Raw genomic sequence first — 187,719 nt, forward strand, 5'->3', positions numbered from 1 at the left:
ATTTCTGCGCATTGGACTTTGTCACCGAGGCAAGCTTGCCGCGTCGCGCCCGTGCTTGTTCGAAACCGAAACGCAGGATGCGTTCGACCCCCTTGCGGGTAAAGATCGAGGTCTCCACAGCCACCTCGCTGTCGGTGCCCTGGTGGACGCGGCCGCCGGCGCCGGAATATTCGCCTTCGGTATTTTCACGAATGCAGAGGATGTCGAAATTCTCCGAGCGCAACGGTCCCTGCACACCCGGCAGCAACCGGTGCGGGCGGATATTGGCATATTGCACGAAAGCTTTGCGGATCGGCAGCAGAAGTCCGTGCAGCGACACGGAATCGGGCACTTTGCGAGGCCACCCGACGGCGCCGAGCAGAATGGCGTCGAAGGAACGCAGCGTTTCGATGCCATTGCCGGGCATCATGCTGCCGTTCTCCAGAAAGTAGTCGCACGACCAGGGATAGCTTGTTGTCGCAAGCGAAAATCCGTTTCGAGCAGCCGCCTTTTCGAGCACGGACTTGGCTGCCTCCGTGACATCGCGGCCAATGCCGTCACCGGGCAGAAGGGCGATCTTATAGGTCTTCATGGCAGGTCCTCTCAAGGCTGATCAGCACACGCTTGCTTTGCGGGTAGGCGGGATAGGCTTCGCAATCGGGATCCTTGCTGATCCCGGACTGCGTGTTGCGCCGCGCGGCCATGACTTTAGAGGACGGGTCAGGCTTTATTTGCCGAAGGCGGCGGGGATTTGGTCGATTGTTGCGTTTGGGCCGGCATCACCAGTGAATTCTATCGTGCGATCTGTCGTGGCCGGGGCTGATCGCAACCTGGCAGAAATGCGCAGGCGGGCGAAGGTTTCGGCAGGGGAGCGCCGGATCGATGGAATTGATTGAGCGGAATCCTTGAATTGCTGCGAGGTTCAAGCGTCGGGATAGACGGGCGTGGAGACCAGAGCCTGTCGGCGTTCGGATTCGGGCCGGAACAAGCGGTATTGCCAGAAGCCGTCCGGGGATTGCCGCCGGTATACGGTCTCAAGCCAGAATAAGGTGTCATCGATCGGCAAGACCGGATGTCAGGCATATCATTCGGACCACTTTGCCGCCTGTTTGCTCGCCATGACCATCGCTCATCGGTGTGTTCCTCAATAGAGAATAACAATGAAATTGCAGTCTTCAATGGAGATTGGTTTCCCGCGTCGCGTGGAAAATTCCTAGGCTGCGTCGTTAGCGTCTGGGCTTCCGAGCGGATGAGGGGTCGTTGTGTCGGCCTCCCTAAAGGAGCTCGGCAACATCTCTTGAAAATATATCGTACTACGATATATTAAATCGATATCGGTCGTTGAGGAGTGAGCTTCATGGAAAGCCGATTGCATCCCGCATTGGACCGGCCCTCGCCTTATCCCGCTGATGAGGCGTTCGAAAAATTCAGGCAAAGGGTTCGAACCCTGCTTGATAGTGGAGAAGCTGGCCGCTGGGAGCTTTTGCGAGCGGAGTGGCTGTATGATGTGGCCTTGCTCACCAATGATTTTCGTCTTTGGATGCAGCATCTCGACAGGGGCTTCGATACCGCCAAATAGCTTGTGTTCGATTTGGCTCAGGTGATCGAGCGCAGGCCAAGATAGGCCGCAAGGCTGATGGCGGACAGAGCGATCGTCAGCTTGGGTCTGCCATCGTCGAACATCGCCGCCAGCAACAGGCCGAGCAGCAGGATGGCGGATTTCGCCCAGAGCTCCTGATCGGAGACGGTGAAGGCGAGCGCTGCCAGAAAGACGGCGCTTGCGACGACCGTCACGGGCGCAGACTTTTCGGCGAGGTCGCCGCCCGGGAAATAGGGGAGAAGAAAGCGCCGCATGCTCAGGCCGGAAGCGATACTGAGAAGAAGACAGGTCAAGACAAGATGCAACATGGGTCGGCGCCGATCGATCTGCAGATGGAATTGTTGATGCAAACCCCGTGCCAGGCTCAAACGCTTGAAATGCCATGCGATGGAGACGATGCCGCGGCCTGCCTGGCTATTTCCGCGGCGTCGCGATCCTTTTTTCGGCAACCGCTCGGTTCGGTCAAGCAAACCGAAACACATCGCGATACGGACGTAAAACACGGCAAAAGCTGGAGGCGACATGGCGATGAAGCAGCAGGAGCATCTTCATGACGGAGATTACGAAGCATTGGCCAACTTGCGCTATCGCATTCGCCGGTTCCGGCAATTCAGCGCCAAGGAGGCACACAGGCTCGGCCTTACGCCGCCACAGCATCAGGCGCTGCTTGCGATAAAGGGGCAGCCGGCCGGCAAGAAGATGAGCGCGCGGACGTTGGCCGAGCGCCTGCTTATGGACAGGAAGGCGGCGGATGGCCTCGTTCAAGAGCTCATCGACAAGGCTTATATCGAGGTAGGCCCGGCGGCAGCAGAGCCCGGCAAGCAGTTCATTCGTCTGACGCACAAGGCTGAGGGTGTGCTCGACCGGCTGGCGAGCGCCCATCTGTTCGAGATCCGCAAGATGGCGCCTGAACTGATGCAGGCGCTTCGCGTCCTGCAGGATCGCCAGAACATGCAACGTATCGCCTGGATGCAATGACATGCAATTTCGATGCTGAAACCGGCTTGAGCTGCAGCGATGATTTTTATATAGAGAATTATCTTTCGCCATAATTCCGGAAACGAGATCTTTTATTGGACCTTTCGTCGATCGAAATATTCCTCGCTGTTGCCAGTGACCGCAGCGTTACCAAAGCTGCCAAGGCGGTCGGACGGGTGCCGTCGAATGTGACGACGCGCGTCCAGCAGCTGGAGGAGGATCTCGGCGTTTCCCTCTTCAGCCGTGACGGCAAGAAGATGACATTGACCCGGGAGGGCGAGACGTTCCTTGCCTACGCCAACCGGCTGACGGCGCTTGCGCTCGAAGCGCGCCAGGCCGTGCGGCCGCTGGCCCCATCGGGAACGTTGCGCGTCGGCACGATGGAAAGTACGGCCGCCAGCAGGCTGCCGGCGGCACTGACGCAATTCAACCGGATGTGGCCTGATGTGGCCCTTCATCTGACGATGGGCGCATCCCGCGATCTCGCCCGCGCCGTCGTGAGCGATACACTGGATTGTGCGCTGATTGCCCGTCCGCCGAAAACGATGCGCGGGGAAGACGCGGGGTTCGAGGCCGAGCTCAAGGTGCTGGAGATGGAGCCGGTCTTTGTCGAAGACCTGTTGATCGTGTTGCCGGCTGGGCATCCCGCGATCAAATCCGCTGCCGACCTTCGTGTCGGGTCGATCGCCGCGTTGGAACCCGGCTGCACCTATCGAAGGATCGCCGAAAACTGGGCGCGCGCATCGAGCGCTTTGCCGACGAGCGAGCATGGCTCTTATCATGCGATTCTGGCGAGTGTCGCGACCGGCAATACCGCCGGCGTCATGCCGAGATCCGTGCTCGACCTCATGCCCTGGCCGGCATCCGTCCAGACCCATCAACTGGGACCTGTCGAAACGCTGCTGGTCTACCGCAAGAACGATCGCCCCAGCGCATTCAACGCCTTCCACGAGGTCCTCAGCGCGACAAGAGGCAGAGATATCAGGCTTGCCGCAAACTAGTCCGCAGCTCTTCCCCCAGTCCGCCAGATAATCCTCGTTCAAAATTGGTCTTGTCATGCAGTATCCTGTTTCCCCGAAGGTGGGGCCGAGCCGCTTCCGCCGCTTCCGTCTGTTTTCACCGATTCTGGCCGGCGCGACCTTGCGGGAGCGGTTGATCGCGTGTCTCGGCGCCTTGGTGGCCATCGGCCTCACCGGCGTCATCAGCGGTTATCTTTTCGGGCAGGGACCGCATCTTCCCTTGATCGTCGCGCCGATGGGCGCCTCTGCGGTGCTTCTTTTCGCGGTGCCGGCCAGCCCGCTTGCGCAGCCGTGGTCGATCATCGGCGGCAATACGATTTCCGCGCTAATGGGTATCATTGCCGCCTATTTCATCCGCGACCCGATCATCGCGACCGGTGTCGGCGTGTCGCTTGCCATCGGCGCGATGTCTTTCACGCGCTGTCTTCATCCGCCGGGAGGCGCCGCAGCACTGACCGCCGTCCTCGGCGGTCCTGTCGTCGCCGGCTGGGGCTTCCTTTTTCCCTTCGTGCCGGTTGCCTTGAACTCCTGCATTCTCGTCGGCCTCGGCCTGCTGTTCCACAAGCTTTCCAGGCGGAACTATCCGCACGTGGTTCCGAAAGCGGCCGAGAACACCCATCGCACGATCGACCTGCCGTCCGCGGTGCGGGTGGGTTTCCGCGAGGAGGATGTCGATGCCGCCCTTGCAGCGCTCGACGAAACCTTCGATATCGATCGCGCCGATCTCGGCCGGCTGCTGCAGCAGGTCGAGCTGCAGGCGGCCATCCGCTCGAACGGCAAGATCAACTGCGCCGATATCATGTCGCGCGACGTGATTGCCGTTAGCGAGGCCGCAGAACCGGAGGCTGCACGGCAGCTGCTGTTGAAGCACAATATCCGGACGCTGCCGGTCAAGGATCCGGAAGGCCGCCTCATCGGCAGCATCGGCTTGCGGGAATTGTCGACCAGCATCGATACGATCGCAGGCGCAATTTCAAAACCGGCAGTGGCAAGGCCTTCGGATGCGGCTCTGTCGCTGCTGCCTGTTCTGACGGACGGGCGCACGCATGCCGTCATCATTGTCGATGATGACTACCGGATCCTCGGCCTCATCTCGCAGACCGATCTTCTGAGCGCCGTGGCGCGGCTGCTGCCGAACGACAGCGCCCCGATCTCGGCCGCTGCTTGAGCGGTGGTGGTGGATTGTCAAGCAGAGGGAGAATGAGCCGGTGTTGATCGAACGCGATCCGAATGGGGACTTTATCCTCGACTCAGCCGAACTGGCGAAACGGTTCGGGTTGTCGCTGGCCGACCTGCGCCGTCACATGCGGCATGGCTCCCTCGTCAGCAGCGTGGAAATCGGCACTGCTGAACACGAGGGTACCAAGCGGGTGTCGCTTCGGCTCGGCAACAGGCTTTGGCGCGCGGTGCTGAATGATGACAATGAGGTGCAGCACGAGCAGATGACCGTACTTCGGGGAAAATCAGCCTGACGGCACTCGGCTGAGATCATCGTCATCGAGTTGTCGTGAGCGCTTCGCGCTGAGCAACTCCGTACTCTGCGAGGTGCGGAAACGCCCCTATTGCGGGACGGCCGGCTTTTCAACAATGATCCGATCGATGACCTGAAACGGATGTGGAATGCGCTTGCCGTCGATTTCCTTTACCTGGGAGCGACAGGAATATCCTGTTGCCATGAGGACATCGCCGTCGCTGGCCGCATCGAGTTCAGGTTTCCAGCTCATCGCATAGAGGCGCTCGGAAATCGGCCGGTTGCGGGTCTCGTGACCGAAAGTGCCGGCCATCCCGCAGCAGCCGGTTTGCGCCGTCTGAAGATCGATGCCGAGGCTCTCAAACACTTTTTGCCATTGTGCGACGGAGGCCGGCGCATTGGTGCGTTCGGTGCAATGGGCCATCAAGCGGAAGCTTTTGCCTTCGGCAGTTGAAGACGAGGCGGCGAGCCGGTCGAGGTTGGCGGCCAGCCATTCCTGAGGGAGCAGGACAGTCGCCTTCGATATCCCCTTATATTCACTGCGAAAAGCGAGCGTCATCGACGGATCGAGCCCGACGAGCGTCACGCCGGTCTTATCCAGTCGCTCGAGATAGCGCGCTGTCCGCTTGGCCGCTGCCTCGAAACGTCCGAGATAACCATGAACATGCAGGGCTTTGCCATTGGTATGGGAGGCTGCAAGGAAGGGCGTGAGCCCGATTTTCCTGGCGAGCTCAATGGCGGCGAGCGCAACGTCCGGATCGAAATAGGCGGTGAAGGCGTCGGCGACGAAGACGACGCTGCGCTGCCGTTCTGGCGGCGACAAAGCTTCGATCGTTTGAGCGGTCGCAAGCGGCACGCCGAGGCGGGCGGCTTCCTTCGCGAGCGATATCCGCGGCAGATGCGGCAGGGAGGTCAGTCCGGCGATACCCATCATCGTCCTGCCAGCGCGCGTGCCCACGACGAGATTATAGGCAGGCCGGATGCGCCGGACCAGCGGCAGGGTGGTTTCGATCGCCGCGACCAGCGGATCCTTCAGCGGGCGGAGGTAGCGTACGTAGTAGAGTTCGAGGAATTTCGAGCGGAAGGCCGGCACGCTGACCTTCACCGGACACTGCCCCGCGCAGGCCTTGCAGGCCAGGCACGTGTCCATCGCCGCATGCACCTCGTGGGAAAAATCGTCCCGATTTGCCGGGTTCAGCGAGTTGAAGGCGCGCCGCGCGAGGCTTGCGAGCGGAATGCTCCGCCGCAGGCGTGTCGCCTCGTCGCGGGGATCGATGCCTTTCTCGGCAAGCAACCTCAGCCATTCCCGCATCAGCGCGGCGCGGCCCTTGGGCGAAAAACGCCGGTCGCGTGTCGCCTTGAAGGACGGACACATCGGGCTCGTTTCGTCGAAGTCGAAACAGGCGCCGTTGCCGTTGCAATAGGCGGCATTGTCGAAGGCGGAGCGGATCTCGTTGCCGATGATGCGGTCGGTCGCCCCGCGCAACGGAACATCGTCGATCTTCGTCAGCACTTCCGCGGCAGGGGTTGCGATCTTGCCCGGATTGAGCCGGTTCTCCGGATCGAAGGCCCGCTTGATCTCCTGCAGGCTGGGATAAAGATCGCCGAAAAACTCCGGCACATATTCCGAACGCACGCCCTTGCCGTGCTCTCCCCAGAGCACGCCGCCATATTTGCGGGTGAGCGCCACGACGGCGTCACTGACCTCCCGAACCAGCCTGATGTGGTCGTCGAGAGTGAGGTCGAGCGCCGGCCGCACATGCAGGACGCCGGCATCGACATGGCCGAACATGCCGTAGGAAAGCCCCGCGCCGTCGAGAAGCGCGCGGAATTCGCTTATATAGGCCGCCAGGTTTTCCGGCGGCACGGCCGTATCCTCGACGAAAGCAACCGGCCTGACCGGCCCTTCCACATTTCCGAGCAGGCCGACCGCCCGCTTGCGCATCGACCAGATCGCTTCGACATCGGCATGACCCCGGGCGATCGTATAACCGGCATGGCGCGCATTCGCGCCCATATCGAGGGCGGCGGTCACGTCCGCGAGCTTGCGTTCGAGCTCCTCTTCATTATCGGCGAGCACTTCGGCGATATTGATGCCGTTGGTCGCTCCACTCGCATCGTCCGGAAAGAAGCGAGCAATGCCGGTCCAGACGATATCGCCTCTGGCGAGGCCGAGAACTTTCTCATCGACCGTTTCCACCGAGGCGACGTTCAGCGCCACGAGGTTGCGGGCGTCCTCCAGGGCGGTGTTGAAGTCGCCGTAGCGAATGTTGATCAGCGCCGCATGGGCGGGGATCGGCAGAAGGTTGAGTTCGGCTTCGGCGATCATCGCCAGCGTTCCCTCCGAGCCGCAGAGAACGGCGTTGAGGTCGAAGCGTCCGTCGGCGCGCCTGATATGGGCGAGGTCGTAACCAGTCATGTAGCGGTTGAGCTTCGGGAAGATTTCGGCGATCCGCTCGTGGTTTTCCCGGACGATGCGTTCGACCGTTCTGTGGATTTCGCCAATGCGGCTCTCTCGTGCGGCGATCTCCTCGAACGCCTCAGCGTCGAGCGGGCGCGACCAGAAGTCGGACCCGTCCAGAATCACGATGCGCAATCCGAGGACGTGGTTGCTGGTCTTGCCGTAAAGGCAGGAACCCTGGCCGCAGGCGTCGGTAGAGATCATGCCGCCGATGGTAGCGCGGTTGGAGGTCGAGAGTTCGGGGGCGAAAAACAGACCGTAGGGCTTCAGCGCCCGGTTCAGCTGATCCTTGACGACGCCCGCCTGGACGCGCGCGACCCTCCGGACGGGGTCGATTTCGAGAATGGACGTCATATGCCGCGAACAGTCCACCACCACGCCCGATGTCAGGGATTGGCCGTTGGTGCCGGTGCCGCCGCCCCGCGGCGCAATGCTGATTCCCCGAAAGGCCGGTTCCGACAGTACGGCTGCCACCATCTGTAGGTCTTCGATGCCACGCGGAAAAACGACGCCGGCCGGCTCGACCTGGTAGATGGAATTGTCGGTCGAAAACACGGTCCGGCTTGCCGCGCCAGTCTCGATGTCACCGTCGAAACCCGCCTCGATCAGCCGCAGGAAGAAATCCGCGGGGGGAAGGGGATAGCGGCGTTCGGCTGGAGGCGTGGAATCATTCTCCAGGAATGGGCCAAAGATCAGACCCTTGTCAATTCTGTGGCATCCGCCGGACCCGCGAGGGATCGCGCAAGGGAGTTCGAATTCCTGCCTGAGCCAACGCGCGGCCGAGCCGGTCGAAATGGCGATATGAAATGTCTGACGGACGATATGGGGCGCGCGGCTGCCGAGGCGCCGTCTCGCCCTTGAGGGAACAGAAGATCGGCTCCCGCGTTCGAAACAAGACGACGCTTAACGAAAGGCGAATTCAAGCTGCATTCCCAGCTCTGGCCCGACGTCTTTTGGCCCCACGTGTTTTGGCCCCACGTGTTTTGGCCCACGTGTTTTGGAGTGAGTGATATGGAAGAGATGACCCATATGATCAAAGACCTCAGCATCGAGGAGCGCGAGGAAATCTTTGTCGACATCGCCCGTACGCTGGAGGACACGGCGCGGGAAGCCCTTTTCGAGGGCAATATGCAGTTTGCAGAAATTTCCAACAACATGGCCGAAGCGATCCGTGTCAACGCCGACGAACTCGCCCGTGACGATCCTGAAAATGCCGAGCGCGTGCTGCTGCAGGCAGCGGCAATGATCTCGCAGTTCGAGGCCGTGCACCCCTATCGCATGGTGAGCATGGCCGTTCATTGATGGCCGGGATGGCTCCGGCTCGACCCTCACCCACTCCTCCGCTCAAATCATTGCCACAAGCGGGAACTCTCGCTACCCGCGAGGGTTATTGGATTGCAACATCCTTTGCATCAATGGAAGGAGGACCGCTATGACATCCAGATCCGTTGAACCTCCGGAAAGCGGTACCGACGACGCGCGCTCCGCCGACACGCAGCAGGCCGAGAAGGATCGTCGCAGGACATTGGAAAATGCCCGTAACAACGTAAGCGCGGTCATCGGCGGCGACAGCGACACCGAAACTCCGAGCCTGAAGCTTGCGAAGGAATATCTCAGGCTCGGTGGGCGCCGCCGGTCCAAAATAGACGACAACATCACCACTGTCCGCCAATGGGAAGAGGATCCGCCTGAGGCCGAACGGTTCTGGAAGGAACGGGTGGAGACGCTTTCAAAGGATCAGCGTAAATGGGTGGAAGATTTTCTTCCAACCATCAACTCTCCCTGAATGGCTCATTTAAATGTGCTTGGAGGAGATCATGGCCATAGACAAGCACGAACAGATACGCCGCCGTGCCTACGAGATCTGGGAGGCTGAGGGCCGCCCGGATGGTGCGGATCAGCGCCATTGGCTGCAGGCCTGCGACGAACTGGCCGGCGAGGACGAGCATGAGACGCTGCAGGACCTGCTCGATGAAGACGATCGGGATGATGCGGCATTGCTTCAAGGCGCCGGGGAGAGCGGCGATCTCGATCCGAGGCCACCAAAGCTTGGCCGGGTCGTCATGGCTTCCGTGCCCGATATCGAGATGACGACGGGCGAAAAACCGTCCCAGCGCAAGATCAGGAAGACCGAGGGGCCGTAATCCGATGCAGCATCTCGACCACGCCATCCAAATCGCTCTCGAGGCGCATGAAGGGCAGGCCGACAAGACCGGCCGGCCGTTCTTCGAGCACTGTCAGCGGGTAGCACTTCTCGTTTCCGGCGACGAGACACGAACGGTCGCCTATCTTCATGACGTCGCCGAGAAGGGAAACGGCTGGACTCTCGACAGGCTGAGGGAGGAAGGCTTTCCGCTGGCGATCATTTCCGCGGTGGATGCTTTGACACGGTGGCCGGACGAGGCGGACGATGAATTCGTCCGACGTGCGGCTTCTAACCCGCTGGCGCTGCCGGTCAAACAGGCCGATCTCGAAGACAATCTCCGGCAGGCCGAACAAGCCGGCAAGAACACGGAAAGATACCAGCGTGGCCTGGATCTCCTGCGCGATTTGAGGAGCGGGCAATAACAGCGCTCGGCAGAGAGCGCACTGCCGCCGTCATCTCATGCGCCGAGAGCGGCTGCAAACCAGCCTCCACCGCCCGGCAGTCGTAGTCATGGTCTATTTCACGTTTTATTGGCAAACCAAACGGTCGGAGTGCCGAGCACGCCTCCCTTAAGCATGGCCGCCTTCAGATCTTCCAACTTGCTGAAGGTTTGAGCCGCCTCCAGGGTGGCAAATTCGTGCGTAACAGTAATGTCGTTCGGATTGTCGGTGGCACGGTAGACGGCTTCCGCCGTAACCCCATTGGCCTTTTGCACCTGATGAAACGCATCATATATCTTGCGCCACGTGGCGTAGTCGGAGACCTCGTGCCTCACGAATAGGGTCGTCATGTCATTCTCCCGCGTTGCATTGCCAAGTTTCGTTGGAGATGCGTGTTACGATTGAACCAGGAACCTGAGGGTCTCGGGCAAGACGCCGTCACTCGCCATGGCATCAGCCGCGGCCTTGGTCTGCATGAAGGCCATCAACTTATCCATGTCTGCCACGTCCATGACCAAACCAACGCGGTTAGACGTTTGAGGGTAAAGGTGCGAATATTCGTGACGCCAACGGGTTCCAATACCTGTTTGCGAACAGGTGAGGCGAGCCAGTGTTTCGTGTCTTTGACATCGTGACAGATCATAATGGTCGGCATTGAATCTTCCTCATATGTCCTCGAAATGAAGGCGGAGTATACCATCATGTTTGGCTGGATTTCAGTCGTCAATATTGCGTTAAGGGTGCTATTCCGATCTGTTGTTGGAGGAAATAAATATAATTATTAAGTAACCCGAAGCTATTATGGGTTTTTGGTTGCGCATTTCGCGAATGCCCTCTGGGGGCGAATTCACTTCTCGATTTCGGTTGACGCGCTGATTTATAATCGCATACGCGCGCTGTGCATGAAATGGCAGAGGTTCAGGAATGATTGAGCGCCAACCATTTGATCTCAAGGCCTATGTGCGCGACATTGGCACAAGGCCATGCTTTATCTGCGGCTTGGTCAAGAACGACCCCGCTTTCTTTCACCATCGCGTTTTTGAAGACGATGAGACACTCATTTTCCTGAGCAAATATCCCACTCTACCCGGCTATTGCCTCGTCTGCCCTCGGGAGCACCGTGAGGATCTGGCGCGAGACATGTCGACTGATGAATATCTGCGGCTACAGGAGAAGGTGCATATTTTGTCTCGCGCCCTCACAAGCGTGTTCGACGCTGAACGAATCTATGTGCTTGCGCTCGGCAGTCAGCTAGCCAATAGCCACCTACATTTTCATGTCGTTCCCTTGCCTCCAGGTGTGCCTCTTGAGGAGCAGCAATATCATGCACTGATGGCGGAACACGGGGTCTTGCAAATACCTGACGATCACATGGCCCAGTTGGCGCAGCGTATTGCTGAAGCATACCGTTCCGCGCTGACCACACGATAATCACCTCCCGACCCGGTTGCTGCGGTGGTCTGCGCCTCAATCACTCCTCCAGCGCCGAGCTACAGCTGGAGGGCAAATGCCGGCACCCGAACGCCTTTCTCACGAAAGCGCTGCTGCAGCTCCTCCAGGCCAGGACAGGCTGGTGGGTTATCGAGTGCCTCGGCCCAGTTCTCGCGGTTCGGCAGAGCCATCGCCGCGGTGACGAGCACCGTGTTCCCCGGGCCGATTTCGCCGCGCAGTTGCGGCAGCAGGGTCTTGGCGTGAATCAGGTTGGTGTTCGGGATTGGGCTCGTCGCATGGCCGGTTCTCGGATTGGGCGACAAGTCGATGATCGCGCTGACGTCGGTCTGGCCGTACCAGACGGCCCGGCCTTCGCCCTGTTCGGATCGGTCGGCGTTGAAATCGGCGCGCTCGATCGCAAAACCGCCCTCGATGGCACTCAGCGCGCGCGGCGTGGCGATGCGGTGGATGCGGATGTGCCAGGGGTTTGCGGGAAGCAGCCAGGTCTCGATGGTGACGTCGTTCCATGGGCGCCAGCGCGAATAGAGTTGGTCGCCTGATATCAGCGCCTCTTCGAGGCTTTCGCGCATGCGGAAGTGCACGCCGTCGTCGGAGAGGCCGAGCATGCCGTCGAGGCTTGCGGCGGCAAAATTCCGGTCGTCGGCCTCGATGTTGAAGGCGTAGCGGGTGGAATAGACGAATTTCGAATATTTCTCGTTGGCGCCGCGCATCTTGTCGTGCTGCTGGCCGGAGGAGAGCACGACGACGTTTCCCGGCGTGTGCATGGCGACCATGCCTGCCGGCTTCAGCGCCACCGGCTCCGGGAAATCCGGCTGCGGCGCTTCTGCGGCGGTCCAGAAGGGATGACCCTCCGGAAGCGCCAGCGGCAGGAAGAATTTCAGTGCCCAATAGGGCGAACCCGGAGAGTTGTAACTCTCGCTCATCAGCAGGTTGGGATAACCGTAGCCGGTCGAGAGAACGCCATCACGGTCGGCAATCGGCATCACCGACCACCAACGGAGATGCCGCATGTAATAACCCTTGATCTCAGCCCAGGGCAGCGCTTCGACGCCGGCAAAGGCAAGCGCGCCCCAGAAGCCGCCGGCCGCAAAGCGGTAGGTCTGGCTGCGGCCGAAGGCAAGGGCGGCGCCATCGGAGCCGAACCAATGGCGGATATCCCTAGCGAAGGTCCGGGCGCGCTCGCGGAAGCGGTCCTTGCGCGCCTCGTCGCCGCGCGCCAGCACGGTATGGATCAGGCCGTAGAAATGCATGGCGAAGGGAATGTAATGATCGACCCGCCGCACCGGCCCGTCCCGATACCAGCCTCCGCCGAGATCGAAGGCTTCCAATTCGTCGAGATAGGCGAGGTTTTTCCCGTGGTCGAACGCCACGCCGACGCGCTCCAGCCCGAGATCGATCAGGACGCGGAAGAATTTCCAGTTGTTGTCGATGAATTCGAGGTCTCGCGCCGTGACAAGATAGGCGGCCACCGTCTTCTTGTCGCTGTCGCTCAAAGGTTCCCAGATGTGCTCGGGCGCCAGCGTCAGTGCGAAGCCGACGGCGGCAAGCTCGACGAGCCGCTGGTTGCGGTCGGCGAGATCGCCCCAATATTCGGGATGAGCGGGATTGGTGCCATTTGCGAGCCCCCGCCGGTAGAGATCCCAATGCGGGAAATGGCCGCCGCCGGCGGCAAGCGGAACAATGCCCCACAGCGGTCGCGCAAATCCCTCCAGGTCCGCCGCCGCCCGATCGAAGATCGCGCCGGTGGCACCGAGCCGCACGCGGGCGCCGCCCTCGGAAAAATACGGCAGGAGCGGCTCGAAGAGGTCGATGACAGCCTTGGCGAGGTCGTCGCGTGTCTTCAGGGGATTGCCGAAAAGCGGGTTGGCCCTGGCGGGATCATAAATCATCGTGAGCTCAATACTTAAAAACAGTGTCGGCCGCGGGCCTGACCCGCGGCCGTCGATATCGCGTAAGCCTTACTTGATGGCCTTCACGCCTTCGGTCATTTCCTTCAATCCGTCGTCGATGGAGGTATTGTCGGTCATCATCGCGTCATGCACGCGATTGAGCACGACCTCGATCTTGGCGGCGTTCGGATTGACCGCCATTTCCAGATAGGCTTTCGACGGTATCAGCGCCTCCTTGCTGGCCGCGTCCTCAGGGAAGCCGGGTGTTGCCGCGATCTTGGCGCTGACATCGGCGGTCTTGAGCGCCGGGAAGGTGCCAGTCGATGCGATGACCGCAGCGCCCTCCGGACCGGTGACGAACTTGATGAAGTCGAGGGCTGCATCCTTGTGTTCGGAATTGGCGTTGACCGCGAGGCCCGAAATCTGTGCAGCCGTCGTGCCGGCTGCAACGCCGTCCGGATGCGGAAACTTCACGATGCCCCAGTTCTTGCTTTTCGATTCACCCGATTTGACCTTGGCGATCTGGGTGCCGACGAACCAGGTGCCCATCGGCAGCATGCCGATCGTGCCGTTGAAGAAGAGCGCCGAATAATGCGTGTTCGACGTCTTCAGGAAGGCATAGGAGGGAATGGCGCCGTCCTTCTGCAGGGTCAACGCCCGCTCGTACCAGGGTTTCAGGAAGGCGTAATCGCCATCGACGAGCGTGTGTTTTCCGTCAAGGATGCCGGGAAGCTGGACGGTGGAGCGCCAGGTATGCAGAAGCGCGCCATAGGTCTTGTTCGTGCCCATGCCGCCGGCCAGCTTCTCGGCGGTTGCGTCGAACTGCGCCCAAGTCATGTCATTCGTCGGATAGGGCACGCCGGCCTTATCGAAAATGTCCTTGTTGTAATAGACCACCCAGAAGTCGGAGCGGAACGGTATCGAATAGATCTTGCCGTCGATGGTCAGTTCTTCGATCAGGCCGCCATAGGGGACCGGATCGATCTTCTGATCTTTTACGAAGCCGCTGAGATCGGCGATATTGCCGGCGCGCACCAGGTTGGTGTAGCCCGGCACGTCCTTGACGGTGACGATGTCTATATCCTTGGAGCCGCCGGTCAGCTGCGTCGAGATCATCTGCTGATAGTCTTGCGAGCCGAGGTCCATCGGCTCGAACTTCACGTTCGGATGCTTGGCCTGATAGGCCTCGATCAGCGGCTTGTAATAGGCTGTTTTGTCCCAGTCCCACAAAGCCCATTTGAGCGTCACGGCGTCCTGGGCAAGCGCTGCCCCCGCCGTCATCGCCGCCAAGGTGAAACCTGCCATTGCAAGTTTCACCGTCCTCCCGAATTTATCCAAATACATACCTGTTCTCCTTCCCTGGATCATCTCTGAATCAGTTATTTTATGAAGCGTCGGTGCGGCTGCATTGCCTCCGGCAGGTCCAGAACCAACACCGCTGCCCGATGGACGCCGAATGCGACGGCGAACATTCCGAGTGAAAAAATGAAGGTTGCCGGCATGAACACCGAAACCGGATAGAAGAGAATATGCGCCAGCCACAGCCCGGCGTTGAAGCCAAGCGCTGCAAGGGCCGGGAACGGACGGGCCACCGAGGCGAGGGCGGCGAGGCGCAGCAGCCGCAAAGCCGGCAGATCGCGCATCGCCATCAGGACGACGAGATGGCAGGCGAGCACGGCGACGAAAGCGGTCCCGACAAGGGCGATCGCCAGTGGTGCGGCGAACATCAAATTCTCCCGCGCGCCGGCGGCATAGGTAAGGATCGCCTGGATGCAAATGGCGAGCGCACCCGCCAGCGCCAGGCCCCAGGCCGTGGCGCGCCAGAAGTGCCGCAGAAATGCGTCCATGAAATCGCGCAGGAGATAGGTGTTGCGATCTTCCACCAATGCCACCGAGACGCCGGCCATGGCGATGAACGCCGCCGGCAGCGTTACGACGGGCAGCGAGGCGAGGATGAACAGTATGTTGAGCTTGACCATCTCCCACCATTCGCGGGCGAGGATTTCGGCGAACAGTGCAAGGCCGGTCCTCTTCGGCGCATCCTTTGGAATGCCCGGCCCCTCCCTCGTCCACATATCCCGCAACCACTGCATGACGTCTCCCCAGGCGCTCAGTAGAGAATCGAGCGTTCCGTTTCCTTGTCGAACAGCTGCGCATTGCTCATGTCGGCGGTGAGCGTCGCCTCCTCGCCGATCGCAGGCCGGAAGCGTGGCGACACGCGGGCGATGAGATTGCGCCCACCGGCCACCATGTTCAGGTGCACTTCCGAGCCCATTGGTTCGGCAAGTTCCACCACCGCCTGGAGCGGCGCCAGGTTCTCGGGCGGGATGTCGGCCGGCGGCAGTTCGTGGAAATTCTCCGGGCGAATGCCGAGCACCAGCTCGCGGCCCTCGTAGGGCGCGATCCTGCTCTTGTCGAAATGATCGGGCAGCGGCAGCTCCCTTCCATCGAAGACGGCGACATAACCGTCGCCGCGGCGCTGAATGGTCGATGGCAGCATGTTCATCTGCGGTGCGCCGATGAAGCCGGCGACGAACATGTTGACGGGACGATCGTAGAGGTTCTGCGGCGTGTCGACCTGCTGGATGTGGCCGTCCTTCATGACGACGATGCGGTCGGCCATGGTCATGGCTTCCACCTGGTCGTGGGTGACGTAGATGAAGGTGGCGTTGAGGCGCTTGTGCAGCTTGGTGATTTCGGAGCGCATCGTGCCGCGCAGCTTGGCGTCGAGATTGGAAAGCGGTTCGTCGAGGAGGAAGACGGCCGGATTTCGCACCATGGCGCGGCCGAGTGCGACGCGCTGGCGCTGGCCGCCCGAAAGCGCCTTCGGCTTGCGGTTCAAGAGATGGGTGATGTCGAGAATCTTGGCGGCATCCTGCACCTGGGCATCGATGAAGTCGCGCGACACCTTTCTGAGTTGCAGGCCGAAGGCCATGTTCTTGTAGACGGTCATATGCGGGTAGAGCGCATAGTTCTGGAACACCATGGCGATATCCCGATCCTTGGAGGGGACGTCGTTCATGACGTCGCCGCCGATCTTGAGTTCGCCGCCGGAGATCTCCTCGAGGCCGGCGATCATCCTGAGCGTCGTCGATTTACCGCAGCCGGAGGGGCCGACCAGAATGATGAATTCCTTATCGGCGATCTCCAGATCGATATCGTGGACGACGGTGAGCGCGCCGTAGGATTTGTTCAGCTCTTTAAGCGAAATGCTGGCCATCGGGTTCTCCTGAGGTCACCAATAGGAAGACCAGCGACGCGAAAGGCGCGTCAAAGCTTCCATGTAATAATAGTCTCCCCAGGAGACGCATTCATCGACGCCCTCGCCGCGGCAGGTGTTGAAGGGCGATTTCTTCGAATAGGTGGCGTGCAGCACCAGGCCGTTGGAGATGGCCGGGTCCTTGACCGCGTAGTGGTCGGCCAGGCTCTTGATCATGCGGCGTGCCAGCGTGCGATAGCGCTCGGCTTGTTCGGATTCGACGAGTTCGGCCATTTCAAGCAGGCCGCAGGCGGTGATCGAGGCCGACGAGCTGTCGCGCGGCTCGCCGTCGCCGTCGGAAAAGACCAGATCCCAATAGGGCACCATGTCTGCCGGCAGCCGGTTGAGATAGAAGGCGAGCAGTCGATCGAAGGACTGGCGATATTCCTCGATCCGCTCGTAGCGGTAGGAGATCGCCATGCCTGAGATTGCCCAGGCCTGCCCGCGCGCCCAGGCGCTGTCGTCCCGGTAGCCCTGTTTGGTCGCGCCGCGCACCGGCGCTCCGGTGACCGGATCCATGTAGAAGGTGTGATAGGTGGAATCATCCGGCCGCACCGAGTTGGCGAGCGTGGTGCGGGCGTGCGTGAGCGCGATCTCGCGGTATTTCGGATCGCCGGTCTCGCGGCTTGCCCAGTAGAGCAGCGGCAGGTTCAAGAGGCAGTCGATGATATAGCGATATTCTTGCGCCTTGCCCTTGTGGCCCCAGGCCTGGATGAACTGGCCGATCGGCTGGAAGCGCTCGATCAGCTGGTCGGCCGCCAGGATCGCGGCTCGGCGGCCATCCTCGTCGCCGACGAGTTTCCAGGCGGCGATGCAGGAAGGCGAATAGAGAAAGCCCATATCGTGATGATCGGTCTCGATGCGATTGACGATCCGATGCAGGAACGATTGGACCTGGATCTGTGCGGCATCCCGAAAAGGCGCGTCGCCTGTGTGTTCGAATGCGAGCCAGAGCTCGCCTGGCCAGAAGCCCGCGGTCCACTGATCGTTCGCGACCGGAGGATAGAAATTCTTGACGCTCGAATGGTTCTGCGCGGCGTGGGTGAATTCTGGAAGGTTGCGTCTGATCTGCTCGACGGCGATATCGAGCGCGGCGTTCACTTCCTCGTCGGTAATCGGCTGCGGGGCGACGGATGAAACGGCGTTCATGGCTTAACCCTTCAATCCGGTCGAGGCGATGCCCTCGACGAAGAAGCGCTGGAGAACAAGGAAGACGATGAGGACCGGAATGAGCGCGACGACGGAAGCCGCCATGATCAGCCCGTACTCGGCCGAATATTGCGAAATGAACATGCGCAGACCGATCTGCACGGTCTTCAGTTCGGTCTTGGTCAGATAGATCATCGGCCCGAGAAAATCGTTCCACGTGGTGACGAAGGTGAAGATCGTCAGCGTCGAGAGCGCGGGCTTCGACAGCGGCAGCATGATGCGCGCCCAGATCTGGTACTCGTTCATGCCGTCGATGCGGGCCGCCTCGCAAAGCTCGGTCGGGATCGACATGTAGAACTGCCGCATCAGGAAGACGCCGAAGGCGGTGAAGGCTTGGAGGCAGATCAACGCCAGATGCGTGTTGTTGAGACCGAATTCGCGCATCAGCAGGAACTGCGGCACCATATAGACCTGCCAGGGCATGGCGATAGTGGCGATATAGCCGAGGAACAGCGTGTTTTTGTAGGGGAAGTTCAGCTTGGCGAAGGCGTAGGCAGCAAAGCTGGAGGTGAGTAGCTGCAGCAGCGTGACGATGATCGTCAGTTTCGACGTATTGTAGATGAAGAGGGCGAGCGGGATCTTCGTCCAGATATCCACGTAGTTCTGCCATTGCGGCTCAGACGGTATCCACTCGATCGGGAAGGCGAAGACGTCGCGGCTGAGCTTCAGGGATGCCGAAAGCGTCCAGGCGAAGGGCATCAGCATGATCAGCGTGACGGCGATGACGATGGCATAGATCGCGATCGTCCCAATGGTCACCTTGCGTCCGGCGATCCTCATGCCTCGTCCTCCCTCTGGCGGCGGAACTGGAAGACCGTGACCGCGAGCACGAGGAAGAACAGCACCAGTGAAATCATGCTGGAATAGCCGAGATCCCAGGAAATGAAGGCCTCGTTGTAGATGTGGTAGACGAGGACGAGCGTCGAGGTGCCGGGACCGCCCTGGGTGATCATGAAGATCTGGTCGAACACCTTGAAAGACTGGATCGTCAGCATGACGGTGACGAAGAAAGTCGTCGGCCCGAGCTGCGGGACGGTGACATGGATGAATTTCTGCCAGGAATTGGCGCCGTCGAGATCGGCGGCCTCATAGAGTTCCGCATTGATGCCCTGCAGGCCGGCCAGATAGATGACCATGTAATAGCCCATGTTCTTCCAGATGCCGAAGAGGATCACCGTCACCATCGCCCAGTGGCGATCGGCTGCCCATCCCGGCATGTTTTTGGGGTCGAGACCGAGCGTGTAGAGGACCATGTTCACCGGTCCCATCTCGGGATTGAAGATCATGTTCCAGACGACCGCGACGGCGACCAGCGAGGCGACATAGGGAAAGAACATCGCAGTGCGGAAGAAATTCCGCCCCATGATCTTCTGGTTGAGGAGAACGGCGAGGCCGAGCGCGCAGAGCAGCGTCGCGGGCACCGAGGCGACGGTATAGGTGACCGTGTTCCAGAAAGCGGCGATGAAGGCTTTGTCGTCGAAGAGCCGCCAGAAATTGTCGAGACCTGCGAATGTAATCGCATTCGAGCCGTCCCAATGCATGAAGGCAAGCGCGAAGGCAAAGAGGATCGGGCCGAGCGTGAAGACGGCGAAACCGAGAAAGTTCGGCGCGATGAAGGAATAGGCGACGAGCGCATTACGCAACTTGCGCTGGCGCTTGGAAACGACGGCGACCTTCCGGCGGGAAATTGCCGGAGCGCCATCCCTGGCGATGACCGAATTCGATATGGACACCGATGCTTCCTCCTGGACGGGCATTTCTGCGGCTGGCGGCTTTCGGGATTCTCTCACTTAAATCCAGGGCCGTTTGGGCGGATGGGCGCCGCCTGTTCTTCCTCCTGGCAACGACATAGCACATCTCCGTTATTGGTCAAACAAGTTCTGAATAGATCATACAAATTTCATGGCAGGCGCCAAAAACATATGATAGGTGAGCATCAGACCGATGCGCCGGAGAGGCATTTTGCAATGCGGGGAGGGACATGTTCAGCGAGATTTCAGGGGAGCTGCCGGACGTCCTCAGCGATTTCATGCCGGGATCTGCCTACTCCGATCGCGAGAGATGGAATGCGGTGCCGCATGCGGTGCGGGATGTGGTCGTGCGCGATGCCGAAGCCACAATAGCGGGTGCTTGGCCCCTCATCACGGCCTCCGATTACCGGGACTACACGGAGACCGGCAACCGCTCGCGGTTCGAGGCGCTATATTTCACGCGCCGGCGGATGCTTAACGATCTGGTGCTAGGAGAACTGGTTGAAGCCGGTGGGCGATTCCTGCCTGGAATTGTCGACGGCATCGTCCTGATCGCCGAGGAGAGCGGCTGGCAGCTTCCTGCGCATAATGCCTATGGGCGCGGCGGCCCGCGCCTGCCGCTTCCCGACACATCGCAGCCGGTTGTCGATCTCTTCGCCGCGGAAACAGCGGCCCTTCTGGCGACGATCGTCGCCCTGCTCGGCGACGAGCTCGACGGCATCAGCCCGGAGATTACGGCGCGTGTAAAACGCGAGATCGAGGCCCGCATCCTGACGCCCTATCTCGGCCGGCATTTCTGGTGGATGGGCAGCGGTGACGAGCGGATGAACAACTGGACGGCCTGGATCAGTCAGAACGTCTTGCTGACCGCCTTCTCGCTGAAGACCGACCAATCGACGCGCCGCGCCGTCGTCGAAAAGGCGCTCGACAGCCTCGATGCCTTCCTGAAGGATTATGCCGAGGACGGCGCCTGTGAGGAGGGCGTGCTCTATTACCGCCACGCCGCACTCTGCCTTCACGGCGCGCTGACCGTTCTCAATAGCGCAGCACCCGGGCTGTTCGACAAGATCTGGCTGCAGCCGAAGGTCCGCAACATGGCCGAATATATCGCCAACATGCATGTGGCTGGCTGTTATTATTTCAACTTTGCGGATTCCTCCGCCGTGGTCGAGCCCTGCAGCGCCCGGGAATATCTGTTCGGAAAGGCGGTCGGTTCTGAGATGCTGGCGGATTTCGCCGCAGCCGACAGGGCAACGGCCGACAACCCGCATCTGCCCGGAGAATGGAACCTCTGGTACCGCGTGCAGGAATTGCTGGTGGGAACGCTGACGGCAGCCGAACCGCATCCGGCCCCCCTGCGCGATATCTTCTATCCCGGTATCGGCCTGTTCCTCGCCCGTGACGGCCAGTTTTCCCTCGCGGTCAAGGGTGGCAACAATGGCGAGGGCCACAATCACAACGATGTCGGCAGCGTGACGCTTTATAAGAACGGCCGTCCGCTGCTGATCGATGTCGGCGTCGAGACCTATACCGCCAAGACCTTCTCGCCACGGCGTTACGAAATATGGACGATGCAGTCGGCCTATCACAACCTGCCGACATTTTCAGGCGTGATGCAGTCGGCCGGCGAAGCCTTCGGCGCGCGCGACGTCGAGGTCGAATTCGGCGCGGAGAGTGCGCGCATATCGCTCGACATATCAGGCGCCTATCCCCCGGAAGCGGAGGTGCACCGCTATCGGCGTACCGTTACCCTGCTGCGCGGCCGCCACGTCGAGATTGTCGACGCTCATGACGGAGATAAGCCGGCGGTTTTGTCGCTGATGACCTGCGTCGCGCCGACCGTCACCTCGGAGAAAATCGATCTTGCCGATCTCGGCAGCATTGTCATCGACGGCGCCGGCCCGATCGAGATCGATGAGATCGAGGTCGATGACACCAGGCTGAGATCGGCCTGGCCCGAAAAACTCTTTCGTCTGCGCGTGCCGCTTGTCGGCAAGCGCCTGACGTTGCGGATCGTCTGAGGAGAGCGAGCATGGAATTGACGCTGAAGATCGTGGATGCCGATGGGTTCTTGCTGGCGAATTCGACAGGGCAGGACGAGACGTTTCTGGTCTATCGACAGAGCTATAGCGAGGGCGACTGCGTCATCGTCGAGGCTTCCGAGGCGGGGCACGTCTTCCTCGCGCTGGACAACGCGGTCCATCCCGCCCTGGTCTACATGAGGGAAGGCGCCTATTCGCTTGCCGTGCCCTTCGGCGACAAGCGAAAGTCCTATTCCCCGTACGCCTTCAAGGGCGATATCCACCGGCTTTCAGCAAGAGGTGCTCGGCCCGGGGAGATCGCTCAAAGGCGCAATCTCGCTCTGAACCCTTGGGACGATCATGCCAACTGCACGCTCTTTCCGCATGCGCGGGCCAATGTGGAAACCCGCGGCGAGGCGGCTTTCGCGGCGCGCAACGCCATCGACGGTGAAAAGGCCAACGACAATCACGGTTTCTGGCCCTATACGAGCTGGGGCATCAACCGCGATCCTCAAGCCGCGCTGACGGTGGAATTCGGCCGACCGGTCCGGATCGATGAGATCGTCTTTTATCTCCGGGCGGATTTCCCGCATGATTCCTGGTGGGAAAAGGCAAGCGTCACCTTCTCGGATGGCAGGAGCTTTCCATTCCCGCTGGTGAAATCGGGTGCTGCGCAGAGCTTTGCGATAGAGCCCTGCATCATCCAATGGGTGCAACTGCACGGCCTTGTAAAGGCCGGGGATGCCTCGCCCTTTCCGGCGTTGACGCAGCTCGAAATCTGGGGGACGGAAGTGCCTGGCGCCGTGGCCGTCGCTGTCGAAGACGAGGTCGGGCGCACCGCCTTTCCTCCTATTCTATGAGCCCAGGGCCAGTTTGGGCCGTGCCGCGCTCGGTGGGCTGTCATGCAGTCGGTTCCAGGCGCGGCGCAACTGCCGGGCCGAGCCGAAGCCGGCGCGCATTGCCACCGCCTCCATATCCAGCCTCGAGCCGGCGAGCATTTCGCGGGCGAGCGCCACGCGCATGCGGTTGACGAAGTCCGTTGCGCTCATGCCGGTATGTTCGTTGAACAGCCGCGAGAGATTTCGCGGGCTGGCGCCGCTGAGGCGCGCGAGCGAGGCGACCGACCAGTCGCGGGAGGGATCGGCGGCGACTGCATCCTGGGCGCGATGAATGGCCGGGTGGATATGGTTGCGGCCTTCCAGCCAGGGCGAAAGCTGCGGATCCGAGCCGCCGCGCCTGAGATAGACGACGAGATATCGCGCCACCGCAAGCGCGCAGGCATGTCCGGCCGCTTCGGCGACGATATGGAGCATGAGGTCGATGCCGGCAGTGATACCGGCGCTCGTCAGGCGCTCTCCATCCTCGACATAAAGCCGGTTGTCCCGGATGCGCGCGGTGGGCGCAAGCCGCGCCAGATCCTCCATGCAACCGTGATGGGTGGTGCATTCGCGGCCGTCGAGCATGCCGGCCTCGGCGGCGAGCAAGGCGCCCGAGCAGATCGATGCCAGCCGAACCCCTGGACGAATAGCCCGCTTTAGCCAAGCCACGATCGCAGCCTGGTCGGCGCGCTCCTCTTCGTCCCACGGACGGTTATTCTCCATCGGCGCGTCGGCGCTGCCGGCGATGACGACAAGCGCCTGATCGGGCAATCGCTCGGGCAAGGCGGCGACACCAGTCACGGCAAGGCCGATCGAACTGCCGACTGTTGCCGATGGACCGATATAGGTAACGCTGAAGCGCACCGCGCGCTGTTCGAGGTTCGCCTTGCGCAGCACTTCGATCGGGCCGGCAACGTCGAGCAGCAGCACGCGCGGCGGCACGACGACGTAGACGCGAATATCGAAGGGCTGCGCTGCGTCCATCATGCTGCGAGTTGCTCTCCGCGGCCCGCCAGCGCCTGTTCGACGGTCGTGATCCGGGCGAAGCGGCCAGACAGGACCAGTTCCGTGCGGCCCCGGATTTCTCCGGCGCTCCAGGTGCGCCCCGCCGCGTCGGTCATCGGGAAGGTCAGGGTTGCTTCACCGACATAGTCGACCTGATAGCCGAGATCCGAGGCGTGGCGGGTCGTGGTCTCGCAGCACTGTTCGGTGCGGATGCCGGAGACGAGGATGCGGCGAACCCCATTCTCGGTCAGCCATACGTCGAGCCCGGAACCGACGAGCGCGCTGTGGCGGCTCTTCCTGAAGATTGCTTCGGGAGCGATCCTGAGCGGGGCGAGCGTCCTGACGAAGCCGGAGGCCTCCGCAAACGGGCCGCTTCCATCGACATGAAAGATCTGGATGACGGGCATCCCGCTGGCCTCGGCGCCGTCGATCAGTGCCTGCTGGCGGCCGATATAGGCGGAGGCGAGGCCCTCATCCCAATAATCGCGCTGCCGAAAGGATTCCTGGGCGTCTATGACGAGGAGAATGGTTTCATGGCCGGACATTTTCTGCTCCATGGCGGTTGATCATGAAGCCATATTCGACGACATGAAGACAGAGGAAAATGCACGCGCCGGACAAATAACGGACAATTCGCGCCAATAGGGCGCCGAGGACGGCCTCGTGCCGGCAGCGCAGACGAGAGACAACGCCATAGGCATGCTTCCGCCAAACCCTCTGCACGTGCTAAGGGGGACGGATGAGACTGCTTGTGGTGGAGGACAACAAGGATCTGGCAGGCTGGCTGGGCAAAGCCCAGCGACAGGCGCAATACGCTATCGACATTGCCTATGACGGCGAGGACGCCGAGCATCTGCTCAAGGTGGCGGAATATTCGGCGATGATCCTCGACCTCTCGCTGCCCAAGCTTGACGGGTTGACGCTTTTGAAGCGGCTGAGGCAGTCCGGCAGCAAGCTGCCGGTGATCATCCTGACCGCCAATGCGAGCCTGGATGGCCGCGTGGCGGGGCTCGACAGCGGCGCCGACGACTATCTCGCCAAGCCCTTCGAAATCGCCGAACTCGAGGCGAGAATCCGCGCGGTGGTGCGGCGCGGCCAGGATCGGGCATCCTCCGAGATCACCGTTGGCAACCTGCGTTTCTCCGGTGGCACGCGGCAGTTTTTCGTCGCAGGCGAACCGCTGCAGCTGACGCCGCGGGAATATGCCGTTCTCGAACAGCTAATGATGAAGCTTGGCAACACGGTTTCCAAAGCCGCCCTGTCCGAAAGCGTCTTCGGTTTCGACGACGAGGCCGATCCGAGCGCCATCGAAATCTACGTCCACAGGCTCCGCAAGAAGCTCGAGAGCAGTTCGGTTCAGATCGCGACGCTGCGCGGGCTTGGTTATCTCCTCAGACATGTCGAATAGCGTCGTGACAAAGGCTAGCGGAACGATCGCGCGGCTCAGCCAGAGCCTGAGGGTGCAACTGCTCTGCTGGGTGCTGCTGACGCTCTTCGGGGCGATCGCCTTCAATCTTTACGACAGCTTCTGGTCGGCCGACGCGACGGCAAAGCTGGTGACGGATCGAACGCTTCTGGCCTCCGCCCGCGTCATCGCCGAGGCTGTCCGCGTCGACGAGGGCGGCAATGTTCAGCTCGACGTGCCGCCGGCTGCGCTCGAGATGTTCGATACGGGCTTTGGCGACCGTGTATCCTACCAGGTCATCACTGCCTGGGGCAGCCTGGTGAGCGGCTTTCCCGACCTGCCGCGGCCGACCGTCCAGCGGGCAGGCGAAGATCGCGCCTTCCATGGCGCCGACGTGCGCGTCATCATGCTCGATCATCCTGTCGTCGGCCTTCCCGATGACGGCACGATTTCGGTGACCGTCGCTGTAACCCATAACAGCCAGTATGCGATGCGACGGCAACTGTGGCTTTCGGATTTCTCGAAGCAGTTCGTACTCGTCTTCCTCGCAAGCCTGGTGACGATCCTCGGGCTTCAGCGCGGCCTCGCGCCAGCACTGAGGCTGCGGGACGCCGTGCGCCGGCGCGGGCGCAATCGTCTTGATCCGCTACCACCCGAGATGGTGCAGAGCGAACTGCGTCCGCTCGTCCATGCCCTGAACGACTATATGGAGCGCGTCCAGAACCAGATGGCCGCACAGCGGCGGTTTGTGTCGAATGCTGCCCATCAACTCAGAACCCCGCTCGCGCTGATTTCGACACAGGCGAGCGTGGCGGCCCGTGAAGGCGATGCCGCCCGCCGCGACGAGGCGCTTGTCGCCCTTCGCACCAGCACGCGGCAGATTTCGCGTCTCGCCAGCCAGTTGCTGACCTTGTCGCGGGCCGAACCAGGCAGCCGGCGCCCGCGTAGCGATGCGACCGATCTCAGCAAGGCGGCCCGTGAGATACTGGAGGCCTATGCCGAAGAGGCGCTCAAGCGCAACATCGACGTTGGTTTGGAAGCGGATCGGTCGATTGTCGTCGAGGGCGACGGGACGATGCTGCGCGAAATGCTGGTCAACCTCATCGACAATGCGATCCGCTATAGCAAAGCCAATGGACGGGTGACCGTCGCCGTCGCGCAGGAGAACGGCCACGCCGTCGTCACCGTCGAGGATAATGGGCCGGGTATTCCCGAAGGGGAGCGCGAACAGGTTTTCGAACGGTTCTACCGGATCATGGGAACCGAAAGCGAAGGGAGCGGTCTCGGGCTTGCGATTGTCCGCGAGGTCGTCGAAGGGGCCGGAGGTTTGGTTTCGCTGAGCGATGCCGAGGGTGGCGGTCTCGTCGTGACCGTGCGGCTTCCGCTTGCTTGAACGGTCATGCTTGGGCTTATTCATTCTGTCCGCCGGTTCGCGGGGATGGCTTGCCCTCACCCCTAGCCCTTGCCGGGGTCGAGCCACTGGTCTCGACCCGTCTTGCGGACCCCCGTAAATGGGGCGAGAGGAGGGGAACGGAGACGGTGCGGCATGGTCCCTTCGCCCCGCAGGCAAGAAGGTGGCGGCAGCCGAATGAGGGCAAGCGCCGGATGACACGGTCAATAAAAAGAAGGCCGGGCGTTGCGCCCGGCCTTCGCTTCGATCTGCCTTGGGAGGAGGCGGATTATTGCGTATCGAGGTGCTGCTGCGGGCGCCATTTCGCCAGGCGGTTCTCGACCAGTGTCATGATGTATTCGGCAACAAGCGTGACGACCATGACGAGGAGGATGGCCGCGAACATGCCGGCCGCGTCGAACGTGCCCTTCGCGATTGAGATCAACTGGCCGATGCCGAAGCGGGCTCCGACGAATTCGCCGACGATGGCGCCGATGATTGCAAAGCCGAAGGAGACGTGCAGGCTGGCGAAGATCCAGCTCATGGCCGAGGGAATGACCACCGTGCGCGTCACCTGCCAGTCCGAGGCACCGAGGATGCGGGCATTGGCGATCATGTTGCGGTCGGCTTCGCGCACGCCTTGGAAGGCGTTGGCGAAGACGACGAAGAACACCATGATGAAGGCGAGAGCCACCTTGGACGGCAGGCCGAGACCCATGATCATGATGAAGATCGGAGCAAGAACCACGCGCGGGATCGAGTTGATCGCCTTGATGTAGACGGAGAAAATGTCCGACAGGAAGCGGTTGCGGCCGAGGCCGATGCCGACGAAGACGCCGGTAATCGAGCCTGCGAAGAAGCCGATCAGCGCCTCCTCCATCGTCACCCACAGATTATACCAGAGCGACCCTTCGGTGGTGCCCTCGGTCGCCCATTCGTAAAGACGCTCAAGCACGCCGCTCGGGCTCGAGTAGAAGAACGGATCGATCCACTGCATGTTGGAGGAGAGTTCCCACATGCCGATGACGAAGACCAGGATGGCAATCTGCCAGAAGCGCACGAGCGTGTTGCGCCGGCGTACCGCCTTCAGCGCGGAGGCTTCGATTTCGGCATCAGATGTGCCCGGACGAAACAGCGTGGCCGAACCGGCCTCGAATGTGGTGTTTGCCATGATATCCTCCTCTCAAGCCGCTTCGCTTGCGCGGCGGTAGCTGGTCTCAACCTCCTCGCGCAGGTCCTCCCAGATCGTCTTACAATAGTCGATGAAGCTCTGCTCGTAGCGGATCTCCGACACCACGCGCGGACGGGGAAGATCGATCGGGTAGACCGACTTGACCGTGGCCGGGCCGGCGGTGAGTACATAGACCTTGTCGGCAAGGGCTACGGCCTCTTCGAGATCGTGGGTGACGAACACCACCGAGGCCTTGCGCTCCGCCCAGAGCTTCAGGAGTTCTTCGTGCATGACCGTGCGGGTCTGCACGTCGAGCGCCGAGAAGGGCTCGTCCATCAGCAGGATTTCAGGTTCGTTGATGAAGGTCTGCGCCAGCGAGACACGTTTGCGCATGCCGCCGGAAAGCTGATGGGGATAATGATGGAGGAACTTCGACAGGCCGACACGGGCCAGCCAATCGCGGGCGCTCTTTTCCGCCTCGGCACGGGACTTGCCGCGAAACAGCGGGCCGGCCATGACATTATCTATTACGTTCTTCCAGGGAAAGAGTGCGTCGGTCTGGAATGCGAAGCCGACACGCGGGTCGATGCCGGTGATCGGGCCGCCCATCAGCCGCACTTCGCCGGCGCTCGGGCGTGCGAGGCCGGTGACCAGGTTGAGGGTCGTCGACTTGCCGCAGCCGGTCGGGCCGACGACGGCGACAAACTCGCCGCGCGCGACCGTCATGTTGAAATCGCGCAGCGCAGTCAGGGATTTGCCGGTCGGCGAGACGAAACGCCGGCTGACATTGATCAGCTCGATCGCCGGGATCTGCTTACTATCCTGTTGCATGATGATACCTGAGGCGTGCCTTAGGGCGCGTGCACGCAATGCCCGTGGACCAATCGAAGGCCGCTTCCGATTGCAGTCGGAAGCGGCGCATGGGTTACTTGACGTTCTTGACGAATTCCGTCGTGTAAGTCTTTGAAAGATCGATCTGCTTGCCCTTAACGTTCTTGGAGAACTCCGAGAGCACAGCAAGCACGGTCTTGGGGCCGTCTTCCGGCATGACGCCGTCGGGCGTGAACATGCCCTTGCCGGCGTCGAGAGCCTTGACGTAGCCGTCCTTGTCGCCGACGTAGAAATCCTTTGGCATCTTGTCCGCGATCTCGGCGGCAGAATGCGTGTTGATGTACTTCAGCGTCTTGACGAAGGCATTGGCGAGCTTCTGCGCCTCTTCCTTGTGAGCGTCGACCCAGGAGGCTTCCATATAAAGCGAAGCGGCCGGATAGGTGCCGCCGAGCGCCTGACGGGTCGACTCGACCGTGCGCATGTCGACGAGCACGCTGGCTTCGCCTGTCTTGATCAGGCGCGAGATCGTCGGCTCGGTCGTCATGCCGGCCTGGATCTGATCTTGCTGCATGGCGGCGATGAAGGTGCCGCCGGCGCCGACCGGAACGGTGACGACGTCGCCGGGCTTCAGTCCGGCCTTCGACGCCATGAAGAGGGTCAGGAAGTTCGTGGACGAGCCGAGACCGGTGACACCGAGGGTCTTGCCCTTGAAATCGGCCGGCGACTTGATCTCGGGATGTTTGCTCGAGACCATCTCGACCTCGCCCGGCGCCTGGCTGAACTGGACGATGGATTCGACGAATTTGCCCTTGGCCTGCAGGTCCACACAGTGGTCATAGAAGCCGACCACGCCCTGGACGGCGCCAGCCAGCAGCTGGTTTTCAGCGTCGACACCGGCAGCTTCGTTCAGGAGTTCGACGTCGAGGCCCTCATCTTTGAAGTAGCCGAGGGATTCGGCGAGCTTGGCGGGCAGATAGATCTGCTTCTCATAGCCGCCGACCATGATGGTGATCTTGTCGGCTGCATGGGCAGCGCCTGACGTAAATGAGGCTGCGGCGAGAAGCGCGGAAAAAGCGACGGTGTGAAAAAGGCTGCGTGAAGAACGCATGGATATCTCCTCCTGGTGGTTTACCTGCATCGTCGTCTCGTCACCTTGACCGTGTCTCCTCCACGATGCAGCCCTTTCCTAAGACGTCGAAGCTTTCAACTAGCTTTCAGCGCAGACCGGACAACGACCAGTCCAACATCCAGCCGATGCGGGGTGCGCATGGGTTTGCAATAAACGCGGCTGTGCAATCGGCCAGCAGATTTGCGCGCAGCGCCGGAATGGCGGTTGGATTGGTGATGTCGGAAAAGCTGCAGCGTTTTGCGCCGGCCTTCAGCTGGTAAAGCTTCGCAGATCCTTGAGCAGATTGCGATATCTCGCCTGGCTGCCGACGAGATGCTCGCGCATGGCATTGCGTGCGGCCTGATCGTCCCTGTCGGAGATCGCCACGATGATCGCTTCATGTTCCCGGTGAATGAGCTTGCGGTAGGCGGTCTGTTCGGCCGTCCTCGTTTCCGGTACAACCCTCGACTGTGGGATGATCGCGGCGCCCTGGGATTCCAGGAAGTGCTTGAACAGCGGATTGTTCGTCGCCTCGGCGATCGCGACATGGAGTTCGAGATCCGCCTCACGGATGGACTGATCGGTCTCGATACACTGGAGGATTTTTCGGTGACATTCGAAGATCGCCTCCTCCTGCGCCGGCGAACGGCGGAGCGCGGCAAGCCCTGCCGCCTCGATTTCGACGGGTGTGCGGATCTCCAGCACTTCCAGATCTGAGGCCACGCGGGCCTTGTCGACCTTGCGGCCCGACAGCGCCGGGTCGGGGCTGATCACGAAGATGCCTGCTCCTTGGCGAACTTCGACCAGCCCGTCGGAGCGGAGCGCGGCGACGGCTTCGCGTACCACCGTTCGGCTGACGCTGTGCGTCTCGGTCAGCTCATGCTCGCTGGGAAGCTTGTCACCGGCGGCGTACTGGCCACTGAGGATCGCTTGGCGCAGGCTTTCGCCGACCTGTGAGACCAGCGACCCCGAACCTCTGCTGCGATCCTTCCCCTGCATAGCCACGCCTCGCCCCCCGCATCGGCTTCGATTCGGACGCCGTTCGAACCAGCGGCATCCTGAAATTTACAATTCATCACACATGTATGATAAATCCTGCAGTCTTTCAATGGATGAAGGGGCACGCTTTTGCTTTGGCTGCTTCGCCGATGAAAATCCGACATTGAGTTTCACAACTCTCGAAGCTGTGTCACCTTTCTGGAAGGTCTCAGTCGGGCTTCATGACGTATAGGTGCTGGATGTAATCAAAAATAATCGCTATGATTAGGATTGATTGGTGTTGAGGAGTTCTTCGATGGAGACCAAAGTTCTCACGGCTCATGTTCCACTGCCGCTTGCACAGAAAGTCGATCAGCTCGCGTCGAGGCTTGAGCGTTCGCGCGGCTGGATCGTCAAGCAAGCCCTGTCTGCATGGATCGACCAGGAAGAGGAGCGCCGGCGTTTGACCCTTGAGGCGTTGGCCGACGTGGAGAGCGGCAACGTTGTCGATCACCAGTCTGTTCAAGCCTGGGCCGATAGCCTTGACAGTGATGAGCCGATTTCGTTGCCCCGGTGATGGACGTCAAGTGGACGAACAAAGCGATCTCGGACATTGCCCGATTATACGACTTTCTCTCCCCGGTCGACCGGGGGGCTGCGGTCCGAACCGTGCAGACGCTGACGGCAGCCCCTGCTCGGCTAATTGAGCAGCCACGTCTCGGCGAGCGGCTCGAGGAGTTCGATCCTCAGGAGGTCCGCCGCATTCTCGTTGGCCGTTATGAGATGCGATATGAAATCCAGCAGTCGACAATCTATGTATTGCGGATTTGGCATACGCGTGAGGATCGGTAGCGCCCTTACAGCCGCCTGGTTGACTCCCCGCGCACGAATCTCGGCGTCAGGATGAAATCCTGCGGCGGCTCGGCGGCGGCTTCCGGGCTTGCGATCCTGGCCAGCAGACGCTGTGCCGCCAATTCGCCGAGCTTCTGTGCATCCTGCACGACCATAGTGATGCGTGGCGTGATGACGTTGCTCCAGGGCACGTCGTCAACCATTGCCAGCGAGACGTCGTCGGGACAGCGGAAACCCATCTCCTGCATCACCTGCAGGGTTGCCAGCCCGGTCATATTGTTGGCGCCGATGATCGCAGTCGGGCGGTCGCGGCGGGTGAGCAGCCGCATCGCCTGCGCATGGCCGCCGGTCCTGGTATAGCCGCCCTCGACCACCAGCGAGGGGTCGACGTCGACGCTGGCTCCCGCCATCGTGTCCATGAAGCCCTTCAGGCGCTCGTCGGCTGTGTGGAGGCCGCTCGGGCCGGAGATGAAGGCGATGCGCCGGTGGCCGAGCTGCAGCAGGTGCTCGGTCAGGATGGTCGTCGTCAGCGGGTTGTCGGAGCCGACGAAATCACGCTCGGCACCCTCCACCTTCTGGTCGAACATCACGATCGGCGTCTTGAAGTCGCGCAGGAAGGTTGCGTATTCCTCGCCGCGCCCGTTTGCCGCCAAAGCGATGCCGGCGATTTTCTGCGCCTGCAGCCGCTCCAGCAGCGCCCGTTCGAGATCGGCCCTGCCGGAGGAGTCGGCGATCAGCACGAAATATCCATGGTCGAGCGCTTGATGCTCGATCTCGCGGCGGATGTCGCCGAAGAACATGTTGCCCAGGTTTGCCGACACGAAGCCGATCAGCGAGCTGCGCCCTCGCGCCAGCGTCTGGGCCACCGGATCAATGCGGTAGCCGGTCGATTGTATTGCTTGCCGGATGCGGTCGAGCGTCTCGGCGCCGACCCGCTTTGGGCTGTTGAGCGCGAGCGAGACGGTCGAGATCGAAACCCCCGCCAGGCGCGCGACATCTCGTATCGTCGTCATGTCTATCGAACCGGTTCTAGATCTTTCTTCTGTCAGACTTTATCCGTTTTTGCAACATGTCCTGCATTGCTAGCCATTTGGAACTGCCTAGTCGGCAGTTTTGCGATTTGCGAATTTCGGCTTGACAGTGGGCGGGTCGAGGACGATGTTCGCTTACCGAACCGGTTCGACATGACGTGGAGCCGGGAAACAGGGAGGAAATACCTGTGACGAGTTCGGAACGCCCGCTGGAAAATCCGGCATCGGGAGGGGCGGGTAAGCACGCCTGGTTCAGCCATGATCGCCTCGGCATGTTCATCCATTGGGGACTTTATGCTCTCGGAGCACGGCATGAGTGGTTGAAGAACCGCGAAGAGCTGACGGACGACCACTACCAGCGTTATTTCGACAATTTCGATCCCGATCTCTACGATCCCAAGGAGTGGGCGCGCCGGGCGCGTCTCGCCGGCATGAAATATGTCGTGGTAACCACCAAACATCACGAGGGCTTCTGCCTCTGGGACAGCAAGGTGACCGATTACAAGGCGCCGAACACGCCCTGCGGCAAGGATCTGCTGACGCCGCTGGTTGAGGCGTTTCGTGCCGAAGGGCTGAAGATCGGCTTCTATTATTCGCTGCTCGACTGGCACCACCCGGACTTTCCGATCGACGTTCACCATCCCCTGCGTAATCATCCGGAAGCCGAGGCGCTGAATGGCCGCCGCAACATCGCCAATTACGCCGCCTATATGCGCGAACAGGTGCGCGAGCTTTTGACCGGCTTCGGCCGCATTGACATCATCTGGTTCGATTTCAGCTATCCCGGCCGCGAATATCGCCGCCTGCCCGGCAAGGGACGTGCCGACTGGGAGAGCGAGCGGCTGCTTGAGCTGGTGCGCGAGCTGCAGCCCGAAATCATCGTCAACAATCGCCTCGATCTGCCGCCTGGCAAGCTGCCCGACGTGACGACGCCGGAGCAATATACGCCGCGTGTGGCGCCTGCTATCGCCACCCAGGGGGTGCTCTGGGAAGCTTGCCATACCTTCAGCGGCTCCTGGGGCTATCACCGCGACGAGGATAGCTGGAAGAGCCCGGAGCAGATCATCCAGTTGCTGATCGATGCCGTTGCGCTCGGCGGCAACCTCCTGATGAATGTCGGCCCGACCGGCCGCGGCACGTTCGATGCGCGCGCCATCGATGCGCTTGCGGTTTACCAGAACTGGATGGCCGTCAACGCACGCTCCATCTACGGGGCCGGCCCGTCCGATTTTCCGGTCCCGGCCGGCTGCCGCTACACCCAGCGCGGCAACCGTCTCTATCTGCATGTCTATAACTGGCCCTACCGCCATATCCATATCGACGGCCTCGCCGACAGGATTGCCTATGCGCAGTTCCTGCATGACGCCAGCGAGGTGCGCTGGCTCAGCCCCACCAGAGATGTGGATTCCAATATCGGCGTGATGGTGCCGGAAGGCCTGATCATGCTCGAACTGCCGGTCCGGCGCCCGGACGTTACCGTGCCGGTGATCGAGATCGTCCTCAAGGCGTGAACTCGACCCCACTTGCGTATGCATTGCATTCATGGAGGGAGGAGAAACCCATGAAGGTTCTGAAGAAGGCGCTTTTTCTAGCCGCGATCGGCGGCAGTCTCGTTACCACGGCCGCCTCGGCCGAGCAGGTCAATCTGACCTGGCAGATGTGGACCGGCTCCGAAGCCGACACCAAGAGCTGGCAGCATCTGGCCGATATGGTGACCACCAAGTACCCCGACATCAACGTGACGCTGACGACGACGGGCTGGGTCGACTACTGGACGAGGCTTCCGGTGCTGGCAGCATCGGGACAGCTCGCCGACATCGTGTCCATGCAATCGTTGCGCATGCCGAATTTCTATTCGCTGCTCGAGCCTTTGAATGACCGGATCGCGGCCGACAAGTTCGATGTCAGCGCTTTCACCCCTTCGATCATCGGCGGCATGTCCGTCGACAAGCAGCTTTACGGTCTGCCCTACGACGTCGGTCCGTGGCTCATCTATTATAACCAGGACGCCCTCGAAGCCGCCGGCGTTCCGCTGCCGAAGCCGGGCTGGACGCTTTCCGAGTTCACTGATGCCGCCAAGAAGCTGACCAAGGACGGCAAGTATGGCTTCGGCATCACTCCGACCAATTATTCGGTCCTGGCTGCGGCTTGGGGCGATAAATATGTCAATGACGCCGGCGAGCTTGACTTGACGAGTGCGGGCGCCGTTGCCGCCGCCGACAGGCTGATCGGTTTTGCCGCCAAGGATAAGATCGCGCCGCTGGTTCCGTCGGGTGGCGCGGACCCCGGCGATGTCGTCCAGGGCCGGTTCAATTCCGGCAATATCGCCATGTATATCGACGGTCCCTGGTCGATTATCGGCATGAAGGACCAGGCCAAGTTCAAGATCGGCCTCACTACTCTGCCGCGCGACGAAGGCGACCTTTCGGCCGTCACCGCAGGTTCCGGTTTCGGTATTTCCACGTCAAGCAAGAACAAGGATGCGGCCTGGAAGGCCATTCAGGTGCTGACAAGCCCCGAAGCGCTGGCCTATCTTGCCGAAGGAGGGCGCGCCTTGCCGGCGCGCACGGCGGCGCAATCGTCCTGGTATCAAGTGGCGGCCAAGGACATCGCCAATGGTGGCGCGGCCATCGATTATTCCCTGGCGCATTCCGTGCCTTATGTGATCACCAACAACTGGGCGGCGGTGGAAAACCTCTTCAACCAGTATTTCCCACCGGCCTTCGCCGGTAGCGCGGACGCCAAGCAGACGATGGAGTCGATCCAGAGCCTCGCGCAACAATAGAGCGCCGCCGCCCATACCCCCAAAGATCGATTTAAAGGGTATGGGCCAGTTCTCGTCGCGGCACGACCTGCTGCGCATGGAGGAAGAGATGACGCAAAGCGCCGTCGCCGAAATTCCGTTGCAGCCCAGACAGCTACGGCGCTTTTTTAAGCCTGAGACGCAGACGGCGATGCTGTTCTTGCTGCCAAGCTTCCTCGGTTTCATGATCTTCATGGCGCTGCCGATCCTGGCGTCGCTGGCTCTGAGCTTCACCAACTGGCAGCTGATCTCGACGCCATCCTTCGTCGGCTTTCAGAATTATATCAAACTCTTCACCGTCGATCCGGCCTTCTATACCATTTTGGGCAACACGCTGTTCTTCGCGGTCGAATATCTGGCTGCGAATATCATCATCTCATTGGTGCTGGCGGTCTGGATATCGAGCCTGAAGCGCGGCAAGGCGATCTTCCGGGTGATCTTCTTCCTGCCGACCTTCACCCCGACGATCGCCGCTTCGGTAGTATGGCTGTTGATCTTCACGCCGGATGGGCTGGCCGACAGCGTCATTCGTTCTCTCGGCCTGGGGCTGCCGAATTTCCTGCTGAGCTCGACCTGGGCCATGCAGGCGGTCGTGCTTGTCACGCTCTGGGCGAATGTCGGCTATAACGTGGTGATGTTCAACGCAGCGCTCGACCTGGTGCCGAAGCACTATCTCGAGGCGGCGACGATCGACGGCGCCAATGTGTGGCAGCGCTTCTGGCGTATCCGGTTGCCGCTGATCTCGCCGACCATTTTCTTTGCCACCGTAATGACGGCGATCACCTCGCTGCAGGTCTTCGACGAGATCTTTGCGATGACGCGTGGCGGCCCGGGCTCGGCGACCGCGACGCTCGGCTTCGCCATCTACCAGAAAGGCTTCACCAATTTCCAGATGGGCTATGCCTCGGCTCTCGCCTGGGTGATGTTCGTCATGATCATGGCGCTCACCATCCTGCAGTTCCACATGCAGCGCAAATGGGTGCATTATGACGATTGACCCGATCTCCCGGCATCCGCATTCCGTCTCTGCGGATCGGCACCGCCTCCTGCGGCGCGTCGGCACCTTCATCAGTTTTGCGGGACTTTCGCTGATCGCGCTGCTCTTCCTCTTTCCCTTTTTCTGGATGGTCTCGAACGCCGTGCGCTCCAATGCCGAGGTGATGGCCGTTCCGGTCCGCATCTTGCCCGAAGAATATCAATGGGGAACATTCGTCGACGCTTTCATTTCACTGCCGTTCGGAACCTTCCTGCTGAATTCCATCATCGTCGCCTGCGGCGTCACGGCAATCGTGATTTTGGTATCGTGCCTTTCCGCCTACGCCTTCGCCCGGCTGCGGTTTCCCGGCCGGGAAGGGCTGCTGGTCACCTATCTCAGCACGCTGATGATCCCGCAGGTGATGCTGGTCATTCCGCTCTTCCTCGTCGTCAGCAAGTTCGGCTGGATCAACACCTACCACGGCATGATCCTGCCGGTCGCCTTCTCTTCCTTCGGCACTTTCCTGCTGCGGCAGTTCATCCTTGGCATTCCCAAGGATCTTGACGAAGCGGCAATGATGGACGGGGCTTCGCGACTGCGCATCCTGGTGACGGTGATCGTTCCGCTCGCCATGCCGGCCATCGGCCTGCTGTCGCTCTTCACCTTCATCGCCCAGTGGAAAAGCTTCCTATGGCCGCTGATTGCCACCAGCGGCGTCGAAAAGGCCACGCTGCCGCTCGGACTCACCTTGTTCCAGACACAGCAGGGCACCGCCTGGAATTACATCATGGCGGGTGCGACGATCTCCATGGTGCCCGGCGTCATCCTGGCCATCGTGCTGCAGCGGGTGATCTACAGGGGCATCACCGTCAGCTCGGGCTTCGGTGGTCGTTAATCCATATCAAACAAAGACGTAAACCTGTTTAATCAAGTCGAATGTGATATTCTTCAAGTCCGGCCGCGGTCTTCGACGAGGCGCTCGCGCTGCTGCGAGATCATATCCTCGCGCTTAATTTTTGTTTCCGACCGAAAAGCAAAATTTAACCAAGTTTTGGAATAACGCGTTCATATCCGAATTGCGCAGGGGAATTCATGAAAACGGCCACGCTTGCATCCATCGCCCTGGCGATATCGATCTCTGCCGCCAACGCCCAGACGATCGGGGTTTCGATGTCCGATCTGGACAAATTCAGGACGGCGCTGTTGAACGGCGTCATCTCGCACGGGCAGACGATTTCGGGCCTCAAGCTCGTCACCGAGAACGCCAAGGGTGATAATGAGCTTCAGAAGAAGCAGGTCCAGAAGCTCATCGCCGACAAGGTCGACGCCATTATCCTTGCAGTCTCCGACGGCGATCTCGGCCCGCAGATGACCAAGATGGCGGCGGATGCGGGCATTCCCCTTGTTTACATCAACAACGTTCCTTCCAACTTGCTCGATCTGCCCGACAATCAGGTTGTGGTTGCCTCCAATGAGAAGGATTCCGGAACACTGGAGACGAAGCAGGTCTGCGCGCTCCTCAAAGGCAAGGGCCGCGTCGTCGTGCTGATGGGGGAAACCTTCCACGCGGCCGCCCGGACCCGTACCCAGGACATATCAGACGTCATCGCCACGCCTGAGTGCAAGGGGCTCGAGATCGTCGAACGGCAGGCGGCCTATTGGTCCAGCGATTATGCCGACCAGCAGGTGAAGGAATGGATCGCGGCCGGCGTCAAGTTCGACGCAGTCATCGCCAACAATGACGAAATGGCGCTCGGGGCGATCCGCGCCATGAAGAAAGCCAATATCCCGATGAAGGACGTCGTCGTCGCCGGCGTCGATGCGACCGACGATGCACTCGCCGCGATGGTGGCCGGCGATCTCGACGTGACCATTCTCCAGAGCGCCGTCGGCCAGGGAGCGGCCGCAATCGACGCTGCCGTCAAGCTCGTCAACAAGGAGAAGGTGCCGCGCGAAAATAACGTCCCCTTCGAACTCGTCACACCTGAAAACATTGCCCAATACCTGCCGAAGAGCCAGTGAGCATAAGAGGCCTATGATGTTGCATTTCTGGAATAAATTCGGCATTCGCGCGCAGATCACCTCCGGCTTCGTGCCGTTGATCCTGTTGATGAGCCTGCTCACCGTCAGCGCGATCTCGGGCATGAATACGCTTGCCGCGATTTTCGCCTCCTATCGCGCCACGGCCGGTCAAAGTCTCGCTATCTCCGATTACAGCGATCAGCTGCACGAGATCCAGATGTCGGCGGAAGCCTTCCGCTCGACACCGACGCAGGCCGTGGTCGACAGCTTCCGCGCCGGCGTGAAGGCCTTCGAGGCGGATGACCCGCGTTTTGCCGGCAACAAGGACCTGCAATCCGGCCTTGCGACGATTCGCCAGGATATTGCCGGATACGGCAAGGCGTTCGAACAGATCGTCTCGCTGCAGGCCAGGCGTGATGCGCTGATCTCCAAGGTCACCGAATTCGGGCCATGGACCAGCATTGCACTCAACGACGTCATGCGCAGCGCCTGGCGCCAGAACGATGTGCCGCTGCTGCATATGACGGCTGCAACGCTCGAAGCCTTGAACCGCAGCCTCTACTTCTCTGAACGCTTCGTGCATTCCGACGATTTTGCGGCCTACGATACGGCCCAGGCAGCACTCGCCGAAGCAGTGTCGCTCAATGATGCCGCCGCCAAGGCCGCAAAAGACGAGCTGCAGAAAAAGCGCCTGATGGGCGCCGGTCAGCTCATGCAGAACTATACCGGCCGTCTCGGCGACATGAAGGACGTCTTGCAGGCGAGCGGCAATATCCGCAAGACACAGCTTAACGTGCTGGCACCGAAAATTGCAGGCGAGTTCAAGGATCTGCAGGCCGGCGTCACTGGCGCGCAGAAGACCCTGGACGGTTCGGTCGAAGCAACGGTTGCCTCCGCGACCAGCATGACGCTTGTTATCAGCGGCCTGCTGATCGTCATTGGCCTCGTGCTCTCCTATTTCGTCGGTCGCCTGATTTCCTCGGCAGTGCGCAAGATGGCGCAGTCGATGGAGCAGCTTGCCCGCGGCGAGGACAAGATCGTGATCACCGGCGTCGAACACCGCCACGAGCTGGGCGCCATGGCACGTTCGCTGAAGGTCTTCCAGGAGACCGGACGCGCCAAGCTGATTGCCGAAGCCAATGCCGAACGCGCCCGCCTCGCCGCCGAAGAAGAACGGCTGCGCCAAGAGGCCGATCGTCTCTCCGACGCGCAGGTGATGGAGCATGCATTCCGTCAGATTTCCGTCGGGCTGGACGCACTCTCGAAGGGCGATCTCACCGTCCGCGTCGGCGAAGTCGATCATCGCTACGTCAGGATCCGCGATCATTTCAACAATTCGGTCGCAAGCCTTGAAGGGGCCGTCGCCTCCGTCATTCGCGCGGTCGCCACCATCCGGTCGGGCCTTTCGGAAATCTCCACGGCCTCCAACGATCTTGCCCGCCGAACCGAGCAGCAGGCAGCTTCGCTGGAGGAAACCGTCGCAGCGCTCGGAGATGTGACGCGCGGCGTCAATGGAACGGCCGAGGGTGCAAGCCGCGCCCAGTCTGTCGTGGCGACGGCCCGCACCAATGCCGAAAAGGGTGGCGAGATCGTTGCCCGTGCCATTGCCGCTATGACGGAAATCCAAAATTCCTCGTCGAAGATCGGCAACATCATCAGCGTTATCGACGAGATCGCCTTCCAGACCAACCTTCTGGCGCTGAACGCCGGCGTTGAAGCGGCGCGCGCCGGCGAAGCCGGCAAGGGCTTTGCGGTCGTGGCCCAGGAAGTCCGCGAGCTCGCCCAGCGCTCGGCCAATGCGGCGAGGGAGATCAAGCAACTGATCTCGACCTCCTCGACACAGGTCAAGACAGGTGTCCAGCTGGTAGGCGAATCCGGCCTCTCCCTCGAACAGATCGTCGAACAGGTCACGGCGATGAATGCGACCGTGACGGAGATCGCCGTGGCCGCCCGCGAGCAGGCGACAAGCCTGCGCGAGGTGTCGGCTGCCGGCGACCAGATGGACAAGGTGACACAGCAGAACGCCGCAATGGTCGAAGAAACCACGGCGGCGGCGCAGAGCCTGACACAGGAAACGGAAATCCTTGCCGAGCTGCTGCGGCGGTTCAAGACGAGCAGCGGCCGGGCATCGGAACATCGCCATTACGCAATCGCGTCCTGATGTCCAACCGGTGCTAACGAACGCCGCTGCCTCGGAAGGCGGCGGCGTCTCTTGCACCTGGAGACGCGCCCGCTCCTCCATCGAGGTCAAGAGTGAGGCGTTCTGATCTTCGAGCTGGACCTGCACGGTGGTTCTGAGCAGGTCGCCGGCGAGGCTGACGCGTTCGGCCAGTTCGTCGAGACGCCGCTCCGCCGCATAGACCGAACGGACGGCCTTGAACGCGTCTGTCGATGAATGCTCCGGTTCGTTGCCTTTGCTCGACGCGTTCCTCACGAAGTTCCGACAGCCTGCTTGCCACGATCTCGGCATAGGCTTTTGTCGCGCCGAAAAGGTGACGAGCAACCGCGGAGAAGTTGAGGACGTCGGAGGAGAGCCTGGTTACCTCGGACAGCAGCGCCTTGTCGACTTTGACGGCACTCTGCACATGCGCGATAGGTCGAGGCGCGTCGTCGAATTTTGAAAGCTTCGATACCGTCTCGCGCGCCATCTGCGCCGCCGCAAACCTGGGATGCGACATAGTCCAGCTTCGGTTTTTCGGGACGATTTCCGCCCGTTTCGTCGCACACCAATACCCGGACCGCGGCTATGACCTTGCCGTCGATCTGGCGGCAGCAGGCCTGAAAGGTTTCCGGTGGATTGCTGCCTGGTTCGGCCGGTGCGCCTGTGCCGGCGCGATCGGCGGTCACGGTCGACACCGCGCTGGCTTCCTTCGGAAAGACCTAGCGTGGTTCAGTCCATCGATAATTCGAAACCAATCGAGCTGATCGAGACTGGAATATGTGAGGGGAAAAAAACGATCAGCCACGGCCCCTTGCAAGGTCGTGGCTGATGCAGCGCGCAATCTGTGGGGGACAGGCGCGGCCGGCTATTTGTTGGCGGCGAGCGCCACGTTGATCTTATCGACGTCTGCGCTCATCGCCTTGAAGGCGTCTTCGAGGGAAAGCTCGCCGACGATCAGCTGGCTCATCCTTTGCACGATCAGCTGATACATGGCCCCAGATCCCTTGAGGCGTTCCAGGTCGCGGGCGGCCTGCGGCGCGCTGTCGCGGGCTGCGAGGAAGACGGCCATGGCGTCCTTGGCATTCTTGCTGGTCAGCTTGTACTGCGGATCCTTGATGTTGGCGCCGGTCAGGATGACGTAGTTTTCGGCGATTTCACGCTGGACCTTTTCAGAGCCGAGGAACTCGATGAACGAGGCGACGGCCTGCGGATACTTGGTGCGCTTGAAGCCGACGATCGCCGTACCGCCCGGCATCGCGTAGCAACCGGCATCGCCGCAGGGCGCGCTGATTGCCGTCCAATCGAAGCCGTCGCCGATCTTCTGCTGGAACGGATTGACCATCCAGTTGCCGGCAATATAGGTCACGACATTGCCGTTGACGAACTCGTCACCCATGTTCTTGTACTGGGTTCCGCCGGCAGCACCCCACATTTCCTTGGGGAAGGAGCCGTCCTTCGTCCAGTTGTAGAGATCGGTGATGTAGTGCTTGGCGGCATCGTCGGGGAATGAGAACTTGCCGTCCTTGACGTAATTCGAACCGTAGGAGAAGGCCGCTCCAGAGAAGCGGTGGCCCGAGCGGTCCATCGTGAACGGGATCTGGGCGCCGGTCGCCTTGGCGACGCGGGCGGAGGCTTCGACGATCTCCTTCAGCGTGGCGGTCGGCTTCGGAAGCGGCTCCTTGGCCTGGTCGAAGAGCGTCTTGTTGACGAACGGCAGGTTGAAGGTCTGCGAGGCGACATAGCCGTTGATAGAGTTCTGATCGTTGACACCGGGGAAGCGAAGCGTGTTCAGGCTGTCGCCGTGCAACTTGGCGAACCCGTCCGGATCCTTCATCAGCGGCCGCATGTCGAGGTAGTAGGGCGCCAGCTGCCAGTCGGTGATCTTGGCAACGTCAGGGCCTTCGCCGATGGCAAGCTGCACCGGCAACTGCTTGGCGACGGCATCATAGCCCGACGAGACGAAATTTACCTTGATGTCGGGATGCGCCGTCTCGAATTCCTTGCTCAGCGCTTCCATCCGCTCGACGTAGGCCTGATCGTCGTCGGTGAAGAGAAAGGTGATCGTCTGGGTTTCCGCCATGGCGACGCTCGACCATGCGAAAGAAACCGTGGCCAGCGCCAGTGCGAAAGCCCCTGAAAGATACGTTTTCATTCTCATCCTCCCATGAAAACATTTTCATCAATCGCGGCATCAGCCATCGATAGGCGAATTTCATATACTTGACATTCGTTCCGTCAAGCTATTTTCTGGGCGAATGGCGATGTATTTGAGCAATTCTCAAAAGTCACGCGCACAAATGACCTAATGAAAATATTTTCATTAGATTGCGGAGGAGGCGATCTGTGAAAACGGAAAACATCAAGCGGCCGGGCGACATGGCGCCAGCATACAGCGTGGCTGAGGGGCAGACGGTAACGGCATGGGCCGTTTCCGGCCTCATCGCCAGCTATTTTCCCGGCACGCCGGCCCCTGCCGAAGATCGCGTGGACTATCGTTTCATCAACGGTTTCGTCGACGTCGGCGATCTGCCCTGCCGCAAGGCCTTCTGGTCGACCATGGTGGGGCGGCCGCTTCTGCCCGATACGTCCTGGCCGACGACAAGCCTCTATCTCCCCGGCTCGAACCGCCGCGTCGAGTTCACCAGCTTCTGGCATGCGCCGACGCATGTCAGGCGATGGTTGAAGGGCACGTTCAGGGTGGACGCTCCGCGCCAGCTCAAGCTTGCGCTCAAGACCTGCGGCGGCGTTCGCATTTGGGTCAACGGGCAGGAGGCGGTGCGCTTCGAGCCCTTCAAGCGCAACGTCGAAAGCGCAACTGAGATAACGCTGTCGCTCGACGCCGGCGACAACGAGATTCTCGTCCATACCGAAGACCTTGCCGAGCGCGACACGACCTGGTTTTTCGAGCTCGAAATGCTGGACACTGAGCCACTCTCTGTGCTGCTCCCGGTATCGCTGGATCAGGATGAAATCCGTGAGCTCGAGGCCCTTTCGCGCGGCATGCGCCCGGCCCATGACGTGTTCGTCAATCAGCCGCTGGAAATCATCTTCGACACGGCGCCCGAGCGCGACCTGCCCGTGGAGCTCAAGGTCGTCGGCCATGGCCATGAGCGGCCCGTTCTCGCCCATGCGAAACTGACCCTGCACGCCGGCCAGAGCCGGCTGACGGCCGATGATGTCTGCGGTATTGCGGATGGTTATCATGGCATCAACATGACGATCGGCTCCGGCCCTGGCTCGGTCACCCGCGTCATCGATGCCGCCTTCATGAGCAGCCTTTCGCCATCGCCGACCGAGACGGCGCTTTCCGCCCGCAAACGGCAGGCGCTGGAATACAGCGCCCGCTTCGGCGCCAACCGCGCCGGCCGCCTTATCGCCATGATGGAAACCGGCTACGACGATCGGGAGAGCTTCGAGCCCATCGTCGATGCGACGCTCGCCTCGATCGATGCGCGTGAGGATTGCTCGGATTTCATCATGGTGCCGCTGCTCTGGCTGCTCGGCGACTATGGCGACCGGATGCCCACGGCCACGGTCGAACGCATCCGCCGTTCCGTTTTATCCTACCGCTACTGGGTCGACGAGCCGGGCAATGATGCCATGTGGTTCTGGAGCGAGAACCATGTGCTCTGCTTTCATACGAGCCAGCTGCTGGCCGGGCTTTTCCTGCCCGACGAGGTCTTTTCCGCCTCAGGGCGGACGGGACGGCAGCAGGCCGAACTCGCCGTCGAGCGCCTCGGGCGCTGGTTCGACAGCGTCGAAGCCCACGGCCTGGCGGAGTGGAACTCGGCCGCCTATTACCCGATCGATTTCATCGGCCTGCTTGCGCTGGAGCGCTGGGCCGAAAGCGGGATCGCCAATCGCGCCCGCGGCCAGATCGATCTGATCTTCCGGATGATCGCCCTTCATACGCTCGCGGGCGTTCCGGCCGGCTCGCAGGGGCGCGCTTATGACAAGGAACTGCGCGCCGGGCCGCTGACCGAGCTGGCGCCCTTCGCCCAGGTCGCCTTTGGAACGGGCTGGCTGAACAACGGCGTCGCGGCATTGACCATGTTCTGCGCCGGCAGTTACGAGCCGCCGGCCGATCTCGCCGAGCTTGCAGCGCTTCCGCGAGGACGAAGCGTCGAGGCGCGTTACAGCCAGGGGCTCGAGAGTGGCAGACTCGTGCTGTTCAAGAACGAGGCGGCGCAGCTTTCGACGGTTGTCGATCACAAGACCGGTCAAAAGGGCCATCAGCAGCATGTCCTCGACATCAGGCTCTCCGGCCATCCGATGGCAAGGCTCTGGATCAATCATCCCGGCGAAGACGATCCCTGGGGCAATCAAAGGCCGTCCTATTGGGCCGGCAACGGCATCCTGCCGCGCGTTGCCCAGCATCGCGACGTCGCTCTGTTGATCGAGGATACGGGCGGCGCGCGGCATGCATGGACGCACGCCTATATCGGCCGCGACGGTCTGGACGATCTGATCGTCGAGGGCAATTGGCTGATCGCGCGGTCGGGCCGTGGATTTTCCGCCCTCTGGGCGTCGAACGGCCTGGAACTGGTAACCGACGGGCCGACGGCCGGCCGCGAGGCGCGCTCCTACGGATCGCTCAGTGGCTGGGCGGCCATTGTCGGATGCGGCAATGGCGAGGCCTTCAAGGCCTTCATCGAGCGCTTGTACCAGACGACGGTTTCCTTCGACGGCGCGCTTCGGCGCCTTTCCCTGACACCACCGGGCGGCCCGGCGATCTTGCTTTCTTATGCCGACGGTCTTTCGATCGCCGGCAAGCCCCGGCCGTTCACGCATGACCAGCCGCAGCCGTTTCTCACCCACGACAGTGCGGCCGCCGGTGCCGGCACTGACGGACCGTTCTACTCCTGAAACATAGGTCTCCAGCATGAACACAACATCCGTCGATAACGCCGCCCTCCTGACGACGATCGATCGCGTGGCGACGGCTTTCAGCCGGCTCAGGGGCATCAAGGAAGGTCTGGTGACGGATAATGCCGCTTCCGGTATCCAGTTCGACGAATGGGACTGGGAAGTCGGCGTCGGCCTTTACGGATTTCTCAGGCGCGCAATTTCCACCAATGACCAGAAGGCGCTGCAGGAGCTCGTTGCCTGGTATAGCGGCCAGATCGAACGCGGCCTTCCGCCGCGTCAGATCAACAGCACGGCACCGATGCTGCCGCTGGCAATCCTCGTCCAGCATGTCGACCGTCCGGATTTTCGCGCTCTCGTCGAGGACTGGGCCCAATGGCTCATCAACGAATTGCCGAAGACCGAAGAGGGTGGCTTCCAGCACGTCGTCAAGGAGCGACTCAACGACGGCGAATTGTGGGACGACACCCTGTTCATGGCCTGCCTCTTCCTTGCCCAAGCCGGCGTGCTCTGCGAGCGCAAGGACTGGATCGACGAGGCCGTCTATCAGTTCATGCTACACACCCGCTATCTCGCCGATCCGGTCAGCGGCCTCTGGTATCACGGCTGGACCTTCAACGGCCGGCACAATTTCGCCAATGCCTTCTGGGCGCGTGGCAATGCCTGGATTACGGTCGCGATCCCCGAGCTCTTCGACCTCGTGCCGACGCTTAGCGAGAAGGACCAGCGTTTCCTCTCCAACGTTCTCGCCAGCCAGGTGCGCTCGCTGAAGGCATATCAGCGGCCGGATGGCATGTTCACGACGCTTCTGGACGATCCGTCCTCGCCGCTCGAAACCTCGGCAACGGCGGGCATCGCCTATGGCATGTTGCGCGCCATAGATGCCGGCATTCTGGACGAGAGCGACAGGGATCACGCGGAGCGTGCGCTCAGGGCCGTGATGGCGCGAATCGACGACGAAGGCGTCGTCCACGGCGTCTCGGACGGCACGCCGATGGGCCATGATCTCGATTTCTACCGGCGCATCCCGAACCTGCCGACACCTTACGGCCAGGCGTTGACCATGCTGCTTCTGACCGAAGTCCTGATCGAGAGTGGCCGTCGCCAATGAGCGCTCCCTCCCTCTTCGCGATCGAGGCGCCCGACAGCGACAATACTGATCGCCTGCAGGCGGCAATCGACAGTCTTTCAGCTTCCGGCGGCGGACGCCTGGAGCTCATGGCGGGTATCCACATCTGCCGGGGGCTGCGGTTGCGCTCCGGTGTCGACCTGCATCTGGCCGCCGGCGCGATCCTGCGTCCGGTTCCCGATTATGCGGCTTACGCACGCACGACGGTTTCGGTGATCGCCGAGAAGTCGGACCGCGGCATGATCGTCGCCAGTGGTGCGCGGCGGATCAGCCTGACGGGGGAAGGGCGCATCGAAGCCAGCTGCGAAAGCTTCATCACAGGAGACGACGAGACGGTCGGAACCTTCATCCCGGCCGAATTCCGTCCCCGTGTCGTCGTCTTCGAACACTGCGACGAGGTCGAGATCGGTTCCCTCACCATCAGCGGTTCGCCGATGTGGACTCTGCATTTCGTCGACTGCACCAATGTCGCTGTCCGCAACGTCACGATCGAAAACGACCGCCGCCTTCCCAATACGGACGGCATCGTGCTCGACGCCTGCCGCGGCGCCTTCATCGAGGACTGCACTATATCGACGGCCGACGACGGCATATGCCTGAAGACGAGCATCGGTCCTGAAGGCGTCGCCATCGGCCGGTGCGAGAACATTCTCGTGCGCCGCTGCTCCGTTCAGAGCTTGAGCTGTGCGCTGAAGATCGGCACGGAAACGCATGGCGACATCACCAATGTCCTGTTCGAAGATTGCAGTGTCTCGTCTTCCAATCGGGCGCTCGGCATATTTTCCCGCGATGGCGGCCGGATATCGAATGTGAGGTTTTCCAGAATTTCGGTTGATTGCCGCGAAACGCCCGATGGCTTCTGGGGTTCGGGGGAGGCGCTGACCGTCAATGTTGTCGACCGCATCGCCGAACGCCCCGCAGGCGCTGTCGAAAACCTCATTGTCGAAGATGTGACCGGCCGTATGGAAGGGGCGATTACCGTCATTGCTGCCGCGCCGTCAGGCATCCGGAACGTGTCGCTGGCCCGTATTGCCGTCTGCCAGCAGCCCGGAGAACTCGGCACCGGGCGGACCTATGATCTTCGCCCGACCAATGCCGATCTCGTTCCGAGGGCCGATGGCGGCGGGCGCGCCAATGCCTGGACCCGCGGCGCGGACGGCCGGGTGATCGGCCTGCAGGATTATCCCGGTGGAATGCCGGCCGTTTATGCAGCCGATGTCGACGGGATCTTGATGAACGAGGTGCGGATCACGAGGCCGGCACCGTTGCCGCAAGGCTGGAACGAAAACGACGTCGTCTTCGAAACGGCGGCATCTGATGGGAGTGAGGCATGGCAGAACTGAAACTTTCCACCGTCAACAAGGCGTACGGCACGGTCAAGGTCCTGCATGACGTCGAACTCGATATCAAGGACGGCGAATTCGTTGTCTTCGTCGGTCCGTCCGGATGCGGCAAGTCGACCCTGCTACGCGTTATCGCCGGCCTCGAGGAGGTGACGGAGGGTAAGATCGCGATCGGCGGGCGCGATGTCAGTGCGCTCTCGCCGGCCGAGCGCAAGATCGCCATGGTCTTCCAGTCTTATGCGCTTTATCCGCATATGAGCGTGCGCAAGAACCTCGCCTTCGGCCTGGAAAACCTGAAGTTCAAGCGCGCCGAGATCGAGGCCCGCATTGCTGAGGCCGCCAGGATGCTGGCGATCGAACCCTATCTCGACCGGCGTCCGAAGCAGCTTTCGGGCGGCCAGCGCCAGCGGGTGGCAATCGGCCGGGCGATCGTGCGCGAACCTGATATTTTCCTGTTCGATGAGCCGCTTTCCAATCTCGATGCGGCGCTTCGCGTCCAGACCCGCGCCGAGATCACCAAGCTCCACCGCGAGATCAAGACGACGATGATCTATGTCACCCACGACCAGGTCGAGGCGATGACGATGGCCGACAAGATCGTCGTGCTGCGCGCCGGACGGGTCGAGCAGGTCGGCGCGCCGCTCGAACTCTTCGACCACCCGCTCAATCTCTTCGTCGCCGGCTTCCTCGGCTCGCCACGCATGAACATCATCAAGGGCAAGGTCGCCGCCATCACGGAAAGCGGCATCGCCATCGATGTCGCCAACGGCGGCAGGATCGTCAGCGATGTCGATCTCGCCGGCATTGCGGTGGGGCAGGAGGTTCTCGCCGGCATAAGGCCCGCGCATTTTTCGCGCTCCAGCGGTCAGGGCCTGCCGTTCGTCGTCCAGTATCACGAGGGCCTGGGCACCGAGACCTACGTCTACGGCAATCTCGAGGGGCAGGGCGAGCAGATCATCATCCATGAGGCCGGCCACTTTGCGCCTCATCAGGGCGATCGGCTCGTGATCGATGCCGATCCGGCGCGTGTTCATCTGTTCGATCCCGAAAGCGAACTTGCTTTTGCCCGTCGATCAGGACGGGGGAGGCGCTGACCATGGCTGCTGCTGGTGTAATGCTCTCCCAGACAGGCGAAACGGCGATGAGGGTGGTCGAGGCTCCGATGAATGCGGTGGAGCGCGTCCTCGGCCGCAAGCGCATGCCCTGGCTATTCCTGGCGCCGAACCTCGTTTTGTTCGCCATCTTCACATTCCTGCCGATTGCGATTGCAGTCGGTTACGCCTTCACCGGCGGCACCAATCTTTTCGTCTCGGAGCGGCCCTTCGTCGGTTTCGACAACTTCCGCGCCCTGCTGTCCTGCGGCAACTACCTGCAGCCCGGAACCTGCCAGGAATCGTTGTTCTGGACGGCGGTGTGGAACACGCTGTGGTTCGTGGCGTTGAACGTCACCGCCACGTTGCTGGTGGCGTTGATCACGGCGCTTATCCTCAACCGGGCGATCTTTGCGCGCGGCTTCTTTCGTGCGATGTTCTTCTATCCCGTCCTGCTGTCGCCCGTCGTCATCGGCCTGATCTGGAAATGGTTCCTCGATCGCAACGGGCTGCTGAACGCGTTCTTTCAGATGATCGGCGTGCCGCCGGAGATTTTCCTGCTCGATGTCGGCTGGTCGCGCTTCTTCGTCGTCGTAGTGTCGGTCTGGTTCCATATGGGTTTTTACACGCTCATCCTGCTCGCCGGCCTCCAGGCGATCCCGAAGGAGCTCTATGAGGCCGCCTCGATCGACGCAGCTTCGCCGCGCCGCACCCTCTTTAGAATAACGCTGCCTCTTCTTGCGCCGAACCTGCTCGTCGTATTCATCCTGTTGATGATCAAGTCCGTGCAGATCTTTGACGAGGCTTGGGTTCTGACGAACGGCGGTGGCCCCGGCACAGCCAACAGCTTCATCGTCCAATATATCTACCAGATGGCATTCAGCAGCGATCTGCGCCTCTTCGGGTTGGCCTCGGCCGCCTCAGTTCTCATGGGACTGGTGCTCCTGGTACTCACCCTCATACAACTGCGCCTCGGCAAGCGAATGGAGTCCTGAATGAACAGCTCTATGAACCCGATCCGCTTCATGACGCGCACGCGCCGTGCCGGACGCATCGACATCACCGATATTTTGTCATGGGTCTGGCTGATCGGCGGAACGCTGGCGGTGCTTGTTCCGGTCGCCTGGGCAGGCCTTTCCTCGCTGAAGCCGGCGGCCGAAATCACCCGCTTTCCGCCGACGCTGCTTCCCCGCGCCGCCGTGGAGCAGAGCGTGCCCGGCTTCGACAAACCGCTCAGCCTCTGGCAGGTCACCATTGACGGCCAGCCACGCGAAATGGCGATGATCAGGCGCGTCGGCCTCAAGGCGCAGATGGTCGATCCCGCAAACCCGGGACAGCCGGTCAGCGTCGACGTGAAGGGGATCACGCCGGTGCAGCACCTAACTGTCGCCACGGAGAATTACACCGATCCGCTGACGCGCTTCAACTTCCTGACCTTCCTGAAAAATTCGGTGTTCGTCACCGTCGTTGCGACGCTTCTGACGCTTGTTGTCAACGCCATGGCGGCATTTGCGCTGTCGAAATATAAATTTCGCGGCGACACGACGGTTTTCGTCATCATCATTTCGACCCTGATGATCCCGCTTGCCGTCGTCATGGTCCCGGCCTACCTCGTCATCGTCGGGGTAGGGCTTGCCGACAATCTCTGGGGCGTCATCCTGCCGACGATTGCCTCTCCGACCGCCGTCTTCCTGCTTCGGCAATATATGTTGACGATCCCCGATGAGCTGATCGAGGCGGCGCGGGTCGACGCGGCAAGCGAATTCTGCATCTTCTGGCGGATCATCCTGCCCCTGACAGCGCCTGCTCTCGCAGTGCTGGCGATCTTTTCAGTGCTCTGGCGCTGGAACGACTTTCTTTGGCCGCTCATCGTCCTCAACAGCCGCGAGAATTTCACGCTGCAGGTCGGCCTCAACGCATTCCAGGGAGAATTCTCGGTGCAATGGCACTATATCCTGGCGATGACCTTCCTCAGCCTGCTGCCCGTCACCGTTGTCTTCCTGTTCCTGCAGAAATACATCACCACCGGCATTGCTGGAACGGGCATGAAGTAAACGAGGCGTGGAGAAGTTCTCCTCCCAGGCGTGAAATCGCATACCCCGTCTCATAGCGCCGGCCGAAGCGCGCCGCATCGAAGCTGGTCGGCGCGGCGCTCTTCAGGCTTTTGTCTCGCGCATGGCTTCCGGGGACTTTACCCAATTCTCAGTCCTCGGGCAGACTATACGATTATCCAATGCGCAGAATACCTGAGTGCAGGTTGCCAGAATGCGGCGACAACGGCGCCCCTCAGGCCGCAGCGCCCAGCAAGGCTGCCCCGGCATGGAATCGGCGCAACGCAATGTCAGCGCCAACCGCCCGCCTCGAGTGGCAATGTAGTTCTGAAGCAGGAAGAATGGGCAGAATTCAGATGGAAGGGAGGCTACGGCACCCACCGCTTTTGGACAGAATCGGCAAAGGCCTGATCGCCTGGGCCGTTCCGAATTCGTTTTAAGCAATGCCTCAGAATTCCGCATAATCAGGAGCGGTGCTGCCGGTACAGATATCACAATACGGTTTCGAACAGCGGGATCAAGGCCGCGCCGATTGCACCCGGCGCATCGATGATCTCAGCCACGGCAAGGCGGGGAACGTCGCGCAGTACGCCGTGCCGAGGCAGATTGTTGAATTCGGTCCGTTCGATAAGCATTCTCGCAAGTGAATGCGGAAGCTCGCCGCCAAGGACGATGAGGGCGGGGTCGAAAATTGCGCAGATCGCATTGATGGCGCGATTGTGGGCCGGCAAGACGCGGTCGACCCATTCGCCAACGCCGTCCCAATTTACCAGCTCCTCATTCTTCAGATCCTTGAGGGCCAGGTCCGAGCGTCCCTTGCTGCGAAGATATTCGAGCAATTGGCCAAGTGCGGGGCGATCGTCATAGTCCTGACGCGCGAAGAGAACGGAAAATTCACCGGCGTTGCCGAAACTGCCACGAAACGGCATGCCTCCCGAAACCAGGCCGCCGCCGTAGCCGTGAAGATGGGCAATATAGGCGAAGTCCGCGACGTCGCGGCCAACCCCGAAAATCGCTTCCGCCAAAGCTGCGGTCCTGGCAACATTGTCTGCCCAGATCGGCAGGCCAAGCCGCTCTCCAAGCAAAGGCGCCAAGTCGATCAGTGACCAATGCGCAAGTGGCAGAGGACAGTTGAAGGCCGTGTCCAGCATGCGGTGGCCCGCGACCGCCAGGCCGACGCCGAGGACGTCGCGCCGTTTGGCGCCTTGGCGGGCCAGAATGTCCTCGACCGCGGCTTCAATCCGTTCCAGTTCCATCGACAGCGAGTCGCCTGCCTGCGGGATTTCCATATTTTCCAAAGGCTCGCCGAAGCCCATGAGACAAAGGCCGATCGAGCCGACGTTCACGGAAATGCCAAGTGTCAGACACCAGTTCCTTCGAAGGGTCAACTTTGGGCTGGGCGGACCCGGCCGCCGGCCCTCCGAATGCGAAAAGACGATCATTCCCCGCTCATGAAGCCGGGCGACGATCCGGTGCAAGGATTGCTGGGTGAGATCGAGCGGCTCGGTCAGGTCGGAACGCTCGATCCCGGGAGACTTCCAGATCAACCGCAAGAGGTCCCGTTCGTTGCGGGAGGCGACCCGCGCCGGTTGTACGTCTCGCAAAAAATGTGCGTCGACATGGTTTAAAGCAACGTACTTCATTTTCTGATCGTTTTGATTTACACTGTAGGTGTGAAGATAAAGGAGGGGACGCTTTATTTCCATCAGAGGCAAGTAAATTCATCCATGGTGTCGGCGCTCCTGCTTACCTCATCGAGATTGGTCAGGCCAGTCGGGATGACGTCTGGGGTGCCTAGGGAAAAGAATCGAGTTGCATGATCTCATTGGGACACGAAAATACAGCCCGAGTTCTTGAGCCCGAGGGTTATAGGTTTGTGCCGACACATGAAGGCAGCACCTTCGAATCGATGGTTCATGCCTTTTCGAAAGGATACGGCGCTTTCGGGGCACAGCCGTTGACGAATGACCGGACCTTCGCCTGGGCAGCGGACTTGCGTAGGACCGAGGCATTCACGGTAATCCATTCGGTTTACCGGACCTCCTGGACAATCCGTACGCTCGACGAAACTCCGCAACACCTCGCGTTTTACCTGCCGCACATGGGATCGTTTCGTTTATCCATTGGAAAAAGGATGGTCGAAAGCGGAGCAGGTCATCTTCTTATGGCCAACAATCATGAGGCTGGTGATCGCGTCGTCCTAGGCCCGCATCGCTCGGACGCTCTCTTCCTGGACTGGCAAGTCGTGAGGAGAATGCTCGTCTCCCTGGTGGAAGCGCCACTTTCCGAATCGCTCGACTTTGAACCCATCCTGGATCTCGCGACACAATCGGGCCAGCTTATCGGCAACCTGGTGCAGACGATCGTGCAGGGCATGCGCGACGGTGGTCCGCTTTTGTCTTCCCCTCTCGCCATGGCAACGATGAGTGAAACGCTTGCTCATCTTGTAATCCGATTTGGCCATCACCGCCTGTCCGGTCACTTGGAAAAGAAGAAAGTGTCGTTGGTTGCTCCCTGGCATGTCCGGCGTGCCATCGACTATATGCATGCCAATATCGCAGAGCCTCTCACCATGACGATGATTGCCGACGATGTCGGCGTTTCACTTCGCGCGCTGCAGACGGGATTCAAGGCCTTCAGGGGAACGTCGCCGGCGGGTTACCTCCGCACGATCCGGCTGCAAGCGGCGCGTGAGCAACTGCGGGATCCAACAAACCAGCGATCTGTCCGCGAAATCTGCATGATATGGGGGTTCGCTCATGCGGGTAGATTCTCGATCATCTATCGCAGCACCTTCGGTGAAAGTCCGCGAGATACGCGCCTGCGTGCGGAGCGCTTGCGTTAGAGCTTTTCGGGATTCTGCCGGCGTCCGACGGGTTTTTAGCGCGGCGGCGCGATGCTGCCGCGCAGGACGAGGTGGCATCCAAGTTCCAGGCGATGGGCCGGCCGCTGCGGGTCATTGGCAATCAGCCTCTGTTCGATCAGCGCCAAGGCGGCAGCGCCGAGCTTGTCGGTGGGAACGCTGACCGTTGAAAGCGGCGGACGGCTGAATTCGCCGGGGACGATATCGTCAAAGCCCAGCACCGAGATTGCTTCGGGCACGCTTATGTCGCGATCGGCCAATGCCTTCAAGCAGCCGAGCGCCAGATTGTCGGCGGCGCAGAAGACTGCGGTAGCGCCTTTCATCGTCGGATCGCGATCGAGCAAGGCGTTGATGGCGGCCTCGCCGTGACGAGGCTCATATCCTTCGGCTTCCACGATCATGTCTTGGGGCACGGGAAGCTGCGCGGCGAAATAGGCGTCGGAAAAGCCGTCATATCTGCGTTGGATCGTCGTGCGGCCCTTCCAGGTCAGGTGCAGGATGCGGCGATGTCCGAGCGCCAGCAGGTGCTCGATGCCAAGCCGAGCCCCGAAGCGGTTTTCCGGCGTCACCGTATCGACCAGCATGGCCGGATCTTCACCGTTGACGATGACAACAGGCACATCAGGGGAGGAGAGGCTTCGGATCAGTTCCGGCTGATCATCGTTGAGGACCACGATGCCGTCTGCGCGCTCGGAGAGCGCGATCTGTCTGACCTCGGCGCCGTCGATGCGCCGGCCGGTGCTGACGAAAGGCACGATCCGGATGCCGCGACGCTCGCACTCCTTCCTGAGGCCGTTGAGGATCGTCCAGCTCACTAGGTTGAGGTCGCTCTCCGGCGCCGCATCGCCCGGAATGGCGAGAAGCAGGACACGTAGCGCCGCGATCGTCGCCTTCTTCCTGCGGCGGTCGAGATAACCCAGTCGTTTGGCCGAATCCAGCACCCTTTCGCGCACTTCGACCGTTAGCGGCGCGGTCCCGTTCAGCGCGTGCGAGGCCGTGCTCAGCGATACATCAGCGTCGCGCGCGACATCCTTGAGATTGACTTTGCGTTCCACTTTATTCCGTCGCGAATTGAGGTCGTGCGTTCGAAGGCACAGCTAACTCGATGTTTTCACATAAAGACTTCAGAAAAGCTACTTGCACCGTAACCAATTTTTTCGCGTTCGGCGAAAACCGGCCACCGCGCTACCGCAAACGAGCGATGAACGCGGGCGCTCAGAGCCATTGGCGATCAGTGAGGCTTGGCGAGCAGGCCGTTGAACAGCAGATCGAAATAGGTCCGCAGGAAGGCCTCCTTGTTGGGGGTAGGCACCCGGCGGTCGTCGAATATCAGCCGCAGAACCGTCGTCGTCAGAATGGGCGCGACCACGATCTCGGAGAATTCCACCGGGATTTCGCGAAACTCCCCCGACGCCATTCCCTCCAGGAGAAGGGCGTCGATCTTGGCGATGATCGGCGCGATGAACTCATCGTGGTGGCGGTCGATCAGCTCGGGGAAGCGCTGTCCTTCCGCAATGACGAGCCGAACCAGCTCGCGGGTTGTGCGATCCTCGGCGATTTGCTCGTAGAGCAGGCTCAAAATGGCCATCAGCCTGTCGGCGGCCTTGCCGCTAAAAGCGCCAACGATCCCCAGCAACTCCTGGAACGGTACGGAGAAGTGGTTGATCATCGCTTCGAAAAGTTGTTCCTTCGTTTCGAAGTAGACATAGACCGTGCCTTTGGTGACACCGACCCTGTCGGCAATATCTTCGATACGTGTTCCGGCAAAGCCGCATTTGACGAACTCCTCGAAGGCGGCATCCAGAATTTGGATGGGCCGTAGCGCCTTCTGTTCCGCACGTGTGACCTTCTTTTGATCTGCCATTTCCTGCCTCCCTTTGTTGTACGCGCCCGCCTGCGACGCAAAGTTTCATTGACTAATACGTCAGTCAATTATATAGCAGCTGCCGTTGAGAGCAAGAGGTCAACTATGAGAACCATTCTGATCGCCACCGCGATCGTATGCGCCGTCGGTCTCGGATCATGCAGCGATCCGAGCGGGCCGACTGAGCCGACCCCGCGGCAGGTCGGCGTTGTCGTGGCTAAATCTGAGCCGCTGGCTGAGGGCGGCGCGCTCACCGGAGAAGTCCGGGCTCGGATCCAGACCGATTTGTCCTTCCGTGTCAGCGGCAAGATTGTCGAGCGGCTGGTGGAGGTCGGGCAGTCCGTGAAAGCGGGGCAGGTCCTGGCGCGCATCGATCCGGAAGAGCAGAAAGCCGACCTGGATGTGGCGGCGGCCAATCTTCAGTCCGCTGAGGCGCAGCAAACCCAGGCGCAGCTCGCATTCGACCGACAGCAGAGCCTGTTTCAAACCCAGGTGACGACGCGTGCCGCGCTCGACCAGGCGCAGGAGGCGCTTCTGACGGCGCAGGCATCGACGAAGTCGGCGCAGGCGCTCTTTGAAACCGCGCAGGACACCCTGTCCTATACCGAGCTGAAGGCGGATGCCGACGGGGTGATCACCGCCCGCAATGCCGAGGTCGGGCAGGTGGCGCAGGCAGCCCAGGTCGTCTTCACCCTTGCCCATGACGGTGACCGGGATGCCGTCTTCGAAGTGGTCGAGAGCGCCTTCCTGCGCCCGATCGACGGCGACGGCACCGTGGCCCTTCTGTCGGACCCCTCGCAGAAGATCACGGCGAAGGTGCGCGAGATTTCGCCGACGATCGATTCTTCCACCGGCACTATCAGGGTCAAAGTGGCGTTATCGAGCGACGCGCCCATTCCTCTCGGCGCACCGGTCGTCGGAAAATTCAATTACGTCCCGCAGGACGTCATCCAGCTGCCCTGGTCGGCAATGACCTCCAAGGGCGGCAAGCCGGCCGTCTGGATCGTCGATCCCGCATCCTCTGCGGTTGCGGCGACAGCGATCGACGTAGCCAGCTACGAGACCGGCAGCTTCATCGTCAAGTCGGGCGTCTCGGCAGGGGACGTCGTGGTGACCGACGGCACCAAATTCCTCAGGCCCGGTGAAATCGTGTCTTATATCAAGGAAGCATCAAAGTGAGTATTCGTCCCAAGATAATCGCACTGATGATGGGTACGGCCCTGATCGCCTCCTGCACCAAGCAGGAGGAAAGCACTGGTGAAGCCCCCCGCCCGGTGCTTTCGATCACAGTCAGGCAGACGCCCGCGACGAGCCTCGGCCTGACCGGCACGATCCAGCCGACGATCGAGACCGATCTCGGCTTCCGGATCCTCGGACGGATGATTGCCCGCAACGTCAATGTCGGTGATGTCGTCAAGAAGGGTGACGTCGTGGCGGCCATTGATCCGCTGGCGCTGGAACTTGCCGTGCGTAGCGCCCAGTCCGACGTCGAGAATAGCGATGCCCAGCTTCGAAACGCGGTGACGACGGAACAGCGCCAGCGCGCGCTGGTGGAATCGCGCTCAGGCACCGAAGCCTCGCTCGAAGAAGCCGAGCAAGCGAAAAGGACGGCCGCGGCCACCGTCGCCAAGGCGCAGGCCAATCTCGACAAGGCGAGGGAGCAACTCGGCTACGCGCAGCTTCAGGCGGAATTCGATGGTGTCGTGACTGCAAGCTCGGCCGAGGTCGGCCAAGTCGTCTCGGCCGGCCAGACGGTTGTCACGATAGCGCGGCCGGACAAGCGCGACGCGGTGGTCGACGTGCCTCAGGCCGCGGCCCAGAAACTGAAGGTCGGCGCGCCATTCGAGGTGACGCTGCAGCTAGAACCTTCCATCCGCACGACGGGCGTCGTGCGCGAGATCGCACCGGAGGCGGAAGCCGCCACCCGCACCAGCAGAACCAAGATCGCGCTCGCCGATCCGCCTGCAGCCTTCAGGCTCGGCGCAGTCATCACAGCCTCCGCAGCCATCGCCGCCGATCCCGAGATCGTGCTGCCTTCGTCCGCGATCCTTGCCGGCACGAACGGCGCCAGCGTCTGGATTGTCGACGTGCCGGCCAAGAAGGTGGCACTGCGCCGCGTGAAGATCGACGGCGACGTCGTCGACGGCGGCACCGTCCGCGTCACCGAGGGGCTCGCTCCAGGAGAGCGGGTGGTCGTGGCAGGCGTGCATAAACTTGAAGATGGCCAGGCCATCAGGATCGACCAGGAGATCAGCCAGTGAAGTCTTTCAATCTTTCCGACTGGGCGCTCGAGCACCGTTCCCTCGTCTGGTACTTCATGATCGTCTTCATTCTTGCAGGCACTTTCTCCTATCTGAACCTCGGCCGCGAGGAAGACCCGAACTTTACCATCAAGACGATGGTCATCACCGCCCAGTGGCCCGGTGCTTCCGCAGAGGAGGTGACGCGGCAGGTGACCGACAGGATCGAGAAGAAGCTCCAGGAACTGGAATCGCTCGACTACACCAAGAGCCAGACCGTCGCCGGCCAGACGACCGTCTTCGTCGAACTGCTGCCGACGACCAAGGCAAGGGACGTCGCGCCGACCTGGCTGCGCATCCGCAACATGATCGCTGACATCAAGGGCGATTTCCCGAGCGGGGTCGTCGGTCCCTTCTTCAACGACCGCTTCGGCGACGTGTTCGGCAACATCTACGCCTTCACCAGCGACGGGCTGACCCAGCGCCAGCTTCGCGATCTCGTGGAAAATGCCCGCTCCGAAGTTCTGACGGTGCCGAATGTCGGCAAGGTCGATGTGATCGGCGCTCAGGACGAGGCGATCTATCTCGAATTCTCCACGCGCCAGATCGCAGCACTCGGCATCGACCAGCAGTCGGTCATCCAGACCCTGCAGGCCCAGAATGCTGTCACCCAGTCCGGCTTCGTCGATGCCGGTCCGGAGCGGATTGCCTTGCGGGTGAGCGGGCAGTTCACCTCCGAGGAAAGCCTGCGGTCGATCAACCTTCGCATCAACGACCGCTTCTTCCCGCTGACCGACGTCGCCACGATCAAGCGCGGTTACGTCGATCCGCCCTCGGCGCTGTTCCGCTTCAACGGTGAACCCGCAATCGGGCTTGCCATCGGCATGAAGCAGGGCGCCAACCTGCTGGAGTTCGGCGAAGGACTCGACGCGCGGATGAAACAGGTCGTTGCCGATCTTCCGATCGGCGTGGACGTCCACCGCGTTTCCGATCAGCCGGCCGTTGTAGACGAAGCGGTTTCGGGCTTTACCCGCGCGCTCTTCGAAGCAATCGTCATCGTGCTTGTCATCAGTTTCATTAGCCTCGGTGCTCGCGCCGGCATGGTGGTGGCGATTTCCATTCCTCTCGTGCTCGCCATCACCTTCGTGGTGATGGAATACTCCGGCATTTCGCTTCAGCGCATCTCGCTCGGCGCACTCATCATTGCGCTCGGACTGCTCGTCGACGATGCCATGATCGCCGTCGAAATGATGGTGGCTCGCCTGGAGGCGGGCGACGATCTGAGGAAGGCCGCTACCTACGTCTATACCTCGACGGCTTTTCCGATGTTGACGGGGACGCTGGTGACCGTCGCGGGCTTCATCCCGGTCGGTCTCAACAGCAGTGCGGCCGGCGAATTCACCTTCACGCTTTTCGTGGTCATCGCGGTTTCGCTTGTGGTGTCCTGGATCGTCGCCGTGCTGTTCACGCCGCTTCTCGGGGTCACCATCCTGCCGAAGACGATGAAATCGCATCACGAGAAGAAGGGCCGATTCGCCGCCGTCTTCTCGTGGCTTTTGAAGCTGGCGATGCGCTGGCGCTGGATCACCATCGTCCTGACGGTCGGGGTCTTCGCACTTTCGGTTGGCGGCATGGGGCTGGTGCAGCAGCAGTTCTTCCCGAATTCCGACAGAACAGAACTCGTGATCGATTGGAACCTGCCCCACAACAGTTCGATCGCCGAGACCAACAGGCAGATGGCCAAATTCGAAAAGGAGATGCTGGCCAATAACAAGGATATCGACCACTGGACGACCTATGTCGGCCAGGGCGCGCCGCGCTTCATCCTGTCCTTCGACGTGCAGACACCCGATGTCACCTTCGGACAGACCATCATCGTCACCAAGGGCCTCGACGTACGCGACAAGGTGCGGGCGGAGCTGCAGGACTATCTGACGAAGACCTTCCCCGGCACCGACGCCTTCGTGAAGCTTCTCGACATCGGCCCGCCGGTGGGTAAGCCGGTCCAGTATCGGATCAGCGGCCCCGACATTCAAAAGGTGCGCGACATTTCCCAGCAATTTGCAGGCGTTGTCGGTTCGCATCCACTGCTGTCGAACATGGTGTTGGACTGGAATGAGCCATCTCGCGTCGTGAAGGTCGATGTACTGCAGGACAAGGCGCGTCAGCTCGGCGTCTCCTCCGAGGACATCGCAACCGCCCTCAACGGCATTGTTGAAGGCTCGACAGCGACACAGATCCGCGACGACATCTATCTGGTCAATGTCATCGGGCGGGCCAAGGCCTCCGAGCGCGATTCCGTCCAGACACTTGAGAACCTGCAGCTCTCCACTTCCAACGGCAAGGTTGTGCCTCTCTCGGCCGTGGCGAATTTCCGCTACGAACTCGAGCAGCCGACGATTTGGCGTCGTGACCGGCAGCCCACCATCACGCTCAAGGCGGCCGTCATCGGCTCGACGCAGCCGGCCACGATCGTCGATCAGCTAAAGCCCAAGGTCGAGGAATTCCAGAAGAACCTTCCCGTCGGATACAAGGTGGAAGTCGGCGGTGCGGTCGAATCCAGCGCCGAGGCGCAAGGGCCAATTGCGGCGGTAGCTCCGCTGATGCTGTTTACGATGGCGACGATCCTGATGATCCAGTTGCAGAGCTTCAGCCGCCTCTTCCTGGTCTTCGCGGTCGCGCCGACGGCCCTGATCGGCGTGGTCGCGGCGCTCTTGCTGAGCAATGCGCCCATGGGCTTCGTTGCCATCCTCGGCATTCTGGCGCTGATCGGCATCCTGATCCGCAACTCCGTCATCCTGGTCGTGCAGATCGAGCATCTGCGCAGCGAGGGAATGGCGCCATGGCAGGCGGTCATAGAAGCAACTGAGCACCGCATGCGGCCGATCATGCTGACGGCGGCGGCAGCAACCCTCGCGCTGATCCCGATCTCGCGCGAGATCTTCTGGGGGCCGATGGCCTACGCCATGATGGGCGGCATCGTTATCGGGACGGCGCTCACTCTGCTGTTCCTGCCGGCGCTCTACGTGGCGTGGTTCAGGATCCCAAGGGATGAGGGTGCGCGGGGCGAAGCCACGGCAGAGGCGTGATGCAGTCTCCGACGGCCATCGCCCACGGCCACCGCGGCGGCCGCTGCAACACAGGCCGCGACGAATGGGTGGGATGGCGCAGGTGATGCCGTCTCACACCGGCGCGGGAACGGCATGGCGAATGATGACGTGGACAGAAGCGCACGCCGGAGAGCGTCTGGCCTTGAGGGAAACGGATCGATGATCGAACGACCTCTCCGAGGCCTGCCGAAGACAGCACTGGCGATCATTGTGACCATTGGTTTGGCGATGCTTGCGGGCTGCGCCACGAGGCCATCGCCTGAAGTCTTGACGCCTGTTCATCTGAGCGAGCCGGCTCGTTCGGAAACGGCTCCGGATAAGGTGAGCGTGCTCGTCGCGACCAACAGAGCCCCCGATAGCGTGCGGGGTGGGTTCAGCAATGCATGGGCCGAGAAACTGACCTATGAGCAGTACGCGTTTTCGGTTCCTCCCGGCAGGAAGGATACCGCGATCACCTATCCCAAGGCGAAGCCGGATCCGCAACGGCAGTTTGCCGTCGTCGAGCGCAAGCAACTGCCTAGGGATGCTTTCGTGCAGCAGGCGCTCGCCTCCGTGCAACCCGACGGCACCATCGGCATCTTCGTCCACGGCTACAACTACAGTTACCAGGAGGCGCTTTACCGCACCGCCCAGATCGCCGCGGACGCGAAAATCCCCGGCGCTCCGATCCTGTTTTCCTGGCCTTCGGCGGCGTCCGTCGCCGGATATGTTGCCGACCGCGATGCCGCGCTTTCCTCGCGAAGCGAACTTGTTTCTCTCGTCACGTCGCTCTCGGCATCGGCCAAGGTGAAACGCATCATTCTGTTCGGACACAGCATGGGCGGGTTCCTGGTGATGGAAACGGTGCGAGAGCTCAAGCTGCAGCATCGCGACGCCGTCATCGGCAAGCTGGCGGTGGTGCTGGCCGCCCCAGACATCGATGTCGATGTCTTCCGGTCCCAGTTAAATGACATTGGTCCAATGCCTATCCCGATCTCCCTTCTGGTTTCCAAGGACGACCAGGCGCTCGTGGCCTCGAGCTTCATCGCCGGGGAGCGGCCGCGCGTCGGACGGCTCGATATCGACGATCCCGTCATCGAGGAGACCGCCTTGAAGGCACGGCTTCGGGTCATCGACATCACGTCGATCAAGACCTCCGACGGATTGGGCCACGACCGCTACGCATCACTCGCCAAGTTCGGCGCCCAGCTTGCCTCCTTCGAGAGCGGCCGGCGATCGACCCCCGGCGATGTCGGCGCCTTCGTCTTCGATGCCGCCGGCGCCGCAGTCGCAAGCCCGTTTCGCTTGGCCGGACGTGTCGTTCGTTCGCAATAGCTCGGAGCCTTTTTACATCGCCGCCATCAACATTGTGTACAATGTGACTATTAAATTGTCAGATGCATAAATGAAGAGCAGACTTCCGTCCGTGGCCGAGTCGGCCTCAGGGGATATGGGAGGGCATTCATGAGCATACGAAATCCGTCTCCCTCGTTATATAACGAGGACCTTGCACCCGCGGAGGAGCGCAAGTGGGGTGCATTCAGCATTTTCAACGTCTGGACATCGGACGTCCATAGCCTGTGGGGCTATTATCTCGCCGCAAGCCTGTTTCTGCTCTGCGGCAGTTTCGTCAACTTCGTTATCGCCATCGGCATCGGCTCTCTCGTCATCTTCCTTCTAATGAGCATGGTCGGCAATGCCGGCGTGCGCACCGGCGTACCATTTCCGGTTCTGGCGCGCGCCTCGTTCGGCACGTTCGGGGCCAATGTTCCAGCACTCGTGAGGGCGGTGGTCGCCTGCTTCTGGTACGGCGCACAGACCGCCGCCGCATCCGGCGCGATCGTTGCCCTGCTGATCCGCAACGAGAGCCTGCTCGCCTTCCACCAGAACAGCCACATACTCGGCCATTCGACCCTCGAACTCATCTGCTACGTCATCGTCTGGGCGCTGCAACTGCTGATCATCCAGCGGGGCATGGAAACTGTCCGCAAGTTCCAGGATTGGGCCGGCCCTGCCGTCTGGATCATGATGCTGATCCTGGCCGTCTATCTGGTCGTCAAGTCGGGCACCTTCTCATTCGGTTCCGAAATCCCGCGCGACGTGCTGATCGAAAAGACCAAGGATGCCGGCGTGCCGGGCGAGCCCGGTTCGATCGCCGCGCTTGCCGCGGTGGCCGCCACCTGGATCACTTATTTCGCGGCGCTTTACCTGAACTTCTGCGACTTCTCGCGTTACGCGACGAGCGAAAAGGCGTTGCGCAGGGCAATCTTTGGGGCCTGCCGATCAACCTTTTGGCGTTCTGCCTTGTCGCAGGTGTCACGACCACGGCGGCCTTCACCGTCTATGGAGAGGTCCTGCTGCATCCGGAAATGATATCGGCGAAATTCGACAGCTGGTTCCTGGCGCTGCTTGCCGCGCTGACATTCGCCATCGCCACGCTCGGCATCAACGTCGTGGCGAACTTCGTCTCGCCCGCCTTCGATTTCGCCAATGTCTTCCCGCGCCAGATCAACTTCAAACGCGGCGGATATATCGCCGCGCTGATCGCGCTGGTGCTTTATCCGTTTGCTCCCTGGGAAACGGGTGCGGCGCATTTCGTCAACTTCATCGGGTCGACGATGGGTCCGATCTTCGGCATCATGATGGTGGACTACTATCTCATCCGGAAGAGCCAGCTGAACGTCGAGGCCCTTTATCACGAGAATGGCGAGTTCCGCTTCCAGAACGGCTGGCACGGCAACGCCTTTATCGCGTTTGCGGTCGGCGCGCTGTTCTCCTCGATCCTGCCGACCTTCACCAGCATCCTGCCGGATTGGTGGGGCACTTATGGCTGGTTCTTCGGCGTCGGAATCGGCGGGGCGATCTATTTCGTGTTGAGAATGGGCGCCCGGCGTAATCCGGCCTTCGCGGCATGATGAAACGAAAGCGCCCGGCATTGCCGGGCGCCTTCATCTCTGGTCTGTCCAAGCGGTCAGGGCAGGGGATCGGCCATCCGCACCCGTCCTAGCGGCGTGCGGCAATCGCATGGATGGCGGTGTGGGCTGAAGGCTGCGCCATCGTTCTCACTGTCGAGCGAAGGGCTGACGACTGGTTGGACGCCGCATCGTCGAGCCTGAACTGGGCGATAAGTTCGCGAAGTGTCTGGGCTTGCTGCGCGAGTGAATTGGATGCCGCCGTCGACTGTTGCACCATGGTCGCATTCTGTTGCGTGGTCTGGTCCATCCGGTTGACCGCAACATTGACTTCGCTCAGTCCGACGGACTGCTCTTTCGCAGAGGTGGCGATCGAGTCCATATGGTGATTGATCTGTGTGATGAAGCCGCCGATGGTCTTCAGGGCTTGGCCGGTGTCGCGCACCAACTTGACGCCGCTTTCAACTTCCTTCGAAGAGTTCTGGATCAGGCCCTTGATTTCCTTGGCGGCACTTGCCGAGCGCTGGGCGAGTTCGCGGACTTCCTGGGCGACGACGGCAAAGCCCTTGCCGGCCTCGCCTGCACGTGCGGCTTCCACGCCCGCATTGAGCGCGAGAAGATTGGTCTGGAACGCGATTTCGTCAATGACGCTGATGATGTTGGAAATCTGCTGAGAAGAGGTCTCGATGCGCTCCATCGCTTCTTCGGCGTGGGAAACGACTTCCGCGGAGATGCCGGCGCTGCGATTTGCCTCGGTGGCCACCGTGCGCGTCTCCTCAGTCCGCTTGCTGGAGTTCGCAACGTTTGCGGTGATCTCTTCCAACGCGGCTGCCGTCTCTTCGAGCGAGGCCGCCTGCTGCTCCGTGCGCTTCGACAAATCGCTCGCACCGGAGGAGATTTCCCGCGTGCCTTCGTCGATCGTCCCGATGCTGTCGGAGATCGCTCGGAGCGTCGCGCCAAGCTGGGTGACGGACTGGTTGAAGTCGTGGCGCAGCGCCTCGAAGTCGGGCGCGAAGGTCTCGTTGATCTGAAAGGCGAGGTCGCCTGCGGCCAGCCGCTTCAGTCCGGCGGCGAGACCCGAAGTGGCAATGCGCAACCGCTCCGAGGCGTCGGCTTCCGCTTGCTTCTGAGCTGCAACACGATCGGCCTCTGCCCTGTTGCGGTTTTCTTCGGCGTCGAGTGCCATCCGCTTATTCGTGATCGCGGCTTGACGGAAGATCTCGACGGCTCCAGTCATCGATCCGATTTCGTCAGCGCGGTGGGCAAACGGAATCTCCGCCTCGGTGTCGCCGTCGGCCAGCCGGCGCATCGCGGCGGTGATGCCGGTAATCGGATTGGCAATGCCGGTCAGCACGAAGGCGACGGCGCCGAGAACGAGCAACCCGGCCACACTGATTGCGGCGAGCAGATAGAATTCTATGGAGTCGAAGGTTTCCTTGCTGAGGGCGGCAGCTTTGTTACTGCCGCTGACGTCCAATTCGACCAGGGCGGCCGTGGCTTCCTTGAGCTTGTCCGAATAGGAGCGCATCTCACCGCCCAGATATTTGCCGGCTTCTTCCGTCTTGTTGGCGCGGGAAAGGGCGAGCAGCTGCGAACTGCTGGCGATGTAGCCTCCAACGCTCTCCTTGATCGTCTTGATCAGGTCGCGCTCGTGGTCCGATGACGCCAGCGGAAGGTAGGCTTCCACCGATTTACCAACCGTATCCTCGGCGGCTTTGATGGCCTCTTCGCGTGTTTTCTTTTCAGCCTCGGACTGCGCAATGATGTGGTCACGGTAGGCGAGGCGCAAATTCGTCATGGCGAGATTGATCGATTGCGAAGCCTGGACGCTCGGCAGCCAATGGGTTGCGATTTCTTCGGTGGAGCCGTTCGTGTTTCGAAGACCATCGACCGCGAGATAGGCGACGAGACCGAAAAGAAGGGCTATACCGCTGAAAATCAACAGCAAACTCGATTTAATGTTTGGACGACGCATTGTAAGTCCTCGATCGAACGGTCCGGCCTCATACCGGCTTGGCCAGGGACTTTTGTATCGGAAAAAATTTAACGATTTGCTCAATCTGTAAAATGCCGTTTACCACCCTTGCGGAAACCGACGTCGCTTTTGCCCAAAACACATCCCGATAGCGTTGGAAATGTTTATCGATCCGTCAAAGAGATGAGAGGAGCCATACACGGTGAAGCGCCTATTTTCTGTCCTTCTTGCACTGATCCTTCCGGTACAGACAGCCGTCTCGCAACCCGCCGATGAGGCAGGGGCGCGCAAAGCCCGGTCTATCGCCCAGCTTCAATCGGAAGGCGTGCCGACGATTGATCACCTGCCGACCGTCGAGCCCGAGAACGAGAGTACCCGCCGAAATACCAAGCAAGTCGTGGAGCGCACGATCGCGCTTGCGATCGTTGCCGTGAAAGGAGAGACCGGCGACCACGAAATGGGGCAGGCTCTCATCCGGCAGTTCGACGCAGCAAGTTTTTTCACTCCGAAAGAGCAGGCGTTCATGGACGATCCCAATCCCTCTGACCAGGACCGGGCAAACTTTGCCTGGCGTTACGAGGGCGTGCACGTGATGTTGTGGGCGCTCGGGATTTCGCCTGAGCTCGAACGTCCCGACCATATTTGCGATGTACCGTTCATCGCGAAAACACTTCGCGAATTGGGAACGGATGGTCTGATACGCCGTGCCAGGCTGCGCCCGCAGAAAGAGCTGCTCGACGCCGCCGACCTGATCTACCGCTATGACTGGGCGGCGGTGAACGCAAGACTGAAAGGCGAGGAGCCGCCCGCCAGGTTGGACAAGGGCGTGGTCTACGAATGGCACTACGCCCTCAACTGGCTGATCGGCTACATGGACCAGGACTGGGACGATATTTCCACGGATACGTGATGTCGGCCGCTCATTCTGCAATGATGGGGCCAAATAGATATCTCCCACCCAGCCCGCGCGCTGAGGCAGATGAATGTTTTACGAAATGGCATTATGATTGACGCAGCGCGTGATCGGCGTTGGCCGGACGTGCTGCATGTGCGCGGACGGGAGGATGACAGTTTGGAACGGTTGAGGGATCTGGACAGTGTTTCCGCGCGGCAAGCCAGCGGTTCGCCGTCACCGCGGCACGAACAACGGCCGGGTGTTGTGGCTGCCGCCGTTTACCAGCATGGGCAACGCATCCGCGACATCAAGATAGAGGAAGCCGGTGAATGGCGCGGGCAGGAAAACGCTGTCGTCTGGATCGGCCTGCACGAGCCGGACGAGGTGCTACTGCATCAGGTCCAGGCCGAGTTCAATCTCCACGCTTTGGCGATCGAGGACGCGGCGCAGCCCCACCAGCGCCCGAAGCTGGAGATTTATGGGGACGCAATGTTCATCGTCGCCCGCACCGCCCATATGAAGGATGACGAAATCATCTTTGGCGAAACGCATTTGTTCGTCGGCCGCGGTTACGTCGTCTCGGTTCGCCACGGGGATTCGTCCTCTTATCTGGCGGTACGGCAGCGATGCGAGGCGACGCCGGCAGCGCTGGCCCACGGCGAGAACTACATTCTCTATTCCATCCTCGATTTCATCGTCGACAATTACATGCCGGTCATCGAGGTCGTGCAGGAGGAGGTCGAAAAGCTCGAAGACCTTGTGTTGCGCGAACAGCTGGCCAAGGGCGACATCGAGCGGCTTTACCTCTTACGCCGCAAGCTTCTGCGGCTGCGCAATGCCGTGGTACCGCTCGTCGACGTCTGCCGGCGATATGAGCATATCGATCTCCCCGGCATGGATCCGACGCTGCAATCGCTGTTTCGCGATGTGACCGATCACGTGCGCCGGGTTCAGGAAGATATCGATGCTCTGCGCGAGGTTCTGGCCTTTGCCTTCGAGGCCAGCGTGATGATCGGCCAGACGGAGCAGACCGCGATTGCGCGCAAGCTCGCTGCCTGGGCGGCGATCCTCGCCGTTCCCACGGCGATCGCCGGCATTTACGGGATGAATTTCAGCGACATGCCGGAACTGAAAACCCAGTACGGCTATTTCGTCGTGCTCGGCGTCATCGCCGTCCTGTGTCTCGGCCTATTCGGCTTTTTCCGCCGCAGGAAGTGGCTCTAGCTGTAGCAGCGCTTTCAAAAGTCGGTCTCGATGCTTCTGCACATAGCCGATATCGCTGAGATACAGCTGAGCATCTCCTGCAGCCACGTCCTCCACGAAGGTCTCGTCTCCGGCCGAGGCCCTTGCCTGCATGAAATTGACAAGCGCTTGGAGCCGCCTGCAGATCATCTCCGGGAGCTGTTGCCGTTCTTCTGCCGTTGTCTCATAGGCCGTGCAGAAGAGTTCCGCTCGCCGCAGCTGTTCGTCGAGGCCTGAAATCACGCCGGGATGGGAGGCACCGGACAAGGGCGCCCAGCGGTAAACCGCATAGGCCAGATCCCACAGTCGCGGTGCGGGATGCGCGGTGTCGAAATCGATGATCCCGACAGCCTCACACTCTGCCGTGGTGACGTTGTAAGGCGCGTAATCGCCATGGCAGACGATTTCGCGCGGTTCCTGCGGCGGCAGCATCCATGTCTGGATCGCGTCATCCGTAGCCAGAAACCCTTGAGATGCCGAATGAAAATGCCGCAGAAGCCTGGCTGCGGACAGCAGCATACGCTCCGATCCGATAGATCGGTCGCCCAAGTTTTCGCAGGCGCGCCCGGCGACGTAGCCGACGATCTCCTGGTTTTCCCCCTGAGATGCCGATGGGCTCCGGCGCCGCCAGAAAGCCACGGCTCCTGAGATGGCGCAAAAACCGATGCACCGTCGGCGTCCATGCGCCTGATGGTCTGATGACGGTATTGCCATCGCGCCAGATCTGCTTGGTCCGTCCGCCGTCCAAAGGTTTCACCTCATCTCCTCCAGCCTATCGTTCCTTTATGCGGATTTCCGTTTTTCAATATGGGCCTGAACCGTGGCGCCAAGGTTGGTCTCATGGCAGTTCCGATAGAACGTCACGGTCTCCGCAGGCATCCCATGGGGGATGGCGATGAAGTCTTCAAGCCGGAAGCCGCTTGAACGGCTGAGCTGCCCATCCGCCAGCTGGCTTTCGCTCAGCCCGTCGACACGTTCGGCCAGGGATTGGAAATAAGCAAGGTTCGCCTTCACCGTCGAAGGCGAAGATGTCTGTCCATGCGCGGGGATGACCAGCCTCGCATTGAGATCACGGATCCGCTCCAGCGATGAACGGATCAGGCGAAGGTCTTCGGCGCTTTTGCTCCAGACTTCGGGGATAGGATATTCCACCGCATCGACGGCCAGGCAGATGCGAAGTTCGGGAATCCAAATGGCGATATGGTCGGGGGTGTGCCCGGGCGTATGGATGAGTTCGAGCGTCAGATCGCCGCCGTTGAGAACCATTGAGCCGGAGAAGATGAGATCGGGGCCGATGAGTTCGACATTGTGAAACCGCGATTCTTGGCTGGCTTTATCCTGCAAAACCTGCCGCGCGGAGGGGTCGCGCAAACGGTCGAGTGCCGCGTCATGCGCGATAATCGGTGCGCGGCCGGCAACGGCACCATTTCCCCAGAAGTGATCCCAATCCATATGCGAATTGATAACGATCAGCGGGCGAGGCGCCTTTTCGTCAAGCAGGTCCAACGCCGTCCGGCATAGCTCAGGCGTTCCAAGCGTATCGATCAGGACGTTGAATCTCTCCGTCCTGACAAACATGGCATCGACTTCGTCCCCCGCCCGAACGATCACGATCCGATCGTCAAGTTCGGGATAGGTGCACAATTCTACCGATACATCCACGTTTGGTTGCCTCTATTGCAATCGGAATGATCTCGTCGAGATGTTTGAATTGTTCGGGTGATGAAGCACCATAAGCGCTTCATGGCTGCTCGTCCCGCGGCGTGAAGGAGAGCCTCCTCCGGTTGTTTTCCGCAATGATCGCAGCTTTGATCTGATTGAAGAACGGCTCAGGGATGAATCCGTAATCCACGCGGCTGGGGTCATCCAGTCGTGGGCGCAGATCATAACCAGGCCAGATAAAGCGGTTCAGTTGAGTCAGTCGCAGCCAATGTCGCCCGCCATCTAGGCCAAGTGATTTTGCGATTGCAGCAGGTATCTCAAGCGATGCCGAGCCATCGGCCTGGTCGGGCTGCGAGTGCGTGATGGGTACGACAACGACCTGAATAGCCGTTGTGTCTTTTACCTTCGTTGCAAGAACGATCGCACAAGGCCTGTCCTTGGATGCTTCGTATTTTCCTTTATCGTAGTCCTCTTTCCAAAGAAACGAATATCTGATCACCAAGCCCGGTGCGGGTTCGGGAAACTTCACTTCGGGGCAACGCCGTATTGAGCGTTTTCAATGTCCGAAATCGTGTCCTCGTCCAACTCTCCGACGATGAGAACTTCACGCTCCCTACGCTTCAGGTTCTTATAGTGTTCAAGCTCGCTTGCAGAAAGATAGCCGCCGATGACCCGCCCATGGCTTGTGACTTCAATAATCTTTTCAATCAGCGCCTCGTCCTGATATCGTGCGAAGCCGCGAGCGAACGTGGTCGCCGGCACTCTCAATATCTGGGCCATTATCCCTTCTCCGATTATATGTGTAAAATACGTAAATTACACAATTTGTCAATGTTGCGTGTCGACCTGGCGCTCAATTCGATTTCTGCTGCACCGGCACGGCGACATCCCAATCGCTCATCACGGCGTTCGGCACGGCGGCTGCGCATATCACCGTCACGCTCGGTTTCGAGCGGCCGAGGCTCTTCGGCGTCCACTGGGTCCGGAGCGGGACCGCGCATGGAGGAACCAGCACCTTGGCGTTGGGTTCAAGCACCTTCCACTGCTGTTGCCCTTTGGCGTTCTCCCGCTCGATGAAGTGTCTCGCCTCCTCACGGATTTCAAGCAGGCCGTGTTTGTACTCTGTGGAGCGATCGGTCTCGATGCTCCAGGAGGTGAGGCACAGGGCGCAAGCCAACAGGCCTGCAGTGACGAGGATCGATCGAAGCATGGACGGGCTCTTAACAGCGAACTGACTCACCTTCGCTTACGACGCAAGACTACTCGGATGCGGCTGGGATTCTCAAGGTCTCTTCGTCTCGCGGCAGGGCTTTGATGCTCGGGCGAAAGCCCCCCTCGATCTGGCGCCGATGCGACTGATGATTTCGTACAGCTGCGAATTGGCTGTGCCGGTGGAACAACAACCGCCGAAGGAAGTTTGTCTGAAAAGCAACTCGAGGCGGCGGCCGATGTCATTTTCTGCGAACGGGGGTGTGTTGAGCACCCCGCCCCGGATTTATTATGTCAATCCGCTCCTTCTTCAGGGCATCGATGCATGGCGCGAGATTTTCGACCATGCCGCGGATATCGGTTTCGATCATGTGCTGACGGCGCCTCTTTTCGATCGCGGCGGGGAAGGCAGCATCTTTATCTCCCAGGATTTCGATCGTCTCGATCCTGAACAGCAACTCGGAAGCGCGGTCGAGGATGGGGTGGCGCGCCTGGCGGAGGCTGGCCGCAAAAGCGGCGTTGCCTTAATGATGGACGTGGTGGTCGACGGCAGGGCGCGGGATCCTCACGCAGCCTTTCGCCCTGTCGATCCGAGGCGTTCTCCACTGGACCCGGCGGAGCCGATGACGGCGATGGCGGCGGAACGGCAATCGCAGCTATTGGCGGAATGGACCGAACGGCTGAGGCGGCTGAGCGGCCTCGGTCTCTCCGGTTACCGGATGCTCGGGATTGATCGCGCCGCACCGGCCCTATTCAAATCGCTGATTTCGGCAGTGCGCGAAAAGACCGAGGCGCAATTCCTGGCCTGGACGCCCGGCACCGATTTTGCGGTGAGGGGCGGGATCAGGGGGGCAGGTTTCAACGGCTGTTTTTCGTCGATGGCCTGGTGGGATTTCGACGAGAGATGGTTCATTGACGAGCATCGCGTGCAACAGCCGCTCGGATGGCAGGTCGCGTTTCCGGAGCCGCCCTTCGCCCGGCGCATCGCGCATGGAACCGAGAGCCGCGAGATCCTCGAACGGCGCGCCGTGAGAGCCTTGCGCCTTGCCGCTTCGCTCGGCGGCGGCCTGCTGGTTCCGATGGGTTTCGAATATGGCGCAGCCACGCCGCTCGATCCGACCCATGGCGATGGATCGGGTTTGCGCCGGCTGCGCCATGACCTGTCTTTCGACATCTCCTCCGAAATTCGCCTTGCCAATACCGAGATCGGCAAGAACGGCCATGTGCCAGCCCCATCGCTGCGCCTGATCCGCAACGCCAATGGACCGGTCTCGGCCCTTCTGCAATCCGAGGGGGAAGATCTGCGCAGCGCTGACAATGTGCGGTTCATCCTGCTGAACAGGGACCTTCGGCGAAGTGCGCCTGCGCCGGTGACCGCACTTCGCGAAGCAGCCTCCGGTTTTCTTCCCTCTGCAGCCGATGGCGCGGCTCTGCGTCTGCGGGCAGGGGAAACGCTGATTATCGAAGGCAAGGCGCCGGTGCCGATCACCTCTAGGCCCGCTATGGAGATCGCGCAGGCGACGGCATCGCCGCGGCTTGCTATCGAAAACATCATGCCGCGGGTCGATGACGGGCGTTTTCCGGTCAAACGGGTGGTCGGCGACATCGTCACCGTCGAGGCAGACATTTTCGCCGACGGCCACGACCCGATCGCCGCCGTCCTGCTCTGGCGGCCGCTCGATGCCATGACGGACTGGAACGAGACGGAAATGCACCCGGTCGAAAACGATCGCTGGCGCGCCGAATTCCTGCTGGAGCGCATCGGGCGCTACGAGTTTGCAGTCGAGGCATGGAAGAATCCGTTTGCGATCTTCCGATACGAGCTGACCAAGAAGCACGACGCCAGGTTGGACCTGAAGCTGGAGCTTCAGGAGGGATTGACCCTCGTTCGCGCCGCCAAGGCAGAAGCGTCGGCGGCGCTCGGCGCCGATTTGCAGGCTCTGATCAACAGTCTCGAAAACGCTTCGGATGCCGAGCGCACGGCGATCCTGCTCGATCCCAAAACATCCGAGCTGATGAACAAAGCCGACAGGCGGCCGTTTCGACTGCGTTCGGCGGCAAGCGCCGTCGATGCAGAGCGCAAGGCGGCAGCCTTTGCCAGCTGGTACCAGATTTTTCCGCGCTCGCAGAGCGGCGATCCCAACCGGCACGGCACCTTCGACGACGTCATTCCACGATTGGCCGATATCCGCGACATGGGCTTCGACGTGCTCTACTTTCCGCCCATTCACCCAATCGGCTCGACCAACCGGAAGGGCCGCAACAACAGCCTGAAGGCAGCACCCGGCGATCCGGGTAGCCCTTATGCCATCGGCTCCGAGGATGGCGGCCACGATGCCATTCATCCCGAACTCGGGGATTTCGAGGATTTCGGCCGGCTGGTCGATGAGGCGGGCCGGCATGGGCTGGAGATCGCTCTCGATCTCGCGATCCAGGCCTCGCCCGATCATCCCTGGCTGAAGGAGCATCCCGGCTGGTTCGACTGGCGTCCCGACGGCACGATCAAATATGCCGAAAACCCGCCGAAGAAATATGAGGATATCGTCAACGTCGATTTCTACACGAAAGACGCGCTGCCCTCGCTCTGGGTGGAGCTGAGAGATATCGTCCAGCTTTGGGTGGACCAGGGCGTCAAGCTGTTTCGCGTCGATAATCCGCACACCAAGCCTTTTCCCTTCTGGGAGTGGCTGATTGGCGATATCAGGGCGCGGCATCCCGATGTCGTCTTCCTGTCGGAAGCCTTCACCAAGCCGAAGGTCATGTACCGGCTGGCAAAGATCGGTTTCTCCCAATCCTACACCTATTTCACCTGGCGCAACGCCAAATGGGAGCTCGAGCAATATATGCGGGAGCTGACGCAGACAGCGCCGAAGGAATTCTTCCGTCCGCATTTCTTCGTCAACACCCATGACATCAATCCGGACTTTCTGCAGAACGCACCGCGCCCGGCGTTCCTGATCCGCGCAGCACTGGCCGCCACGCTTTCGGGATTATGGGGCGTCTATAATGGTTTCGAACTTTGCGAAGGGCGTCCCGATGCCAAACGCAAGGAATACGCCGACAGCGAGAAATACGAGATTCGCGCCTGGGACTACGACCGGCCGGGCAATATCGTCGCCGAAATCAGGATGCTCAACCGTATCCGGAACGAAAATACCGCCTTGCATTCGCATCTCGGGCTGACGCTGCTGACCGCCTGGAATGACAATATTCTGTTCTTCGAAAAGGCAAGCAGGGCCCGCGACAATGTCCTGCTGATCGCCATCAGCCTTGATCCCCACAATTTCCAGCAAAGCGAGGTCGAGCTGCCGCTCTGGCACTGGTCGCTCGGCGATGACGGCGCGCTGGATGCCGAGGATCTGGTCGGCGGACATCGCTTCAAATGGACCGGCAAACGGCAGAGCGTCAGCCTGAACCCTGCGATCCTGCCCTTTGCGATCTGGCGCGTACGAGCAGCGGAGGCATGAATGGACACGATGAACCCCGATGGCGCTGAGCAGCCCCTCTGGTACAAGGATGCAATCATCTATCAGCTGCATATCAAGTCGTTCTACGACGCCAATGGAGATGGCGTCGGCGATTTTGCCGGCCTGCACGCCAAGCTCGACCATATCGCAGCACTTGGCGTCAATGCTATCTGGCTCCTGCCTTTCTTTCCATCGCCGCGCCGCGACGACGGTTACGACATCGCCGATTACGGCAGTGTCAGCCCCGACTACGGGACGGTGGAGGACTTCCGCGCTTTCGTCGACGCCGCCCATGAGCGCAATATCCGCGTCATCATCGAGCTCGTCATCAACCACACCTCCGATCAGCATCCCTGGTTCCAGCGCGCCCGTCAGGCGCCTGCGGGATCGCCGGAACGCGACTTCTACGTCTGGTCTGATAGCGATCAGAAATTCCCGGAAACGCGCATCATTTTCATCGATACGGAAAAGTCCAACTGGACATGGGATGCGGTGGCCGGCGCTTATTACTGGCACCGCTTTTACTCCCACCAGCCTGACCTCAACTTTGACAGTCCCCTGGTCATGGAGGAACTGCTGAAGGTGATGCGATTCTGGCTGGAAACCGGCATCGACGGTTTCCGGCTCGACGCAATCCCCTACCTCGTCGAGCGCGAGGGCACGATCAACGAAAACCTGCCGGAGACCCATGCGATTCTCAAACGAATCCGCGCAGCCCTCGATGCCACCCATCCCGGCGTGATGTTGTTGGCCGAGGCGAATCAGTGGCCCGAGGACACGCGCGAATATTTTGGCGAGGGTGACGAGTGCCACATGGCCTTCCACTTCCCGCTGATGCCACGCATGTATATGGCGATCGCCAAGGAGGACCGGTTTCCGATCACCGATATTCTGCGGCAGACGCCGGAGATCCCGGAGAATTGCCAATGGGCGATCTTCCTTCGCAATCACGACGAACTGACACTCGAAATGGTGACCGACGCCGAGCGCGACTATCTCTGGGAAACCTATGCATCCGACAAACGCGCCCGCATCAATCTCGGCATCAGGCGGCGCTTGGCGCCGCTGATGGAGCGGGACCGCCGGCGCATCGAGTTGATGAACGCGCTGCTGCTTTCTATGCCGGGAACGCCTGTCATCTATTACGGCGACGAGATCGGCATGGGCGACAATATCTATCTCGGCGACCGGGATGGGGTCAGGACGCCGATGCAATGGTCGCCGGACCGCAATGGCGGCTTCTCCCGAGTAGACCCGGCGCGCCTCGTCCTGCCGCCGGTCGCCGACCCGCTCTACGGTTTCGAGGCCGTCAACGTCGAGGCGCAGAGCACGGACGCGCATTCGCTGCTCAACTGGACGCGAAAGATGCTGGCGTTGCGCGGCAGGCATCCGGCCTTCGGGCGCGGTTCGCTGCGTTTCCTCTCGCCCGAGAACCGTAAGATCCTCGCCTATCTCAGGGAATATGACGGCGAGACCCTGATGTGCGTCACAAACCTCTCGCGGCTGCCTCAAGCGGTCGAACTCGACCTCTCGGCCTTCGAGGGGCGCGTGCCGATCGAACTGACCGGCATGTCGCCCTTTCCACCGATCGGACAACTGACCTATCTCCTGACGTTGCCGCCCTACGGCTTCTTCTGGTTTCAGCTTGAGGCCGATGCCGACCCGCCGGCATGGCGCACCGCGCCGCCCGAACAGTTGCCCGATCTCGTGACGATGGTCCTTCGCCGCGGCCTGCTCGACCTCGTCGACGAGCCGAGGCTCGGACGCGTGCTCAGCGCCGAAATTCTGCCCGCTTATCTCGCCAGGCGGCGGTGGTTCGGCGCAAAGGACCAGCCGCTTCGGGCGGCCCGGCTTATCTCGGCGACGCCGATCCCCTATGCCGATGGGATCGTTCTCGGCGAACTGGAGGTGGAGCTCCCGGATCACAACGAATCCTATCAGTTACCGCTGGCGGTTGCCTGGGATGATGCGCAACCCTCCGCCTTGACCCAGCAGCTTGCGCTCGGGCGGGTTCGGCAGGGCAGGCGGGTCGGTTTCCTGACGGACGGGTTTGCAGTCGAGCCGATGGCGCGCGGCATCCTTCGCGGGCTGGCCGACCGCTCGCGCATCACCGGACGCACCGGCACCCTTGAGTTTCTCGGCACCGAGCGGCTCGACCGTCTGAATGTGACCGACCAGATGCCGGTTCATTGGCTCTCGGCCGAACAGTCCAACAGTTCGCTGATCGTCGGTGACGTCGCCATGATCAAGCTGATCCGGCACATTTTCCCGGGTGTCCATCCGGAGGTCGAGATGACACGGTTTCTGACCTGCGCGGGTTACGATCACACCGCTCCGCTGCTCGGCGAGGTCGCACACACCGATTCCAGCGGGCGCCGCTCCACCTTGGTCATTGTCCAGGGCGCGATCCGCAACCAGGGCGACGCCTGGAACTGGATGTTGAACAATCTTCGTCGCGGCGCCGACGAGCTCGTGCTGAACGACCCTGCGGTCGAGCCCGGCGACGATGTCTTTCGGCCGTTGATCAGCTTCGTCGCCATGGTCGGCATGAGACTCGGGGAATTGCATGTCGTCCTCTCCGGAGAAAACGCGGACGAGGCTTTCAGCCCTGTCGTTGCCGGTGACGATGAGGTGGAGGCGATCAGGAAGGCGGTTGCGGGCGAAGTCGCTTATGCCATGTCGAAGCTGGCGGAACGTGAGGAGAACGTCCATCCCGCGGTCGATCTGCTCGCCCGCCCGCTTCTGGAGCGCCGTTCTGAACTCGTCGAACTTGGCGCCAGCCTTGCGGAGAGCGTCCGCGGCACGCTGATGACGCGCACGCATGGTGACTTCCATCTCGGCCAGATCCTGGTCAGCGAGGGCGATGCCGTCATCATCGACTTCGAAGGCGAGCCCGCCAAAAATCTCGCCGAGCGCCGGGCGAAGACGGTTCCGCTGCGTGACGTCGCCGGGCTTCTGAGGTCGCTCAGCTATCTCGTCGCCACCGCCCAGCTCGACAATGACGCGGTCACCGAACACGAAAACGAGGTGCGCCGTGGCGCCATCGCCCGTTTCGGGCGCCATGCCGAGGCGGCTTTTCTCGATGCCTATTGGCAGGCGGTCTCCGCATCGAAGGTGCTCGCCATGCCGACGGAACAACGACGGAGGGTGCTCGATGCCTTTCTTCTCGAAAAGGCCGCCTATGAAATCGCCTATGAAGCCCGCATCAGGCCAAAGTGGCTGCCGATCCCGCTTGCCGGCCTTACCGAAATCGTATCGCGCTTGGCGGGGGTCAAGGCATGAATGTTGAGCGCTCGGAACTTCTCGCAGGCATCGGGCACGATGCGCTCTGGGCCTTGATCGAGGGCCGTCACGGCGATCCGTTCTCGATCCTTGGTCCGCATGAAAGCGGCGGCATGACGATCGTGCGCGTTTATTTGCCGGGCGCCGAAGGCGTCGATCTCATCGAAGCGGCGAGCGGCAGGGTGATTGCCCCTTTCAGCATCGCTCACCCCTCCGGCCTGTTTGCGGCGGCAACAGGTTCGCGGACATCCTACCGCTTGCGGATCACATGGCCGGATGGCGAGCAAGTCACCGAGGACCCTTATAGCTTCGGGCTTCTGCTCGGAGAGCTCGATCTCCACCTGATATCCGAGGGCACCCATTACAGCCTGAGCCGGACGCTCGGCGCGGTTGCGATGTCGGTCGACGGTGTTGCCGGCGTTCGTTTCGCTGTCTGGGCTCCGAATGCGCGCCGCGTCTCGGTCGTCGGTGACTTCAATGCGTGGGATGGCCGGCGAAACCCGATGCGGTTGAGACAATCGGCGGGCGTCTGGGAGCTGTTCGTTCCCCGGCTGGCTCCCGGCGAGAGATATAAATTCGAGATCGTCGATGCACAGGGAACCTGCCTGCCGCAGAAGGCTGATCCGGTGGCGAGAGCCAGCGAGGCCGCTCCGTCCACCGCATCCATCGTCGCGTCGTCGACGCCGTTTCGATGGAGCGATGATGGCTGGATGAAGGGCCGGTCCCGGCAGGCTAGACTGGAGGGCGCGATGTCCGTCTACGAGGTCCATGCCGGCTCCTGGCTGCGCGACCAGAAGGACGGCAACAGATATCTCGACTGGGTCGAGCTCAGCCAGCGGCTCGTTCCCTATGCAAGGGACATGGGATTTACCCATATCGAGCTCTTGCCGATCATGGAGCATCCATTCGGCGGGTCCTGGGGCTATCAGCCGCTCGGACTGTTCGCCCCGACCGGCCGATATGGGACGCCCGAGGATTTCGCCTATTTCGTCGACCGCTGCCACGGCGCGGGGCTGGGTGTCATTCTCGACTGGGTGCCGGCGCATTTTCCGACCGATGTCTGGGGCTTGGCCCGTTTCGACGGCAGCGCGCTCTACGAGCACGAGGATCCGCGTGAGGGCTTTCACCGTGACTGGAACACGCTGATCTACAATCTCGGCCGCAACGAAGTAAAAGGCTTTTTGATCGCCAGCGCGCTCGAGTGGCTCGAGCGTTACCACGTCGACGGCTTGCGGGTCGATGCCGTCGCCTCGATGCTCTACCGCGACTACAGCCGCAATGAGGGCGAATGGCTACCAAATCAATATGGCGGCCGCGAGAACCTGGAGGCGGTGGAGTTCTTCAAGCACCTGAACAGCATCATTCACGAGCGTTGCCCGCATGCGATGACGATTGCCGAGGAATCGACGGCTTGGCCTGGCGTCACGAAGCCGCCGGAAGAGGGCGGGCTGGGCTTCGATATCAAATGGAACATGGGCTGGATGCACGACAGCCTGAGTTATATCGAGAAGGATCCGGTCCACCGGAGCTATCACCACGGCACGATGACCTTCGGCATGATCTATGCGTATTCCGAGCGCTTCATGCTGCCAATTTCCCATGACGAGGTCGTCTACGGAAAAGGCTCACTGCTGACGAAGATGCCGGGCGACGAATGGCAGAAATTTGCCAATCTTCGCAGCTATCTCGCTTTCATGTGGGGACATCCCGGCAAGAAGCTATTGTTCATGGGGAGCGAAATCGCCCAGCCGGGCGAGTGGAACCATGATGCCTCGGTAAGCTGGGATATGCTTGACCGGCCGCAGCATGTCGGCGTTCAGCGGCTGGTCAAAGATCTGAATGGTCTCTACGGGGACGAGCCGGCATTGCAATTCGGCGATTTTCATCCCGATGGCTTCGAATGGGCGGCTGCCGACGATGCCGTCAATTCCGTTCTCGGCATGCTGCGCTATGCCAAGGACCGCACTTCAACGGTCCTTGTTGTGTCGAATTTCACGCCGGTGCCGCGTTACGGCTACAGGATCGGCGTGCCGCAGGACGGCGTGTGGGTCGAGCGCATCACGACGGATGCACGCGAATATGGCGGCTCCGGCCTCGTCAACGGCGCAGTGTCGAGCGAACCGATACCCGCGCATGGCAGGCCCGTCTCCCTGTCGCTGACACTGCCGCCGCTGGCGACGGTTTTTCTCAAAGGGCAGTGATCGTGTAAAGGCGACAGGCCCTTGCGGTCATTCGGCGTGCGGAGCCGGATGGATAAAAGGCCAAGGGCTTGTCTCGGATCCCTTTTCCACGGGAACCTCGATGAGAACAGGCTCCTCGAGGGAAAGCGCTTTCTCGATCGTGTCTTTCAATTCACCCGGGCTGGCCACCTTGAATGCTCGAATACCAAAGCTCTTGGCAAGTGCCACAAAGTCTGGATTGGTGAGGTCCGAGCCAAGGTAGCGGCCTTGATACGCCTGCTTCTGGTCGCGCAGAACGTTGCCATAGGCCGAATTGTTGAAGACAATGGCGACGACGTTGATCTTGTGCTGAACGGCGGTGGCCAGTTCCTGAACGCCGAACATGAAACCGCCATCGCCGGAAATGGAAACAACCGCTTTGTCGGGATTAGCGACCTTCGCGCCCAAGGCCGTATTGAAGCCAAAACCCAGATTGTCCTGATAGCCGCATGTCACGTATTGGCGTGCGCCGTAGACCGGAAAGGCAAAACGGGCGGTAAAGCCCATCTGGCTGACCTCCTCGACCAAGAAGCCATCTCTTGGAAGAGCCTGGCGAATGGCATCGAGATAGGCAAGCTGCGGCTGCACTTCCGAGAAACGAGATCTGGCGTCCTTGTTGAGGTCGGCGAATTCGCCCGTGCGATCCTCGCGGCGGAAACCTGCCAATGCATCGATCAGCGCCTGCGTTCCGGCCTTGGCATCTGCGACAATGCCGACACCAGGCTTGAGGCGGACCATTTCGGTCGGATCGATGTCGATGCGGATGATCTTGAGATCCTTGGGGAGCCACTTCCAGCGCATGAACTGCAATTCGAGCCGGCTGCCGATGCCGATCAGAACGTCAGTCTTCTTCCAGTATTCATAGGCGGCGACGAAGTTCAGATAGTTCGGATGATCGTCGGGTACGATGCCCTTGCCGGAACGATGGGAGGTGACGGGCGACTGCAGCAGTTTCGCAAGAGTCGCGATATCGGCCCCGGCATCCACCGCACCGCCGCCGACCATGATCATCGGATTCTCAGCACCCGATATCAGCGCCGCTGCAGCAGTGATCTGATCGGCGTTGACGGCCGGATGAGGCGCTCTCGTGCCCAAGGGAAGATCGACTTCGGGACCGGATTGGCCAAACACATCCCATGGGGCTTCGACCGCTCCCGGACCCTGGCGGCCGGACAGCATTTTGCCGACGACCTCGGCCATGACGGGACCGGCCTCGGACGGATGATTGATCCGCTCCGCCGTCTTGGTAATGCCGCGCATCGTCGCCAGTTGATCCGGCAGTTCGTGCAACTGTCCTCTGCCTTGGCCGATAAGGTGGGACATGATGTTGCCGGTTATGCAAAGCACCGGCGCGTTGGCGCCGTAAGCCGTGCAGAGCGCTGCGCCGGAATTGAGGACGCCAGGACCGGGGACGACGGTATAGGCGCCGATCAGGCCAGTGGATTTGGCATAGCCATAGGCCATATATCCGGCGCCCTGTTCGTGGCGGGTATGAATGAACCGAACCTTGTCACGGGCGCCGTAGAGGGCGTCGTTGAAATCATACATGTGCGCGCCTGGGATGCCGAATACCGTATCGACCCCATGGGCGACGAGAGAACGGGTCAGCGCCTGGCCGGTCGTTTCTTTCTTGCTCATTTCAAACAACCTTCAGCGCGGAGTGCGGTGACGATGGGGCCGGCATCGGCCGGCTGCATGCCCGCGAGGTTCATACGTCCGGAATCGGCCATGTAGATGCCGTGTTTGGCGCGGAGCGCCCCGGCCGTTTCTTTGGACATGGAGAGATTGGAGAACAGACCGCGTTGCCGTCTGATAAAGGCCAGATCGGGGGCTGCAGCGGCGAGCGAGGCGCGGTTGCCATTGACACGCTGGCACATCTCTTCGAGCTCGGTGCGCCACATTGCCGACATTTCGGAACTCTCGAGAATGGTCCTGACGATCGCGGCGCCATGATCGGGCGGCATGGACCAGTTCACACGGGCAAGTGCTGCCATGTTGCTTTCGGCCTTGCCGATATCGTCGACATTCCGGGTCATGGCATAGAGCGCGCCGACACGCTCGCGATAGAGACCGAAATTCTTGTCGCAGGAATAGGCGATCAACGCCTCGTCGACGGCGTCGAGGATCATGCGTGTCGGCGCGGCGTCCTGTTCGAGGCCGTCGCCAAGCCCCTGATAGGCAAGGTCGATGAACGGCACCAACTTCTGCGCAACGAGGAGCTCGGCAATCTCTCGCCATTGCTCCATGGTGAAATCGATGCCGGTCGGATTATGGCAGCAACCGTGGAGCAGCACGACATCGCCTTCCCCCGCGGAAGACAAAGCGTCGATGACGCTTTCGAATTTCACTTGCTGTAACGTCAGATCGACGAAGGCATATTCCTTTACGGCCAGGCCTGCCGAGCGGAAGATCGGCGCATGGTTCGGCCAGCTCGGTGTCCCCAGCAGCACCTTCGCCGATGGATTTGCCGTCTGGATGAGTTCGGCGCCGAGACGTAGCGCGCCGCTTCCACCCGGTGTCTGAATGCCGACAAGGCGGTGATCGAACTTCGGTGATTTGCCGAAAACAATCGGCTGCAGCAGCCGTACGAATTGCAGATCGCCTTCCGGGCCGAGATATTTCTTGCTGTCCTGGCTTTCGAGTAGAAACTGTTCCGCCGCCTTCACGGCACGCATCACAGGCGTTCGGCCCATGGCATCGCGATAAACGCCGACGCCGAGGTCGATCTTTCCTGTGCGCTCGTCGGCCTGGAAAGCCTTGATGAGGGCAAGCAGGCTGTCGGCTGGCCGGTTATTTAGTTTCTCAAACACAAGTCCACCTCCGTTTTATCCCTATGGCTGGAGATTAACTGAACTGGCGTGGCGATTATATGCGATTATCTGCCTAATTCGGCGAGTTGATGCAGACATTCTGCGCATTCGAATATACTATGCAGAAATTCTCCTTCTTTCGGGTGAGCCATGCTAGACCAGTTCGATATCAAATTGCTCGCCGCCCTCCAGCAAAACAGTGAGGTGACGCAAGGAGAGTTGTCGCAGAAGGTCAATCTCTCCGCGACCCAATGCGCACGCCGTTTGGAAAGACTGCGCAATGAGCAGTACATTCAGACCGTCGTGGCCATTCTCAATCCGGCAAAACTGGGTTTTGCTGTGGTGGCTCATACGCTCGTCAGCCTGCGCGCACATACAGAAGGCGGAAACGAGCGGCTTCATCGTTTCATCGAGACCGCACCGGAGATTCTGGAGTGTTATTCGCAGACGGGGGATGCCGATTTTCTGATGAAGGTCATGACGCGCGACCTCGACCATCTCAGCCAGTTTCTCGAAAGAATGATCCGGGTCACCGACAATCTGGCGTCGGTCAAATCGAGCATCGTGCTCAAGACACTGAAAAAGACGACCGCTTTGCCGCTGCAGATCGTGACGTGAGAGCGGCCGCTCTCACTTGAGATAGTGAATGTGCGGTCGCGAGTGATGAGGCGAAGCTTCGATGCGAGCCTCGACGGAAAAAACGTCTCGCAACAGGTTCTCGCTTAGCACATCCTCAGGCGCGCCCGAGGCGACGATCCTGCCCTGCTGCATGATAACAAGCTCATCGCAGAACATGGCGGCATGGTTGAGATCGTGCAGGGCGACGATGCTGGTGATCGGGAGGCCGGAGACAAGCCGCATCAGGCCGATCTGGTGCTGGATGTCGAGATGGTTTGTGGGCTCGTCGAGGATCAGCTCCTGCGGCGACTGGGCGAGCGCCCTGGCGATATGGGTGCGCTGCTTTTCGCCGCCCGACAGGTTCTGCCAGCGCTCGTCGCGCTTCTCCGCCATGCCGGCACGCGCAAGCGCCGCTTCGACCGCCTCTTCGTCGGCCCTCGTCCATCCCGAGAACATCGACCGGTGCGGGAAGCGGCCGAGCTTGACGACGTCGACGACCTTGAGATTGGCGTTCGTCGTCCCATGCTGCTCGACGAAGGCGATGCGCCTTGCGATCGAGCGGCGGCTGATCGCGCCGATATCGCTCCGGTCGAGCGTGACGCGGCCGGAATGTGGCCGCATCAGGCCGGCGAGAAGCCGCAGCAGCGAGGTCTTGCCCGAGCCGTTCGGGCCGAGCAGGCCGAGCATCCGGCCGGGCTGCGCCTCCAGGGAAACACCGTCGAGAATGGTCTTCCTGCCAATTTTCCAGGTGAGGTTGTCGGCCTTGATGCTCATGACGCGCGCTGGAACCGGTAGAGGATGATCGAGAAGAAGGGGACGCCGACGAGCGCCGTGACGACGCCGATCGGCAGGATCTGGTTTGGGATGAGGGCGCGCGCGGCAATGTCGGCGAACACCATGAAGATCGCGCCTGAAATAGCGCAGGCCGGCAGCAGGCGGATATGCAGCGGCCCGACAACGAAGCGGGCGACATGCGGCACGACGAGGCCGACGAAGCCGATCGATCCGACCATGCTGACGATGGTGGCCGTCATCATTGCCGTCAGCGCGAAGAGCACCATGCGTGCGCGGCCGACGTTGACGCCGAGCGAGGAGGCCGCCTCGTCGCCGAAGGCGAAGGCGTCGAGCACGCGGGCATAAAACAGACAGGCGGCGAGGCCGAAGCCGACGACGATCGAGACCAGCGCGAATTCCGGCCAGCGCACACCGCTGAAGCTGCCGAGCAGCCAGAACATGACGTCGCGGGCCTGCTGCGCATTGGCCGAGGTCGTGACGATATAGGAGGTCGAGGCGTTGAAGAGCTGTGATGCGGCCACACCGGCAAGGATGGTGCGGTCCGCACCGCCGCGCGTGCCGTTCGACAGCAGCGCCACGAAGAAGAAGGCAGCGAAGGCGCCGGCAAAGGCGCCTGCCGAAAGGGATACAGCGCCTGCGCCGACGCCCAAGATGACGATCGCGACGGCGCCGGTAGACGCGCCGGCGGAGATGCCGAGTACATAGGGTTCGGCAAGCGGGTTGCGCAGCAGCGCCTGCATGATGGCGCCCGACAGCGCCAGTCCCGCGCCGCAGAAGGCGGCGACCAGCGCACGGCTCAGGCGATAATCCCAGATGACGGTCTCATGGATGCGGTTCAGTTCGACGGCGGTCCAGCCGAGCCGGTTGGTGACGGCCGAAAACGTAGTCGCAAGCGGGATCGGCAAATCGCCGATCCCGACGCTGACGCCGATGGCGACAGCGATGAGGCAAAGGGAAGCCAGGAGCGGTGTGGCAAACGCTCCCAGTTGCCGGAAGAGACGGCCTGCGTCGGTCACTTCAGGAGACCGAGGGCCTTCAACTGCTCGGCAACCTGCTCGGCGCCGTAGATCGTGCGAATGGTCGGGTTCATCGCCTGGCCATCCATCACGACGAGCGCCTTGTTCTTGACGGCCGGGATCTGGTTGACGGCCGGATCGGTGTTCAGGAAGTTGATCTTGGCCTCCGGCTTATCGAGTTCCCAGCGGTTGCGGTCGAGGCTGGCGACGACGATGACATCGGGATTGGAGGCGATGATGCCTTCCCAACCGATTGTCGGCCATTCCGCTTCCGCTGCGATCGCGTTGTGGCCGCCGAGCAGGTTGGCGATGAAGCCGGAAGCACCGTTCTTGCCGCCGACATAGGCGTCGGCCGACGGGCTGGGGCTGGAGAACCAGAAGACGTAGGAAAGGTTCTGGCCGTCCTTGGCAACGCTCCCGCGAAGCTTCGCCTTACGCGCCTTGAAGTCGGCGATCAGCGCCTGGCCACGGTCGGTGACGTTAAAGATCTGCGAAAGTTCGTCGATCTCCTTGTAGAGGAGATCCATGTTCCACAACTCGCCGCGGCTGCCATACTGGTCCTTGACGTCCTTGGTGCTGAGGCAGGTGCTGGGCGAGAGATAGGTTGAAACACCGACCTTGTCGAAATCCTCGCGCTTGGCGATCTTGCTGTTCGGACCGACCAGGCTCGGCAATGCCACCGCCACGAAGTCGGGATTTTCGGCGAGCATCGATTCGAAGGTCGGCATCTCGACGGTGAGAAGCTTCACCTTGGCATTGGCTTCGGCGAGCTGCGGCAGCACCTTGCTCGGCCAGAAGGCGGTGCCGACCATCTTGTCCTGAAGGCCGAGCAGCAGCAGGATTTCCGCGCTATTCTGGCCAAGGCCGATCGCCCGCTCGGGCGCCTTTTTGAAGGTCACCTCAGCGCCGCAGTTTTCGAGGGTCAGCGGGTAGGTCGTCGAACCGGCCAATGATGGGGTTGCGGCAGTGCCGATCAGAGCGGAGAGGCCGCAGGCGGCCAGAAGCGATTTGAGGCTGGTCACGTAGAGATCCCGGTGCGTGAATGTGTTCGGCCGCGGTATAGCCATAGGACACTTCGAGAAACAAGACCAAAATTATCAACTTATCGTAAAAATTGACAGCGCTGGATATTGTTGCCGAGCCGACCCAGCCCCAAGCTCAGGTGCTATCCATTTTCGAGAAACTCCCGGATCGCCTGCGAGAGGGCCTGCGGGTTCTCCTCGGCCACGTGATGGCCGCTGTCGATGCCGAACCCGCGCACGTCCGTCGCCCAGTTTCGCCAGATGGCGACAGGATCGCCGTAGATCTGTTCCATATCGTCGCGCAGCGACCACAGGCACAGCATCGGGCAGATAAGTCTCCGGCCGGCATCGCGGTCCTCGCGGTCATGAAGGTGATCGACGCTTAGCCCGGCGCGGTAATCCTCGACCATGCCGTGGATGACAGCAGGATCGTGGATGAGGTCGACCAGCTCGTCATAGGCCTGCCTTCCCATCAGTTCAGGCGAGAGCTTGTCGTACCACGCCCGCGGATCGGCCAAGATTGCGCGTTCCGGCTTTTCCGGCTGCGCGAAGAAGAACCAGTGATACCAGTCCCTGGCAAATTTCCAGTCGGTGCGTTCGAGATGCTCGATGACGGGGATGCCGTCGGCGATGACGAGCCTTTGTACGCGGTCGGGATGATCCATTGCCATGCGGAAGGCCGTCAGGCTTCCGCGGTCGTGGCCGACCACGGCGAAGTATTCGTGCCCCAGTCGCCGCATCAGCTCGACGAGGGCTTCAGCCTTGGCGCGCTTAGAAGAATTGCTGCTGTCGGAGGCATCGGCAGGCCGGTAGGATCGGCCGAAACCGGGAAGATCGGGGCAGACGACCGCGTAACCGGACGACAGCAGATCTGCCACTTTTCCCCAGGTCATATGCGTCCTGGGATGGCCGTGGAGCAGAAGAAGGGCTGGACCCGATCCGCCGCGACGGACGCGAAGGGAACCCGGCCCGACGCCGACGTTATCGAGAGAAAAACCCTCGAACATGGTCAGCCGAGCTTTCCCACAAGCTTGGCGTAGTCTGAAAATGTCGCCTCTTCGCCTTTCCTGCCAGCCTCGCCGGCAAGCTGCAGCACACGGATCGGAAACAGGATCGCCGCCCTGTTGGCCCCGGAGAGCTCGTGATCGTCATCCTGCTCGATTGCCTTTTGCGCTTTCGAGAGCGCGGCGGCGATTTCCTCGCGCGTGAGCAGTTCCTTTTCGACGATCGCGTCGCATATCGAGGCCATCGCCATGAGAAGGCCTTTGAGCTGCAGATTAGCGGTATTCATGAGAACTCCCAGGTGAAAACAGGATTTCAGTCCGGCTCTACAGGCCGGATTGTGTCGACCGAGACAGTACCGTCGAGGATACCGCGCTTTATATCATATCTATCCCTATCGATCTCGATGACGGTGTAGAGCTTGTCGTCGCGGAAGGCGCTGGCATTGACCGTGGTGACGTCCTCGGCGGGAGCTGCATCCACTTCCATGAAGTCGAGCTCGCGCGCCGCTGCCACGATCCTGGCGTCGCCCGGCGTCCTGGCGGCCACGACGACCACGCCGTGGCCGGGGGCATTGTCCCATCTCGGGTCGTCAGGGGCCGCGATTGGTTCCAGCCGGTAGATGTTGAGAATTTCGCCGCCCGTTTCGGGCGAGGCTTCCGCAGCCGCATCCTGCATTTGCGCCTGGCTTTCGACCGACCTTCCGAAGGTGGTCGGGCTGGTCGCGTTGTTGATCTCTTCGTTGCCTGTCCTTGAGACGTTCGACATGTCGCTCTCCATTGTCAGGACGGAAACGACGGCTGGCGCGCAACTGTTCCCGGCTGCTCGAAAAACCGCAAATCGCTCCGACAGGGTTTCACGCGGGCGCTTGGGATTTATGCAGCTACCAAGTTCATTTTGCATCAGAAATGATGATAAGCTGTATGCGGGATCGCCCCATACCATTTTCTGCGCCGAGCACTAAATTACCAATCGTCGAAGAGGGGGATTTTCGTGAGCAACCAAACCAGTGAACGCGCGCGCGATAGCGTTGCGGCAGAAAGCCTCAACGGCCACGACCACAAAACCATGGCATTCGACGATGCCAGCGCGCTTTTGGAAGTCCTTGTTGCTGTCAGGCGCGGCGATTTTTCCGTGCGGATGCGGTCGGATCTGACCGGGGTTACCGGCAAGATCGCCGATGCCCTCAACGACATCATTGCCGGCAATCAACGCATGGCCCAGCAGCTCGAGCATGTCGGCCAGGTCGTCGGCCGGGATGGGCGGACGAGCACCCGGGTACGCTTCGGCCTGTCGGATGGTTCCTGGTCTGAGATGGAAGGATCGATCAACGGCCTGATCGACGATCTCTTGTGGCCGACGACAGCCGTCACTCGCACGATCACCGCGGTCGCCAAGGGAGATCTCCTGCAGACGGTGCCGCTCGATGTCGATGGCCGGGCGCTCAAAGGCGAGTTCCTGCGCTCTGCCGATATCGTCAATACGATGATCAAGCAGCTGAGCGTCTTCACCTCCGAGGTGACGCGCGTTGCCCGCGAGGTCGGCACGGACGGAAAACTCGGCGGGCAGGCGCAGGTGCCTGAAGTGACCGGCGTCTGGAAGGACTTGACCGAAAGTGTGAACTCGATGGCGTCGAACCTGACGGCGCAGGTGCGCAACATCGCTGAAGTGACGATCGCGGTCGCAAATGGCGACCTCTCCAAAAAGATCACCGTCGACGTGCGCGGCGAAATCCTGCAGCTCAAGGAAGCCATCAACACCATGGTCGACCAACTGCGCTCCTTCGCCTCGGAAGTGACGCGTGTGGCCCGCGAAGTCGGCACTGAGGGCAAGCTCGGCGGCCAGGCGTTGGTGCCGGGCGTCGCCGGTACCTGGAAGGACCTGACCGACAGCGTCAACGCCATGTGCGGCAATCTGACGGCCCAGGTTCGCAACATTGCGCAGGTGACGACGGCGGTGGCGCGCGGCGACCTGTCGCGCAAGATCACCGTCGATGTTTCGGGCGAAATCCTGGAACTGAAGGAAACCATCAACACCATGGTCGACCAGCTCAACGGCTTTGCCGGCGAGGTGACGCGCGTGGCGCGTGAAGTCGGCACCGAGGGCCGGCTCGGCGGCCAGGCGCAGGTGCCGGGTGTCGCCGGCACCTGGAAGGACCTCACCGACAACGTCAATTCGATGGCCTCCAACCTCACCGCGCAGGTGCGCAACATCGCCGAGGTTTCCACGGCCATCGCCAATGGCGACCTGTCGAAGAAGATCACCGTGACGGTGTCGGGGGAAATCCTCGAGCTGAAGGAAACCATCAATACGATGGTCGATCAGCTGAACGCCTTTGCCTCGGAAGTCACCCGCGTCGCCCGCGAAGTCGGCACAGAGGGCCGGCTCGGCGGTCAGGCCAATGTGCGCGGCGTCGCCGGCACCTGGAAGGATCTTACCGAAAACGTCAACTCGATGGGCGGCAACCTGACGGCGCAGGTCCGCAACATCGCCGAGGTTTCCACGGCCATTGCCAATGGCGACCTGTCGAAGAAGATCACCGTCGACGTGAAGGGCGAAATCCTGGAGTTGAAGGAAACCATCAATACGATGGTCGATCAGCTGAACGCCTTTGCTTCGGAAGTGACCCGCGTCGCCCGCGAAGTCGGCACGGAAGGCCGCCTCGGCGGTCAGGCCAATGTGCGCGGCGTCGCCGGCACCTGGAAGGATCTGACCGACAGCGTCAATTCCATGGCCTCCAACCTGACGGGGCAAGTGCGCAACATCGCCGAGGTCGCGACCGCCGTCGCCCAGGGAGACCTGTCGAAGAAGATCACCGTCACCGTGTCGGGCGAAATCCTTGAGCTGAAGGAAACCATCAACACGATGGTCGATCAGCTGAACGGCTTTGCCGGCGAGGTGACACGTGTTGCGCGCGAAGTCGGCACCGAAGGCCGGCTCGGCGGCCAGGCGAATGTGCTCGGCGTTGCCGGCACCTGGAAGGACCTGACGGACAGCGTCAATTCCATGGCCGGCAACCTGACGGCGCAGGTGCGCAACATCGCCGAAGTCTCCACGGCAATCGCCAATGGCGACCTGTCGAAGAAGATCACTGTGTCGGTCTCGGGCGAAATCCTTGAGCTCAAAGAAACGCTGAACACCATGGTGGACCAGCTGAACCGCTTCGCCTCGGAAGTGACGCGCGTGGCCCGCGAGGTCGGCACCGAAGGCAAGCTCGGCGGCCAGGCGCAGGTGCCGGGTGTCGCCGGCACCTGGAAGGACTTGACCGAGAACGTCAATTCCATGGCCTCCAACCTGACCGGCCAGGTTCGCAACATCGCTGAAGTCACCACCGCCGTGGCGCGCGGCGACCTGTCGCGCAAGATCACCGTCGACGTGAAGGGTGAAATTCTCGAGCTGAAAAACACCATCAATACCATGGTGGACCAGCTCAACGCCTTCGCCGGTGAAGTGACGCGTGTTGCCCGCGAGGTCGGCACCGAAGGCAAGCTTGGCGGTCAGGCGCAGGTCTCCGGCGTTGCCGGCACCTGGAAGGATTTGACCGACAGCGTCAACTCCATGGCCGGCAATCTGACGGCGCAGGTGCGCAACATCGCAGAGGTGGCGACCGCGATCGCCAATGGCGACCTGTCGCGCAAGATCACTGTCGACGTGCGCGGCGAAATCCTGCTGCTCAAGGATACCTTGAATACCATGGTCGATCAGCTTCGCTCGTTTGCCGGCGAAGTGACACGTGTCGCCCGCGAAGTCGGCACCGACGGCCGGCTCGGCGGCCAGGCCGTGGTTCCCGGCGTCGCCGGCACCTGGAAGGACCTGACCGACAACGTCAACCTGCTCGCCGCCAACCTGACGACCCAGGTTCGAAACATTGCCGAGGTGACGACGGCGGTGGCGCGAGGCGACCTGTCGCGCAAGATCACCGTCGACGTGAAGGGTGAAATCCTCGAACTGAAGAACACCATCAACACCATGGTGGACCAGCTCAACGCCTTCGCCGGTGAAGTGACGCGCGTTGCCCGCGAGGTCGGCACCGAAGGCAAGCTCGGCGGCCAGGCGCAGGTGCCGGGTGTTGCCGGCACCTGGAAGGACCTGACCGATACTGTCAACGTCATGGCCGCCAACCTGACCGAGCAGGTCCGCGGCATCGTCAAGGTGGTGACGGCGGTGGCGAACGGCGACCTCAAGCAGAACCTTACCGTCGCCTCCAAGGGCGAGGTGGCGGCGCTCGCCGAAACCATCAACAACATGACCAACACGCTGGCGACCTTCGCTGATCAGGTGACGACGGTGGCGCGCGAGGTCGGCGTCGAGGGCCGCCTCGGCGGCCAGGCGAATGTGCCCGGCACCGCCGGCACCTGGAAGGACCTGACCGGTAACGTCAATCTGCTTGCCGCCAACCTGACGACGCAGGTGCGCGCCATCGCCGAGGTGGCGACCGCCGTCACCAAGGGCGACCTGACGCGCTCGATCCAGGTCGACGCGCGCGGCGAAGTGGCCGAGCTCAAGGACAACATCAACACGATGATCGACAACCTGCGGCTGACCACCGAGCGCAACACCGAACAGGACTGGCTGAAGACCAACCTGGCCCGCTTCACCAATATGCTGCAGGGCCAGCGCGACCTGACGCTGGTCGGCAAGATGATGCTCTCTGAGCTGGCGCCGCTCGTTGGCGCGCATCAGGGGGTGATCTACCAGGTCGACGCCGATGAGGAGCAGCCGTTCCTGTCGCTGTTGTCGGTCTATGCGCAAGGGGTCGAGGCGGCACATCCGCTGCGGCTCGATTTCGGCCAGGGACTTGTCGGCCAGTGCGCCAGCGACGCCCGCCGCATCCTCATCACCGACCTTCCCGACAATGTCGTTCCGATCAGTTCGGGCGTGTTCACGACGCTGCCGCGAAGCGCGATCGTGCTGCCGGTGCATTTCGAGGGGCAGGTGAAAGCGGTGATCGAGCTTGCTTCCGCCGGCGAATTCACCGAGCTGCAGCTGTCCTTCCTCGACCAGCTGACGACGTCGATCGGTATCGTCCTCAATTCGATCGAAGCGACCATGCAGACCGAAGGTCTGCTCAAGCAGTCGCAGAAACTCGCCGCCGAGCTGCAGACGCAGCAGCGCGAGCTGCAGCAGACCAACGAGCAGCTCGGGCAGAAGGCGCAGCAGCTCGAAGAACGCAACGTCGAGGTCGAGGCGAAGAACCAGGAGATCGAGCAGGCCCGGCGCGCCCTGGAGGAAAAGGCCACCGAATTGGCGCTGACATCGAAGTACAAATCTGAATTCCTCGCCAACATGTCGCACGAGTTGCGTACGCCTTTGAATTCGATCCTCATCCTCGGCCAGCAGCTCGGCGAAAATCCCGACGGCAACCTGTCGGGCAAACAGGTCGAGTTTGCCAAGACGATCCATGGCGCGGGAACCGACCTCCTGAACCTGATCAGCGATATCCTCGATCTGTCGAAGATCGAATCCGGAACGGTTTCAGTCGATGCCGAGGAGATCTTCGTCAGCAACCTGCTCGAGGTGATGGCCCGGCCCTTCCGGCACGAGGCCGAAAACCGGAACCTGTCGTTCGCGGTCGAGATCGGCGATGTCGCGAAGAGCATCATCACGGATTCCAAACGATTGCAGCAGATTCTCAAGAACCTGCTGTCGAACGCCTTCAAATTCACCGCGCAGGGCGGCGTGACGCTTCGCGTCGCCTTGGCAACGAGCGGCTGGTCGCCGGATCATCCGTCGCTGAAACATGCGCCTTCGGTGCTCGCCTTCGAAGTCGTCGACACCGGCATCGGTATCCCGCCTGAGAAACAACGCATCATTTTCGAGGCGTTTCAGCAGGCGGATGCCTCGACGAGCCGCAAGTATGGCGGCACCGGCCTAGGTCTTGCGATCAGCCGCGAACTGGCAAACCTCCTGGGCGGTGAGATCCAGCTGCGCAGCACGCCGGGGGTCGGCAGCACCTTCGTCCTTTATCTGCCGCTCACCTATGTCGGTGCCGGCGCGATTTCGCCGAAACCCGTTCCCTCGGCAAATGTCGTGGAATTCGCCGAGGCGGCGGCAAGCCGCCGGGCCGAAAAGACCATCGAACATGTGGAAGACGATCGCCACCAGATCGCGGCCGGCGACTCGGTGCTGCTTATCGTCGAGGACGATGCGCACTACGCCCGTGTCCTTGTCGATCTTGCCCGCGATAACGGATTCAAGGTACTGGTGGCGATGCGCGGCAGCGATGCGCTTGTTCTCGCGCAGGACTACCGGCCGGCTGCGATCTCGCTCGACATCTTCCTGCCCGATATGCTCGGCTGGACGGTGCTCAGCCAGCTCAAGCAGAACCCGCAGACGCGGCATATCCCGGTGCAAATCATCAGCCTCGACGAGGATCGCCAGCACGGGCTGACTCGCGGCGCCTTCGCGTTCATGAGCAAGCCGACGACACCTGAGGGCCTAGGCAAGGCGCTGTCGCGCTTGAAGGCCTATGCGCAACCGCGCCGCAAGCATCTGCTGCTCGTCGAAGACAACGAGCCCGAGCGGTTGAGCGTCACAGCGCTTCTCGGACATGACGACATCGACATCACAAGCGTTGGCTCCGGATCGGAAGCGCTGGCCGCCCTCAGGCAGGATCCGCCCGATTGCGTGGTGCTCGACCTTTCGCTGCCTGACATGTCCGGCTTCGAAGTCCTGGAGAGAATACGCGACGACGCCGACATCGGCGAAGTACCGGTTGTGGTGTTCACCGGCCGGGAGCTTTCTCCCGAGGAAGATGCGACGCTGCACAGCATGGCCCGAAGCGTCGTCGTCAAGGGCGTCGAGTCTCCGGAGCGTCTGCTCGATGAGACGGCTCTGTTCCTGCACCGGGTCGTCGCCGACCTGCCGGCGGCAAAACAGGCAACGCTGCAGGAATTGCACAGTTCGGACGAGGATCTCGTCGGCGAGACCGTGCTGCTCGTCGACGACGATGCCCGCAACATCTTTGCGCTCAGCAGCGTGCTGGAGCGCCGGGGAATGAGGGTTCTGACGGCGACGACCGGCAGCGAAGCCATCGACGTCATCAACAACGAACCTTCCGTGGCGATCGTGCTGATGGACATCATGATGCCCGGAATGGACGGCTATGAGACGATGCAGGTCATCCGTTCGGAGCCGAGGTTCCGGCGGCTGCCGATCCTGGCGCTGACGGCCAAGGCCATGAAGGGTGACCGCGAGAAATGCCTGGAAGCCGGCGCATCCGATTACCTGGCGAAGCCGGTCAATACCGAACAGCTTCTGTCGGCGCTTCGCATGTGGCTGCATCGCTGAGGACCCGGCCATGAACCCCGTCAACATCCTTCTCGTCGACGATCAGCCTGCGAAACTCCTGAGCTATGAGGTCATTCTCGAGGAGCTAGAGGAAAACCTTATCAAGGCGCAGTCCGCTCGCGAAGCTTTCGAGCATCTGTTGCGCACCGAAATCGCGGTGATCCTCGTCGATGTCTGCATGCCGGAACAGGACGGTTTCGAGCTCGTCGGCATGATCCGGCAACACCCGCGTTATCAGAACACGCCGATCATCTTCGTTTCCGCGGTGATGCTGGCCGAACCCGACCGGCTGCGCGGCTATGCGGTCGGCGCCGTCGACTATGTCTCCGTGCCGATCGTACCAGAGGTGCTGAGGGCCAAGGTCAGGGTCTTTGCCGATCTCTACAGGAAGACGCGGGAGCTCGAACGCCTGAACGCCGATCTGGAGGCTCGCGTTCACCAGCGAACCGCCGAACTCGAGGCCTCGGCCGCCCAGTTGCGTCAGCTCAACGAGGAGCTCGAGCAGCGGATCGATCAAAGGACGCGCGAGCGCGAAGAGGCGCTCGCGCAGCTGTTCGAGGCGCAGAAGCTCGACACGATCGGCCATCTGACTGGCGGCGTGGCTCACGATTTCAATAATCTTCTGATGGCCGTGCTCGGCAGTCTCAACCTTTTGAAGAAGCGGCTCCCGGTGGATGAACGCAGCGAACGTCTGCTGACCAATGCGATCCAGGCGGCCGAGCGCGGCACGGCGCTGACCCAGCGCCTGCTTGCCTTCGCCCGCCGCCAGGAGCTGAAGCCGCAGGCGGTCGATTTCCTCCGACTGTTCGAAAACGTCGAGGATCTTCTCGCCAAGGCGGTGGGGCCGCGTATCGAAATCCGCAAGCGCATTCCGGCCGATCTGGCGCCGCTTCTGGTGGATAGCAACCAGCTGGAACTGGCGCTGCTCAACCTGTTCGTCAATGCCCGCGACGCGCTGGAAAGCGGCGGCGCCGTGACGGTTGCGGCCACTCACGCCGATGAGCCCCGCCCGGCCGGTCTGGTGGGCGGCAATTACATCAGAATATCGGTGTCGGACGATGGAGAAGGCATGGACGAGGCAACGGTCTCACGTGCCGCCGAGCCGTTTTTTACCACCAAAGGAGTCGGCAAGGGCACCGGCCTCGGCCTTTCGATGGTTCATGGCCTGGCGGCGCAATCGGGCGGCTCGATCCAGATATCGAGCGCGAGGGGCAAGGGCACGACAGTATCCCTGTGGCTGCCCGTCGCTGAGACCTTCGTCAGGACGCAGCCCGTCGTCGAGGCCGCGGCGACGGAGCCTCCGAAACCGGTGTCGAGATCGCTCGCCATCCTCGTCGTCGACGACGATGCTCTTGTCCGGACGGGAACCGTGGCGATGCTGGAGGATCTCGGACACTTGCCGCGCGAGGCCTCTTCCGCCTCGCAGGCCTTGGAATTCCTGGCCGACGGACGGGATTGCGATCTCGTCATCACCGATCATGCCATGCCCGGCATGACGGGCGCCGAGCTCGCGCGCCATCTTCGTTCGGCCTTCCCAGGCCTGCCCATCATCCTTGCCTCTGGCTATGCCGAGTTTTCCGAAGACCACGGCCTCGGCCGCATGCTCAGGATGACGAAGCCTTTCACCCAGGAGCAGCTTCAGGCGGCCATGGATAAGGCACTCTCAGGCAAAGTCGCGGCGGCGTGACGGTTGAAACGTCTTGCAATCATGGGTCGGCGGACAGTTGTAGTTGTCGCTTTATCAAAAACTGATAATATCGCCTCAACGAAAAGGTATCGCTATGCCCTCCAGCTACAATATTGGCCCTCGCTATGAAGGGCTTGTCCGTGAGCTTGTCGAAAGCGGACGCTATGCCAGCGCCAGCGAGGTCGTGCGCGATAGCCTGCGGCTGTTGGAGCAGCGTGAGGAAATGCGCGCGCTTGAGCTGGAAATGCTCAAGCGGGAGTATGCTGAGGGTAAAGCCAGCGGCGAACCCGAAGAGGTTGATCCCGCGCGCTTCCTGCAAGAGTTGAAAGCAGAACGCGCAGCCCGTGGCTAAATATAAGTTATCTCCACGTGCGCAGCGTCAGATGGGAGATATCTGGCGCAAGATCGCCGTTCACAACGAACCGGCAGCGGACAGACTCCTGCAAAAGCTTTTCGATAAGTTCGAGCTGGTTGCCACCCATCCCGAAATGGGGCCTGCTCGACCGGATATTAGCCCTGCTGCCCGTTTGGTCATCGAGGGGCGCTACATCGCCATCTATGAGCCCACGATTTATGGCGCTGAAATTGTCGTGATTGTCCACGGGATGCGCGAGCCATCGACCTGGTTCGACTGAGGCGGCCTCTTCTGAGCCAGTGAATATGTTATCCGGTGACGGCGGTCGCTTGCGCATGCTCCACGTGCGAACGAAACTTTTTGCGCCCGCAAAAGTTACCCAAATCCATCCTCACTTCATCGAAGGTTTTCCGTTGACCAATATGACGTTCGGCCCGGCATTCACTGAAGACGGTATTTTGTTTCGGCTCTGGGCTCCTCTGCATGAAAGCGTGTCGTTGAAAATCGAAGGTGCCGATCCGCAGCCGATGCAGCTGGGGGACGGTGGCTGGCATCGGTGCATGGTTCCTATTGCCCGTCCCGGCACGCGCTATCGCTTCCTCCTGCCGGACAGCCTTGAAATTCCCGATCCCGCCTCGCGGTTCCAGCCGCGGGATGTGCATGGTCCGAGCGAAGTGGTCGATCTTTCCTCCTATGGCTGGAAGACGAGCGACTGGACCGGCCGGCCCTGGGAGGAGATGGTCGTCTACGAGATGCATATCGGCTGCTTCACATCGGAGGGCAGTTTCACGGCGGCGATCGAGCGGCTCGATCATCTGCAGACGCTGGGTATTACGGCGTTGCAGATCATGCCGGTCAGTGAATTCCCTGGCCGTTACAGCTGGGGTTATGACGGCGTTCTGCCCTATGCTCCTGACAGCAGCTATGGCAGGCCGGAGGATTTCATGGCGCTGGTGGATGCAGCGCATCAGCGCGGCATCTCGGTGTTCCTCGATGTGGTCTACAACCACTTCGGGCCCGACGGAAATTATATCCCCTCCTATGCGCCGCTCTTTACCGATCACCACAAGACGCCCTGGGGCCACGGCATCAACTATGACGGCGACGGATCGCAGATGATCCGCGAATTCATCATTGAGAATGCCATCTACTGGATCACCGAATTCAGGCTAGACGGCTTCCGCTTCGATGCCGTTCACGCGATCAAGGACGATAGCGACGAGCATCTGCTTCACGAGCTTGCGCGCCGCGTCAGGGCTGCGGCCGGCGACCGGTTTGTTCATCTGATTGTCGAAAACGAGGAAAATGACAGCGATCTGCTGAAGCGTGACGAAGAAGGCGAAGCGAAGCTATTCACCGCCCAATGGAACGACGACCTCCACCATGTGCTGCATATCACCGCCACCAGTGAAACCTTCGGCTATTATGCCGATTATGCCGGCGACGCCGGCAAGCTCGGCCGGGCGCTGGCGGAAGGTTTCGTATTCCAGGGTGAACATATGCCTTATCGGGGGGCAAGCCGTGGCAGGCCGAGCGGCCACCTGCCGCCGACCGCTTTCATCTCCTTCATCCAGAACCATGATCAGATCGGCAACCGGGCGCTGGGTGACCGGGTTCTGGCGTCGAGCCCGGCCGATGCCGGCAAGGCCGTCACATCAATCTACCTGCTCGCGCCTCAGATACCGATGCTGTTCATGGGCGAGGAGTGGGGCGCCAGAGAGCCTTTTCCCTTTTTCTGCGATTTCGACGAAGATCTGAACGAGAAGGTCAGGAAAGGCCGTCGCGAGGAGCTTTCTCGTCTGCCGGGTTTCGACGCCGACGACCTCCTCGACCCGACAGCGCCATCGACCTTTGCTGCGGCCAAACTGGATTGGTCGAAACGCACTTCCTCTGATTTGCTTGACTATTACAGGACACTTCTCGACCTCCGGCACCGGCGGATCGTGCCTTTGCTGAAGGGGGCCGCCGCCGGAGGCGCGGTCTACCGCGCGGCGGGAAATACGATCGCGGTGGATTGGACCCTTGCGGAGGGCCGACGTCTTCATTTGCGCGCCAACCTTGGCAACGAAGCGGCGGCGGCGCTCCCCTCGCAGCAGGGCGCCGAGACCATATTCCGCCTCGGTGGGAACGATGGCGGGGCTCTGGCGCCCTGGACGGTGATCTGGAGCATCAGCGAGGCGTGACGGACGGAGGAAAGGGTCGAATGATGAAATCGGCTGAACTCGACAAGCTCGCCCGCCTCCACGGCATCAGCCCGACAAGGCCTAGCCCCGAGAACCGGGAGGTGGCGGTTTCCGTCGCGACCAAGCGCAAAATACTCTCGGCGCTCAATATCGAGTTGACGGCGACGGCGGATCCGCTGACTGGCTCGCAGGGGCGGCAAGGCAAGCCGGGCGGCCGGAAGATCCCGGTATCATTTCTGCCGGACTTCCTTTCCGGCACAAAAGTCTGGGGCGTGAGCCTGCAGCTTTACGAGCTCCGGTCGGCACGCAACTGGGGCATAGGAGACTTCAAGGATCTGGCTGATATGGCCGATCTGGCGGGATCGCTGGGGGCGGATTTCATCGGCCTCAACCCGCTGCACGCACCGTTCCTCGCCGATCCCAACCGTTGCAGCCCCTATGAACCCTCAAGCCGCCAGCATCTCAACCCGCTCTATATCGCGGTCGACGAGGTGCCGGGTTTTGCCGGCTGTCCCGAACTCGAAGGGGAATTGGAGCGCCTTCGCCAATCGGATCTCGTCGACTACATCGGCGTCGCGCGAACCAAGCTCGCCGCCCTGCGCGATCTCTGGCCGGCGTGGCGACAAGGCCACGCTGGTGACGAGGACTATAACCCGGCCGATTTCGACGCCTTTGTCGCGCAAGGAGGCGACAGCCTGCGGCTACATGCGCTCTTCGAATGCCTCTCCTCTTCCATGGTCGAGCACGGGGCGGGCGCCGGTTGGCAACGGTGGCCAGCCGAGTTCCGGCGCTTCGACAGTGCCGCTGTCGGCGAATTCGAACGCGAGCACGCAGATGACGTTCGCTTCCATATGTGGCTGCAATGGCTTGCCCATTGCCAGCTGATGCAGGCGGCGGATCGGGCGCGCAAGGCCTGCCTCAGGATAGGGCTTTATCTCGATCTTGCCGTCGGAGAGGCGGTCGACGGTTCGGCAACGTGGAGCGGGCCTGACATCTACGTCTCCAAGGCCACGATCGGCAGCCCTCCCGATCCATTCGCCATAGAGGGGCAGGACTGGCACCTTGCCGGATACCTGCCTTCCAAAATTGCCGGAGGCGGGATGTCGCCTTACCGGCGCATGGTGAGTACCGCCATGCGCTATGCGGGCGCCATTCGCATCGACCACGCCCCGGCGGTTCGCCGCCTCTTCCTGGTGCCATTAGGGGACAGGCCGGACAGCGGCGCCTATGTCCGTTATCCCGAGGACCGGCTGCTGCAGATCCTTGCGGAGGCTTCGGCCGAACATCGATGCCTGGTCATCGGAGAATCCCTGGGAATGATTCCCAAAGGACTGCAGGAGGATTTGGCGGCTGCCGGAATTCTCTCCTATCGGATCCTTTCCTACGAACAGGACGAGAATGGCTTCCAGCCGGCCGATGCCTATCCCGTCCTCGCGCTCGCCTGCATTTCGACGCATGACCACCAGACGCTTGCCGGCTGGTGGCGTGGCGCCGACATTCAGGATCGCTGTGAACACGGTATCGTACCGCCCGATCTCACCGAAGAACATTTCAAACACCGCAAGCGCGAGCGGAGGCACCTGAAAGCGGCATTCAAGGCCGCCGGCCTCGACGTGCCGCCCCAGCTTATGGCGGCGCGGGCAAGCCAAGAGACGCTGCAAGATCTGACCGTCAGCGCCTACCGTTTCATTGCTCGGACCCCATCGCTCCTGACCGCCGTGCGGCTTGCCGATCTCACCGACGAGAAAAGACCGACCAATATTCCAGGCACCAGCCATAGCTATCCGAACTGGAAGCCGAAGCTCTCGGTTCTGCTGGAGGATCTGCTGTCGGTCCCGCTGCTCAAGCGCGTGACGGCGGCAATGCGGGAGGAGAGGCCTCGTGGATGATCGATATCGAAGCAGCCACCAGCTTCCGTCGTACGAACGGAAATCGAGCGGGGAAGGAACGAATACGCAGCCGGCGAATTTTCTACAAATAAGGACAGCGAATGTTGAGATGAGGCCATCCGCTGTCACCGCTTTAAATGCGGCGCGACCAATATGATGGAAACAAGATCATGACGACTGCATTCATCCTTATCGCATTGGCTCTGATCGTCATCTATGCCGGCCCCACGTTGCTGTTCTTCTGCGTCGGTTATGCCGATTATGTCCTGGAGCGGAGAAGGCATATGATCGCGCTCAAGCACGCCGTGAGGCGCCGCAGCGACGAGCTTTAGGGCAATCGCAGGAATCGCCGATCCGTGGCTTTCCCGGAGGGAGCCAGAGGCAGGTCGGAACCCGCCCCCGGCTGAGCGGCCAGCTTAATCGTTCGCGGTGACCTTGACGCCAAGCACCGAAGGAATGGTGTTTGGCGCACCCATGGCCGCGCCGATGATCATCGGAAACGGAACGGGTTTTTCCGGTGCGGCGCTGATCGTCAGGTTTTTCGGCCCGTCGAGATAGGCGTTGACGGCAGCCGACACCTGGTTCTGCAATTCCGGCAGGTTGAGCTGCGCCATCATCATCGGCACAAGACCTTTCAGCGATTGCGTCAGTTGGTCGCCCGTGACCCCCTGCTGCGCGCCGGCATAGTCGAGCGCCTTCTTGGTGATCGAGGCATCGTCGAAACGGATCGAGGCGCTGTTGAACGTCAGTTGCTGCATCAGCCCCAACATCGCAAGGCCGGCGGCCTGGTTGGCCTCTTCCTTGTTCGGATTGGCCTCGGCCGTCTTCACCGCCTCCTGCAACGACTTGACGAAGGCGAGTGTATAGCCGGAGAAGTCGACGGCGATATTCAGCCGGCCGATGTTTTTGAAGTCGAAAGCGTATTCGTCGACGGCAATCTTGCCGCTTTCGACTTCCCAGCTGCCCTTCATCGTCACCGCGCCGTCGAGCGTGGCCAGCCCGAGTTTCTCGATTGCCTCCTTCGCGCTTGCATCCTCGACCTGCGACAGGTCGGCTTTCAGGCCGGCGACATTGGCGTCATAGGTAAATCCGCCATCCTGGCGCTCGAGGTTCGACTCGATGCCTTCGATGGCAAACACGTCCTTGCCCTTGATGTTGACGGCGATCGGCCCGGTGCTGACGGTCTCATAGAGGAGGATGTCGTTCAGCGTGTCGCCGGTAGCATTGGCCGGAATCGTCAGGCCAGCAATCTCGATGTCCTTTGCGGAAAACCGTCCTTCTTCCTGGCTCATGTCGATATCCGGGAAAGAGACTGATTTAGCGTGGTAGCCGCCGCCTTCGGTTTCCTCGACCCCCTCGAAGGTGAGCTCGCCGATCTTCAGAGTTTCGCCGGGCAGGTTCGCGTATCCCACCTGGACGCCTGTCGCCGTGACCGTATCGCCATCGACATCAGCCTTTTCGAAGGTGATGACCGTGCCGCCGGCACTGGTGGCGGCATTGAGCTTCTTCATCATATCAGCGCCGTCAAGCGCGAAGGAGGGGCCGGCCAGGGCCAGGAAGGCGGTGCTTGCCATCATCAGGCGGTGATTGCGCGTAAGCTTCATGGAGATATCCTTATGGAAGGTAGCTATGAGATTGCGAAATTCCCGGACATATCCTTGCCGCTCTCAGGCGTGAGAGGCGGCTGGAAAGTCACGGTTGCTGGGCGGCTAATTTGGGGGTGAGGAGATCAGGCTCTTTCGGAACCGTCGGATTAAAGAGACGTGGCCAACCTTCCAACGGGGATGGATGACAGCATTTTCTCTATCATGGGTAGTTTTACGGCTCATCATCCCACATAAAGTGTATTCCTTCGATTCTTTCAAGCCCACGAATCCGTATACCAGCGAAATCAATCGCCGGAATTTTTGTGCGGTTTTCAACGCCCTACGTGCATCACGTCAATTCGCCTGGCTTCGAGCTTCAACTAATATATTTGTATTTTAGTATGGACGGTGACTAATGGATCGCGATAAGACCACGTTATAGACAGATAGCGGATGCAGAACGCTGGTCGGCGCGCAGCCGTATCGAGTGGCCGATATGGCGTGGCCTGCATTGGTTCATTCAGGAGAAGCGTGATGCAGCCCGGTCGCACTGGCCTCGCCGTCTGCATGATGGTGGCCGCAGCCTTTTTGAACAGTCTCGACGCGATCATCGTGCGCTTGCTGGCCGGCGACGTGCATCCATTGATGATCGGCTTTTTCCGGTCGTTTTTCGGACTTCTTGCCGTCTCGCCGTGGATCGTGTCCAGGGTCAGCCTGAAAGCCTCACCCTATCGTGTTCTGCATGTCGTACGGGCGGGTCTGAAGCTTGCCTCACTGGTTGCCTTGTTCATCGCATTTGCGCATGCGCCACTCGCCGATGCCACGGCGATCAATTTCACCATGCCGATGTTTCTCGTTCTCGGTGCGTGGCTTGTGCTCAAGGAACGTGTCGGCGTCGCCAGCGTCGCCGGCATCGTCGCAGGCTTTATCGGCGTCATGATCGTCATTCGCCCCGGAGCGTCCGGTTTCGATCAATGGCTGCTTTTTGCGCTGGCAGGAGCGGTTTTGACGGCGGCGAGCCAGCTGATGCTGCGGCGGATGGCGTTGAGGGATAGTGCGGACCGGCTGGTTGCATGGAATCTGATAGCGACGGTGCCGCTTGGCCTGATCGTCATGCTGCCGATTTGGTCCATGCCGAGCTGGAGCCAGCTCGGGCTGCTTGCCATGCAGGGGGCACTCGGTGCACTGAACATGACGCTGATTACGCGCGCCTTCGGTATGGCGGCGGCAAGCGTTCTGGCACCGCTCGACTTTCTCCGGCTGCCGGTCGTTGCACTGATGGCCTTCGTATTTTTCGCCGAAGTTCCGGCTGCGCAGATGTGGATTGGAGCGGCGGTCATCATCGGCGCGACCATTATCGCGACGGGCGGCATGGCGTGGCGGCGAAAGCCCCCGGTTGGCAAGAGCTGACGATTTTCAGAAAGGGGGTTCACAAAAATTCTAGATGCACTAATATTTCAGTTTGCCGTCGGAGGTGTGTGACGAGCAGGATGCGATGACCAGGCTAACGGTCCCTATGGGTTTCACTCGGGAGGAGTGGCATGAAGAGTTTCATCGGCAAACGTGCGATCGCCAGCGGCGTATCGCTGGTGGTGCTTATCGTCATCGTCTTCTTCCTGTCCCGGCTGACCGGCGATCCGACCAACCTCTACCTGCCGATTGATGCGACCACGGAAATGCGCCAGCAGTTCCGTGAAATGAACGGGTTCAACGACCCGTTGATTATCCAGTTCGGCCGTTATGTCTTAGATCTCGCACAGGGCAACTTCGGCCAGTCGCTGCGCCAAGCCCGTCCCGCCATGGATGTCGTGCTCGAGGCCTTCGTCTGGACCTTCTGGCTCGCTGTCATCACCATGGCGCTGGTCACGGTCGCTGCGATCGTCATTGGTTCGCTCGCGGCGTTTCGCGTCGGCGGCGTCTTCGACCGTCTTGCCACTTTCTTCTCGCTGATCGGCGCTGCGGCCCCGGATTTCTGGCTTGCCATCGTGGCAATCGTCATTTTCGCCGTCAAACTGCATGTCCTGCCGACATCGGGAACGGGAACTTTCTGGCACTGGGTGCTACCGGTCAGCGTGCTGTTCATCCGTCCCTTCGGCCTGATCCTGCAGGTGGTGCGCGGTTCGATGATTAGCGTTCTGTCGTCCGCCTATGTGAAGACGGCTCGCGCCAAGGGCGTCCGTTCGAACTCGATCATCTTCGTTCACGGGCTGCGCAACGCCATGCTGCCGGTGATCACCGTCATCGGCGACCAGGCGGCCGCCATCCTGAACGGTGCCGTTGTCGTCGAGACGGTGTTTGGTTTTCCTGGAATCGGCAAGCTGATGATCGATTCCATCCTGCTTCGCGATTTCGCCGTGGTGCTGGCCGTCATCATGGTCTCGGCGCTGGCGATCTTCATCATGAACCTGCTGATCGACATCGCTTATGCGCTGCTTGATCCGCGTATCCGGTATTGAGCGATGACGATGACCGACACGCAGATCCTCGTCGACAAAAAACCGAGCGGCCCGATCGGGCGTTGGCTGACCATGCTGTGGGCCGACAAGCTGGCGTTCTTTGCCGCTCTTTTCCTCCTGATCGTTCTTCTCTGTGCGCTGTTTGGCCCGCTTCTGCTGGAGAGCATCGCCACCAAGCAGAACCTGCGGGGCCGAAACGCGCCGCCCTTCGATATCACCCGGGGGTTGCTTTACGTCCTTGGAGCCGATGCGCTGGGCCGGCCGCTGCTTGCCCGCGTCATCGTGGCGGCACAGAATACCATCCTGGTTGCCGCGGCGGCGGTGCTTGCATCCTCTGTCGTCGGCACGGGCCTGGGACTGGTGGCTGGTTACAGCCGCTCTTCCGCCGCTCAATGGATCATGCGCCTCGGCGACGTCATCATGTCTTTTCCGTCGCTGCTTCTGGCGGTGATCGTGCTCTATATGCTCGAACCCTCGGTCACCAATATCGTCATCGTCCTGGCGATCACCCGCATTCCCATCTATCTGCGCACCACCCGCGCCGAAGTGCTTGAGGTGCGCGAGCGAATGTTCGTGCAGGCTGCGAAGGTCATGGGAGCATCCTATTGGCGCATTGTCTTCCATCACATCCTGCCGGTGATCTTTCCGACGCTGGTGACCATCGCGACGCTTGATTTCGCCTTCGTCATGCTGGCGGAATCCTCGCTGTCCTTCCTTGGGATCGGCATTCAGGCGCCTGAAATCACCTGGGGCCTCATGGTTGCCCAAGGCCGACCCTATCTCACCAATGCCTGGTGGCTGTCCTTCTGGCCGGGCCTTGCGATCATCCTGACGACGCTGTCGCTGAACCTTCTGTCGAACTGGCTGCGCATTGCGCTCGATCCGACGCAACGCTGGCGCCTTGAAATGAGGGGCAGAAAAAATGGCTGAACATCTTCTGGAAGTGCGTGACCTCTCGGTCGAGTTCCACACGATCGGTGGCACCGTCAAGGCGGTGCAGGATGTCAGCTGGCATCTCGATCGCGGCGAGACGCTGGCAATCCTCGGGGAAAGCGGTTCGGGAAAGTCCGTATCCGCCTCGGCGATCATGAACCTGATCGACATGCCACCCGGCAAGATCACCAGCGGCACCATTCTGCTCAAAGGGCGCGACATGCTAAAGATGACGTCCGAGGAGCGGCGTTCGATCAACGGCGCCAAGATCGCCATGATCTTTCAGGACCCGCTGGCCCATCTCAACCCGGTCTACACGGTCGGCTGGCAAATCACCGAAATGATGACCACACATGGTCGGTCTGCCGAGCAAGCCCGTGCCAGGGCGCTGGAACTCCTGCAGCGGGTCGGCATAACCGATCCGCAGGCGGCGACGCGAAAATATCCGTTCCAGTTCTCCGGCGGGCAGCGGCAACGCCTGATGATCGCCATGGCGATCGCGTGCAAGCCCGACATCCTGATTGCCGATGAACCCACCACCGCGCTCGATGTTACGGTGCAGGCGCAGGTGCTCGAACTTCTGCAGGAATTGCAGCAGGAAACCGGAATGGGCCTGCTGCTGATCACCCACGATCTCGGCGTCGTTGCGGAAATCGCCGACCGGGTCGTGGTGATGAATTCCGGCTGCATTGTCGAAACGGGCAATGCGGCCGAAGTCTATCGCAATCCGCAGCACCCCTATACGAAGAAGCTGATTGCCGCCGCACCCGGCAAGGGCGCGATGGCGCACGAGCGTGACCGGCAGGGCGAACCGCTGCTGCGCGCCACCGGCTTGAAGAAGAGTTTTGGCGCATTCCAGGCGCTAAAGGGCGTCGACCTCGTCATCATGCCAGGCGAAACCGTTGCCGTTGTCGGCGAGAGCGGTTCCGGCAAGTCGACGCTTGCCCGGGCGATCGTTCGCCTCGATGATCCGCAGGAGGGCCAGGTCCTCTACCGCGGCAACGATCTGCTGGCGATGAGTCCAAGGGAAATATTCGGGCTGCGTCGCGATCTGCAGATGGTCTTTCAGGACCCGACCCAGTCACTGAACCCGCGAATGAGCGTATTCCGGTTGATTTCCGAGGCCTGGCTCATTCACCCCGATATCCTGCCGAAAGCAAGGTGGAAGGAGAGGGTGGCCGAGTTGCTGGTCAAGGTTGGCCTGAAGCCGGATATGGCAGACCGGTATCCGCATCAATTTTCCGGCGGCCAGCGCCAGCGCATCGCGATTGCCCGCGCGCTTGCGATGGAGCCGAAACTGATCATCTGCGACGAGGCGGTTTCGGCGCTCGACGTGTCGATCCAGGCGCAGGTGATTGCCTTGCTCGAGGGCCTGCGCCGCGAATTCGGTCTGTCCTACCTTTTCATCGCACACGACCTGCCGGTGGTCCGCGATTTCGCCGACCGTGTCATCGTCATGAAGGCCGGCGAGATCGTCGAGGAGGGGTCGGTCGCCCAGATCTTCGACGCGCCCGCCCATCCCTACACCCGGGCGCTTCTTGCCGCCAGCCTCGATCCCGATCCGAAGATCCAGGCCAGGCGCCGCGCCGCACGTCATGAACAGGAAGGACTCGTTTCCGCATGAAACCCGATGTCATCGTCGCCTATCCGCTCCGGCCCCGTCAGATGGCAATGCTGGAGGAGACCTATATGCTGCACCGGCTGGATCTTGTAGAAGGCGAGGAACGGGATGCGCTGCTTCAGAAAGCCGGCCCGATCTGCACGGCCCTGGTCTGCAATGGCCATGTGACGATCGACGAAGCCCTGCTTACGAAATTACCGGCACTGAAGCTGGCCGCGTGTTCCTCGGCCGGCTACGATCAGATGGATGTCGGGGCGATGACGCGGCGCGGCATCAAGCTCACCAACACCTCCGAGGTGCTTTGCGACGATGTTGCCGATATGGCGCTGCTTCTGATGCTGGCGGCGCGCCGTCGCCTGCCGGAAGGCGATCGTTATGTGCGTTCCGGTGACTGGGGGCGGAAAGGCATGATGCCGCTGACGACGTCGACCGCGGGCAAAAGGGCCGGCATCGTCGGTCTCGGGCGCATAGGCATGGCGATTGCCAGGCGATGCGAGGCTGTCGGGCTGACGGTCGGCTATTATGGGCGGACGAAAAAGGCCGATAACGAGTTTGCCTATTTCGCCGACCCGGTAAAACTGGCCGACTGGGCCGATATCCTGATCGTGGCGACGCCGGGCGGGCCCTCGACCGAAGGGTTGATTTCGGCCGAAGTGCTGAATGCGCTCGGACCGGCTGGCAGCTTCATCAACATTGCCCGCGGCACCGTGGTCGATGAGCCGGCCTTGATCGCGGCCCTGCAGCAAGGGCGGATCGCTTCGGCCGGCATCGATGTCTACCTGAACGAGCCCAATCCCGATCCGCGCCTGGCAGCCCTCGATAACGTCGTGCTCTATCCCCATCACGCCAGCGGTACCGAGGAAACGCGCGACAGGATGGCACAATTGACGGTCGACAACCTTGCCGCCTTCTTCGCAGGCAGGCCGCTGCTGACGCCGGTCAATTGAGTCTGGCGCAAACCCGCGGCGCGGCCAGATTATACGAAGTAATCGGGGAACTCCTTCCTGAGTTCTTCGACTTTTGCGACGGTCTGGCTGAGGTGCTCACGGATCGCATCGACGGCACCCTGTTCGTCGCGGGCGGCAATTGCGTCGATGATGGCGTGGTGACCATCGAGGATGCTCATGATCTTGCCCTTCTCGGGCAGATGCAGACGACGAATGCGCTCGAGATGACCGGACCGCTCACGAACCAGCTGATGCAGGCTGCTGCGCTTGGCGCCGGCGAACAATGTCTGGTGAAAGAGCTCGTCGAGCTCCTGAAAAATGGCAATCTGATCGACGTCGTCAGCGACGGCCGACTGCATTTTGATGATCGAGCGGGCTCGGGTGATGACGCTCGGATCGAGATCCGGATCGGTCGCGAGACGGCGGCAGACTTCCGATTCCAGTGCGACGCGAAGGAAATGCGCCTCGTAAATTTGCAGGACATCGATCCTGGTCACCACAGTGCGGGATTGCGGATAAATGCGAACCAGGCCTTCCTGTTTGAGGAGTTGCAGCGCGTCACGAATGGGAGTCTGGCTGACTTCATAGGTCTCGGTAAGCTCAGTGCGTGACAACGTGGTGTCCGGCGGCAGCTGAATGGTGATGATGCGTTTTCTGAGATCATCATAGACCCGCTGGACCGTGCTGCCGGCGGCGGCTGGAAAACCGGGTGCGATCAGGCCGAAAGTGGAGGCGAACTGGGAATTCATGTGGGGCATTCCTTTCACACCACTCATAGCTTTGCGTGGCCTAATGCACAAGAATACAAAGTTGCCGTTGATATATATGGAAAACTAAAATATCAGTTAGAACGGCGTCGCGGAGGAGCGCGCAAAATATGGGAGAAAAGCCGTGACCGCTGGAAAAACTTACGAGCAATTGCGGTCGGCCCGATGGATGCTGCCGGATGATCAGCGCTCGTTCGGTCATCGGTCGCGGACCATGCAGATGGGTTATGCGCCGGAGGATTGGCAGGGAAAGCCGATCATTGCCGTCATCAACACCTGGTCCGATGCCCAGCCGTGCCACATGCATTTCCGCGAGCGCGCCGAATGGGTGAAGCGGGGCATTCTTCAGGCGGGCGGGTTTCCCATGGAGTTGCCGGCGCTTTCCCTTTCCGAAAATTTCGTCAAGCCGACCACCATGCTCTATCGCAACATGCTGGCGATGGAGACCGAGGAACTGTTGCGCAGCCATCCTGTCGACGGCGCCGTTCTGATGGGTGGTTGCGACAAGACGACGCCGGGTCTTGTCATGGGCGCCGTCAGCATGGGCATTCCCTTTGTTTATTTGCCTGCCGGGCCCATGCTTCGCGGCAACTATGCCGGCAAGACGCTCGGCTCCGGGACCGACGGTTTCAAATATTGGGACGAGAGGCGTGCCGGCACGATCACCAAGGAGGAGTGGCAGGGCATCGAAGGCGGGATTGCCCGCAGCTACGGCCATTGCATGACCATGGGCACGGCGTCGACGATGACGGCGATCGCCGAGGCCATGGGATTGACGCTGCCGGGCGCCTCCTCGATTCCGGCAGCCGACGCCAACCACCAGCGCATGTCGGCGGCCTGTGGCCGCCGGATCATCGATATGGTGTGGGAGGACCTGAGGCCGGACCAGATCATCACACCCGCGGCGGTGCAAAATGCCGTCACGGTCGCCATGGCGACCGGCTGTTCCACCAATGCGATCATTCATCTGATCGCCATGGCGCGGCGCGCCGGCGTCCCCCTGGAACTCGATGACCTCGATCGCATCGGCCGCACGACACCGGTTCTGGCCAACATCCGACCTTCCGGTTCGACCTACCTGATGGAGGATTTCTTCTATGCCGGTGGCTTGCGGGCGCTGATGAAGCAGCTTGGCGAAAAGCTTGATCCAACCGCGATAACCGTCACGGGAAAACCGCTGGTGGACGGCCTCGACCAGGTGAAAATCTACAATGACGACGTTATCCGGCCATTGTCGAACCCGGTTTATCACGAAGGCTCGCTGGCCGTGCTGAAGGGGAACCTGTGTCCCGATGGCGCGGTCATCAAACCAGCCGCCTGCGACCCGAAATTCCATCGCCATTGCGGCCCGGCGCTGGTCGCCGACAGCTATGCGGAGATGAAAAAGATCATCGACGATCCCGACTATCCGCTAACACCGGATACCGTGCTGGTGCTCCGCAATGCCGGCCCCCAGGGTGGGCCCGGCATGCCGGAATGGGGCATGATCCCGATGCCGAAGGCGCTGCTGAAGCTCGGCCTGCGCGACATGGTGCGCATCTCGGATGCCCGCATGTCCGGAACCAGCTTTGGCGCCTGCGTTCTGCATGTTGCACCGGAATCCTACATCGGCGGCCCACTGGCATTGCTGAGAACGGGGGACATGGTCGAGCTTGATATTCCCTCACGCAGCCTCAATATGCTGGTTTCCGAAGAGGAGATCGCGGCGCGGCGTGCCGCCTGGGTGGCGCCGACGCGGCATTATGAGCGCGGTTATGGTTTCATGTTCTCCAGCCATATCGAGCAGGCCGATAAGGGCTGCGATTTCGACTTCCTGACGACGGAATTCGGTGGCAAGACGCCTGAGCCGGCTATCAACTGAGGGTACCACGATGCTTGATCCCAATCGACGCACGATCCCTGCACAGCCGCCCAAGGCTGGCTTTGCGGCAGGTCCGGCCAAGCTGGACGCCATCCGGTCTGTCACACTGTCGCTCGCCTATCTGCCATTGGCGCGGCCGATCAGCGACGCCAAGGTTTTGACAGGCCGGCAGAAACCGCTGACGGAAGTGGCGTTTTTGTTTTGCGAGATCGTCTCCGAAGCTGGCCATAGTGGCCTCGGCTTCAGTTACTCGAAGCGGGCAGGCGGGCCTGCTCTCTATGCTCATGCCTGCGAGATTGCCGACAACCTGGTCGGCGAAGACCCCAACGATACCGCGCGGCTATGGGACAAGCTCTGCTGGGCCGGGGCCTCGGTCGGCCGCTCCGGCATTGCGACGCAGGCAATTGCCGCCATCGACATCTGCCTCTGGGATATGAAGGCGAAACGGGCCGGCCTGCCGCTGGCAAAACTGCTTGGCGCCCATCGCGACAGCGTCGCCTGCTACAACACTTCTGGCGGCTTCCTGTCGTCGAGTGTCGAGGAAATCCGTGATGCCATCGATCACTCTATTGCCGCCGGCATCGGCGGCATCAAGATCAAGGTCGGGCAGCCGGATCCGATGGTCGATCTTCGCCGGCTGGATGCGGTGACCAGCCATATCGATGGCCGTGTACCGCTGATGGTCGATGCGAACCAGCAATGGGACCGCACGACGGCGTTGCGCTTCGGCCGGCTGGTCGAGCCGCTCAATCTCGAATGGATCGAAGAGCCACTCGATGCCTATGACGCCGAGGGTCACGCCGCACTGGCGCGCGAACTCGCCACGCCGATCGCCACCGGCGAGATGCTGGCAAGCGCCGACGAGCACATGGCCCTGATCCGAGCCGATGCGGTCGACTTCATTCAGCCGGATGCGCCGCGGGTCGGCGGCATTACGCCATTTCTGCGCATCTGCACGCAAGCGGAGGCCAAACGTATGCGCCTGGCGCCGCATTTCGCCATGGAGATCCATCTGCACCTGGCGGCCGCCTATGCGCATGAGCCGTGGGTGGAGCATTTCGATTGGCTGGCGCCGCTGTTCAACGAGCAACTTGACATCAAAGACGGCCGGATGATCGTGCCCGCGCGTCCGGGACTTGGCTGCAGCCTGACGGGCAAAGCCCGTGACTGGACCGTGGAAACGCGCAGCTTCGGCGCCTGAATTGGAACGAGGAGAAGGAAATATGAACCCTGCAACCCGTGAAAAGCTGATGGGTGTCTCCGTCGCGACGCTCTGCTCGGCGCTGTTCAAGCGCGGTCTGAGAAACCAGACGGTCCAGGACGTCCGGCCGGTGCAGCCGAAGGGCCGCAACATGGTCGGCCCGGCCTTCACGCTGCGTTACATGCCGGCACGCGAGGACCGCAACGCCATGAACGTCTTTCGCAACCCGAAACATCCGCAGCGGCTGGCCATAGAGACCTGCCCCGAAGGCCATGTTCTGGTCATGGACAGCCGCAAGGATCCGCGCGCCGCCTCCGCCGGCGACATCCTGATTACCCGTCTGATGGTGCGCGGCGGGGCCGGCGTCGTCAGCGACGGCGGCTTCCGCGACGCCATGACCATTGGCGGCCTCGAGATTCCCGCTTATCACCATCGTCCCTCCAGCCCGACCAATCTCACGCTGCATGAGGCGATCGACATCAACGTGCCGATCGGCTGCGGCGATGTGGCGGTCTTCCCAGGCGATATCATGGTTGGCGACGACGACAGCGTGATCGTCATCCCGGCCGAAATCGCCGACGAGATCGCCGACGAAGCGGTCGAGATGACCGCTTACGAGGATTTTGTCACGGAGCGCGTCAAGCAAGGACATACGATCATTGGCCTCTACCCGGCCACCGACGAAAGCAATTTGGCGCTTTTTGCCGAATGGCGGAAGGTGAACGGCCGCTAGAGCGGCGCATCTCGAACATCTGATCATCAGGACGGAGCAAGGCTCCGCCAAGGAGGATAACAATGAGCTGGACCCCTTCAGGCAGGCATCTCATCGCCGGCGAGTGGATTGCAGGAACGACCACATTTCGCTCCGAGCCTGCGCACGGGCCGGCACACGACTTTGCCGTTGGTACAACGGAACTGGTCGACCGTGCTTGCCGCGCTGCCGAAGCGGCATTCGCTGCCTATGCAGCAAAGACACGTGAGGAGCGCGCGATCTTCCTCGAGACAATTGCCGAGGAGATCGACAGACGCAGCGAGGCCGTTACCCTGATCGGAACCCAGGAAACCGGGCTTCCGGAAGGTCGGCTCAACGGCGAGCGCACCCGCACCACCGGCCAGCTCAAGCTGTTTGCCGAGCATATCCGCAAGGGCGCGCATCTCGACGCTCGTATCGATCCAGCGCTTCCCGATCGGCAACCGGCGCCGCGGCCCGAGATCCGTCTGGTGCAGCGGCCGATCGGCCCGGTCGCCGTTTTCGGCGCCTCGAATTTTCCGCTGGCATTCTCGACGGCCGGCGGTGATACGGCAGCAGCACTTGCCGCCGGCTGCCCTGTGGTGGTGAAGGGACATTCAGCCCACCCCGGCACAGGTGAAATCATTGCCGAGGCGGTTGCGGCTGCCATCGAACGCACCGGAATGCCGGCCGGCGTCTTCAGTCTGATTCAGGGAGGGCGCCGTGATGTCGGCACGGCTCTGGTGACGCATCCCGCCATCAAGGCCGTCGGCTTTACCGGATCGCTGGCCGGTGGTCGTGCACTCTTCGACCTTTGCGCCCAGCGCCCTGAGCCGATCCCCTTCTTCGGGGAACTCGGCAGCGTCAATCCCATGTTCCTGCTGCCGGCCGCGACCGCTGCCCGGGCGGAGGCGATCGGTTCAGGCTGGGCCGGCTCGCTGACGCTTGGCGCTGGCCAGTTCTGCACCAATCCCGGTATTGCCGTCGTCGTCGACGGACCGGAGGCGGACCAGTTCACTGGGGCTGCCAAGGCCGCTCTTGAAAAGGTGGCGCCGCAGACCATGCTGACCAAAGGCATCGCTAGCGCCTATCACGAAGGTGTCGAACGCATGCGGGCAAGCAACGCAGTCTCGCCGGTTCTGACGACAGAGAGTGCTGACCGTGCTGCAGGCCCGAACCTGTTCGAGACGAAGGGTTTGGCCTGGCTTGCCGATCATTCGCTCAGCGAGGAGGTGTTCGGTCCGCTCGGGCTCGTCGTGCGCGTCGGCTCGCCTGAAGAGATGGTCGCCCTTGCCGAGAGCTTCCAGGGACAGCTGACCATGACGATCCATATGGACGACGCAGATCTTGGCCTTGCCCGCGACCTGCTGCCGATCCTTGAAAGGAAGGCGGGCAGAGTGCTGGTCAATGGCTTCCCGACCGGCGTCGAGGTCGTCGATGCGATGGTGCATGGCGGACCCTATCCGGCCTCGACCAATTTCGGTGCGACGAGCGTCGGGACCATGTCGATCCGCAGGTTTCTGCGCCCCGTCGCCTACCAAAATTTCCCCGCCGGCCTGTTGCCCCAAGATCTGCGGAACTGAGACTGGGGAATGCCAAATGGATCGTCGCGACGAAACTTCGCGACGATCATTTGCCGGCTTCGAGGCAGGACCGATGCGGACGCCGTCGCCAGCCTTGCTCGTGACGAGGTCGAGATGCGCGGACTGACCGCTTCGCCCCACTAAAAATTGAGTGTTCAGCCAGGTTGGAAAGTCCGTGCCTCGGGCATCGCGCTTGATCGCACTTCTCAACTAGTATATTAGTGCGCTTATGTATTAGATCGGCTCTGGCAGGAGGAAGCGAGGGCCGAGCCACCCAAAGACAAGACCAAGATTTGCTGGAAGGAGCGCCGATGGCGCATGGGAGGAGAACGAAATGAAGCTTCATTTGGCAGCAGCCTGCTTTTCAACCACCGTGATCGGGCTGAGTATGGGCTCGGCTCTTGCTGAGGATGCCAAGAGCAACGTCACTGTTGTGCTTGCCGAAACCGTCGATGTCGTCGAGCCCTGCATGGCAGCGCGCCAGGACGTCGGCCGGGTGATTTCTGAAAACGTCAACGAGATGCTGGTGGAGTTCGACTACGTCAATGGCGGCCTCAAACCCCGCCTGGCGACGGAATGGTCGAAGATCGACGATGACACCTGGGAGTTCAAGCTGCGCCCGAATGTCAAATGGCACGATGGCAAGCCGTTCACCGCCAAGGACGTCCAGTTCACGATCGAGCGCAACAAGAACAAGAAGCTCAGCTGTGAGACCGGCGGCAAGTATTTCGGCGGCACGGAATTCAGTTTCGAGACGCCGGATGCCAACACGATCCGCATTACCACGAAACCAGCCCAGCCGATTCTTCCCTTGCTGATGACGGTGATGGCTGTGGAGTCGGCCGAAGCGACGCCAGCAGACGAATTCACCCGCAAGCCGATCGGCACCGGCCCCTATACGTTCGACAAATGGGAGATCGGCCAGTCGATCGTGCTGAAGCGCAATCCGGACTATTGGGGGGAGAAGCCGCAGGTGGAACAGGCGACCTATCTGTTCCGCTCAGATAGCGCTGTCGCGGCCGCCATGGTCGATGCCGGCGAAGCCGATATCGTTCCGGCCGTATCGGTACAGGATGCCACCAACAAGGAAACCGATTTCGCCTATCCGAATTCGGAGACGACATCGCTGCGCATCGACACTCGCGCGGCACCGCTCAACGACCGACGCATACGCGAAGCGATGAACCTCGCCATCGATCGTCAGGCAATGCTCGGAACCCTGTTCCCTGAACAGGCGAAGATCGCCACACAACTCGTCGTGCCAACAACGATCGGCTACAATGCCGATATCCCCGCATGGCCCTATGATCCCGAAAAAGCAAAGGAATTGGTCAAAGCCGCGAAAGCTGACGGCGTTCCGGTCGATCAGGAGATCCGCATCATCGGCCGCAACGGGCAATATCCCAATGCCACCGAAGCGATGGAAGCGATGATGGCAATGCTTCAGGATGTCGGCTTGAACGTCAAGCTCGACATGTACGACGTTTCCGTGTGGAACGGCTATTTCGTTGCACCTTTCGTCGCCGATTCCGGTCCGACTTTGACCCAGTCGCAGCACGATAATGCGACCGGCGATCCGGTCTTCACCGCCTTCGTGAAATATGCGAGCGACGGCTCGCACTCGATGGTCCGGGATCCCGCAGTCGACGCCCTGATCGCCAAGGCGACCTCGGCCACCGGCGACGAGCGCGCGAAACTCTGGAAGGAGCTGTTCGCCAAGGTGAACACCGAGATCATCGCCGATATCCCGATGTTTCATATGGTCGGTTTCACCCGGGTTTCGTCGCGTCTCGACTTTAAGCCGACGATCGCAACGAATTCCGAACTGCAGCTGTCGCAGATCCGCTTCAAGTAAACTTGCGGACCAGAGCGCGGGCCTCCTTTGGCCCGCGCTTTCCACGCCCTGACGGACGGATGCCCATGCCTTTGATTGACCGCATTACCCTGACCCAATTCGCCGAAGAGATTTTGACCCGCGCTGGGATGGAGCCCGACAAGGCCGAAACGACAGCCGCCGTCCTGGTGGAAGGCGACATGATCGGCCACGAGACGCATGGCGTCAGTCTGCTAAATTGGTATGTCGATGCGTTGGAGGATGGTTCGCTGGCGAAGGCGGGCAGCTACGAGGTGGTCAATGACCGCGGCGCAGCATTTGTCTGGGACGGCAGATCCTTGCCCGGCGCATGGTTGCTGACCAAGGCGATCGATCTGGCCTGCGAACGGGTACGCGATCATGGTGTCGTCACCGCGGCAATCCGAAACTGCCATCATACCTGCGCTCTGTCGGCCTTCATGCGGCAGGTTACCGAGCAGGGCCTGATCGTGCAGCTGTCGGTGTCGCATCCCGCGGCAAGCCGCGTCGCGCCCTATGGCGGCACGAAGCCGCTCCTGACACCGAACCCGATGGCGGCAGGGTTCCCGACATCCGAGGATCCGATCCTGATCGACGTCTCGGCTTCGATCACCACCACGACGATGACGCAAAACCTGGCGAAAACAGGCAAGAAATTCCCCGAGGCCTGGGCTTTCACCGCCGCAGGCGAGCCGACCGATGATCCGCGCGAGGTGACCGAACGTGGCGGGACGATGATGCCCCTTGGCGGCCAGCTGAAGGGACATAAGGGCTTTGGGCTCGGGCTGATCGTCGAATTGCTGGGGCAGGGGCTTTCCGGCAAGGGGCGGGCGAACGCGCCGGCTGGTGTGTTTTCGCAAAGCGCTTTTCTGCAGGTTATCGACCCCGCCTTTTTCGCTGGGCTGGGTGCTTTTACGGCCCAGTCCGACTTTCTCGCCTCCGCATGTCGCAGCAACCCGTCCGCGCCCTGGAACAACGGCCCGGTCCGCATGCCGGGTGATAGCGCGGCACGAAAGCGCCGTCTCGCATTGGAAGAGGGCGTGCCGGTCGGCGAGGTGGCTTGGGAGAAGCTCTGTGGACACGCCGCGATCCTGGGCTTGCCCATTCCTGATGTCGCCGTGTGACGACGTCACTGCAGGCTGGCCGAGAGCCCTGCCGATCCACTCAAGTCGATCGCCATGACGTTCCGAGGAATTTGTTCCCACGCCTCCTGCCGAATTCTGGAACAATGTCTGCCGTCCCCTGTTACATTGGCGATGAAGTCAGTATTGCGCAGGTAGTTGGAGGTCTCAATGAAGCGGAGCACGGGAGTTGGGGTGGTCTTCGCCCTTGTCCTGACGGGCTGTACGACTGGCGCGGGCTACTACTCGTCGGGGGGATTGGCCCCCATTCCCGGCAGCATCACGTATAGTGGTCAGCCTCGCACGAAGTTGACGAAATCACCCGTGGGTTCGTCCTTCCCGCACAGCTTCACCGATCAATGGGGACGTCAGGTCGAGGAAATTTACATCATCCAGCTGACCGGAGCTTGCTGATCGCGGCGCGCCACTACCGGCCAGTCTTCTCGTTCGACGACGACTAGAACAGGCATGATGATGTTCGAAAATCGCTCACACTTTCGGCCCCATGCTGCAGCGATTCCAGCGAAAACAACCCGGCGGGTATTGTGTCGGGAATTGCGCAAAACAAAGGATAGATGCTCTGGGAAGGAGAATTGATGATGCCGCGACGCAAGAGCACTGAGACGATGACCCTCGACACCAAAGGGGCCAAGATCGGCGAGCCGGTGCCGAAAGCCGTCATCGATACGAACACGGCCTCCGTCGGCGTTCCCCGACAGGCTGATCACGGTCTGCAGGAGGAGTTGAACACGCTGCGACAACAAATCGACGCGCTCCAGCATCAGATCCTCCATGGCGCTCGATCGGTAAAGGGAGGTGCCCGGAAGGCAATGCGTCAGACAGAAGCGGCGGTGAAGCTCTATCCGGTTTCGACGCTCCTCATCGTTACGGCTGCCGTGGGTGCGCTCGCCTTCGCTGCACGCCGTGCCTCTCCGCCGCGCCGTCGCCATCAACCAGCGCTGCGCGAGCTGAGGGATCTTTACGAGACTATCCGCGAGCGCATCTGACAAGATTTCGGGATTGTCAGCGTCGCGATTATGCCCGACACTTGATTATCCAAGCGGGGGCAACTGCATGCTCGACATCATCATACGACGTGCTCTTGATATTGTCGGGCGCACGGAGCGCCTGATCGAGGCTTGCAGGCGGCTGCTGGACAGTGAAGGGCTTGATGAAGTCGAAGTATACGAACTCGATTGCGAGATCGAGCGGCTCGGGGATGCGGTTTTCGTCGCCGACAAAGCCATTCGGTCGCTCGCAAGCACAGTCGAATGCTGGCCGCAGGCCGCCCAAGCCCACGGGATACTTAGAACATTGCATTGACGGCTGTCCCGGGGACTGACACTTCGCAATAGCTGTTCCGGGCAGGTTTTCGAGCCGTGATCTGCGTGTCACGCCGATGTCACGCGACCATGGAAGCAATATGTGCTTGATCGGCGTCGGTAGGCTGAGGCCAAACTCCTCTGACCTAGAGGTCGCCGGTTGCCGGGCTGACTGCTTGGTCGCTTGGTCTGTTTTTGAGCGCATTGGAGATACTCGATGAGGGATGTGTTGCCGACTATTACACGTGTCCTGAGCCGGGGGCGGCCGGGCCAACACTGCTATTGTTTTGCCGGGGCACCACGATGAGCTCGAAGCGCTCCGGGCGAAAATCTCAGCCCCACGAATTCATCTTTCCGGTTCACACGCGCACGATCGCACAGATCAGGTACGATAGCCTCAGCCGCGTCATGACGGTGGTTTATCACGACGGCCGCTCTACGACGACCACTGGCATACAGGGCCCGGCGATGCTGAGGATCCTTGCCCAGCGTCCGCTGGAGCGCTCCCCTTTTCTGTTGCAGACGGTCATCTGAGGCCGAAAGCCAATTTCGTATGCCGCGCGCGGACTAGGCATCCACGTGTTAAATCGGCGTGGTCGTGCATCCATTTCCCGCGGGCTGCGTTCCTCTCCAACAGCAGATCCATGGAGGGAATGCCGATGACCTTTCCAGCCCCGAAAACCGAAGCTCCCGTACAGCGCTTTGAAGAGGCGACCGATGCCGCGCGCGCGGCTTTGGAAAGCCTGATTGCTGCGGCCAATGAAGCCGGATGGGCAACCGGAGAAATAACCGCGGCGATCCTCAAAGCCGCGCAGTTTCTAAGCGATGCCAACAAGAAGGATCCCGATCCGGCCGACGATCCTGTCATCAGCGACGTATCTGCCAGGCAGGAACAGATTGGACACGGCGAACTTTACGATTAGAGCAATTCAAGGAAATGCTAGGCGCTCCGTTTGTCTCCAGCGTTTTCGGCGCGTCGTGACGAACGGGCAATCGCGGGCGGCGCATGATGCATCCTTCTGAGCCGTCGAGCGTTCTATCGCCAGGGATTAACTGGAGATGCATCATGTTCAAGGACGAACTCGGGGACATCGGCACAAATAGGGATATGCGCGACGATGCCGGTAGCGCACCGGCTGCCTTCCAGGAGACGAACGCCAATCCTGATCTGATCAGGCGTGAGGGCTTCGCGAGCGAGGCCGATTATCGGGCGTATCTTGCGACGCTCGGCGGTCATGTTCCTGCTGAAGGCCTCAGTGAGGATGCCCTGCGGGTGTCCGATGATTATGCCTTGGAAAGCCGGTTGCGAGATCTAAGAGAAGAACTCGAAAACCTTCGTGCTCGCCTTCACGTGATCCAGCGGCAGGCGGCGACCGTCGTAGTACAGAACGTCCGGTGGGCAGATGCCAGTGCTCATGCGCAGCTCGGCACCCAGCCGTGGCTCAAGCTGGCAGGCGCGATGGCGGCTACATTCGTAGTCACGAGGGCCATCAGGCAGCTCCCTCTGGGGGCTGTGACGACGACGGCGATGCCCTTGGTCGTTGCCGCAATGAACCGGAAGTTCGCCAGAAGTTGATACCGGACGCATGGCAGCCCAGGACGAGATGGCGCTTTATTCGTTGATTTTGATCGACCGATCGAAATCGTGCGGTCGCCATGTTCTCGCCGAAATATTAGTGACATCTTATATCCGCAACGGAGGCGAACATGCCTGGACATGACGACCGCTACGTCGAGATTACCACCCGTCTTCGCTCGGTACGGTCGTTCTGCGACTTTCTCTCGCAGGGCGGAACCGTCCGCGTCGCCGTGTCGGACGGAGCGCCCTACAAGGACGTAACCGCCGTTCTCCTGGAACGGAACCGCAGGGAGGCTGAAGCACTCGACCGCGTAAGGCGGCAGCTCTACCCGGAGCTTGCGGACGAAGACGTGGTGCCGCCGCTCTACAGTCGTCACTGACCGCGCATCGCAAGCCTGATCAGGCTACGATGCGCGCGGCCGATCTCGTCATGCAGCGGTGACCCAAGCATACGGACGATCAGGCAAAACCGATTTCCGCGACGAGAGGAAGGTGGTCCGAGGCGATCCGCGCCAAGCGGCTTTCCAGAACCGTCGCCTGTTTGACGATGAGATCGCTGGTGACAAAGATGTGGTCGAGGCGCATCAGCGGGTAGCGGGCGGGAAAGGTTGCTCTCGGCCGCGCACTGCCTGCCAGCTGGGCGTCCTTCAACGATCGCGCGGCCAGTCGGTACGTCGCCGACGACGGAATGGCGTTGAAGTCGCCGCAGAGGATGGTGGGAAGCGGTTCTTCTGCCGTCCCGCGCAGCCAGCCCGAGTTCAATAGCGTCGTCATCTGCCCCATGCGCTCGCGGCCGCGGAGGCCGAGATGGGTGTTTACGACCAGCAATTTTCTGTCGCCGACCAGGATTTCGACGGAAAGGGCGCCGCGCTGTTCGCCGATGGATGGCAGCGGTCCGGCCTTGACGGCTCCCGTCGGCAAGGCGGTGATGATGGCATCGCCATACTGCTCTTCGGCAACCGACAGCGCCGGATGGAAATGGGCCTGCATCTTGAGAAGCGAGGCAATCGTATGAGCCTGGTCGATGCCGCCGGTCCTGCGTCTGAGGACGTCGACCTCCTGAAGAGCGATGATGTCGGCTTGCGCCTCGGCGATGACCGAAGCGATGCGCCCGGGATCGAGCTTACGATCGCTGCCGATGCAGCTGTGGACGTTATATGTCAGGAGTTTGATTGGTTTTTCCGCCATGGGCCCGCTGAAATTCGTCCCTGGGGACATCGATCTCGTTCCCTGGGGAACACAAAACTCGTTTGATCGTTCCAGAATATCAGCCCAACGCGCTCGTACTTCTGAGGACAATCGATGAGCTTGAAAAGCATGATCTGGAATGGACTGCTCGTTGCCGCCCTGTGTTTTGCGGTCTTTCTTCTCTATAGCATCTTCGAACAGTACAGCCTCGATCAGATCGTCCAATCGGTTCGCAGCATACCGCTTTCAAACTTCTGTACAGCGCTTCTCTTTGCTACGGCATCCTATCTGTGCCTTGGCTGTTTCGATCTGCTGGCGATCCGTTCGCTCGGCAAATCCTTGCCTTACCCGAAAATTGCATTGGCTTCGTTCATAAGCCTGTCGCTCGGCCACAATATCGGTTTTGCTGGACTGAGCAGCGGTGCCTTCCGCTACCGCTTCTATTCGCGCTGGGGGCTGACGACCGAAGACGTGGCGAAGATCATCCTGTTCTGCGGCGTCACAGTCGGGCTCGGGCTGGTCACGCTCGGCGGTCTTGCCCTGATCGTCAATCCGGGTGATGCCGGGCGCCTGCTGCGGCTTGATCCGGCCAGTGTGCGCATCTTCGGCCTGCTGGCGCTCACAGTCCCAGTCGTCTATGCCGGGCTGGCGTTTTTCATCCGCAGCAAGTTGCGGCTTTGGCGCTGGTCGTTTCAGTTGCCGCGATTTTCGATTGCTGTCGCGCAGGTCGGGATCGGGACGATCAATTTCATGCTCGTTTCCGCCTGCCTGCACCAGATGCTCTCGGCCCTCGGCGACGTCGCCTTCTTCAGGTCGGTGACGGCATACGTGCTGGCCAATTCGGCAGTTCTCGCAACCCATGTTCCAGGCGGGCTCGGCGTGCTCGAGGCGACCGTCTCTTATGTCGTGCCGCAGGTAGCCTCGATCGGCGCGTTGATCGCGTTTCGCTGCGCCTATTTCTTCATTCCGTTGGCGCTCGGCACGACGCTTCTGCTTATTAGTGAGATTGTCTTCCGCAGGTCACGCGGGACGGACGAGGAGGCGGACGAGCGCGCCGAGGCCCAGTCGGCGTAGGGGCAGGAAAGGCCGGGCCGGGTCGAAGAGCCCGGTGCCTCTCACCGGTGAGATGCTGCCGGTAAGCTCGACTGCGAATTCTCTCAGGCCCTGGGCACCAACATTCAGCGCGTCGATCGCTTCGATCACCGAGCCACTTTGCGCGTAAGCGGCTGCAAAGCTCTCGGTGGCTGTTCCTAGATATTCCGCCAGCAGGCGATTGCGCAGCTCCGCGACCGCGCGGCGGTGCTCGTCTGTTTCAGGCTGGAATAGTATATCGCATTCTGAATCAACCCCTTCTGAGCGATTGTTGAGATTCGAGGAGCCGATGCGCACCAGCTCATCGTCGGCGATCATCAGTTTGGAATGAATGAGCACCTCGACCTCGTCGACCGTCGCCGGCACGGTCTGTCCGGGCACTGTCGGGCCGGGCACGACTGGCCCGGGCACTATTGGCCCGGGCACGACGGGAAAATAGACGCGCAGCCGGTTCGCGCGATCGGCCCGTTTGAGAAGCCGGATGACGCGGTCGCGATTGCCGCCCATGATAATCTTCTCGATCAGGCCGTGAGAGCTGCGGGTGCAGATGATGACGACCTCGGGACCATTTTCCTCCTGCAGGCGCGCGGCAATGGCATCGGCGACGCGGAAGGAGGCGAGATATTGCGCCTCGATATAAAGCAGGCGCCGTGCTCGGGAAATGATGTCCAATGTCGAGGCGATACCGTCGCTGACGCCGGCGCGCAAGGTTGTCGATGGCTCCGTCAGCACGAAGCCGACTGGGATTTCCCGCAGCGAAACGGCGAGATCATCGGGCCAGGTAAAGGGTGGGCGCTCGGCGAGCGCCGGGTGCTTTTCGCCGGTGGCTGTTTCCCAGCGCCGCCTGGCGATATCGCCGATCAGTCGGGCGGCGTCGCCCGTGACCATCGCCTGAACGTCATGCAGCGGATCGTAGGAAACACCCTCAGGGTCACGCCGGAGCCTGTCTCTGGCACGATGGCGCTTTGTGTCCCATCGCCGCGACGTCAGGTCGATGCCGCCGATGAAGGCGACGGCGTCGTCGATGCAGACGAGTTTCTGGTGGTGGCTGCCGCGAACGGCGCCTTGAAGATCGAAGCGCAGGTCGATCCTGGCATTCCGCGGGAAGGTCTTTTTGCGTAGCACCTGCAGCGACTTTTCCGAATAGACCGGCCCGAGTGCCCAGATGAGAATGCGCATTTCGAGCTCGGGATTGGCCGCTGCGAGCCCATGCAACAGGTCTGCCAAAGTCTCGCCGGATTTTTCCGGTTCCAACGGGATGTCGGGATTGAAATCCCAGCCGACGATCCAGATCGTGCGCCTTGCCTGCCGCAGCGCTCGCGAAACTTCGGCGAAATATCGGTTGCCGTTGATCAGGAACGCCGCCTTCTCGGCTTTGCCGTCAAGGCGCAAAGCGCTGTTATTCTGTTTTTCGCGGCCGTCCGGCCGCTGCGATTTTGCCTGGGGCAGGCTCGTGTTATTGAAGACGGTCTCGATTGCGGTCATGATTGCCTCGGCTTCTAACTGCGAAAACAAACGCCTGGAATATTTTTGGGTTCCGTGCGGTGTTGGAAGAGGCGGCCGGGCTGTCTTTGCCGGGTGATGGAAAGCGTAAGGAAACGAAATGTCACAACGAGCAGGCAGCGCCGATCTTCCCCTTCATGGAGGACGCGTTCCGCATTGGCTCGGCGACCGGATGACGCGGCTGGGCGCCCTGATCACCGAAGCGATCGTGCACCACTACGGCCGCGACGAATTCCTGCGCAGGCTCGCCCACCCTTTCTGGTTCCAGTCCTTCGGCGCGGTCATGGGCATGGACTGGCATTCCTCCGGCATTACAACAAGCGTTCTCGGCGCGTTGAAGCGCGGGCTGAAACCGCGGGCCGGCGAGCTCGGTCTGCATGTCTGCGGCGGACGCGGCGCACATTCACGCAAGACCCCGCAGGAGCTCGTCTCGATCGGCGAACGTGTCGGTCTCGACGGCGAAGGCCTGGCTACGACGAGCCGTCTGATCGCCAAGGTCGACAGCGCTGCCCTCCAGGATGGGTTCGATCTTTATCTGCACGGCTTTATCGTCGCCGATGATGGCCATTGGGTGGTCGTGCAACAGGGCATGAACGGCGACCGGCGGCAGGCGCGGCGTTATCACTGGCTGTCGGAAGGGCTGGAGAGTTTTGTCGACTCGCCGCATGCGGCAATCGAGGGCAGGAGCCAGGGGACGATCGTCAATCTGGCCGACAGGCGGGCCGAGCGATCGCGGCGTGGCCAGCTCGACCTGCTGGCAACGCTCGGCCCCGACCGGATCATCCGCGAGGCGGCCGCGCTGCTGCGGGTCGAGCAACCGGCGCCAGAACCCGCCGAACAGCCGATGCTGCCGCATCTGATCATGCCGGCCCACCACGACGTGCGCGAGAGCGATGTCAACATGCGGCGCCTGCATGGAAATCTTGCCGCCGCGGCCGACCGCGGGCCGGCGGATTTCGAAGAGCTGCTGCTGGTTCCCGGTGTCGGCGCCCGTACGGTGGAAGCGCTGGCCATGGTGGCCGAAGTTGTCCACGGCGCACCCTGCCGTTTTTCCGATCCGGCACGCTTCTCGATCGCCCATGGCGGCAAGGACCGCCATCCTTTCCCGGTGCCGCTCAAGGTCTATGACGAGACGATCGGCGTGATGAAATCGGCGGTGCAGAAGGGCAGGCTCGGACGGGAGGAGGAGTTGCAGGCGCTCAAGCGCCTGGATGACCAATCCCGGCAGATGGAACGCTACGTCACCGGTCCCGACCTCAAGGAGATCATCGCCGGCGAATTTCGCCAATCCACCGAGTTCGGGGGCCGCAGCGTCTTCGGCTGGGAGCCGCCGCCGGGTGAGAATTAGATGATACCAAAGCATGCGCGGTTTTCGGGCGACATCACGCCATCGATTCCGACTTTCGAGTTCAATCGAGCGGTGAGGGCACACCTTCGCGGATCGCTTTCGAGAAATCCACGGAGGCGTCGGCACTTTTTGCCCGTGGGGCAATATGCGCCGCCGCCTTCAACTCCTCAAACGGCAGCTTCGTGTCGAGCGCATTCCGGTCATAGGCGAATTCGGGAAGGTAGCCATTCACGATCAGCCGCCAATCGAACGGAAATGTGGCGCCGACGGCCCGCATCATTTTGGCGGCAGTCGTGGTGCAGTTGGTGGTGAGCGAGTTGTAGAAGCGCGGGTGTTCGGCGAGCGCGTTTGCATCGCTGACATATTGCAGGAGAAGCCGTGCGGCATTGGCCGGCGGAGCGCGCATGCGAAAGAGCTGGACGTCTTCGCCACGAATGTTGGACCGGACACGAACGACATCACGTTCGTCGGCCGCGATGATGACGAGGGGATTGCTTTTGAAGAGGTCACCGAGCGGAGAAAATTTACCCCCAGCCGTTCGCCGCACCTCGATCGACCATGCCAGGTATTGATCGCCGTCGAAGCCGAAGCTGAGGATCATGTGCGCCATTTCGGGCCCTGCCCAATAGGACATGAACAGGTCAAGGCTCTTGAGCTTCTTCAGGTCGTAGGCGCGCGGCTCCCATTTCTCCACAAAACTGCCGTCGCTCTTCCAGGTAAAATTTCTGACGTTGGTCAGCGTCAGAATATCCCTGTCGACCGTTCCCGTCACCTGCCTGGCGACGTCTCCGGCCCAGTTGGCAGCGGCAGGAGGCTCGATCGAACTCCACCACACGACGATGCCTGTAAAGCATAGGACGAAAGGAAGGATGACAACGAGGCGGGGCCTCCAGATCATCGAAATTACGGCGACAACGCCGAGCAGTGCGAGGCTTCCTGCGGCTGCCCCTCTTATCGCAGGGGAAACCGGCAGACGGTAGAATAGTGCGAGGGAGGCCCAGATGGTCGCCAACAGCAACGCTAAGCCGAAGGCTGCCTCTGCCGCCCGGAACATGATGCGGAGAGGCAGAGCCACTCGCGGCCGCCCGCGGCCAGCAGTTGTTGGCGCGCTGCCGCTGTCGTTGAAACTCATGACGCCTTCCTATCCTTGTTGAAGGTCAATCGATGATTTCGATGTTCCAGACATGTGACGAAGGCACGAAGTGTCTTGATCTGGAGACGCATTGTCGACGCTCGGAATGATCTGGCGTCCGTGACGGCGACAAACAATCTGGCTTGAAGTGTTGACGCTTGTCCAGTCCGCATCGGACAAACGCCCGCAAGGCAGGCTGCTTACAAGCCTTCAATGGCCGTCGGGCGGAACCGCTTCGGAGGGAACCGTCTCTTTCAGGTTCTTCCGATGGAAGATGAAGAGCCCGGCAAAGACGATGATTGCGGCGCCGACGACGATCTGCATATCGGGAATATCGTTGAAGAAGATGTAGCCCAGCACGATCGCCCAGAGCAGCAGCGTATATTGCAGCGGCGCCAGTAGTGATGCTGGTGCGAGCTTCAGCGAACGGGTGATCAGCAAATGCGCACATGTGGCGACGACGCCGAGCAACAGCATGCCGGACCAATTGATCAGCGTTGCCGGCTGCCAATGGCCGATGCTTAAGCCGATGCCGGCGGCAAGAGCGGCGACCGTCTGCCATGTCACCAGCGTTGTGTCGCTGGTCGAACGCAGATAGCGGCTCATCACCAGCGACAGCGCAAAGGCAAGGCTGCCGGCAAGGCCGAAGAGCGACGGAAGCGACAGCATAGCCGTCGACGGACGCAGCGCGATGACGACGCCCGCGAAGCCGACCAGAACGGCGAGCCAGCGGCGCCAGCCGATCTTTTCTCCAAGAAAGAAATGCGAAAGCGCCGCGATGTAGATCGGCCCGGCCATATAGAAGGTCATGACGTCGGCGAGCGGCAGATAAGCGACGGCCGCGTAGAACAGAGCGACATCGCCGGTTGCCATGAAAACGCGTAGGAACTGGAGGCCTTTCTGTTCGACGCGGAACAGGGCCATCGGCCCTTGCCTGAGGATCATCGGACCGAGCACGATGAAAGCGCCGACCGAGCGGATCACGAGCACCTGGCCGACGGCAAAGCTTGCGACCAGCCACTTGCCCATCGCATCGTTCAGCGCAAAGAGCAGATCGCCGAGCAGCATCAGCACGACACCTGTCATGATCAGGTTTCCGGCGTTGGCTGCAGCCGCCTTGGTCTTCATCTCTCGAATCCTCGCAAAACGGCCGCGCATTGCGCGGCCGAGTGCGGCTTCGGCCTTAACGCTGCCAATGTCAATGGTCAGTTAAAAGCTCTTGCCCTCAAAACCTTGAGGCATGTCGCTCAACAAAGTTCATCTGGTTGCCATGCTTGCGACCAGATCGCTAAATCTCACCGGAGCAGACGGCGGGCTTCATCTCCATCTCCAGCAAAAATCGCATCGACGATGGCGCAATGTTCCAAGAAGGATGTTGAAAGGCGGTTTCGCACGCGCAGCTGGAGGCGGCGATAGGGTCGCAGGCGTCGATGCAATCACGGGCATTGCTCCTCGAGGAAATCGCTTCGGCCGGCTGCGTAGATAGCCTCCATGAAACTCCTCACTATCGCAATAATAGGCATCACTGGCCCCGGCTGATTGCTCGCAGCGGCTATGGGTGGCCGTGATCGCTTCCCAGGAGGCCTCGTCCAGCCGTCGTGCGGCAAGCGACCCAGCCAAGCCCTCCAGCTCAGCCGTAACCTCGAACATCTCGTAGACGCGGGGATCATCACCTATGTCGGCGTGATGGATAAAGCCGGGACGGTCGACTATGTGGCGCACGGCGTATCCAGTCTCGGCATGCCGCTGCTGGTGGCGCTTCTGCTTTGCTTTACGGGTGCAATCGTCTCGGCCTTTGCGTCGTCGACCGCGCTGCTCGGCGCGATTATCCCTCTCGCCGTGCCGTTCCTGTTGCACGGGCACATCAGCGCCGTCGGGGTGGTCGCCGCGATCGCGATCTCGACCACGATCGTCGATACCAGTCCGTTTTCCACCAATGGCGCCCTTGTCGTCGCCAGTGCACCGGATGACAGGTGAGACCAGGTGCTGCGACAGTTGCTGATCTACAGCGCCCTGATTGCGATCATCGGCCCGATCGTTACCTGGCTGGTGTCCATCGTGCCTGGCCTGGTCTGACGGCGCTACTTATCAAAGCGTGTCGAACCCATTCGGCACACTTGCAGACCGCCTTATTGTCCAGGACGCCGATTGCTTTCCCAGTCACCGGCTCGTCGTGGAAAATTTGGGCCGCATCTATCGCAGCGTCTCGACTGCGACGGCGAGACACGTCTTGAAAGCGGTCAAGTCCGTACAGAGCGCATCCGGCGCCGCGTCCCCGACGATGAGGACGCCGTCGCGCCGCTAGATCCCGGCGTGCAGCATAAGATTGCCGGCCAGGCCGAAATCTTCGACCGCAATTCCGTTCGGGTCTCGCAGCCGACCTTCGGCATCATAGGCGATGGCCCCGCCAAAAAGATCGCTGACGCGCCCGCCGTGATCCGGGCCACACTGGACGCGGCGCGTACAGATCGTTCGTCCGATTCATATAGGACCAAGGTCCCATATTGGAACGAGCCCGCGCCGATGACGTTCAGCCGAAAGAGCCGAGGAGATGTCGATGCGCCACGATTTTTGGGACCAGCCCGTTGAGGTCATCATCGGGGATGTCGACCACCCTAAGAGTATCCGCAATAGCAGGGACGCGCTCGCATATCTGATGACCTGTTGGCCGCGTGAGAAAGCGGCATCCTTCGCCGTCGCAAAGAAGATCTGCACCGACGCCGCCGAAGGGCGAGCCGATTCAGCCGCGGCCGCTTTGGCATTCAAAGTCGCGGCCGAAGAAGCCGGCGTCCTCCGTTAGGGACATTCGGCAATGAGCGGCCTTCACCGACTGGATGATGAAGACGGCGGCGGAAGCCGGGCTGAACGGCCGGTCGCTGCCCTATCCACGTGGAAAAGTGCTGGGCGGCTGCTCATCGATCAACGGCATGATCTACATGCGCGGCCAGGCGCCAATTACGACGGCTGGCGGCAGACGGGCAATGCCGGTTGGGGCTGGGACGATGTGCTACCCTATTTCCTGAAATCTGAGGACAATTACCGCGGCAAGTCGCGGATGCACGGGGCGGGTGGCGAATGGCGGGTGGGAAAACAACGGCTTTCCTGGCCGATCCTCGATGCCTTTCGCGATGCGGCCGAGGAAACTCGGCATTCCAAAAACCGACGATTTCAACGATGGCGACAATGAGGGCTCAGGCTATTTCGAGGTCGATGTGCGATGCTGTCGGGTGGGCGATACCAAGGCGACGAGGAGCTGATTCGTCGCGCCGATGATATCGCCACAACGATCTTCCATCCGGTCGGCACCTGTAGGAAGGGCAACGACACGATGGCGGTGGTTGATTCGCAATTGCGGGTGCATAGGCTGGCGAAGCTGCGGGTCGTCGATGCCTCGGTGATGCCGACGATCGTCTCGGGCAACACCAATTCGCCGGTGATCATGATTGCCGAGAAGGCGCCCGAGACCATTCTATCAGAGGCGTAGATAGCGCCTCGCGTCTGTCTGACGTGGATGCGAGAATCACCTCTGCCGTCCCGGTACCCGAAAACGACACGCACAGACCTAGATAACCGTCGTGGCAGCCTATGGCGTGACGACGAGCCCAACCCGCTTACGCGGGTTGGGTAATCTTCGACTTTGGATCAGAGGGTTGAGACGTTCTCAGCCTTCGATTTTCCGGTCTTGCGATCCTGGCCGACGTCGAAGCTGACCTTGTCGCCTTCGCGGAGCGACCCGCCGCGCTGCAGCGCAGACACGTGCACGAATACGTCCTGTCCGCCATCCTCGGGGGTGATAAAGCCGAAGCCCTTGTCGTCATTGAAGAATTTAACCGTACCTGTCGGCATGAGATAACTATTCCTTGTGTCATTCGTCGATTTGCGAAAGCGAAACTATACCGCCGCTGCTCCTCTATCAACCTTCATAGCGCTGACGCAACTTTAAAGGCAAGGAGGCAACAGTTTCGTCGAGGGTCAATGCGGCATCCGACCACCGATCGCCTGACGATCCGAGGTTTTGATCGCCTCGATGCCGCGTCCGGAGGCATCATATCTCGTGGCGTCCGCGTTATCGACAGAATCAACGCCGGATTGCCGCCCATGCGTGTAGAAAGGGATTGCCGATCGCCTGCAACAGGTTGTAGATCGGGCTTGCACAAAGGGGTTGTGCAAGCCGGTCTGGATGCGCGCTCTGCTCGTTCGCCGCTGTCTGAAGCTTTACCGGCGCGCTGCGCTATCAAATGAGGGGTCCGACGCCGTTGTCTTCGCTTGCTCTCCCCAGCCGCCCACTGTCATTGGCGCGCAACGTCATCTCCACGCCCAACGCCTACTTCTGGGCAACGCCGATTATCCTGGCGATGGCTGTCTTTCTATTCGTCACTGAAGCGCCAGGCGTGTTCCGCGATTTCCAGATCAGCCAGAACCCTCTGGTGCTCGAAGACGGCGATGTGCAAAACGGGAAATGCACGACACGCAAGGCAGTCTTTACCGACTGCGAGGCACGCCTTGTCTATAGCTATGGTGGACGAAACTACGACACCGAGGTCGAGGTCATGTTCGTCGATTTTCATACCGGCGACTATGAAACCGATCTTGTGATTTCCGCCGATCATCCAGAACTCGCGACAATGAGCCTGGGCCTCGACATGCTCTGGAACAGGATCATCACCCTCACTCTGTTAGTGGTCCTGCTCGGCGGCATGAGCCTGGGTATGGTTTTTTTCGCTATCCGCATTTGGCGGGTCAAGGGGCAATTGCGCCAGCCCGCCAGGCTGATCCCAGTCCCGGTCGAGATTAGCGCATTCGACCGCAAACGCGGCGTCCTTTCCATCACCTACAATGACAAGATTGCCAGCGACAAAACCGGGCGATCGGCGTACACCCGCATGAAGAGCGGACAGGAGCCTCTGATCGTCGGGGAAGCCAACGGCAAGGCGATCGGAATGGCCGTCAGGCACGGCAATACCGCCCTGCCGGTGCTTCTGGACGATCGTCTGCAGCGGGTCGAGCTGACGGATGCCGAGCGAGCCACGGCTCTCGCACCCCTGGCGCAACAGCAAGGCGGCGATCTGAGTTCGCCGGTGTTGATTGAAGAACCCAAAAGGACGATATCGATCTGGAAGCGGCTGCAGCTTTTCTTCGGTACGTTGCTTCTGATCGCTGTCGGCGTGGTCGGGTTCTGGCTTTGGTACGTCACGAGCTCCCCGACGCAATTCCAATCGCCTGGCATGGACATCAACAATCTCATGCCAGGGCCGTTGAACGAGTGGGGATGCGAACAACTGAAGAAGCGGTTTGGTCAGGATCGCGCGCCGTTTGGTTGCACCGCCGCCGATTACACGAGCTGGAAATAGCGGGCGCTGATCTTTTGAAAGGGACGCTTGTTAGCGGCCTCGGCAATCGCGGAGCGCACGCGTCAGCCTGGTCGTCGGGCGTAAAAGGTGTGCCACGCTTCATTATTGCGGCTCATGCGGTATGTGTCCCATTCAAGATCCAGGCCGGCCGCCTTGATGCACAGCGCGAAGTCGTCGCGGCGCCAATAGGTCATATGGTAGGCGCCGCGCGTCTCCCCGTCTCCATCCCGCATCGTCACTAGGAAGACGCCTCCTGGGCGCAGCGCCGCGGCGATCTTTTCGAGGACCTGGCCGGTCTGGTCGCGAGGCACGTGGATGAGAACGCAGAGAGCAATCACCGCATCGTAAGGGCCACCGAGGTTGTCGGTGATGACATTAAGGAGCTCGCCTTCCTTGCCGCGCGCCGCCTGCAGCTCGAGAAACCGCTGCGTGGCATCGGTTCGCCTTACCAAAACGCCCTGTGCCTCTAAGAAATCTGCATCCCAACCAGGGCCTGATCCAATCTCAAGGACCCGGCCGCCCTTGCCGGCGGCGATGGCGACCTGACGCAAGCCTGCCTCCAGGCTCGGCGCGGGAAACGGATCAACGATGCGGCTATAGTCATCGGCACAGCCTTCATAGGAATCGATCGTGCATTGGGTATCGGCCAAGCTGGTGGAAGAAATGTGCAATTTGACCTCCGATGATGAAATCCAGAGCGCCGCTCAGGGGCGCCATATCACCATGTTCGACGTAAGGCCGCGCAAGCACATCAGGCAAAATCCCTAGGCCACGAAAGAATGGATGCGATGCCTATGCAGTATCAACCATCCGGAGCCGGTGCGCCATGGCAGCCGCAGCACCGCGGCTGGGGACGGCGAGTTTGCTCAAAATGTTGGAGACATGAACGCTCGCCGTTTTCGACGAGATGAACAGATTATCGGCGATCTCGCGATTGCTTTGTCCGGCGGCGACAAGCCGAAGCACCTCGAATTCCCGATCCGTCAAACCAAGTGGCGCCTTCGGGGTACTGCCGTCTTTCCCGTCTCGCAGATCAATGCGGGCCTTTGCGGCCAGCGTCTCGATCTGATTGCACAGCAGGCGGGGCACCTATCGTATGGGCAAGGTCCGCACCTTGCCTGAAATGGCTCGCACCGCGGGCACGCTTGCCGGCATTCATCGCAGCGCTCCCGGCCTGCATGAGAGCATATGCCTGCCGAAAGGGCTGGCTCAAATCAGCCCAGTTTTGAGCAACCGCCTCCCAGGCATCGAGGTCGGAAGCCGCGATGCGCGACATCTCGGCCGAGATGCCCAACCTCTCGGCTTCCTCAATGACGTTGCGGCACGGCGTCCGAACGGCAAGGTCGGCGAATTGCCGAGCGGCATCGTTCTGGTTCGTATCGATGGCCACACGCATGGCCGAGGCCAGCAGCGGCCAGGAGACACCCCTGTGTTTGTCGAAATGGGTCGAGGCGGATCTTATCAGCATCGCAGACAGATCCATGTCGCCCGCCAGCGCGCGGCTTTCGATATCGAATCTCAGAAGACTGGCGGCCATACGGTTGGCAAGCTGAGGCCCGGGTGGCAGGGCGCGCAAGGAGCTTGCCGCTGCGGCAATACGATCCGAATCGCCCAAGACCAGGGCAATCTCCGCCTGGCATTCGAAAACATGAACCAGCCCCAGCGGCAGCGGATCCAACGCCGCCATCCGTTCGCATGTCTCGATGGCTTCGGAAACACGGCCGACAGGGAGCAAGGAGCGGCACAAAGGCGAACCGACGATTGCTCCGATATACCGGGCTTGGCCGAACTCGACGGTCCGCGCAAAGATTGCCGGTCCCACTTCGATGACCTCAGCGTGGGCGCCTCTCTCGAGCAGGGCTTGAAGCAGGGCTGCGCCGGCCAGCACCTCGACTCGGCCGATGGAGGCCTTTTCCGCGCGTTTAGCCACGCTCCAGAGGGCACCGACGCGCGAGCTGTCCGAGGCGACACAGGCCGCGACGATCAGCGCCTCGATACGATACTCCTCGTCATCGAGCTTTTCCGACAGCTCCTTCAGCTCGTCGCCTAAGCGCCTGGCGCGACCGAATTCTCCCCGCAAAATCAGCGCACGGGAAAACTGCCCCAGTCCGTCCGCGCGCAGCCTCGTGGGATCGACCGCATGATCAAGCGCTCGCTCAAGATCGGCGATCTCACCTGGGATAAGCGCGTGCTGACGCATCACCGCGCGCTGCAGAAGAAGCGCGGCCAGCTGTTCCCCGTCGCGCTCGGCATCCACTTCGGCGAGTGCCCGTTCGACAAAAGCCAGTCCCTGTTCCGCTTCCGCCGCCCAGCAGGCGGCATCGGCGGCGAGTTCCAACACCCTGCAGTGACCAGCGCCGGTCAAATCAGCCGCGTTGTCGACCTCGGGCCAGGCCGCCAGTACGAGCTTCAGCATTTCCATCTGGTCGGCATAGGCGAAGGTGGCAGCGGCTTCCGCGGCAGATTGCCAGGCCCACCGCAGGCAAGATGCGGCCTGGCAGGCGCCGTGCCAGTGGCGGGCGAGCGCAACGGAATGCCAAACCCGGTAGCTTGGGACCGGGCCGCGTTCGAGCACCTCGGCATAGGCGCGGTGGATGGCCATCCTTTCGCCGGCGATCAGGTCACCCCGCACCGCCTCGTGGATCAGCGCATGGCGGAACGCATATCCATCACCATCCGGCACCAGGATCCCGGCCAAAATTGCGGGCCGCAGCAACTCGGCCAATTCAAGGTCGGACTTGTTCTCGACGCTGCAAAGCAGCGCATGGGTGATATGCGGGCCGCCAAGCGCCATCACCTTCAACAGTTCGGTCGTCGGCGCCGGCATCTCCCTGACCGCTTTCAGCAGGTAGTCGTTGAGCGAGCCGGGAAAATCTGTACGCAAGGTTCCGCTCGCATCGATAAGCGCTTCGGTGAAAAGCGGGATCCCGCAGCATCGCGCATGGACCTCGTTGATGAAGGCGGGTGTCGGCGGGCGCGCGAGCAGCCCCTCGAGTTGGGCGGCGACCTCCGCGCGCTTCAGGCGGGGAAGTTTCAACACCTCGGCACCCTCGGAAAGCGAGAGGTATGCAATGGTCGTCCGCAGTGCGTTGCTGCCGCTGGTTTCTTCGGGTCGGTAGGTGACGATCAGCATCAGCCGAGTTTTCTTCAGCCGCGCGGTCAGGAAACGAAGCAGATCGCAAGTGGCCTGGTCGGCCCAGTGAATGTCCTCGACGACCACGACGAGCGGCATCTCCCGTGCGAGTTCCTCGAACAATTTTCTGAGCGCTTCGAACAGCCGCGCTCTTGCGAATGCCGGCATCGAACCTTTCAGAGGTCTCGCCGAATTCGGGAAGAAGCCACGCCAGCTCGCGTGCACCCTCGGCGCCGACCAGCGACCGTGACGAGGGCGCGCCGCGCAACTGAACCAGTTCATGCAGCACGGCGGTGACCGGCGCATAGGGCAGTGCCGCTTCCCGCTGCTCGATGCAGCCGCCTTTCAGGATCAGGGCACGGCCCGACAATCGGCCGGAAAATTCTTCAACCAGCCGGCTTTTGCCGCCGCCTGCTTCCGCTCCGAGAAGAATGGCGCGCTGCGGCCCGCCGGAGACTTCCCGGAACGCGGATTCCATCACATCGAGTTCTGCCGCACGGCCTGAGAACAGAGACCTTCTGAGGGATGTCGACACAAAGGCCTCCGATACACTGGAATTCGAGATTAGCAGAGATGGAGACATAGTCATCCCATGTCCCGCGCACTCGAAGCACTGGCGATAGACATCAATGCTCCCCGGTGTATTTCGCGCTGTCCTACGCAATATGCCCGATGCGGCAGCCTTGCCTTAGCCCCATCATGGGGAACATGCGGACGTCGAGTGATGTTTGCGAGAAACTTCGCCGCTTCGCCCAATTCAAGTAAAGGACGCCCCAAGTGAGTGAACGCATTAATAAGTTTGACGACGTCGAGATCGCCACGCAGGCATTTGGCAACCCGGCGCATGAGCCGATCCTGCTGATCATGGGCGCCATGGCGTCAATGCTGTGGTGGCCGGACGAGTTCTGCCAAACGCTCGCCGATCAGAAATATTATGTCATTCGCTATGACAATCGTGACACCGGCCGTTCGACGATTTACGAGCCGGGGGAACCGCCTTACACCATGGACGACATGGCTGAGGACGCCATCAGGGTACTCGATGGCTACGGCATCGACAGGGCCAATCTGATTGGAATGTCGCTGGGCGGCACGATCGCCCAGATCGCGGCGCTCGCGCATCCCGAACGCGTCAAGACGCTGACGCTGATGTCCACCACGCCGATGGGTATTGATACAAGCGCCCTGCCGCATACCACTGATGCCTATATGGCGCACGCCGCGACGGGCGAGACCGTCGACTGGACAGACGATGCCCAGGTGATCGAATTCCTTGTCGAAGACACCCGGATGATCGCCGGGGTGGCGCATCCCTATGACGAAGGGCGGGCGCGCGCCTTTGTCGAACGGGACGTCAAACGGGCGAAAAACTTCGTCAGCGCCACCAATCATTTCATGCTGAGGGGCGGCCAGGCCCTGGAAGGAAAATTGGCTAGTCTGGCCGCGCCCCTCCTCGTCATACACGGAACCGCGGATCCGATTTATCCGGTTGAGCACGGCGAACGGCTGGCACGAACGGTCAAGGGCGCGAAACTTGTTCGGCTCGAAGGCGGTGGCCACGAAATTCATCCCAACGACTGGGAAGAGATCATTTCCGCCATCGACACCCATTTGCGGTGAGTAGAGCAATTCCAGCAAAAGTGCGCAGCGGTTTTGCTCTCAGCAGCAAGGGCGTATCGATCGACGGTTACGTCCTTCCGTACATTCGGCTCGCGCGCAGCAGCCGTTGCGAATAGGAATGTTCGACCGCGCCTCTGCGCAATGCTTCGATATCGACCTGTTCGACGATCTCGCCGGCTTCCATGATGGCGACGCGGCTGCACATGTGGGAGACGACGGCGAGATCGTGGCTGACCAGCAGATAGGTAAGGCCGCGCTCGGCGCGCAGATCCTGCAACAGATTGAGGATCTCGGCCTGGACGGATACGTCGAGCGCCGATGTCGGTTCGTCGAGCAGCAGCACGTCCGGGTTCAGCATCAGGGCGCGGGCGATCGCCACGCGCTGGCGCTGCCCGCCGGAGAGCTGATGCGGAAATCGGTAGCTCAACGCCGGATCGAGGCCGACCGATCTGAGGATCGCGTTGACGTCGACGGAATTCGTATCCAGCCCTTGGTTGCGCAGCGGTTCCTTCAGCTGCGAGCGGATGGTCTTGCGGGGATGGAGCGATCCATAGGGGTCCTGGAACACCATCTGCACCCGGCGGTAGAACGGCCGGCTGCGCTGCCGATCCAGCGTCTCGCCCTGGAGTTCGATGCTGCCGTCATAACTGGCGTTGAGGCCGGAGAGGGCTCTGAGAACGGTGGACTTGCCGCAGCCGGATTCGCCGACCAGGCCGAACGCAGTCCCCTTCTCGACGGTGAGGTTTACATCTCTGACGACAGGCCGCTGGCCGTGTCCGAAACGGATGGTGAGGTTATCGATCCGGATCATCGGAGCACCTTCGCTGCAAGGTCGTCGAGCCAGGCGGGATCCCGCTTCAGGATCGGCAGCCGGGCAGGCGGATTGTCGATCGTCGGCAGGGATGCCAATAGCCCCTGCGTATAAGGGTGTTTCGCCTTGTCGAGATCGCGCGCCTCAAGCACTTCCACGACGCGGCCGGCATACATGATAAGGACGCGATCGCAGAAATTGCGGATCAGATTGAGGTCGTGGCTGATGAAGATCAGGCCAAGATTGCGGCGGGAAACGAGTTCGTCGAGCAGCGCCAGGATCTCGAGCCTGACCGTCACGTCGAGGGCCGAGGTCGGCTCGTCGGCGATCAGCACTTCGGGTTCGGCGATCAGCATCATGGCGATCATGACGCGTTGGCCCATTCCGCCCGATATTTCGTGCGGATAAAGGCGGGCAACGCGCTCGGGATCGCGGATCTGCACGGCTTCGAGCATGTCGAGCGCCTGGCTGTAGGTTTTTGCTTTGCTCACCTTTGGATGATGGAAGCGATAGGTCTCGGCGATTTGTTCGCCGATCCTCATCACCGGATTGAGCGAATATTTCGGGTCTTGCAAGATCAGCCCGATCCGCCGTCCCCTGATCGTCATCATCGTGCGTTCAGTTGCCTTGAGCAGGTCGACGTCACGAAAGCGCATCTGTTCGGCGCTGACCTTTGCGGTCGGCGGCAGCAGCTTCATGATCGCGCGGCCGACGGTCGACTTGCCCGATCCGGACTCGCCGACGATGCCGAGTTTTTCCTGTCCAAGCGCAAAACTCACGCCGCGCACCGCGCGCATGTGGCCGCCGCCATAGGCGATTTCGAGGTTGCGGACATCGATCAGGGGCTCTGTCATTCCGAACCTCTCGGGTCGAGCACGTCGCGCAGCGCATCGCCGACGAGGTTGAAGGCGAGGCTGACGAGCGCAATGGCGATGCCGGGTGCTGCGATCACCCAGGGGCTGTCGAGCATGAACTCGCGGCCGCTGGCGGCCATCGAGCCCCATTCCGGCCAGGGCGGCTGGGCGCCGAGGCCGAGAAAGCCAAGGCCGGCGGCAGTGATGATGATGCCGGCCATGTTGAGGGTGACGCGGACGATCACCGAGGGAATGCACATCGGCAGGATGTGGCGGGTGATGATCGCGATCGACGTCGCGCCCTGCAGGCGCACGGCGGCGATATAATCGGCCTTGCGCAGGCTGAGCGTCTCGGCGCGCGCCAGCCGCGCGATCGGCGGCCAGGCCGTCAGCGAAATGGCGATAATCGCATTGGTGATGCCGGGGCCGAGGGCTGCGGCGAAACCAAGCGCCAGCACCAGCCCAGGGAAGGAGAGGAAGATATCGGTGATGCGCATCAAGATTTCGTCGACGATGCCGCCGAAATAGCCCGAGACCGTGCCGATCAGCAGGCCGAGCGGTGCGACGATAATGGTGACGAGCATGATGATATAGAGCGTCGTGCGGGCGCCGTAGATCACCCGCGCAAAGACGTCGCGGCCGAAATTGTCGGTGCCGAGAAGATGGGCCGCCGAGGGGGGCGCAAGCCGCCCGGCCATATCCTGCACGACCGGATCGTAGCTCGTCAGCAGAGGGGCGGCCGTCGCCACCACGATCAGGAGCACGATGATGAAGAGGCCGGCCAGGCCAAGCGGGTGCAGGCTGAATTTCAGCCAGCCCTGATGGATTTGCTGCGTCGACGACTGAAACCAGCCCTGCGGCTCCGGCGCCAGCAGCCATCTGCGAAAGCCGCCGGCATTGGCGTTATCTGCGTCATCGGTGGAGATGGTCATTGCGTCACCGTGTCCTCGGATCAAGAATGCGATAAAGGAAGTCCGACAGGATGTTGATGGTCAGGAAGACGGCGCCGATCGTCAGCACCGAACCCATCACCACGTTCATGTCGTTCATCTGCAGCCCGCGGGTGAGGTACTGGCCGAGCCCGGGCCAGCCGAAGACCGTCTCGATCAGCACCGCGCCCTCGAGCAGCCCGCCGAAGGTCAGCGCCAGGATCGTCAGGAGCTGCACCCGGATGTTCCGGAAGGCGTGCCGCCAGACAACCTTGCGGGTGCCGAGCCCCTTTGCCCGCGCAGTGATGATGTATTCCTGGCTGAGCTGTTCCAGCATGAAGCTGCGCGACATGCGGCTGATATAGGCGACGGAGTAATAGCCGAGGATCGCCGCCGGCAGGATGATGTGGCCGAGAGCGTTGTGGAATACGTCCCATTGCTGCTGTATCGCTGCGTCGATCAGCAGAAAGCCGGTCATCGGCGTGACGAGGCCTTCGTAAAAGACGTCGATCCGGCCCGATGCGCCGACCAGCTTCAGCTTGGCGTAGAAAACGAACAGCGCCATCAGCCCGGTCCAGAAGATCGGGATGGAGTGGCCGGCAAGCGCCACGATCCGGGCGATGTGATCGATGATTGTTCCGCGCCTGACGGCAGCCGTGACGCCTAAGGGAATGCCGATAATGGCGCCGATGATCATGGCGATGATCGCAAGCTCGATCGTTGCGGGAAAGATCGTCATCAGATCGGTGAGGATCGGCTGGCCCGTCGTCGCCGATATGCCGAGGTCGCCTGTGGCGATCTTGCCGACATAGGAGAGAAACTGCATCCAGATCGGTTGGCCGAGCCCCAGCTCGTTATAGACGCGATCGTATACTTCCTTGCTGACCTCCGCCCCGGTGATGGCAAGCACCGGGTCGGCAGGTAGCAGACGGCCCATCGAGAAGGTCAGGAACAGCAGGCCAAGCAGCGTCGTGACGACAGCCACCACGCGTCCCGCGAGGCGCCGCAACAGGCTCAGTGCCGGGTGCGGGGCCGCCTCGGCGAACCCGCCCGCGGTTGAGCGGCGGCTCGCCTCTTGCTTCGATGTCAGCTCGGCGCTCGCCACGCGCTCTACTCCTTGGTCACGTCATGCCAGCGCGTCGACCATGTCGTATGCCCGTGATAGCCCTTCACGTTCGCGCGCATGACATAGGGGTCGGTTCGCTGGAAGAAGATGACGAGCGGGGCGGCCATGCCGGCATAGATCCCGTCCATCTTCTTGAAGATGTCGGTGCGCTTGGCAGTATCGCGCTCCTTCATCGATTGATCGATGAGGGTGTTGAGGTCGTCCACCTTCATGCCCGTACGCCAGAGATAATAACTGCCGAGGCGCGCCTCGTCGCTATTGTCGGGGTTGAAGGCATATTGCGTGGCGACCGCGAAAGGATCGGGCAGGCGGGCGCCGGAATTGCCGAGCAGCACTTCGAACTTGCGCTCGCGGAAGGCGGGAGTGAATTCGCCGGGCACGAGATCGAGATCGAGGCCGGCGGCCCGCGCGCTCGCCTGCAGCGCTTCGGCGAAGGGCAGGGTCGCAGCCCCCGACGGGTTGAGGACTTTCTTCAAGCCGTTGGGATATCCGGCCTCCGCCAGCAGCTGCTTGGCTTTGGCGGGATCGTAATCGTAGCGGACGGCAGTTTCGTCGGGAGCGCCGATCATGCCGCGCGGGATCATCGACTGCCAGGGAAAACCGGTATAGCGCATGATGTTGCCGGAGATCGCCTTCCAGTCGAAGGCGTGCTGGAAGGCCTCTCGGACCTTCGGCTTCTGCAGATCCGGGTCTTTCTGGTTGAGGGCGATATAGTAGAAGCCGAGACCCGGGACATTGTCGATCACCATATCCTTATTGGTGGACAGCGCATCGAGATCGCCGCTTGCCACATACTGGCCGACATCGACATCACCGGCTTCAAGCTGCAGCCTGAGATTGCCGGATTCAGGAATGTGGCGGGCCACGACGCGGGCCATGGCTGGCTTGCCGCCCCAATATTTCGGCTGCGCATTGAAGATTGCGACATCGTTCGGGCGCCATTGGGCCAGGCTGAACGGACCGCTGCCGGCGGAATTGGCGGAAAGCCAGGCGCCGCCGAAATCGCCATTCGCCTCATGCGACAGCACCGTCTTCTTGTCGACAATGCCGACCGATGAGCCGGCCAGCGAATAGAGCACCAGGTCGGTGTTGACCGTCTGCGGCAGCTCGATCTCGAGCGTATGTTCGTCTTTTGCCCGAACCAGCTTTTCGACATTGTCAGGCTTGAAGCCCCAGAGCGCGACGTCGGTGGAGCCGACCTGTCCCATCTTGATGATCCGCTGGATCGACCAGGCCGCATCCTCGGCGGTCACCTTGTTGCCGCTCTGGAAGACGGCGTCGTCACGCAAGGTCAGCGTGATGATCTTGCCGTCGTCCGAGACGCTCCATGCGGTGGCAAGCATCGGTTTTAATGTTTTAAGATCGTCGGGCGACAGCTGCACGAGGTTGTCGTAGAGGTTCGAGATCAGTTCCGAAACCGTGCGGGCATTGTTCTGGGCCGGGTCGAGCGTCCGGATGCCGGTGAGATTGGTGCCGATCACCAGCATATTGGGCGGCGAGGCCGCCCATGCAGGGTGCGTCGTAACTAGGGCGCCGGTAATTGCGATCGTTGTCAGTAGCTGTTTCAGCATCTCGAGACCTCCCAATCCTGTTGTTTGCGGAAATAGTGTCGAACTCAGCCGGCCGCCTTGGCAGATTGCTGCCGGTCCGAATCCGTTTGAATGCTGCCCTCGGCCTCCCAGCCTCGAAGCAGTCGATGAAGTTCTTCGCGATCATGCTGGTCGAGCAGCGGCAATCCCGGCACGCGCACCGGGCCGACATCGAGGCCGGAATAGGTGACGGCCTCCTTGACGACGGTGACGTTGGCGCCGTTGCGGAATTTGGTGCGCATCCGCTCGAATGGTTCGAGCTTGTCGACGATCGCCCGTGCCGCGGCAAAATCGCCCTTTTCGAGCGCAGCGTGAACGGCAAGCGACAGACGCGGCGCGACATTGACGAGGCCGGAGGTGAAGCCGCGCGCGCCGGCCGCGGTAAAGGTCGGCGCCCAGCTTTCCGCCAGGCCGCAGACGAACAGGGCGCCGGCCGGATCGGCCGCCGGGATCGCGCGTGACAGCAGCATCAGATCGGTCGTGGCAAATTTGATGCCGGCAATATTGCCGTGGTTGGCGAGGCGGACGATGTCGGCGACGGTAAAACCCTCGGCCCTGACATAGGCGATGAGCGGCAGGGTTGAAGCATCGGCGAGATTGCAGAAATAATCGATCTGGGCCGAAGGTGCGGCGAAAGGATCCACGGGCTGGTGCGACATGACGGCGGACGCGCCGATCGCCGCCGCATCCCTCGCCATGCCGATCGCCTCGCGCAGCGACCGGCCGATTGCGGCTGTCACCGGTGCCCGGCCACCGACGCCTGAAACCGCCGCCTCATGGACAATGCGGATTTCCTGCGGCGTCAGCGCATAGAATTCCCCGGTATTGCCGGCTGCGACAATGTTGTGAATGCCCGCCGCCGCCACCCGCGCATAAACCTGCGCGGTCGTTCGCGGTTCGACTTCGCCTCTACCGTCATAGGCCGTGACGGGAACGCCCGACACGCCCGTGAGCGCCTTGCGCATGATCGCGATGCTCATTTTTCTTCCCCGTTAGCTTCCATCAAAATGATCGTCATCCGAAGCGGAAGGGCGCCAAGCCCTCCGCATCCACGTCGAAGGCGATGACCGTGCCCGCCTCGAAACGTCCGGTGCGGTCCGTCGACAGGCTGGTGACGAAGAGGGTCCGGAGATCCGGCCCTCCGAAACACGGCATCGTCGGTGCTGGAACCGGCAGAATGTAGATCGCGACGATTTCGCCTTCGCTCGACATGCGGTTGAGGCGACCGGCAGAAACGCCGGCGCTCCAGTAGAAGCCGTCACGATCGATGGCCGCTCCGTCCGGCCGCCCGTCCTCTTCCGTGAAGCTGCGAAGCCGGCGTCCTTCGCCCAAATCACCCGTATCTGGATCAAAGTCGAACGCCTGCAGGAAACATTGCCGGCTGTCGGAGTGATACATCCGCCGGGCGTCAGGCGACCAGGCAAGGCCGTTGGAGCTCGTCAATCCTGTTGCAACAGTCCGCGCGCTGCCATCTGCCCCCACGCGGTAAAGTGCGGCCTCAGCGGTCTGCGGCTTGGCTTCACTGATCGAACCGATCCAGAAATATCCGTCAGGCCCAACTTTGCCGTCGTTGAGGCGGCCCTTGAAATCGCGCCCGACCGGATCGCACAAAAATTCGATATCACCGGAGACGGGATCGAAGAGATGGACGCCCGTCTGCAGGCCGACGGCGATCCTGTGATCGCGGCAAAGCCCGAGACAGCCGATCGCGGCCGGCATGTTGAAGCGATCGATCTGCCCTGAGGCCGAAAGCCGCACGAGCGCCGGCGCCAGAATATCGACCAGCCATAGGGTGCCGGTCTGATCGTCCCATACAGGTGATTCACCGACCGTCAGCGGTTGCTGGATCACGGAACGGACGTCCGGACGGATGATTTTAGGCGCCGTCATTCGGCCGCCTCCAGGCTCTCGGCCAAACCTTCGGCGTCACGCATGCGGATGGTGCCGTCGTGATTGATCTCGCAGAACCCGCCACCCTGGAACGCCCGCGCGACCGGCCCCTCGGATCCCTGTTCGATGCGGGCGTGATCGCGCGGCCGGTCCTCCGGCCGGTAGCCGAGCCTCGTCGCCAGATCATTGTCCCACCATTTCTCGTCGGTATCGGAAACGCCGTAGACGACCGTCGCGGCGATCGACGGGTGGGACAGCCCGATCCGCACCAGTTGCGCCAGATCCCGCGCGCTGATCCAGATCGCAATCGATCGTTCGCTGTTGGGGTAGGTGCCGGCGTTGCCGATGCGGATGGAAAGGGAGCGAATGCCCGACGTGTCGTAGTAAAGCCCCGCCACCAGTTCGCCCCAGCATTTGGAAAGTCCGTAGGGACTGTCGGGACGCATCGGATCGAGCGGTGATATGATTTCGCCGCGGGGATAGAAGCCGGTCGCATGGTTGCTCGATGCGTAGACGACCCGCTCGACCTTGTTGATCCGCGCCGCTTCGTAGAGATTGTAGGTTCCAAGCACATTTGCGTGCAGAATGGCGTTCATGTCGGTGCCGCTTGCGATACCCGCAAGATGAACGACGCCGTCGATATCCTTCAGCGCGGTCGTTGCCTCATCGAGCTTGGCCAGGTCGGCCCGGATGAAAGTCTCGTTGTCGCCAAGCCCGGCAGGCTCCTGCAGATCGATCAGGCTGACGTGTTCGACATCAGCGCGAAGGAGCGGGCGCAGCAGCGTCCCGACACGTCCGGCAGCCCCCGTCACAGCGATCCGTTTCATCTTCTTCCTCCCATTCTCGCTCAAACGCCCTGGAACATGCGGGCGCGAGCATTCAGTATGTGTTTCTTCATCGCATCGTGCGCTTCGGTTTCCCGCCGCGCGAAGATCGCCTCCACGATCACCGCGTGCTCGTCCTGGACGCTGCGGATCTGTTCCAGCGTCCGTTTCAGGCTCAAGCTTCGCGTCACGGAATGCCCGATCGCGAAATGCGGCCTGAACCATTCGCGTACGATGGTATGGAACTGGTTGCCGGTCGCCATGGCGATGGCATCATGCAGAACCTGATCCTCCTCGGCGCCGAGCTCTCCGTTGCGCAGACATTGCTCGATCGCAAGAAGCGCTGCCGTTATCCGCTCCCGGTCGTCCGGCTGCCAGTTTCGTGCGGCAAGCTCTGCGGCTTCTGCTTCGAGGCCGGCGCGGAATTCGAAGAACCGCTGGACATCGGCGAGCGATCCCACAGGCACCATTTTCAGCATCGACGAGTCAGGTCTTTGCCGGACATAGGAGCCGGAGCCCTTGCGCGACACCACCAGACCATCGGCCCTCAAGCGTTCGAGGGCTTCGCGCACGACGGGTCTCGAAGCGCCGAAATCGGCGGCGAGCTTCGTCTCCGACGGCAGCCGCTCGTTCACCGGAAAATTGCCGTCGGCGATCATCCCCACGATCTTCTCGTAGATGATGTCGCTGAAACGCGTTGCGCCTCTCTTCGAAACGGCGTCGGCCGCGAATGTCATTATCGTCCTTTTCTCTTAACGTCAGGCTGTTGCCTGCCAGCGACATGTCCATGACGGTGCACAGATTCTAATAGATTGACGCCTTCTGTGCGCTCTCGCCGTGTTTCCAGGGCGGATAATTCAAACTTCGATGCTGAATCGCTACAGAAGTTGTAATTATCTGTCAACTCTTGTAATCATCTGGGATCGTGTCTATGGTTCGGTCCGGGCGCCGAGGAGGGCGCAGCGGCAGGTCGGGAGCCCGCCGCATCCGCCGGTTCAAAACTGCGCCGGCATAGAAAGGGAGGAACTCGATGCCTAATGAAATACTGTCGCGCGGCGTTACCCGCCGCGCTGTGCTTGGCGGCATGGCCGGTGCAGCGGCGCTGTCCCTCGCGGGCCGCGCTTTCGCCGCGGGCGGAGAAGCGCCCGCACTTGCACAGCTGGTGAAAGATGGAAAACTGCCGCCGCTCGCCGAGCGCCTGCCGAAGAAGCCGATGGTCGTGACACCATACGAGAAAGTCGGGACCTATGGCGGCTCGCTGCGCCGCGGCCTTCGCGGTTCCTCCGACCATAACGGCATTCTGCGTATGGTCGGCAATCAGAGCCTCGTGCGCTGGAATCTCGACTTTACCGCCGTGCAGCCCAATCTTGCCGAACGCTGGGAAGTCAGCGAGGACGCAACACAATTCACCTTCCACCTCATCGAGGGTGTGCGCTGGTCCGACGGTCATCCCTTTACATCAGACGACGTCGTTTTCGCGATCGAAGACTGCGTCAAGAACACCGAGCTTTACAGCGCGACACCCGCGCAGCTTGCTGTTGCCGGCAAACCGGTCACCGTCGAAAAGATCGACGATTATACCGTGAAGTTCACCTTTGCGGCGGCCAACGCGCTTTATCTGGAAAACCTCGCCACTCCGCTCGGTCAGCATCCGACGCTCTTTCCGAAGCATTACTGCAGCCAGTTCCTGCCGAAATACAACCCCAACATCGAAGCCGATGCGAAGAAGGCGGGCGTCACCAGTTGGACGGAGCTGTTCCGCAGCCGTTGCGGCGACATCGAGATCCCGACGCGATGGGGCAATGTCGACAAGCCGACGCTCGATCCCTGGGTGGTCAAGGAGCCCTATGTCGGTGGCGCCACGCGTGTCGTGATGACGCGAAATCCTTATTTCTGGCAGGTCGATACCGAGGGCAATCAGCTTCCCTATATCGATGAGATCAACTTCGGCGTCTCGCAGGACGTCGAATCGCTGATGCTGAACGTCATCTCGGGCAAGATCGACATCCAGGAGCGCCATATCAGCGTGCTTGCCAACAAGCCGACGCTGTCCCAGAACATGCAGAAGGGCGATTATCGTTTGCTGACGCTTGTGCCTTCGGCCTCGCAGCAGTGCCAGATCTACTTCAATATCACCCACAAAGATCCTGCCATGCGCAAGATGTTTGCGGATAAATCGTTCCGGCAGGCGCTGTCGATCGGCATCAATCGCCCGGAGCTCATCGATATCGTCTATTTCGGGCAGAGCGAGCCCTATCAGGCCGGACCGCGTCCGACCCATCCCTGGTACAACGAGAAATATGCGCGCCAGTTCACCGAATATGACGCCGACAAAGCGGGCGCGATGCTCGATCAGGCCGGCTACAAGAAAGGCGGCGACGGGTTTCGCGTCCGACCGGACGGCCAGAAGGTCTTCTTCTCGATCGACGTCATTCCGACGCTCTATCCCGACCTCGTCGACGCGCTCGAACTGGTCAAGACGCATTGGGCCCAGATCGGCATCGACATGAAGGTCAACACCATCGAACGGGCGCTTTATTACACCCGCGGCGACGACAATGCCCATGATGCGCAGGTATGGCCGGGGCCTGGCGGTCTCGATCCGATGCTCGATCCGCGCGATTTCTTCGCCTTCCATCCGCAGGGTTCGCGTTACGCCATTCCGTGGACGCTGTGGTACACCTCCAACGGTGCACGCGGCGAAGAACCCCCGGAAAGCCAGAAGAAGCGCATGAAGCTTTTCGACGAGGCCCGTTCAACCGCCGATCTCGACAAGCGCGGTGCGGTCATGAAGCAGATCTTCGATATCGCCGCGGAGGAATTCGAGACCGTCGGGCTTTGCCTTGCCGTCGGCGGCTTCGGCATCATCCGCAACAACCTGCGCAATGTTCCCGAAAAAGAGCCGGACAGCTGGTCCTGGCCCAACCCGGGGCCTGCGCTGCCGCAGCAGTTCACCTTCACGAGCTAATTTGGATCTCCGGCGCCGTGCCTGACGGTACGGCGGTTTCTTTCGGTTCGCCCTCCGAGATGCCTTGCCGGCCCTGACACCGGCAAGGCACGGAAGGCGGCGTTCAATGCAAGAGGCGCCCATGCTGGTCTTCATCGCCAAACGCTTGCTGTGGATGATTCCATCGCTTTTTGCCGTCAGCTTCCTGGCTTTCGTGCTGATCCAGCTGCCGCCGGGCGACTATGTCACCACCTATATCGCGACGCTGGCAGCCTCCAACGAGATCGTCGATCAGAACACCGCGGCGCAATTGCGCGAGCGTTTCGGCCTCGACGATCCGATGCTCATCCAATATTTCAAATGGATATGGGGCATCCTCTCGCGCGGTGATTTCGGCATCTCTTTTGAATGGCAGCAGCCGGTCTCGGATCTGATCTGGGAGCGCATGGCGCTGACGCTTGTGCTGGCGCTGTCGACACTGATCGCCACCTGGGCGATCGCGCTGCCGATCGGCGTCTATTCCGCCGTGCGCAAATATTCGATCGGGGATTATTTCTTCACCGCCTTCACCTTCTTCGGCCTGGCCGTCCCGTCCTTTCTGCTGGCGCTGGTGCTGATGTATGTCGCGGCGGTCGAATTCGGACAGGATGTCGGCGGGCTGTTTTCGCCGGAATACGAGAATGCGTCGTGGAGCTTCGCCAAGATGGCCGATCTCTTCTCGCATCTCTGGCTTCCCGTCATTATTCTTGCCGTCTCGTCCACAGCAAGCCTCATCCGCGTCATGCGCGCGAACATGCTCGATGAACTGCCGAAGCCTTACGTGACCACCGCGCGGGCAAAAGGTCTGTCGGAATTCCGGCTGCTGATGAAATACCCCATGATGATCGCGCTCAATCCGTTCATTTCGACCATTGCATGGCTGCTGCCCAACCTCATCTCCGGCTCGGTCGTCGTCGCCATCGTCCTGAACCTGCCGACAGCAGCACCCCTGTTGCTGCAGGCGCTGATGGCCCAGGATATGTATCTGGCGGGTGCCTTCGTTCTGCTGATCTGCGCGCTGACGCTGATAGGTTCTTTGATCAGCGATATCCTGCTTGCGCTGGTCGATCCCCGCATCCGGTTGGAATAGGAGCCTCATATGGCTGACATTGCCGTTACAAATATCCCGCCGGATCGCGCCGCCGTCGCATCGCAATGGCAACTGATCTGGTGGGCTTTCCGCCGGCACCGGCTGGCCATGGTGGCGCTCGTCGTCACCCTATTGATGTACATCGTTGCCCTGGTTCCCGGCTTCTTCGCCATCAACGACCCATATCTGCAAAATGCGCGGGCGACCTTTCACCCGCCACAGAAAGTGCATCTGATCGACACGCAGAATGGGTTCTCCTTCGGCCCGCATTATTATCCGATGAAGCTCACCCGTGATCCGGAAACGCTGGCCGCCATCTTCAAGGAAGACACGACGAAGCGTGTAGACATCCAGTTCTTCGGGCGCGGCTATGAATATTCCGTGTTCGGCCTGTTCAACACAAACATTCACTTGATCGCCTCGCCCGACAAGACGACGCCGCTGCTTCTCTTCGGCGCCGACAGGCTTGGGCGCGACGTCTTCAGCCGAACGGTGCAGGGCTCGCAGGTTTCCCTGTCGATCGGTCTCCTCGGCGTCTTCCTGTCGTTGATGCTCGGCATCGTGATCGGCGGCATCTCGGGATATTACGGCGGCCGCATCGATTTCTTCATGCAGCGGCTGATCGATTTCGTGCTGTCGCTGCCGACGATCCCGATCTGGCTGGCAATGGCCGCAGCCCTGCCACAGGACTGGCCGGCGACGCTGCAATATATGATGATCACGATCATCCTGTCGCTGACTGGTTGGGCGCAGCTCGCCCGCGTTGTTCGCGGTCGTTTCCTGTCTCTGCGCACTGAGGAATTCGTGGCCGCCGCCAGGCTCGACGGCGTTCGCGAGGGACGCATCATCTTTCGCCATATGCTGCCGAGTTTCGCCAGCCATATCATCGCGTCCATCACGCTTGCCGTGCCGGCGATGATCCTTGCCGAAACCTCTCTTTCTTTCCTGGGGCTCGGGCTGCAGCCGCCAACCATTTCCTGGGGCGTTCTGCTGCGCGAGGCGCAGAACATTCGCTCGATTGCTACGGCGCCCTGGCTCTTCATGCCGGGCTGCGCCGTCGTCGTCGCCGTGATGGCGCTCAACCTCCTCGGCGACGGCCTGCGCGATGCGGCTGATCCCTACAACAAATGAGGCCGGCATGACCGACACTGTTCCCATTGCCGGCAGGCCATTGCTAGAGGTGAAGAACCTCACTGTCGAATTCCCTCTGCGCACCGGCGTCTTTCGCGCCGTCAGCGATCTGTCTTTTTCGATCGAACCAGGCAAGACGCTCTGCGTCGTCGGCGAAAGCGGATCCGGCAAATCGGTGACGGCGCGCTCGATCCTGCAGATTGTCGATGCGCCCGGCCGCATTGCCGGCGGCTCGATCACATTGAACCATCCCAATCGCGGCTCGACCAATCTGACCGGCCTCAATCCGCGCGGACGCCAGATCCGCGCGATCCGCGGCCGCGATATCGCCATGATCTTCCAGGAGCCGATGTCGTCGCTGTCGCCGATCCACACGGTCGGCAACCAGATCGTCGAGGCGCTTCGCCTTCACACGAGAATGAGCAAGGCGGAGGCACGCGCGGAAGCCATCTCTCTGCTCAAGCAGGTCGAGATCCCCTTTCCGGAAAAAGCGCTGGATCGCTATGCCTTCCAATATTCCGGCGGCATGCGGCAGCGCGCGATGATCGCCATGGCGCTTGCCTGCAAGCCGCAGCTGCTGATCGCCGACGAGCCGACCACGGCTCTCGACGTGACGACGCAGGCCGAAATTCTCGACCTGATTGCCCGGCTGCAGAAGGCCAACGGCATGGCCGTTCTGTTCATCACCCACGACATGGGTGTCGTGGCGCAGATTGCCGACGATGTGCTGGTAATGCACAACGGCGTCGCCAAGGAATATGCACCGGTCGAGCAGATCTTTCATGCCCCGCAAGACGATTATACCCGCATGCTGATCGGCTCGGTGCTGAAACTGGAGCAGAAGGCCGAGATCCGGCTGGCGCGCGCGCCGCTCGACAGGACGGCAGCACCGATCCTCGAACTGCGCAACGTTTCGATGGATTTCGGTGAAGTCAAAGCACTCGACGATGTTTCCATTTCGCTTCTGCCGGGCGAGACGCTCGGCATTGTCGGCGAGAGCGGATCCGGCAAGACGACGATGGGCCGCTCGATCATGCGGCTGATCGATCCCACATCAGGCGAGATCCTCTATCGCCGCGCCGACGGCGGCATCATCGACCTGGCGACGGCAAAAGGCCAGACCCTGGCCGCCGCACGGCGGGAATTGCGAATGGTGTTTCAGGATCCTTTCGGCTCCCTCAATCCACGCATGACCGTCTCGCAGATCATCGGCGAGCCGCTCCTCGTCAACGGCGTCGCAAAAGGGCGGGCGCTGGAGGAACGGGTCTGCCACCTAATGGAGCAGGTGGGCCTCGATCCGAGGGCGCGCGAGCGCTACCCGCACGCATTCTCCGGCGGCCAGCGCCAGCGCATCGGCATTGCCCGTGCCATCACCCTCAACCCACGTGTCGTCGTTGCCGACGAGGCAACCTCGGCGCTGGACGTCTCGGTGCGCTCGCAGGTGCTCGACCTCCTGATGCGCCTGCAGGATGAGCTTGGTCTCGCCTATATCTTCATCAGCCATGACATCGGGGTCATCCGCTACATGTGCGACCGGGTCGGCGTCATGTACAAAGGCCAGCTCGTCGAAATCGGCGAGGCCGAGCAGGTCTGCCGCACGCCCGAACATGCCTACACGCAGGCGCTGATATCGGCGATTCCACGGCCCGATCCACGCGACCGTGATCACTCCAGGCGTTTCCGCTACGTCCCGCCAGATAGTCTGAAGCCCGGCAATCTGGGGCTCGGCAATCTGAAGAATGGAAGTTCTCAGAGATGAAAATCACCGGAATTCGAACATTTCTCATGCAGGTCGGCCAGCCCGATCCGGCGAACTGGGCCGCCGACCAACGTGGTACCTCCAAGCAGTTTGGAGGCACCAGAAACTGGCTCTTCCTCAAGATCGATACCGACGAGGGCATCACCGGCATCGGCGAATGCTCGGGCTGGCCGCGTGTCATCGAGACGGCGATCCATGATCTTGCGCCGCTGCTCATCGGTGAAGATCCGGCTCATGTCGAGCGACTGTGGCAGAAGATGCATATCGCCATGATGGGCCACGGCATGCTCGGGACTGTCGGGGGCGGCGCGATGACCGGCATCGACATGGCGCTCTGGGACATCAAGGGCAAGGCGCTGGGCGTACCCGTCTGGACGCTGCTCGGCGGCAAGGTGCGCGACCGGATCCCGATCTATTCGCATGCCAATACGCCCGAGCGCGCGCTTGCCCTTAGGGAACGCGGCATCAAGGCGATCAAGTGCGGCGGGGTTGCAGATCCCGTTCGCAAGGTCGCAGCACTTCGCGATGCCGTCGGCGACGACATGGATATTGCCATCGATCTGCATGGGCCGCCATGGCTGACGCCTGCGGATGCCTGCCGCTTGGTGCGGGCGCTCGAACCCTATGAACTGATGTGGGTGGAAGATCCGATCGCGCCGGAGAATATCGAGGGCTACCGGCGGATCCGCGATGCAGCTTATGTGCCGCTTGCGGCCGGCGAGCGCTCGGCAAACATTTTCGGCGAACGCGAGTTGATCGAAAAGGAACTGGTCGACGTGATCCAGCCGGATACCGGCCGGGCCGGCGGCATTACCCAGATGAAGAAGATCGCCGCCATGGCTGAAGCCCATCATATCCAGATGGCGCCGCATTCGGGTTCGCTCGGACCGGTGGCGGAATATGCGGCCTTGCATCTGCTGGCTGCGATCCCGAACGGCCTCATTCTCGAGCGCCTCGACGACGACTGGGACGGCCGCCGCCAGACGATCGTGCCGCATCCGCAACAGGTCGACGGCTTGATCGCCGTTCCCGACGGCCCCGGGCTCGGCTGCGATATCGACGAGGCCTTCGTCGCGCGCTTCCCCAGCAGTGGCAACGTCTCCGTGCCGCAAGCCGCCGGCGCCTATAATCCCGGAACCGACAACGAGCACGTCTACGTGCAGACGCGCGTAGCCCGCCGCAGCTATTTCAATCGCTAGAAGGACAGAATGATGAAGATCGACCGCATGCGGGTTTTCATGACCCGCGACAAGGACCGTCCGCGCGTGATCGTCGCGCTCGATACCGATGACGGGTTGACGGGCTGGGGCGAATGCTACAATCACGGCCCCGACAAGGCGCTGCCGCCACTGCTCGATTATCTCTACGGATTTATATCAGGCCAGGACCCGACACGCGTCGAGTATCTCGTCAATCTGCTGATCCAGCAAAGCCGGTTCCCGCCGGGCGCGCTTGGCCTTGCCGCGATCTCCGCGCTCGACCATTGCCTGTGGGATCTCGCGGCCAAGGCGGCGAACGTCCCGGTTTACAAGCTGCTCGGCGGCGAAGTGCGCGACCGCATCAAGGTCTATGCCGGGGTCTATACCGCGCCCGATGCGCCGGCGGCCCGCGACGAATTCGATCGCCTGAAGGAGGGATGGGGTTTCTCCGCCTTCAAGCTCAGCCCCTGGCGGATCGACATGCATTCCAACCGCTGGGGCAATGTGGTCAAAGCCTCGGCGGATTATTTCCGTTCGCTGCGCGAAACGGTCAACGATGAATACGAGATCGCTTTCGACGCCCACGCCAAGATCTTCGAGCCGGTCGCTGCACGCCAGCTCGGCAACGCGCTTGCCCCCTACGACCCGCTGTTTTTCGAGGAGCCGCTGCGCCCTGAGAATATCGAGGCCTGGGGTGACCTGAAACAGGGCCTCAACTGCACGCTGGCAACAGGGGAGTCGCTCTATAACAGAAACGAGTTCCTGCGGCTGCTGCAGGTCAAGGGCGCCGATCTGATCCAGCCGGATATCTGTGTCGTCGGCGGCATCAGCGAAATGCGCCGTATTGCCACGCTCGCCGAAGCCTTTTTCGTCGGCATCGCCCCGCACAATCCGATGGGCCCGCTTGCGACGGCCGTCAACGTTCATTTTTCGGCTGCGGCGCAGAATTTCCGCATCCTCGAATACCGGCTGCCGAAGGGGCAGGCCTATGTCTATGGCGGCAACGATATCGAGAAGCGGGAAGGGGAAACCCGCTACGTTGTCGATCCCTATCTGCCGAAGGACGGCTATCTGGAATTGCGTCCGGATCGGCCCGGTTGGGGCGTCGAAATGGACGAGAAGGCGATGGAGGAGGAAGGCTATATCCACTGGCAGCGGCGCGTGCCCAAGCGGCCGGATGGTTCTTACGCCTTCGCTTAGAGACCCGAAAACCGGGAGCTGACCACTGCCGCATGGGAGCGGCCGGTTCCCTTTATGTGCCGTCTAGAGCATTTCCCGTTTACTTCGAGTCACGAGAACGCTCTATCACTTTGTTATCCAGCAATTCCGGACGCAAAAGCCGCTGCGCACTTTTGCTGGAATTGCTCTAGGCGTCTTTCGGCAACACCGAGCGAACCCTGGCGATAAAAACATGGAAGTCCTGCATGAACTTGCGAAGGAATTCTGCGGTGGGTTCGTTCGTGACGTCGCCGTCATCGGTGATCAGCCCCGGCGTGAACTGGATGTAGGCTTCAGGGGCGTTCATCTGGGGAGAATTGCAGAAACTGAGTACGCTCCGCAAATTCTGCTGGGCGACTGCCGTGCCGATAGCGCCCGGCGATGTGCCGATAACCGCTGACGGCTTGCGTGTGAACGAGTTGGTGCCGTAGGGGCGACTCGCCCAGTCGATTGCGTTTTTCAGCCCGCCGGGGATGGATCGATTGTATTCGGGCGTGACGAACAGCACGGCGTCGACGGCCGCGATCGCCGCCTTGAATGCCTTGCCGGCCGGAGGGTAGTCAGCGTCATAGTCGTAGCTGTAGAGGGGCAGGTCCTTGAAGGGTACCTCCGACATTTCAAGTTCCGGCGGGGCGAACCGCACTAGTGCTTTGGCGAGCTTGCGATTGATTGAGCCCTTTGCGAGGCTGCCAATGAGATAGCCTACTTTATGCGTGGTCATGGCGTTCTCCAGTATCGCGCGTGATAAAGGACGTATCATGCGCAGGAAGCATGGAAGGGGGTCTCCCGTCCTTGGAGCGCAAGCAGCTAATCGCCGACGAAAGTGACCGTCTCGGCGAGCGGGGCGCGGCCCGTACGGGCAAAGCTTACCACAGGATCCTCATAGCCGATCGACATTCCGCAAAAGAGGATGAGTCCGTCCGGGGGTGACACGGCCTCTGCGACCGTCTCGCGAACCTGTGACCACGCCATCTGCGGGCAGCTGTGCAGTCCTTCGGCGCGCAGCAGCAGCATAACGGTCTGCAGATACATGCCGACGTCGGCCCATTGGGGTGGGCCCAGCTCACGATCGATGTAGCAGAATAGGGCGGCGGGCGCGCCGAAGCAGTTCCAGTTGGCGATCGCTGCCCGCTGGCGCGCCTCCCAGTCCTCGCGCGCAATGCCGAGCGCGCTGTAGCGCTCCTTGCCGAAGGCGGACCGGCGCTCTCCGTAAGGGGACTTCAGCGCCGGCGGATACATCTCGTACTGCCGCTTGTCCCAGGCGTCGCCGTGGGCGACGCGCTCGACGGCCGATGTCTTGAGTTCGGCCAGCGGCGCGCCGATCATCACGTAGGTGTTCCACGGCTGGATGTTCGATCCTGACGGCGACCAGGCCGCGGCCGACAGCACGCGCTCGAGTATCTCCCTCGATACAGGCCTGTCTTTGAATCCGCGCACCGACCGTCGGCTTGTGACTGCCTCATATACGTCCATGATCGCCTCTACCGTTTCATTGCTGATGTGGTTGATTATCTCCATTCACAACGGAGGCGTAATCATACCGCGGTCTAGGAGACGTACATCAAAGGTCCATCAGGGATCGATGCGTCCGGAGGATGTTGCATGCAAGATCATCAGCAGGATAGGAGGCCAATCACCAGCGTCAAGAGCATGGCTTCGTCATCTCGTCGGGTGCCCGGCTCGGACGCGTTCTGCTGGGGGGCGACGGTGCGATCTGAAGATGTCGGCGAGCGTATCGAGCATTGTCCTGGCCGAGCCAGATTGAAGGGAATAAAAGATCGTCTGGGCAGCCCTTCGCGTCTGCACGAGACCCTGTTCTCGAAGAATGGCCAGATGCTGGGACGTCGCAGATTGGCTTAATCCTACCTCATCGGCCAGAACGGTCACCGACACTTCTCCGTCGGTCAACAGATGCAGAATGTGAAGTCGTTTGGCGTTCCCCATTGCCGACAAGAAGCTTGCTTCGATGTCGAAGGCGCTGGCTTCAGGGGAAGGCGCGGCTGGCGATCGATTGTTCAGGCGGGATCTCCTTCATGGAATTAAGCCGGAGGTCATATCCCCGGGGTTTAATTTAGAGATAACGCATGGGGGGCACGGCGAAACCCATTGGCGGCGCCGCGCCGTCTTTTTCAACGCAAATTGGATACGGAGCGCATCAAATGGACAGGCAATTGATGTTCGAGGCCGGCATTCTTCGTCTTTGGCAAGGGCTCGGCAGAAAACTAACGCGAGCCAGCCTGCCGCATTTGCGCCGGCAACGTCTCCCAGGCCCGGATCAGTTCGCCGATCGACGCCGCCTGCATCTTGTGCATGACGTTGCTGCGATGCAGTTTGACCGTCACTTCGCTGATGCCGAGATCGAAGGCGATCTGTTTGTTGAGGCGTCCGCGCGCCACTTCGTGAAGAACTTCGCGCTCGCGCTGCGTCAGCGTCTCCAGGCGTTTGACATTGCGTTTGGCGATTGCCGCTTCAGCCCGTCGTTCGGCATCCGTCGCAATGGCCGCAGTGATGGCGTCAAGCAGCGTCTGGTCCCGCACCGGCTTGGTGAGAAAATCCACGGCGCCGGCCTTCATCGCCTGGACGGTCATCGGGATGTCACCGTGGCCGGTCAGAAAGATGATCGGCTTGGAAATGCCGTTTTCGGCCAGATGGCTCTGCAGGTGGAGGCCGCTTGCTCCGGGCATGCGCACATCGAGGATCAGACAGCCGGGGTTTTCCAGGATATCGGCATCAAGCAATTCGCGGGTCGAGGCAAAACTGAGCGACTGAAAACCCGCCGACAGGATTAGCTCCGACAGCGCCTCGCGAACCGCTGGGTCGTCATCGACGATAATGACGAGCGTCTGGCCATCTTCATATCTGCCCTGCAGTGATAACGGCGCCGATCTCCGTAGCAACGGCTGGTCAACTCTCATGTTACCCTCCATCTCTCGATTGGTGTAAAGCATTGGCGATGGCCGCCAGCAGGACCTGGGCATCGAAGGGCTTGCGGAAGAAGCCGCCGCCTCCCTGAGCACGGCCCTGATCGGCTATCTCGTGGCGGCCCGTGATCAGGAACACCGGCAATTCGGGACGCGATTTTCTTACCAGGTCACGAAGCTCGAAGCCGTCAATGCCTGGCATTCCGATATCGGTGATGAGCACATCGAGGTCCGACAGCCCGCTGACGAGCAGTGAGCCCGCCGACGGGAAGCCGCGGGCCACATAACCAGCCGATTCCAGAAGGTCGCCCATCGATTCGAGCAGTCTTGGATCGTCATCGACAATTGCAACGACATGTCTTGTCTCGTTCATGTTCAATTCCCCCCCACCCGGCGCGAGTGGGTAATCGGTATTTCCAGTTTCTCCGCGATGCGCACGAGATCGGCGAGCGACGCCGCCGCCATTTTCTGCATCACATTTCTTCTATGGATCTGCAGCGTGACTTCGCTGATCCCGAGTTCGGCTGCCGCCTGCTTGTTGAGAAGACCGCTGACCACGAGCGGCAGCACTTCGCGCTCGCGCGGCGTCAGATCGAGATAATGTCGTTTGAGCATGTCGAGCTCGGCGCGTCCCGATCGCTTTTCCCGATCCTCGGCGAGTGCCGCATGGATTGCCGCCAGCAAATCTGCGTCACTGAACGGTTTGGTCAGGAAATCCACGGCGCCGCTCTTGATCGCACGCACGGAGGAGGGGATGTCGCCATGTCCGGTAATGAAAACGATCGGCGGATGATCCCCGTCGGCAATCTGCCTCTGCAGGTCGAGGCCGTTGATGTCGGGCAGTTCGATATCGAGGATGAGGCAGGCGGGCACATCCGGCTTGTCCGCTTTCACATAGGCGCCGGCCGATTCGAAGGCGATGGCGCGCATGCCGTGCGCATCCAGCAGCTCGCCGAGCGCTTCGCGGATGCGTTCATCGTCATCGACGATGAAGACAATATGGTCGTCCGCGGTCATGACGCCGCCTTTGTTTCAATGGGCAATGTGAAGATCAACGTCGCTCCGTGCGGATTGTTTTTCTCTGCCCATAATCGTCCACCGTGCAGCTCGACGATCGAGCGGCAGATCGCCAGGCCCATGCCCATGCCGTTTTCCTTGGTCGTGAAGAACGGCTCGAACATCTTGTCGGGAAATTCGATACCCTGGCCGCCGTCGCTGATTTCGGTCTGAACCGCACTCCCCATATGGCGTACGCGCACCCCGATCACCCTGTCACCGGCGACGGCGTCCATTGCCTCGATGCCGTTGCGGATGAGATTGATCAGAACCTGCTGGATCTGGACGCGATCGATGGCGATGAGCGGAAGGTTGCCATCGACCTCCACCTCCATCCGGGCGCGGCGGCGCGCTGCTTCCTCGGCCATGAGGTTGCGCGCTTCGCTGACGACGCCCGGAAGCGACGTATGAGCCCTCCTGTCTGCGGATTGTTTGAACAGGGCGCGGATACGGCTGACGACATCCGCGGCCGAGTTGGCGTCCCGGATGATGCGCTCGACCGTCCTCTGCGCCCGCTCCATGTTCGGGGGCTCGGCCAGGAGCCAGCGCTGGCAGGCATGCGAGTTGGCGACGACGGCCGCCAGCGGCTGGTTCACCTCATGGGCGATGGAGGCCGAAAGCTCGGCGAGGCTCGCAACCTGGCTCGCCCGCGCAAGGCCCTCCCGCGCCTGACGCAGATCTTCCTCCGCCCGAACCTCACCGTCGATATCAAGGCAGATGACGTTCCACTGGACGATGACGCCGTCGGCATTGCGCATCGGCGCGGCGCGTGTTTCGACCCAGCGATATTCGCCATCAAACCGCCGCAGACGGTGCCGTCGCGCATAGGGTTCGCCGGTAGCCAGTGAGTGAGCATAATTCTCTTTGACCCCCGCCACATCGTCGGGATGAACGCCGGCATCGAGCGTGCCGTCCAGCCGGGTTTTTCCCGTTCCGTCAAGCTCTTCGAGCTTATATCCGAGGAAGTCGCGGAGCTGGGGGTTGCGGTATACCGGCTCTCCATCCGGCGCTGCGCAATCGATCATTGCCGGCAGCGTCTCGACGATCTGCCAGAGCGAACGTTCTCTCTCCCGCAGCTCCTCCTCGATGCGCAATTGATCGTCGATGTCATTGGTGAGGCCGTACCACTGAAGGATTTGTCCGCTCTCATCCCGCAGCGGCTCGGCGCTGCCTTTGACCCAGCGGTAGACGCCGTCGGCGCGCCGCAGGCGATACTGCTTGGAGAAGCGTTCGCCCGTGGAGAAGGAATGGTTGAGGGCTTCGGCGAGAATGCCCGCATCGTCGGGATGGACGGCAGCTTCGATGAGTGCCGCCAGCCTGCTCATGCCGGGCTTTTCCATATGAGCGATGTCGAGACCCAGGAAGTCGGTCAGACGCTGATTGAAGAAGGTCGGAGCACCGTCCGGATTAAGCCGCCAGAGCAGGCTCGGAACCATGTTTACGAGTTGCGAAAGCTCCCGCTCGCGGTCGCGAAGTGCTTCCTGCGCGCGCATCTCATCGTCGATGTCGACCGATATCACATACCATTGGATGATCGCGCCGTTTTGATCCCGTAGCGGCTCGGCGCGGCCGTCGACCCAGCGATAGGCTCCATCGACGCGGCGCATGCGGTATTTTATCGAGAAGGGATCGCCGCTGGAAAGGGAATGGTGAACCGTCTCCAGCAGTCTCGTTGAATCATCGGGGTGAACGAGGGTGTGAATGACCGACGAGAGGCGGCTCATGCCAGGCCTGTCCATATCCCCCACGTCGAGACCGAAAAAGTCGATCAGGCGCTTGTTGAAGAAGACCGGCTCGCCGTCCGGCGTCAAGCGCCTGATCTGGACTGGGACCATGTCCACGAGCTGCGAGAGCTCGCGCTCGCGATCACGCAATGCCTCCAGGGCTCGGACCTCCTCGTCGATGTCGAGAGACACGCCGTACCATTGTACGACCGCACCATCGTCGTCGCGCCGTGGTTCCACCCTGCATTCCGCCCAACGGTAGACGTCGTCCATTTCGCGCCAGCGAAACCGCATCGCGGTGCCGCTGTCGCTTTCGAAACAATTCCGTAGCGTGCGCCGAACGTCGGGCGCATCTTCAGGATGAATCAGCCGCTGCAGCAGCTCTTCCATGCTCGGTTTGCCGAGAGCGTCGAAATCGGCGATGACGGCGCGGAAATGGTCCTGATAACGTTTATTGAAATAGACCGACCCGCTCGCCGGCTCGACGCTCCAGACGCGAACCGGCACCGCGTCGATCATCTGCTGCAGCGCTCGCTCGCTTTGGCGCACCGCCTCTTCGGCACGGACCTGATCGTCGATGTCGTGGCAAAGGCCGTACCATTGGACGATGCTGCCGGTCTGATCCCGCATCGGCTCGGCGCGGCTCGACATCCAGTGATAGATGCCGTCGGCGCGGCGCAGCCGATACCGCATCGCGAAGTTTTCCCCGGTGGCGAGGCAATGGTTGAGAGCATCCCGGAAGCCGGCTGCATCATCGGGGTGAATGATGGCCGCGACGACCGCTTCCAGCCGGCTCACGCCGGCCCTGTCAGAACCCGCGACATCGAAACCGAGGAAATCGACCATTCGTCTGTTGAAGAAGGTCGGTTCGCCCTGAGGCGTCAGACGCCAGACGTGGCTTGGAACCATGTCGACGAGCTGCGAGAGTTCCTGCTCCCGCTCGCGCAACGTCTCCACGCCTTGTCGCAATGTGAGCACGGCCAGCTGGTGTTGCCTGGATATGGCGGCGACAATGAGAGCGGAAAACGCCGAGATGGCCAGAAAAAGCTGCAGCATGATCTGCTTGTGTTTCTGGGACTCGGGATCGCCGATAAACTGGCCGGCGCCTGTGATCGTGAAGATGGCAGTGATCAGGGCGAGAAGAGCAAGCGATATGGCCGCGCCCTTGAACTCGAAGCGGACCGCGGCCCAAAGAAGGGGCGGCATGATGATATAGGCGAAGGGAAGGTAGCCGCTGAGCGACAAAGCCGCGACACCGAGAAAAATGAGCCCAAGGACGCAGGCTTCCAGCCATTGTGCAGCCGAGAGCCGGGTCTTGCCGCGCCAGTTCTGAAGGACGGTAAGCGCCAGCGGCGCGACGATCAGGACGCCGGTTGCGTCACCGATCCACCAGAGAGGCCAGGCCGTCACGAAGGATTGCGATTGGATGCCGAACCAGGCGAGCGTCGCGCTTCCCACCGTCGCGCTGACGACCGGCGCAATTCCGGCGCCCAGCAGAACGAATGCGAGAACCTCCTGCAAGGTTTCCAGCTGCGCCGGCCGCCTCAAGGTCCAATTGACCAGCCATGCCGCGACCACCGCTTCAAGAGCGTTGCCGACATAGATCAGGAAGGCTGCAGGCAGCGGGCTGTAAAACCAGATGGCATTGCTGAGGAGCTCTGCCAGGCAGCCTCCCAATATCCACCATGGCCAGCTGCGCCTGGGGGCGAGGATGAGCGTTGCGATGAAGAGCCCGCCCGGGGGCCAGATGGAAATACCCGTTCCCGGTACGATCGCGAGCAGCTGAGCAAAGCCGCAGGCGAGCACATAGGCGGCGATGAAGAGCCCAAGATACAGGGCTCGGGGGCGGTGCGACCAGATGCTCATTATCCACTGCTCCTGCCGGACAGACAAGGCCGGGGGATTATCGGCATTTGGTTCAGCACTCGTTCTTGATGTCGGGGCTGGCGAGCTCATGGTCGAACCGTAATCCCGTCAAACCACAGCCGCAACACATGGAAATCCATACGTTGCGCAGAGAGTAGCGTTGCGCTGGCGTCCGGATCTTCGGCGCGAAGGAGCAAGCGGGGAACCTCTCCCGTCCCGCTGGGTCATCCTAAACCCTGGGTCTACTCAGTTATACCTAGGGCTAGGGCGACGAGCCATACGCATGATGGAAGGGTTTTGGCCTTCCGGTCATTGTCGATCGAATCGATCGCGAGGAGGCCGACATGAAAATTACCGTGGTGGGAGCAAGCGGCCTCATCGGAACGCGACTTAGCGAAATCCTGCGCCGGTCGGGCCACGAGGTCACGGCCGCATCCTTCTCGTTTGGCGTCGATACGGTTTCAGGCAGGGGCCTCGAAGCGGCTATAGCGGGAACCGACATGGTCGTTGATGTAACCAACGCTGCATCATTCGGCGACAGCGCTGCACTGGACTTCTTCAAGACGTCGACGAAGAACTTGCTCTCGGCCGCCGCTGACGCCGGCGTGGGGCATTATCTCGCCCTCTCGGTGGTCGGCACGCCCCTGCTCGTGGAAAGCGACTATTTTCGAGCGAAAATGGTGCAGGAGAATCTTATCCGGGCGTCAAGTCGCCCCTATACGATCCTCCGCTCCACGCAGTTTTACGAGTTCATCAGCGGATTGATCGACATTGGAGCGCAAGGCGACGTCTTTCGGCTGCCTCCGGCCCCGATGAGGCCGGTCGCAGCCGGTGACGTCGCTGCCTTCCTGGCCGAATTGACCGTCGCACCGCCTTTGGGCGGTATCGTCGAAATCGGCGGTCCGGAACAGTTCGGTGTCGATGAAATCGCACGGATCTATCTCGCCGCAAACGAAGACGAGCGTCCTGTGATAACGGATCCGTCCACCTCGTATTTCGGTGTCGAATTGACCGACGACGCACTGCTTCCTGGCGCCGGTGCGCGGATGGCGACCGAGAAGCTCTCCGAATGGCTCAACCAGTCGATGGCGTCTTAGCGGCGACCTTGAAATTTGTCGAAAGAAGTAATACCTTCCGCCAAGGGAGTATTACAAAGGGCGCTCACTATGGCCACGACTGTTACCGCGAAAGGTCAGGTGACCATTCCCCGGGCCGTGCGGGACATGCTTGGCATCGTTCCAGGCAGCAAGGTGGATTTTCATCGTGCTCCCGACGGCAGTGTGGTTCTTACGCGCGCCGACAGGAATCGGCCAGCCAGCCGCTTCGAGAAACTGCGCGGCCATGCTGGCAAGGGCCTTGATACGGATGCCATCATGGCTTTGACGCGCGGCGAAACGTGACACTTGTCGATACCAACGTGCTCCTGGACCTCGTGACCGACGATCCGAACTGGTCGGGTTGGTCTGTTGCTCAGCTCGAGACGGCCAGTCTTGAAGGTCCGCTGCTAATCAACGATGTCATCTATGCCGAACTTGCGGTTCGATATGAAAGGATTGAAGCGCTGGAGGCGTTTGTGGAAGAGGCTGGCCTCGACATCAGGCCCATACCCAAGCCCGCGTTGTTTCTTGCCGGCAAGGTCATCACGCAATATCGCAAGGCTGGCGGGACCCGCACCGGCGTGCTTCCCGACTTCTTCATCGGCGCTCACGCGGCCGTGCAACAATTGCCGCTCCTGACGCGAGATGTCGGTCGCTATCGCAGCTATTTCCCCTCATTGAAATTGATAGCGCCGCGTCCCGAGGCGTAGGTCGGCGCGATCTAAGCGAGCTTCAAGAAACCTTCGATGGCGCGACGCCAGATGGTGCACGGATTTCCACCTTTGCGTCGAGCGGCATGACCGACCTCATCGGGATCGGTCGCTTCAGTTCGAACGCACGGGCTGGTCCGTCGCCTCGTTGACGAACGAAATCGGCTGATCGCAATCGGGGGTTACCACGCCGGGCGACCGGCCGGTCGCCACACGCTTTCCGGGTATCGTCTCACCTGACCGACGCGAGCGGCAAGACGGAAGCATGAGGATATTCGACCGGACAAAGCTTCCGACGGGCGCCTGGTGATCCACGGCGGCAACTACCCGAAAGACGACGGACAATAGGCAGACGGAGCCCTTCCATCCTTCACAGCCCGTCACATAAATTCAAAGGAATTCATGTGCATAACGGGAGCGTAGACCTTGCCCGCGAGTACCCTGGAGGGCCCGAACCACCCCGCGAAACTCCGGTTTCGCGCGCTTTGTCCACATGCCTTAATCCGGCTTTTGGTTAAGCATTTGTATTTCGGCCACGAATCGCGGCATATAGTAACTGCGCAACTGAGGCGCTTTCGTCAAAAATTGCGCAGTTATTTGGGAAAAAGATCATGCAGCCGAGTCTTGCGCTTCAGGACGATCAAGAGCATCTGCCGTCGCTTCTGGCAACGGATGCGCAGGAGTTGTCTTATCAGCTTCAGCAGCATCAGGCAAAAATCTTCCCCCCGCTGTCGCGAAAGACGATCAGAACATTTTCGCCGGCGGAGGCTGCGGCCTTCATCGGCATCGGCGAAGGTTATCTCCGGCAGGTGGCTGCCGATGGCCATGGGCCTGATCCGCTGGCGAACGGACGGCGGCTCTATAGCGCGACGGATATGGATCGGATCCGCCGGGTCCTCGATGAGCGGAACGGAACACCGAAATATGTGCCGGCCCGCAGGCCGGGGGAAAAGCTCCAGATCGTTTCCGTGATGAATTTCAAGGGCGGCTCGGGCAAGACCACCACCGCAGCTCATCTGGCCCAGTTCATGGCGCTGAGGGGCTACCGCGTTCTTGCCGTGGACCTTGATCCGCAAGCGTCTTTGTCCGCCCTGTTCGGCCATCAACCGGAATTCGACGTCGGAGAGGGCGAAACGATCTACGGCGCGATACGCTATGAGGATCCTCGTCCCATTGCCGATATCGTGCGCGCCACCTACACGCCCAATCTGCACCTTATTCCTGGAAACCTCGAGCTGATGGAGTTCGAGCACGAGACGCCAAAGGCGATGTCGTCGGGTAAGGCGGAGACGATGTTCTTCGCCCGCATTGGCGAGGTGCTGACGGAGATCGAGAGCCTTTACGATGTCGTCGTCGTCGATTGCCCGCCGCAGCTAGGGTTCCTGACGATGTCGGCGCTCTGCGCGGCGACCTCGGTCCTGATCACAGTCCATCCGCAGATGCTCGACGTCATGTCGATGTCACAGTTTCTGACGATGACAAGCGAGCTGATGTCGGTCGTGGAGAAGGCCGGCGGACGCACCAGCTATGACTGGATGCGCTATCTCGTCACGCGGTTCGAGCCGAACGATGGACCGCAGAGCCAGATGACCGGTTTCATGCGGGCGATCTTCGGCAATCGAATGCTTCACAATGCCATGGTGAAATCGACGGCGGTCGCCGATGCCGGCGTCACCAAGCAGACCCTCTACGAGGTCGAGCGGTCACAGTTCACCCGTGGAACCTATGACCGCGCGCTAGACTCCCTCAACCTGGTGAACGGCGAGATCGAAGCCCATATTCGTTCGACCTGGGGAAGGAAATAGATAGATGGCGCGTAAGAACCTCATCGAGATTTCCGCTCCGAGCCCGGCAAGAACCGAAGCTGTCGCACCGCGCGACAATCGACCGATCGCCGGGTTCGTGCCGCAGGAGCGCAGTGCCGCACCGGTCGGGGGCATCACCAAGACGCTCGGCAACATTACCGAGAAAATGGAACGGGCGAGCGAACTGGAGCGGCAGCTCGCGGCCGGCCAGACCATCGTCGATCTCGATCCCGGCCTGATCGACGCATCCTTCGTCAGTGACCGATTGGCGATCGACGCCGTTGAACTTGCTCAGCTTGTCGAGCAGATCCGCGAGCACGGGCAGCAGGTTCCGATACTGGTTCGCCCGCATCCCGAAACCAGAGGGCGTTATCAGGTGGCTTACGGCCATCGTCGCCTGGCGGCCACAAGAGAAATCGGCATCAGGGTGCGCGCGGTCGTCCGCGATCTCACCGACGGCCAGCTGGTCGTCAGCCAGGGACAGGAAAACAGCGCCAGAACCAATCTTTCATACATCGAACGTGCGCTTTTCGCATCGCGTCTTGAAGAACGCAGCTTTGGCCGCGATGTGATCATGGCGGCTCTCGGCGTCGACAAGGCGGCGCTGTCGAGGATGCTGATTGTCATACGGCAGGTACCGCTTGATCTTATCAATGCCATCGGTCCAGCGCCGGATATCGGCCGCCGGAGATGGCTGGAACTGGGCGAGCGGATTGAGAGCGCCGATATCGAGAAGATCGTCGCGGAGTTGTCCGCGGACGACGCGCGCAAAATCCCGAGTGACGAGCGATTTCACCGAGCACTCGTCCTGGCAACGAAAAAGACAGCGGCACAGAGGCTGGCAGTGGTCAAATCCGCGGTCAGCGGGGTGCCTGTGATGATCAAGAAGACAGGATCGGGAGCCACTTTCGTCTTCGACGGCAAGAGCGCACCCGGATTCGATCAATTCGTCCAGGACAGGCTGAAGGGTCTGTTCCAGGAGTTCAACAAGGACAGAGGAGCGTAACGCGCAAAAGAAAAAGGCCCCCAACGACGCCGTCGTGGAAGCCCTTCTCAGATCTTAAGCACATCGAGAATCGCATTTCCTCGAATCACAGTCAAGCGTCTTAGGCACCAAATTGGTGGATGGTTTTCTTTTGCCTGAACGAAGGTGAAGGCAATGGAGAGTGGATATGTGACGACGCCCTTTGGGCGGCGGCCGATGTCGCTTGGCATGCTGGCAAGCCAGCAATTGGCCGAGACCATCGAGCCGGGAATGAAGCGTAGCAAGTGGAAACTGTTTCGGGCGATCTGTGAGGCGCGGCCGGCGCTCGGCGTGACCGATCGGGCGCTGACGGTGCTCGACGCGCTTCTGACCTTCTATCCTGATGATGAGATTTCTGAGGAGAAGGGCCTGATCGTCTTTCCCTCGAATGCGCAGCTTTCGCTCCGCGCCCGGGGTATGACGCCCGCGACGCTGCGACGGCATCTTGCCGTGCTGGTCGAGGCCGGCCTGATCCTGAGAAAGGACAGCCCGAACGGAAAGCGCTATGCGCGCCGCGACAGGGCAGGGGAGATCGGTGAGGCTTTCGGCTTCAGCGTTGCGCCACTGCTTGCGCGCGCAGTCGAGATTGAAGGTCTGGCCGCCGAGGTGGTTGCCGACCGAGAGCTCATTCGCGCGACCAGGGAAAGTCTCACCCTGTGCAGGAGAGATATCTCGAAGCTGATCTCAGCGGCGCTCGATGAAGCTGTGCCCGGCGACTGGGAGCAGATGTCGTCGATGTTTCGCGATCTCGTGCGCAGGATTCCGCGCGTGGCGGAGGCCGAGGAATTGGCCACCCTGCTTGACGAGATGTGGCTGCTCCGCGACGAAGTCGTCAACCTGCTGGAAAGGCATGTAAAATCACAAAAAATAGACGCCAATGAGTCTCATTTTGAGCGTCACAAACAGAATTCAAATCCAAACTACATTTCTGAACTTGAACCAAGCTTCGAAACGAAGCAGGACGCGAAGCCTGCGGCCGATAACGACCCGATCGCCGGGCCGCCGGACGAACAAAGGCTGAAACATCCGGCGTCTGCCGGCGCAATAAGCGGCAGGAGACCCGGCGCGGCCGAACCGGCGGCGGGACATACACTGAAATCCTTCCCGCTCGGCCTCGTTCTCCAGGCCTGCCCGCAAATTCTCGATTATGGGCCGGGAGGAACGATCGGCAACTGGCGCGACCTGATGTCGGCCGCTGTCGTCGTCCGCTCGATGCTCGGAGTCAGCCCTTCGGCCTATGAGGAAGCCTGCGCCGGCATGGGGCCGGAAAATGCCGCGACCGTGATTGCCTGCATTCTGGAAAGGGGCGGGCACATCAATTCGCCCGGCGGTTACCTCCGCGATCTCACCCGAAGGACCGAGAAAGGTGAGTTTGCCATCGGCCCGATGCTGATGGCGCTGGTGCGGGCGAATGGTGGAGTGCGGCGCGATGCCAGCTGATGGACTTCAGCTGCATCGCAGTCGTGCATCGGCAGGTTGCTCTCACCTGCGCGGCGGCGCGGTACTTTCCCGTAGGATCAGCTCGACCGGCCACAATTCATGGATCTCGTCTGCGGCGCGCCCAGTGATAAGCTGTAGCGTCAGCTCGGCGCAACGTGTGCCCGCGGCACGCATGGAGGACCGCGTGGTCGAGAGCGACGGGACCATATTCTCGGCCGTCAAATAGGGAAAGACGTCGTCATGAGCGATGACGGAAACATCCTGGCCCACCGTCATTCCGAGCGAACGGACGGCGCGGTAGACACCAAGCGCTGTCATCGTGGAACCGGCAACGATGGCGGTCGGCGCATTGGTACTTTCCAGAAAGGAGCGGGCATGGCGAAAGCCGCTCTCGTCGGAGAACTTATCGCAGACCATGAGGTTCGGATCTGCGGCAAGCCCATGCTCCTGATGGGCTGTCCGAAAACCCTGTTCGCGATGGATTGAATAGGTCTTTCCCCGCAGGCCATTGATCATGCCAATGCGCCGGTGGCCGAGACCGAGCAGGTGTTCGGTCACTCTGCGCACGGCATTTTCATTGTCGATATCGAGCCACGCGTGAACGTGCTCCGTCTCCGAGCGGCCGTGGACCAGGAAAGGCAGGCCCAAGCTGTTCAGCATCTCGATCCGCGGGTCCCTGGGGCGAGGCGAATGGATGATCACTGCATCCACTCGGCGGCTTTCGACCAGGCGTCGGTAGGCCTGTATCTCGTCGTCGTCATTGTGCGCGGTAATAGGCGTAATGAGAATATCCGTGTCGGCTGTTTCAAGGCGCTGCGCCATCCCCGCCATGAACTCAGCGAAATGGATTTCCCCCGAGCGCCCCATCATAACGCCTATCGCTCCGGCTCGCCCGGTCTTTAGCCGCACGGCATTGATATCGGGGCGATAGCCAAGCCGCATTGCTTCGCTCGCGACCCGGGCGCGCGTGGCTTCACTCACCTCGGGATAGCCGCTGAGCGCACGGCTGACCGTCGTCGGAGAGAGCCCAAGCTGCTTTGCAAATTCGCGAAGTTTCATCGGATGTCTTCTTTGTCCCGGCAAATCAATGGACGAAGCGTTGGCAATGCGCAACGGACAAGTGCCAATTCGGTCAAAATTGAAAGCGATTTCAATTTTTAGCGCCGGGCACCTGCCTATGAAAGTCGATAAATACCGCCTTGACGCTGTAAAGTGAGTTGTCTTTACGAAAAAACAACCGAAAGAGGCTGTTTATGGCAGCTTGACGCCGTTGAAACCTTCTGCGATGTTCCGTTGGCCAAATCGATTTCAATTTCTGGGAGGAGATTATGAAAAAGTTTGCTCTAGCCTTGTCCGCGCTTAGTTTTGCGATCGCTGCCGGCCCCATCGATGCCGCTGAGATTTCATTTGCCGCCAACACCACGGGCAAGAACGTCGAATTCCTGAACAAGCAGCTCGCAATTTTCGAGAAGGAGACCGGCAATCAGGTGAAGCTCGTCACCATGCCGTCATCGAGCAGCGAGCAGTTCTCGCAATATCGCTTGTGGCTTGCTGCAGGAAACAAGGACATCGACGTCTATCAGACCGATGTCATCTGGGCGCCGCAGCTTGCGGACCAGTTCATTGATCTGAAGGAGGCCACCAAGGACGTGGCCGGCCAGTTCTTTCCGTCGATCATCGCCTCGCAGACCGTCAATGGCCGGCTCGTGGCGCTGCCGTTGTTTACCGATGCTCCGGCGCTGTTTTACCGAAAGGACCTGCTCGAGAAGTATGGCAAGCAGCCGCCGAAGACCTGGGACGAGATGGCCGCAACCGCCAAAGAGGTTCAGGATAAGGAACGTCAGGCCGGCCAGAAGGACCTTTGGGGTTACGTCTTTCAGGGCAATTCCTACGAAGGGCTGACCTGCAACGCACTGGAATGGGTGAAGTCGTCGGGGGGCGGGCAGATCGTCGAGCCGGACGGGACGATCTCGATCAACAACGAGAAGGCGGCAGCAGCGCTCGAACGCGCCAAGGGTTGGATCGGCACGATCTCGCCGCCCGGCGTGCTCGCCTATCAGGAGGAGGAATCGCGCGGCGTCTGGCAGACCGGCAATGCCGTCTTCATGCGCAACTGGCCCTATGCCTATTCCCTCGGCAATGGTGCCGACAGCGCCGTGAAGGGCAAGTTCGACGTGATGACGCTGCCGGTTGCGGCCGCCGGCGACAAGCCGTCTTCCACGCTGGGCGGCTGGAACCTGGCGGTGTCGAAATATTCGGAAAAACAGGAAGCAGCCATCGCGCTCGTAAAATTCCTGGCGTCGAAGGACGTGCAGAAGGCCCGAGCCATCGAGCTGTCCAATCTCCCGACACTGACCGACCTTTATGATGACAAGGATGTCGCCGCCGCGCAGCCCTTCATGCCGAACTGGAAACCCATTTTCCAGGACGCAGTGCCGCGTCCTTCGGCAACAGCCAAGGTGAAGTACAACGAAGTCTCGTCGAAGTTCTGGACGGCAGTGCACAATACGCTGTCCGGCAGCGGCTCGGCTGCCGAGAACCTCGAGCTCCTCGAAGCCGACCTGACGGCCCTCAAGGGCGACGCCTGGTGAGGAACGGGACCGGCGACCGTCAGGTCGTCGGTCCACTCTCCGGAGGGCTTAAACAGGGGTAGGCTTTCATGACCGAAATCGCAGTTCCACAAGCAGTTGAACCAAGGGTTTCCCGTCTCAGGGCCTCTACGGAGCTGCGATCCGAGCGCATCCGATCGGCCTGGGTGTTCCTGGCGCCGACGCTGTTGATCCTGGCAATCGTCGCCGGCTGGCCGCTGTTCAGAACGATCTATTTCAGCTTTACGAATGCGTCGCTCAACGACCTTGGCAATGCGCAATTCGTCGGCTTTGCCAATTATCTGTCGTGGGTGACGCTGAAGAGCGGAAAGACCGTCTATCGCGGCCTGCTCGCCGATCCGGTCTGGTGGACTGCCGTCTGGAACACGGCCAAATTCACTCTCCTTTCGGTGACGATCGAGACTGTGCTCGGCTTGATCGTTGCGTTGGTGCTGAACGCACAGTTCGTCGGGCGGGGCATCGTTCGCGCCGCAATCCTCATTCCCTGGGCGATCCCGACCATCGTTTCGGCCAAGATGTGGGCCTGGATGCTCAACGATCAGTTCGGCATTCTCAATGATGTTCTGCTCGGCTTCGGCTTAATCAGCGAGAAGATCGCCTGGACCGCCAATCCGGAAACGGCGATGATCGCCGTGCTGATCGTCGACGTCTGGAAGACGACGCCCTTCATGGCGCTTCTAATCCTTGCCGGACTTCAGATGGTGCCGGGAGATATTTATGAAGCGGCCAGAATCGATGGCGTCAATCCGATCAAGGTGTTCTGGCGTCTGACGGTGCCGCTGATCCGGCCTGCCATCATGGTTGCCGTGATATTCCGGATGCTGGATGCGATGCGCATCTTCGACCTGATCTATGTTCTGACGCCCAACAATGCGCAGACAAAGACCATGTCGGTCATGGCGCGGGAAAACCTGTTCGACTTCGACAAGTTCGCCTACGGCGCTACCGCCTCGACAGTGCTTTTCCTCATCATCGCTTCCGTCACCGTCCTTTATATCTGGCTCGGCCGCGTCAGGCTCGGCGGGGAGGAAAGCTGATGCTGCTTTCGATCACCAAGAATACGCTCTTCTACCTGCTGGTCACGATCATCGTGATCATTGCGGTATTTCCGTTCTACTATGCGATCCTCACCAGCCTGAAGACCGGTACGGCGCTTTTCAAAGTCGACTATTGGCCGACCTCGATCTCCTTCGGCAACTACACTTCCGTGATGGGGCAGGGCGGTTTCGTCCGCAGTCTTGCAAATTCCGCGATGATCGCCTGCATCGTGGTTTCAGCATCGCTGTTACTTTCGATCACCGCTTCCTTCGCTTTGGCCCGCGTGCACTTCCGCGGACGGGCACTCTTGATGCTGACAATTCTTTCGGTGTCGATGTTCCCGCAGATTGCCGTGCTCGCAGGCCTCTTCGAACTCATCCGCTGGATCGGCATCTTCAACACGCCCTTCGCGCTGATCTTCTCCTACATGATCTTCACGCTGCCGTTCACCGTCTGGGTGCTGACCACGTTCATGCGGGAATTGCCGATCGAGATCGAGGAGGCGGCGATCGTCGATGGCGCCTCGCCATGGGTCATTGTCACCCAGGTGTTCATGCCGCTGATGTGGCCGGCGCTGGTGACGACCGGGCTGCTCGCCTTCATCACCGCCTGGAACGAGTTCCTTTTCGCGCTGACGTTCACATCCTCCGATACGCAGCGAACCGTCCCGGTCGCGATTGCCTTGCTGTCGGGCAACAGCGAATTCGAAATCCCCTGGGGCAACATCATGGCGGCTTCGGTGATCGTCACCGTGCCGGTTGTCGTGCTTGTTTTGATATTCCAGCGCCGGATCATTTCCGGGCTGACCGCCGGCGGCGTGAAGGGTTGAGGGAGTAGAACATGGCAGAAATCCGACTGGAAAATATCCGCAAGAGTTTCGGCGCCTTCGAGGTGATCAACGGTGTGACGATGGACATCCGCAGGGGCGAGTTCATGGTGTTCGTCGGGCCTTCGGGATGCGGCAAGTCTACGCTGCTGCGGCTTATCTCCGGCCTCGAGGACATTACGTCAGGAATTCTGTCGTTCGACAACGAGACGGTAAACCGGCACGCGCCCTCCAAGAGAGGGATCGCCATGGTGTTCCAGTCTTACGCGCTCTACCCGCATATGACGGTGTTCGACAACATGGCTTTCGGCATGAAGCTTGCCGGGAGCACCAGAGAGGAATCCCGCCGGCGCGTTGAACATGCCGCCGGCATGCTGCAACTCTCACCCTATTTGGACCGCTTGCCGCGACAGCTCTCCGGGGGGCAGCGTCAGCGCGTAGCGATCGGCCGGGCGATCGTACGCGATCCCAAGGTCTTTCTCTTCGATGAGCCGCTCTCCAACCTCGATGCGGCGCTTCGCGTCGCGACGAGGCTGGAGATCGCGAAGCTTCACCGCAGCATGCACGGCACGACGATGATCTATGTGACGCACGATCAGGTCGAGGCCATGACGCTGGCGGATCGGATCTGCGTGCTGAGAGACGGCGTCGTCGAGCAGATCGGCACGCCGCTGGAACTTTACGAAAGCCCGAATTCCGTCTTCGTTGCCGGCTTCATCGGTTCGCCGAAAATGAACTTCCTGTCCGGCGGGCTGGCACAGCCCTATGACAGCCATACGATCGGCGTGCGGGCGGAGCATGTTCGCATCACGGCCGAAGCGCCGGTTTGGACCGGTACGGTCGTCCATTCGGAAATCCTCGGCTCCGATAGCTTCATCTATGTGGATATTGGGACGGATGAGCCGCTCATCGTGCGGGAGGCGGGCGTCTCCCGTCACGAGCCGGGCCAAACGCTTGGCCTTGCGCCGCTGGCCGGCCATGTCCACCGTTTCGAACGGTCCGGCCAGGCGCTGGAGCGGACAACGCTGCAGGCCGCCTGATCTTCCCAAGACCGATATTCCTCACAAGACCCAATCCATATAACGACCAGGAGTAAACGACGTGACCATTCGCACCATCGTTTGGGGTGAAAACATCCATGAAAATACCAATGAGATCGTTCGGGGCATCTATCCCGAAGGCATGCATGCGACGATCGCCAATGCCTTGAACAGCGATCCCGCCATCTCCGCGACCACGGCGACGCTGCAGGAGCCGGAACACGGATTGAGCGAGGCGCGCCTGGCCGAAACCGATGTTTTGACCTGGTGGGGCCACAAGGACCACGGCGCGGTCTCCGATATCGTCGTCGAGCGCGTCGCCAAGCGCGTCTGGGAGGGCATGGGCCTGCTCGTTCTGCATTCCGGCCATTTTTCGAAGATCTTCAAGCGGCTGATGGGAACGCCCTGCGCGCTGAAATGGCGCGAGGCGGGCGAGCGCGAACGGCTGTGGACGATCAATCCACGCCATCCGATCGCCGCCGGCATCGGCGAGCATTTCGAACTCGAGAATGAGGAAATGTACGGTGAGCAGTTCTCGGTGCCGGAGCCGCTCGAAACCGTATTCATCTCCTGGTTCCAGGGCGGCGAAGTGTTCCGCTCGGGCCTGACCTGGCGGCGCGGCGCCGGCAACATCTTCTATTTCCGCCCCGGCCACGAGACCTATCCGACCTATCACGACGCCAATGTCCAGAAGGTGCTGATCAACGGCGTCAAGTGGGCCTATAACCCTGAGGGGCGGTTGACGAGCATTACCGACGCCCCAAATGTGCCGGTAGAAAAGGCACTGGAGCCGATCGTCGAACGCGGCCCGAGACTGCACCAGGCCGGTGAAGCCGGTTACAGCTGACCCATGACAGAGGCGAGCGGCCGGCCGGATAGATTGCTGCGCCGATCGCCGTCGCTCATCTTTCCGTTGGGCTGGCAACAATTCGATAAACGACCATGAGGACAGAAATGCGCTTGATCATTCTCGGAACCGGAGGGTGGGCAAATACCCATGCCATGAATTTCTCGGAAATCGCCGGCGTCAAAATTGTTGCTGCCGTCGATACGGACGAGGTCCGGCTGCGGGCCTTCGCGCTCAGGCATGGCATCCCACTCACGTTCACATCGCTGGATGATGCCCTTGCGTGGGGGGAGTTTGACGCCGTGACCAATGTCACGCCGGATCGCGCGCACTATTCGACGACTATGAAGATACTCAGCGCCGGCAAGCATGTCCTCTGCGAGAAGCCGCTTGCGGTCAACTATCGCGAGGCCAAGGAGATGGCCGACGCCGCGGCGGCATCCGGCAAGGTCACGATGGTAAACCTTACCTATCGCAACGTGGCGCCGCTTCAGGCAGCGCGAAAGATGGTGCTGGACGGCCGCCTCGGCGCGATCCGCCATTTCGAAGCCTCGTATCTGCAGAGCTGGCTGGTCTCCAAGGCCTGGGGCGATTGGACCAAGGAATCCCAATGGCTTTGGCGGCTGTCGACAAAGCACGGCTCCAATGGCGTGCTGGGCGATGTCGGTATCCACATTCTCGACTTCGTGGTCTTTGCCGCCGGAAGTGACGTCAAGGCGGCGGCGTCGCATCTCAAGGTTTTCGATAAAAGCCCCGGGAATCGGATCGGGGAATACGAGCTCGATGCGAATGACAGTTTCCTGATGATGGCCGAACTCGAAAACGGTGCGGCTGGCGTCATCCATGCCACGCGCTGGGCGACCGGCCATCTGAACGAATTGCGCCTGCGCCTGCATGGAGATAAGGGCGCGCTCGAGGTGGTGCATACGCCTGAGGGTTCGACACTCAGGACCTGTGAAGGCGCCGAGGCCGACAAGGCAATCTGGCGCGAGATCGAGGTCGAACCGGTCATCACCAATTTCCAGCGCTTCGCAAACGCCGTGCGAGCAGGCCAGCCGGATGAACCGGGTTTCGGCCACGCCGCCAAGCTGCAATTCGTTCTTGATCATGCGGTAAAGACGGCCGGGGCTTTGACCGAGCTCTAGATGGAGGCCGGTCCAACTGTCGAATAAGCAGGCTCTGAGCGCCACGGCCTCTTGCCCGCGCGGCCATTGTCGATTTTTACAACGGAAGTGGGAAGCGAATATCCACTGCTTAAGGGCGCCGGTCAGCCTGTGCTCGAACCGGCTACGCGCGCGGGGGTTATGCGGTAGCAATTCCGATGGACAGTTGTTGCCCAATCGCGCTTCATTGCCTCGATGGTCGCACGCACGATCGTTTGCGTCGCACGCGCGTTTCCCTCTGCGAAGGGAGTGGTTGGCCGGCGCGAAGAGGCGGACGTCTACGAGGCGATCGTGGAAGAGGAGCCTTCGCACCGCCTATGAGCGCGATTCCCGACCGCGCGGACGACGACGCCGCGCCGCTTGACGAACCCGCAAAAGAACGGCCGGCCTTAGACTGATCGCTCCGGCGGAACCATTCGTCGTCATGCGTGTTTTGTTGCTGGCTGGCTGACGGTTTCGTCGGTGTCAGACATTCAAAACTGTCAAAGGGGACATGATATGGAAAACGCAGGCATCGGCTGGATCGCGGCTATTATTATTGGCGGCATCGCAGGCTGGCTCGCCGAAATGATCATGAAGTCCAACATGGGCGTCCTGATGAACATCATTCTCGGTATTGTCGGCGCTATCGTCGCCAATTTCCTTCTTTCGCTGTTCGGCATCGTCCTCGGGGGCTGGATCGGATATCTCATCGCGGGCTTCATCGGAGCCTGCATACTGATAGCGCTCGCGCGCATGGTCCGCCGAACGGCTTGAGCGACAGCACGGCGGCGTTCGCCGGCGACGTCGTGCAGTATCGCCAACGTGCGGATCCGTCGCCCAGCGTCCCAAGTGCCCTCACGACGGTTGTCGGACTTCGGCTGGAGTGATGTGAGATACGAGTTCGTCCAGCGGTCCCTTGGGCGACGACGACCATCGTTCGCGCGTGTCCAAAAACGGCTGGACGGCGTCGAAGTTGCCGTTGCTCGCGGCGGCAACGATCGATCTCTCATAATGAGGAATCTGGGTGGGGACTAGAGCGTATCGATCAGGCCGCCGTCCACGCGCATCGACGCACCCGTCGTGGCCGACGCCAGCGGGGACGCCAGATAGGTCACGATGTTGGCTATCTCCTCGACGCTGGCGGCGCGCTGGATGATGGAGCTGCTCCGATGCTGCTTGACGAAGTCGGCTGCGACCTCCTCGATCGGCTTGCCGGTTTTTTCACGCTGATCGGCAAGCATCGCCTCGACGCCTTCAGAGAGAGTGGGGCCGGGAAGAACCGAGTTCACGGTCACTCCAGTGCCCGCCATGCGTTTGGCAAGCCCCCGGGCGACGGCGATGTCGGCCGTCTTGCTGACGCCATAGTGGATCATCTCAACGGGGATGTTGAAGCCGGATTCCGACGCTATGAAGATGACGCGACCCCAGTTGGCCTTCTGCATGCCTGGCAGATACGCACGGGACAGTCGAACTGCCGACATAACGTTCACCTGCCAGTGCCGGTCCCAAACCTCGTCCGTGGTGTCGAAGAAGTCGCTCGGCTGGAATATCCCGGCGTTGTTGATGAGGATGTCGACGCGGGGCAGCTTCGTTACAAGCGCGGCGCACCCTTCGGCAGTAGCGAGGTCAGCCGCAACTGCGGTGACTTCGCCCTCGGCGCCCTCTCCCTTTAGCCGCTCGGCAGCCTTCGCGGTCTTTTCTTCGGATCTGCCGTTGACGACGACGTCCGCGCCCGCTCTCGCGAGCTGCCGGGCGATCGCGTAGCCAATGCCCTCCGTGGATCCTGTCACCAGGGCTGTCTTTCCTTTGAGATCTATATGCATGTTCTCGCTCCTGTGAAGTTGGACGTCGATTAAAGGTTGCTCATGCCGCCGTCGATGACGAGTTCGCTGCCGACGATGTAGGCCGCCTCGTCCGACGCGAAGAAGACCACCGTCTTTGCTACTTCCAACGCGTCGCCGAAACGGCCGACCGGGATCTGCTTCTGCACGCCTTCTGCCATCGCCCTCATGTCCGCTTCCGACATGCCAAGCTTCCCGTATAGAGGGGTCGCGATCGGGCCGGGGCTGATGGCGTTGACGCGGATGCCGCGACCGACCAGTTCGCCCGATAGCGTCTTAGCCAGTGTCAGAAGAGCGCCCTTGGTCAGCGAATATACGCTGGAGTTGGGCATGCCGATATGAGCGTTGATCGACGTGTTCAGCACGATCGAGGCGCCCTTTGAAAAGGTCGGCAGGAGAGCCTGGATGAGGAAGTAAGGTCCCTTCACGTTCGTCGAAGAAGACTTGTCGAAATCGGCTTCTGACCAGCTCTCGACCGGACCAAATTGAGCAACGCCGGCATTCACGAACAGGATGTCGAGCTGACCAAAGGCTTCCTTCACCAGGCGGACGACATCCTTCTGGCCCTCGACGTCGCCGGCATCGGACTGGATGACGATGACGTCGTTGCCGAGCTCCTCGCGAGCTTTCTCTACGCTGGCCGCGCTGCTGCCCGTCACGGCGACCCGCGCGCCTTCGGCGACGAACTGTCGGGCCGTTTCAAAGCCGATGCCGCTGGTGCCGCCGGTGATGAGGGCGGTCTTGTTAGCAAGTCTGGACATATTGAATTCCCTTTTTGCGGTTTTCGACGGCCTCGATGCCGGGGTCGATGAAACAATGATTTACTGCAGGCGATCTGTTCGAATTAGTGGTCTGAAAGCAATTCTATTGTTCGGCGATGCCGAACATTTCGACATTATGCGCCAAGAAGGAATTATGACCACCCACCACCTGATCCGGCACGCTGACAAGGTCCCCGAGCCTCTCATTGATTTTGCTGACTATGCTTGCGCCTTTCGTACCTAAAACATCGTTTTCGCACTTACATCGATGGCCCTCTTTTTGAATCTGAGCGACAACAAGGCAAAGAAAAACCCGCCGGCGAGGGCGGGTTGGTTCGGCGCTTATGTTTTCTCTCAAGGATCAAGTTCGTGCCGGTAGAAGAACAGCGATCGACCGCACGAGCTTCTAATCGCTGGACGGACACCAGCTTTTCCAAACTTGCGCACCACTTCCGCCGCTGCCTTGCCTTTCTCCTCGGCAATAGCGGAGACAGAGAGATAGCGCCGGTCGAACTCATCGACCGCTTTCTTTGTTGTCAGGATGACCGTGCCGAACCGATAGTTGACGTGCTCCGAGCACAGCGTTCCTTTCCGCATCAGGTCGGCAGCATCGTTGTGACTGATGTCGAGCCGAAGTGCGACTTCGTCCGAGTGAACCCAACCATCATAAGACACCTTCGTCTTGGCCCGGAGCTCATCTGCCGATACGAGGACGCCCTCGAACAGTTCGTCAGGATTGAAAGAGACGTGCTCAAGTTTTCCTTCCACCAGCAACTCGAGCACCTCGTCCACATCGCACAATGCGCGTCGGGCTGCTTCGCGAAGTCGGCACATGTCCGGTGATTTCGCATCACTTGCGATCGCCAGGACGTTTTTCGGCGACTTGTCGGAGGACGAAGCGGCTGCTGTCGCCGGTGCGACGACCGGGATGACCGGCGCTGATTTCTTTGGCATCGCGAAGGAAGTTCGGCGGAAGGCAAGGAAGGCCGGCGCTCCGGTGGATGCCGAAAGCGTCATGTCGTGCCTTCCTCCCGCGATTCCATTGGTCGGTTACGAGCGTCGCTTAGTCTGCGTTCACGAGGCGGGGCATGCCGTCGTCAGGCTGGTCACCGGGCACAGCGTCCTGGAGACCGTCTTCGTTGCAAACGAGATCCGACATCAAATCGGAGTGGTTGGGAGCGCCGTTTTCAAGACGGGGACGACGGTGCTCAGATCTCGGCAGTTCTACCTTGACGAGATCTGCGTGCATCTGGCGGGCATCGCGGCGGAGCATGTCCTCGGGCAGACAATGACCGATGGCGGCGGGGGCAGCGAGGAAGCCGATCTCGCGGCTGCTTCCGACGTCGCCACGCTCATGGTGGCTCAGTTCGGAATGGGCGAGACGCTTCGCTATTTTCGCGCGTCGACGCGCGCCGAGCGAGATCGCCTGCGGCGGTCACTGTCGGACGTCGCGAGCGAAGTCAGCCGGATTCTTGTTCAGCAGCACGAGCGCGCATGCGCGATCATTCGGGAGAACGCGCCCATTATCGAGGAACTGGCTGCGAAGCTCGAGCAGCGTGGCTTTGTCATGGGAACTGAAGTCCAGCAGATGATGTTGCCGTCGAACGATGGGGAAGGGGTGAGGCCCATGATCGATAACTGGAAGCTCGTTGTCCGAACGCACAAGGCGTCCCGTTTTCCCGATGGCCGGGCGCTCGTCGAGAAAACAATTCTCGAAGCTGTCCTTTCTACCCTCATAATCTGGGGGCGGGATGCCGATATGCCGGTCGAATCTTCCTGGCCTCAAGAATGCATGATCGATACCGTCAGGGAGGTTGGTGGCGCCCACGATGACGACCCTCGATGTCGATACCTCGCTTCGTGAGGTCGATCCCGATCACCCGTATGTCTTCGACGCCTCTAGTCTTTCCTTGTTCAGGTCGTCGGACACCGCATTTCGGGTCGATGGCGAATACGCGTTTTGCATAAGACCGAGAGGATTGCTGTCTGGATCCTTGGACAGCGACTGTAGGGTAATATCGGAAATGGCGGGCTCACACACGACCCGGCCCTCCACTGCAGTGACTAATTGTTTAGTCCCGGCATTTGATGGATAGGGTCGAGGATGAATCGATCTGGCTCGGAAGTCCACCGTTTGCAGATGAACTCGTAGGGTGTGAGGCCCTTTAATGTCTTGAGCCTGCGTCCAAAATTGTAGGCGTTGATGAAGTCGGCGAGATGCTCTTTTAGTTGTGCGTGATCGTCGTAGTGGAAGCGCTTGACCGTAGCTTCCTTGATCGTTCGGTTCATCCGCTCGACCTGCCCATTGGTCCATGGGTGCTTCACCTTGGTCAGACGATGCTCAATACGTTATCGTCGCAGACCCAGTCGAAGATGTGCTGGAAGGCATTTCGGTCAACAGCCCGGTTGGTGAACTGGATGCCATTATCGGTCAGGACGGTATGGATGATGTAAGGCACTGCCGCGATCAGATTGCGCAAGAACTGGGCGGCATTCATCTTACCGGCTTTGCTATAGAGCTCAGCGAAGGCGAACTTGGATGTTCGGTCAATTGCGACAAAGAGATAGAGCTTGCCCTCCGCCGTCTGGACCTCAGCAATGTCGATATGGAAGTAGCCAATCGGGTAGCTTTTGAACTTCTTTTTGGGCTCCTTATCGCCTTCCACGTCGGGCAGACGAGATATGCCGTGACGTTGCAGGCATCGATGCAAGGAAGAGCGCGTAAGATGCGGGATTGTCGGCTGAAGCGCATAAAGGCAATCGTCAAGAGGCAGTAGCGTGTGCCTGCGGAAGGCGACGACAACAGCTTCCTCCTCCATTGAAAGTATCGTCGAGTGCGGTTCTTTCGGTCCTGTCGGCAGGTCGGCCAACGATGTCCGCTTCCTCCATTTGGCCACCGTCTTTTGATTGATCCCATAGCGCTTCGAAAGCGCCCTCAGGCTCTCTTCACTATTTTGTATTGCTCGACGGATTGCCTCTGTCGTCGTGGCGCTCCCGTGTAGAACCTGGCCCATAGTGCCTCCCTCCATGCTAAGGAAAATAATGCACCATCAAATGCCGGGACTAAACAACTAATCGAGTGGGTCATGCTCTTTTTATGTCGTTGCTTCCGACCTATGTGGCCCTAAGCGGGCCGCTTCCGTCGCTCTTGCTTCCGCGTTACGTGCCGCGGCGGCGTCTAGCTTTGTCAGCAGAGCACCAAATACGCCTTCCGCGTCCGTGGGCAGCGCAAACGCTCGGAGCGCCTGCAAACGCGGGCCGATGCGCTTAAAAGTCTCGCGCTGGATAGTTGCTGCTCTGATCGTTTTGGACATGGAGGGCACAACGAAGAGGCGAGCACGAAGTTCCGGAATTTAATATTACTTAACGGTTGCCGTCCTGAGGTCGACGGGGATGATGTGAGCGGCACTATGTTGAAGTGAACCGAAACCGCAAAGCTCCCTTCGATCAGGTGGTTCGGATGTTCAGGGAAGAGCGACGCGAATTTATTGCAAACCATCCTCGACCGCCGGACATCCCTCGCGACGTTTGAACATAAGTTTTGCAATGCTGGTAGCCGGTGGTTGTGTTATGTCATCAGCGCGCGTCTAACGGCTGAGCGCCAGCGGCGTGCTCGACGGCTGGTCGGCTGCCTTCCTGCCATTTGCGACTGCTAAGCGCTCCTGGGAATTGACAAAGTAGCAATTGGACAGGATGTCACGTGGTTTCCGCTTTCAGCCAAAGAACTATGCCGACGTTAAAGGGCCACGAGTAAGATCGCACCAGATTTGACCGTCGATTAGAAGTCCGGCCCAGTTATTTCAGAGTTCCGTTGCCGTCGCTTAATGGGCCCGTCTTGACGATTTGACGCCAGTGGCCGGCATGCCAGTGAAAGCCTTCGTTCAGACGGGGGAGAGGACGGCACTCGCTTATGAAGCCTCGGGCCAATCAGGTCGAGGTGCCAACCCGCGAATGCCGAAGTCAAATTCGACTGTTTCACCGCTATTCGTAAAATCGCCTATGATGAGTTAGGGAAGTTTTCAACTGTAGCGGGCATCGTCCACCCGTTTAAAGATGAAGCGGAGTTGGACTTCATGACCATTTTTGGCCAATCGCGGCTTACACGTATCACCTATGCCGCCCTGCTTCTGCTCATGTTCTGCTTCGATTTTGCGAAAGACCCGATCGAGCGCCTTATCATGGCCGAACAAGATCAAGCGGCGCGAGAGCTGATGGCGCCGCGCCCGGCAGGCAGGACAGGGACCGCCGCCGGAGGAGAGGTGAGCGGCAAGAACATGCCGCTGATGTTCAAAGGGCAGGAAGAGTTGGTGAAGCAGATTGCAGCCTCCGGCCGAAAACCGACGGCAGAGGATATGCAAAATCTACGTGCGATGGCCGTTAGAGGGGCTGTTCAGATGACGGTGGGCGCCGGGGCGAGTGATGCCGACACTGCCAAGCTCGTCGCCCGCCGCTCCTTTTTCGAAACTCTATCCATTGTTGCCGCGATCACGATGACGGCGATCACGATTGTAGGTCTGCTTTACATGGTATCGAGCCGCCTTCGCGATATCGGCTGGCCGCAATATTTGCTCTGGATGCTCCTTGCTCCGGTCTTCGTGCCGAGGTTTCTCGCAATTCCCCTACCGCTGCTCGCGATCCAGGGGATCATCTTTTTCTTCTATGGCGTCCTTCTCATACTTGCCTTGCGAAGATCCTGTCCAGCCGTGGTTGACAGTATCTGACGACCAATGCACAAGCGCCTGCACTCGTGTCGGCCGCATCCATCTCCGAGCGATCTGACCCCGCCCATGTCGCGACGCTGCTAGACGCGATACGTCGTCTACGCAAAGTAGCGATCACCTATGAAGATGGTGACGGCGCGATTTCGGAACGAACCGTCTGGCCGATCACAGTCGTCTACTTCGACCACGTGCGCGTCCTTGCCGCCTGGTGCGAAAGAAGGTCGGCCTTTCGTCATTTCCGCGTCTACCGTGTCCGGCCCGCGTCGATCCTCGACGACCGGTATCCGGAACGACGGTCGCTGCTCATGCGGCGCTGGCGCGAGCAAGATCGGGAATGGCGTTCGTTCCTGACAGTTTCTGACGGAGCGAGAGGTTAGACTTTCCGAAGGCGTCCTAAAGGACGCTGTGATGAAAGGATAGCTTAATGGTCGCGTTTTCACCCGACGTCTTTGTCAAGTTCCTGGCTGAAGAGGACGACGCCCCTGTCGTGATGCTGAACCTTCTACGGTTCGTTCCCGAGGGCGGCCGGGAACGGCATCTGGAATACCTGAGAATGGCAGAACCCATCCTTGCGCGTTTCGGCGCAAGTATTCTATTTCGCGGCGACGGCCTCGAAATCCTTACAACCGGGCCGGTGGAAAGGTGGGACGCGGTGCTGCTAGTGCAGTATCCGCGGCGGACGGCCTTCAGGGAAATGGTGGAAGACGCCGAGTACCAGAAGGCGTTCGAAGTGGGAAAATCGGCCCTTGCAGACATCGTCCTGCAGCCCCTGCAGATCTCGAAAGGTCTCTGATTAAGGCTCCGCCGGCTGCCGCGCTTTGAAGACGCGGCAGCGGTCTCTCCCTCGCGTAACAGGCAATAGAGGAACGTGACCTCGTGGTCATTCACCTGGCAGGTTGATTTGGTATTTGATCTGCAACGTTTCGACGAGATTGTGCGACGACCTACGATGCGGATAGTTTGGTTGAGGGTGAGTAGTATCCTCCTTGGAGCAGGCAGTGCATGGACGGTTGAAAGACTAACCCTCGAGAAAAATCGCAAGCTCCCGCGACACCGCCTCTGGATCCTCCCGCTGCGGAAAATGGCCGACGTTCTGGAGGAGGATCCGCTGGAACGGTCCCGTAAATTTCTCGCGGACGCTCTCTGACATCGCGAGCGGAGCAACGCCATCCTCTATGCCATGGATAAAGATCGCCGGGAGCGACAAGGACTTGGTCGCCTTGACCATGTTGTCGAGCCAGATGCTGTCCGGATCGGGCTCGGCTTCTTCCCAACGAACGCGATAACTGTGCAAGGTGACGGCCAGCCAGTCTGGGTTCTCGAAGGATTTCGCAACGGCCTCAAAGGTGGCCTCGTCGAACCAGCCTTCAGGCGCCCAGTTCTCCCACTGAAGGCGGGCGAATCCTTTCGGATCCTTTGCGATCGCCTCGGCGCCGCGCTTCGTCGCCATGAACCATTGATACCAGTAGAGCTGAGATTGCCGGAATGGCGGGGTTTGCAGGCCGCCCATGCGCGGCGTCGAGGAGAGCTGGGCAACTCGCGCTACCCGATCGGGCCATCCGATCGCCAGGCACTCGGCGATGTGCGATCCCCAGTCATGACCGACAACCGAAAATTGCTCGATACCGAGACCGTCCATAAGGGCGATCGCGTCCATCGCAAGCACCGCGCCGTTGGCGGTGCGCAACGCCTTATCGTTGCGAAACACGGTCGGCCCGAAGCCACGAAGATAAGGCGCGATCAGGCGTAAGTTTCGATCGTGCAGTGCCCTCGACACAGCGTTCCAAGTCGAAGCGTCGTCGGGCCAGCCATGAAGGAGGAGAACCGGGTGGCCGTGACGGGCTCCGGTCTCGTCGAAAGCAATGTGCAGATCCTGGGTATCGAGGTGCGGCATGAAGGAATTCCTGGTTCGACAACGCAACACGACGGGGCGGCTCTTGGTTCCAGAAGATTGCCCATCGAGGCGTCACCTGCGCTTGCGGATGACTGCCTAGGCAAAGTCGCCGATCTTTCCGGACTGGAAGATGATTTCTGGTTCGCCTTCCTCGCCAAAAACTGGATCACCCTCTCTCTTCCAAGCCACCGCGCTTGCATACTGTGCAGCGAAATTCCGGGCCACTTCGACGCGCGTCGCCGTCCTACGTTGAATGACGCCCTCCGACCTAGACGAAGTCGCCGATCCTTCCAGTCTGAAACACGATGACCGGATCGCCTTCCTCTCCCACGGCGGGGTGTCCTTCGCGCTTCACGACGAGCGCTCCGGCGTGGTCTTTGGCGAGCTCCTTCGCCTTTTCCACGGCAACAGCTTCATCCCCGACGATAACTTCCCATGCCTTGGCGGGCTGGTCGCTGCCGTCAAGGTCGAAGGCGATGACACTGATGGAGGTGAATGCTCCGGGCATCTGTTCAGGCCGATCCGCGCTGCGGCTTCTCGACCTGTTCGTCGATTTCCTTCTTCACCTTTGCTCGGGCGTCGTCCTCGAACTTGGCTCGGACGCGTTCTACTTCCTCGTCGGTCGCCTCGATGGGCTGGCTGGAATCGTCTGGAAGGCCGGCGCCGCTCTGGGCGATGGTGGCATCCTTCGGTCGGTCGTTGAGGCCATCGGTGATCTTGGACATGAGAAGCTCCTTTCGGAGCCTAACGACGGCCGCGGGAGATTGTTCGCTGACACTGAAAGCTGACTTGAGCCGGGTCTGCCGGGGGTGCCCGCAATGCCGACTGGCCCACGACCACTCGCTCAGCGTACGGTCGTCATGTGACGGGGATGTCACATAAAGCGTCGACGACAAAGTTCTCTCTCGGAGCCCGCGGACTTACGGCATTAGGTAGTAAAAACCACCAGACCTGAAACGGCATCCCGACTACCCTGGTTTCCAATAAAAACGGACCCTCGAATGAGTGTAGCGTACGAGTTGAAGCAGAAGCGAGCGGCCTTGATGACAGGCTGTAGCAGCTTTCGTGACCGAGCGGGTAGACATTCAGGAACCGGAGCGCCTGATGCTGAGCTATGAGCCAGACTTCCGGGCATCGTCACAGCCATGGTCAGGTCGCGGTGAGCAGAACTTGACAAGGGAGGGTCACTAAGGTAATCACGATTAAGGTAATCATGATTAAGGTAATTATATTTACCAGAGGGCAGGCATATGCAGTTTCTCGGGCGCGAACGTGAGCTCAAGCTGGTGCGGACCGAATTGGACTCGCAACGACCTTCCCTCATCATCGTATTTGGCCGACGGCGGATCGGCAAATCGCGGTTCCTTCGGGAGGCTGCCAAGAATCGCCCGGAAATCTACTTTCAGGCGACCCGCGTCTCATCACTTTTGAACCTGGAGCAGTTCAAATCCGATGTCGGAAAGGCAATCGGATCAAAACCACAGCTCGAAGCCCTGTCAAGCTGGGAGGGGGTACTGCACTATGTTGCCGAGCGTGCCGGCGAGCATCCGGGATTGATCGTCACGATCGACGAATTTCCCTATCTGCTTGATAACGAGCCAGCACTGCCATCGATCGTGCAGAAATTCTGGGATTCCGGCGCGCTTGCAGATGGGGCGATGAAACTGATCCTTTGCGGCTCTGCCATTTCTCAAATGGGAGACCTGTTGGCGGAGCGGAACCCGCTTTACGGGCGAAAAACCCTGTCGCTCGACATGAAGGCCTTGCCCCTTGTCGATGTCGCCAAGTTTTTCCGGGAGTACACGGCCGACGACATCATCAGAACCTATGCGATTTTGGGCGGCATTCCCTACTATCTTCAGCTTTGCGACGCCCAGGAACCGCTCCGCAACAACGTCGTCAAACTCTTGCTCACGGAGACCGGCACGCTGATCGACGAACCGAACACGCTGCTGCAGACCGAACTCAGAGAGCCGTCCTTTTACTCAAGCGTGGTTGCGGCTGTATCTGACGGTTGCAACACTAAGTCGGAGATCGCAAACCGACTGGGTGTCAAAGCAGACGGTATTGGACCGTACCTGGCAAAACTGCTCGCACTTGATTTGATCGATAATTCGAAATCGCTGGATGCCGACGAAAAGGGCCGAAACCGCCGCTATCGCGTTGCAGACAGCCTGATGTCGTTCTGGCATCGTTTCGTGCGACCAAACCTGAGCGCGATCAGCAGCGGGTTTGGCGAGGAGGTTTACGACCGCGTCGTGGAGCCTCGGTTCTCCGAATATATGGGGATTGCGTTCGAACCGATCGCCCTTCAATTTGCAAGGCTTCATCTGCAGGAGGTCCTTGCGGTTCCGACGCAGGAGGTTGGCCAGATTTGGGGTCACGCCGATTTCGACATCGATGTCGCGGGACGATTGTTGGATGGTGCATTTTTCTATGGCGAATGCAAATGGCGATCGCGCGTGATCGACCTTGGCCACGTCCGATTGTTGCGTGAGCGATCCGAGAAAACGACTTACGGGGAAGGAGCGACGGGCAAGCACTACCTGTTTTTCAGTAGAAGTGGTTTTTCAAGCGATGTCGAGAGTTTGGCGAAAGAAGACGAGCGGCTGCATCTGATAACCCCGGAAACACTGGTAAAACCGCGTCGGTAGAGGCGACAACGTGGGCGCATTGCCACTCCTAACACGCCGCCTGACGCATATGGCACTTGCTCCATAACGCCGGTAATTTCTGTAGTAATTCAGATGCCTAAGCTGCTTTTGGTGGCCTTTGCTACCTAATGCCGCGGACTTATGGGTCCGGCCCGTCCGCCTTTATCACGATTTTCTCCTTGTGGGCTATGATCTTCCCGTCGTAGTCGACGGAAGGCTTGATCGGGAACACCATGCCGGGCCTGAGAACGGTCTGGTCGCCGGGGGGCGCTCAACGTAACCTCGGTGACGATCTTCCCCAGCCCATGACCGAAGCCGCCAACGTTGCCAACCTGACTGCCCAGGGAGGACAGGACGCTGGATTTGAAGCGCTAAGTGTTCGGGTTCGGAACCTTGACAGATTGCGCGGCGCTCAACGTCGCGCAATCCAGGCATCGCTTGCAGCCAGCGCCTTCAACGGCAGCCCCGTTCTGCCTACGCTCGAGCTACGCCGTCGCGTGCTCCGCGGAGATGCCCAAGTCGGAACTTAGCGAGGGCGCATCTACAAGAAAGAGCCTTTCCATTTCGTTCGCTATCGAACTCGAACTGCGCGGGAGCAGCGTTCGGTAGTGGAACTCTCTGCCGGAAAGCGCCGACCGCACTGCGAGCCCGATCGCGCTCCCGATGACGGGAGGGACACCGTTTCCGATCTGACGCGCCGCCGATTCCTTGCGTCCGACAAAGGACCACCATGAGGGGACTGCAAGCGGGCTCGCATGTCAAGCGTCAGCCTTGACAGAAATCCTTCGCCCGCCAGGTCTGCTTCGGCCTGCGTGGGGGCGCGATCCGCCACGTTGTTGATGTCGATGCCCTTTGACGCCCACCGGGCTACCTCCTTGGACCGGCTGCCGCCCTTCCGTCCGACGACCGTCGATGCAAGGGTATAGCGCGGCGATCAGGATGAGACGGCGCATTGCCTCGCCTGAACTGCTCCCTGAGAATGGGTTATTGCCTCATCTAAATTGCTCCCGACGAAT

General features: G+C 60.9%; 158 protein-coding genes and 13 pseudogenes (1 of these 171 running past the window's edge). 97 read left to right on the top strand and 74 right to left on the bottom strand.

Going from position 1 to position 187,719, the window contains the following annotated elements; all coding sequences use genetic code 11:
* Positions 1–571, bottom strand: the 5' portion of a protein-coding gene (locus ATY29_RS00385) for a tartrate dehydrogenase (protein WP_097534532.1). It extends 473 nt beyond the left edge of the window; only the first 571 of its 1,044 coding nucleotides appear in the window; it begins with the start codon at positions 569–571; its stop codon lies off the left edge, out of view.
* Between the two features lie 765 nt (positions 572–1,336).
* Between ATY29_RS00385 and ATY29_RS00395 the strand changes: the two genes are divergently transcribed.
* Positions 1,337–1,558, top strand: coding sequence for a hypothetical protein (locus ATY29_RS00395; RefSeq protein ID WP_003572846.1), 222 nt, complete (start codon positions 1,337–1,339; stop codon positions 1,556–1,558).
* 17 nt (positions 1,559–1,575) lie between these two features.
* Here the strand turns inward: ATY29_RS00395 and ATY29_RS00400 are convergent, their stop codons facing one another.
* Complete coding sequence (locus ATY29_RS00400; RefSeq protein WP_003572845.1) at positions 1,576–1,887, bottom strand: hypothetical protein; 312 nt, start codon at positions 1,885–1,887, stop codon at positions 1,576–1,578.
* 214 nt (positions 1,888–2,101) lie between these two features.
* Here ATY29_RS00400 and ATY29_RS00405 point away from each other — a divergent pair, with 214 nt between their 5' ends.
* From ATY29_RS00405 to ATY29_RS00420, 4 genes are all read left to right on the top strand, one after another.
* Positions 2,102–2,557, top strand: a complete 456-nt coding sequence (locus ATY29_RS00405) for a MarR family transcriptional regulator (protein WP_025418705.1) — start codon at positions 2,102–2,104, stop codon at positions 2,555–2,557.
* A gap of 95 nt (positions 2,558–2,652) precedes the next feature.
* Positions 2,653–3,558 carry a LysR substrate-binding domain-containing protein gene (locus ATY29_RS00410; RefSeq protein ID WP_097534534.1) on the top strand — a complete coding sequence of 302 codons (906 nt, stop codon included), beginning with the start codon at positions 2,653–2,655 and terminating at the stop codon, positions 3,556–3,558.
* Between the two features lie 55 nt (positions 3,559–3,613).
* On the top strand, positions 3,614–4,744 hold the full coding sequence (locus ATY29_RS00415) for an HPP family protein (RefSeq protein WP_097534536.1): 1,131 nt from the start codon (positions 3,614–3,616) through the stop codon (positions 4,742–4,744).
* A gap of 40 nt (positions 4,745–4,784) precedes the next feature.
* A complete protein-coding gene (locus ATY29_RS00420) occupies positions 4,785–5,048 on the top strand; it encodes a DUF6522 family protein (protein ID WP_097534538.1) in 264 nt (87 codons plus the stop codon).
* Between the two features lie 87 nt (positions 5,049–5,135).
* On the opposite strand, the pseudogene ydiJ reads toward ATY29_RS00420, so the two are convergent.
* Positions 5,136–8,179 (bottom strand): annotated as a pseudogene (gene ydiJ / locus ATY29_RS00425) (D-2-hydroxyglutarate dehydrogenase YdiJ).
* Positions 8,180–8,519: 340 nt separating this feature from the next.
* Here ydiJ and ATY29_RS00435 point away from each other — a divergent pair.
* From ATY29_RS00435 to ATY29_RS00450, 4 genes are all read left to right on the top strand, one after another.
* The gene (locus ATY29_RS00435) at positions 8,520–8,810 is read left to right on the top strand and encodes a hypothetical protein (protein ID WP_025418709.1); all 291 of its coding nucleotides are present in this window, start codon (positions 8,520–8,522) and stop codon (positions 8,808–8,810) included.
* 130 nt (positions 8,811–8,940) lie between these two features.
* On the top strand, positions 8,941–9,294 hold the full coding sequence (locus ATY29_RS00440; RefSeq protein WP_025418710.1) for a hypothetical protein: 354 nt from the start codon (positions 8,941–8,943) through the stop codon (positions 9,292–9,294).
* Positions 9,295–9,325: 31 nt separating this feature from the next.
* Positions 9,326–9,652 (top strand): DUF2934 domain-containing protein, encoded by a 327-nt coding sequence (locus tag ATY29_RS00445; protein WP_097534540.1) that lies wholly within the window; start codon positions 9,326–9,328, stop codon positions 9,650–9,652.
* A 4-nt stretch (positions 9,653–9,656) separates the two neighbouring features.
* Complete coding sequence (locus ATY29_RS00450) at positions 9,657–10,076, top strand: HD domain-containing protein (RefSeq protein WP_097534542.1); 420 nt, start codon at positions 9,657–9,659, stop codon at positions 10,074–10,076.
* Between the two features lie 98 nt (positions 10,077–10,174).
* Here ATY29_RS00450 and ATY29_RS00455 read toward each other — a convergent pair whose 3' ends face one another.
* Together ATY29_RS00455 and ATY29_RS00460 are read right to left on the bottom strand one after the other, a co-directional pair.
* On the bottom strand, positions 10,175–10,444 hold the full coding sequence (locus tag ATY29_RS00455; RefSeq protein WP_025418713.1) for a hypothetical protein: 270 nt from the start codon (positions 10,442–10,444) through the stop codon (positions 10,175–10,177).
* Positions 10,445–10,489: 45 nt separating this feature from the next.
* A pseudogene (locus tag ATY29_RS00460) lies at positions 10,490–10,749 on the bottom strand (hypothetical protein).
* A 269-nt stretch (positions 10,750–11,018) separates the two neighbouring features.
* On the opposite strand from ATY29_RS00460, the gene ATY29_RS00465 reads away from it, so the two are divergent.
* Positions 11,019–11,525, top strand: coding sequence for an HIT family protein (locus tag ATY29_RS00465; RefSeq protein WP_097534544.1), 507 nt, complete (start codon positions 11,019–11,021; stop codon positions 11,523–11,525).
* A 59-nt stretch (positions 11,526–11,584) separates the two neighbouring features.
* On the opposite strand, the gene ATY29_RS00470 is transcribed toward ATY29_RS00465, so the two are convergent.
* From ATY29_RS00470 to ATY29_RS00500, 7 genes are all read right to left on the bottom strand, one after another.
* Complete coding sequence (locus ATY29_RS00470) at positions 11,585–13,435, bottom strand: DUF2264 domain-containing protein (RefSeq protein ID WP_097534546.1); 1,851 nt, start codon at positions 13,433–13,435, stop codon at positions 11,585–11,587.
* A gap of 69 nt (positions 13,436–13,504) precedes the next feature.
* A complete protein-coding gene (locus ATY29_RS00475) occupies positions 13,505–14,779 on the bottom strand; it encodes an ABC transporter substrate-binding protein (protein ID WP_097534548.1) in 1,275 nt (424 codons plus the stop codon).
* A 35-nt stretch (positions 14,780–14,814) separates the two neighbouring features.
* Positions 14,815–15,528, bottom strand: coding sequence for a DUF624 domain-containing protein (locus tag ATY29_RS00480; RefSeq protein ID WP_097534550.1), 714 nt, complete (start codon positions 15,526–15,528; stop codon positions 14,815–14,817).
* A 17-nt stretch (positions 15,529–15,545) separates the two neighbouring features.
* Complete coding sequence (locus tag ATY29_RS00485; protein ID WP_097534553.1) at positions 15,546–16,655, bottom strand: ABC transporter ATP-binding protein; 1,110 nt, start codon at positions 16,653–16,655, stop codon at positions 15,546–15,548.
* A gap of 15 nt (positions 16,656–16,670) precedes the next feature.
* Complete coding sequence (locus ATY29_RS00490; RefSeq protein ID WP_097534555.1) at positions 16,671–17,843, bottom strand: glycoside hydrolase family 88 protein; 1,173 nt, start codon at positions 17,841–17,843, stop codon at positions 16,671–16,673.
* Positions 17,844–17,846: 3 nt separating this feature from the next.
* On the bottom strand, positions 17,847–18,683 hold the full coding sequence (locus tag ATY29_RS00495) for a carbohydrate ABC transporter permease (RefSeq protein WP_097534557.1): 837 nt from the start codon (positions 18,681–18,683) through the stop codon (positions 17,847–17,849).
* Positions 18,680–19,660, bottom strand: coding sequence for a carbohydrate ABC transporter permease (locus tag ATY29_RS00500; RefSeq protein WP_244597319.1), 981 nt, complete (start codon positions 19,658–19,660; stop codon positions 18,680–18,682). Before ATY29_RS00500 ends, ATY29_RS00495 begins: the two co-directional genes overlap by 4 nt.
* A 224-nt stretch (positions 19,661–19,884) precedes the next feature.
* Between ATY29_RS00500 and ATY29_RS00505 the strand changes: the two genes are divergently transcribed.
* Together ATY29_RS00505 and ATY29_RS00510 are read left to right on the top strand one after the other, a co-directional pair.
* Entirely contained in the window at positions 19,885–21,675 is a 1,791-nt protein-coding gene (locus ATY29_RS00505; RefSeq protein ID WP_003572813.1) for a heparinase II/III domain-containing protein, read from the top strand.
* A gap of 11 nt (positions 21,676–21,686) precedes the next feature.
* Complete coding sequence (locus tag ATY29_RS00510; RefSeq protein ID WP_097534559.1) at positions 21,687–22,535, top strand: discoidin/SUN/FTP domain-containing protein; 849 nt, start codon at positions 21,687–21,689, stop codon at positions 22,533–22,535.
* Here ATY29_RS00510 and ATY29_RS00515 read toward each other — a convergent pair.
* Positions 22,530–23,540, bottom strand: coding sequence for a GlxA family transcriptional regulator (locus tag ATY29_RS00515; RefSeq protein ID WP_097534561.1), 1,011 nt, complete (start codon positions 23,538–23,540; stop codon positions 22,530–22,532). The genes ATY29_RS00510 and ATY29_RS00515 overlap by 6 nt on opposite strands.
* The gene (locus tag ATY29_RS00520; RefSeq protein ID WP_172644321.1) at positions 23,537–24,115 is read right to left on the bottom strand and encodes an isochorismatase family protein; all 579 of its coding nucleotides are present in this window, start codon (positions 24,113–24,115) and stop codon (positions 23,537–23,539) included. Before ATY29_RS00520 ends, ATY29_RS00515 begins: the two co-directional genes overlap by 4 nt.
* Positions 24,116–24,297: 182 nt before the next feature.
* Here ATY29_RS00520 and ATY29_RS00525 point away from each other — a divergent pair, with 182 nt between their 5' ends.
* Positions 24,298–24,966, top strand: a complete 669-nt coding sequence (locus ATY29_RS00525) for a response regulator (protein ID WP_097534563.1) — start codon at positions 24,298–24,300, stop codon at positions 24,964–24,966.
* Positions 24,956–26,356: a sensor histidine kinase gene (locus ATY29_RS00530; RefSeq protein WP_097534565.1), complete on the top strand. Its 1,401-nt coding sequence runs from the start codon at positions 24,956–24,958 to the stop codon at positions 26,354–26,356. The genes ATY29_RS00525 and ATY29_RS00530 overlap by 11 nt, the downstream gene beginning before the upstream one ends.
* Positions 26,357–26,642: 286 nt before the next feature.
* Here ATY29_RS00530 and ATY29_RS00535 read toward each other — a convergent pair whose 3' ends face one another.
* The 4 genes from ATY29_RS00535 to ATY29_RS00550 form a co-directional block, all read right to left on the bottom strand.
* The gene (locus ATY29_RS00535) at positions 26,643–27,524 is read right to left on the bottom strand and encodes an ABC transporter permease (protein ID WP_025417622.1); all 882 of its coding nucleotides are present in this window, start codon (positions 27,522–27,524) and stop codon (positions 26,643–26,645) included.
* A gap of 12 nt (positions 27,525–27,536) precedes the next feature.
* Positions 27,537–28,355 (bottom strand): ABC transporter ATP-binding protein, encoded by an 819-nt coding sequence (locus ATY29_RS00540; RefSeq protein ID WP_003572799.1) that lies wholly within the window; start codon positions 28,353–28,355, stop codon positions 27,537–27,539.
* 94 nt (positions 28,356–28,449) lie between these two features.
* Positions 28,450–29,463, bottom strand: a complete 1,014-nt coding sequence (locus tag ATY29_RS00545; RefSeq protein WP_003572798.1) for an ABC transporter substrate-binding protein — start codon at positions 29,461–29,463, stop codon at positions 28,450–28,452.
* 270 nt (positions 29,464–29,733) lie between these two features.
* Positions 29,734–30,462, bottom strand: a complete 729-nt coding sequence (locus tag ATY29_RS00550; RefSeq protein ID WP_003572796.1) for a FadR/GntR family transcriptional regulator — start codon at positions 30,460–30,462, stop codon at positions 29,734–29,736.
* Positions 30,463–30,757: 295 nt separating this feature from the next.
* Here ATY29_RS00550 and ATY29_RS00555 point away from each other — a divergent pair, with 295 nt between their 5' ends.
* Positions 30,758–31,018 carry a CopG family ribbon-helix-helix protein gene (locus ATY29_RS00555; RefSeq protein WP_003572794.1) on the top strand — a complete coding sequence of 87 codons (261 nt, stop codon included), beginning with the start codon at positions 30,758–30,760 and terminating at the stop codon, positions 31,016–31,018.
* On the top strand, positions 31,018–31,293 hold the full coding sequence (locus ATY29_RS00560; RefSeq protein ID WP_003572792.1) for a type II toxin-antitoxin system RelE/ParE family toxin: 276 nt from the start codon (positions 31,018–31,020) through the stop codon (positions 31,291–31,293). Before ATY29_RS00555 ends, ATY29_RS00560 begins: the two co-directional genes overlap by 1 nt.
* Before the next feature lie 5 nt (positions 31,294–31,298).
* Here the strand turns inward: ATY29_RS00560 and ATY29_RS00565 are convergent, their stop codons facing one another.
* Positions 31,299–32,306 (bottom strand): LacI family DNA-binding transcriptional regulator, encoded by a 1,008-nt coding sequence (locus ATY29_RS00565; RefSeq protein WP_097534567.1) that lies wholly within the window; start codon positions 32,304–32,306, stop codon positions 31,299–31,301.
* Between the two features lie 206 nt (positions 32,307–32,512).
* Here ATY29_RS00565 and ATY29_RS00570 point away from each other — a divergent pair, with 206 nt between their 5' ends.
* The 6 genes from ATY29_RS00570 to ATY29_RS00595 all read left to right on the top strand — a co-directional run bounded on the left by ATY29_RS00570 (position 32,513) and on the right by ATY29_RS00595 (position 40,286).
* Positions 32,513–33,835, top strand: a complete 1,323-nt coding sequence (locus tag ATY29_RS00570) for an alpha-L-fucosidase (protein ID WP_003572787.1) — start codon at positions 32,513–32,515, stop codon at positions 33,833–33,835.
* Positions 33,836–33,885: 50 nt separating this feature from the next.
* Positions 33,886–35,109 carry an ABC transporter substrate-binding protein gene (locus ATY29_RS00575; RefSeq protein WP_097534569.1) on the top strand — a complete coding sequence of 408 codons (1,224 nt, stop codon included), beginning with the start codon at positions 33,886–33,888 and terminating at the stop codon, positions 35,107–35,109.
* Positions 35,110–35,197: 88 nt separating this feature from the next.
* Positions 35,198–36,124: a carbohydrate ABC transporter permease gene (locus ATY29_RS00580; RefSeq protein ID WP_097534720.1), complete on the top strand. Its 927-nt coding sequence runs from the start codon at positions 35,198–35,200 to the stop codon at positions 36,122–36,124.
* Complete coding sequence (locus ATY29_RS00585) at positions 36,114–36,998, top strand: carbohydrate ABC transporter permease (protein WP_097534571.1); 885 nt, start codon at positions 36,114–36,116, stop codon at positions 36,996–36,998. The genes ATY29_RS00580 and ATY29_RS00585 overlap by 11 nt, the downstream gene beginning before the upstream one ends.
* Positions 36,999–37,195: 197 nt before the next feature.
* Positions 37,196–38,125, top strand: coding sequence for a substrate-binding domain-containing protein (locus ATY29_RS00590; RefSeq protein WP_003572779.1), 930 nt, complete (start codon positions 37,196–37,198; stop codon positions 38,123–38,125).
* A gap of 16 nt (positions 38,126–38,141) precedes the next feature.
* The gene (locus tag ATY29_RS00595; protein ID WP_097534722.1) at positions 38,142–40,286 is read left to right on the top strand and encodes a methyl-accepting chemotaxis protein; all 2,145 of its coding nucleotides are present in this window, start codon (positions 38,142–38,144) and stop codon (positions 40,284–40,286) included.
* 54 nt (positions 40,287–40,340) lie between these two features.
* On the opposite strand, the pseudogene ATY29_RS00600 reads toward ATY29_RS00595, so the two are convergent.
* Together ATY29_RS00600 and ATY29_RS00605 are read right to left on the bottom strand one after the other, a co-directional pair.
* A pseudogene (locus ATY29_RS00600) lies at positions 40,341–40,945 on the bottom strand (DUF3422 family protein); the annotation flags it as partial.
* Between the two features lie 206 nt (positions 40,946–41,151).
* On the bottom strand, positions 41,152–42,438 hold the full coding sequence (locus ATY29_RS00605; protein WP_025417628.1) for an ABC transporter substrate-binding protein: 1,287 nt from the start codon (positions 42,436–42,438) through the stop codon (positions 41,152–41,154).
* A 191-nt stretch (positions 42,439–42,629) separates the two neighbouring features.
* Between ATY29_RS00605 and ATY29_RS00610 the strand changes: the two genes are divergently transcribed.
* From ATY29_RS00610 to ATY29_RS00635, 6 genes are read left to right on the top strand one after another with little or no spacing between them, the layout of a single operon-like run.
* Positions 42,630–45,152: a hypothetical protein gene (locus tag ATY29_RS00610; protein WP_097534573.1), complete on the top strand. Its 2,523-nt coding sequence runs from the start codon at positions 42,630–42,632 to the stop codon at positions 45,150–45,152.
* Between the two features lie 16 nt (positions 45,153–45,168).
* Entirely contained in the window at positions 45,169–46,263 is a 1,095-nt protein-coding gene (bglB, locus tag ATY29_RS00615; RefSeq protein WP_097534575.1) for a beta-galactosidase BglB, read from the top strand.
* A complete protein-coding gene (pglB, locus tag ATY29_RS00620) occupies positions 46,260–47,624 on the top strand; it encodes a polygalacturonase PglB (protein ID WP_025417631.1) in 1,365 nt (454 codons plus the stop codon). Before bglB ends, pglB begins: the two co-directional genes overlap by 4 nt.
* A complete protein-coding gene (locus ATY29_RS00625; protein ID WP_097534577.1) occupies positions 47,612–48,718 on the top strand; it encodes an ABC transporter ATP-binding protein in 1,107 nt (368 codons plus the stop codon). Before pglB ends, ATY29_RS00625 begins: the two co-directional genes overlap by 13 nt.
* A gap of 2 nt (positions 48,719–48,720) precedes the next feature.
* Positions 48,721–49,710, top strand: coding sequence for a carbohydrate ABC transporter permease (locus tag ATY29_RS00630; RefSeq protein ID WP_025417633.1), 990 nt, complete (start codon positions 48,721–48,723; stop codon positions 49,708–49,710).
* 12 nt (positions 49,711–49,722) lie between these two features.
* Positions 49,723–50,769, top strand: a complete 1,047-nt coding sequence (locus ATY29_RS00635; RefSeq protein ID WP_025417634.1) for a carbohydrate ABC transporter permease — start codon at positions 49,723–49,725, stop codon at positions 50,767–50,769.
* A 488-nt stretch (positions 50,770–51,257) separates the two neighbouring features.
* Here the strand turns inward: ATY29_RS00635 and ATY29_RS00640 are convergent, their stop codons facing one another.
* Entirely contained in the window at positions 51,258–52,409 is a 1,152-nt protein-coding gene (locus tag ATY29_RS00640; protein ID WP_025417635.1) for an ROK family transcriptional regulator, read from the bottom strand.
* Between the two features lie 182 nt (positions 52,410–52,591).
* On the opposite strand from ATY29_RS00640, the gene ATY29_RS00645 reads away from it, so the two are divergent.
* A complete protein-coding gene (locus ATY29_RS00645; RefSeq protein WP_483251923.1) occupies positions 52,592–53,611 on the top strand; it encodes a helix-turn-helix transcriptional regulator in 1,020 nt (339 codons plus the stop codon).
* A gap of 35 nt (positions 53,612–53,646) precedes the next feature.
* Here the strand turns inward: ATY29_RS00645 and ATY29_RS00650 are convergent, their stop codons facing one another.
* A complete protein-coding gene (locus ATY29_RS00650) occupies positions 53,647–54,684 on the bottom strand; it encodes a LacI family DNA-binding transcriptional regulator (RefSeq protein ID WP_025417637.1) in 1,038 nt (345 codons plus the stop codon).
* A 176-nt stretch (positions 54,685–54,860) separates the two neighbouring features.
* A complete protein-coding gene (locus ATY29_RS00655) occupies positions 54,861–55,493 on the bottom strand; it encodes a TetR/AcrR family transcriptional regulator (RefSeq protein ID WP_097534581.1) in 633 nt (210 codons plus the stop codon).
* A gap of 105 nt (positions 55,494–55,598) precedes the next feature.
* On the opposite strand from ATY29_RS00655, the gene ATY29_RS00660 reads away from it, so the two are divergent.
* The 5 genes and pseudogenes from ATY29_RS00660 to ATY29_RS00680 all read left to right on the top strand — a co-directional run bounded on the left by ATY29_RS00660 (position 55,599) and on the right by ATY29_RS00680 (position 63,737).
* Positions 55,599–56,672 carry an efflux RND transporter periplasmic adaptor subunit gene (locus ATY29_RS00660; protein WP_097534583.1) on the top strand — a complete coding sequence of 358 codons (1,074 nt, stop codon included), beginning with the start codon at positions 55,599–55,601 and terminating at the stop codon, positions 56,670–56,672.
* The gene (locus tag ATY29_RS00665; RefSeq protein WP_097534585.1) at positions 56,669–57,754 is read left to right on the top strand and encodes an efflux RND transporter periplasmic adaptor subunit; all 1,086 of its coding nucleotides are present in this window, start codon (positions 56,669–56,671) and stop codon (positions 57,752–57,754) included. The genes ATY29_RS00660 and ATY29_RS00665 overlap by 4 nt, the downstream gene beginning before the upstream one ends.
* The gene (locus ATY29_RS00670) at positions 57,751–60,822 is read left to right on the top strand and encodes an efflux RND transporter permease subunit (RefSeq protein WP_097534587.1); all 3,072 of its coding nucleotides are present in this window, start codon (positions 57,751–57,753) and stop codon (positions 60,820–60,822) included. The genes ATY29_RS00665 and ATY29_RS00670 overlap by 4 nt, the downstream gene beginning before the upstream one ends.
* 180 nt (positions 60,823–61,002) lie before the next feature.
* Entirely contained in the window at positions 61,003–62,157 is a 1,155-nt protein-coding gene (locus ATY29_RS00675) for an alpha/beta hydrolase (protein ID WP_097534590.1), read from the top strand.
* A 129-nt stretch (positions 62,158–62,286) separates the two neighbouring features.
* Positions 62,287–63,737 (top strand): annotated as a pseudogene (locus ATY29_RS00680) (NCS1 family nucleobase:cation symporter-1).
* An 88-nt stretch (positions 63,738–63,825) separates the two neighbouring features.
* Here ATY29_RS00680 and ATY29_RS00685 read toward each other — a convergent pair.
* Positions 63,826–65,709, bottom strand: a complete 1,884-nt coding sequence (locus ATY29_RS00685; protein WP_097534592.1) for a HAMP domain-containing methyl-accepting chemotaxis protein — start codon at positions 65,707–65,709, stop codon at positions 63,826–63,828.
* A gap of 202 nt (positions 65,710–65,911) precedes the next feature.
* Between ATY29_RS00685 and ATY29_RS00690 the strand changes: the two genes are divergently transcribed.
* Positions 65,912–66,619, top strand: a complete 708-nt coding sequence (locus ATY29_RS00690; protein WP_097534594.1) for a DUF4272 domain-containing protein — start codon at positions 65,912–65,914, stop codon at positions 66,617–66,619.
* Positions 66,620–66,781: 162 nt separating this feature from the next.
* Entirely contained in the window at positions 66,782–67,828 is a 1,047-nt protein-coding gene (locus ATY29_RS00695; protein WP_003572749.1) for a magnesium and cobalt transport protein CorA, read from the top strand.
* On the opposite strand, the pseudogene ATY29_RS00700 reads toward ATY29_RS00695, so the two are convergent.
* The 5 genes and pseudogenes from ATY29_RS00700 to ATY29_RS00720 form a co-directional block, all read right to left on the bottom strand.
* Positions 67,793–68,603: pseudogene (locus ATY29_RS00700) on the bottom strand (phosphotransferase enzyme family protein). The gene ATY29_RS00695 and the pseudogene ATY29_RS00700 overlap by 36 nt on opposite strands.
* Before the next feature lie 26 nt (positions 68,604–68,629).
* A complete protein-coding gene (locus ATY29_RS00705; RefSeq protein ID WP_097534596.1) occupies positions 68,630–69,508 on the bottom strand; it encodes an MBL fold metallo-hydrolase in 879 nt (292 codons plus the stop codon).
* A gap of 79 nt (positions 69,509–69,587) precedes the next feature.
* Complete coding sequence (locus tag ATY29_RS00710; protein ID WP_025417645.1) at positions 69,588–70,037, bottom strand: hypothetical protein; 450 nt, start codon at positions 70,035–70,037, stop codon at positions 69,588–69,590.
* Positions 70,034–70,288, bottom strand: coding sequence for a hypothetical protein (locus ATY29_RS00715; RefSeq protein ID WP_025417646.1), 255 nt, complete (start codon positions 70,286–70,288; stop codon positions 70,034–70,036). Before ATY29_RS00715 ends, ATY29_RS00710 begins: the two co-directional genes overlap by 4 nt.
* A gap of 73 nt (positions 70,289–70,361) precedes the next feature.
* Positions 70,362–70,718: a hypothetical protein gene (locus ATY29_RS00720; protein WP_097534597.1), complete on the bottom strand. Its 357-nt coding sequence runs from the start codon at positions 70,716–70,718 to the stop codon at positions 70,362–70,364.
* 238 nt (positions 70,719–70,956) lie between these two features.
* Here ATY29_RS00720 and ATY29_RS00725 point away from each other — a divergent pair, with 238 nt between their 5' ends.
* Genes ATY29_RS00725 through glgB form a run of 3 tightly spaced genes read left to right on the top strand, consistent with a single transcriptional unit; the run spans position 70,957 to position 79,667 of the window.
* A complete protein-coding gene (locus ATY29_RS00725) occupies positions 70,957–74,184 on the top strand; it encodes an alpha-1,4-glucan--maltose-1-phosphate maltosyltransferase (protein WP_097534598.1) in 3,228 nt (1,075 codons plus the stop codon).
* A complete protein-coding gene (treS, locus tag ATY29_RS00730) occupies positions 74,185–77,466 on the top strand; it encodes a maltose alpha-D-glucosyltransferase (protein ID WP_003572744.1) in 3,282 nt (1,093 codons plus the stop codon).
* Positions 77,463–79,667: a 1,4-alpha-glucan branching protein GlgB gene (gene glgB / locus ATY29_RS00735; protein WP_097534599.1), complete on the top strand. Its 2,205-nt coding sequence runs from the start codon at positions 77,463–77,465 to the stop codon at positions 79,665–79,667. Before treS ends, glgB begins: the two co-directional genes overlap by 4 nt.
* 27 nt (positions 79,668–79,694) lie before the next feature.
* Here glgB and ATY29_RS00740 read toward each other — a convergent pair whose 3' ends face one another.
* Positions 79,695–81,323 (bottom strand): thiamine pyrophosphate-dependent enzyme, encoded by a 1,629-nt coding sequence (locus tag ATY29_RS00740; protein ID WP_097534600.1) that lies wholly within the window; start codon positions 81,321–81,323, stop codon positions 79,695–79,697.
* On the bottom strand, positions 81,320–82,495 hold the full coding sequence (locus ATY29_RS00745; RefSeq protein WP_097534601.1) for an amino acid aminotransferase: 1,176 nt from the start codon (positions 82,493–82,495) through the stop codon (positions 81,320–81,322). The genes ATY29_RS00740 and ATY29_RS00745 overlap by 4 nt, the downstream gene beginning before the upstream one ends.
* Before the next feature lie 150 nt (positions 82,496–82,645).
* On the opposite strand from ATY29_RS00745, the gene ATY29_RS00750 reads away from it, so the two are divergent.
* Positions 82,646–83,113 carry an Lrp/AsnC family transcriptional regulator gene (locus tag ATY29_RS00750; protein ID WP_003572736.1) on the top strand — a complete coding sequence of 156 codons (468 nt, stop codon included), beginning with the start codon at positions 82,646–82,648 and terminating at the stop codon, positions 83,111–83,113.
* Positions 83,114–83,125: 12 nt separating this feature from the next.
* Here ATY29_RS00750 and ATY29_RS00755 read toward each other — a convergent pair whose 3' ends face one another.
* The 6 genes from ATY29_RS00755 to ATY29_RS00780 all read right to left on the bottom strand — a co-directional run bounded on the left by ATY29_RS00755 (position 83,126) and on the right by ATY29_RS00780 (position 87,716).
* Entirely contained in the window at positions 83,126–83,887 is a 762-nt protein-coding gene (locus tag ATY29_RS00755; protein ID WP_003572734.1) for an ABC transporter ATP-binding protein, read from the bottom strand.
* Positions 83,884–84,924 (bottom strand): FecCD family ABC transporter permease, encoded by a 1,041-nt coding sequence (locus ATY29_RS00760; protein WP_097534602.1) that lies wholly within the window; start codon positions 84,922–84,924, stop codon positions 83,884–83,886. Before ATY29_RS00760 ends, ATY29_RS00755 begins: the two co-directional genes overlap by 4 nt.
* Positions 84,921–85,946 (bottom strand): ABC transporter substrate-binding protein, encoded by a 1,026-nt coding sequence (locus ATY29_RS00765; RefSeq protein WP_097534724.1) that lies wholly within the window; start codon positions 85,944–85,946, stop codon positions 84,921–84,923. The genes ATY29_RS00760 and ATY29_RS00765 overlap by 4 nt, the downstream gene beginning before the upstream one ends.
* Before the next feature lie 143 nt (positions 85,947–86,089).
* On the bottom strand, positions 86,090–86,953 hold the full coding sequence (locus ATY29_RS00770; RefSeq protein ID WP_097534603.1) for an alpha/beta fold hydrolase: 864 nt from the start codon (positions 86,951–86,953) through the stop codon (positions 86,090–86,092).
* Positions 86,954–86,955: 2 nt separating this feature from the next.
* On the bottom strand, positions 86,956–87,237 hold the full coding sequence (locus tag ATY29_RS00775) for a hypothetical protein (protein ID WP_003572729.1): 282 nt from the start codon (positions 87,235–87,237) through the stop codon (positions 86,956–86,958).
* 26 nt (positions 87,238–87,263) lie between these two features.
* The gene (locus ATY29_RS00780; protein WP_003572728.1) at positions 87,264–87,716 is read right to left on the bottom strand and encodes a hypothetical protein; all 453 of its coding nucleotides are present in this window, start codon (positions 87,714–87,716) and stop codon (positions 87,264–87,266) included.
* Between the two features lie 225 nt (positions 87,717–87,941).
* Between ATY29_RS00780 and ATY29_RS00785 the strand changes: the two genes are divergently transcribed.
* From ATY29_RS00785 to ATY29_RS00800, 4 genes are all read left to right on the top strand, one after another.
* The gene (locus ATY29_RS00785; protein ID WP_097534604.1) at positions 87,942–94,238 is read left to right on the top strand and encodes a HAMP domain-containing protein; all 6,297 of its coding nucleotides are present in this window, start codon (positions 87,942–87,944) and stop codon (positions 94,236–94,238) included.
* A gap of 10 nt (positions 94,239–94,248) precedes the next feature.
* Positions 94,249–95,925 carry a response regulator gene (locus tag ATY29_RS00790; protein ID WP_003572726.1) on the top strand — a complete coding sequence of 559 codons (1,677 nt, stop codon included), beginning with the start codon at positions 94,249–94,251 and terminating at the stop codon, positions 95,923–95,925.
* Between the two features lie 94 nt (positions 95,926–96,019).
* Positions 96,020–96,277 (top strand): type II toxin-antitoxin system ParD family antitoxin, encoded by a 258-nt coding sequence (locus ATY29_RS00795; RefSeq protein WP_003572725.1) that lies wholly within the window; start codon positions 96,020–96,022, stop codon positions 96,275–96,277.
* Entirely contained in the window at positions 96,270–96,560 is a 291-nt protein-coding gene (locus ATY29_RS00800; protein WP_097534605.1) for a type II toxin-antitoxin system RelE/ParE family toxin, read from the top strand. Before ATY29_RS00795 ends, ATY29_RS00800 begins: the two co-directional genes overlap by 8 nt.
* A 28-nt stretch (positions 96,561–96,588) precedes the next feature.
* Here the strand turns inward: ATY29_RS00800 and ATY29_RS37355 are convergent, their stop codons facing one another.
* Positions 96,589–96,834, bottom strand: a complete 246-nt coding sequence (locus tag ATY29_RS37355; RefSeq protein ID WP_244597324.1) for a hypothetical protein — start codon at positions 96,832–96,834, stop codon at positions 96,589–96,591.
* Here ATY29_RS37355 and treZ point away from each other — a divergent pair.
* From treZ to ATY29_RS36625, 3 genes are all read left to right on the top strand, one after another.
* Positions 96,739–98,463 (top strand): malto-oligosyltrehalose trehalohydrolase, encoded by a 1,725-nt coding sequence (gene treZ / locus ATY29_RS00805; RefSeq protein ID WP_244597323.1) that lies wholly within the window; start codon positions 96,739–96,741, stop codon positions 98,461–98,463. The two genes, ATY29_RS37355 and treZ, sit on opposite strands and share 96 nt — an antisense overlap.
* A 23-nt stretch (positions 98,464–98,486) precedes the next feature.
* Positions 98,487–100,352: a 4-alpha-glucanotransferase gene (gene malQ / locus ATY29_RS00810; protein WP_193550341.1), complete on the top strand. Its 1,866-nt coding sequence runs from the start codon at positions 98,487–98,489 to the stop codon at positions 100,350–100,352.
* Between the two features lie 170 nt (positions 100,353–100,522).
* Positions 100,523–100,684: a hypothetical protein gene (locus ATY29_RS36625; protein ID WP_003572720.1), complete on the top strand. Its 162-nt coding sequence runs from the start codon at positions 100,523–100,525 to the stop codon at positions 100,682–100,684.
* Positions 100,685–100,768: 84 nt separating this feature from the next.
* Here ATY29_RS36625 and ATY29_RS00820 read toward each other — a convergent pair whose 3' ends face one another.
* Positions 100,769–101,956, bottom strand: a complete 1,188-nt coding sequence (locus ATY29_RS00820) for an aq_1923 C-terminal domain (protein ID WP_003572718.1) — start codon at positions 101,954–101,956, stop codon at positions 100,769–100,771.
* A gap of 516 nt (positions 101,957–102,472) precedes the next feature.
* Between ATY29_RS00820 and ATY29_RS00825 the strand changes: the two genes are divergently transcribed.
* The 5 genes from ATY29_RS00825 to ATY29_RS00845 all read left to right on the top strand — a co-directional run bounded on the left by ATY29_RS00825 (position 102,473) and on the right by ATY29_RS00845 (position 107,895).
* Positions 102,473–103,348: a DMT family transporter gene (locus tag ATY29_RS00825; RefSeq protein ID WP_097534607.1), complete on the top strand. Its 876-nt coding sequence runs from the start codon at positions 102,473–102,475 to the stop codon at positions 103,346–103,348.
* A gap of 131 nt (positions 103,349–103,479) precedes the next feature.
* On the top strand, positions 103,480–104,394 hold the full coding sequence (locus tag ATY29_RS00830; protein ID WP_003572715.1) for an ABC transporter permease: 915 nt from the start codon (positions 103,480–103,482) through the stop codon (positions 104,392–104,394).
* 3 nt (positions 104,395–104,397) lie between these two features.
* Positions 104,398–105,324, top strand: a complete 927-nt coding sequence (locus ATY29_RS00835) for an ABC transporter permease (protein ID WP_172643056.1) — start codon at positions 104,398–104,400, stop codon at positions 105,322–105,324.
* Entirely contained in the window at positions 105,317–106,951 is a 1,635-nt protein-coding gene (locus ATY29_RS00840) for an ABC transporter ATP-binding protein (protein WP_097534608.1), read from the top strand. The genes ATY29_RS00835 and ATY29_RS00840 overlap by 8 nt, the downstream gene beginning before the upstream one ends.
* The gene (locus tag ATY29_RS00845) at positions 106,948–107,895 is read left to right on the top strand and encodes a 2-hydroxyacid dehydrogenase (RefSeq protein WP_097534609.1); all 948 of its coding nucleotides are present in this window, start codon (positions 106,948–106,950) and stop codon (positions 107,893–107,895) included. The genes ATY29_RS00840 and ATY29_RS00845 overlap by 4 nt, the downstream gene beginning before the upstream one ends.
* Positions 107,896–107,924: 29 nt before the next feature.
* Here the strand turns inward: ATY29_RS00845 and ATY29_RS00850 are convergent, their stop codons facing one another.
* The gene (locus ATY29_RS00850; protein ID WP_003572711.1) at positions 107,925–108,644 is read right to left on the bottom strand and encodes a GntR family transcriptional regulator; all 720 of its coding nucleotides are present in this window, start codon (positions 108,642–108,644) and stop codon (positions 107,925–107,927) included.
* Between the two features lie 142 nt (positions 108,645–108,786).
* Between ATY29_RS00850 and araD the strand changes: the two genes are divergently transcribed.
* The 13 genes and pseudogenes from araD to ATY29_RS00915 all read left to right on the top strand — a co-directional run bounded on the left by araD (position 108,787) and on the right by ATY29_RS00915 (position 120,291).
* Positions 108,787–110,523: an L-arabinonate dehydratase gene (gene araD / locus ATY29_RS00855; RefSeq protein WP_097534610.1), complete on the top strand. Its 1,737-nt coding sequence runs from the start codon at positions 108,787–108,789 to the stop codon at positions 110,521–110,523.
* Positions 110,524–110,533: 10 nt separating this feature from the next.
* A complete protein-coding gene (locus ATY29_RS00860; protein ID WP_097534611.1) occupies positions 110,534–111,724 on the top strand; it encodes an L-talarate/galactarate dehydratase in 1,191 nt (396 codons plus the stop codon).
* Between the two features lie 22 nt (positions 111,725–111,746).
* Complete coding sequence (locus ATY29_RS00865; RefSeq protein ID WP_025417666.1) at positions 111,747–112,457, top strand: ribonuclease activity regulator RraA; 711 nt, start codon at positions 111,747–111,749, stop codon at positions 112,455–112,457.
* Between the two features lie 62 nt (positions 112,458–112,519).
* The gene (locus ATY29_RS00870; RefSeq protein ID WP_097534613.1) at positions 112,520–114,037 is read left to right on the top strand and encodes an aldehyde dehydrogenase (NADP(+)); all 1,518 of its coding nucleotides are present in this window, start codon (positions 112,520–112,522) and stop codon (positions 114,035–114,037) included.
* Between the two features lie 334 nt (positions 114,038–114,371).
* Positions 114,372–115,892, top strand: coding sequence for an ABC transporter substrate-binding protein (locus ATY29_RS00875; protein ID WP_097534615.1), 1,521 nt, complete (start codon positions 114,372–114,374; stop codon positions 115,890–115,892).
* Positions 115,893–115,951: 59 nt separating this feature from the next.
* Positions 115,952–117,013: an Ldh family oxidoreductase gene (locus ATY29_RS00880; protein WP_172644322.1), complete on the top strand. Its 1,062-nt coding sequence runs from the start codon at positions 115,952–115,954 to the stop codon at positions 117,011–117,013.
* A gap of 168 nt (positions 117,014–117,181) precedes the next feature.
* Positions 117,182–117,471, top strand: a pseudogene (locus tag ATY29_RS38275) (hypothetical protein).
* A gap of 138 nt (positions 117,472–117,609) precedes the next feature.
* Positions 117,610–118,017 (top strand): hypothetical protein, encoded by a 408-nt coding sequence (locus tag ATY29_RS00890; protein WP_003572703.1) that lies wholly within the window; start codon positions 117,610–117,612, stop codon positions 118,015–118,017.
* 67 nt (positions 118,018–118,084) lie between these two features.
* The gene (locus tag ATY29_RS00895) at positions 118,085–118,333 is read left to right on the top strand and encodes a hypothetical protein (RefSeq protein ID WP_025417670.1); all 249 of its coding nucleotides are present in this window, start codon (positions 118,085–118,087) and stop codon (positions 118,331–118,333) included.
* A 302-nt stretch (positions 118,334–118,635) separates the two neighbouring features.
* The gene (locus ATY29_RS00900) at positions 118,636–118,866 is read left to right on the top strand and encodes a hypothetical protein (protein WP_003572701.1); all 231 of its coding nucleotides are present in this window, start codon (positions 118,636–118,638) and stop codon (positions 118,864–118,866) included.
* Positions 118,867–118,991: 125 nt separating this feature from the next.
* Positions 118,992–119,255 carry a hypothetical protein gene (locus tag ATY29_RS00905; RefSeq protein ID WP_003572700.1) on the top strand — a complete coding sequence of 88 codons (264 nt, stop codon included), beginning with the start codon at positions 118,992–118,994 and terminating at the stop codon, positions 119,253–119,255.
* A 143-nt stretch (positions 119,256–119,398) separates the two neighbouring features.
* Positions 119,399–119,908, top strand: a complete 510-nt coding sequence (locus ATY29_RS00910) for a hypothetical protein (protein ID WP_003572699.1) — start codon at positions 119,399–119,401, stop codon at positions 119,906–119,908.
* Between the two features lie 131 nt (positions 119,909–120,039).
* Positions 120,040–120,291, top strand: a complete 252-nt coding sequence (locus ATY29_RS00915) for a hypothetical protein (protein ID WP_003572697.1) — start codon at positions 120,040–120,042, stop codon at positions 120,289–120,291.
* Between the two features lie 79 nt (positions 120,292–120,370).
* On the opposite strand, the gene ATY29_RS00920 is transcribed toward ATY29_RS00915, so the two are convergent.
* Complete coding sequence (locus ATY29_RS00920) at positions 120,371–121,099, bottom strand: endonuclease/exonuclease/phosphatase family protein (protein ID WP_037092715.1); 729 nt, start codon at positions 121,097–121,099, stop codon at positions 120,371–120,373.
* Positions 121,100–121,213: 114 nt separating this feature from the next.
* On the opposite strand from ATY29_RS00920, the gene ATY29_RS00925 reads away from it, so the two are divergent.
* Positions 121,214–122,173 (top strand): lysylphosphatidylglycerol synthase domain-containing protein, encoded by a 960-nt coding sequence (locus tag ATY29_RS00925; protein WP_003572695.1) that lies wholly within the window; start codon positions 121,214–121,216, stop codon positions 122,171–122,173.
* Here ATY29_RS00925 and ATY29_RS00930 read toward each other — a convergent pair.
* Entirely contained in the window at positions 122,120–123,676 is a 1,557-nt protein-coding gene (locus ATY29_RS00930; protein WP_097534617.1) for a phospholipase D-like domain-containing protein, read from the bottom strand. The genes ATY29_RS00925 and ATY29_RS00930 overlap by 54 nt on opposite strands.
* 118 nt (positions 123,677–123,794) lie before the next feature.
* On the opposite strand from ATY29_RS00930, the gene ATY29_RS00935 reads away from it, so the two are divergent.
* Entirely contained in the window at positions 123,795–125,042 is a 1,248-nt protein-coding gene (locus ATY29_RS00935; protein WP_097534619.1) for a DUF763 domain-containing protein, read from the top strand.
* 61 nt (positions 125,043–125,103) lie between these two features.
* Here ATY29_RS00935 and ATY29_RS00940 read toward each other — a convergent pair whose 3' ends face one another.
* The 3 genes and pseudogenes from ATY29_RS00940 to ATY29_RS38430 all read right to left on the bottom strand — a co-directional run.
* Positions 125,104–126,096: an Lnb N-terminal periplasmic domain-containing protein gene (locus ATY29_RS00940; RefSeq protein ID WP_097534728.1), complete on the bottom strand. Its 993-nt coding sequence runs from the start codon at positions 126,094–126,096 to the stop codon at positions 125,104–125,106.
* A 288-nt stretch (positions 126,097–126,384) separates the two neighbouring features.
* A complete protein-coding gene (locus tag ATY29_RS00945; RefSeq protein ID WP_003572691.1) occupies positions 126,385–127,302 on the bottom strand; it encodes a DMT family transporter in 918 nt (305 codons plus the stop codon).
* Positions 127,303–127,431: 129 nt separating this feature from the next.
* Positions 127,432–127,836: pseudogene (locus ATY29_RS38430) on the bottom strand (GntR family transcriptional regulator); the annotation flags it as partial.
* Between ATY29_RS38430 and ATY29_RS36630 the strand changes: the two are divergent.
* Positions 127,825–128,250, top strand: a pseudogene (locus ATY29_RS36630) (SLC13 family permease); the annotation flags it as partial. The pseudogenes ATY29_RS38430 and ATY29_RS36630 sit on opposite strands and share 12 nt — an antisense overlap.
* Before the next feature lie 117 nt (positions 128,251–128,367).
* On the opposite strand, the pseudogene ATY29_RS37365 reads toward ATY29_RS36630, so the two are convergent.
* Positions 128,368–128,613 (bottom strand): annotated as a pseudogene (locus tag ATY29_RS37365) (nucleoside 2-deoxyribosyltransferase); the annotation flags it as partial.
* Between the two features lie 112 nt (positions 128,614–128,725).
* Between ATY29_RS37365 and ATY29_RS00965 the strand changes: the two are divergent.
* Both ATY29_RS00965 and ATY29_RS00970 read left to right on the top strand, forming a co-directional pair.
* Positions 128,726–128,974, top strand: coding sequence for a DUF982 domain-containing protein (locus ATY29_RS00965; RefSeq protein WP_425299239.1), 249 nt, complete (start codon positions 128,726–128,728; stop codon positions 128,972–128,974).
* A gap of 25 nt (positions 128,975–128,999) precedes the next feature.
* Positions 129,000–129,658, top strand: a pseudogene (locus tag ATY29_RS00970) (GMC family oxidoreductase); the annotation flags it as partial.
* Positions 129,659–129,816: 158 nt separating this feature from the next.
* Here ATY29_RS00970 and ATY29_RS00975 read toward each other — a convergent pair.
* A complete protein-coding gene (locus tag ATY29_RS00975) occupies positions 129,817–130,020 on the bottom strand; it encodes a cold-shock protein (RefSeq protein WP_003572688.1) in 204 nt (67 codons plus the stop codon).
* A 392-nt stretch (positions 130,021–130,412) separates the two neighbouring features.
* On the opposite strand from ATY29_RS00975, the gene ATY29_RS00980 reads away from it, so the two are divergent.
* A complete protein-coding gene (locus ATY29_RS00980; RefSeq protein WP_193550339.1) occupies positions 130,413–131,525 on the top strand; it encodes a hypothetical protein in 1,113 nt (370 codons plus the stop codon).
* 62 nt (positions 131,526–131,587) lie between these two features.
* Here ATY29_RS00980 and ATY29_RS00985 read toward each other — a convergent pair whose 3' ends face one another.
* Together ATY29_RS00985 and ATY29_RS00990 are read right to left on the bottom strand one after the other, a co-directional pair.
* Positions 131,588–132,196, bottom strand: a complete 609-nt coding sequence (locus ATY29_RS00985; protein WP_097534627.1) for a class I SAM-dependent DNA methyltransferase — start codon at positions 132,194–132,196, stop codon at positions 131,588–131,590.
* Positions 132,197–132,317: 121 nt separating this feature from the next.
* A pseudogene (locus ATY29_RS00990) lies at positions 132,318–135,193 on the bottom strand (helix-turn-helix transcriptional regulator).
* 242 nt (positions 135,194–135,435) lie between these two features.
* Here ATY29_RS00990 and ATY29_RS00995 point away from each other — a divergent pair.
* Positions 135,436–136,278, top strand: a complete 843-nt coding sequence (locus tag ATY29_RS00995) for an alpha/beta fold hydrolase (protein ID WP_097534629.1) — start codon at positions 135,436–135,438, stop codon at positions 136,276–136,278.
* Positions 136,279–136,345: 67 nt separating this feature from the next.
* On the opposite strand, the gene ATY29_RS01000 is transcribed toward ATY29_RS00995, so the two are convergent.
* From ATY29_RS01000 to ATY29_RS01040, 9 genes are read right to left on the bottom strand one after another with little or no spacing between them, the layout of a single operon-like run.
* Positions 136,346–137,089, bottom strand: coding sequence for an ABC transporter ATP-binding protein (locus tag ATY29_RS01000; protein ID WP_097534631.1), 744 nt, complete (start codon positions 137,087–137,089; stop codon positions 136,346–136,348).
* Entirely contained in the window at positions 137,086–137,943 is an 858-nt protein-coding gene (locus ATY29_RS01005; RefSeq protein WP_097534634.1) for an ABC transporter ATP-binding protein, read from the bottom strand. The genes ATY29_RS01000 and ATY29_RS01005 overlap by 4 nt, the downstream gene beginning before the upstream one ends.
* Complete coding sequence (locus ATY29_RS01010; protein WP_097534636.1) at positions 137,940–138,875, bottom strand: ABC transporter permease; 936 nt, start codon at positions 138,873–138,875, stop codon at positions 137,940–137,942. Before ATY29_RS01010 ends, ATY29_RS01005 begins: the two co-directional genes overlap by 4 nt.
* Before the next feature lie 4 nt (positions 138,876–138,879).
* Positions 138,880–139,977, bottom strand: coding sequence for an ABC transporter permease (locus ATY29_RS01015; protein WP_097534638.1), 1,098 nt, complete (start codon positions 139,975–139,977; stop codon positions 138,880–138,882).
* 5 nt (positions 139,978–139,982) lie between these two features.
* The gene (locus ATY29_RS01020; protein ID WP_097534640.1) at positions 139,983–141,569 is read right to left on the bottom strand and encodes an ABC transporter substrate-binding protein; all 1,587 of its coding nucleotides are present in this window, start codon (positions 141,567–141,569) and stop codon (positions 139,983–139,985) included.
* Between the two features lie 44 nt (positions 141,570–141,613).
* Entirely contained in the window at positions 141,614–142,567 is a 954-nt protein-coding gene (locus tag ATY29_RS01025) for a dihydrodipicolinate synthase family protein (RefSeq protein ID WP_097534642.1), read from the bottom strand.
* 34 nt (positions 142,568–142,601) lie between these two features.
* Positions 142,602–143,477, bottom strand: a complete 876-nt coding sequence (locus ATY29_RS01030; RefSeq protein ID WP_097534644.1) for an SMP-30/gluconolactonase/LRE family protein — start codon at positions 143,475–143,477, stop codon at positions 142,602–142,604.
* On the bottom strand, positions 143,474–144,304 hold the full coding sequence (locus tag ATY29_RS01035; RefSeq protein WP_097534646.1) for an NAD-dependent epimerase/dehydratase family protein: 831 nt from the start codon (positions 144,302–144,304) through the stop codon (positions 143,474–143,476). Before ATY29_RS01035 ends, ATY29_RS01030 begins: the two co-directional genes overlap by 4 nt.
* A 20-nt stretch (positions 144,305–144,324) precedes the next feature.
* Positions 144,325–145,038 carry a FadR/GntR family transcriptional regulator gene (locus ATY29_RS01040; RefSeq protein ID WP_003572669.1) on the bottom strand — a complete coding sequence of 238 codons (714 nt, stop codon included), beginning with the start codon at positions 145,036–145,038 and terminating at the stop codon, positions 144,325–144,327.
* Positions 145,039–145,331: 293 nt separating this feature from the next.
* On the opposite strand from ATY29_RS01040, the gene ATY29_RS01045 reads away from it, so the two are divergent.
* The 6 genes from ATY29_RS01045 (at position 145,332) to ATY29_RS01070 (ending at position 153,666) form a co-directional block, all read left to right on the top strand.
* The gene (locus tag ATY29_RS01045) at positions 145,332–147,269 is read left to right on the top strand and encodes an ABC transporter substrate-binding protein (RefSeq protein ID WP_097534648.1); all 1,938 of its coding nucleotides are present in this window, start codon (positions 145,332–145,334) and stop codon (positions 147,267–147,269) included.
* A gap of 121 nt (positions 147,270–147,390) precedes the next feature.
* Positions 147,391–148,377, top strand: a complete 987-nt coding sequence (locus tag ATY29_RS01050; protein ID WP_025417703.1) for an ABC transporter permease — start codon at positions 147,391–147,393, stop codon at positions 148,375–148,377.
* A gap of 9 nt (positions 148,378–148,386) precedes the next feature.
* Entirely contained in the window at positions 148,387–149,508 is a 1,122-nt protein-coding gene (locus ATY29_RS01055) for an ABC transporter permease (RefSeq protein ID WP_097534650.1), read from the top strand.
* A gap of 7 nt (positions 149,509–149,515) precedes the next feature.
* Complete coding sequence (locus ATY29_RS01060) at positions 149,516–151,267, top strand: ABC transporter ATP-binding protein (protein ID WP_097534652.1); 1,752 nt, start codon at positions 149,516–149,518, stop codon at positions 151,265–151,267.
* On the top strand, positions 151,264–152,466 hold the full coding sequence (locus ATY29_RS01065; protein ID WP_025417705.1) for a mandelate racemase/muconate lactonizing enzyme family protein: 1,203 nt from the start codon (positions 151,264–151,266) through the stop codon (positions 152,464–152,466). Before ATY29_RS01060 ends, ATY29_RS01065 begins: the two co-directional genes overlap by 4 nt.
* A gap of 12 nt (positions 152,467–152,478) precedes the next feature.
* Positions 152,479–153,666, top strand: a complete 1,188-nt coding sequence (locus ATY29_RS01070) for a galactarate dehydratase (RefSeq protein WP_097534730.1) — start codon at positions 152,479–152,481, stop codon at positions 153,664–153,666.
* Positions 153,667–153,832: 166 nt separating this feature from the next.
* Here the strand turns inward: ATY29_RS01070 and ATY29_RS01075 are convergent, their stop codons facing one another.
* The 7 genes from ATY29_RS01075 to ATY29_RS01105 all read right to left on the bottom strand — a co-directional run bounded on the left by ATY29_RS01075 (position 153,833) and on the right by ATY29_RS01105 (position 161,254).
* The gene (locus ATY29_RS01075) at positions 153,833–154,405 is read right to left on the bottom strand and encodes an NADPH-dependent FMN reductase (protein ID WP_097534654.1); all 573 of its coding nucleotides are present in this window, start codon (positions 154,403–154,405) and stop codon (positions 153,833–153,835) included.
* Between the two features lie 86 nt (positions 154,406–154,491).
* Entirely contained in the window at positions 154,492–155,157 is a 666-nt protein-coding gene (locus tag ATY29_RS01080; protein WP_003572629.1) for a nitroreductase, read from the bottom strand.
* 186 nt (positions 155,158–155,343) lie between these two features.
* A complete protein-coding gene (locus tag ATY29_RS01085) occupies positions 155,344–155,703 on the bottom strand; it encodes an ArsR/SmtB family transcription factor (RefSeq protein WP_097534656.1) in 360 nt (119 codons plus the stop codon).
* A 203-nt stretch (positions 155,704–155,906) separates the two neighbouring features.
* Positions 155,907–156,599 carry a response regulator transcription factor gene (locus ATY29_RS01090; RefSeq protein WP_097534658.1) on the bottom strand — a complete coding sequence of 231 codons (693 nt, stop codon included), beginning with the start codon at positions 156,597–156,599 and terminating at the stop codon, positions 155,907–155,909.
* A gap of 1 nt (position 156,600) precedes the next feature.
* A complete protein-coding gene (locus tag ATY29_RS01095) occupies positions 156,601–156,978 on the bottom strand; it encodes a response regulator transcription factor (RefSeq protein ID WP_003572622.1) in 378 nt (125 codons plus the stop codon).
* 2 nt (positions 156,979–156,980) lie between these two features.
* Positions 156,981–157,622, bottom strand: coding sequence for a response regulator transcription factor (locus tag ATY29_RS01100; RefSeq protein WP_003572620.1), 642 nt, complete (start codon positions 157,620–157,622; stop codon positions 156,981–156,983).
* Positions 157,619–161,254, bottom strand: coding sequence for a PAS domain-containing protein (locus tag ATY29_RS01105; protein ID WP_097534732.1), 3,636 nt, complete (start codon positions 161,252–161,254; stop codon positions 157,619–157,621). The genes ATY29_RS01100 and ATY29_RS01105 overlap by 4 nt, the downstream gene beginning before the upstream one ends.
* A gap of 341 nt (positions 161,255–161,595) precedes the next feature.
* Here ATY29_RS01105 and ATY29_RS01110 point away from each other — a divergent pair, with 341 nt between their 5' ends.
* The 6 genes from ATY29_RS01110 to repC all read left to right on the top strand — a co-directional run bounded on the left by ATY29_RS01110 (position 161,596) and on the right by repC (position 167,327).
* Positions 161,596–162,348: an SDR family oxidoreductase gene (locus ATY29_RS01110; protein ID WP_097534660.1), complete on the top strand. Its 753-nt coding sequence runs from the start codon at positions 161,596–161,598 to the stop codon at positions 162,346–162,348.
* Positions 162,349–162,417: 69 nt separating this feature from the next.
* Positions 162,418–162,651 (top strand): AbrB/MazE/SpoVT family DNA-binding domain-containing protein, encoded by a 234-nt coding sequence (locus tag ATY29_RS01115; RefSeq protein ID WP_003572614.1) that lies wholly within the window; start codon positions 162,418–162,420, stop codon positions 162,649–162,651.
* The gene (locus ATY29_RS01120; RefSeq protein WP_097534662.1) at positions 162,648–163,058 is read left to right on the top strand and encodes a type II toxin-antitoxin system VapC family toxin; all 411 of its coding nucleotides are present in this window, start codon (positions 162,648–162,650) and stop codon (positions 163,056–163,058) included. The genes ATY29_RS01115 and ATY29_RS01120 overlap by 4 nt, the downstream gene beginning before the upstream one ends.
* A 611-nt stretch (positions 163,059–163,669) precedes the next feature.
* A complete protein-coding gene (gene repA / locus ATY29_RS01125; RefSeq protein WP_097534664.1) occupies positions 163,670–164,863 on the top strand; it encodes a plasmid partitioning protein RepA in 1,194 nt (397 codons plus the stop codon).
* Between the two features lie 4 nt (positions 164,864–164,867).
* Positions 164,868–165,869, top strand: a complete 1,002-nt coding sequence (repB, locus tag ATY29_RS01130) for a plasmid partitioning protein RepB (protein ID WP_097534666.1) — start codon at positions 164,868–164,870, stop codon at positions 165,867–165,869.
* A 153-nt stretch (positions 165,870–166,022) separates the two neighbouring features.
* Positions 166,023–167,327, top strand: coding sequence for a plasmid replication protein RepC (gene repC / locus ATY29_RS01135; RefSeq protein WP_097534668.1), 1,305 nt, complete (start codon positions 166,023–166,025; stop codon positions 167,325–167,327).
* Between the two features lie 42 nt (positions 167,328–167,369).
* Here repC and ATY29_RS01140 read toward each other — a convergent pair whose 3' ends face one another.
* A complete protein-coding gene (locus ATY29_RS01140; protein ID WP_025417725.1) occupies positions 167,370–168,386 on the bottom strand; it encodes a substrate-binding domain-containing protein in 1,017 nt (338 codons plus the stop codon).
* Between the two features lie 269 nt (positions 168,387–168,655).
* On the opposite strand from ATY29_RS01140, the gene ATY29_RS01145 reads away from it, so the two are divergent.
* The 7 genes from ATY29_RS01145 (at position 168,656) to ATY29_RS01175 (ending at position 175,606) form a co-directional block, all read left to right on the top strand.
* Positions 168,656–169,918 carry an ABC transporter substrate-binding protein gene (locus ATY29_RS01145; protein ID WP_097534670.1) on the top strand — a complete coding sequence of 421 codons (1,263 nt, stop codon included), beginning with the start codon at positions 168,656–168,658 and terminating at the stop codon, positions 169,916–169,918.
* 68 nt (positions 169,919–169,986) lie between these two features.
* The gene (locus ATY29_RS01150; RefSeq protein WP_097534681.1) at positions 169,987–170,973 is read left to right on the top strand and encodes a carbohydrate ABC transporter permease; all 987 of its coding nucleotides are present in this window, start codon (positions 169,987–169,989) and stop codon (positions 170,971–170,973) included.
* Complete coding sequence (locus ATY29_RS01155; protein WP_097534684.1) at positions 170,973–171,803, top strand: carbohydrate ABC transporter permease; 831 nt, start codon at positions 170,973–170,975, stop codon at positions 171,801–171,803. Before ATY29_RS01150 ends, ATY29_RS01155 begins: the two co-directional genes overlap by 1 nt.
* Before the next feature lie 11 nt (positions 171,804–171,814).
* A complete protein-coding gene (locus tag ATY29_RS01160; RefSeq protein ID WP_097534686.1) occupies positions 171,815–172,840 on the top strand; it encodes an ABC transporter ATP-binding protein in 1,026 nt (341 codons plus the stop codon).
* Between the two features lie 61 nt (positions 172,841–172,901).
* A complete protein-coding gene (locus tag ATY29_RS01165) occupies positions 172,902–173,687 on the top strand; it encodes a ThuA domain-containing protein (RefSeq protein WP_097534688.1) in 786 nt (261 codons plus the stop codon).
* 107 nt (positions 173,688–173,794) lie between these two features.
* Entirely contained in the window at positions 173,795–174,832 is a 1,038-nt protein-coding gene (locus ATY29_RS01170; protein WP_097534690.1) for a Gfo/Idh/MocA family protein, read from the top strand.
* 516 nt (positions 174,833–175,348) lie between these two features.
* On the top strand, positions 175,349–175,606 hold the full coding sequence (locus tag ATY29_RS01175; protein ID WP_003572590.1) for a GlsB/YeaQ/YmgE family stress response membrane protein: 258 nt from the start codon (positions 175,349–175,351) through the stop codon (positions 175,604–175,606).
* A gap of 257 nt (positions 175,607–175,863) precedes the next feature.
* On the opposite strand, the gene ATY29_RS01180 is transcribed toward ATY29_RS01175, so the two are convergent.
* Together ATY29_RS01180 and ATY29_RS01185 are read right to left on the bottom strand one after the other, a co-directional pair.
* Positions 175,864–176,655, bottom strand: a complete 792-nt coding sequence (locus ATY29_RS01180) for an SDR family NAD(P)-dependent oxidoreductase (protein WP_003572588.1) — start codon at positions 176,653–176,655, stop codon at positions 175,864–175,866.
* A 29-nt stretch (positions 176,656–176,684) separates the two neighbouring features.
* On the bottom strand, positions 176,685–177,434 hold the full coding sequence (locus tag ATY29_RS01185) for an SDR family oxidoreductase (protein WP_097534692.1): 750 nt from the start codon (positions 177,432–177,434) through the stop codon (positions 176,685–176,687).
* Between ATY29_RS01185 and ATY29_RS01190 the strand changes: the two genes are divergently transcribed.
* Positions 177,415–177,678 (top strand): hypothetical protein, encoded by a 264-nt coding sequence (locus ATY29_RS01190; RefSeq protein ID WP_133118172.1) that lies wholly within the window; start codon positions 177,415–177,417, stop codon positions 177,676–177,678. The genes ATY29_RS01185 and ATY29_RS01190 overlap by 20 nt on opposite strands.
* 110 nt (positions 177,679–177,788) lie before the next feature.
* Here ATY29_RS01190 and ATY29_RS01195 read toward each other — a convergent pair whose 3' ends face one another.
* Complete coding sequence (locus ATY29_RS01195; protein WP_133118173.1) at positions 177,789–178,226, bottom strand: hypothetical protein; 438 nt, start codon at positions 178,224–178,226, stop codon at positions 177,789–177,791.
* Between the two features lie 223 nt (positions 178,227–178,449).
* On the opposite strand from ATY29_RS01195, the pseudogene ATY29_RS37380 reads away from it, so the two are divergent.
* Positions 178,450–179,010, top strand: a pseudogene (locus ATY29_RS37380) (hypothetical protein); the annotation flags it as partial.
* A gap of 488 nt (positions 179,011–179,498) precedes the next feature.
* On the opposite strand, the pseudogene ATY29_RS01205 reads toward ATY29_RS37380, so the two are convergent.
* A pseudogene (locus ATY29_RS01205) lies at positions 179,499–180,448 on the bottom strand (IS481 family transposase).
* A gap of 1,059 nt (positions 180,449–181,507) precedes the next feature.
* Here ATY29_RS01205 and ATY29_RS01210 point away from each other — a divergent pair.
* From ATY29_RS01210 to ATY29_RS01220, 3 genes are read left to right on the top strand one after another with little or no spacing between them, the layout of a single operon-like run.
* The gene (locus tag ATY29_RS01210; RefSeq protein WP_133118174.1) at positions 181,508–182,155 is read left to right on the top strand and encodes a hypothetical protein; all 648 of its coding nucleotides are present in this window, start codon (positions 181,508–181,510) and stop codon (positions 182,153–182,155) included.
* A 26-nt stretch (positions 182,156–182,181) separates the two neighbouring features.
* Positions 182,182–182,532: a helix-turn-helix transcriptional regulator gene (locus ATY29_RS01215; RefSeq protein ID WP_244597322.1), complete on the top strand. Its 351-nt coding sequence runs from the start codon at positions 182,182–182,184 to the stop codon at positions 182,530–182,532.
* 47 nt (positions 182,533–182,579) lie between these two features.
* Positions 182,580–182,948, top strand: coding sequence for a DUF1330 domain-containing protein (locus ATY29_RS01220; protein WP_097534704.1), 369 nt, complete (start codon positions 182,580–182,582; stop codon positions 182,946–182,948).
* Between the two features lie 225 nt (positions 182,949–183,173).
* Here ATY29_RS01220 and ATY29_RS01225 read toward each other — a convergent pair whose 3' ends face one another.
* From ATY29_RS01225 to ATY29_RS01235, 3 genes are all read right to left on the bottom strand, one after another.
* On the bottom strand, positions 183,174–184,049 hold the full coding sequence (locus tag ATY29_RS01225; protein ID WP_003572580.1) for an alpha/beta fold hydrolase: 876 nt from the start codon (positions 184,047–184,049) through the stop codon (positions 183,174–183,176).
* Positions 184,050–184,317: 268 nt separating this feature from the next.
* Entirely contained in the window at positions 184,318–184,557 is a 240-nt protein-coding gene (locus ATY29_RS01230; protein WP_003572579.1) for a hypothetical protein, read from the bottom strand.
* 4 nt (positions 184,558–184,561) lie between these two features.
* Complete coding sequence (locus tag ATY29_RS01235; protein ID WP_097534706.1) at positions 184,562–184,774, bottom strand: hypothetical protein; 213 nt, start codon at positions 184,772–184,774, stop codon at positions 184,562–184,564.
* A gap of 525 nt (positions 184,775–185,299) precedes the next feature.
* On the opposite strand from ATY29_RS01235, the gene ATY29_RS01240 reads away from it, so the two are divergent.
* Positions 185,300–186,703: an ATP-binding protein gene (locus tag ATY29_RS01240; RefSeq protein ID WP_097534708.1), complete on the top strand. Its 1,404-nt coding sequence runs from the start codon at positions 185,300–185,302 to the stop codon at positions 186,701–186,703.
* The last annotated feature ends 1,016 nt before the right edge of the window (positions 186,704–187,719 follow it).

The organism is Rhizobium hidalgonense (assembly GCF_002914525.1).
GTDB lineage: Bacteria > Pseudomonadota > Alphaproteobacteria > Rhizobiales > Rhizobiaceae > Rhizobium > Rhizobium hidalgonense.

What these genes read in the sequence shown, in the direction of transcription:
- ATY29_RS00865 (WP_025417666.1), top strand. Translation starts at nt 111,747, where the DNA reads ATGAACCCTGCAACCCGTGAAAAGCTGATGGGTGTCTCCGTCGCGACG.
- ATY29_RS01005 (WP_097534634.1), bottom strand. Translation starts at nt 137,943, where the DNA reads ATGACAGAGCCCCTGATCGATGTCCGCAACCTCGAAATCGCCTATGGC.
- ATY29_RS00560 (WP_003572792.1), top strand. Translation starts at nt 31,018, where the DNA reads ATGGACGTCAAGTGGACGAACAAAGCGATCTCGGACATTGCCCGATTA.
- ATY29_RS01080 (WP_003572629.1), bottom strand. Translation starts at nt 155,157, where the DNA reads ATGGACGTATATGAGGCAGTCACAAGCCGACGGTCGGTGCGCGGATTC.
- ATY29_RS01000 (WP_097534631.1), bottom strand. Translation starts at nt 137,089, where the DNA reads ATGATCCGGATCGATAACCTCACCATCCGTTTCGGACACGGCCAGCGG.
- ATY29_RS00980 (WP_193550339.1), top strand. Translation starts at nt 130,413, where the DNA reads ATGAGGGGTCCGACGCCGTTGTCTTCGCTTGCTCTCCCCAGCCGCCCA.
- ATY29_RS01150 (WP_097534681.1), top strand. Translation starts at nt 169,987, where the DNA reads ATGACCGAAATCGCAGTTCCACAAGCAGTTGAACCAAGGGTTTCCCGT.
- bglB (WP_097534575.1), top strand. Translation starts at nt 45,169, where the DNA reads ATGAACACAACATCCGTCGATAACGCCGCCCTCCTGACGACGATCGAT.
- ATY29_RS00900 (WP_003572701.1), top strand. Translation starts at nt 118,636, where the DNA reads ATGAGCTCGAAGCGCTCCGGGCGAAAATCTCAGCCCCACGAATTCATC.
- ATY29_RS01185 (WP_097534692.1), bottom strand. Translation starts at nt 177,434, where the DNA reads ATGTCCAGACTTGCTAACAAGACCGCCCTCATCACCGGCGGCACCAGC.
- ATY29_RS01240 (WP_097534708.1), top strand. Translation starts at nt 185,300, where the DNA reads ATGCAGTTTCTCGGGCGCGAACGTGAGCTCAAGCTGGTGCGGACCGAA.
- ATY29_RS01160 (WP_097534686.1), top strand. Translation starts at nt 171,815, where the DNA reads ATGGCAGAAATCCGACTGGAAAATATCCGCAAGAGTTTCGGCGCCTTC.
- ATY29_RS00485 (WP_097534553.1), bottom strand. Translation starts at nt 16,655, where the DNA reads ATGGCCAGCATTTCGCTTAAAGAGCTGAACAAATCCTACGGCGCGCTC.
- ATY29_RS01070 (WP_097534730.1), top strand. Translation starts at nt 152,479, where the DNA reads ATGAAGATCGACCGCATGCGGGTTTTCATGACCCGCGACAAGGACCGT.
- ATY29_RS00660 (WP_097534583.1), top strand. Translation starts at nt 55,599, where the DNA reads ATGAGAACCATTCTGATCGCCACCGCGATCGTATGCGCCGTCGGTCTC.
- ATY29_RS00445 (WP_097534540.1), top strand. Translation starts at nt 9,326, where the DNA reads ATGGCCATAGACAAGCACGAACAGATACGCCGCCGTGCCTACGAGATC.
- ATY29_RS00465 (WP_097534544.1), top strand. Translation starts at nt 11,019, where the DNA reads ATGATTGAGCGCCAACCATTTGATCTCAAGGCCTATGTGCGCGACATT.
- pglB (WP_025417631.1), top strand. Translation starts at nt 46,260, where the DNA reads ATGAGCGCTCCCTCCCTCTTCGCGATCGAGGCGCCCGACAGCGACAAT.
- ATY29_RS01065 (WP_025417705.1), top strand. Translation starts at nt 151,264, where the DNA reads ATGAAAATCACCGGAATTCGAACATTTCTCATGCAGGTCGGCCAGCCC.
- ATY29_RS00450 (WP_097534542.1), top strand. Translation starts at nt 9,657, where the DNA reads ATGCAGCATCTCGACCACGCCATCCAAATCGCTCTCGAGGCGCATGAA.
- ATY29_RS00500 (WP_244597319.1), bottom strand. Translation starts at nt 19,660, where the DNA reads ATGCCCGTCCAGGAGGAAGCATCGGTGTCCATATCGAATTCGGTCATC.
- ATY29_RS01175 (WP_003572590.1), top strand. Translation starts at nt 175,349, where the DNA reads ATGGAAAACGCAGGCATCGGCTGGATCGCGGCTATTATTATTGGCGGC.
- ATY29_RS01045 (WP_097534648.1), top strand. Translation starts at nt 145,332, where the DNA reads ATGCCTAATGAAATACTGTCGCGCGGCGTTACCCGCCGCGCTGTGCTT.
- ATY29_RS00820 (WP_003572718.1), bottom strand. Translation starts at nt 101,956, where the DNA reads ATGAAGCTTACGCGCAATCACCGCCTGATGATGGCAAGCACCGCCTTC.
- treS (WP_003572744.1), top strand. Translation starts at nt 74,185, where the DNA reads ATGGACACGATGAACCCCGATGGCGCTGAGCAGCCCCTCTGGTACAAG.
- ATY29_RS00655 (WP_097534581.1), bottom strand. Translation starts at nt 55,493, where the DNA reads ATGGCAGATCAAAAGAAGGTCACACGTGCGGAACAGAAGGCGCTACGG.
- ATY29_RS00715 (WP_025417646.1), bottom strand. Translation starts at nt 70,288, where the DNA reads ATGGCCCAGATATTGAGAGTGCCGGCGACCACGTTCGCTCGCGGCTTC.
- ATY29_RS00565 (WP_097534567.1), bottom strand. Translation starts at nt 32,306, where the DNA reads ATGACGACGATACGAGATGTCGCGCGCCTGGCGGGGGTTTCGATCTCG.
- ATY29_RS00910 (WP_003572699.1), top strand. Translation starts at nt 119,399, where the DNA reads ATGTTCAAGGACGAACTCGGGGACATCGGCACAAATAGGGATATGCGC.
- ATY29_RS00505 (WP_003572813.1), top strand. Translation starts at nt 19,885, where the DNA reads ATGTTCAGCGAGATTTCAGGGGAGCTGCCGGACGTCCTCAGCGATTTC.
- ATY29_RS01235 (WP_097534706.1), bottom strand. Translation starts at nt 184,774, where the DNA reads ATGTCCAAGATCACCGATGGCCTCAACGACCGACCGAAGGATGCCACC.
- ATY29_RS00780 (WP_003572728.1), bottom strand. Translation starts at nt 87,716, where the DNA reads ATGTCGAACGTCTCAAGGACAGGCAACGAAGAGATCAACAACGCGACC.
- ATY29_RS00920 (WP_037092715.1), bottom strand. Translation starts at nt 121,099, where the DNA reads ATGGCGGAAAAACCAATCAAACTCCTGACATATAACGTCCACAGCTGC.
- ATY29_RS01170 (WP_097534690.1), top strand. Translation starts at nt 173,795, where the DNA reads ATGCGCTTGATCATTCTCGGAACCGGAGGGTGGGCAAATACCCATGCC.
- ATY29_RS00835 (WP_172643056.1), top strand. Translation starts at nt 104,398, where the DNA reads ATGACGATGACCGACACGCAGATCCTCGTCGACAAAAAACCGAGCGGC.
- ATY29_RS01100 (WP_003572620.1), bottom strand. Translation starts at nt 157,622, where the DNA reads ATGACCGCGGACGACCATATTGTCTTCATCGTCGATGACGATGAACGC.
- ATY29_RS00850 (WP_003572711.1), bottom strand. Translation starts at nt 108,644, where the DNA reads ATGAATTCCCAGTTCGCCTCCACTTTCGGCCTGATCGCACCCGGTTTT.
- ATY29_RS01180 (WP_003572588.1), bottom strand. Translation starts at nt 176,655, where the DNA reads ATGCATATAGATCTCAAAGGAAAGACAGCCCTGGTGACAGGATCCACG.
- ATY29_RS00895 (WP_025417670.1), top strand. Translation starts at nt 118,085, where the DNA reads ATGCTCGACATCATCATACGACGTGCTCTTGATATTGTCGGGCGCACG.
- ATY29_RS00905 (WP_003572700.1), top strand. Translation starts at nt 118,992, where the DNA reads ATGACCTTTCCAGCCCCGAAAACCGAAGCTCCCGTACAGCGCTTTGAA.
- ATY29_RS01145 (WP_097534670.1), top strand. Translation starts at nt 168,656, where the DNA reads ATGAAAAAGTTTGCTCTAGCCTTGTCCGCGCTTAGTTTTGCGATCGCT.
- ATY29_RS00750 (WP_003572736.1), top strand. Translation starts at nt 82,646, where the DNA reads ATGCTAGACCAGTTCGATATCAAATTGCTCGCCGCCCTCCAGCAAAAC.
- ATY29_RS00455 (WP_025418713.1), bottom strand. Translation starts at nt 10,444, where the DNA reads ATGACGACCCTATTCGTGAGGCACGAGGTCTCCGACTACGCCACGTGG.
- ATY29_RS01220 (WP_097534704.1), top strand. Translation starts at nt 182,580, where the DNA reads ATGGTCGCGTTTTCACCCGACGTCTTTGTCAAGTTCCTGGCTGAAGAG.
- ATY29_RS01025 (WP_097534642.1), bottom strand. Translation starts at nt 142,567, where the DNA reads ATGAGCATCGCGATCATGCGCAAGGCGCTCACGGGCGTGTCGGGCGTT.
- ATY29_RS36625 (WP_003572720.1), top strand. Translation starts at nt 100,523, where the DNA reads ATGACGACTGCATTCATCCTTATCGCATTGGCTCTGATCGTCATCTAT.
- ATY29_RS01075 (WP_097534654.1), bottom strand. Translation starts at nt 154,405, where the DNA reads ATGACCACGCATAAAGTAGGCTATCTCATTGGCAGCCTCGCAAAGGGC.
- ATY29_RS00535 (WP_025417622.1), bottom strand. Translation starts at nt 27,524, where the DNA reads ATGGCAAACACCACATTCGAGGCCGGTTCGGCCACGCTGTTTCGTCCG.
- repC (WP_097534668.1), top strand. Translation starts at nt 166,023, where the DNA reads ATGGAGAGTGGATATGTGACGACGCCCTTTGGGCGGCGGCCGATGTCG.
- ATY29_RS00555 (WP_003572794.1), top strand. Translation starts at nt 30,758, where the DNA reads ATGGAGACCAAAGTTCTCACGGCTCATGTTCCACTGCCGCTTGCACAG.
- ATY29_RS00575 (WP_097534569.1), top strand. Translation starts at nt 33,886, where the DNA reads ATGAAGGTTCTGAAGAAGGCGCTTTTTCTAGCCGCGATCGGCGGCAGT.
- ATY29_RS00860 (WP_097534611.1), top strand. Translation starts at nt 110,534, where the DNA reads ATGCTTGATCCCAATCGACGCACGATCCCTGCACAGCCGCCCAAGGCT.
- ATY29_RS00605 (WP_025417628.1), bottom strand. Translation starts at nt 42,438, where the DNA reads ATGAAAACGTATCTTTCAGGGGCTTTCGCACTGGCGCTGGCCACGGTT.
- ATY29_RS00640 (WP_025417635.1), bottom strand. Translation starts at nt 52,409, where the DNA reads ATGAAGTACGTTGCTTTAAACCATGTCGACGCACATTTTTTGCGAGAC.
- ATY29_RS01115 (WP_003572614.1), top strand. Translation starts at nt 162,418, where the DNA reads ATGGCCACGACTGTTACCGCGAAAGGTCAGGTGACCATTCCCCGGGCC.
- ATY29_RS00925 (WP_003572695.1), top strand. Translation starts at nt 121,214, where the DNA reads ATGAGCTTGAAAAGCATGATCTGGAATGGACTGCTCGTTGCCGCCCTG.
- ATY29_RS00525 (WP_097534563.1), top strand. Translation starts at nt 24,298, where the DNA reads ATGAGACTGCTTGTGGTGGAGGACAACAAGGATCTGGCAGGCTGGCTG.
- ATY29_RS00945 (WP_003572691.1), bottom strand. Translation starts at nt 127,302, where the DNA reads ATGAAGACCAAGGCGGCTGCAGCCAACGCCGGAAACCTGATCATGACA.
- ATY29_RS00965 (WP_425299239.1), top strand. Translation starts at nt 128,726, where the DNA reads ATGTCGATGCGCCACGATTTTTGGGACCAGCCCGTTGAGGTCATCATC.
- ATY29_RS00630 (WP_025417633.1), top strand. Translation starts at nt 48,721, where the DNA reads ATGGCTGCTGCTGGTGTAATGCTCTCCCAGACAGGCGAAACGGCGATG.
- ATY29_RS00625 (WP_097534577.1), top strand. Translation starts at nt 47,612, where the DNA reads ATGGCAGAACTGAAACTTTCCACCGTCAACAAGGCGTACGGCACGGTC.
- ATY29_RS00720 (WP_097534597.1), bottom strand. Translation starts at nt 70,718, where the DNA reads ATGCTTCGATCGATCCTCGTCACTGCAGGCCTGTTGGCTTGCGCCCTG.
- ATY29_RS00475 (WP_097534548.1), bottom strand. Translation starts at nt 14,779, where the DNA reads ATGTATTTGGATAAATTCGGGAGGACGGTGAAACTTGCAATGGCAGGT.
- ATY29_RS01110 (WP_097534660.1), top strand. Translation starts at nt 161,596, where the DNA reads ATGAAAATTACCGTGGTGGGAGCAAGCGGCCTCATCGGAACGCGACTT.
- ATY29_RS00395 (WP_003572846.1), top strand. Translation starts at nt 1,337, where the DNA reads ATGGAAAGCCGATTGCATCCCGCATTGGACCGGCCCTCGCCTTATCCC.
- ATY29_RS01030 (WP_097534644.1), bottom strand. Translation starts at nt 143,477, where the DNA reads ATGACGGCGCCTAAAATCATCCGTCCGGACGTCCGTTCCGTGATCCAG.
- ATY29_RS00440 (WP_025418710.1), top strand. Translation starts at nt 8,941, where the DNA reads ATGACATCCAGATCCGTTGAACCTCCGGAAAGCGGTACCGACGACGCG.
- ATY29_RS00975 (WP_003572688.1), bottom strand. Translation starts at nt 130,020, where the DNA reads ATGCCGACAGGTACGGTTAAATTCTTCAATGACGACAAGGGCTTCGGC.
- ATY29_RS00540 (WP_003572799.1), bottom strand. Translation starts at nt 28,355, where the DNA reads ATGCAACAGGATAGTAAGCAGATCCCGGCGATCGAGCTGATCAATGTC.
- glgB (WP_097534599.1), top strand. Translation starts at nt 77,463, where the DNA reads ATGAATGTTGAGCGCTCGGAACTTCTCGCAGGCATCGGGCACGATGCG.
- ATY29_RS01050 (WP_025417703.1), top strand. Translation starts at nt 147,391, where the DNA reads ATGCTGGTCTTCATCGCCAAACGCTTGCTGTGGATGATTCCATCGCTT.
- ATY29_RS00935 (WP_097534619.1), top strand. Translation starts at nt 123,795, where the DNA reads ATGTCACAACGAGCAGGCAGCGCCGATCTTCCCCTTCATGGAGGACGC.
- ATY29_RS00495 (WP_097534557.1), bottom strand. Translation starts at nt 18,683, where the DNA reads ATGAGGATCGCCGGACGCAAGGTGACCATTGGGACGATCGCGATCTAT.
- ATY29_RS01040 (WP_003572669.1), bottom strand. Translation starts at nt 145,038, where the DNA reads ATGACATTCGCGGCCGACGCCGTTTCGAAGAGAGGCGCAACGCGTTTC.
- ATY29_RS01155 (WP_097534684.1), top strand. Translation starts at nt 170,973, where the DNA reads ATGCTGCTTTCGATCACCAAGAATACGCTCTTCTACCTGCTGGTCACG.
- ATY29_RS01010 (WP_097534636.1), bottom strand. Translation starts at nt 138,875, where the DNA reads ATGACCATCTCCACCGATGACGCAGATAACGCCAATGCCGGCGGCTTT.
- ATY29_RS00845 (WP_097534609.1), top strand. Translation starts at nt 106,948, where the DNA reads ATGAAACCCGATGTCATCGTCGCCTATCCGCTCCGGCCCCGTCAGATG.
- ATY29_RS00725 (WP_097534598.1), top strand. Translation starts at nt 70,957, where the DNA reads ATGTCATTTTCTGCGAACGGGGGTGTGTTGAGCACCCCGCCCCGGATT.
- ATY29_RS00545 (WP_003572798.1), bottom strand. Translation starts at nt 29,463, where the DNA reads ATGCGTTCTTCACGCAGCCTTTTTCACACCGTCGCTTTTTCCGCGCTT.
- ATY29_RS00740 (WP_097534600.1), bottom strand. Translation starts at nt 81,323, where the DNA reads ATGAGCAAGAAAGAAACGACCGGCCAGGCGCTGACCCGTTCTCTCGTC.
- ATY29_RS00435 (WP_025418709.1), top strand. Translation starts at nt 8,520, where the DNA reads ATGGAAGAGATGACCCATATGATCAAAGACCTCAGCATCGAGGAGCGC.
- ATY29_RS00875 (WP_097534615.1), top strand. Translation starts at nt 114,372, where the DNA reads ATGAAGCTTCATTTGGCAGCAGCCTGCTTTTCAACCACCGTGATCGGG.
- ATY29_RS01090 (WP_097534658.1), bottom strand. Translation starts at nt 156,599, where the DNA reads ATGAGAGTTGACCAGCCGTTGCTACGGAGATCGGCGCCGTTATCACTG.
- ATY29_RS01225 (WP_003572580.1), bottom strand. Translation starts at nt 184,049, where the DNA reads ATGCCGCACCTCGATACCCAGGATCTGCACATTGCTTTCGACGAGACC.
- ATY29_RS01055 (WP_097534650.1), top strand. Translation starts at nt 148,387, where the DNA reads ATGGCTGACATTGCCGTTACAAATATCCCGCCGGATCGCGCCGCCGTC.
- ATY29_RS00880 (WP_172644322.1), top strand. Translation starts at nt 115,952, where the DNA reads ATGCCCATGCCTTTGATTGACCGCATTACCCTGACCCAATTCGCCGAA.
- ATY29_RS00755 (WP_003572734.1), bottom strand. Translation starts at nt 83,887, where the DNA reads ATGAGCATCAAGGCCGACAACCTCACCTGGAAAATTGGCAGGAAGACC.
- ATY29_RS00580 (WP_097534720.1), top strand. Translation starts at nt 35,198, where the DNA reads ATGACGCAAAGCGCCGTCGCCGAAATTCCGTTGCAGCCCAGACAGCTA.
- ATY29_RS00635 (WP_025417634.1), top strand. Translation starts at nt 49,723, where the DNA reads ATGAACCCGATCCGCTTCATGACGCGCACGCGCCGTGCCGGACGCATC.
- ATY29_RS01060 (WP_097534652.1), top strand. Translation starts at nt 149,516, where the DNA reads ATGACCGACACTGTTCCCATTGCCGGCAGGCCATTGCTAGAGGTGAAG.
- ATY29_RS00685 (WP_097534592.1), bottom strand. Translation starts at nt 65,709, where the DNA reads ATGCGTCGTCCAAACATTAAATCGAGTTTGCTGTTGATTTTCAGCGGT.
- ATY29_RS00840 (WP_097534608.1), top strand. Translation starts at nt 105,317, where the DNA reads ATGGCTGAACATCTTCTGGAAGTGCGTGACCTCTCGGTCGAGTTCCAC.
- ATY29_RS37355 (WP_244597324.1), bottom strand. Translation starts at nt 96,834, where the DNA reads ATGCCAGCCACCGTCCCCCAGCTGCATCGGCTGCGGATCGGCACCTTC.
- ATY29_RS01095 (WP_003572622.1), bottom strand. Translation starts at nt 156,978, where the DNA reads ATGAACGAGACAAGACATGTCGTTGCAATTGTCGATGACGATCCAAGA.
- ATY29_RS00415 (WP_097534536.1), top strand. Translation starts at nt 3,614, where the DNA reads ATGCAGTATCCTGTTTCCCCGAAGGTGGGGCCGAGCCGCTTCCGCCGC.
- ATY29_RS01035 (WP_097534646.1), bottom strand. Translation starts at nt 144,304, where the DNA reads ATGAAACGGATCGCTGTGACGGGGGCTGCCGGACGTGTCGGGACGCTG.
- ATY29_RS00550 (WP_003572796.1), bottom strand. Translation starts at nt 30,462, where the DNA reads ATGCAGGGGAAGGATCGCAGCAGAGGTTCGGGGTCGCTGGTCTCACAG.
- malQ (WP_193550341.1), top strand. Translation starts at nt 98,487, where the DNA reads ATGAAATCGGCTGAACTCGACAAGCTCGCCCGCCTCCACGGCATCAGC.
- ATY29_RS00590 (WP_003572779.1), top strand. Translation starts at nt 37,196, where the DNA reads ATGAAAACGGCCACGCTTGCATCCATCGCCCTGGCGATATCGATCTCT.
- ATY29_RS00825 (WP_097534607.1), top strand. Translation starts at nt 102,473, where the DNA reads ATGCAGCCCGGTCGCACTGGCCTCGCCGTCTGCATGATGGTGGCCGCA.
- ATY29_RS00795 (WP_003572725.1), top strand. Translation starts at nt 96,020, where the DNA reads ATGCCCTCCAGCTACAATATTGGCCCTCGCTATGAAGGGCTTGTCCGT.
- ATY29_RS00480 (WP_097534550.1), bottom strand. Translation starts at nt 15,528, where the DNA reads ATGCAGTGGTTGCGGGATATGTGGACGAGGGAGGGGCCGGGCATTCCA.
- ATY29_RS00940 (WP_097534728.1), bottom strand. Translation starts at nt 126,096, where the DNA reads ATGTTCCGGGCGGCAGAGGCAGCCTTCGGCTTAGCGTTGCTGTTGGCG.
- ATY29_RS00510 (WP_097534559.1), top strand. Translation starts at nt 21,687, where the DNA reads ATGGAATTGACGCTGAAGATCGTGGATGCCGATGGGTTCTTGCTGGCG.
- ATY29_RS00675 (WP_097534590.1), top strand. Translation starts at nt 61,003, where the DNA reads ATGATCGAACGACCTCTCCGAGGCCTGCCGAAGACAGCACTGGCGATC.
- ATY29_RS01230 (WP_003572579.1), bottom strand. Translation starts at nt 184,557, where the DNA reads ATGCCCGGAGCATTCACCTCCATCAGTGTCATCGCCTTCGACCTTGAC.
- repB (WP_097534666.1), top strand. Translation starts at nt 164,868, where the DNA reads ATGGCGCGTAAGAACCTCATCGAGATTTCCGCTCCGAGCCCGGCAAGA.
- ATY29_RS01140 (WP_025417725.1), bottom strand. Translation starts at nt 168,386, where the DNA reads ATGAAACTTCGCGAATTTGCAAAGCAGCTTGGGCTCTCTCCGACGACG.
- ATY29_RS00530 (WP_097534565.1), top strand. Translation starts at nt 24,956, where the DNA reads ATGTCGAATAGCGTCGTGACAAAGGCTAGCGGAACGATCGCGCGGCTC.
- ATY29_RS00830 (WP_003572715.1), top strand. Translation starts at nt 103,480, where the DNA reads ATGAAGAGTTTCATCGGCAAACGTGCGATCGCCAGCGGCGTATCGCTG.
- repA (WP_097534664.1), top strand. Translation starts at nt 163,670, where the DNA reads ATGCAGCCGAGTCTTGCGCTTCAGGACGATCAAGAGCATCTGCCGTCG.
- ATY29_RS00790 (WP_003572726.1), top strand. Translation starts at nt 94,249, where the DNA reads ATGAACCCCGTCAACATCCTTCTCGTCGACGATCAGCCTGCGAAACTC.
- ATY29_RS00400 (WP_003572845.1), bottom strand. Translation starts at nt 1,887, where the DNA reads ATGTTGCATCTTGTCTTGACCTGTCTTCTTCTCAGTATCGCTTCCGGC.
- ATY29_RS00515 (WP_097534561.1), bottom strand. Translation starts at nt 23,540, where the DNA reads ATGATGGACGCAGCGCAGCCCTTCGATATTCGCGTCTACGTCGTCGTG.
- ATY29_RS00520 (WP_172644321.1), bottom strand. Translation starts at nt 24,115, where the DNA reads ATGGAGCAGAAAATGTCCGGCCATGAAACCATTCTCCTCGTCATAGAC.
- ATY29_RS01210 (WP_133118174.1), top strand. Translation starts at nt 181,508, where the DNA reads ATGACCATTTTTGGCCAATCGCGGCTTACACGTATCACCTATGCCGCC.
- ATY29_RS00585 (WP_097534571.1), top strand. Translation starts at nt 36,114, where the DNA reads ATGACGATTGACCCGATCTCCCGGCATCCGCATTCCGTCTCTGCGGAT.
- ATY29_RS00405 (WP_025418705.1), top strand. Translation starts at nt 2,102, where the DNA reads ATGGCGATGAAGCAGCAGGAGCATCTTCATGACGGAGATTACGAAGCA.
- ATY29_RS00930 (WP_097534617.1), bottom strand. Translation starts at nt 123,676, where the DNA reads ATGACCGCAATCGAGACCGTCTTCAATAACACGAGCCTGCCCCAGGCA.
- ATY29_RS01020 (WP_097534640.1), bottom strand. Translation starts at nt 141,569, where the DNA reads ATGCTGAAACAGCTACTGACAACGATCGCAATTACCGGCGCCCTAGTT.
- ATY29_RS00915 (WP_003572697.1), top strand. Translation starts at nt 120,040, where the DNA reads ATGCCTGGACATGACGACCGCTACGTCGAGATTACCACCCGTCTTCGC.
- ATY29_RS00870 (WP_097534613.1), top strand. Translation starts at nt 112,520, where the DNA reads ATGAGCTGGACCCCTTCAGGCAGGCATCTCATCGCCGGCGAGTGGATT.
- ATY29_RS00770 (WP_097534603.1), bottom strand. Translation starts at nt 86,953, where the DNA reads ATGTTCGAGGGTTTTTCTCTCGATAACGTCGGCGTCGGGCCGGGTTCC.
- ATY29_RS00490 (WP_097534555.1), bottom strand. Translation starts at nt 17,843, where the DNA reads ATGAACGCCGTTTCATCCGTCGCCCCGCAGCCGATTACCGACGAGGAA.
- ATY29_RS00775 (WP_003572729.1), bottom strand. Translation starts at nt 87,237, where the DNA reads ATGAATACCGCTAATCTGCAGCTCAAAGGCCTTCTCATGGCGATGGCC.
- ATY29_RS00595 (WP_097534722.1), top strand. Translation starts at nt 38,142, where the DNA reads ATGTTGCATTTCTGGAATAAATTCGGCATTCGCGCGCAGATCACCTCC.
- ATY29_RS00470 (WP_097534546.1), bottom strand. Translation starts at nt 13,435, where the DNA reads ATGATTTATGATCCCGCCAGGGCCAACCCGCTTTTCGGCAATCCCCTG.
- ATY29_RS00890 (WP_003572703.1), top strand. Translation starts at nt 117,610, where the DNA reads ATGCCGCGACGCAAGAGCACTGAGACGATGACCCTCGACACCAAAGGG.